Below are 230,686 nucleotides of genomic sequence, written 5' to 3' on the forward strand. Positions count from 1 at the left end.
ACCGGGATCGCCATGTGCGAACATGGTGAGACAGGTGAATCCCTGCTCAAGAAAGTTGATCTGGCTTTAAATGAATCAAAGAAATACGGTCCCGGAACCGTATACACCCACCCAGAATCTGCAAAACCTGCTGAGTAACGAAATGAGAACACCAAAATTTTTTATTGTTACCGTCTTTGCTGTCGCCCTTTTTCTGGGGCTTGCAGCCTGCTCCACCCACAAACCTGTTCCTGCCCCGGTAAAAACTGGCGTTGAGCTCAAGCCGGGCAAGATTCCCCTACGCGATTTCTTTAAGAACCCTGTAGCCGAAGGTTTCACCATATCCCCGGACGGCAAGAAAATAGCATGGCTGGCACCTTGGAAAGACAGACTCAATATTTTTGTCAAAGACCTTTCCAGCAATGAAACCACCAGAGTAACCAGCGCGACCAAGAGGGATATCTACGGTTATTTCTGGGCCGGGAACGAGCGTATTGTCTTCGGGCAGGACTCGGGCGGCGATGAAAATGTGCACACTTTCTCCGCCGCCATTGACGGTAGCGGGGAAAAAGACCTGACACCATTTGAGAACACCCGCACCAATCTGCTGGACGATCTTGAAAGCGATGATGACCATATCCTGATTACCATCAACAAGGATAACCCCAGACTCTTTGATGTATATAAACTCAACGTGGTCAGCGGAGAGCTTGAACTTGAAGCGCGTAACCCCGGTGATATCAGCGGATGGATGACAGACCATAACGGCACAGTGCGCCTTGCCGTTGCCAGCCGTAACGGCCAAAATGTCATCCTCTACCGGAAAAATGCGAAAGATTTATTCCGCCCGATCATGAGTCTTGATTTCCGGACAGCATTCTCTCCCTTGGTTTTTGATTTCAATAACGAGAAATTCTACGTCAGCACCAACATTGACCGGGACAAGCAAGCCATTTACCTTTTCAACCCGGAGACGCTAAAACTGGAACACCTTGTTTTCGAACACCCCGAAGTGGACGTCACCCAGCTCATGTACTCCAAAAAACGCAAGGTTATCACCGGAGCGGGTTTCTACACAGATAAACATCATTACGTATTTTTTGATGATCAGCGCGAGGAGGTCCAAAACGATCTTGACGCAATGCTGCCCGGATATGAGGTGGTCGTTACTGATGCAGACAAAGACGAGACCAAATGCATTGTCCGTACATTCTCGGACCGCAGCCTCGGAGCCGGGTACATTTACGATGTCGAAAACAAAAAGCTTGAAAAAATAGCAGAAGTCAGCCCATGGCTTGAACAGTCGAATATGGCTGAAATGAAGCCGGTCTCCTTTACTTCCCGTGACGGACTGACCATCCATGGCTACCTGAGTCTGCCCAAGGGTAAGGAAGCCAAGGATCTGCCTGTACTCATAAACCCGCATGGCGGCCCTTGGGCAAGGGATTACTGGGGCTTCAATCCCGAAGTACAATTCCTGACCAACCGGGGCATTGCGGTCATGCAGATCAACTTCCGCGGCTCCGTCGGATATGGCCGCGAATTCTGGGAAAAAGGATTCAAGCAATGGGGCCTCAACATGCAGAACGACATCACCGATGCCGTCCACTGGCTGATAGGTCAGGGCATTGCCGATCCTGAACGGGTTGCCATTTATGGCGGATCATACGGAGGTTACGCTACCCTCGCCGGACTGACCTTCACCCCCGACCTTTACGCCTGCGGCATCGATTATGTGGGCCCTTCCAACCTGTTCACCCTGTTGGAAACCCTGCCCCCGTACTGGGAAACCGAGAAAGAGGAATTCTACATCAAAGTCGGCGATCCGGTGCGTGACTACAAGCTGCTGCGCAAGGTTTCCCCGGTATTTCATGTGGACAAGATTAAAGCCCCGCTCTTTGTCGCCCAAGGAGCCAACGACCCCCGCGTGAAAAAGGCTGAATCAGACCAGATCGTCAAGGCCCTGCGGGACCGCGACGTGGCAGTGGAATACATGGTCAAGGACAACGAAGGCCACGGATTCCACAATCAGGAAAACCGCTTTGACTTCTATGAAGCCATGGAAAGATTTTTAAATAAGCACCTGCTGCAGTAGATTGAATACTATACCAACAAAAAAAACGCCGCACTCTCAACGAATGCGGCGTTTTTTGATTCTTTAAAAAGTAATAAACTTACCGTCGCAGCAACGAAATCCCGGAAATCTTATTGAAGGTCCGTACTGCAAAGGTATCGGTCATGCCGGAAACATAATCCACGATTTTCTGGGTATTTTGATACACAGTCGCCTCTGCAGATGGAGCGTAAAGATCCGGCAGCAGCTTGACGGACTTCTTGCATTTTGCGCCAAGCTTACCTTTGGTATGGGTCTCAATAACTATGCGGCCCAAAAAGTCCAGAATCTTCCAAAGCACTTCATATGCAGCAGCTTCGGTTTCGATTACTTCCGTGGAATTGTAGACTTTCTCTATTGCAATTTCCTTAAGCCTGCTGAATTCCTTGGCCTTGCCAATCTCCTCGGTCAGGCTGGAACTGAATTTCCCGGCAAGGATTTCCTGCTCGTAATCAAAAAACACCTCACTGGAACTGGTTACCAGCGCATTGATAGTACAGGCCCGCAGATATTCCACCTGCTCCTTCTTCCCGGGGATACGGTCCACACGGGCAATTATATCAGTTTTATTCTCAAGAATATCCAGAAAGATCGTACGTAACTCATCAAAGGAAATCAGATTCAGGCGGTGGCCGTCTTCAATATCGATGACGTGGTAGCATATGTCATCCGCTGCCTCTACCAGATAGGCAAAAGGATGACGCACCCATTTTTTATCCTCAAGTTCAGTCAGTCCCAGATGCTCGGCAACCTCAGCATAAATTTCAGCTTCACTGGCAAAAACACCGAACTTCTTTTTATCTTTGATATGCTTTGAAACATAAGGATACTTGGTAAAAGCAGCCAAGGTGGCACAAGTAAGCTGCATGCCGCCTTTACTATATGGGCGTTGCAGGGCAAGGATATTACGCAATCCCTGAGCATTGCCCTCAAACCAGATGAAATCATTGCGATGCTCAACATCAACCATAGAGCACAACTCAGAACCTATTTCAGAAGTCTGGAACCAGTCCCGGATTACATCCTCACCGGAATGTCCGAAAGGAGGATTGCCGATATCATGGGCAAGGCAGGCCGTTGCCACCACTGTCCCCGGTTCAGAGGAAATAAGATCAAGATCAGGATATTTTCCAACCAATCGACTGCCGACCATATTGCCGAGGGAACGGCCCACGGAAGAAGTCTCAAGACTATGAGTCAGCCGGGTACGCACATAATCACTGCGCGAAAGAGGAAAGACCTGTGTCTTATCCTGCAATCTCCTGAAAGCTGATGAAAAAATAATGCGGTCAAAATCGCGCTGAAATTCACTGCGGTCTTTATCTGCGTAGTTTGATTTTTCTTTTCCGATTCTCTGCTTGCTGAGTAAACTATTCCACTGCATTTACGCTCATTTCCTTTCAATTAATATCGCTACTCAATATACTTCTTTACGATTCGATCCAATGTTCCATCCACTCGCATGGATTCAAGAGCGACATTAAAACGGTCACGCAAATAACGCAAATTACGCTTTTTGGAAAATGCGACATAAACATCATTCTTGGAAATAGGTGCTCCCAACTGCCGAACCTGATCAGCAACACCCAATCTATTGATTGCCCCCAGTGTTGAAATCATGTCGCCGACCATAACCTCAAAGCGCCCCTTAATAAGCTTTGCAACACTCATTTCAGAGGCAACACTAAATTCAATATCCGAATCCGGGACCTGATTTTTAATGAAAATATCAACTTTCTTGCCGTAACTGAAATCTCTGATCAAGCCTAAACGCAACCCTTTTAACTCACTCAAATCTCCGTTAAATTCCAAAGGCGAATCTTTTCTCACATAAAGAGTCATGATCTCTTGTCTAAGCGGCTTGCTGTACAGCAACTGAAATTCCCGCTCAGGCGTTTTCAAAATATTAAAGATACAATCCGCATTCCCCTGCATTCCCATAGATAAAGCCCTATTCCATGGGATGAGTATAAGCTCCACATCCTCACCCATCCGGCGAAAGCATTCTTCGACAATTTCAGAATCAAGCCCTTTAACAGTTCCATTCTCTGTGTAGGAAAAAGGAGCAAATTCCATAGAAACAGCAAGATATTCCCGTGCTGATCCCGGACTGGAAATGAGCAATAGAAATACACACAACAAAACAGATGCATATATTTTCATATCAACTTTCAGCATAAAATTATTTTACCTCAAGCAGACAAACCACACAATTAACAGAACTATACAGGAGAATCCTAATCTACATACTTCTTCATAATCAAATCCAAGGTTCCATCTTCACGCATGGACCTAAGCGCCATATTGAAATGGTCACGTAAAAAAGCAAGTTTACGTTTCCTGGAGAATGCCACGTAAATATTGTTATCAGTAACCGGAGGCTCAAGACTGCGTATTTTTCCCTTAACCTTCATATTACGGATGGTATGCATGGCTGAAAAATGATCTGCTATTAGAATGTCAAAACGTCCTTTGATTAGCTTGGCGATATTCCTTTCAGTATCAACAACCCACTCTACACGACGTTTTTCCAACTCAGTGTGCAAAAACTTATCAAGCTTCTTCCCATAGCTAAAATCCCGTATCACACCGAATGAATGGTCCTTAATTTTTTCTAAATTTCCGTCAAAAACCAACTTCGAATTCCGCCTGACAAATAATGAAATCTGTTCACTGCGATACGGGTCGCTATAATACAACTTTTCTATACGAGCAGGAGTTTTCAATGCACCAAAAATTCCATCAACATGGCTATGCATCGCCATAGACAAAGCGCGTTTCCACGGGACAAGCTCTATCTTCAAATCCACACCCATGCGGCGAAAACATTCCTGCAGAATTTCAATATCAAAACCTTTTAAGACACCATTTTCACGCTGTGAATATGGCAGGTACTCCAACGAAACTAAAACAAACTCCCTCGCCAGCCCCAAATTGGGGACGAGTACCAATGAAAGGCATAAAAGAAACGCCACAAAACTTTGTTTTATAAATTTTTCCGGCATACTGTAACGTTACCCTAAACAGACAATTCCGGCAATGAATTCATTATTTATCCAGCAAGAACTACCCCCGATACGAAAACAACAGCTTCAAAATTTTGCGCACACGATCTGAAAAGAGCTTTTCTCCAAGCAGCTTTCCGGCAACCTTTTTATTCATCTCCGCAAGTGTCGGATAAGGATGGATCGCCCCGGCAAGAGTTGCAAGGCCGACCTTACCATTCACTGCGGCAACCCACTCGGAAAGCAATTCCCCGGCATGGACCGCAGCAATCTGGCAGCCAATAGGCTTGCCTTTCTCATTGAGCAGCAACTTAATCCGCCCCCGCCCTTCACCTTCGGCCAAAGCACGGTCACTTGCTAAAAATTCTTCAACTACCATCTTGTAGTTAATGTCGGCTTTCAACGCTGCTTTTTCATTCATACCTACACTGGCAAGCTCCGGGTCGGTATAAGTACACCATGGCAGCCAAGTGTAATTTGCCTTACGCGGCAGACGAAAAACGGCATTGGAAACTACGATTCCGCCCTCGTACCCGGCAGCATGGGTAAAACGGTACTTACCAGTCACGTCCCCGGCAGCATAAATGTGGGGAACAGAGGTCCGCATACGGGCATCCACAACAACAGATCCGCGCGCAAGCTCTACGCCGATATCTTCCAGCCCCATCCCGGACGTATTGGAGCTGCGCCCCATGGCAACCAATAATTGTGAACCAGCAACGCTCAGCTTCTCACCGCCGGACTCCAACAGGACTTCAACACCGCCATCAAACTTACGCACCTCGTCTATCTTTGAGCCAAGAACAAAACGCACTCCATCCTCAACCATGCCATCCATGACATATGCGGCCATATCCTCATCTTCACGGCTCAAAATCTGATTACTACGCTGGATGACCGTAACCTTGCTGCCCAGCCGCTGGAAGGATTGAGCCATTTCCACGGCTATGGGGCCACCGCCAAGCACGACCAGAGATTCCGGCAATTCCTGCAAAGAAAAAATGTCTATATTGGTCAGATACGGAACTTCATCAAGTCCCTTGATAGGCGGCATTGAAGGGGAAGAACCAGTGGCAAGCACCCAAGAGCGGGCCGAAACATTACTCCCGTTTAAGAAAACCGAATGCGTATCGACAAAACAGGCTTCGCCGAAACGAACCTCAACTCCCAGAGAATTAAACCGCTCCACGGAATCGTGGACCTGAATAATATCGATGACCTCGCTTATGCGCTTGGCAACCTGTGCGAAATCCACAGGAGGTAGCTCAACTTCCGGCAAACCGAAATCACCGGCACGGCCCATAAGATGCCGAACTCTGGCGCTACGAATCAAAGTCTTACTGGGCACGCATCCATAGTGCAGGCAATCCCCACCCAGCTTGTCTTCCTTATCGATCAGCAGGACTTTTACACCAAGTTGCGCGGCCCCGGCGGCCACTGTCAGACCTGCGGCCCCACCACCGATGACGCCGAGATCATAGTCATATCTTGCCATATCATCTCCACTTTAAATATGCAGCACACCTCGCAAAGCAGCTCCGTAAAGCCCGCTTTCCTGATTGTCATTCAAGAATACCGGAATCTGCTTCAAGTAGTCGCCCATTGAGCTGGAATCGAGAAACTCTTCCATAAATACAGGCTGCTCAACCACAAAGGGATTCTTTGCCACTATTCCCCCGGCGATATACAGCCCTCCTGTAGCACAAACGCTGATGGCATAATTACGGCAACAGCGGGCAGTGAACCGGGAATACCATTCAAGGGTCCTGCCGCCCTGCTTCATCTTCTCAGCAACCAGACTCGGCTCCAGATCTTCCCCGGTCAAGTAGAGATGTAGCATATTCAGCCCGCGTCCGGTCAGGACTTCATCGCCGCAGCAATAGGAGATATTGCGTTTATCCATGACGAATTTACAAAAATCCAGCTCGTCTGCAGTCTGACACGGAAAGCTGATATGTCCGGCCTCGGAAGGAACAGGTACATAACCCAGCTCGGACACAGGAACAGGAACCAAAGCGCAATGGCCCAGCCCGGTCCCGGCACCGATTACACCCACCGTACCTATGGGTGAAATCTCAACATCATGAATAATGCGGCAACCCTCAACCGCCGAGGTACGGCAGGCATAAGCCTGTGCCGCGAAATCATTGATCAGCACGGCAGCATTGAAGCCGTATTTTTTATAACCGTCCCGAAAATCGACCTCCCAATCCACGTTGGTGACATTGCAATAAACTCCGCCCACCACCGGACCGGCCACGGCAATGACCGTGACATCAAAATCAGACGGTAAATAAGAAAAATCACTTGCGGCCAGCATTTCCATAAGATGGTCAAAACTGCGGGCTTTCACACTGGAAAGCCAGACTGTTTCCTTCATGACCAGCTTATGGCCCGGACCAGACTCAAATGCAGCAAATCTACTATTTGTGCCCCCAATATCAACAGCAAGAACAAGTCCCATTATAGCAATCCCCTGCTCTGAAAATTAATTATCTCTTCCTGATAAACTGACCGGAATTCTAATACATTCATAAAAATAAATAAATGAGATTGGGTTACTTTTCCCTGTCTTGTCAAAAACCGGACACAAGAAAGCCCGGTACGGACTGTCCCATCCGGGAAGCCGCACCGGGCGCATATTCAATTATGTTTGGAGATCTGTATTTATGCGCTTATGAAGCCTTAGCCTTCACTAAAGGGACTTCATGCAGAATCTTATCCTTGGAGTTCTTCTCCTCACGGCGCATCTTGATATACTTGCGGGTAATATTCCTGAGTGCTTCAGCCTTTTCTTCACGGTCATCCGCATCAAGGAAGGCCCCCAGTTTTCTTTCCAGCTTATAAGGATTCTGTTCCTTCTTGATAGCGATTACGCCGTCAAGAATCATCTTCTGGTTAATCAGCTCGTTGCGGGTCCGGCAACGCACTGTTTCAGCCATGGGCGCGAAAATCATATTACTGAAGATGACACCGTAAAGGGTTGAAATAAATGCTACCGGAATATGTTTAAGGATCATTGCCGGATTATCGATGCCCATGAGCAAACCGATCAGGCCGATAACTGAACCGGCCACACCGAAGGCAGGAGCAAAACGGGCCATAGACTGAAATACGCGCTCGGATTCACCACGGCGCATATTGAAAAATGACATTTCAGTCTTCAGGCAATCCTTGATTTCATCTTCCTCAAAATTATCCACCAGCAGCATAAGTGCATTGCGCAAAAAGGAAATGGTGGTTTTCTCGCCCGCTTTTTCAAGGGAAAGCATGCCGTCCATCTTGGAACGAACACTGAGATCAAGCAGGGTCTCAACTATCTCTTCATGGGTAGTAAGCCGGCTGGAATAAGTATCCTGCACCACCCTAAAGGCTTCGCGAAGTTGCTCCACCGGATAACTGAGCAATACAGCAACAGCCAGACCGGAAAGGACAATGGCAAGGGCTGCGGCATTCCAGTAAAGGGCAATTCCACCGCTAAGCCAGAAACTTCCGGCGAAGATGGATGAGGCAACGATGACACCGATTAAATTCTTTTTATTCATTACAGACCTCCTTACTGGGCATTGACGTCGGTATTAATGACTACGATCTCAACTCTGCGGTTGTTACCCTCCACCTTGCCCATATCACCGGGCAATTCCGGGGCAACCCCGCCACGTCCGCTGACAATGATACGGACCGGATCGATTGATTTTGTATTGATGAGATATTCGGCAACCTTGGCTGAGCGTCTTGCGGAAAGTTCAAAAGCGTTCTGCTCGCCCACTTTGGCAGCATCAGAAGCATCGGTATGCCCGATGATATGAATGGCATGGGTGCTGGTTTTAAGTACATCAGCAACTTCAGCAAGATATTTGCGGGTCTTGGCTTCAAAGACATTCTGCCCGGGAGCAAAAAATGCGTTGCCGCGCATGACGATCTTAAGCTCGCCTTCCTCTTCCTTCATGCTCACGGCACCGTCATCACTGCGGTAAAGCACATCTTCAGGAGTCATGACCACTCTGGCAGAGCTGGACATGGCATCGCGATGGAATGAAATCATTTCAATCAAACCGTCAGCAGGATTCATTGCAACCTGTGACTGGGCATTACCCTCAAAAATGACTTTTATATTTTCCTTGGATTGACTGTATATAAACAGCACCACAAAAAGGACGAACATAACCATCATCAGGTCGGACCATGGAACTGCCCAGCCGTTCATGCCGGAAGTATCCGTGTCTCCTGATTTAAATTCCATAAGGTCAAGTTCACATTTCAGTTCATCGAATTTCATACCAAGCTCCATCGTCTGATGAGTGCGGGCTGAGCCCGTGGTTCTCTTTCGATTCTTGAAGCAAGGGTAATGCCAATCGCCGTAACAGTGTATATTACAGGGGCTAAGAAAGGATATTTTAACTTAAGGAAAGGATAAAAATTGAAAAAGTCAAAAAGAAGACATAAACGGATCGTCCGAAAAAAAAGACGCCTCCCGAAACCGGAAAGCGTCATTCAATTAATCTACTGAACCGAAAAAAATTACAGATCAATACATAGCCCATCCTGAGCCATGATGATTTTTTCCGGCCTGAACTCGGCAAGCTGTGAAAATTCAATGGTATCATCCAAAAACTTCTGGAGCTGAAAATCATCGAGCACCGGTTCCTGATGAAAAAGGCAAAGGGTTTTCACCTTGGCCATGCCGGAAAGCTCCACTGCAATAATATTATTGGAGTGACCCCAGTCTTCCTTGATGGAATTGGCCTCAGCAAATGAGTACTGGGCATCCATGATCAAAAGGTCCGCTTCCTTAAAGAACTCAACAAAACCTTTATCTGAAAGGGCTGTGGCGCTCTTGTGTTCGCAATCAGTGGAATAGACAGCAGACTTACCGTCCTTTTCAAAACGGTATCCGAAAGATCCGCCCGGATGGTATTGGGCCTTGATCTCGATATCTACCCCGGCAATTTGAAATCTCTGCCCGGTCTTCAAACGTATAAAATCGAATTCTGCGGCCAGATTCTCAAAATGAACCGGAAAACAAGGTTCACTCTGCTGGTTGCGCAGAACCTTTTCGATATTGGGATGCCCACCGTAAAAAGTAATCTTATTACCGGGAATGTAGGCAGGTACGAAGAAAGGAAATCCCTGAACATGATCCCAATGCAGGTGGGACATAAGAATATGAAAATGTGCCCCCGGAGCACCATGGCGATCCGCCATGACCTTGTTCCCAAAATCGCGAAGCCCGGTGCCGCAATCGCAAATAATATAATCATCTCCCTGCCCTTCAACCTGAATGCAGGGAGTATTGGTTCCATAGGAACCGCGAACAGGAAAAGGAAGCTCATTGTCAATAAACTGGTCCAGATCCGTAGTTGAATCAATACCCTTTTCAACTGCGATCTCCAGTGCGGCCTTGACTTTGGCTCTGGCTCTTTCAGCATTGAATGTGGCAGACAGGGAACCGCGCGCTCCCCAGATGCATACCTTCATTAATTACTCCTGCTCAAAAATTTATTAATTATTACATCCAGAAGCACAAAAGAGCAACAAAAGCGTATAAAAAATAACATGATTACAGCCCAGACCATTCACTTTTGATCATTTTCAAACTATCAATCAAAGTTATAAATCAACAAAAAGGAATTATCATGAGTATATATAAAACCGTTAAACCATTGATACTTGGATCAGGCTCCCCGCGCCGCAAAGACCTGCTGCACTCAGCCGGATTGGAATTTGAAATCAAACCCGCAACCTGTGAAGAACCAGCCCCCACTCCCGGTCAGGAACCGGAAGACTACGCAATTAAGATGGCGGAGCTTAAGGCCGAAAACGTAGCTGCAAGTAATCCCGGAGCCTACGTGCTCGGGTCTGACACTATTGTAGTCCGTGACCGCGACATTCTCGGAAAGCCTCTAGACCGCGAAGAAGCCTACCAGATGGTCAAATCCCTTTGCGGACGCAAACATAAGGTCATCAGCGGCTGCGCACTCATTTCCCCGGAAGGCGAAATGATCAGCTACGCCGTCTCAACCGAGGTAGAATTCATTGATTTCAATGAAGCGGCTGTACGCGCCTACGCCGCCACCGGAGAACCGGACGACAAAGCCGGAGCATACGCCATTCAGGGACAAGGAGCATTTCTGGTCAAAGGAATCAGTGGATCATACACTAACGTTGTCGGTCTGCCCTTGGCACGGGTAATTGAGAGTCTGATGGATTTGGGTGTGGTTGTTGCGGGGGAAAAGTAAGAGGAAAACTTCGCCACTCCCCCTATCGGCAGCATACCGCTAATATATAGTAAACTTTAAGCTATTGTTCTTGATTAACTGAGTGTTGAAATGGCTATAAAAAGAAAACGTATAGTAGAAGCTCAAAAGATTCATAAAGTAAATAGAGCCGCTGCAGTTGGAAAATTGATGCTTGGTGAGATTTCAAACTGGCATGAATTCCTTTCTGTAGAAACAGCGGACTATGAAAGTCTACCTCGGAGACAATTAAAATCTGGTGTTAAAGACATACAGAACAGACTCTCACAAGAAATACATAAATTTTGTCAAAGCAATTTTGAAAAAATGGACATAGATATGTTGTCCAGACTTTATGAAGAGATCAAGACACATAGAGGCTTAGAAATTACCTGTAATGAATTTGAACAGAAATATTCAAAATTTAGAAAACATGTCCTTAATGGCATGCCAGTGCACTCTACTGTCGTTTTCTGTTTAAGTGGAATGAAATTCAAATTTCCTGAAGACTATTTGACCAAAGACCTTCTGTGCTCTCTAAAAGGTATAATGTTAACCAAGGACAAAAAGGATAAAACTGGTGAAGACATAAGATCCGAAGAATTTTACTTTCGATCTTCTGTGATCACTTCATTTAACCTTCTTGAGGCATACCTTAATGGTATCTCTTGGGACTTTCTTTACAAGACTCCCCCAAAGGACTTGAGCGGTAAAAAACGAAAACTACTTGAAGGATTTCAGGGAATATCTATTCGAGAAAAACTTAAGAAGTACCCCACAATTATTACTGGTGAATATCTTTTCGAAGATAAAGATTTAGATGTAGTAACATTATTGGATATTATGAAACCATTCAGAGATGCATTAGTGCATCCTTCTCCTTTTACAATGCCTGAGAAGTTCGGGGGACATAATAAGTCAGACCTATTTTATCGCGTCAACAGAGAAACAGCACTATTGGTCTCTCAACTGACCTGCAAAATTATCAAGCGAATTAATTCACACATCGGAGCAGACACGAGGCCTGTTTGGTTAGCTGAACTAGATGACTACATGACAGATTTAAAAGAAGGTAATAAGGAACATACCGTGAAAGAATAAAATTACCACACACCCGCACGAATCTTCTAACGACAAAATTTAAAAAAACGTAAACCTGCCCCTTGCACGGATTATTGAGACACTGGTTCAGTGGGGGGGGTGTTGCGGGGTAACTCACAGCTTCTAATGCATATGATTCCCAAAAGGTAGCAATATGACGCATGAAAACCCAATTCTGGAAACATGGTCTTCCGTAGCTGATACGTCTAAAGTCTTTCCCGTAATGCCCGATGGTTGCCGCGACTTGATCATCAAGCATAACCCGGGCAGCCCGCAGCACTTATTTGTCTCACGCCTTATGTCCAAACCTCAAAAAATTTTTGCTCAAAAAGGTACGACATTTATCGGAGTTCGACTCAAGCCCGGTGCTACAATCGCGGCTCATATGCTCAGCGGTCGTCCCTTACCGGATTCCATACAAGGGCTAACCGAATTGGCATATGATACCGCTTCCGTGTCTGGTGATGTCTCGGATATGATGAGCTGCTTAGCTTTGGCTACATCACCTGCAACAGCTGCCAGCGATTTGGGAGTAAGTCTGCGTACATTGCAGCGCCACACCATAAAGATTACAGGACGGACTCCCGACTTTTGGCGCAGGCTGGCCCGGGCGCGCAAGGCTGCCCGGTGTATTTTGTCCGGAACTCTTTTACATGAAGCTGCCCATACGTGCCATTTTTCAGACCAAGCCCACATGACACGGGAGTTAAAATGCTGGTTTGCCATGACTCCCGGCGAGATCGCCGCCAGCCGGGAAGATAGCCGCCATCCGGCATGGAGCATTTCCTACCGTGGCTATGATGCCCCGTAGATCGGCGAGCAGATTTCAATCAAAAAACCGTTGTTGTCGACAACATAGGCTGTGGTCTGCCCCCACGCTTCCTCACGCACTTCTTGCACCACAGTAGCTCCGGCAGACCGCGCTTTCTCAAGGGCGGCAGCCACATCATGCGTTTCAAAGGCGATTTCAAAAATCGGAGATGTGGGGTCGGGAGTGCCGGGAGATTTACCGAGCTCAGTCATGAGTCGGCGCGATGAGAAAGACAATGTAGTGGTCCCGGTATCCAGCTCACCATAGTCCCCTGACTCATGAATCATAGTGCGCTGCAGCCCAAAAGCCTGCTCATAAAACTCAATGGTTCGGGTCACGTCCTCGACGTAGAGGATGGTATATTTCAAATGCATTGTAAGCTCCTTTGATGTTTTTTATAATTTATTACTATTCTACATTTTAGTCTTGAATAATCGCGACAAGATCTGAAATATGTTTTTTGCATTGAACGTCTGATGGATTGAGGTATGGTTGTTGCCGGGGCATAACTAAATCGAAGGCATACAATGAAAGATTTTACCATCCGCACCATGACAAGGGACGAACTGGACTGGGCCGTGGATATGGCTGCCAATGAAGGGTGGAACCCGGGTTTGAATGATGCGGACGCATTTTACGCTCAAGATCCGGATGGCTTTCTTATCGGCCTGTTAAACGGCTCTCCCATCGGATGTATCTCTGCTGTCAGCTATGGCGGAGTCTTCGGCTTTATCGGCTTTTATATTGTTGCCCAGCCCCATCGGGGCAAAGGTTACGGCATGCAACTCTGGCGGGCAGCCATGGACAGAATGCAAGGGCATGTCGTCGGTCTTGATGGCGTATTCGAACAACAGGACAACTACCAAAAAAGCGGCTTTGACTTCCAATACAGCAATATCCGGTTTGAGTTCCGCAACACCATACATGACTCAACACCACACTTATCTTCAGAACTGGCCAAAGCCGACCTGAATATGCTGGACGAGCTTTCGTCTTATGAATCCAAGCTCTTCCCCTCCGAAAGGAAAACATTTCTATCCAAATGGCTAACCCTCCCAGACTCTGCTGCAATTGTGTCCCGCTCGGAAGGCAGTATCAACGGTTACGGAGTAATCAGAAGTTGCCGTTCCGGGAGCAAAATAGGCCCCCTTTTCGCTGATAACGGAGAAGTAGCTGATTTTTTATTCCAAAACCTTTGTGCAAGCGTGAACGCCGACTCTTTAATATACCTCGATGTACCGGAGGTAAACGCACACGGTATGGCCTTGGCTGACCGATATCGCATGGTAAAAGTCTTTGGGACGGCGCGGATGTATGCAGGCCCAGCCCCGGACTTGGATGTAAATCGTATATTCGGGGTTACAACGTTTGAGCTTGGATGATCAAAGACATCCTTGTCGTTTTACCGGGTATTATTTTTGTGGATAACTGCTGGGGATTGCTCAAATCAACAAGCCCATGGTATGCAAATAAAAAATACTAGAAGGAGTTCTTGATGCAAAAAGTACTGACCTTATCTTTTTTTTGTTTGCTGTTCATCTCGTTGATACTTATTCAAAGCAATACTGCGAAAGCTGAAAGTGCAATTGGCGAAGGCGTGGAATACATGTGCTGTAAAACAGCCAATTTTCCAGAAGGATCATACAAAAAATCATGCTGGAACATGAAATGGACCTTGGAATTTGTCAAATATTTCTCCAGCCCGAGAAAAGGTTGTGGCGAAAAATTCATTGCCAGATGTAAATCCGAAACTCCTACTGAGACTGGTAGAATGTCCCGCCTCAATTCTATCCCATGCAAGAAAATACTGGAATGCCAGTACAGACTTAAAAATGTAGATGGAAGACTTGTGTGCGAATAAAACGTGACTACCTAACGAACCCCAAAATCATTGTCCTTCTGGAAGAGCATCTCCAGCACATGATCAGCATAACTCCTCCGGGATGCGTTCATGCTCTTGACCTGAAAGCTTTGCGCAAACCGGAGATCTCTTTCTGGAGTGTCTGGGATGACGAAGAATTGCTCGGTTGCGGAGCACTGAAAGAACTGGACCGAGAGCACGCTGAGATCAAATCCATGCGGACAGCTAACGCCCACCAAGGAAAAGGTGTTGCGTCCCATCTGCTCAAATTCATTCTCACTGAAGCAGAACGACGGAATTATCAGCGTTTAAGCTTGGAAACCGGCTCATACGAGGCCTTTGAACCAGCGCGTAAGCTATACGAAAAATTCGGATTTACCAATTGCGGACCTTTCGCTGATTATGAAATAAACACCAACAGTACATTTATGACCCGCAGGTTGTAGCCCCCAAAATACACCGGACCAATCCCCAGCCATATTGATTTGATATAGCCATTTCCAAATATTGTGCGTAATAGTAAGCTGACACCCTAATGCCCACCGACAGTCGACTAGACTATATTTAAACGCAAACAATTAGATGGAAAAATGCTTGATTATTTAGACATGCGAACAATGCTTCGAGTCGGGGCCATGACCTGCCTGACCCTTGCATTGATTATGACATATTATTCCTTGGCACGCAGAACTTACCACGGATTTCAATACTGGACAGCCGGCTTTTTATGCATAGGCATTGGAGCAGTCCTAGTGTCCATGCGTAATATTCTACCAAGTTTCGTTTCAATAGTTTTAGGCAACGTCCTCGTTGTAATGATGCCCTTTCTACTTCTCTACGGCTTAGAAATATTCTTAAACACAAAACGAAGACTAACAAAGCTCAATACAGCAACTATTGTAGTCTTTGTAACAAGCTTTATATGGTGGACATATATAACTCCAAACCTTCATGCCAGAATAATATGCATAAGCATTGTAATGACTTTTCTCTTTGCGCAATCTTTGTTTATTTCAATAAGACACATCCCTTCAACGCTAGGTAATCAAGAATGGTCTTTTGTTGTAGCGCTAATGATATCAACACTTTCTTCTGCCTTCCGTGCAACAATAACATCATTAAGCATGAACAAAGTTGAGTTTATTAATAACACCAATGCATTTCAATCATCAGCGCTTCTTTTAATTATTCTAAGCGTATCATCCTGTGCCTGCTCTATTTTAATATTAAATTCATATCGAATTGAAAATGATCTTAAAGACGCTAAAAATAAAATCGAAGGATTGGTCAACATTGACGCCTTGTGTAAAATTTACAACAGAAGATTTTTTAACAAAACAATTGAGCAAGAGTTTAAAAGACATCAAAGATCAACAATGCCGTTATCATTGCTAATGCTAGATGTTGATTGCTTTAAACTTTACAATGACACGTATGGTCATCAGGCAGGAGATCAATGTCTTGAAAGGATTGCATCCGTATTGAGCAATTCAGTGGGTAGGCCATCAGACATTACGGCGAGATATGGTGGAGAAGAATTTGTTGTACTATTGCCAAATACAGATTCTGCTGGAGCCCAAAAAATAGCCCAAACTATCCAAAGGGAAATTGAAAATGTCGCAATCCCTCATAAAGGATCGACAGTAGCCGATACCATCACTTTAAGCATCGGCATCGCCACAACTATTCCTGACAGATCAGCATCCCCTGAATTACTTATTAAACAAGCAGACCATTCTCTTTATAAGGGTAAACAAAATGGTAAGAATCAAATAATAGCATATGGTGCGGCATAAATTTCCACACTATCAATATAAAATTTCAATCAAACCTCTCAATAACTCCACACGCCCACTCCTTCCCAATTATTCTAAAACTTACAACAAAGCATTAAGTCACATAACTGGTATAGTCATGGGACATTTTTTTCGAATTACCCCTTCGGAAGTCCATCGACACAAAACTTACATACCAACATAAAGATTCGTTGGCTCAATCCGGTCCAGCATGTTAAATTTATACTGCTGAAGATTTATAGATTTCCTAAAAAATGAGTAGGCATTTTCAAAAAGAATTTTCTTGGGGATAGATATGACTAAGATAGAAGAAATCCAGAAAAGACTCACCACCTCCCCCGATCGGGCGGACGTAAAAACATGTCTCCGGGAGGCCAACTCATTGGCTAGAGGACAGGATGCACTGCTGAGCATAAAGTTTTTACTTCTTTCAATCTTTGGACTTCTTAAAATCAAAGATCTGACCAGGCCGGAAAGAAACACCTTCAATAATGACATAGGAAAGGTATTGGGAAGAATTGATCTCATGCCTATCGTGAAGGAAGCTACGCGTGGAGATTCTTCCTTAATGAGTACATTTGAAAATGATGGACTCAAAAATATTTTCACCAGACTGCAAACACTCACCAAAGACATAAAAAGAGTTGAGAAAGAAGCGGCTCAAAAAGAGCTCTTGGAAAGCGAGAAAAAATTAAACGCTGAACTCGCTGCAATTTCCAGAGAACTTAAAAAAGGACACGTTGCTGCCGCGAAAAACAAAGCGGACCGACTTTTAGCCAGCCATCCCAAAAATAAATCCGAATTCTTAGATAAAATTATACCCATATTCGAAGAAAAAGAGTCTATCAAAGGTTGGTGGCACTATTTGCAGCTACGCTATGATCCGAAGGAATGTAATCTGGAGGAGGCCAAACACTGTGCCTCCAAGATCGCCAAAATCAAAAATCTCGATGCCCCGAAAACGCGCAGGACTGGTATCGCAATAACATGGATTATCGCCTCAGGGTTTGGGAATTAACCCCGAAAGAGGATCAAGCTGAAATGGATTCGATCATCGAGGCTTGTTACAATCTGGCTATTTGCGTTTATTATTACAGGAAGGAAATTAACGGAATGAGGCCGAGAATCTATGGGCGTGCCTTGATAGAAGAAGGACTTAAGCTTGCTCCGAATTCCCCTCATCTAAAGAAAATGGCAAAGACATTTGGAGTAAGGTTTTAAATAACCGCCCATCACATATGACGGGCGGCTTCAGCTTAAAATAGAAATTTGAATCATCCCTCAAAACCATTTTCCTCGTGTGAACCATCGCACAAAGGTTTTTTCTTGGACCCGCCGCAGCGGCAAAGCGCATAATGATCTGCCATTGGCAGCAGCTTGTCCGATTCCTGATCATCAATCAGGTTTACCTCACCTTGCACATGTAAAGGACCGTTCTGCTCCACAACCACTTGTGGTTTATCAAAAAAATACCTGACATGCACACCATCGAGAATATAGCTCAATGCACCGGACGGACACTTTTTAATTGTGGCAATAATTTCATCGACAGGTGCTGCATCAGGTTCGTATTTCGGCTCATCATGCGTACCGAATACAGCCTCAAGCTCACCGCAAGCTCCATTTCCCATACAGAGGTAACGATCAAAAACAATCGTGATCCCTTGACCTACATAATGTTCCGGTTCCTGCTTATCGGAATCTTCCCGGGTTCCCACAAATCCTGCTGCCGAATGACTTCCATCGCACATGGGTTTATATTTTGATTCTCCGCAACGGCACAAAGAACATACCCGCGGAATCTCAACAGGACTACCGTCAGACGCAATTAATGGAGTGTCCACCGCCAAAAACGGGCTATACTGGGTCAGTATTATCTGGCTTTTCTTCACTGTATCCCCCTTTGCAAAATTAAAAGAAAAAACAGAATCAGAAACAAATTAACTGGCCATAAATAACATGAACGCACTCTTTTTGTGAACAGCTTAGGTTAAAATAAAGGAAAGATGCACCTAGGCAGTCCCACAAATACCTGTTGAATATATTAGTCTCCCCTTGCCACAAACCATTTCGTGATTATTATGTCTGCACCCCAATCTAATGGAGCAACACATGATCAGCTACGAATTTCTACTTACAGCGCTAGTGGTGGTACTTATACCGGGCACAGGAGTTATCTACACTGTATCCAATGGCTTATTCCTTGGAAAAAAAGCCAGCTTTGCTGCCGCAACAGGCTGCACTGCCGGGATAATCCCTCATCTCACAGCATCCACTCTGGGACTATCCGCAATCCTGCACATGAGCGCGCTGGCATTTCAATTGATGAAATTTGCAGGGGCTGCTTACTTGCTATATCTTGCATGGGCTACATGGAAAGACACCGGAGGCTTAAGTTTCAATAACCCCGGTGAAGAGAAAAAAATTCAATTGCGGCAGATCGCGAAACGAGGATTTCTCATAAACATCCTCAATCCAAAACTGTCCATATTCTTCCTTGCTTTTCTGCCTCTTTTCGTTCCGCAGGAATCAAGCTCCCCTACTCTGCATATGATTGTCTTAAGTGCTGTTTTTATGGCTATGACTTTTGTCGTATTCATAGCATACGGGCTTTGTGCTACAGGCGTACGCAATCAAGTAATGTCTTCACCAAACATTATACGTTGGTTACAAAGGTCATTTGCGGTCATCTTTGCCGCTCTTGGACTAAAACTGGCTGCAGCTGAGCAATAGAATACTCGTCTTATCCTTTAACGATATTGCTCGTAGATTTTCGCAATGGTTCCGTCATTCATAAGCTTATCAATTGCCTTGTTAAATCTAGGAATTACATCTTGCTTACTGGGATGAAAACGGATCATCATATCAAGGGAATCATAAGGTCTACTGATCACAAGCTTATCCTTTAGACCCTGCTCCTTGATTTGATAAAAAGCAGAATCCTTATTCATAAAGGCCTGATCCAAGCGGCCGGCAAGAAGCAGTTGAACCAATTTATTCTCATTTTCCAAAATATGAGTATTAATCCGCCCATCTACTAAGTACGGATTGTACACCGGATAGTAATAGCCCCGTACCCCGCCTATGGTCTTACCGAACAAATCCTGCGGAGTGACATCAGCGATAGCTTTATCTGCCCTGAACAGAATAATAGAATCAGACACAGCAAATGGTTTGCTGAAAACGCCAAGCACTTTGGCCGATTGCCGCCATGCAGGGTTTGACATAGGCTCGATATCGATTTCACCAAGATCGAATTTTCGTTGTGATCTATTAAACGGACAACGAACAAACTCAATCGTATCTCCGGTTTCCTCAGCAAAGGCATTAAATACGTCTTTTACAATACCAGTTCTAGTGTCAGCATCTTTAAAATAATAGGGGGGAAGCTCCCCCTCATGCAGCATAACACGCAGGTTATCCGCAACGCTCTCATTAACAAAGATAACGCTAATCAAAAAAAAGACTGAGACAAAACGAATCGCCATCTGAGTCATTTCTTGCTACTCCTCCCTGAAAACCCCTTTAAATATAATCAAATTTGCTCTATACCTTAAAATCGGTTTCAAAACAATAAACACATTAAAATTACGCTGATGTAGCATTTTGACACATTGCACGAAAATTTAGTTCAGGAGAAAAAATGCTCAAAGCTCTATTCACTTCATCTTCCAAGCTTCATAAACTAGGTAATCTTACGCATGAGGATGCCGTATTTGTCTTACCTTATATAGACAAAGAGCTGACAATGCGCTTGGTCGATGTCCTTGTCCGCAGGGCACTACACCCCGGTCTGCTGGTCCTTGTGGACGATGATGAACGTTTGGGATTTATGAAAATTGCCAACTATGTTTGCTCCCATTCATCATCCCGCTACTTCGGCTATCTTGCACAGGATGCTTTTCCCGGAGACGGCTGGCTGCGGGCGGCAGTGCAGACCTTGGATCAAAGTGAAGCATCACTCCTTGCATTCAATGACGGGCGGTTTTACGGAACCCTTGCAGTCTTCGGTCTGGCCCGCAGAAGCTGGCTCGCCACCCTTTACCATAAATACTTATTTTTTCCCGGCTATAACAGTCACTTCGGAGACACCGAACTCTCAGCCATTGCCATTCACCAAAAAAAATTAATCTACAACCCCGGCTGCCTGATGATAGAAGTTGACTATGAGAAGCATACCCGCAAAAACAACCCGGAAGATCAGGCCCTGTACAAAACGCGTGAAGCACAAGGGTTCGGCGGGATTATAAAGTAAAGAGTAAAGAATGCCAGTAATTGACCTTTCCCATACAATTAAAAACGGCATGCCCGTATTTCCCGGCACAGAAACCCCGACCATTGAAGAAGTGTTCTCACATGAAATGCATGGCTTTCGTGAGCACAGACTGAATATTTTCTCACATGTTGGAACCCACATAGATGCGCCGGACCATATGATTCCTGGAGGAGAAACCCTCGATAAAATGGATATAAGCCGCTTCATCGGTCCGGGAATCTGCATTGATTGCACCCATAGAACTCCGGAATCACCTGAAATAGACATTGATGACCTTATTCCATATGAGGCTGAGATAAGTGAATGTGACTTTGTCCTGCTGAATAGCGGCTGGTACAGCAACTGGGGCAAGGAAGAATACTTCACCCGCTACCCGGCCTTAAACGAAGCAGCTGCACGCTGGCTGGTTGATTTCGACCTCAAAGGAGTGGGAGTGGATGTTATCTCCATAGATTCTGCAGAAATCAGCGGGTACGGTGTGCACAATACACTATTGGAACAGGGCACGATAATTATTGAGAACCTTAACAATCTTCATTTGTTGCCGGAAGATGGTTTCATTTTCTCCTGCCTGCCGCTCAAGTTCCAAAATGCTGACGGGTCGCCTGTCAGAGCAATTGCAACATACTAACAGATATGTATGTTTACCTAAGAAGTTAGCGCTATATTCAAAAAAAGAAAAACCCATACCACCCTACCACAAAAACCCTCCACCCTACCCAAAAACCCTACCCGCAAATACAGTCATAAACACTTAAAATACGGAGTTTAGCCCGTTTACAGAGAATCCTCCCAGCCACATAATGTAGTTGAAGAATGAGGGCAGTTACTAAACAGCCCTGCATCAAAGGAGGAGAAAAAATGAGCTACGAAACAATCACAAAAGTAACTCAGGATATCGTTCTTGAAGGAACCAAACCGGCCAAAGAAGTGGCCCAGTCCATTGGCAAGCCATACTCCACGCTGCTGCGGGAAATTAACCCTTTTGACAACAACGCAAAACTCGGAGCAGGCACCTTGATGGACATCCTTAAAACCACTCAAGAAACCAAACCTCTTGAGTTCATGGCCGAATCCATCGGTTATACCCTCAAACCTCGTGTAAATTAAAAATACAATAGTAATATATTTATAAGAAGAAGTCGGATTCATAATGAATCCGACTTCTTCATTTCTGGACTTTTAATAACTTTCCACCGATACTGCCGCCATGAAAAAAGTCAGCATAAACCTAACGCATGTGGCGACCCTCGGCCCTGTGGGACATCTGCCCAAAGCTCCGGGTACATGGGGATCAGCAGCGGCTCTTATTACCGCACCGTTTTTGTTTTTACCCTTTCAGCTCCCGGTAAGAATCCTTATTCTTGGATTGATCTTTTACTTCGGCGCCAAGGCCTGTTCTGTAGCTGAAGAACAGTTTGGTCGGAAAGACCCCGGGTGTGTTGTCATTGATGAACTGCTTGGACAGTGGTTGGTATTTCTGCCCTTCCCCGCTGTTGTAACATGGCACCTGATTGCAGGTTTCATACTTTTCCGAATCTTTGACATCCTCAAACCGTTTCCCATCAAACAATCCGAGAAATGGCTCAAGGATGGATGGGGAGTTATGATTGATGATGCCTTTGCAGGGCTGTACGCCATGATTGTTCTCGGTCTGCTCCGCTACCTGACCTAATTGCGCCAAATTTATTTGCTCAAAAAGAAAAGCCCCCGTTTTCAGCTGAAAACGGGGGCTTTCTTAATTACTCAGTAAAAAACTAGTAAGTGAGGCGGAACTGGGCACGTCTATTCTTGGCCCATGCTGTTTCGTTATGACCGGGATCAATGGGATCCTCTTCACCAAAACTTACGATGCTCAGCCTTTCGGGGGCCACGCCGAGCAGGATGAGGAACTCATATGCTGCACGGGCACGACGCTCACCAAGGGCGAGGTTGTATTCTTCAGTACCACGCTCATCGCAGTAACCTTCGATGACCATGGTCACGTTGTCGTACTTCTTGAGAATTTCAGCCTTCTGCTGCAGCAGGGGACGGTATTCCTGCTTGATTTCGAAAGAATCGAAATCAAAATGGACCATATTTCCAAGCTCTACGACTGCATCGTCAAAAGCTTTTTTAACGGCAGCAGCTTCAGCTGCCTTGCGCTCATCTTCAAGAGCCTGTTCCTGAAGAGCTCTTTCTCTTTCAAGGCGGGCCTGTTCTTCTTTTCTCAACTGTTCCTTGTTCTGCTGGTCAGCCATTCTTTCCTCTACAGCAGGACTGGCAGGCGAAGACTCAACTTGCTTTTTAGAACAACCGGCACCAAGACCGGCAATCAACATGAAAACAACACACAAAATTATCGCTCTAGCTCTCATTTGCCCTCCTGAATAAGGAACTTTTAAGGACAGGAGTATGTCCACTCGCTTAGAAACAAAGCACTAACTTAGACTTTCAATACAACGACACTAAAGTGTTTTGTAAAAAAATCAAGTCATGCCTGCAACAAAACGGTTAAATCACTCCTCAATTTATGATTTATGGGCCTTACCCCAAGCCGGGGCCTTTGCAACACCATTTCCGGTAGGTACCAGCATAGCCGGATCACCATGCCGTGTAGTCAGATAAATCTTGTACTTACCGCTTCTGCTGGAAGAAAAGGCAATAAAATAACCATCAGGCCCAAATGCCGGGTCTTCATCATTGCCGGGGCCGAAAGTAAGCTGTCTTTCCCGCCCTGTCTTCAAGTCATGCACAAAAATGCGGTGTCCTAAAGGAGTTTGACGAGAAAAAGCCACAAAACGACCGTCAGGGCTGATAGTCGGGTTGGTGTTGTATTTACCTTCCGTGGTTATCCGAGTCACAACACCGCTTTTCATGTCCAGCATAAAAATATGGGGATTACCGAACCTTGCAGAAGTGAAAACCATCTTCTCACCAGTGCGATCAAAGTCTGGTGAGACTTCAATGGCCCAACTCTTGGCAAGGGCTTTCTTGGGCTTGTAGTTCCCGTTAATTAAGAAAATATCGGAATTACCGTTCATGGTCAGGGTTGCGGCCATGTTACCGTCAGGAAGAAAATCCGGACCGATTACAGTATTGCCGGGAAAACTCTTTTGATCGATCTTTCCTGTAGCCCGGTCCCAGACGCAGAGCAGGTGCTGGCGAGATCCCAGACGGGTGAACACCAGCCTGTTGCCATCAGGAGACCAGTTGGGGCTCAGGTTGATCCCGCCAAGGGAACTGATCTGTCTGAGATTGCGACCCTGCGGGCTGACCGTATAAATTTCCTTATCCTTACCAGTCTTACGCACAAAGGCGATGGAGGACTCAAAAAAACCGTCGCGGCCAGTGAGGATGCGCATCAGGTGCGAGCTGAAGCGGTCCGCAATGCGGGGCAGCATTTCCTCAGTGACCATAGAATATTTCTTGCCCAGAATGGTACGCCCGTTAAATGTCCCAATGCACCGGATGAGCAGATTCTTCTCACCGTTGGGACGAATTTCCCAACCGGTAGTCAGGGCAAGGTCAACCTTGGAAAGCCTGAGCGGCTTGATATCAATATCACCGGGGCGCACACCGCGAGACGGGTCACCGCCCAAAATATCAGTGATGGGCACGATGTTCAGGAAAGGAAGGTAGGCGAGGTCCTTAGCAAGATCCTTACTGAAAGTCCCGGCCTCGGCAGGCAGGGGCAGGTCTTTATCTTTGGAACCTTCGTACTTTCCTTCGGGCACGGTCTTAGGCGGCAACAGGATGATATTCACCTTGCGCTGGCCGGGACCGTAAATATCCACGGTAAGGGTATCGGCTGCAAAAAGATTTCCGGCAGCCAGAAGCGTGAGCAACATAACCACCAGCAATCCAAGAGCGGATTTTTTTATACTGAACTTATTTTCTTTCATAATTCTGAACCTGCCCTACTGATCAAGATCATGCAGGTTAAAGTTTACAATGATGTTCCTGATAGATCTCCCTGGAGGTTTGGGAAGTACTTCAGTATCCCGCAAGGCGGTCAATACCGAATCATCAAAATCAACATTGCCCGATGAATCTAACAGCTTGATGCTGCTGATTTCACCGCTGGATTTCAATTGAATCTGCACTCGGGCCATAAGATTTTGCTTCTGCCCGAAAACCGGATATCTCCAGTTCTTACGTACCGCCTCCTTAACAATGGAAGCATAAACTTGAACCAGCCCGGATGCACCTGCAGTGCCTTCAGCAGATCCGGTTACAGCGGTAGCCTTGGCACTCTTAGTAAGCGCGGCTAAATCACTGGCCACAGCCTGACGCTCTGCCTTTTCCTGCTTCTCCACTATCTTAGCTAATGAAGCGAGATCGGCAGCGAGGGCATCTTCCGCCGAAATCTCAGGTTTCTTTTCGACCTTTTTCTTCTCTACCTTCTTAGGAGACGTCTTTTCGACCACCTTCTTTTTAGGCGGAGCTTTCTTCTCAACCGGTTTTTCAACCTTCTTCACCGGCTTTTTCTTGGTTGTGGTCTCTACTTTCTTAGGTGAAATTTTCTTTGTATCCGGCTTGGGCTTCGCTTTAGGTTTAGGCTTTGGCTTAGGCGCAGGCTTAGGAGCCGGAGCTTTAACAGTCTCAGGTTTGGCTTTGGGTACAACTTTCGGTTTTGCCTCAGGAATGGCAACGGCACTCGGCTTGGAAAGTTTAGCAGAAGCTTTCGGTGCAGGTGCTTTCTTAACAACCGGAGCGGCAGGCAGAGGAGCAAGGCTGACCAGATCAACCTTGTAAACAGGCATATCAAGTGAAATCTTCACCGGGGGTGATATTGACCACGTCAGGGCTAAAAATATCAGACCGGCATGGAGCAGTAAAGATATGAAAAGGCCGATGATTTTCATCAATAAATTCGCCTATACCTTAGCTATTTCTTTTTCTTTTCAACAGGTTCGGCCACTACGCCCAACCTGTCGATTCCGGCGGCCTTGATCTCGCCCATGACTTTAACCACTTCACCGTAAGCAACATTCTTGTCCGCACGCAAAAAAAGCATCTTATTCTGCTTCTTGACCAGCTTCTCAAGATGTCCCTGCAATTCGTCAAAACCAACCTTGTATTCATCAAGGAAGATCTCACCCTTATCGCTGATGGAAAGCACAAGGTGCTCATTATCCTGCGGCAAAGAACGCACAGTGCGGGTCTGCGGCAAATCAACCTCAACTCCCTGCGTCATCAGCGGTGCGGTGACCATAAAAATAATCAGCAGCACCAGCATGACATCAACAAAAGGAGTTACGTTGATCTCAGCCAACATCCCCCTATTATTGGTAGAAATACCCATACATTACTCCTCTGTGGAGCTTTTGCCGGAAGGCTCGACCCAAGAGACTTCACGTTCCACACGGTTGAGGAAGGTTCCCGCAAAGTTGACCAGTTCAGTCTCAATGCCGTTCAGCACACCGAGGAAAAAGTTGTAGAAGATAGTTGCGGGGATAGCGACACCGAGACCGATGGCGGTAGCAACCAAAGCTTCGGAGATACCGGGAGCAACAGCTGCCAGCGCAGCGGATTTAGCAGAACCGATAGCATGAAAAGAATTCATAATCCCCCAGACGGTACCGAAAAGACCGATAAAGGGAGCACCGTTGGCACAGGTTGCAAGAAAAGAAAGGGAAGATGTCAGCTTCTTCAATTCAGAGCTGACCTTACGGCGCAGGATACGGCGCAGGGTATCCTTGATCAGACGGCGCTTATGGCTGGCACTGACCGCAGATTTTTCCAGCACCCGGTATTCTTTTACCGCTGCGGTTCCAATCCGGTTCAGGGGAGAGGCTTCGGTCTTGCTGATTTCAGTCAGGCCGGAAGAAAGAGAATCTGCCTCTTCCATAATTTTGTTACCCTTGAGAATCAAGGTTCTTGCCCGACCAAGAGAGATCAGTTTCCAGAAGATGATTGTCCAGCTCCAGAGGGACATGGCAGCAAGCAAGCCAAGCACACATTTGACCACAACTGTGGCCTGATCAAGCATCGCAAAAATTCCGCCCTGAGGTAAAAAATCCATACGTCACCGCACCTTTTAAAATAAATTATTTCAGCTTAAGCTCTGCACAATGGCAGGCAGAACTTCTTCCGCCGCGCCTTGAATGAATACGTCACTAAACGACGAATAAGCGGACGGAGCCTTATTTATCTCGATAATTAATCCCCCGGCCTCCTGTATCCTCGGTGGGATCAGGCTGGCAGGGACAACGCCACCGGATGTTCCGGCTACAATGACCAGATCAGACTGGTCGGCAAACTCAAAGGCCGCCTTGTAGACTTCAGTCGGAATCTGTTCCCCGAAGAAAACCAGATCCGGCCTGACTACCCCGGAACATTGCGGACAGCGTACCGGAAGCTCAATCCCGGCATGTATCCGCTCGGCAGGAAATGGAGCAAAGCACTCCATACAGTAAAAATCACTGCAATTGCCATGAAATTCAATAACGTTCACCGATCCGGCCCGCTGATGCAAACCATCAATATTCTGGGTGATCACACCCTGCAGGTATCCGTCTTTTTCCAGTTGGGCCAGCCCCTTATGTCCTGCATTAGGTTCGGCACTTTTAAGCATGGAGTCTGCTTCAAGCAAAAACTTCCAAACCGTTACAGGATCAACCTGCAAAGCCCGGATGGAAGCCACCTTTTCCGGATCATGCTTGGACCACAGCCCGCCCGGGCTGCGGAAATCAGGAATACCACTGGCAACGGACATCCCCGCCCCGGTCAAAGCAATGGCGCAACGTGCTTTTGTTATCAGCTGCGCTGCCTGCTCTATACCGGATTTACGGTTGTCCATGCTGCCGCCTAGGAACGTTTCATTATCTTCTGAACCATTTCGCGGGAATTTTCCTCGGCCTGTGCGTATTCTTCAAGACTGAGACCAGCGCCAAGGGCGACCTTACGGCGCATATCCAAACCGACCAGATCACCGGGCGCGTGGGCATCGTTATTGATGACCAGTTTGGCCCTGTACTTACGCGCCAGTGCCGCCACATGCCCGTTGGTCAGGCTGTGTCCCTTGCGGGTGGTAATCTCCAGACAGACTCCATACTCAGCAGCCAGCTTCACTTCCACATCGGTAATCATACCTGGGTGAGCCAGCACATCCACCTTGGCCTCGATTGCGGCGAGGTTTGTACCTTCAGCAACAGGCTCCACAATGGTCTCACCATGACAGACCACAATCTGGGCTCCGGCTTTACGGGCATATTCAGTCATTTCCCCGATCAGCCCCGGAGGAACGTGAGTCAGTTCCACTCCGGCAAAAACGTCAATATCAAAATAGTGGCCGTGATTCTTTGCAAATCTGCGAACATTTTCAAGAATAATATCAATGTTGCTGGAATCGGCATGGTCGGTCATAGCCAGGGCACGGTACCCCGCAACCTTGGCCCGCCTTGCCAATTCCGCAGGGATAAGTTCCCCGTCACTGAACACAGTATGAGTGTGGAAATCTATCATCGGATTGCCCTACATTTTATATTTAAAGTCATCAGGGGAAAGTCCTTCGAGATCATCTTCCCAGCCGGAATTTTCCTCAACTTTTTCTTCAATATCCTTGGTCCCGGCCACATCAATAACCTTTTGGGCAACACGGACCGGACAGTCGGCACGTACAGCCAGAGCAACTGCATCGGATGGACGGGAATCAATAGCCACCAGCTCACCGTCCTTGCGGACCATGATCTCGGCATAAAAAGTACCCTGCTCGATATCAACGATATCAACAGACACAATCTCACCACCAAAGGTGGCAATGGTGGATAAAAGCAGATCGTGGGTCATGGGCCGGGGAAAGGAAACTTCATTGAGTACCAGCGAAATCGCCATGGCCTCCATGGCCCCTATCCAGATAGGCAGGACCACGCCCAGTTCCTCGCTTTTCAATACCAAAACCGGGGTCTCGGTATCATTTTCCACCGCCAGACCGTAAACCTGCATTTCTACCATGGCTCTCCCACCTTTGCCCCGACGAGGGAATGATTCTTGGCTTCGGTAATCTTCACCTTTACCTGTTTGCCTCCGAGCTTCTGCTCTTCATCATACCCCTCAAAGTGAACATTGACCACCCGGCCTCCCGGATCTTTACCGCGCCATGTCATTCCGCCTTCTTCCTGTCTCTTACTAAGGCGTTCCAGCAGGACCACGGTCTCGCTGCCTTCTAAAGCTTCTAGACTTTCTCTAGTAATACGCTTTTGCCTTTCCTGCAAGCGGGCTAGACGTGCTTGGGCCACATCCTCGGGAACTTTTGGCTTCATTTTTACTGCCGCAACGCCCGGACGGTCTGAGTATTTGAAAGAAAAGCTGCTTTCGTAGCGCACCTTTTCCAACATATCCATGGTCTGCTCAAAATCTTCATCAGTCTCGCCGGGAAAGCCCACAATCAAGTCTGTGGTCAGGGAGATATTCGGACAGGCTTCTTTCAATCCTGCAACAATTCCCAGATAACGTTCACGGTCATATTTGCGGCCCATCTTCTTCAGGATACGATCAGAGCCGGACTGCACAGGCAGGTGCAGGCTCGGGCACAAATTAGGCAGCTCACCGAAAGCCTTGATCACCTCAGGGGCAATGTCCTTGGGATGGGAAGTGGTGAAACGGATACGCTCCAGCCCTTCAATGGCGGAAATCTTGTAAAGCAGCTCCGCGAAGGAGATATCCTCGCCCTTCTTGTCTATACCGAAGCTGTTCACGTTCTGGCCCAGAAGACAGATTTCACGGACACCGGATTTAACCAGATGTTCGCACTCTTTAATCACTGCCTCGGAAGAACGGGATTTCTGACGACCGCGGGTATATGGTACAATGCAATAGGCGCAAAAGTTATCGCAGCCCTGCATGATATTAACAAAAGCCTGACCGGGAATAGTGCCGATACCCGGAGGGATCAGATCCGCATTGGGCTGCACTTCGCCGCCCTCGCGTTCCGGGTAGTCGCCCAGAAAATCGGTGAGCACCAGCCGCTTTTCATGGTCAGCGGCAAGCTCAACCAGCGCGTCCGGGGCCTGTGCAATACCGTCACTGCCGAAAACAAGACGTACGTGCGGGAACTTTTCAAGGAAGCCGTCACCGATCTGCTGCGCAACACAGCCGCCCACCGCAACAAATCCGCCGGATTTTTTACACAGCGGGGCCAATCGTCCCAGCACGCTATAGACTTTCTGTTCCGGCTTTTCGCGCACGGAACAGGTGTTAATAATAAATATATCTGCTTCAGATTCTTCAACAGCTGTCCAGCCACGGCTCTCCATGGCCCGGATCAGCCAGTCTGAATCGTGAACGTTCATCTGACATCCGAATGTTAGTACTGTAAATTTCATACCCGGCTCATACGCTATATATATATGATGGTAAAGCGTGCGAGGGTGGGTTTCGGCGGGAGATTGGAGATCAGAATAGCCCCCGAACCGAAGTTCGGGGGGTAAGGATTATTTGATGATATCTTCTTCACTGAATGGAATACCTTTCATGCAATGACGACAATAGAATGTATCCTTATACAGAAACAAATAGACATCGCTAAGGATCAATAGACTATATCCCAAAATTTCTACTGATTTGCCATAATACAAATCATATGCAATCCAAGCAAAAATTAAGGCTAAACCGGACATGCCCATTTCTTTATACGTTACAGCCTTTGAAATATTCTCACATTTAGGGCATTTAATTATTTTTATATAAAAATAAAGTACCGCAAAATCTATCACAAAAAAAACAACATTAAATTCGAAAAAACTCATATAACTACATCTTATCGTTTTTTGTTCATATTATTTATACCTATAAGTGTTCCTGTTAGCATGCCCGCTGCTCCAGTTACAGGTGCCAACAGCGCCCCTACCGCACTATATTGTTTAGCTCCTTTTCTCACTCCATTTATTGCTGCTTTTTTAGTATAATCCATCATAGTATTGTAAAAATCCTGCTTTTCAGGACTCACATAACCCGCAAACTTCATAGCATTCTTCTCATCACCTTGAAGAGTATCAACTGTTTTTGCAACGGCCTTACCTGCTGCTTCCCAACTTTCTTCCATAGCCTCGCCAACGCCATCGGCAACGTCGGAAACTGTTGCAAAAAAGCCTTTATCCTTTTTGTTAACAAGGGAAGCACGCCGTTGCTTATCAAGTCGTGCTTCATTCGCAGCCTTACGATCCTTCTTCGCTTGCTCTGTAGCATTAAGTTGCGCCTGCTTTTGCGCCAACCCTTGAGCGGCTTGATCCGCTTTCTTTCCTGCCAGTGCACCGGATTGATTCAGGTGATCCAGAGCTTGCTGGTTTTGTGTCTCAAAGTGCTTATTATTCTGCACATTTTGGCCACCTTTTCGCGCATTTCTATTTTGCCCTTCACCGCCAAGGCTATTATCTCCATTGTAGTGCGACCCTCCCGGATCGGTATTGTACCCCCAACCTCCACTTGTAGGACCGTAGGCACTTCCACTTGTTCCGTTATAGCCCGGACCGAAATCTCCTCCAGAGTAGCCATTAGAAGTTGATGATCTACTACCAGAATTATCGGACTTGGCACTGGTGGCTCCAGACGAAGATTTACTTCCGCTTGTCCCACCATCCCCCTTTTCACTCTCATCCTGCAACCCGACCCGATCAATAAAATTCACCGGATCATCAGCACAATACCCATAAGCATCCACATCACCGCCAGCCAACCCCAGCGGATCAGGTGTTATGAAACGCCCGATGGAAGGATCGTATTCACGAGATCCGAAATGAACCAACCCGGTGTCTTTGTCATACAACCCGGCAGCAAAACCGAGCGGAATCTCCATACGCTCATTAGTATCGACAATCTTATTTCCAAACGAATCGCGGATAATCCGCTTTACCTCAATTCCCCCGTCATTAGCAACTATATAAATAGTTCCTACCTGATCGGCAGCGAAATAATACATATTTTCGTTGAAGCGCATGGCAATAGGATCGCCGTCTTCATCGTATGCAAACTCTTTGCGGTTGCCGTAATTATCAGCCACAACTGCAAGGGAAATGAAATCATGCCAAAGATAACTTTCCACCATCTTACCATTGATAGATTTTGCGATACGCATGCCTTCTGGATCAATGGTGTAGCTGATCTGCTTACCATCCGGCAAAGCCACCTGCTCCAACTGACCGGAATGATGATAGCTGAATTCGGTTACTTCCGAGCCATGCTGTTTCTTGCTCAGACGACCATGTTCATCATAGAAATATTTCACATTCCCAGCCTTTTCCAAGCGCACCCCCGGACCATAACGAAAAGTGCGCTGCGGCATGCGCGCGGTGGCCCCGAAATAACGCTCACCGAATTCTCCATATAAATATTCTTCAATCAGCCTTTCACCACTCCAGACTTTGTGCAGCCTGCCTCCGTCATCATATTCGTATTTCAGATCCTGATTAAAATTTTCAAATGCAATCTGTCGCTCGTCAATGCGCCCGTTTTCATCCTGCACAGTGGTCAACTCTGAGAACGGCTCTGATGTTCCCGGCACTGTGAACGAAGCTACACGGACAGCCTCTCCACTATTGAACTCAACATTATCGCGTTCAAATTCGTCAAACAGGTTTGCGCCTGTTCCGGTCTGTGGTGTTCGTGGCCAACTCTCCTTTTGAAAATCGTAGGACATACAAATACCTCCTAAATTAAAAGTTTCAGGATCTGCCCTGAATCCCCATGATTCAAAACGACTATTATCCCTGACACTTTCAATTTATCCGTCATCCCGGACCTGAATCAGAAAACTCAGGTCCGCAACAGACACAAAAAAAGAGCTTCCTGCTCACGCAGAAAGCTCTTTTATCACTTAATATTTACTAGAGCCTAAAAAAAATCAGGATCAACAGCGGCCTTGCCGTTCTCAAGCATGGTTTTGTAAAACCTGATGATCTTTTCATCCACCGGAACTATTGGAAAATTCCGGCGGCAGGCATCGCAGGTTGCCATTGCTGGCTGAGTCGGTGCGATGTAAGGCACTTCCCGGCCACAGAACGGGCAGGGAAACATAAAAATTATCTCCATCCCGCTAGGCTTGACCGGAGATAAAGGTTTACGGGATTCAGACATCAATTATCCTTTCAAAAGGTCTTTACCGGTCATTTCTTCGGGAACGGAAATGCCCATGTGATTCAAAATTGTGGGTGCGATGTCGCAAAGCGCCCCTTCTGCTGGAGTCACTCCTTCAAACGCTTCACCGATGAATACCAGCGGTACGTTGTTCAGGCTGTGTGCTGTCTGGGGGCCGCCGTTGGCGTCAATCATTTCCTCGGCATTGCCGTGGTCGGCAGTCAGCATGATCACTCCGCCCTGTGCCTTAACAGCTTCAACAATCTTACCTACGCAAGCATCAACAGTCTCGCACGCCTTGATCGCTGCGGGAATGATGCCGGAATGTCCGACCATGTCGAGGTTGGCAAGGTTGCAGATGCAAAGCGAATACTTCGGCAGTGCCTCTATCAGCTTTTCAGTTACTTCCTCAGCACTCATCTGCGGCTTGAGGTCGTAAGTAGCAACTTCACGCGGAGAAGGCACGAGGATACGATCTTCACCTTCGAAGGGCTCTTCGCGTCCGCCGTTCATGAAATAAGTTACGTGAGCGTATTTCTCAGTCTCGGCAATGCGCAACTGCTTCAGTCCGTTATCCGCAACAACCTCCCCGATGGGGTTGCTGATATTCAGCGGAGGGAAAGCATTGGGGAAAGTGAAATCAGACTCGTACTGAGTCATGGTCACAAAGTCGCAGAGCTCAGGAGTCTTGGGACGATCAAATTCGCTGAAATCTTTCACTGCAAGCACCCGGCAAAGCTGGCGGGCACGGTCTGCACGGAAGTTGAAGAAGAAGACACCGTCGCCGTCCTTGAGGGTTCCGTCAACGCCGGAAACAAGGCGGGGCTTGATGAATTCATCAGTCTCTTCAGCAGCGTAAGCTTCCTCAACTCCCTTGACCGGATCAGAAACTTCCTGACCTTCACCAAGAACCAGAGCCTTGTAGGAAAGCTCGTTGCGCTCGTAGTGCTTGTCACGGTCCATGGAGTAATAACGACCGGAAATAGAGGCCACTTTACCGGCCCCGATTTCAGCCATCTTGTCCACCAGCTGCTGCATGTAGCCTTTACCGCTGGTGGGGGAAGTATCACGGCCATCCATGAACGCATGAACAAAGATTTCCTTGACCCCGGCATCCTTGGCAACTTCAATCAAAGAAAAAAGATGATTTATGTGAGAATGCACACCGCCATCGGAAAGCAGGCCCATGTAGTGCAGACGTCCGTCCACAGCTTTGACATTATCCATGAGATTGCTGATAGCCTCGTTGGCGGCCAGTTCATGCTTCTCAATGGCAATGTCAATGCGGGTCATGTCCTGATAAACAACCCGTCCAGCTCCGATGTTGGTGTGACCTACCTCGGAGTTACCCATGAATCCGTCGGGAAGCCCCACCGCACGGCCAGCACATTTAAGCTGGGTCCGGGGACAGCTTTCCATCAGCCCGTCCAGAACGGGAGTGTTGGCAAGTTTGACTGCGTTGCCTTTACCTTCAGGGGCAATTCCCCAACCGTCCAGAATAAGCAGAACGGAAGGAGCACCGGTTTGTTGAGACATGTTTCTATTCCTTGCGCAGATTTAATCCTGCGGCTTGAGATTTAAATCCATTCTGGTGCCTTCGGACCAGAGACCTTCCACGTTGTAAAAACCGCGGTTATCTTCCTGAAAAATGTGTACGATAATATCGTTCAGATCGAGGAGGATCCAGTCTCCGGTTTTGTAGCCTTCCATACCGAGGTATTCGATATTGTCTTTAGAAAGCTGCTCCAGAACGAAATCAGCCAGAGCCTGTGCATGGCGCACACCTTTTGCTCCTGCAACCATCACCACTTCAGCAATGGGGCAGATTCCCTGTACGTCTACAGCGGAAATTTCACTGGCCTGTTTTTCATCCAACCATTCAGCAACAAGCTGAACTTTATCCTTAGTATCGATCTGTTTAAATTTCTTTTCTTTAGTTTTCATTCTTTTGGTTTAATTAACCGGCGTCTTCCCTTTCGGAAAACGCGCTTGAATTCGGACCGCAAACAGCGGGAATAAAGGGTTTAACACCCCTGCGTGCCGGAGGTCCGTTACTCCCGGCCAGACGCAGTTCTCACATTTCGTCCAAAGTACAATATGATTATATAGAGAATTTACGTCCGCTACGCAATCTATCTATAGCGGACTTTTAAATCATTTTCAATTGTGAAAATTATTTTCGAATACGAACAAAGAATCAACAAATTTCAATGAATTGTTGACGGTGGGCAACCACTTATGCGATATGAATCGCTATGCATAACCACGACTTTTTTTCCTTTTTCTTTTTTTTCTTTTTTAGGACTGAAATATAGTCATCCCGTGGTTATGGAAAAATACACTTACTGAGAGTTTACCGGGCCACGGGCGCAAACCCCGTGGCCTTTTTTTATTTTGTAACTTAAACCCTGTACCGGGATCAGCCATATCAGGAGGCAAGCGATGATCTTCGACGTAGACAAGGAAACAATGCCGAGGGAAGAGCTGGAGGAATTACAGCTCAGACGTCTTAAACAGCTTTGCGAGCGTGTTTATGCCAACGTTCCTTTTTACACCAACAAGTTCAAGGAACTGGGCATCGAACCCAAAGATATCAACTCCCTTTCCGACCTGACCAGACTGCCTTTCACTGAAAAGCAGGACCTGCGTAACCACTACCCCTTCGGCCTTTTTGCTGTTTCCCGCGAGAACATCGTCCGCATTCACTCCTCTTCCGGCACCACCGGTAAAGCGACTGTTGTCGGCTATACCAAGCGTGACATCAAAAACTGGGCGGACCTGATGGCCCGTTCCTTCGCCATTGCCGGCGCTACTCCTGAAGACAGCATCCACAACGCATACGGATATGGCCTGTTCACCGGGGGCCTCGGCGCGCATTACGGTGCTGAAGCACTGGGCGCTACCATCATCCCTGTTTCCGGAGGCGGAACCAGACGCCAGATCATGCTGCTCAAGGATTTCGGCGCGGATGTAATCTGCTGTACTCCCTCCTACGCCCTGTTCCTGCACGAAACAGGCAAGGAAATGGGCATTGATTTCGAGAAACTGCCCCTGCGCATCGGTATTTTCGGTGCCGAGCCCTGGACCGAATCCATGCGCCGCGACATCGAAAACAAACTCAAGATCAAAGCCCTCGACATCTACGGCCTTTCCGAAATCATGGGCCCCGGTGTTGCTATGGAATGTGCCGAGGAACAAAACGGGTTGCACATCATGGAAGACCACTTCCTGCCCGAAATTATCAACCCCGAAACTGGCGAGCATGTAGAACCGGGCGAAGCCGGTGAACTGGTGATCACCACCCTGACCAAGGAAGGCATTCCGCTTATCCGCTACCGCACCCGCGACCTGACCCGGTTGAACTACACCGCCTGCCGCTGCGGCCGCACTTTCGCCCGCATGCAGCGCATCATGGGCCGCAGTGACGACATGCTCATCATCCGCGGCGTAAACGTATTCCCGTCCCAGATCGAGTCCATTCTCATCGAAACCGAAGGCATCTCCCCGCATTACCAGCTGGTAGTTGAACGCGATGGCAACCTCGACATCCTGACCGTAAAAGTCGAAATCTCCGGCGCATCCTTCTCCGATGAAATTAAAAATTTACAGCGTCTCGAAAGAAAGATACAAAAAACTATTAAGGAATTCCTTGGCGTAACTGCCCGAGTCAAACTTGTGGAACCCAAATCCATTGAACGTTCCGTAGGTAAGGCCCAGAGAATTCTCGACCTGCGTAATCAGGACCAGCAATAGAACCTATCAAATGCGAGGAAACACCATGAAATGTGACCAGCTATCCATATTCCTTGAGAACCGTGCCGGAAGACTCGCCGAGGTAACCCGTCTGCTTACCGAAAACAAAGTCAACATCCGCGCCCTCTCCCTTGCCGACACATCTGATTTCGGCATCCTGAGAGTAATCGTATCCGACTTTGATACCGCACAGAAAGTGCTCAAAGACGCGGGCTTCACCGTAGGCAAGACCTCCGTTGTTGCCGTAGAAGTTGACGATCAGCCCGGCGGACTGCACAACCTGCTCGAACTGCTGCGCGGCTCCGGCATCAACGTGGAATACATGTACGCTTTCGTACACCAGTCCGGTTCCAACGCCGTAATCATCTTCCGCTTCGACCGCACTGATCAGGCCATCGAACTGCTCGAGTCCAAGAACATCAGGATGATTCCCAGCGAAGAGCTTTGTAAGCTGTAATAATTTATTACACTAAAACATTTAAGGGAGATTTTAACTTGAAATAGTTAAAATCTCCCTTTTCGTTTATGATTGCAAAATGAATATCAAATTACTCAAACAAGAAGCACCCTGCCGCTGGCGCATGGAAAAATATGACCCCATGCGCGTGGACGGACTTTTCTTCGGCAACAAGGACATCATCCTTGAGCTGGACGACACCACGGTTTCGCAGGTCCGTGATGTGGCCTCGCTTCCGGGTGTGGTCGGTCCGGTCTGCGCTATGCCGGATGCCCATTCAGGTTATGGCTTCCCTATCGGCGGAGTTGGAGCTTTTGATGAGAAACGCGGGGTAATTTCCGCGGGCGGTGTCGGCTTTGATATTTCCTGTGGTGTGCGCACCCTGACTACCGGACTTACTAAGCAGGATTTGATCACTTGCGACGCCAAGCTTGCGGATTTGCTTTTCAAACGTATTCCTTCCGGCGCAGGGGTTGGCGGTGATATTATCCTTGGAGACGACCAGCTTGATGAAATGCTGCTCGGCGGTGCTTCGTGGGCTGTGGGACGGAGATTCGGAAGGCCGGAAGACCTCGGCAGAATTGAGGGTAACGGCAGAAATGATTTCGCTGATCCGGCAAAAGTACCGTTCAAGGCCAAACAGCGTATGCGAAACCAAATGGGCTCGCTGGGCTCCGGCAACCACTATCTGGAAGTGCAGTATGTGGAAGAAATTTATGATAAAGCCAAAGCTGCGGCCTTCGGCATCGGGATTGACGATGTGGTGGTCAGCATCCATTGCGGGTCCCGGGGGCTGGGTCACCAGATAGCCAAGGATTACCTGCCCATGATGGCCAAGGCTGCCCCCGGATTCGGTATTAAACTTCCGCACAAGGATATTGCCTGCGCACCCATAAATTCTGAACTTGGCCGGGACTACCTCGGAGCCATGGGGGCGGGTATCAACTGCGCCCTTGCCAACCGTCAGGTAATTGCCCACCTTGTGCGCGAGTGCTTTGCGGAAATCCTGCCGCAGGCTGATCTGCACCTGCTTTATGATGTCAGCCACAACACCTGCCAGCGTGAAGAATTCAAAATTAACGGCAAAAAGAAAAATCTATGGGTGCACCGCAAAGGCGCAACCCGCGCATTGGGACCGGGGCACCCGGAACTTGGCCAGGAATTCAAAAAACACGGCCAGCCGGTTATCATCGGCGGCAGCATGGGTACGGCTTCCTACATCCTTGCCGGGACAAAAGATTCGGCTGGAATCTCTTTTTCATCCTGCTGCCATGGGGCTGGACGGGTTATGAGCCGCGCCAAAGCCCGCAAAAGCTTCAAGGGCAACAAAATCCAGAAGGAACTTGGCAGACGCGGTATTACCATCCGCACCGGATCATTCAAAGGCATTGCCGAAGAAGCCCCACTTGCCTACAAAGATGTCGATATGATCATCGAATCAACCCAAGCTGCCGGAATAGCTGATAAGGTTGCCAGATTGCGTCCCATTTTATGTATTAAAGGCTGAAAATTGTGGAAATAGATTATGTTTTGGATTAGGTTACTTGGATGGAAAATATTGAAGTAATCAACAAGGATTGGCTGGCTTCCATGGCCTCCACTAAAAAGGAATTCCTGACCAAGCTTTTCGCCGTTTTCCTAAGAGATGAACCTGCACGGGTAATCAAAATCAGGGAAGCTTTTGAAGCCGGACAAATGGATGAACTTAAATACCTTGCCCACTCCCTTAAAGGCGCAGCAGCCACCATGGGAGCAGACAGGGTTCGCGAAGCCTGCCTGCGACTGGAATACAGTGCTCGTGATGGAGACAAGGAACTCTCAAAAAAGAACCTGCATGTTCTGGAAGATGAGATGAAGCTTGTTTACGATTTCATGAGCGAGTTCATTCAATAACCCAATAAATTTGCATTGAAGATTTCATAAAAAAACCGGGGAATCATTTCCCCGGTTTTTTTATATTTTAATCGCTGTACCGATGGTAATCACCTTATCAGCTGGGATACGTAAGTAATCCAATGGGTCTTCAGACACAGAACTGAGCAGGACAAAAATCTTCCGCCGCAGCAGACGCTTTTTATTTTCCTTGTCAAAACGCAAGAGCATTCGTCCTATATAAAAATAGCTGTCCGTACTGCTAAGTCCCAACTGATTCCATGACTGCACCAGAACCAATGACAGATTTGGTTTTTCCATGAAACCGTAATTCACGGTCATCCAGTAGATATTCTTTTCAACATTTTTCAGGGAAATACGTTTGTGCGAATCAAGATAGGGCTCGCTGGAAGTATTCACCCGCAGAAAAACCAGTTTTTCATGAACTACCCGGTTGTTACGCAAGTGCTGTAAAAAAGCATGCGGTATAAATTCAGAAGCGGAAAGAAACACGGCTTCACCGGGGACCTTGGCCAGCATGTACTTCTCAATTTCAGATTCCAGATCAGAAACCTCAAGCCCGCGTTCCTGCAAACGCTTATGTAGCTTGGCCCTGCCCCAAATCCAGACATACATGCCATACGCAATTAACCCGGCCAACAGTATGGGGAACCAGCCACCTCCGGCAATCTTGGTAAAATTAATGATAAAGAAGCCAAGATCGAACAACGCGAAAAATCCAGTCAGCACGGCGGCAAAAATCCACGGACAATTGCGTATTTTGCGCAGGTAAAACCAAAACAGATAAGTGGTAATAACCATGGTTCCGGTAATGGCGATCCCGTAAGCCCCCGCCAGATGCTCCGAACCTTCGAAAGCCAGCACCAGAAAAATACACAGTCCGGCCATGACCCAATTAACCGAGCGCACAAAAACCTGCCCCGGATTTTCTTCCGAAGTCTGCAAAATACGGATACGCGGAATAAACCCGAGATGCACAGCCTGAGCGGTCAATGAAAAGGCCCCGGAAATAATTGCCTGTGAAGCAATAATTGCTGCAAAAGTCGCCAAGGCAACCATGGGCAGCATTAAAAAATCAGGAAAGAGACTGAAGAAGGGATTAATGATTGATTTAGGATTCCCGATCAACATAGCCCCCTGCCCCAGATAGTTGAGCAACAAACTGGGCAGGGCAACGAAATACCATGCAAGTGTGATCGGCCTGCGCCCGAAATGGCCAATATCAGCAAAAAGAGCCTCCCCGCCGGTAACGCAGAGCACAACCGCCCCAAGAACCATGGTTCCGGCCAGACCATTCTTAGCAAAAAAATTCAGTGCATGGTAAGGACTGAAGGCTTGCAGCACCTCCGGATTACCCACAGCGGAAAACAAGCCGAAAGCACCGATCACCGTAAACCAGACAAGCATAACCGGGCCGAACAGCCGCCCGATCTTATCAGTACCGCTACTCTGAAAAGCAAATAGGGCTAATAGAATGGTGCAGGCTATATGCGGGGTGTATTGATGGGCAGCAGTGGTGGCAACATCGAGCCCTTCAATGGCGGAAAGCACGGAAATGGCCGGAGTTATAACCCCATCTCCATAAAGCAATGCCCCGCCGATCATGGCAGCAAAAAGCATAACAGAAGCAGACTTACGCTGCCCCTCATGGCTGACCAGTTCGTAAAGAGCGAAGATACCACCCTCGCCCTCGTTATCCGCAGACATGACGAAGGTAACATATTTCAGGCAGATCACGATTAGTAAAGACCAGATAATCAGGGAAAGCACCCCCAGCACATTGGCCGGGTTGAGTGCAATAGCATGGTGACCGCTGAAGCAGGCTTTCATGGCATAAAGGGGACTGGTACCGATATCACCAAAGACCACTCCCAATGCGCCCATAGCCAACGCAGCCTGACGGCTTTTCTCTTTCTGTTTTATCATAATCTTCCAATGCGGGACTTCGCTGAATAAAAAAGGGGAAAACTATCAAACACAATAGTTTTCCCCTCCATCTGAAACATATTAAATGTACTACCCATTGCGTCCGTAGGTTTCCTTCTCAATGAGCCATTTGCCATCCTTAAGTAAAAACTCGAAGGAAGGGTTAAATTTGCCGCGACTATCATTGCTCCGGTAATCCCAACGCACCTTTATGCTGCATTTATTACCCTCAACCTTAAATTCGGTGATCTTGAACAAACGTAATTTAAAAGAACTTTCCAACCAATAGGATGAACAACGGGGCAGACTTTCACTGAAATTTGCAAACAAGAATTCATCCGTTGATTTACAGGGAAAAGATTTTACCACCGCATTATCAGCATACAAAGCACGGATTGCCTCAAAATCCCGCAGATTGTAAGCATCTTTATAATCAAAAAGGACATCTGTGATCTTGTCCCTGATTTCATCTTCGGCAGCAGCCCCTGCAGATACAGCAGCACAAACAATAACCAGCAACATCAACATTGAGAGCAAAATTTTCTTCACAACAAACACCTTCTGATATGTTTATTTTATGCAACTGCACTTCTTTTAAAACAATTTGAAATAAAAATCAGCAAATCCCGTTCATCCTGCGCCATTTTTGCAGACAGGCCTGCACTTCCTCAAAAGTTTCCTCAGGCGTTCTTCCGGAAGTATCGACAATGCACTCGGCATTATGATCTTCCTGAAATTTAACATCCACTCCAATCACTTCACCAAGATTTATAAATTCTTTCCCGGTGCGCTGCCGCTCAAGAGCCTTTTCATATAACCCAGCCATAACCAGCCCCTGCTGCCGCCCGGACTCACGTTTCATGGCCATATTCACAGGGCAGCGCAGGTACACTTCCGCAAAAAACTCTATCTTCTTACGGGCATCGTTGCGCCAGCACCTTTCATGGGCAGTACCGTCCATAATCACACATCTACCGGACTGCATGATTGAAATAGCATCTTCCACAAAAAGGTTATAGGCCCGCTGTCTTTCGTCGCAGGTGTACTCAGGATTGGGAATATAAATTTTCCGGCGCTCATCCATGCAAAGCAGGACAACCTTCACTCCCTCTGCACGTAATTGTTCGTACAATTTTTTAGCAATGGTGCTCTTACCGCATGAGGGCAAACCGGTAATCCAAATAGCCCAGTTTCTGTTAACGCATATACCTTTCGAATTGGACATAGTCGAAAACCTCATCCTCAAGGACATTTTCAATAAAACGCATCAAAGCATCCCGTACTTCCTGCGGATGATCTGGATACCACACAGGAGAGGCAATGACCAACCCCCTGAACACGAAAAATGGGGCCATGACCTGCAAGACTTCTGTATCCCCGGTCTTTTCAAGATACGTTTCCATATAAGTCATATACAGAGTGCGCAGCTTGCTGGAAAATCTTCCATCCGAATAAAGCCCGAAAAGAATATAATTGGTTGCCATGCAGCAAAGGTCACCGGCAGGCTCCCCCCACTCACCTCGGCTACGGTCCAGCACGCTGAAACCTTCCGGACCGCCCATAAGCACGTTCCATGGATGGAAATCACCATGAACTGCGCAAAGGCGGTGGCTGTAATGAAATAATTTCCAGCGCCAGTCGATCAGCTTCTTCTCAAGATTCATAAAACGGTCTTGTGAAAAAAAATCGCACGGATGCTCAAAAGCCTCATCCACCAGCCCCATGATGCACTCACTGGAACCGATCAAATCACGGATACGGCGCATATACAAATGGGAATCATTCTTTTTCACCGAATGAACCTGAGCCAGCCACCCGGCAAGTTCCGCAGCATTATGTTTATCCTCTTCCCTGAAATACCCATTGCGGATACGATCCAGGTCATTAAAGTAATCATACCCCTGTAACTTCTCGTTGAGGATAAAAAATTCCTGCGGCTCACTGAGAGGACGCATCTCACCACTGCGGCTGATATAACCGATCCCCATAGGCTTCACATGACGTGGCAAGCGTGACGAAGTCTCATATTGAAACATAAGTACCGCTGCCCGGTCCCAATAAAACTGATGCCCGTAATTATCCCCTTTCATGACTGAAATAACGGTTTCCCGCTCCTCGCCATCCACTGAGAACAGCACAAGCAACGGTTTGCCGTATCCGAATTTCTTCATGCCCTGCTTATCCAGTGAGCCGATATCCCCGTAATCCACAAGGACTGCACCAGAGCCGTAGGCCTCTTTTAAATACCCTCCAAGCATGGCAGCGGTTATTTCAATCATGATCCATCCTCCGGGATTTTAATCCAAGGATACAGGAACTGATAACTCACTTACAAACTTTTTTTGACAAAAAATAACACAACCCATTTTGAATAAAAAAACCGGAACCCTGCAAGCAGGATTCCGGCATAACATCAGATTGCGTAAACTTAAAAAATTAAAGTTTACCGAAGTTTTTCTCGTAACGACCCCAGAATTCTTCCTCAGTATAGGAGTGCTCCTGAGTACCGAGCTTTTCAACGCAGTAAACCGCGCTGACAGCACCTACGTGGGCGGCTTCAACAAGAGTCTTGCCCATGGCGAGACCTTTGATCAGACCTGCGCGAAAAGCATCACCTGCTCCGGTAGGATCTTCCACTACTTCAGCCTTGGCAGCGGGAACCTTGGTTTCACCTTCTTTTTCAACAACAAGGCAACCGTGCTCGCCAAGAGTTACGATGATGGAATCGCAGATTTCCATGAGCTCGTCACGGGTCTTGCCTGTGGACTTCATGATCATTTCCAGCTCATAGTCATTGGAAACAAGAATCTTGCAACCGCCGATCATTTCCAGCAGCTGTTCACCGCTGAATGCGGGGATGTTCTGACCCGGATCATAGATAAAAGGAACACCTTTTTCACGGTAAACCTTGGGGAAATTCTGCATGTCATCAAGGTTACCGGGGGAAACAATTGCGAGGGCGTCTGCGGGATTCACTGTGGAAAAATCGTAATCGCAACCGTATTTCATTGCGCCGGGATTGAATCCGGTAATCTGGTTGTCAGATTTATCAGTGGTAATATAGGCACCGGCTGTGAACTCATCATCCACGCGTTTGATGCCTTCACGAGTGATTTTATTATCGTCCAACCATTTTTCATAGCCGTCAAAATCTTTACCGGCGGTACCAAGGATTACGGGCTTTTCATCGAGCATGGAAAGAGCGTAAGCAATGTTTCCGGCTGTGCCGCCGAAACGTTCATCAAGGCCGTCCACCAAGAAACACACGTTAAGCATGTGAATTTTGTCGGGCAGGATATGATCGGCGAAGCTGCCGGGAAAACTCATAATTCTGTCATAGGCCAAAGAACCGGAAACCAATATCTGCATTTTTTTGAACTCCTTAAAATATGATTCGGGCGAAAAATAAAAAAACATACTCCCACCCGGTTTGCGCGGATGAGAGTATGCTTTCTTTAATAGTAAAGTCAACAAACAGGCTAGCCAGTATGGCTCTTCACCCATTCAAAAAATTCATCATTGCCCTGTTTTGACTCAATAGCAACAATTGCAGGACAGTCATAGCTATGAATATTCTTTACCGTCTGGATCAGTTTTTCCACCAGTTCCGGGGGAGTCTTGGCAAGAAGTACAGCTTCCTCGGAACGTTCCAGCTTCCCTTCCCACCAATACATGGATTCCATTTTCTCGAAGATGTTCACACAGGCGGCCAGATGACGCATAATCAGCTCTCCGCCAATCTCACGTGCTTCTTCTACATCACCAGTGGTAATATAAACCAGCATTATGGCCATAAGACCTCCTATTGGCAGACAGGACTCTCACCGGGCTTGGCGCTTGCAAGATAATTACTGATTGCATCCAGTTCGTCAGCTGTAATGGTCATCCCCATTTCAGCCATACGCTGATTGGTTTTCTCCCATGCAGCGAGATCTTTTTTGCCCAATCCCCGACAGACACGTTTCAGACTGTGGCAAGAAGTACACTTGGCGAAAACGAGGCTGGAGCCGTCTGCAGCACCGGATACAGATAAACCAAGACCGGAAATAGTAAAAAGAGCCGCAACTATCAGACTTAATGCTATTTTCATTTTCTATTCCTCCAATTTGGATTTGCATTAAATGATACATGAATTGACATGAACGGCAACATTTATCAGGCTGTTGGCAACATATTCGATGATTGTAAGTTATAAAAAGAAATGATAGCCCACAGCAGACATTATGAAATTGAAAAGCCCAGATAAAAAAACTCTGCAAAGAGCAACCGTCATATATGACCGCCTGATCAAAAGGTATCCGAACCCGGAACCAGAATTGGACTGGTCAAACGCATGGGAACTGATGGTTGCCACTGCTCTTGCCGCCCAGTGCACGGACGTCAGGGTCAACAAGGTTACCCCCGAACTTTTCAGGCGCTGGCCCGGTCCTGCGGAAATGAACAAGGCGGATGTGGCGGACATTGAAGAAGTGATCCGCTCCACCGGACTTTTCCGCAACAAAGCCAAGAACCTGAAAGGTGCAGCAGAAGTAGTCATGAATGAATTCAGCGGTGAAATGCCCCGGACCATGAAAGATATGATTAAACTTCCCGGAGTGGCCCGCAAGACTGCCAACATCGTGCTTTCCAACGCCATGAACGTTCACGAGGGAGTTGCGGTGGATACCCATGTGAAACGGCTTTCATTCAGGATGGGCTTAACCGAAAGCACCAATCCCAATGTCATTGAAAAAGACCTGATGCCGCTTTTCAAACGCGAAAACTGGGGTGATGCAAACCACGTCCTCGTCCTCTATGGACGTGAGATCTGCTCTGCCAGAAGCCCCAAATGCGACATCTGCGAACTTAACGATATTTGCCCTCAAAACGGAATTGAGAAAAAATAATGAGTGAAGAAAAAAAGAAACCCGGAACCTTTACCGTACATGCCACCGACGGCCATGCCCGCCGCGGAACCCTTGTAACCGCCCATGGTGAAATCCAGACTCCGGTCTACATGCCTGTTGGAACACAGGGGGCTGTTAAGGCTGTTTCCCAGCGTGATCTGAAAGAAATCAACTCCCAGATTATTCTTGGTAACACTTACCACCTCTACCTGCGTCCCGGAGATGAATTAATCGCTCGCCGTGGCGGTCTGCACAAATTCGCAAACTGGGACAAGCCCATCCTCACCGACAGTGGCGGATTTCAGGTTTTCAGCCTTGAATCCATCCGCAAGATAACTGAACAGGGCGTGGAATTCCGTTCCTATATTGACGGATCAAAACATTTCTTTTCCCCGGAAAAAGTCATTTCCATCCAGAATAACATCGGCTCCGACATCATGATGGTTCTGGACGAGTGTGTGGGCTACGGTCATGACCGCGACTACACTGCAAAATCCCTTGAAATGACCACCCGCTGGGCTAAGCGTTGTCGCGACGCCTACCCCGTAGGTTCCGGCGACCAGCTCATGTTCGGTATCGTACAGGGCGGATTCCACAAGGACCTGCGCGAAATCTCCCTTGAGCAGCTCCGTGAAATCCCCTTTGAAGGATTCGCTATCGGCGGCTTAAGCGTCGGGGAGCCCATTCCGGACATGTACGACATTCTGCAGCACATCGGTCCCAAGCTGCCAGAAGAGAAACCCCGCTATCTCATGGGCGTAGGAACTCCACTGGATATCCTCGAAGGTATCGCCAACGGTGTGGACATGTTCGACTGCGTGCTGCCCACACGAAACGCCCGTAACGGCACCCTGTATACAAGCCTCGGCAAGGTAAACATCAAACGTGCCCAGTACCGTGAAGATGATTCCCCGCTGGATCCCAACTGTGACTGCTACACCTGCCGCAATTTCAGCAAGGCCTATTTGCGTCACCTGTACACAGCCAAGGAACTGCTCTCCAGCCAGTTGAACTCTATCCACAACCTGCGCTTCTTCCTTAAACTAACCGAGGAAGCACGGGATGCCATTGAAAAAGGGACTTTTGCCGACCTGCGCAAAAAATACGAAGCGGTTTACGAATCGCCGGTCAAATAATGAAAATTGTCAGACCGTTATTAACGCTGACTGGAGCACTGACCGTTGCCGGAATGCTGGCATCGGCAGTGCTCTTTTTCTTTGCCCCGGTCCTGCTTCAGCAAGAGGACGGACTTGAAAAAGCCGACGCCATCGTGGTTCTGGGAGGGCACTACTACCGCCCGGTCTACGCTGCCGATCTGTATAATAAGGGCTACGCACCGTTAATTCTGGCCAGCAAGCCAGTGGTTACTCCAGAAATCGAAGCTGTACGCGAGCTGGATATATACTTCCCTTACCAATGGGAATTATTCCGCGATGTGCTGCTGAAAAAAGGTGTGCCTGCGGACAAGATTGATTTTTTCGGCAAAGCCAACATCAGTACTCTTGATGAAGCTGAAAAGCTGAAGGCAAAACTACCACCACAAATCAAATCCATCATACTGGTGACCTCGCCTATGCATACCCGCCGTGCCGGAATCATTTTCCGCGAAATCCTGCCCCCTGATGTAAAAGTAATAGTGGTCGGAACACCTTATGAAATTACCCCTGATAAATGGTGGACCAACTTCCGTGCCGCCCCATTTGTACTACTGGAAGTAGCCAAGACAATATACTATGAACTTGGCGGGGCTATGAAGAATTCAGAATAGTAAAATAAAAAAAAGACCTTCCGGGAATTCCGGAAGGTCTTTTTAAATTTAATACTCCTGTGGCTTAAACTTTAACGCCGCCAATATGGATACAGTTCCTGCCTGACTCCTTGCTCAAATAAACCTGCTTATCCGCCCTGTCTACAACAGATTCAGCTACTTCGCCTTGTTCGGCAACAGCTCCGCCAAATGACGCTGTGACCGAAATACGCTCGCCTTCGTGGTCCACCCACGAATTCTCAACCAGCATACGTACTCTTTCGGCTAGTACGGCCAAACCTTCCGATTCAATATTTGGAATAAGAATTACAAATTCTTCCCCGCCCCATCGGCATACAACATCAAGAGGCCTCAAGGCTGCCTTCAGTGTTTTTGCAGCCATCTGAAGCACTAAATCCCCCACGTGGTGGCCCCAGGTGTCATTTACATTCTTAAAATGATCCAGATCCACAAAGAGTACACCGAAAGACACATCCTCCTTTTGCAGGGAATCTTCAAGCCTCTCCATGATGATTGAAGCATAGCGGCGGTTGCCGACTTTCGTCAGCTGATCGGTCAGGACTTCTTTTCTAAGCTCTTCCATCTCTCGGAGCATATCCAGATTTTTGCTGTTATCCGTAAAGACCTCTACAGCTCCGACAATCTGTCCATTTTCATCCCTCATAGGCGACGCCCGGACAAAGACAGGTACCCGGTGCCCGAACTTATGATGCATAAAAACATTGGTTTCACGGATTTCGCCATCTTCCATAGTTGCAGCAAGCGGACACCCCTCGATACACAGCTCTATTCCATTTTCATCTACATGCCTTAAAACATTATCAGCACAACTCTTACCTACAACTTCTGTTGCCGAATAACCGCTCAAACGTTCTGCCGCTTTATTCCAATAGGTAACTTTGCGATCCAGATTAGTGAAATAAACTCCGTCAGTGAGTGATTCAAGAACTTCTTTATAAAATTTCCGTTCCACAACTTACTCCATGAAAAAAGAATTAACCCAAAAACAATTTATGAATTTTCAGAAAAACAATCGATTATACCTATAAAGAAAAAACCATAAAGAGTGAACGGCTATACATGAAATAGCAAAAAGGCCTTCCATGTACACCATGGAAGGCCTTTTATTTTCTAATTAACCAACATCATTTTAATGAATTAACTATCTTTTCCATTATCGCATCAATTTCAACAGATTCAGGGAGATTAAGCACATTACCATCTGACATCTGCCGCTCAACCAGCCCGGACAGCTGTGGCATGGTAAACCGCCTATCCGGCAGATGCTCAAGCTCTGGAGGCTCGCCACCAAGATAGCGGTTAATAACCAGTACCTGATTATCAAGTCCCAACTCCGCGGCCATACGGCCCACTTCCGAGGCAGTCTGAAAACTGCGCATGGAGGGTTCACTAACCACTACCAATCCATCCACGTGCATGGCAGTCCCACGCCCGAGGTGCTCTACCCCGGCTTCGAGATCAACCAGTACACAATCATCACTGTCCATGACAATGTGGGCAAGCAGAGCTTTGAGCAAGGCGTTGGCATCACAAGCGCAACCGCCCCCGGCATTAGAAAGTCCGCCCATGACCAGCAACCTTTTCTTACCCGGTTCAACACCGGGAAAAGGCTCTTCATGAAGCGGAAGTTCCACCGCAAGTTCTTCCGGGAGATCACCGACCTCCGGATTAAGATTGAGGAAACCTTCCTCGTGAATCCGTTCCCTGACTAGATCATTCCTTGAAGAAACAGGCTCGGGAAGATCATTACTGTCCAGCCCGGAAGCCTGCCCCAGAGACAATGCTGTATCTGCATCAATCATCCAGACGTTCTGTCCGCTCCGGGCCATCCAGTCAGCCATCCATGAAGTTATGGAAGTCTTGCCTACACCGCCTTTGCCTGCAAATGCCAGCTTCATACTCTACCCTCTACTCACTCAAACCAAGACCTTTACGCTTGGCCTTGATCCTTTCATCAAAAAGATCAGCTGCCTTGACCGGGTCCGGCTCAATGACGAAGGAAGCACCGACCAGATCCTCAAGACCAGAGACCGCAATATTAGTCACAGTTTCAGAACCAAGTATATTCGGCGGATGTCCGAGATGGGTGTAAATCCCACTGGATACGGCGTAAAGACCGATGGCAGCAGCCTTTTCAGAATACCACTCTGGTGAGGATGCTCCCACAGGCAGATCGCTGATATCCACATTCAGGGCATCGGCAAGAGCAGCACAAAGTTGCAGGATGCGCGCGTTATCAACGCAGGAACCGTAATGCAGTACCGGCGGAATTCCCAACGCTCCACAAACCTTCTTAAGTCCCGGACCGGCCATTTCAATGGCATCGGGCACCAGTAATCCGGCCTTACCTGCCGCAGTGGTTACACATCCGGTAACCAGCACAAGAATATCTTTCTTGATCAATTCCTTGGCAAGGCCCACGTTCATGGAATCCTGCTGGAACTTGGGGTTGTTACAACCGACAATCCCCACAGCACCACGAATGTCACCTGCGGCAATGGCCTGCACCAGCGGATCAAGGGAGCCGCCCAGTGCAGAGATGACCGCCTCATTGGAAAATCCGGTCATAATCTCCACAGGCTCGCACGGAATATCCACACGCGAAGCGTCACGCGCGGAATAGGCTTCCACAGCCAAACGTACGATCCCACAAGCCTGCTCGTAAGCGTTGTGGGGATGAATATCAAAATGGGTTGCCCCGGTGAAACGGGCCTTGGCTGCGGTATCGATGAATCTGGTATGATAACAACCTGAAATCTGCACCAGACTTGGCATGATACACTGGTAATCCACAACCACAGCCTCAACTGCTCCGGTCAGAATTGCCAGTTCGGTCATGAGATGGTTCCCGGCCATGGGAATCCCCTTACGCATGAGCAGCTCGTTACCGGTACAGCACAGCCCTGCGATGTTGATACCTGCTGCACCGGCAGCCTTGGCTTCAGCAACAATTTCAGGGTCACGAGAAGCAGCCAGGATCATCTCTGAAACCACGGGATTGTGGCCGTGCACAAGAATATTGACTTTGTCTTCCTTGATAACTCCGAGGTTGGCCTGCGACATGGAGGGGGTCGGGGTTCCGAAAATAACATCTGAAAGCTCGGTACCGATCATGGAACCGCCCCAGCCATCAGCCAGCGAAGTCCGGGCCGCATGAAGAAGGGTGTTGGGCGCATCGTTATCACAACCCATATGGGTGCGATGCATCATCTCAGCAATTTCACGGTCAACACCGCGCGGGGTAACACCCAGTTTTTCCCAAATATCCTTGCGCTTCTGAGGGACGCGAGACAGGAAAGAAACCTGTTTTTTACGGCTGCCGAAGTCGGCAAAAAAACATTCCATAGCGTCACGGGCAATATCAATGATGTCTCGCCCTTCAGTTTCAATACCGATTTCTGCGGAAATACGGCGCAGTTTTTCCTCATCGGTAATTTTGTAGTCCTTGGTTTCACCCTCAACGATCGCTTCCAACACCTCAATCAGATCACGACCATGATCAGAATGCCCTGCTGCTCCACCAGTAACAAAACGTCCGAAATTCCTTGCCACCACTACATCCGCATCAGCGCCGCACACACCACGCGGGGATTTCGGGGTAATCTTACAAGGCCCCATGGTACAGATACGGCAGCTTGTTCCAAGCTCGCAAAATTTACAGTGCGGAGTCTGCTGCTGCAGTCTTTCATGCACAGTTTCAATGCCCTCGGCACGAGCCTTATTGATCATTGCACGGGCATCATCCCATATTGTCAGCTCTTCAGCCGGACGGGGTTCTTTCGCCATTAACCTATCCTCCCTGTTTTGCCGGGAGCATAAAACTGCTCGCTCCCGAACCATTCCTGTTAAACTAATGTAACAAGTCGGAAACAATCTGTTTGTCGGGTAGCCGACAAAAGAAGTATATTTTCAGGAAAATATACTACCGCAATAATCGCACAATAAAGAATTTAAAAATAGATTAATTTTCAGCAAGCGACTTCAGTTGCTCAAGATCTGCAACAATCCAATGAGAACGGTCATTTCGGACAAGGATTCCTTCGCGGGTGAGATTGTTGAGTAAGGTAGATACGGTCTGACGGGTAGCACCGAGAAGAGTGGAAAGCTGTTCTGTGGTCAGATTAAGGTTAATCTCTATTCCACCATCTACTGATTTCCCGTACTGAGAGGCTTCTTTGTACAGATAAGCGCAGAGACGAGAGTTGATGTCTTTAAAAACCAGTCCATCAATTACGGAAAAAGAATTCTGCAGAATCTTGCCCAAAACCCGAACCATAGTCCGGTTGAACAAGGGGATATCAGCCATACAACGCTTAACCGACTGCACATCGGTAGTCAGCAGTTTACCATCCTCATAAGCCTGCACAAAACATCCGGCATGGGTGGAATAAAGATCGCCGGGTCCGAGAATTCCGAGGGTGAACTCCTTGGATTCGTAGGCAAGATAGATGCGCACCCGCCCTTTTGCGACTATGAAGACAAGATCATCCTCAGTATCAGGGGCAAATATGATGGCGCCTTTTTTAAATCTGCGTTCACCGAAAACACTACGAATATCTTCAAATTCAGCACGTTCAAGTTCATCCAGAAGGTTAATACCGGAAAATTTCATAATTAGGTATCCTCAGGTGCGGCAGGCAGCTTTTGCAAATACTTGTCCATATTTTCTGCACACTCGGAAAGAGACACATCACATCCGCTTTCACGAATAACCGTCTTAATATCATCAATCATTTTAGAAACAAAAAGCATTCCCGGATTATCAACCGCAGAACTGGCCCCCTGACCTGAACCGGAAAGAATGCCCATCACCTGCAACATGGTCAGCTTCTGGGGGGAAACAGCAAAGGTATATATCTCATTACCATCATCATCACCTTTGACTAGAACTCCGTTTTCCACAAACTTATCCAGTAGCGGAGAAATGAAGCGGACCGGGACGCCAATCTCCCCGGCAAGTTCTTCCAGTTCATAAGGATGTTCAGAACGCTCAAAGCGCAGGGCCATCAAACTCAAGGCCAGCAAGGAGAACTTCTGCATGTCTTCAACTCCGGCATCGGGCATAAATTTCTGCTGCCGATAGAGCATCACATTCTGCACCGCGTAGCTGATTTCCGAGCCGAGCAGGACAATAACCCAACTTGCATAAAGCCAGACCAGAAAAAGCGGTAACTGAGCAAAGCTGCCATAAATAGCATTGTACTTGGTGACCCCGATCTGCCAGTTGATATAAGCCCATTGGGCCATCTGCCAGACTGTACCGGCCACAATACCACCTGCTAAGGCACTGGTAATCCGTACCCTGGTGTTGGGCATGAATGCGTAAATAAATGTGAAAGAAAGCCAGATAAGAATCAGAGGAGTCAGATTGATCAAAAATCCTTCCAACTCCGAAACACCGTAAATACTTTCAAACTGTTGCAGTACAGCCTGTTTTTTTATGGAAACACTGACACTGGTGGCAACAATAACCGCCACCGGGCAAATGAAGATCACCGAAAAAAAATCTGTAAACTTACGCCAGAATGTACGGCCGTGCCTGACCTTCCAGATAATATTAAATGCCTTTTCTACTGTACCTACAGTGGAGAGTACGGTGAAAAGCAAAGTTGCCACCCCGATCCAACCGAGAGTCTGAACATTGGTATTGTCCACGTACTCAAGAATCTTGCCGACAACCTCTTCCCTTCCGGCAGAAACTTTAAGCAACATCTCATGAATATAACTGGAATCCTGAAAACCCATCCCTTTCATCAACGAGAAAGCCACCGCAAGGAACGGAACGATGGAAAGCATGGTGGTGAATGTAAGTGCGGAAGCACGGATGATGCACTGATCTTTAAGAAATCCAACTGTCACGAGATATCCCACCCGAGCCAAAGTATGCAGCATCTTAATAGGGCCGCTGACATGGGAAGAGCTCCAATCCCAAATATCATTCAGGAAAAACTCGGAAATCCGTTTTCCAACGTTTCCACCGGTCATCGCGTCCCCCTGCTGGATTATGAATAAATAACTGGAAACATCACTACGCAAATATCAATTTTGTTGAACCATATCAGAATATAAGCTTCCTGAAAAACATAAAAGACTGCTCCGGAAGACCAAGCACATCGTTAAGCACATCCCCCCAACGCTCAAGGCCCTTTACCTCAACCTTGGGGTCACTGAGCTTTCCGGTCACAGCAACATTGACTCCAGTCATGGCATCAAGGAAGGCATTTACCAACTTCAGGTACAGGTTAGGCAACTTAATGATGTCCGCATTGACCTGCAGGTTAATTGAGTCATCAGGAAAGCTGAATCCGCCCTTTGCTGTCGCGGTCAGGTAATCCGTTTTCAACAAATAATTACCTACATGAAATTTCCCATCCTTGCCGTTTACCGTACCGGACATAATGGAAAAACGGGTCGGGCTGGGAGCCTTCTTCTCCTTGATATCTTTTTCCGCTGTGGCAACGAAAAGATAAGAACCGTCAACTATCTTAAAGGCCAGTCCCCCGGTCATGGTATCCACAAAGTCAATATTGGCAGTGGAATGCCCACTTAATTTGAGGGAAGCATCCGTAATACCTTTCACGCAATCACGGCCCACGTAATCAGCAAAGAACAATCCTGCCTGAAATTTACGGACCTCTATATCTGTGTCCAGTGACACCTTGCCGTTCTTCAGGCCAAGATCAAGCTTTCCGGCCAGATTTCCTTCGTGGAAATTGCCCTTCATATTGTGGATGCCGATGACCTGATCTTTCATATCCACATCCGCACTTAGACGACTGCCTGCAAAATCAAAAATACGGAAATAATTACACTCAACTTTTCCGCTGGCATTAATAGCCCCGAGCAATTTGTCCGGGAACTGCCATTCCGGGAATTTGAAATTCTGAACTTCCTTGAACCCGCTTTCCTTACTTCCCTTCTCAGGTTGGGCACCCATTATATCCGGAGGCAGAAAACGGTCTACATCCACCCTGTCCCCTTTGATGACAAAATTCAGGAACGGTTTTTTGAAATCACTCACCTGAAAAGTTGCCTCAGCTTCTGCTTCATCAAGGCTGGCCTTGTTTACCCGAAAGGTAAGGTTCTCACCGTTAAGCTGAAAGGAAGAATCGAGCGAAACAGACTCAAAAGCATCAGGGTCCTGCGTTTCCGGCTTATCGACCCCGAAAAGATCGAAAAACTCCGAGCAGGCAACCTTAGGAAGTTTAAGCACTCCTTTTGCAGAGGCTGTTTCACTGCGCAGCCTGCGGGCATCAACATTGCCATGCAGATTCATTTTACCGCTCTTCAGGGCAAAACTATTCAGCTTCAGATCGCCTGATTTCATTGCTCCACTGCCGGAAACAACAAGGGACAGGTCTTTCTTGATAACTGGGACCCCCTTGCCGCCAATGGAAAATTCAAGCTTACCATCCCGGATTTCAACATTTGCCGGATCAAACCTGCTGCACAGCAATCCGCCATTGAAACGTCCCTTGAATGCACCCTGCGGCTCCAGAAAAGAACCGGACAGTTTCAGGTCAACCTTACGGCCCACCAAATCCTTCGGAATATCTCCGGCCAAGGGTTCGAATTTCAGTGATAATCCGGCACGCTTAACCCGCACTTTTTTCAATTCATCAGGCACGCCTTTGAAGCCCATATCAACCACAACACCATTGCCCTCAAAATTGGAATCAAGCTTGAGATTACGGACCAGTTCACCGGGAGTGCGACCGTTGGAACGCAGGTAATTCAGCTTAAGTGCAGCCCTGCCGGCATGAAATTTTAAACCATCGACCTTTAGCGGTATACGCGCAAGCGAGAACGGCGAAACAGCACCTTCGCCTTTCAGGTAAAGCTCATCCTTTTCGCGCCGCTGATCAAAAGCCAGATCAACGGACAAGCCGAAATCACCGTCCAGATAAGACCCTTTGCCAATACTCAGACTGGCAACTTTCGGCCCCGGTGAAACAGCCAGCTTCACATCCGCTAAATTAATACCGTCATAAACAAAACGATCCAACTGGACTTTTCCATTACAGGGAATCTTCTTGACCAGATCGGCAATGACCATATTGCGTAAAGGATTCTTTCGCGGCTTGGGATTAGATTTACTTATCGTGCCGTTGCCGTTGATTTTTTTCTCAAGATCCAAAAGCTTCGCATAAGGATCAAAGATCACGGAATCGGCATGGACATCAAACTCGAGCCATGGACTGCGGTAATCTTTGAGCGAGAAATCTCCTTTAATGATTGTCTTATCCACCGCCAGAACCATGCGGGAAAGTTCGGTCTTCTTCAATGTGGAGTGGAAATTCATCTCAAAGGAAGCAACATTCAAAATGTCTTTGAATTCTGCTGGAATGGGAATGGGCGTAAATCTGGAAAAAACTTTCTTGGGATCAAAGCGGGTAGACTTAAGGGACCCCTTAAAATCAGGCGCATGGTAGATATCAGTACAGTTTGCCGCCCCACTCAAACGCACCCCGGCCCCCTGAAGGACCAGCCCCTTTACATCAATCATGCCCTCAACAAGATTAAAATCAAGAGAAGCAATCCCTTCCACAACCTCGCCTTTACCAAGCAACTCATCACTCTCAACCTTCACTGAAAGGGAAGTCTCGGAAAGAGAAACCTCTTTTTTCTGCACGGAAAAATCCAGCAATCCCTTAAGATCAGCCTTGGCTCTGAGATTGAACAGGTCGGCATCAAGCATGGCACTGAGATCAAATGCCAACGGGGTATCTTTACGCAGCAGGCCGGTACGCACATTAACACCGGAAACAGTGAATGAATTCCCGCTACCCATATCAGTGTATGAACAGGTCGCGTTTAAAACACTGACCCCGCGCACACTGATACTGTCAAAATATCTGACTCCGGCATTATCACTTTCCGCACTGTCAGCAGAGCCGATAAGGGGCAGGTTGAGCGAACCGTCTTTGAGGCGGTCCACATGAAGTGAAGGAGAATCCACAATGATTGTATCGACTTCCAAATCGCCGCTAAGCAGGGGAATCAAGCGAACCTTGAAATCGATATCTTTAACAGTGAGTTGATGGGGATAGGCTGAATCTGCAGGAGCTGAAACAGTTACCGGGCCGGTATCCACGCCCAGCCAGGGATAAAAAATCAGATTGAAATTTTCATGAAAACGGACTTCGCGCTCAAGCTTCTCGCTGAGAAAATTTTCAAGAGCAATACGCGGTTCATCAGATTCAATATAGTATACGCCACCAACCACCGCTGCCAGAAGGCAGAGGTCAAAAAGGAGAAACAGAATCCAAAAAAGTTTTTTTACCCGCAACAACACTGCCAGCACCTGTATATAAAAATTTGCCCCGCCCCCAAACTAATACGTTATTACTTGGTAAAAGGTAAGGGAAATCCAGTGTAACGGACTCCCCTAACACAAATTATTTTTCCTGACAGAACAGCGAAGTCTTCATGGGATGCCCGGTAACATCTGCCACAACCGGACACTTTACTTTGAAAGCATAGTAAACATCCGGTCTGACACCCCAAAGGGATTCAAAGTTCCCCTGCCCTTTACTCAAAACCACAGGAGACTCATCAAGACGGGCGCGGAATTCCGGACTGCAACGGTTAAGCACCGTTCCGGGGGTATCCACACCGGAGGTGACCACTTCGCACAAATCGGTCATACCGACAACCTTTGCATCTACCACTGTGGCATCATTGAGAATATTCTTACCACGCACAGCATAGGTCACATTGATCCCTTCATCGCGCAACAATCCGGTTAAGATGGTATCCAGCCCAATTTCCCCAGCATTGTCTCCGAGAACCAATAAAGATTTGTGCTCCCGCACCTCAGAAAGAAATTTTCCAAAAGCATCCTGATCAAGGCCGTGCTCAAGATTTTCAAGCTCAGCTTCCCAGTCATATTCGCCCATAACCGCGCAATCCATATAGTTGCCGATAATGGAAACACCCATGGCCGCCAGCAACGGCTCTTCGCTACCGAGCACTTTGGCTTGTACTTCCGGCAAAAGTTCCAAAACCCGCTTATTGGCTTCTTCCTTTTGGGTTTTAAAAATATCAACTTCGCCCACGTATTCTGCAACCTCTCGAAACAGCCTTCCAGCCAAAGAAGGCGGCGACTCGCTCAAATCGGCTGAAGCAAAACCGGCAGCCCAATGCTTTACAACTTTTTCGTGAATATCTTCCTGACCGGGGCAGGTCTCCCTGATCCCTGCAAGCGCCATTTTCAAAAAACATGGCAGGCAATCCAAATGAGTTCTCATAACTATACCTTTCCCAACCTAAAAAAGACTGGGCTAATTTTGCTCCCACTATCGCGAAAAAAGGGCTGATTTTTAGCCCATACATCAACATGAAACTATTTCTGCCGCGCAATAACATACTGAATTTATATTACTTACCACCAAGGCACGGCTGTTGCTAATCACAAAACGACAACAACTTAAACTGAGGAGCAAACAATGCCATTTACCAACAGAAATAACAATAGCTCCCAAAGGGCTGGTCGGGGACTTGGTCCTTGCGGAGCCGGAATGTCCAGAGGAAGAGGCGTAGGCTTCAGACAGAATGCAAACATGGGGCCCGGAATGGGACGCGGTATGGGAGCCGGACGCGGCCAAGGTCTCGGATTAAGACGTCGGGACGGCTCCTGCCAACGCATGCAGAATCAGGGCTTCGGCCCGGACCAGTATGCAAGCGATCTTGAGAGACGTATTGCCGGCCTTGAAGCCGAGAACCAAAGACTTAGAGCCGAAATGAATAAATAATTAAATGGTTCCAAGACATTGATCTTGGAACCATTTTTAAGGATCTGATATGAAAATAGCAATTGCCAGCGGCAAGGGCGGCACCGGGAAAACCACTGTTGCCGTCAACTTTGCAGCCTACCTTGAATCTCTGGGCAAAAGTGTAAGCTTCACTGACTGTGATGTGGAAGAACCTAATGCCCATTTTTTCCTGAATCCGGAACTCAGTGAGGAAAAAGACGAATTCCTGCCTGTTCCAGCCATTGATGAAGAAAAGTGCATAGGCGAATCATGTAAAAAATGTATTGAGCTTTGCCGCTTTAAATCCCTTATCTGGATGGTGGATTCCGTACTCAGCTTTTCAGAACTCTGCCACGGTTGCGGACTCTGTGAACTGGCCTGCCCTGCTGACGCCATCAGCGATGGTAAACGCTTGATCGGTACAACTTCTACAGGTAAAGCCGGCAACATCGATTTCTCAAGAGGGCTGCTGCGCATAGGTGAAGCAATGTCACCGCCGCTGATCAAGGCAGTTAAAGATATTTCCCCCCGGGCAGAGATTAACATTCTGGACTGTCCCCCCGGAACATCCTGCCCGGTGGTGGAATCCATTGATGATACAGATTTTGTAGTACTGGTAACCGAACCTACTCCCTTCGGCCTGCACGACCTTAATCTAGCAGTACAACTCATGCAGACCCTGAATATGCCCTGCGGTGTAGTTATTAACCGAGCCGGAATGGGAGATGACCGGGTGGAAAAATATCTTGCAGAAAAGAACGTCCCCCTACTCGGATCACTTCCGCATAGCCGAGAAGCCGCTTCCAGATATTCCGAGGGCAACCTGCTCTACGAAAACATCCCCGGATTCAAAGACGAATTCGCAAAGATCTGGTCTTCCATCCAAGAACACGTGAGCGGAGCACAATAGAATGAAACAGTTAGTAGTTATAAGCGGAAAAGGCGGCACCGGAAAAACCAGTGTTGTTTCCGGCCTTGCCTCTCTCGGCCCTAAAAAAGTACTCGCGGACTGTGATGTTGATGCAGCAGACCTGCACCTGATTCTGCACCCTGAGATCAGAGACACGCACGACTTTTTCAGCGGCGAACGCCCGGAGATCAATCCCGACCTCTGCACCCAGTGCGGTCTCTGTGCCGAGCATTGTAAGTTTGACGCCATATCTAAAGACTTCACCATAATGCCGGAAAAATGCGAAGGCTGTGGCGTCTGTTCCTATGTCTGCCCGGTTGAGGCAGTCTCCACAGCTCCCAGACTATGCGGTCAGTGGTTTCGTTCCGAAACCCGCTTCGGCCAGATGATCCATGCGGAGCTGGGCATCGGCGAAGAGAATTCCGGCAAACTGGTTACCACCGTCCGCAATGCTTCAGCAGAAGTCGGGGAAGAGCTGGGCGCTGAACTGGTACTGGTGGATGGTTCTCCCGGCGTAGGCTGCCCGGTAATTGCATCTCTGACCAACGCAGACTTGGCCGTATTTGTCGCTGAGCCGACTATTTCCGCGGTGCATGACCTGAAAAGGGTTCATAAGTTGACCGAGCATTTCAAGATTCCTTCCATGGCAATCATCAATAAATGCGGAATCAACGCCGAGCAGGAAAATGAAATCAAATCATTCTGTGCGGAAAAAGAAATCCTTCTTGCAGGCGAACTGCCCTACGACACCATTTTTTCAAAGGCCCAACTGGCGGGACAATCCGCAGTTGAATACGATCCGGACGGCATGGGGAAAAAGATCGAAGCCATCTGGAATACAATGGAAGCAAACCTTTAAAGGAGAGTAAGCATGGGTAAGGAAAAGATTGTCATTCTCGGATGCAGTCAGGCAATGGACGATATCTGTATCGGTTGTTCACGCTGTATGGTCGGTTTCAACCGTCGTGCAGGTGAATTCGAAAACTGTGCGGATGATGCAGAGCTTACCGCCATCGTCGGCTGCGGAGGCTGCCCCGGTAGCGGTATCGTGACCAGAATGGCTCACATGAAGCTCTGGAACGCGCCAATGGACGAAGTTCCGAACAAAGTTTATGTTGCCCCATGCATAACCATGCACTGTCCCCACAAGGACATTTTGCTCAAAAAGATAAAGGCCAAAGCCGGATGTGAAGTCATCGAAGGCACACATCCCTATATTCCTGAAAACATTTTCGCCGAATAAATTTAGAACATGCCTATTTACGAATATAAATGCCGTGAATGCGGTAACGTATACGAAGAAATTGCGAGTGCCGGAAGTGTCCCAGGACCATGTCCGTCCTGTGGAAAGGATGCCGGGGAAAAACTCATGTCATCAACATCATCCCTGACCGGTAAGGACACACCGAATATTCCGGATGCCACCGGCACAGGATGTTGCGGGGCCAACCCATCATCGAAAGGATGCGTACCCGGCTCCTGCTGCGGCAAAGCATAACAAAGAAAAGGCACCGTCTTTATGGGCGGTGCCTTTTTTAATCTTCAACCAGAGGATCTTCAAACCCGGCCTTGTAATCACGTTCAAAAAATTCTCTAAATTGCTGCGGTGTCCATCGCTGCAACAATTTCTTGTGCTCCCCGGATCGAATAACACTCTCTAAGGCTGAATCAATTTCAGCAATGACCTTGCGGCCCCAATCAGTTCTGGGAACAGCATAATATCCGTAAATTGGATTAATCGGTACCTCAAGGCAAGATACAATCTCGATCTGTTCTGAAAACTTGGAATCCTTTAAAATAAAATCGGCAATTAGCGGGCCGGCAAAAAAGAAATCAATCCGCTTCAAGGTCAATAATTCCATCAACTTTTCAAAATCATTTGATGAAAAAGACAGTGCTTGGCTATGAACATGATTGAAAACCAAAGAATCCAAGTCACCATAGTCTATCCCTTTCACATACCCGAACCGGTATTTAGGATCTCTTAGAGCAGCTTCAGCCCGAAATAAATCTTTTGAAGTAAGATATTTCCTGTCTCCTTTGCGAAGAACAGCCAGAATAGTCCAAGTCATCCTGCATGGTAACTCTGAATAGTAGAGAGATTTTTCCCGGATAGGATTTTTAAGCACACCAGTAAGAATCCAGTGACGCCCTTCCCGCACAGACTGAAAAATCTTGAGAGGCGAAGCGGCAATTATGCGATGCCCGTATTCAGGCATCTGCGCTTGCAGCAAAGTCCCGAGCTCCGGACCTATACCTGTAAAGCGGCCATCTTCATGAGATATGCTGAGGGGAGGAATATTAAAATAAGGCCAGTATATTTCACTATCGGCTTGTGCTTTTGCAACACGGCAAAAACTAATCACAAGCAGAGAAACAATGAATGATATAAACTTGTTAGCCAGCATAAACAAAAACTCCTCCCAATATCCACCATATCCCTATTGATAATAATAGATAAAAAGAGGAGTTCAATTATTCTTGAGATAATTCTTTATCAATCAACTCTTGATTCAACCCGATAATGGTAATTCCATGCTTCTCTGCAAATTTAATGGATTTATCAAGATCAAAAAAAAGACTTTTCCCGGCTTCAACTCCCAAACAAGTAGCACCCAAATCCTTCATGCCCTGAATGGTTTTAAGGCCGATTGAAGGCATATCAACCCGTTTTTCCTGACCGGGCTTGAATACTTTAATAATACAACAGCCCTTACCGCCAAGCTCGCATCCGCGCTTAACTGCGGCGTCAGTTCCTTCAATAGCTTCAACAGCGGCCACAACGCCTTCTCGAACAACAACACACTGACCAATATCAAGCCTGCCCAGGTCACGAGCAATTTTCCATCCGAAAACAAGATCGTCGACCTCACCCTCATTTGGCTTGCGCTTGGTCAGAAAACCTGCAGGAGTAAGCAACTCCGGTGCATATTCATGAGGACCGACAACTTCCATGCCTTCAGCCTCAAACTCACCGGTAATGGCCCGGAGAAGAACATCATCACCCTTGGTAGCCAGTTTGAACAAAAGCTTGGCAGCACGGAAATCAGGTCGGATATCAAGAGCCTTGGGCTTGTTAATGGTCCCGGCCATGACGACCTTAGTGACGCCGTTGTTCTTGAAAAAAGAAATCAGCTTATTAAGCTGACCAAGCTTTAGCTCAACAGAATCATCAGTATATTGACTGACTTCAAAATTTGAATGGCCTTTAAAAAAAACAGCCACAACACGATTTCCCTGTGCTGCGGCTCCTTTTGCAACCAGAAGGGGGAATTGCCCCCCTCCGGCTATAAGACCTATTGTCTCAGAATTATTTGTCATCTTATTTAGAACCGTGACCAGCAGGGGCTACACCTCGTTTGCTGGAACGGATAAATTCTACGAGGTTCAATACTTCCGGGATTTCCGCAAACTCTTTCTCAGCAGCAGCCAAAGCGTCCGGACGGGACATTTCAGAGCGGAAAATAAGCTTGTAAGCCTTTTTAAGGGCATTACAGGTCTTGGCTTTAAAACCGCTTCTTCTCAAACCGATAGAGTTTGGCCCATGCAATTCACCACGAACACCGGTAGCAATCATATATGGAGGAATATCCTGTCCAAAACCGGCCATGGCCCCCACAAAAGCATAATCACCAATACGCACAAACTGATGAATACCAGACATACCACCGATTGTAACATGGTTACCCACTTCAATGTGACCGGCAAGCTTAGCAGAACTGGCCATGATTACATGGTCACCGAGAACACAATCATGGGCCACATGTGTGTAGGCCATAAGCATGCAGTTGCTGCCGATTACAGTATTTTCACGACCGATATCAAGACCGGTAGCACGGTGTATTGACACATATTCACGCAGGCTATTGTTATCGCCGAGCTCTACCCAGGTCTCCTCCCCCTTAAAACCGAGGTGCTGAGGCAGACCGCCGAGTACAACCCCGCTGTCAAGGGTGTTTCCCTTTCCCATGCGGGTAAATGGCTTGATGTGGACATTCGCGTCAAGAGTGCAGTTATCACCGATAATGGTGTTCCCTTCAATATAGCAGAAAGGACCAATCTTAACATTTTCTCCCAGCTGTGCACCTGAATCGACGACGGCTGAGGGATGAATTTCGGTAGCCACTACAAGGACTCCTTGTCAACAATTGCTGCGGAGACTTCACCCTGAGCGGCGACTTCACCATCAACAGTTGCAACACATTTCATTTTCCAGATATTCATTTTGCGTTTAACATCGCTGATTTCGAGTACAAGCTTGTCTCCGGGAACAACGGGCCTACGGAATTTGACCTTATTGATTCCGGTGAACAAAAATACTTTATCCTCAGTATCAACTTCATCAGTGCTGAGAACGATAATTCCACCTGCCTGAGCAAGTGCTTCCACAATGAGCACACCGGGCATAACCGGCAGGCCGGGGAAGTGCCCCTGAAAAAAAGGCTCATTCATGGTTACGTTCTTATATGCCCTGATGGACTCGCCGGGTTTGATCTCTTCCACGCGGTCGACGAGCAAAAAAGGGTAACGATGGGGAAGCATCCCCATGATCTCTTTAATATCGATAATATCAGGAGTTGAATTACTCACTTTAATCTTCCTTGCTTAATTCTGCTTCCAATGCCTTGATACGCTTTTCCAACGCAGACATTTTCTTTGCCATATCAGGCAGTTTACGATGATAAATTGAAGATCTCAAAAAATTGCCCTTTTCAAGCAACGGGGAGCCGGCTCCCATAAATCCGGCCGGAACATCATTGGTAACCCCGGCCTGTGCACCGATAACTGCACCGTCACCGATCTTGATGTTATCCACAAGACCAGCCTGAGCAGCAAGGACAACGCCCTTACCAAGCTTAGTGCTGCCCGCAACACCGGACTGCGAAATCACAAGGCAATCTTCGCCGGTTGTTACGTTATGCGCGATCTGTACAAGATTGTCGATCTTGGAACCGGCACCGATTCTGGTGACATCAAGAGCAGCCCTATCAACACAGGCATTAGCTCCGATTTCCACCTGATCCTGAAGTTCAACAGTTCCAATCTGGGGAATTTTCATATGCTTTCCGGAAACCTGAGCATAGCCGAAACCATCGCCACCGATAACTGCTCCAGGCTGAACAATGCCTCCGATTCCGATAACGGTACCGGCCATAATGGAACAATTAGGATAGATGATACATCCCGGCCCAAGCACAACATCTTCGCCGATATAAGCCCCTGCAAAGATTTTGCAATTGGGACCTATTTTAGCTCCTTTGCCTACGAAGGTAAAAGGATAAACAGTTGCGCTATCGTCAACATCAGCTTCAGGATGAATAAAAGCTAGCTCGTGGATTCCTTCCAGACATCCCTGAGGACGAGCAAAGACATGCATTGCCTTAGCCAAATCCATATAGGGATTCTCGCTGATAAGTGCGGATTCAACCTGATCGGCGTACTTTTCCTCAAGCACTACGGCTCCGGCTTTTGTAACCGCAAGCGCAGATTCATACTTTGCATTAGCCAAAAAAGACAACTCGGTAGGTCCGGCCAAATCAAGCGTATTCAGGCCTGAAATCTCCTTATCCTTCCCAGCCATCTTAAGGCCGATAAGACCTGCAAGTTCTGAAAGTAGCATAAGCCCTACTTTTTGCCTGCTCTGAAAGCACGGTTCATTTCAAGCATCAGCTGGTTGGTAATATCGATAGTCTCATCAACGTAGAGAAAACCAGAAGATTTCTTGTCGTAGATGGCGGTGTAACCATTCTTTTTACCGTACTCATTTACAACCTTTTCAAGAAGCTGGAGGACAGGAGTTCCAACCTTTTTCTGCTCGATCTGCATTTTACGCTGGGTCGCCTGAGTGAGGTCCTGAAAATCCCTTACTTTACGCTTGAACTCAAGTTCTTTGTCCTGCTTTGCCTCGAGAGAAAGAACAAGGCTCTGCTTCTGCAGGGATTGTTTAAGGCTTTCCAGCTCTTTCTGTTTGGTTTCAAGCTGTGTTTTTGCAGTCGCAAATTTCTTTTCCATTTTTTTCTGGGCATCCTGACCGATTTCAGAATCTTTGATCAGTTTGGCCATGGAAGCAACTGCTATCTTCTGAGGAGCGGCGAAAGCCGGGGTCTGAAAAGCAAAAACCAGCACTAGTACTGCAAAAAGAATTCTACGCATTTAAAATTACTCCTTATAATTCCTGTCTAATAATCAGCCGAAAAGGCATGCCGAATACCGACATGCCCTTCGTTTACATTAATATGTCAAATTCTGCTAGAAGAACTGTCCCATAGAGAATTCAATCTTATGTCTTGAACTGTCTTCAAGCTTATCAAGCCCATAACCGTATTCTACCCTGATCGGCCCCATGGGGGAGAACCAGCGCAGACCGGCACCAATACTCTTGTACATTCCGAGGAAAAGGTCTTTCCCGTCAGACTGCTTGGTGTCGTAGAAGAAGCTCTGGCCGTCATCCCAAGAGTTACCGATATCAAAGAAGGTAACACCGACGAGGCCGAGTTCTTCGTTGATGGGGAACAAGAGTTCGAAGTTCATGTAGAACATCTTGTTACCACCGATACGGTCATTTGAATCACTGTCACGAGGTGAGATTTCACGGCTGTCATAACCGCGGACGTTGTTGATACCACCAAGATAAAAACGCTCAAACACGGGCATTTCGCCGCCGCCGAAGTTATCGTGGATAAAACCGGCGCTACCTTTCCAGTGGAATACCAGATCCCAGAATACCGGAGTAAAGTAGTTAGAGTCGTAGGTGTACTTAACAAAGGAGTCGTCACCCATGAGAACACCACCACCCATTTCAACTACCAAGTTATTCACAGTACCGGTTGAGGGGTTGAAAGCCTTGTTGGTGGTATCGCGTTTCACACCGGCAGTGATGACACTAGCCCAGTTGTCACCCTTGATATCCTTGATGGACTGGGCAGCATCATTTGCAACTTCAGAGATGTTGTAGAAGTCTAAACGATAGTTGGTGTAGAAGTGGGTATATTCACCGAGGGGATAACCGGCAGAAACAACACCACCGATGGTCTGTTTGTCGTAATCGGTATAGTCATCGTTACGCCAATAGGTATTAAAACCGCCCCCCCAAAGGGTATCATCAATACGGGGATTATAGAAACTCAGACCGTAACTGATTGTCTTTGAACTCCAACCACCGTTAAGTGAGAATTCCATACCGCGACCGAAAAGGTTGCGTTCGGTGATCTTTGCGGAGACGAAAACGCTGTCTGAAGTAGAGTAACCGATACCACCACTTACCATACCGGTGTTTTTATCCTTAACCTTAACCTTCAAGTCCATCTCACCGGGGTCCCCGGTGGGAACTGGTTCAATATCAACTTCACTGAAGTAATCCAGCTTATTCAGGCGAACAATAGAACGTTGCAGCTTAGAACCACTGAACTGGTCGCCATCCGCAAGACGCATTTCACGCAAGATAACATTGTTTCTGGTCTTGGAGTTGCCTTCAATAAGAACTCTACGGATATGAACCTTCTGGCGTTTGGAAATGATGAAGGTTACGTCTACGGCCTTCTCATCTTTATGCTGGTCAAATTTGATATTGGCATCAGCATAGGCATAACCGTAGTTGGAATAAAAATCGGAAATAGCCTTCATGTCCTCGCGCAGGAGAGAACGATCCAGATATTCACCGCCATCAGACATATCGTCAGCAGTGATAAGTTCACGCAAACGGGATTTCTTGACAATCAAGTCACCCTGAAAGCCGACCTTGCCGACTTTATAACGATCACCCTCTTTAACTTTGAAAGTAACGTAGATGCCGTCATCCTTGATATCCAGCTCGGGCTCGCCGACCTTGGCATCAATGAAACCGCGGTTACCGTAGTAAGCGAGAATCGCAGCAGCATCACGCTCGAGAAGTTCTTCTTTGAGCACACCGGTCTTGGTGAACCATGAAAGCCAGCCCCTTTCGGTAAGAGCGAGCTGCTCCTTGACTTCATCAGGATCAAGCTGCTTGGCACCTTCAATATTAATACCTTCGATATAGAGCTTCTTGCCTTCATCGACATTAAGATTCAAACGGGCCTGCGCGCCTTCACCCTCAATATTGTAATCAATCTTGGCGTTGTAATAACCTTCCTTGCGGTACATTTCACGCAGGGTATTCAGGTCATCGGAAAGAACCTTGGGGTTCATAACCGCGCCCTTCTTGGTATTAACTGCCGCCAGAATATCTTCAGAATCAATGGCGTCTTCACCTTTGACGGTAATGGCCTGAATGCGCGGCCTTTCCTTCACATCAAAGATAATCTTCTTGCCGCCGGGTACATCAGTAACCTTGACTGTAACATCGTCAAAATAACCTAAGGCGTAAATATTTTTGAGGTCTGCGTTGATTTTGGAGGGAGTATAGATATCGCCGGTCTTGATATTGGTACGCATCATAATGACGTCTTTATCAAGAACCCGACAGCCGCGGACTTCGATATCGGCGATCTTATCCTGACTGAGCAACTCCAGCTTCATCTTGGAAACAAGTTCATCAACAGCCGGAAGAAGGTTGATCAGCCCTTTTTTTGAAACAAAAAGGGGAACCGCCGGTTTCATACCGAAAGCTTCCACAAGACGAACATCAAGACTCAGATCTTCGCCGATCTGACTAAAACTACCGTAAACTGAATATCCCGCTCCGGACAGAAGTGCCATATCTTTGGCAGCCTGAATATTCAAAAATTCATAACCCTGCTCATCGACAAGTCCCATGACCTTTTTCTGGTCAACTACGCGGAATCCTGCCTCGCGCAATCTGTCTGAAAGAAGAGTAGGTAAACTGTCTTTGAGGTATTGTGTATCAGCATCAGCATTAACTTCAAAAGGAAGTACGGCAATAATAATGCTTGAGGCGTCTTCCGCCTGAGCCTTGCTTGTTCCGAAATTAATCAGAAAAGCAAAAGTTGCCGCAATCAGTAAAAGCAGAATTCTAGTTCTGGGCATACAGTTCTCCGGAACGCAACTCAAACCGGCGTTTCATAACCCCGGCCAAATCCATATTGTGTGTCACAACAATGAGCGTCATTCCAAGCTCTTCATTAAGGGAAGCCAGCATTTCTCCGACCATCTTCCCTGTCTTCTCATCCAAGTTACCGGTAGGCTCATCTGCGAGCAGGACTTTAGGTTTAAGCAGGATAGCCCGCGCAATGGCGGCACGCTGCCTTTCCCCTCCGGACAAAGTGGTCACCCGGTGATCAATCCTATTCTGCAGCCCTACCAGCCCAAGGGCTTCACGGGCCATGTCAGAAGCTTCCCCCTGACCTATGCCTGCCATCATGGCAGGAAGAGCAACATTTTCCAGAGTGGTAAACTCCGGAAGAAGGTGATGAAACTGAAAAACAAAACCGATTCCCCTGTTCCTCACTTCGGCCCGCTTTTCAGGTGTCATATCATTAATATTCATTCCCGCAAAATGGATATTTCCGCTGGAAGCAGTATCCAAGGTGCCGAGAATATGCAGCAACGTTGTCTTGCCGGACCCAGATGCCCCGAGAATGGCAAGGGACTCTCCGGAGTCAACCGTAAGGTTGACGTTATCCAGAATCCGCACAGTCTCGGTCGGTCCTTCGTATTCTTTTACGACATCAGTAAGTTCGTAAAGCAAATTACTCATACCTTAAAGCCTGTGCCGGTTCCAGGGCAGCCGCCTGTTTTGCCGGGTACAAAGTAGCCAGAAAACAAAGCAAAAACGCCGCAACACCGATAATTGTCAAGTCCATCCAATCCATCCTGATGGGCAGATAGTCCACCGGATAGACATTGCTGGGCAGCTTGATGAACTGATACTTTTTAAGCAAAAGCGCCACCGGAATACCGATCAAGTATCCGATGGTTGTTCCAATCAATCCGATCAAAGTTCCCTGCAACATAAAAATTCTTCTGATACTCCCGGAAGTCGCCCCCATAGACATCAGCACTGCAATATCCTTGGTCTTCTGCATGACCAGCATGACCAAAGTGGTGATGATGCTGAAAGAACCGACCATGACAATCATTGCCAGAATGATGAACATGGCTGTCTTTTCAAGCTTAAGCGCTGCAAACAGGTTGGCATTCATTTCCTGCCAGTTCCTGATCTGCACCGGGTACCCGGCAAGCTCCTTATCAAGAAGTTTGCCTATGTTATCAACTGCATATACGTCTGCGAGACGAATTTCAAGACCGGATACGAAATCCCGCTTGAAACCAAGCAATTTCTGAGCTGCAGTATTACTGATGTAAGCCAGCGAAGAATCATACTCGTACATTCCTGTACGAAAGATTCCACCAACCTTAAACACCCGAACTTTCGGGGTAAATCCCGCAGCAGTGCGTGTCCCTGAGGGGGAAAGCAGATTCACGGTATCGCCAAGAACAAGCCCAAGACGACGCGCCAACTGATTTCCTATGACAATTTCTGGAAGCTTACCGTCTTTAGACAGACTGTCTACGCTTCCGGAAACCATATCACCGGGCAGACTGAGTACGCCTTTGGCGGTTTCAGCATCAACCCCTCTAAGAACGACACCTTTAACTCCCCCGCCGCAGGAGAGCATAACCTCAGAATAGATAAAGGGCGTTACACCTGTAACGCCCGGAATCTTCTCAATTCTATCGGTCATGTGATGGTAGTTTTCAAGCGTGCCGTCGTATGCGGTCACGATGACGTGGGCATTGACTCCGAGAATTTTGTCACGGAGATCGGTTGAAAAACCGTTCATGACCCCTATCACCACAATCAGGGCTGCTACACCCAAAGCAACGCCGCACACGGCAAAGAGAGATATAACTGAGATGAAGTTATTCTTTCTCAGTGTAAAGAGGTATCTCAGTGCGACGAAGAGTTCAAACTTCATGAGCCACCATTACCGGAAGCACCTTCGGTTCTAAGGAGCGGGAACAGGATAACTTCCCTGATGGAAGCACTGTCGGTCAACAGCATGACCAGACGGTCAATCCCGATACCCTGACCTGCAGCCGGGGGCATACCGTATTCAAGGGCGCGGACATAATCCTCGTCCATGTTGTGGGCTTCATCATCACCGGCATCCTTCTCCGCAACCTGTTCCATGAAACGGCAACGCTGGTCCACGGGGTCGTTGAGTTCGGAAAAGGCGTTTGCCAGTTCACGACCGTAGATGAACAGTTCAAAACGGTCAGTAATATCCGGGTTCTCCTCATTTCTTCTGGAAAGAGGGGAAATATCAGTGGGATAATGATAAATAAAGTGCGGCTGGATCAGCTTAGGCTCAACCAACGCGTCAAAGAGCTTGGCCTGCAGCTTACCGAGCTTTTCGCCCTCAACTGCTTTCTCACCGAGCTTTTTAACCAGCTCCTTACATTTATCGTAGTCATTGTAGACTTCAGGAGATACACCGCCGACCTTCTCAAGAGACTCGTGGAAAGCCATACGGTGCCACGCTCCGGGAGTGAGGTCGATCTTTTCTTCCTGATATTCAATGACAGTGTCGCCATTAACTTCCTTGCAGACGGAGGAAACCATTTCCTCGGTCAGATCCATAAGGTCTTCAAAGTTGGCATAAGCCCAGTAGAACTCAAGCATAGTGAATTCAGGATTGTGCCTTACAGAAATACCTTCGTTACGGAAGTTTCGGTTGATTTCGTAAACCTTCTCAAACCCACCAACCAACAGACGCTTGAGATAAAGCTCGGGTGCAATACGCATGTAGAGCTGCATATCGAGTGCATTGTGATGGGTGGTGAAAGGACGAGCCGCCGCGCCACCTGCGATGGGGTGCATCATGGGAGTTTCAACTTCCATGAAGCCCTTGGAATCCAGATAGTTACGAATAGCCCGAACAATAAGGGTGCGCTTCTGGAAAATTTCGCGTGCGCGAGGGGTAACGATGAGGTCGACGTAACGCTGGCGGTACCTGGTCTCCACATCCTTGAGTCCGTGGTACTTCTCAGGAAGCGGGCGCATGGATTTGGTAATCAGGTCTACCTTCTCAGCCTTGACAGTCAGCTCATCAGTTTTGGTTCTGAAGAGAGTACCTTCAACGCCGACAATATCGCCGATATCGAATTTCTTAAAAATTTTGTACAGGTCTGCGCCGAGGTCATCTCTGGCTGCGTATACCTGAATCCTGCCGGTAGGATCCTGAAGATGAAAGAATGCGACCTTACCGAAAGATCTGTGAGTGATAACTCTGCCGGCAAGCTTAAACTTCTTGCCCAGAGCTTCCAGCTCCTCTCCTCCGAGTTCGTCATAATTGCCCCAGATGTCTGAGACTTCTGTATCTTTACTGAAGTCGTTGGGGTAAAGCGGAACACCTTCGTCGAGAAGGCCACAGGCTTTTTCCACACGATTCTTCAGAACCTGATTGAGTTCGTTCTGAGCTTGCAGAGCCTCAAGCATGGGCATAAATGATTGCACATGCTCTGATTTGGTTGCCAGCTTGATTTGCTTTTTCTTCTTGCCGCTCAAGTTATTAATTCTCCGTAACCGAATAAAGTCTAGATAAATACAAGATCCGTTGATTGCCTAAGCTAATTACCCTTTGTCGTCAAGAAAGTACATCTTTAATAGTTCACTTTCGCGCACAAATATTTTTTGAAAAAGTATTTGACAAGTGCGCAGCAAATCCGTAGAACCCATCTTCGTTGCAGCGGGAAACGCCGCAACAACCCAATATTCCTCGGTGGCTCAATCGGCAGAGCGGGTGACTGTTAATCACTAGGTTGGGGGTTCAAGTCCCTCCCGGGGAGCCAGATAGCTCAAAGGCTGCTTTCATTTGAAAGCAGCCTTTTTCTTTTTATTCCAGAAAGCCACCAAATTTAACGACCACATTCTTCTTTCCCGAAAAATATATTCCCTACATTTAAATATATATACCCGGAAATCTTCTCTACCAAGATTAAAACTGAGTACATTCATAAATGGATCTCAATCAGTATCAATAAAGGCTGTACTCAGGCCAAAATCAATCCCTGAAAGAAAGTCTAAAGAAAATTTAAATTAAATTAAAGATAATATTTGACATGCTCACAACAAATCCGTAGAAACCATCTTCGTTGCAGGGAAAAACTCCTCAACACAAAATATTCCTCGGTGGCTCAATCGGCAGAGCGGGTGACTGTTAATCACTAGGTTGGGGGTTCAAGTCCCTCCCGGGGAGCCAGATAATTCAAAGGCTGCTTTCATTTGAAAGCAGCCTTTTTCTTTATATTTCAATTAGCTGCCAAATTTATCAACTACAATTTATTCCACGAAAATTCTTTTCCCTACATTTAATATATATACCCCGAAGTCAGCTCCACCGTAATTCCGACATAATGCCCCTTAGAAAAACTAAACTCATTTAAATCAAAGATAACATTTGACATACTCGCAACAAATCCGTAGAACCCATCTTCGTTGCAGGGGAAAACTCCTCAACACAAAATATTCCTCGGTGGCTCAATCGGCAGAGCGGGTGACTGTTAATCACTAGGTTGGGGGTTCAAGTCCCTCCCGGGGAGCCAGATAGCTCAAAGGCTGCTTTCGAAAGAAGGCAGCCTTTTTCTTTATCCGTCTCATCTCTTCACAATATTCCTCAAATCTTCCGGTATAATATCCTCAGGCACGATACCGTTTACGTGATACCTTTTCAGAATCGAATAATATATTCCATTACGGGCTATCTTTGCCAATCCTTTCATAAATCTCTGTTTCAATCGCCTGTTTCTTTTTTGAAAGATAACTGAAAGCTTCATCTGCTGAATTGACTTGCTGGTAAAACTAAACTCAGGAGCTTTTTCCAGGAACAACTCCCAAATTAAATATTCCCCGGTAACCCGAAAAGCCACGGCAAAATCAAACCGCCCTGCATTCAATTTTAAAAAATTGATCCTGATATCGGATGCAAGGTCCGTCTTCAATCCAGCTTCATCCAGAGTACGCTGACTACTGCTCCCACGAACATTACCAAAAGAATAGCCATTCAAATCTGCAAGCCGATTGAAGGTAACTCCATCAGGAAACCGTCTAACTTTATAAAAACCCACAAAATTCAACTGAATAATATCAACAGATTCAACTTTATCTTCAAGTCCGTTCCGCTTGAACCACTCCATGGACCCCAAGCAGCAATCACGCACTCTTTTGACAATCGACCAGACATTTCTGGACATGGGCAGAAGATCATATTCAGCATCAAGCCCCTCGGCCGCAAAAGCCTCCGTAACAATATCCCTGAGCATACCATTTCCGAATTGCGGCACCACATCCTCAAAGACCAATGGAGGATACAATACAGTGGCAACATAAACAGAATCGCCAGCACTAGCAGGAGCACACAAATAAACCACACTCACCAGCGCAATGACGATACGAACTATCTTCTTTTTGATTTCCATGCAGTCTCCTGACCAGCAAAGTTCAATCAACCTGAGACCATACTACCCTACCAGACATTTTGAGCCATGTTCAACCATCAAACTCAAACCCTAACCCCACACCTTAAAAAAATTTAATTAATTTGAAGATAACATTTGACAACCCAAAGACAAATCCGTAAAAACAATCTTCGTTGCAGCGGGAAACGCCGCAACAATCAATATTCCTCGGTGGCTCAATCGGCAGAGCGGGTGACTGTTAATCACTAGGTTGGGGGTTCAAGTCCCTCCCGGGGAGCCAGATAGCTCAAAGGCTGCTTTCGAAAGAAGGCAGCCTTTTTCTTTATCCATTCTTTTCTTTGCCCTTCCCCACCCCGCAGGTTATAATCGTTACATGCAAACAATACATACCCCACTCCCCTGCTCCCTTCTGAAAACAACTCCTCCCGGAGCCGACTTCGATATAGAAGTCAAAGATAAAGACGAACTGCATGAATCAGAAAAGAAGGCTATCCTTTGCCGGGAATGCGGAGCTGAAATCACAGACAGCTCATTTTCAACAAAAATTAATGACAGCCACGAACACTCATTTTTCAATCCCCACGGCTATGTATTTCAAATCAGATGCTTTTCTGCTGCGACCGGCTGCGCCACATCCGGCCCTCCCTCCGATGAGTTCACATGGTTCGCCGGATACACATGGCAAATAAGCGCATGCTCCAAATGCAGGGCTCACCTTGGCTGGCGATTCCAATCAAGCACAAACTCCTTCTACGGGCTGATCAAAGACAAGCTGAAAGGGTAAATAAGAACTCCCGACACCTTACGGTACCGGGAGTCCTTAATTACTATGATCAGCCGAGCTTACTTGTAGTAAAGCTTAACTTCGTTAGTCTTGGGCATAGTCTGCCCCGGAGTGGGCTGACCTGAAACAAGCACAAAGCCCTCGCCTTTCGCAAACTTATCATTTGCCTCAAGGAATTCCACCAGACGATCCCTGTGATTAGTGAGTTTTGACTCAGTCACAATGGGAGTAATACCCCAGAAGAAGTTGAGATATGCAGGAACGCTCTTATCAGGAGTCAGGCAATAGACAGGCTGTGCTGGTCTACGGCTGCAGACAAGCCTTGCGGAAGAACCACTTGAGGAATGGCAGATAATAGCCGGACTATCGATATCCTTCGCCAGCAGACAGGCTGAGTAGCTTAAATATTTAACAGGATTAGGCACAAGCTCATCGGCAGGCTTGTAGGGGCCTTTAGTACGCTCAAGATAATAAGGCTCGGTGCCCTCTGCGATTTCTTTTATGTATCCCACAGCTTCAGCAGGATAAGCACCGATTGCAGTTTCTTCGGAAAGCATGCAGCAGTCCGCACCGTCCATAATTGCGTTGGCCACGTCGTTGGCTTCCGCACGGGTGGGAATGGGGTTCTTAACCATGGAAAGCATCATCTGGGTAGCAACGATAACCGGCTTCTGGGCATGACGAGCAGCACGGATGAGCTTTTTCTGGATAACAGGAACAGTAGAAAGCTTGCACTCAAGGCCGAGGTCACCGCGGGCAACCATGATACCGCTGGCAAGCTCAAGAATGGACTCAATATTTTCAACAGCATTCTGGCGTTCAATCTTAGCAATGATAGGCAGCACCACACCATGCTTATTCATTGCATCCAGAACGTCTTGAACATCCTGCGCAGTCTGGACAAAAGACATGGCAATAGCATCAACGCCGATCTCGATACAACCGGCCAGATCAACTTTATCTTTTTCAGTGAAAGCAGGAAGCGCGATATGCTTGCCAGGGAAGGTGATACCCTTTTTGGATGCAAGCAGACCTGCGTTCTGAGCCTGAAGTTTGTACAGCTTATCTTTCTCAAGAGTTTCGGTTACGAAAAACTGAAGCATCCCATCACTGAGAGAAACTTCCATTCCGTCCTCAAGACCCTGCAGCAATTCGGGCTGATCAAGAGGAATAAAGGGCAGGTCTTTGGCTTTATCAGCCTGCTCAGGAAGTCCCAGATAAACATAAGCACGGGACTCAATATCGTGGGGAGCGTCCTCAATAACACCTACCCTGATCTTCGGTCCGCACAGGTCCCCCATAACAGTAAGGGGAGTGGAAAGTTCTTTTTCAACCTGACGAATCATAGCAATAACGGGCTTAAAGCTCTCTGCGTCAGAATGGGAAAAATTTAAACGGAGGATTCTGACCCCGTTCTGGACCATTTTGGTAATGGTTTCCACATTACTGGATCCCGGGCCGAGAGTGGCAACAACTTTGGTTCTCATGATCTTGTCCTCAATATTTTATTTGGGTAAAAATTTACTATCCCCAATTGATTGGAAAAATTCGGATCCACCTCTGTCCGATGTTCACTTTCGAAAATATTTGTAACATAATTTTCGGAAATGTACAAAATTTTAATTTTAATGTTTTCTAATTTGCCTCAAACGATTTTTTTATTTTACATGGCACCTTTCCGAGTTTATACCGAATAACTCTAAATGAAAATAATTTTAACTAACGGAGTATTGAATGTTTAAAAACATGCTGAAATTTGCTTTGATTATTGCCATGGCAGCTTTTATTGCCGGATGTCAGCAGCAGGCCTCTTCCGGCGGCAAAGTTGGATTCGTTGATACCAATAAGGTTTTCAAAGAATGCAAAGCCGGAAATGAAGGCATGGAATACCTCAAAAAATCAAGCGAAGAATTTCAGACTAAATTTGCTGAAATGCAGAAAGCCCTTGCGGGTAACCAGACTGAAGAAAATACCCGCAAGTTCCAGGAAGCACTTGGCGAATACCAGAACAAAATGGGCGCAGAGCAGAACCGTATCGTAGAAGCCCTGCAGAGCGGTTTCACCAAAGCTGTTGATGAATACCGTCAGGCCAACGGCTACTCCGTAATTCTCTCCACTGAATCTGCTATCAGCTACGACAAGTCTGCTGACATCAGCGACAAAATCATCGAATCAATGAACAAAATGGACATTAAAATCAAGCCCGAATAATTACGGCTGATTCCATTAGACCTTAAAAATCCTTCCGGAACTTAGGTTTCGGGAGGATTTTTTGTTACAAAACAATTGCTTTTACATATTTACCGCAACCTTTCTCTTGATTTTTCCCACCACACAGGAGAATATCAGATCATATTTTCTCTCTTAATTTCAACAAGCTAGTGAATGATCTGATATGAATTTAGCATTACTTGGAAATCTTTTCGGCGGACTTGGCCTTTTCTTAATCGGCATGCGGTTAATGACCACTGGCTTGAAACAGGCAGCAGGTAAATCCTTACGGAAAATACTCGGCCAATGGACTAAAAGCCCGGGCCGGGGACTTTTCTCAGGATTCCTGATTACCGCACTGGTGCAATCATCAAGTGCGGTCACCGTTGCGGTTATCGGCTTTGTGAATGCCGGGCTGATCACCCTCTCCCAGTCCATCGGGGTCATATACGGCAGTAACATAGGAACCACCGTCACCGGCTGGATTGTTGCGGCAGTGGGTTTCAGCGTCAACCTGAAAGCCTTTGCCCTACCCGTCATAGCCCTTGGTGCGCTGATGCGCTTAAGCGGACCGACATCCCGGCGCGCATTTTTCGGTGATGCCTTTGCCGGATTCGGCCTGTTCCTCATGGGAATCTCCACCTTGCAAATGGCCTTCAAGGGCATTGAATCCAGTATCGATCTTTCTGTCTTTGCCACCATGGGAGCCCTTTCCATCCCTATATTTATCGGCATCGGCCTCATGCTGACCCTGCTCATGCAAAGTTCCAGTGCTGCCATGGCCCTTGTGCTCACCGCCACCGTAAGCGGTCTGCTGGACCTCAATCAGGGTGCTGCTGCCGTTATCGGCACAAATATCGGCACCACATCCACTGCCGCGCTCTCCGTTATCGGAGCCACCATCAATGCTAAGAAGGTAGCCACCGGACATATCATCTTCAATATTATCACCGCCCTTGCAGCACTGATCATGCTCCCGGTGCTCATAACATCCATCCTTTTCTGCATGGATGTTATGCATATTCCCCACGAGCCAGCCGTTGTCTTGGCCCTGTTCCACACAGTGTTCAACTTCCTGGGAGTCCTGATTCTCTGGCCTTTCACAGGAAAGCTTGTCTCCTTTATTGAAAAAAGATTTGCAGCACTGGAAGACGACCGAGGGCGTCCCAAATATCTGGACAACAATGTTATCGGCACCCCATCCCTTGCCCTTGACGCCCTGACCCTCGAAATGGAGCGAATCGGAAAACTTACCCGCAGGATTGTGCGTAAAGGACTTAATTCCGACTTTGGATATGGCGCACTCCCGGCAGACAAAGCAGCGCAGGACAGCCTCATTGAAGCGGCACGTTCTTTTTGTGCCAGACTGCAATCCCGCCCCCTGACCGAACAACAGGGACAACAGGTAGCAACCGCCCTGCGCGTGCTGCAATATTTTCGTACCGCCGGAGCACTCTGCGCATCACTGGAAAAGAAAAGACTCAAGCCTGCCCTTGATCTGCTTGGGCCGGATGCAGATATGGTCACAGTATTCCGTAACTCCTGCATCGGAGTTTTAAATGTTGCAGAAAATCCATGTTCTGAAGAATTCTGCCAAATCGACAACATGATACATGACATGTTATCTGCATATCACGATCTGAAAGCAAAACTGCTTTCCGCAGGTGGAACCGGCAACATCCCGGTCCCTGAAATGGTCGAGCAACTTGAACTTTTCTCGAAAATTAGACGCATAGCAAGACAGGCCGCCAAAGGTGCTGTATATCTTGCAGCCATGAGGCCGGACTCCGGCGTATGCTGCCCGACCAATACCGTTAAATTCGCATGGAACCGCCATTGGTAACCCAACTGGAGCCGCAATGAAGAAATTCAAAATCCCCTTAATTATATTTGCAGTTGTTTTCGCCGCATCCGCTGCTGCCCTGTTTTTTTATGTACAGAAAGATCTAGGCGAAAAGACCGGCGTTGAAGTTGAAGCTCCAGCATGGGTCAATAAAAACGGTTCCAGCGGCAAAATGCCTGTGTCCGGTAAAGTCGCTAAATCCGGCAATTCAATTAAATCCGGACAGGAGAACCAGACAGAATCTAGTCCCTCAAAAGACAATAAAAAAGTTGCGAAAACCAAAACAACAACTCCTGTAGCCAATAAAACTGCAAATTCTCCGGTTGAGAAGGCAGTGGATAAGATCAAGGCAACCATCATCACTGAGGTTTTTCTTGAGAACCTCGCCCAATACATTGCAGACAGCTATCATCCGGCAGGATCACTGCCCTACAAAACGAAGCAAGACTTCAGTTCTGCTTCATTCAAAGGGATCAACATGCATTTCGGGCTGAATCTGCGTGGACTGATGCCCAATGCTGAAAACCTTGTCACAGCGAGAAAATCCATCTGGTCCTACCTGCTCACTCCGGGAAAGCTTGCTGCTATTTCAAAATCAGACACCGGACAGCTGCTTGACCTTATTGAGGAAAAGGGAATTCTTGCAGAAAGGAAATTCGTTGAAGGTGACAATTTCTCTGTCCGTGAACTGACAACAACCCAGCGCGCTGAGATGTTCCGCACAAGCAGCCAGCCTCTCCGCCATGTGGCGGCGGTACTCAAAGCTGTGGCTGACAACCCGGACCTAATGCAGGCACTCGACAGCTACATCAAAGCGGAAAAACGGGTCGATTCAGCTAACGGAATATTCCAGCTTGATCTGGATAATTCCCGCAACTCCAAATCCGAAGCTGCAAGAAATAAAGCCGCCCACTCTGGCAAAATCCTTAAAGATGCCATTACCATCAGGGAAAAGATCAAAACCGGCATCACCCAGAAAATCAAATCATATTGTGCTGGGAAATGCGATAAACCGGACGACTCTTTTTACATTGCCCAGTGGACTTTCAGAAGGGTTCATACTGATGAAAAGAAACTTAAATCAATTGCCGCCGGAAGCGAAATCCTGAACAGCATTGCAGACAAAATGATTGAGAGAGCCGAAGCAATAGAGAAATCAATGTAGACGGGCAGCTAAGCCGAACACTCGACGGGAATCCTGATAATAATCTTCATCCCTTCACCCGGATTGGTTTCAATTTCAAAGGTGCCACCATGCTTTTGGGTGATGATAAAGTAGGAGACAAAAAGACCGAGCCCGGTACCCTCCCCTGCGGGTTTAGTGGTAAAGAATGGCTCTAGGGCTTTCTTACGTGTTTCAGCATCCATTCCGGGACCATTGTCTTCAATTTCAAGACGAACGAATCCGGAATCCCGTTTCAATCTTATAACGATACGGGCGATATCATCCGCCCTCCTCTCAGGGTCAGCAAGAATAGCCTGAACTGAATTCTTAAGCAGGTTAATGAGAACCTGCTCAATTTCTGAAGGCGAACAAAAGGGCTGAGGCAGCGCATCGTCAAATTCCTTAACAATCTCCAAGCCTCCGCCGCCAGACTTACTGTAAAAGTCATAACCGCTGAAAGAAAGCTCAATTGCTGTTTCAACAATAAGCTCAATATCGGAACAAACTCTTTCTCCGCCGGACTGACGGCTGAACTGAAGCATATTGGAAACAATACGAGCAGACCTTTCACCCATCTGCCGGACAGATTCAAGCTTGGAAATAATTCCCCGTTTCTCACAATATTCATGAATTGATTTAAGCGGAATTCCCAGTTCTTCGGCTACAGCATGGTTCTTGGGTAAATAACCTGAAATCCTGCGTTGGATATTCTGAATACCTTGCAGGATGCCACCGAGAGGATTGTTGATTTCATGGGCCATCCCTGCTGCAAGCCCGCCCACAGTCATCATTTTCTCGGTTTGAACCATAACCTCTTCCATGCGGGTCCTTGCCGTTATATCATCTACGCGGATAACAGCCCCGGCCTCATCCCCCTTGAACGGGAACACAACTATTTCATAAAAAACATTGTATCCATCCCGGTCCATATGAAAAATTTCAGTGCCGCCTTCAACTTCGCCACGAATAGTTGCTGAAATCAAATGCTCAAACCGACGTAGTTCCGGCATCATTTCATAAACAAAATTGCCTTCCGCATCCTCGGCAGCCCTTCCGGATTCCTTGTGCGCATAATCATTCCAGAGCACAACATTTGAATCCTCATCTACCCCCACAAGCACGGAGTGCATGGAGTCGATTACATTACCAAGATAATTACGGGTCCGTTGCAATGCCCTTTGATCAGCCAGCCTGCGCCGCACGTCACGGGCAACCATAACGATATAAAGCCTGCCACCCACAAAATGCACCCGCAAAGTCATTTCAACCGGAACACGAGACCCGCCCTTGCCGAGCAGATCTGTCATGGAAACATCTTCCTTATCCCATGAAGAATAGACATCGTCGTCAATCAAAACTTCATGCAGCAGGAAACAGGTTTCCTCAGGAAAAACAAGTTCCGGAGGACTATCTAAAAGCTCTTCCCTGCTGTAGTTGGTTTTCGTTGAAGCGGTCTTGTTGACGTCCGCAAAACTCCATGAAAATGCATCGAGCACAAACAAGGCATCATTGGCATTCTCAACCAAAGCCCTGAAACGCTCCAGCTCGTTAATCCTTTCCCGAAGTTCAGGATAATAGCTTTTACGCATGGATGTCTCGCCAAGCCCGATGAGCTTGTTGCGGACATTTTCATTGGAGTTCGGTTTAGAGCGCCGCTTCATAAATTTTCTCTACATCTTCCTGACTCAATTCAACCGGATTAGTTACCATGCAAGCATCTTTAAGAGCCATTTCAGCCAATTTAGGAATTTCATCCCGGGTAAGCCCCAAATCACCAAGGGACATATTTATTCCCGCAGCTCTACTCAAGCTCACAATTGCCTGCTCAAGATCATCACAGATTTGCTCATCTGTTTTGCCAGAAATTGATACGCCCATTTTTTCAGCAATACGCGAATACCTTTTTACAGCATAAGGAAAATTCACCCTGATCACGTAAGGAAGCAAAATAGCGTTGCATTCACCGTGCGGCAAATCCAAATGCCCGCCTAGACTATGAGCCATAGCGTGCACAGCACCAAGAATTGCATTAGAAAAAGCAAGCCCTGCCTCCATACTCCCCAACATAACCTGCCCGCGAAACTCAAGATTGCCGGGATCTTTAATAGCAGCGGCAAGATTACCGGAAACCTGCTCTATGGCATCAAGGGCCAGCAGATCAGTTAAGGCGGAGTTGGCATTTGAAACATAAGCTTCTATGGCATGGGTCAAAGCATCCATACCAGTAGCTGCCGTCAGCTGGGCATCCATTGTAGTAGTCAACTCAGGATCAATCAGGGCTGCGTCGGGAACCATGGCCTTGCTGACAATACTTACCTTAACATCCCGCTCCGTGTCAGTGATAATGGCAAATTGGGAAACATCGGCGGAACTTCCGGCTGTTGAGGGGATACAAATCAAGGGCGGCCCGGGCACATCAACCATATCCACACCCTCAAAATTCAAAATATGGGAATTATTAGTGGTAACAATGCCGATTCCTTTGGCGCAATCCATGGGGCTTCCGCCACCTACGGCAATTATGCAGTCGCACCTGTTTTCCAAATAAAAGTCAGCCCCGCGCATAACTTCCACATCACGGGGATTCTCAGACACTTCACTAAAAATATACGTTTCTATTCCAGCATCAATTAAGCTCTTCTCAACAGCCTTTACCCAACTACATTCAACAATACCGGGATCAGTCACTATCAAGGCCCTGCTAACCCCAAAATTCTCAGCATATTGCCCAGCAAGCTTGGACGATCCGACACCGAAAACAAGTTCAGGGGCAACAAATTTTCTCATCGCCAAAACTTCTTTCACGCTTACCTCCACTGCTTGATTGTACAATCGACCTTCAGACATGCTCAAAAATTTCAATTTTATCAGGCACAATCACAAGTAACACATAAAGTTACATTTCCGCAACATCAGAACAGAAAAAGCACATGTTCAAAAAGTAACATTATCAATAATGAATACAACAACACAACTATCATATGAATAAAAAAATTCTGCCCCTGCAATATATACAGAGGCAGAATAGCTATTGAGCTGCTTATAACTAACAGTTTAACTACGATGTTCTTCCTTAAGGAGGTCATTTACAGTCTTGACCGGAGAAAAAGTACTTAGCGGAACTTCCACAAAAACAGTAATCCAATCAGCCATGGAACCATTCCAAAGCCCAGGAAGCTCCATTGCCTTGAGCTTGCGGCCATCCTTGGACTTATTTGAGATAAATCCGGTTTCAGGATCGGTGAAATTCTTCAAGGCATACCATTCGCCTCGATGACTTCTCATTCCGCAAACAAGATCCACAGGATTAAAGTGAGTTGCGGTCTGAACTATGGCAGCCTGTTCGGGATCTTCCATGTCCACCTGACTCTTCTCTACAATCTGCGGTGAAACAAATCCGTCAGGACCATCTACCCAGAAAGGCCCGCCGCCCGGCTCGCCTTCATTTTTAACCATACCGCATACACGGACAGGCTTGGACAAACGGCCCCGCAACATGGTGATCTTATCTTCAAGACTCATCTGCCCAAAATTTTCCGGCAACTGCATGGAAAGATAAGAAACCGCGAAGATAGCTACCGCAGCAACTTCAAATTCACTGCAATTATGATTCTCCAGCATATTCAGGCATTCAAAAATCTGATCCTGCAGCTTGACCAACAATCCGCCGATCAACTTCTTGTACTCCAGAGTATCCCCCTTCATGCTGTCGGGAACTACGTTATCAATATTCTTAAGATAAACCAGATCACCGCGCAGCTTATGCAAGTTGTCCAGTAAGGCACCATGTCCGGCAGGACGGAACAGAATCTTCCCATCGTCTGTGCGGAAAACCTCATTATTCATATCCACAGCAACAGTATCACTCTTTCGACACTGCTGGGAAAAACCAATATCGAACCGACAATCGGGATAATTTTGAATTGCCTCTGCGACATGATCACGAATGTCCTGCTCATGAGCCGGTGAAACAGTAAAGTGCAACTGCGCCTTACCCCGACGATCCTTAATGTGAGCAACGGCCTCTGCAATATGCTCTTCAAAAGGAGTGCGGTATCCGTCTTCGTAGCTATGGAAAGGAATAAGCCCCTTGGGCATTGCCGCGTAATTCAACCCCTTTTCAGTGAGCAGATATTCAAGGATTTCTTCATAGTCCTGATTCGCATATAAATCTTCAAGATTTGCACCATTTTCCTTCATGACTTCCTGCAAGGCAGAATAAAAAGGAAGCACCGGGAGCAGATCCATAAAAGTCTGAACCATTTCAGCATCCTTATCGGAAAGATCTTCGTTGTTCAGCCTAGCCAGCAAATGCTTGAACATACGGGTCGCCGCACCCGATGCCGGAACAAACTTGGTAAAACGTCCTTCATCAGCTGCTTCTTCAAAGCAATCCAGCAACTCTTCCTTTTCAGAGGGCTTGATTTGATAAATGCCGTCATTCAAAGTGCAGGCCCGCTCAAGCTTTGTCGGCGCGAACCCTGCCTTAAATCGCTCAATCTGCTCGGCAAGTGCGGATGCGGAAATGCCTTCATCAATGATATCAATTAAACCATTCTCAATTTCGCGGAGTTCGTTTTCAGTGGTCATAGCTACCTTCCCGTGCTTTAAATTGAAAAACAGCGTAAAAATCAGAAAATTAAATCCACCTCTAAAACTCGTCCCAGTGCGCACCAGGCACTGATAGATACCTACCCCTTAACACAGTTTTTCAGCTGTGTTTAGTGCCAAAATAAATATATTTGAAACTTTTTTGATTTTCCTTGAAAACTCAAAAACTTAGACCAAACACCTGAATTACAATGCTTTTTTTCGTGCACAAATTCTAAACAATCAAAATAATGAAAATAATGTTCCAAAATTGAAACAGTAAAAAAGCGGAGAGATGACACATTTTTCCCACTTGGAGTTAGGATGCAAAAGCAATTTCTAAGTCCCAAGCACTATCAAAAACAACCTAGGTACCTTCCTATCTTGACAAACACAAAACAACACATATATTAACATCACAAAAGGAAGGTACCTTTCGATCAAAAAACCAATTCACAAGGAGAAATATAATGTTTGGAAGATTTAATGGTAAAAGAAGTCATAGAAATTCATCCGGCAGAGGCAAAAGACATGGCGGAAGAGGAATGGGCCGAAATAGATGTAGCAGCATGGGATACGGCCAAAACTTTCATGAACAAGATTTTTTTGGGCACCTTAACTACTCTGATGAAACCACGCCGGCAGCATCAAACCAGAAACAAGCAGCAGGCACATTCATAGCCGGAGATACCACCGAAGGATTCTGCCCTCTTTGCAAAAAACACTGCCCTTTAAGCGCACCTTCATGCCCTAAAGGAGAAGCATACGCTGTATCTGCCCTCAACAACTAAGGAGACTGGAAATATGAAACATAGATCATTTGGAACTCCGACGGAAACCATGGAGCTTTCCACCCTGCTGCAATATGCCTCCCGGTTGATGGGCAGGATGCATCATTGCCACCATCACATGCACCAAGGCCAGCACGCACAAGGCAAAGTCATATCTATTTTGCTTGAGCACGGCCCGATGAGCCAATCACAGCTTTTGGAAATTCTGGATATCAGGTCATCATCCCTGAGCGAACTGATTTCCAAACTTGAACGCAATGGCTTAATAAGCCGCGAACGGAATGAGGCCGACCGCCGCAGTTTTATTGTCTCCGCCACAAAAGAAGCAGAAGAAGTGTTTTCAAACCAGGGAAACGCTGAACGAGAATCGATTGAACAGCTTTTCCCTTCACTTGAAAATAAAGAAAAAGAAGAATTGCGCAGACTGCTTTTAAAAATCGTGGATTCATTAAAAGACCAACCAGAGCCGAAGAGAGGCAGAGGACGCTGTCACCATGACCATGGTCTAAAAAAAGGCAAGCGCGACATGAATGGTCGGCGGGGACATAGAAGAAAATAAAGCCATAACAAAAAAAGACTCAACCATTTGGTTGAGCCTTTCTGATGAAGCATGGTGGTTGCGGGGGCAGGATTTGAACCTACGACCTTCGGGTTATGAGCCCGACGAGCTACCAAGCTGCTCCACCCCGCGTCACTGTGAGAGCATGTCTACATGCTCCGGTATTTGCTGTCAACTCCCAGATGAGTTTTTTGCAAATTATTTTTCAAATATTTTCAGGATTTAAATATGTTTTGAACATTTTCCTGAACTCAGTCAAAAGAGCAGAAGCTTCCCGCTTTTTTGCCGCAAACATTTCCGCCATAACCGGAAATATCGGTGGTTGCGGGGGCAGGATTTGAACCTACGACCTTCGGGTTATGAGCCCGACGAGCTACCAAGCTGCTCCACCCCGCGTCACTGAGAAGAGAAGAACTACAGCTACGCCCTACAGATGTCAACTTAAAAATACAAATAAATTTAACTAAAAAGAATATTTCCGCAATAACTCATAATTTTAAGCCTTTTTATTAAAATATCCTACAAGTTCACGACGCATCTCTTCCAATAATTTGGTTTCAACATTCCACGAATGCCAATAAAGCGAAACCGGAACCCTGCCCTGCGGCATAATCTCAACCAACTGTCCTGAAGCCAATTCCTTTTGAGCCTGAAATTCCGGAACCATGCCGTAAGCCAATCCCCGGCAGACCACATCCACGAAGGATTCCGAAGAAGGAACATAAAAAATAGGATGTGCTATCTGCTCACTAGGAAAAACCTTTTCCAGCATCTGTGACTGGGTTTCATCCTTACGGTTAAAAACCGCAGCCGGAGCCTTTGATACGGTCTCTCGGTTGAACCCGGCACGGAACCAACGTTCGTTAAACTCTGGTGAGCCCAAGCAGACATAATCAAATGTGGCCAAAAAATCGCTACGGCATCCTTTGACTGGTTTTGAAACGGTTCCAATGCACCCCACTACCTCTCCACGGCGCAGCATTTCATGGGTCCGGTTCTCATCATCCACATAAAGATCAAGCAACACACTGTGCTCTTTTAAGAAGCCATCAAGTGCATCCAGAAACCATGTGGCAAGGCTGTCCGCATTTACCCCAACGGGCAGAGTTACAAATTCACCACTAGGATTTAGCCCCATGGAACCATTCAACTCGTGCTCCATTAGCCGGATGGTATGCAGATGCTTAATCAGCTTGCGCCCGTCCTCCGTAGGTTCAGGAGGGGTTGACCGAACCACCAGCACACGCCCTAATTGTTCCTCAAAATTTCGTATACGCTGCGAGACTGCTGATTGGGAAATATTAAGCTTCAAGGCAGCCTTATCAAAGCCGCCCTCTTCGATCACCGCTGCCAGTGCTTCCAGAAAAATATTATCAAGCATGGCACATCATAAGTTAAACTTATGAGAATTGAAAATGTTTAATTTTACTAATTACTAGTCCCACCATATATTCCCGTAAAACAAAACGGAGCAATAAATGTCATCACTTATTCCATATATGCAGGGTTTCGGAACCGGAGCAGGGTTGATCATCGCCATAGGGGCGCAGAATGCTTTTGTGCTTACCCAGAGTATCAGGAAAAATCATCACATGACCGTCTGTCTGGTTTGCGCCATCTGTGATGCGTTGCTGATCACGTTGGGGATATTGGGAACCGGAGAGCTCATAGCTTCCAACCCCATGCTGCTAAAACCTGCTGCATGGGGCGGAGCTGCGTTTCTGGCATGGTACGGGTTCGGATCGTTTCGCTCTGCCATCAAGGGGGGGCAGCTGGAGACCGGGGAAGTCGCCAGAACAGGGGTAAAATCAATAATCCTGCTAACCCTTTCCATCACCCTGCTTAACCCGCACGTTTATCTGGATACGGTAGTCATGCTCGGGTCCATCAGCGGGCAGTATGACGGTATGGATCGCTATATGTTCGGATTCGGGGCCATGTCCGCATCTTTTGTATGGTTCTATACCCTCGGATTCGGAGGAAGGGCTCTGGCACCGCTGTTCAAGAAGCCCGTAACATGGCGAGTGCTCGACAGCGCAGTTTGCCTTACCATGTGGTTTATTGCATGGCATCTAGCTGAAAAGGCTATGAGTGTTTAGGAATGCCTCCGGCGGCTCTCCGAGGTCCAGAGAACCCTTTTGCAAAAGGGTTCTCTGGACTCTTCCAAAACCTTTTAATTCGCTTCGCGGCTTTGGCTCATTAAAATTGGCTATAGAAAATATCTGCCCAGCGCCACCACCAGCATTCCGGCCAGCATGGCGAGAAATACATTTTTAGTTTTGAAAGTGATTGCCACGGTTACGATACCGCCTGCAAATCCGATCCATCCTTCATTAAAGAAGCCCGGGGCGGCAAGAGAAATGAGAATGGTTCCGGGCAAGGCTTTAAGGGCCTTGCCGAAACGTCCTCCGGTGGGCAGGTAGCCTGCCAACAACAGACCGCCTACTCGCATACAGTACGTTGCGAAAGCAGCGAGAGCTATGACTAAGAGCGCGTTTTCGTGGCTATAGAGATTCATTATGCTACGCTCTCCTCTTCTGCTTCCGGCCTAAGTTCTGGAACAAACGCCGCACAGACTGCGCCGAGAATTCCGCCGACTAAAATATACCACTTGCCGGGAATAAAATGTTCGGTCAGCACTGATGTGCTGATGGCTACCAGCCATGGTAACGCATCCTGTTTACCTTGCCAGAGGGAAACTGCCAGCGCGGTAAAAACTGCGGTAAAAGCAAAATCAAGTGCCAGCAGTTTAGGATCGGGAATCAGACCACCGAAGTACATACCGCCCATAGTCCCGGTACTCCAAAAAAGCATCAGCAGCAGGCCGCCACCAAGCAGATGGAAAACATCACCCTCGCCCTTTCGGGCCGCAACCATGGTCATGGCCCAATTCTCGTCAGCGACAAAATGCATAATTCCCAAACGGCGCAACAAGCCCTGCCCGGTAAACAAATCTTTGAGCGAAGCACCGATCAGCACATAGCGCAGATTCACAATGACCACCGCCAAGGCCATCTCCAGCACCGGAAGCGGACCATTCCACATATCCACCAGAACAAACTGCGCTGACCCCGCAAACATAAAGACATTCAAGGCCATCATATCCGCCCATGAGATGGACTTCTGCGCTGCAAGGACACCAAGTACACCGGCATAAGCAACCACACTGGGCAAAAGCGGAACATTAGCCTTAACGCCACGCATAAAACCGCTCATATACAAACCTCCAGAATGAGGGAAATTACTTAAAAACGGAAAAACAAGAATAGGACAGAATTGCTATTTAGCTGAAATATGAAAAGCTTGAAAGATACAGATCAATCAAAAATCAACAACACAAAAAAAGGCCCGTCCATAAGAACAGGCCTTTAGAATTATCGAATACAATTAGAAACTATTGCAACAAATCCCGGACTTCATCGCCAGATTTGGTTGCCAACGCTTTCTCAGCGAGAGCGCGGCAATCATCCATGGAGATAGCGCGAATAGCTTCCTTCACTTCGGGAATAGACGGTCCACTCATGCTCAGTTCATCCAAACCAAGTCCGAGCAGCAGCGCAGAAGCCTTGGGATTCCCGGCCAGTTCGCCGCACATGCCTACTTCAATTCCGTTGGTTTTGGCGGCATCACAGGTCAGCTTGATCATGCGCAGCACTGCGGGATTAAGGCTGTCGCAGATTTTAGCAACCGACTTGTTACCACGGTCCGCAGCCATAACGTACTGGGTCAGATCATTAGTACCGATGCTGAAGAAATCACAGATTGTGCCAAGCTTCTCAGCCTCGGCAACAGCAGAAGGAACTTCAATCATGATTCCGGTCTTGATCTTATCGGCGATCTTCACACCTTCAGAAAGCAGCCCTTCGCGGACCTCAGCCTGAAATGCAAGCACACCTTCAAGCTCTTCCACCCCGGAAATCATGGGGAACATGATCCAGATATTTTCCTCGCTGGCAGCGCGCAGCAAAGCGCGCAGCTGAGTGCGGAAAAGTTCCGGTCTGGCCATGCAGAAACGGACACCGCGCTCACCGAGAAAAGGATTTTCTTCCACCGGAGTTTCAAGATATTTAACAGGCTTATCTCCGCCGATATCAAGGGTACGGATGATGACCGGATTACCGTTCATGGCTTTGGCAGCTTCCACGTAAGCTTCAAACTGCTCCTGCTCATCAGGTTCCTGATCACGATCCTGAAAAAGGAATTCAGTACGGAAAAGACCTACGCCCTCTGCGCCGTATTCCAGCACACGAGGAGCATCTGCCGGGATACCGATATTACCCATGACCATAATTTCAGTACCGTCCACGGTCTTGGCCGGGGCAGCACCTTTGGCCTTGGCTTCCTCACGCTCAGCCAGCCACTGGTCACGCTTGGCGGAGATTTCATCCAGCTTGGCCTGATCCGGTGTAGTCCAGACAGTTCCTTCAAAACCATCCAGCGCAATCATCTGACCATCAGAAATCTGCTGGAAGCATTCTCCGGTGCCGATGACCGCAGGAATGCCCATGGAACGGGACAGAATAGCGGCATGGGAAGTGGCCCCGCCGATCTCAGTCACAATTCCGAGCACTTTTTCCGGGTCCATTCCGGCAACATCGGAAGGAGTCAGATCATGAGCCACAATGATAGACTCATACTCAAGAATTATACCCTGCTCCTCAGCTCCGGTCAGTACACGCAGCACACGTCCACCGCAATCCATAACGTCTGCAGCACGGGCCTGCATGTATGCGTCGTCAAGCTCACGATAATCTGTTGCCATCTTATCCATGACCTGAAACCACGCGAATTCGGCATTGACCTTCTCATCAGAAATAATCGACGCGGCTTTATCGCGCATGTCCTTATCGCCAAGGATCAAACCATGCACTTCAAAAATAGCGGCATTGGCCTTGCCTGCGGTCTTTTCTGTCTCGCGCTGTAAAGCCTGAATATCTGCCAGAGCGGTAGCAATAGCCTGATCAAGACGGGAGGCTTCAGCATCAGTGGCAGTGGCATCAACCCGCTCCACTTCCGGTAAAGCAGCCAGATGAGCATAGACCGGACCAACAGCATAACCGGTGGATGCCGGAGCGCCGGAAACAAATCCTTCGCCGCCGACCTTGCACGGTTCGGTTTCCATTGCAACTTCAACCACGTCTTCATCACGCTCGCCGAAATTATCAGCATGCAGAGCTTTCAAACCATTAATGGCCTGCTGTGCATCTGATCCGATGGCAGTGATAGTAATGGTTTCGCCATTCTTGACCGCCAGCAGAGCCACTTGGTTGATGCTCTTTCCGGATGCGATCTTGTCATCTTTACGAATCTGGATGGAGGATTGAAATTTTCCGGCCTCGGCAACAAGATTAGCTGCCGGACGGGCATGCAGCCCCAGCTTGTTGATGACTAACAGGTCGATGCTGACTTCTTCACCTTCCAGAACTTCTTCCTGCACCGGCCCAGCATCCTGAACACTCTCTCCAGTAATAGGAGCCAACTGCTCGATCTTCACATTAAGGGCAGCGCCAGCCTCGGCACTTACCTCTTTAAGTGATGCTCCGACAGAAGCCTGCACTGCTGCAGCCATGGTTCCTTCCACAATGGGAGCGGAGCACAGCATAACCTTTTCCTTAACCTCATCGGGCAGAAAATCCAGCGCGGTTTCAGCACTCATGAGTGCGCTGCCAAGGTCCATAATGACCAGCACGCCTTCTTCGGACTGCGCGGCCACGGATTCAATGGCCATCATGACCTTCATGGGATCGGTGCCGATGGGGTTGTCGGGATCGTCGATGCCGCCAGCGGCTTCCATGACCACGGAACCGCGAGTCATCTGCTCAGCCAGTTCCAGAACACCCTGCGCCAATGTCTGGCTATGGGAAACAATTACTAATCCTACCATGTGATACTCCATTATCCCCACTATATTTAATAATATAGTGGGGATAATAAATTAAGACAAAACTTCTTTCAGGGTCTCAAGCATGTAAAAAGAGGAAGTCGCACCGGGGTCCTGGTGGCCGATGGAACGTTCGCCGAGATAGCTGGCGCGTCCTTTCTTGGCCTGCAGGGGGATGGTGTCGGCTAGAGCCTTCTCACCTACGGGCAGTGCAGCTTCTACAATGGCGAGAACATCATCACCATTGCCAGCTTTCTCCTTGACCATTTCAAGCACAGGCGCCCAAAGGTCGTACATGGTCTTGTCACCGAGATCGGGACGACCACGCTGGAGAATACCTTCAACTCCGGCTTCGATTACTTTAGCGAAATCTTCGGAGTTGAGCTCTTCCTTACCGCCCATGAGCATGCCGCCCTTCATCCAGAAAGTTCCGTACAGGGGGCCGCTGGCACCGCCGACACTGGACATGAGAGTCATACCCACGGTCTTGAGGATGGTGCCGATATCTTTTGCTTCCACAGTAGGAAGCTTTTCCATTACCTTGCCAAAACCACGGTTCATGTTGATTCCGTGGTCAGCATCGCCAATGGCGGCATCAAGTTCAGTTAGGTATTCTTTTTTGTCGGCATAAACTTCGTTGAGCTTGCCGAGCCATTCAATAAGCTGAGCTTTAGTCATGGACATTTTATATCCTCCAAAAGGTGACGCCATTAAAAACTGGGTCAGGGTTAAAATTACGTTGGGCATATACGTGTAACAGCGTCAGCCCAGAGGGTCTATTTGAAAAAAAGTTTTCTTTCAAAAATGGGAACGCAGGCGTGAAAGGATCCTCCCACGCCTGCGTATTTTAAACTAATAATTATACAAAGTTAAGCCTAGCGCACAAAACCGGGAGTTTGTGCCGGTGCATCCCAGAACTTAAGCATTTCATCATCAACCTTGAGCAGGGTGATAGAAAAGCCCTGCATCTCCAGAGAAGTGATGTAGGGGCCAACCAGATTACGGACAATATTGATACCCTTGACTTTGCAGACTTCATCAAGCTTTCTGTACACAGCGTAAAGTTCGGAAACCGGGGTTCCGCCCATGCTGTTAACAAATGCGATAACGTTGTCGCCCTTGGCAAAAGGCTCATCAGTAAGCTCTTTGTCTTCCCACTCACTGCCGTTCCATTCGCGAACGATGCGGGTGTATGCGGGATCGTCAATGATCTGCTCAGCAGCGTACTGGGTCATCTCATCAACAGATTTGAGCGGCATGCGCTCGATGCCGGGTTCACCATGGATACCGATACCCATTTCAACTTCGTCTTCACCGAGATCGAAGGTGGGCTTTCCTGCTGCAGGAACGATGCAGGAGGTAAGAGCTACGCCGAAAGAGCGGCCGTACTGGTTAACCTTGCGGCAGAGATCGGAGCATTTTTCAAGATCGTAGCCAGCTTCAGCAGCAGCACCAACAATCTTTTCAGCCAGAACAGTTGTTCCTACGCCGCGACGCCCAGCAGTATATAGGCTATCTTTAACTGCAACGTCATCATCAATCAAAATATTCTGGACCTTGACGCCTTCTGCGGCAACCAGCTCGGCAGCGGCTTCAAAGTTCATTACGTCACCAGTGTAGTTCTTAACCATAAAAAGAACGCCAGCACCGCTGTCTACGGCCTTGGCGCATTCGTACATCTGGTCAGGGGTGGGAGAAGTAAAAACTTCACCGGGGCAGGCGCCGTCGAGCATACCTTTGCCGACAAAACCGCCATGCATGGGTTCGTGGCCGGAACCGCCGCCGGATACGATGGCGACTTTTCCTTTAACAGGAGCATCTTCACGTACTACGTAGTAGGGATCGTAGTTTACTTTCAGTTCGGGGTGAGCGAGGGCCATACCCTCAAGCTGTTCCTTAACCACATTTTCCACATCATTGATCAATTTTTTCATAGTAAAAATCACCTCTGGTTCTAGGTTCCTTACGTGCTGGCAACATTAAATCAATTGAGAAACATTGTCGACAAATGAACGATATTTTTTTCGCTTCCATTTAAATTATTTTTATATAGGGAACCTAGTTTTCGTTTCCGAACACAATTTTCTCAATATTTCCCACTAGAAATGATTATTTAGGTTGTTTCATACATGAGACAATAACACTTGGCACAGGTTCGGCTTCTTTGAATAACGTACTTTTATGGTAGGAAAGTGAGTGCTCGGCTCAATAGTAAACTCTCCATAAAAACCTTATATTTCAAATTCGAACAAAACTACCCACAAACTGACAAACCTTATTTAGACAGCACCACAATATAAATCCGCTGGTTAACCTAGAATATTCGGCCGGGGGACATTTTTCGCTCAAATCGGACAGGAAAAACTACTTTTTTAAACCGCTAAAACATACGAAAAAACCCAACACAAAATAATATATTTTCTTATTCCATGTTCCTTCCCTATGTCTGGATTCGTGAATATATTTAAAGTATACTAAAAAAGTAGTCATTTACTATTGGGCAAAGCTGATGAAAGCGGGGAGAAAAATGTCTAAAACTATCATAATCTCAATATTGGCAGTCATGCTAATGGTTCCGGCAGCCAATGCTGCCACCATTTCCGGCTGGACACATCCTGATTACGTAAGAGCCGACCTAACTACAACATACTCTGCTGATGATTCCAGCCTTTTGCTGACCGTAAAAAACACCTCCCCCGCAAACTCTGCAACCCTGCGCGGGCTGTTATTCTCGGCCCCTAATGTTAAGCTGAATCTGCGTAAAGTATCCTATTATTCCCGATCCATTTCAAAACCAGTAAAAATGACCAAGCACTGGAAACTTGATGATGCAGCAGGCGCAAATTTGAATGCTGAGCCCATGAAATATTACGACGGCCTGAACACAGCACTTTATACAGGAAAAAAATTTCAAGGCGGAAATCCCAAAAAAGGTCTTAAAGTAGGCTGGACTGCTACATTCCTGTTTGATGTGGACGGTGAAATGGAAGCTCCCCTGAATCAATTCATAGCCCGGTTTCAGAGCATAAACTATAAAGGCATGACCGCTTCAGACAGTGACTATGCACACTCTGTCCCGACCCCTATTCCGGGTGCTCTTTGGCTCTTCAGCATTGGTTTGGCGGGAATAACTTACTTACGAAGAAAAACGGCTCAATAGTCAAATAAAAAACTCCGGAGAGACTATCTCTACGGAGTTTTTTCACGTACCCAGAAATTCCAAATTCATAGCTACTTGCTTAAATTACTTACCGACTCCCGCTCAACAAGGGTCGGTTCAACTTTAATCTGCAATCCTTTGCTTCGCTTACTGGACAACCTATCGATAAGGGTGTCAACAGCACGGGCTGCGATCTCTTTCTTGGGCTGATGAATTGTAGTTAAAGCCGGAGCAGTGAACCGGGAAATATAAACATTGTCATAGCCGATAACCGAAAGGTCCTGCGGCACATTGATACCAAGCCTTGCCGCCTCACTAAGCACACCGATAGCCATCATGTCGTTACAGACAAAGACAGCACTGGGCATTTCATCAAGCTCAGCGAGATATCGCATGGCCTCAACTCCGCCCTCACAATCGTAATCGCCCTCAACTATCCATTCGTCACCCACGGGAAGTCCTGTCTCTTCCATAGCTTGTCGATAACCTTCCAGACGCTCCTTGGCAGAACGGCGGTCCTGCGGTCCTACGATACAACCTATATTTGTATGTCCCTTGGCAATTAAATACTTTGTGGCCAGTCGAGCACCACTGAGCGAATTATCATAAATCCGATCAACATTAGCCGACTCCGGTCCCCAGTCAAAAACAACAATGGGAACGCTTCGCTCAGCTTCAATGAGGTTGATTATCTCGTCATTTACCTCACTGCAAAGAAGCAGCAACCCGTCCACCCGCTTTTCCTCAAGGGCATCAAGGTTGGCTTCCATACGCCCGATGTCACCTTCGGTGTTGCATAAGAAAAGGGTGTAGCCCCGCTCATAACAACGACGTTCAACCCCATGCACAACCTCGGCAAAAAACGGGTTACGGCTGGCAGTGACCAGCATGCCCAGAGTCCGGGTCTGCTGAACTTTCAGACTGCGTGCAATAGAAGACGGACGATAATTCAATTCCTCCACAGCCTGCTCCACCAACTCCCGCTTCTCGTCACTGACGAACCGAGTCCGGTTAAGCACATGCGATACAGTAGAGGTGGAAACACCCGCCAGTTTTGCTACGTCTTTAATTGTCGCCATAAAATTTTTATGAATTATCCGTAATAAATTTTTCCACTTCTTCGAGACTGGGAATGGAAGTCTGCGCCCCAAGACGGGTCACGGAAATAGCTGCCGCGCCGTGAGCAAAAGCAATAGCCTGTTCAAGGCTGGCACCCTTCTGCATGGAAGCAACAAGAGCACCATTAAAAGTATCACCGGCAGCTGTCGTATCCACGGGATCAACCTTGTATCCGCCGATCATTTTTTTACCTTCGGCACGACTTAAAAATGCTCCCTTCTCACCAAGGGTAATCAGCACAATATCCACGCCCTTACCGTGCAGCACACAAGCAGCCATTGCAGCATCTTTTTCACTCTCAACCTTAACCCCGGTAAGCAATTCCGCTTCGGTTTCGTTGGGAGTAATCATATCCAGATTAGCCAGCAGTGAATCAGGCAAGTCACGGGCCGGAGCCGGATTGAGAACCACTTTTGTTCCGGCTGCACGGGCTTCTTTTGCAGCAAGCTCGATTGTTTCAAGCGGACTTTCAAGCTGCATGAGCAGGGTCTCAGCTTCCCGGATCATGCCCATATGGGGTTGCAAGGCTTCCGGGGTAAGTGCTGCATTAGCTTCAGCAGAAATGGAGATAGCATTCTCACCACCGACGGCAATCTGAATCAGGGCGATCCCGGTAGGCAGACCGTCTACAGCCATAACGGCTGAAGTTTCAATGCCATCCTGCCCAAACTCTTTAATCATGCGTCGTCCGAAATCATCATCGCCCACGCAGGCAATAAAACCGATATCCGCACCAAGCCGGACCGCAGCAACAGCCTGATTGGCTCCCTTACCGCCGGGAATGATCTGATAACCATGTCCGGTCACGGTCTCACCGGGACGCGGGAAATTATCCACCTGCAAAACATGGTCGGCATTTACACTACCGAGAACAATTAATCTGGGCGAAGACATTTCAAATCCCCTCACAATAAAAATAAACAACTAGGGATTCCAAAGGGGCTTAGCTCCTTTGGCTGCCGGAGGCGAAATCTAATCAACAAAATCGCGAAGCGAATCAGAACAAAAAGGCGTGTCGATAAAAAACCGACACGCCTTGGAATATTCAATTATTTAACAACCATCAAGGGTACGGGGATGTATGCGTCTACTTTTTTGCCCTTGAGAACTTTATCAGCGGTTTCAATACCGAGAAGACCGATCAATGCGGGCTGCTGGGCGATAGTTCCGGCCATTACGCCGCGCTTAACTGCTGCAACACCGTCATCAGTGCCGTCAAAACCTACGACGACAACTTTCTTGTTTGCGGCCTGAAGAGCGCGAATAGCACCGAGTGCCATTTCATCGTTCTGAGCGAAAACACCCTGCACGTCACCGTTAGCGGCAAGCAGGTTTTCCATTACGTTCAGGCCCTTGGTACGGTCGAAATCTGCGGGCTGGGAAGCGAGAACTTTAAAATTATTGGCTTTAACTGCTTCGGCAAAACCAGCGCCACGGTCACGGGCTGCGGAGGTTCCGGCCAGACCTTCGAGCTGGATCACTTTTGCGCCTTTGCCCAGCTTTTCAGCCATGAAATCACCGGCCATTTTACCGCCTGCTACGTTATCGGAAGCAATGTGGGAAGCCACTTTACCTGCGGATGCGCCACGGTCAAGGGTCAATACGGGGATCTTGCTGCGGTTGGCAAGACGAATTGCGTTGACAACTGCATCGGAATCAGTGGGGTTGATCAGGATAGCCTTTACGCCGCGTACGGTAAGGTCCTCAACGTTAGCCAGTTCCTTAGCAGGGTCATTCTGGGAATCGAGTACGATCAGCTCGTAACCCATGTCTTTAGCTTTCTTAACTGCACCGTCCTTGAGGGTGACGAAGAAGGGGTTGTTCAGGGTGGAAACTACAAGTGCGAGGGTTTCCTTAGCCTGTGCGGAAACGCTAAGGCCCAGAGTCAGTACCAGAGCCATGGCGAGGGTCATAAGTTTTTTCATCCTACACTCCTAATGTTTTTATTACTTGCTTTTGGTATCCACCAGAACCGCTAATAGGATGACCAGCGCCTTGGCTATCATCTGATAATAGGAAGATACATCCAGCAAATTCAGTGCGTTATTTAAAAAGCCGATAATGAGCGCACCCAGCAGGGTTCCCATAATCGTGCCTTTACCACCCATAAGTGATGTTCCGCCGAGAACAACGGCGGCAATAGCGTCCAGCTCATACCCGTACCCAGCAGTCGGCTGGGCTGAGGAAAGACGGGAAGTAACGATCAGGCCGGACAAAGCCGAAAGAAATCCGGCAATGGCATAAACGTAAATCTTAATCCGATCCACATTGATCCCGGAAAGCCGGGTGGCCTCCTCATTTCCGCCCAGCGCGTAAATATAGCGCCCCAGACGAGTGTGGTTGAGAAGATACCAGGCTGCGCCAAAGGTGAAAGCCATAATCCAGATTGGAAAGGGAATCCCGAACAGATATCCGGTGCCGATAAAAGCAAAGGTATCAGCCACTTCAGTGAACCCGGTGGAGATTGGCCGCCCGTCCGTGTAGACAAGGGTCAAACCGCGCACAAGGGTCATGGAAACCAGCGTAGCAATAAATGCCTGCACCTTGCCCTTTGCGATAATGATTCCACTGATTCCGCCTAGAATCGCCCCGGCTCCAAGAGCAGCACCTACCGCCACGATGACCGGCATCTGGGCCGCAATCAGACTGGCTCCGATAGCCCCGCAAAGGGCTAGAACCGAACCTACGGAAAGATCAATTCCCGCAGTAAGAATAACCAGAGTCATGCCAACAGCCATGACTGCGTTGATTGCAGTCTGGCGCAAGATATTCAAAATGTTTCCGGTGGTGAAAAAATTGGGATTGAGAAATGAAACGATTACAATCATCACCACAAGGGCAATGAGTGTTTTCTGCTCAATCAGTCTGTCTTTGATGGACACGGTCTTTACCTGCCCGCTCATTACTTCGCTCATGCGACCTCCTCCTGTGCCGTCTTTGAAACAAATCCACCCCTACCGATGGCGCAGGCCATGAGTTTTTCCTGATCAGCTTCTTCCGCTGTGTATTCACCACAGATGCGCCCTTCATGCATAACGAGGATGCGGTCGGACATACCCAGAATTTCAGGCATTTCAGAAGAAACAAGGATGATACTCATCCCTTCTTCCTTAAAGCGGTTGATAAGCTGGTAAATTTCTTTTTTTGCGCCCACATCAACCCCGCGAGTGGGTTCATCAAGGATAAAAACCTTGGGGCGATCCATGAGACCTTTGGCGATTGCGACTTTCTGCTGGTTACCGCCGGACAGGTTACCCACGGCCTGATCGCGAGAAGGAGTGCGGATATTGAAAGTTTCAATATAGGAATCCACAGACTCTTTTTCCTTACTGCGATTGATATGCCCTGCTGCGGATGAGAATTCACGCAAGGCGGCGAGAGTCATGTTTTCTTTGACAGTGAGGCCGAGTACCAATCCATCCGCTTTGCGGTCCTCGCTGATATAGGCGATTCCGGCATCAAGTCCGTCGTGGGGGGATTTGATCTTCATGGTTTCACCGAACATAGAGACTGTGCCGCTTGTAACGGGATAGGCCCCGTAAATAGCTTTCATGAGTTCAGTACGTCCCGCGCCCATCAAACCGGATACGCCTAGAATTTCGCCTTCATGAAGCGAAAAGGAAATATTCTCCAGCCTCGGTCCGCAAAGCTCTTTCACCTCAAGGCTGACCTGCCCCGGCTGAACATCTACACGCGGGAACTGTTCATCAAGTCTGCGCCCGACCATCATTTCAATGAGTCGATCTTCGTCAATCTCGTCCACAGGACTTTCGCCAATAAACTGGCCGTCACGAATAACCGTGACATCATCACATATTTCGAAAATTTCTTTTAAGCGGTGGGAAATGTAGACAATACCGTGCCCGGTCTCGCGCAGTTCATTAATAACATTGAACAAAGCTGCGGTCTCAGTCTCAGTCAGGGTATCAGTAGGTTCGTCCATGATGATAACTTTGGACTCAAATGAAATGGCCTTGGCAATCTCAACCATCTGCTGCTCGCCGATACCCAGCTCACCCAACCGGGTCTTGGAGGACCGCCTTACACCCAGTTTTTCAAGCAACTTGTCGGCATCGGCAAACATTTCTTTCCAGAGGATACGGCCCATGGCGCCGACTTTTTCGCGGCCCAAAAAAATATTTTCTGCAATGGAAAGTTCAGGAAGCAGATTCAGTTCCTGATGAATAATGCTGATTCCGGCCTGCTGAGAATCGCGCGGTCCCTTGAAATTACGATCCTTCCCAAGGTAATTAATTATCCCGGCATCGCGCTCATAAATCCCGGTCAGCACCTTCATAAGTGTGGATTTACCAGCACCATTCTCACCAACAAGACCCATAGCCTTGCCCGCAGAAACATTCAGGTTCACACCATCAAGAGCTTTAACGCCCGGAAAACTTTTTTCTATCCCTTCCAGCCTGAGCAGTACACTCATGGTTTCCCCCTAGAAAACTACGCCGGCCTTGAAAGTCATATTGGCATAAGGAGTAAATTCTCCGGTCCGGACAATGGCAACGCTCTTTTTCGTGTTGAGTTTAAAATTTACGTGGCGCACATAATCCACCGGGATATCCTTGCCGCGCTGAGCAGATTCCATTTCGAGAACACTGATCAATTCATCATGTCTGGCCGGACTTACATCCTTGAACTCTTCGGCCAGCTCTACAGATTCCAGCTCCATTTCCATGAGCACAGCCTTGACCACATCAATGAAGGAAGGGATTCCCTCTGATACTGCCAGATCGATGCGCTGCACACCTTCCGGAACGGGCAGGCCCGCATCACAAACGGTTAAAGCATCAAAATGCCCCAGCTTAGATATAATATACGATAATTCAGAATTAAGAAGCCCTGTTCTTTTCATGTTCTCTCCTGTGTAAATAGCCTTCTTCAGGCGAGCAAAGTAACCCACTTATAACACCATCGAAACGTTTGCGCAATCGATTCGATAATCAACTAATTAACTAAACCAAACAAGCAAGAAATGATTTTCAATTATCACATCAACCCAGACTTAATTGACTTGCCATGCACAATAACACATATTGATAGGGTGGAGGAATATCATGAAAAAAATTCTGGTCTGGCTCATTGTTCTAATCTGTACACAACCCGCTTTTGCTCAGGAGCCTTTGCAAGCCATCCTGCTTGTTGATCGCCCTCTTCCACCTGAAACATACTTATACAGAGTGCTTGATCTTGCGCTTAAAAATCAAGATCGACCTTACAATATAAAAATAGAAAGGATTGATGCAACGCAGCCCCGCAGAGTGAAAATAGTAAACTCATCCACAAAAGATTATGTGCTAGCATTGGGTAGTCGCAGGGAACATGAAGAACTACTGCTACCGATTTATGTTCCCATTCAGCTTGGCTTAGGACTTGGGCATAGGATCATGCTCACCCGCCCCGATGTAGAAGACAGACTTAAGGGGGTAAAAAATCTTAAGGACCTTTCTGATTTTATCTTTGCCCAAGGGCTTGGCTGGTCTGATGTGAAAATTCTGCGTGATGCCGGACTGAAAGTTTACACCCCGGCAGACCCGACAAGTATTCCGGGCATGTTGATGCGCAATAGAGTGGATGTATATCCGCGCGGGCTGTTTGAGATTGATCTCGAGTACAACCGCTACTCACCGGATTATCCAGACCTTATCATTGATGATTATATAGTCCTCTCCTATCCGTTGGCCTCTTTCTTTTATGTTAGAAAGACCAACAAACAACTTTATTACGCTATCAGAAAAGGACTAAGAAAAGCATACTATTCAGGCCAGTTGCAGGACCTGATTATGACAGACCCTGTATTCAGCAAAACACTTCAGAGCATTCATCTGGATAAACGGGTTAAGATTGAAATTCCCTTCAAAAACGTAAGCCAAAAGACATTGTCGGCTTTGGAGGAGTTTACTTTTGTTTCCGAAAAAAAGGTAGGGAAAGCGGTCAAGCACTAAAAGCAAGATAACTAGCTGACACTGATAGACTGTTCCCTTCCATAACAATTCAAAAGGGAGTATAATAAAAGGATGAAAGTTTAATTTCTTACTAGCTTTAAAAGGCAAACATGCTCTCAAAAGAAAAAAACATATAGAAGTATTCATATTGGCAACAACTATAATTTTAGCTTCTTTCTTTTTAGAGTGCGCTTTAGCGGACTTCCATAAACCGAAGAAACTAACCTTCGCCTACGTCCATCCAGAATCCACACCCAAAACTCAATGGCTCATTAAAATTTATACAGAAGCACTTAAGAGGATGAATATAAAATTTATCTTTCAGGATATCCCAGCCAAGCGGGCGAGCTGGCTTTCCAACAGTGGAAAAATTGACGGAGAGCTGAATAGAGTGGCCTACTATAATAAAAGTTACCCTAATATGATCCGTGTACCGGAACCTAATCAGCAAATAAAAGTTACGGCTTTCACTGCATCTAAGGTCATAAGTAAACTCAGTCTTACCAGATTAAAAAACGCACCGTTAAGAATAGGATATATACGAGGGTTGGTTCATCTGGAAAAGGAACTTCCCCAAAAATTTCCCAACGCTAAGTTTGCACCGGTTCGAGACACAGAACATGGAATTCATATGTTGGCCAAAGAGCGTATAGACGTCTTCATTGCCAACCAGGAAGTAACACTGAACCTGCTGACGCAAGACAAAACTAAGCTATTTCTTTCTCAATGGGGAGAGGACTTTAAAATATTTGAGAATATCAATTTCAATTATACTCAAAGCTACTATGCATGGCTCTACAAATCTCACAGGGAATTGGCTAAACCTCTTGCACAAGTGTTGAGAAAAATGAAATCTGAAGGACTTTTTGATTTATACAAAGAACAGACGGGATACCGAAATACTTACTAAATGCCGCAAGAAAGTAACAAAAACTAAACCAGCGAAGCAAATCAAATTTGTAATGAGTAGAATCAGTTAGGAGTTTGAATTATTAAACCGCAAGATTTTAGCAGGCACAAAAAAAGGCCCAACCTTTAGGTTGAGCCTTTCTGATGAAGCATGATGGTTGCGGGGGCAGGATTTGAACCTACGACCTTCGGGTTATGAGCCCGACGAGCTACCAAGCTGCTCCACCCCGCGTCACTGTGAGAGAGGTTCTACAGACGGGGCCGCTTCCTGTCAACAGCTATTTACAAATTATTTAAATTTTCTTATCTCATCTCTCGATATGACAAACCACTACGAACTTTCCCTCGTAATCCCTGTCTACAACGAACAGGATAATTTACGAAAACTGATGCAGGAAATTGATTCGGCCCTCGAACCGACCAATATTCCATACGAAGTTATATTTGTAGATGACGGCAGCAAGGATGAAAGCCTTGCCGTTCTCAAAGATATTTCCTCTAACTACCCCAAGTCCCGCTATATTTCATTTGCGGAGAACCGGGGCCAGTCTGCGGCGTTCTGTGCCGGATTCGATGAAGCCCGCGCACCACGCATTGCTACCATGGACGCAGACCTGCAGAATGATCCCGCAGACCTTCCGGCCATGTATGACCTTTATAATGAAGGGCACACCATGACCATCGGCTGGCGCCAGAAACGCAAGGATGTCTGGATCAAACGCATCGGCTCCAAGATCGCCAACGCCATCCGCAACAGGCTGACCAATGAAACCGTGCAGGACACCGGGTGCTCCCTCAAAATCATGGATACCGCCATGGTTCGGGCTATCCCCCGTTTTAACGGCATGCACCGCTTCCTGCCCACACTCATGAAAATGCAGGGCGCTTCCGTTGCTGAAATGAAGGTCAACCACCGCCCCCGCTTCGAAGGTGAATCCAAATACGGCACCCTCGACCGGGCCATTGCCGGAGGATATGACCTGCTGGGCGTACGCTGGCTGCTGGGCCGTCATTTTTCATACAGTATAAAAGAACGCAGCGACGATAAATAAATGAGTGCAGTAAGCAGCGAATCAAAAGTAAGCATAAAAGCCCTGATCAAAGGACTGGCTATGCTCAGCGTACTGGGGCTTTCGGTTTATCTGATCCGCTATGCCGGACTTGCCGACGCCCTTGATACCCACTGGATGGACGAGCACGTGCGTTCCCGAGGACTCACCGGAGTACTCACCTATGTGGGATTGGCGGCATTCTTTTCGGCTGTCGGCTTTCCCAGACAGGTGATCTGCTTCATGGGCGGCTATGCATACGGCTTCGCCCTCGGAACCCTGCTTGGAACCATGGGAACCGGACTTGGTTGTGCCGGAGCATTTATTTACTCCCGTTTGGTGGGCCGTTCCTTTATTAAAAGGAAATTCGGCGCCCGTATCCAGAAAGTAGATGACTTCCTGAGCCGCAGCCCTTTCAACATGGCCCTAACTATCCGTTTTTTCCCCCTGGGCAGTAACGTGGTCACCAACGTTCTGGCAGGTGTGACCAGTATTCCGGCCCTGCCTTTCATACTAGGCTCAACCGTGGGCTATATACCCCAGAACATGGTCTTTGCCCTCTTCGGCAGCGGAGTGGAAGTTTCCTCTACCATCCGCATGATCATGGCCGTGGTACTCTTCGTTATCTCCACCCTGCTAGGCTTCAAGATCTACCGCAAATACCGCAATCAAGCCGAAGCGGTTGTGGAATAATTTCTCTCAGTCCCATACGAATTTATGAAGCCGGATGCTTTTGCATCCGGCTTTTTCAACACTTCTTTATTGACATCGAAAATCGTTTTCAATATCAACAAAACAGATTCTTTACTCAACAAAACCTGAAAACTAACATGAGATTAATTATATGACCCCGAAATTAATTGCCAATTCCCTGCATACTTTAATTAAAACCAAACAGCCTACTTTTCTCTGGGGGCCTCCCGGAGTTGGAAAAAGTCAGGTTGTAGCCCAAGTAGCAAAAGAACTGGACCTTAAGCTGACCGACCTGCGTGCGGTACTGCTTGATCCGGTTGACCTGCGTGGCCTGCCCCATATTTCCGCTGAAGGAAATGCCAGCTGGTGTCCGCCTTCCTTTCTGCCTAAAGACGGTAAAGGCATCCTTTTTCTTGATGAACTCAACGCTGCTCCGCCATTGGTACAGGCAGCCTGCTACCAGTTGGTCCTCGACCGTAAGCTGGGCGAATATACTCTTCCCGAAGGCTGGACCGTAATTGCAGCCGGGAACAGGGAATCGGACAAGGCTGTAACCCACCGCATGCCCTCTGCCCTTGCCAACCGCTTTGTACACCTTGAGTTCGAGGTCAGCGCTCCGGATTGGTTGAATTGGGCCACTGAAAGCAATATTGCCGAAGAACTGCTGGCTTTCATCAAATTCAGGCCCGGCCTGCTGCACGATTTTGATCCTGCCCGCAATGAAAAAGCATTTCCTTCCCCCCGTTCCTGGGAATTCGTATCCGGGATCATCAAGTCCGCACCCTCCCCGGAAGTTGAATACGAACTTTTTAAAGGAACGGTGGGGGAAGGCGCAGCAGCTGAATTCAGTGGTTTTTGCAAAATTTACCGCAAACTCCCCGATCCCGAATTCGTGCTCAAATCTCCTGCTAAAGTTGCCGTCCCTGAAGACCCGGCTACAGCCTACGCCCTTTGCGAATCCGTTGCCTCTAAGGCAGCTCCGGAACATGCGGACTCCATCATGATCTTTGCCTCAAGGCTGCCTGCCGAATTCGCAGTGTTGCTGGTGCGCAATGCGGTCAAAAAAGACCGCTCTATTGTGGAATCAGAAGGATTCAACCGCTGGGCCACAGCAAACTCGGACATCCTGTTCTAGGAATAGCCAATGAACGCTGACCGTAAACTGCTAAAGGCTCGTGCTGACCTGCTTTTGCAGCATCCATTCTTCGGTTCCCTCTGCCTGCGCATGGAACCGCAGGAGGACCACACCTGCACCGGCACATGGACCGACGGTAAGACTTTCGCTTACAACCCGCACTTTGTGAATAAACTCTCCCATGAAGAATTACAGGGAGTGTTGGCCCATACCATTATGCACCCGGCCTGCCAGCATCACAAAAGGCGCGGTAACCGGGATGAACGTCTTTGGAATATGGCCTGCGACTACTCCATCAACTGGATTCTGCTCGAGGCTGGGTTCCAGTTGCCTGAGGGTTTTCTGAATGATGAAAAATACCATGGCAAAAATGCCGAGGAAATTTTCACTGCCCTGACTAAAAATTTCGATCAGAACGGAAACCCCGAGATAGGTAAAAAACAGGACGGCCCCAAGCGCATCGATGTTGAATACGAAGACGGACAAGGAGAAGGCGATGACCTTGAATCAGGTGAGGAAGAAGAACGCTCCCAAACCGGTGATGACGGGCAATCTTCCGCCGATGGCATGGACTCAGACGAGATTGATGATTCCGAAGGCGAGACCGATCAGGAACAATCTGCTGATCCCGGCGGAACCGGAGAAGTCCGTGACGCAGATGACGCAGAATCCGGTGACGGTGACTCCGGCGAGGAAACAGACAAGGACTGGTTGTTAGCCTTGGCACAGGCCACCAATCAGGCCCGCGATTGCGGCGATCTGCCCGGTGGACTTGAACGACTGGTGGAGAAACTGCTTTACCCGAAACTGGATTGGCGGGAACTGCTGGAACGTTTCATCAGTGCCCGGGCGCGCAATGATTATGCATGGACCCCGCCCAGCCGACGACACTTGCACATGGGCCTTTACCTACCCTCGCTCTCAACAGAACAGCTCCCTGAAATTGTGCTGGCTGTGGATACATCTGGAAGTATCGCCCCGGAAGAACTGGAGCAGTTTGCAGCAGAACTCTCTTCCATCCTTGAAGCTTACGACACAACCATCCGGGTACTCTGGTGCGACTTAGAAATTACCGGGAAACAAACTTTCACCCGTGCGGACCTGCCTCTTGAGCTGCATCCGCAGGGAGGCGGAGGAACAGACTTCCGGCCTGTATTTAATCTTATTGACCGTAAAAACATCGATCCGGCCTGCCTCGTTTATTTGAGCGACATGGAATGCGGGCAGTTTCCCGAACAAGAACCTGATTATCCTGTGCTCTGGGCCAGAACAGGCGGTGCGGGGTATCCCCCCCCATTCGGTGAAATGATAGATGTTTGTTAAAAATTATTTGGAGGGAAAATGATCATTGAATGGAATTTGAATAAAAAAAGAGGCAATTTCCGCCCGGTGCTGACTTACACCATCAAGCTTGAAGACTTTGAAAAAGAGTTAGGGTTGCCGCAAGTTGTGCTTGAATCGACTATCCCCGAACCGCCGGAATCATGGTCAGCAAGCTGCCTGCCCGGTAAAAATGAAAGAAACGGCATGGACTGTACTACTTATCGGCTATACACACCGGATCACAAGAAAGGGGAGCTTGAAGGAAAATTCACACTCCCATGGCGTGCAAACTCTAAATATTCCGAGATAGATGAATCCTTTATTAAACTAAGGGATAACTTCGAAATAGTACTCAAAGAAGCATATGACAGCCATCCAGTGGATATCGAAGGTAAGCTGGAGTTATCTGAAGAGACTCGCCGTCATATCGCCAGCGGTCTTGTCTCGCAACGTTTTTTAAAAGCGGCAGGTTTTTAATATTTCCGTGTAGCTCATGCAGGTCCCTCCACCTGCATAATGAGGCGTGGCCGATTAGCGGCCACGCCCTTTTTTATCACTTATTCCACTTAACAAACAAACGTAGTAAAGGTAAGAAAACTAACTAGATCATTTATGGGAGTCCAATCCGAACTATGCCTTTTTATGAAATTTTCATTATCTCCGTAGCTCTTGCCATGGATGCTTTCACTATTGCTGTGGCCTGTGGTCTATGCATGCCTGAGGTCAACAAAAGACAAAACTTCAGGTTATCATTCCATTTCGGATTATTTCAGGCCCTGATGCCTCTTTTGGGCTGGCTCGCTGGATTAACCGTAAAAAGCATGGTTGAAACCTATGCCCCATGGATTTCCTTTTTCCTGCTCGCTTTCGTAGGCGGAAAAATGATTCAGGAATCCTTTGAAACAGATGATTCCTGCGAGACTTACAAGGATCCCACCAAAGGACTTTCCCTTATCTTCCTCTCTGTTGCCACCAGTCTGGATGCTTTGGCCGTTGGGCTTTCCTTCTCCATTATGGACTACCCAATTGCCTTTCCCTGCGTCATGATCGGAATCACCGCGCTGGTGCTGACATCCTTCGGTCTCTGGCTTGGAAAATCATTTGCCAAGGCCTCCAGCTACAGCCATATCGCTGAAAGGATCGGCGGCGGAGTACTCATTTTAATCGGGCTTAAACTGCTTCTGCAATAACCCATTGACTATCCTGGGAAGGATATTAATTACTTTGCACATAACCCTTTTGACAGCGTGCCTTCAAGCGTATATTCTCTACTGAACTGTAAGCAACAATCAACAGGCTTCAATTGAGCAAGCCAAAGGATGGATATTTTTACCAAATGCCTTTATTGCAACCCCCTCCCTATAAACCCAAATTCCCTCTCCAATCGGGTCATCTCCAAACAATATTTCCTCGCCTCTTCCGGAAAGTAAGCCTCCCGCCCGTAGTAAAAAGAAGAATCGAAACTCCTGACGGCGACTTTCTTGATATAGACTGGCACCTTGCAAGCAGTTCACGCCTTGCGATCATTGCGCACGGCCTTGAAGGCAATTCCCGCAGACCCTACGTTCTCGGCATGGCCCGCGCGCTTGTGCTCGCCGGCTGGGACTGCATTACCTATACTTTTCGCGGCTGTAGTAATGACCCAAACAAAAAGCCCGGAATGTACCATAGCGGCGACACCCGGGACCTGCACACCGTACTCCAATACGGACTTGATCATGGTATTTATGACGATGCCGCCCTCGTGGGCTTCAGCATGGGCGGTAACCATGTACTGAAATATCTAGGTGAAAACCCTGATAAAGTTCCCGCTAAAGTAAAGAGGGCCATTGGTATTTCTGTCCCCTGTGATCTGGAAGCCTCTGCGATTAAACTCTGTGAAAAATCCAATTTCATATACAGTAATTACTTTTTGCGATCATTGAAGCAGAAAGTAAAAGTGAAAAACAAACAATTCCCGGATCTCTACCCTCTCGACAAACTCTCCTCTATCAAAAATATCGTCGATTTTGACAACGCCTACACAGCTCCAATCAACGGCTTCGCCGATGCATCAGACTATTACCGTCAATCATCCTGCGCACAATTCTTAAATAATATCAGGGTGCCATCACTCATTATCAGCGCAGAAGATGATCCTTTCCTGACCCCGGAATGCTATCCGGTAGAACATGCCGAAAACAACCCAAACCTGTACCTGCAGATTCCCAAGTACGGTGGACACGTCGGTTTTGCCGACCTGCCCATGGAAAAACAGCTCTGGTCAGAAGACAGAACTGTAAGATTCCTGAACACATAAAAAAATCCCGGAGCGCTTGCTCCGGGATTTTTTATTTTTCACCTGCATAATCAAGCAAGGGTATAAGCGCCTTGCGCAATCGCATAAAGTAACTGCTCAAATACAAGGGGGAAGTGCTGGTTGCGGCAGTCTCAATATTACCCGCAACCAAACTCAATTCCTCAAGACCTAGATTAATAAGGCTTCCTTTTAAGGTATGGGCACTGGAAACCACCACTTCAAACTGCCCTTCATCGATCCCCTCATCAAGAGCGTCCATAAGTCCCTTCAAATGGATTGATGTTTCTTTCAAAAAAACAACCATCTTCTCTGAAGGCAACCCCACTTTCTCAAGCAGGTGTCTCTCTACGATCTCGATAAGTTCTGAATCCATGAAACCCTCCGCTATTGATTTCTATAGGGACAGATAAATCTGCCCCTATATTTATCATTACTCTTCACTACGCAATTCTTCAACCAGATTAAGAAGTTCTTGAACTTCAGTGGAAAGTGAACGGGTTCCTTCAGCAGCCATCTGGCTGTTATGGGCGTTTTCCTCGGTCATGGTATCAATTTCACCGACACTGCGGTTAATCTCATCCGAAGTTGCGGACTGTTCTTCTGCAGCAGTCGCAATAGAGCGGACCTGATCAGCCGAATTCCTGGCGAGCTCAACAATTTCATCCAGCATATCACCGGAAGAGCGTGAGAGCTCGGTAGCGCTTGCAACAGCTTCGACAGTTGAATCCATACCCTTAACATTCTCGCGGGTAAGGGTCTGAATGCCGCTGATACTCTTTTCAACCTCATCGGTAGCGCCGATGGTCTTTTCAGCAAGCTTACGCACTTCGTCTGCAACAACTGCAAATCCCCTACCGGCTTCACCGGCACGGGCAGCCTCAATAGCTGCATTCAAAGCCAACAAGTTGGTCTGGTCAGCGATATCGTTAATTACACCAAGCACATTACCGATTTCCACGGCCTGAGTATCCAGGTGCTCCATGGATTCCTTAAGGTTAGCAGTTCGTTCCTGAATATTCCCCATAGCCGAGATTACGTCCTGTACCACCTTGGCCCCTTCACTGGCCTTTTCCATAGACTTAGCAGAACTTTCATTGGTTTCAGTAGCATTCTTGGCAACTTCAAGAACAGTCACATTCATTTCTTCCATAGCAGTGGCAGTCTCAGTAACACGCTGCTTCTGGAACTCACTTCCGCGCTGAATTTCTTCTGCGTTGCTGGAAACCTCTGCAGTAATGCTTGAAACACGTTCAACAACTGTCTGCAGCTTATCTGCGGCAGCAAGCATTCCTTCCTTCTTGGCCCCTTCAGCCCTGATCTGGGCCTCGCGAGCCTCGGAAGCTGCTTCTTCAGCAATACGGGCCTGTTCTTGAGCTTCAGCTTCCTTGGACTTAATACTTTCAAGGTTAGCAGACAAAGTCTCAACCATAGTATTCAAAGCCATCTGCAAAGTGGATATTTCATTGCGACCTTCCGGATTGAGAGAGACATCAAGATTTCCCTCAGCAACGGAGGTAGCAGCTTCAGTGGAAGCAGTCAGGGGACTTACAATTGAACGGATCAGGTAAATGGAAAGCGGCAAAACCAAGAACAGCAGCACAGCACCAGCACCCAAAACAATCTTCATAGTAAAAGCATTTGCGCTTTCGTGCATCATAGTGTCCATCTTGCCGGTTTCTACTTCGATATTATCGATATAGACTCCGGTACCGATCCACATATCAGTGCCGGGAATCATCATGGCGTAACTGATCTTGGGTTGTACCCCTGCTCCGGGCTTTTCAAAATAATACTTAACAAATCCACCTCCGGATTGGGCGGCCTTTGCAATTTCACGGATAATGAACAAACCGTTCTTATCCTTCAGCCCACCAAGATCCTTACCCTGCAAGGACTTCTTGGGCGGCATAACCATATTCACAGTTCCTCGATAAACAAAGAAGTAACCGGAATTATCTTTTTCAAAACGAACCGGATCAAGGGCAGCACGGATAAATTCAAGCCTTTCATGTTCATCAGTAATACCCTTGATTTCCACTCCGAGTGAACGGGCCATGGCAAGGGTAGCTACCTTGATCTTATCCTTTTGGTCCTGAAACATTATTTCTTCAGTGTTGCTAACGCCGAGATCAGTAACATCCCGAATAGCTCCCATGAAAAATAATCCAGTCACAATCAGGAAAAGCACCATCAATGCCAGTAGCAGGAAAAACCTTGCTCCTATAGATAGATTCTTCAACATAGGCCCTCCCCCTTGTTTATAGTTTCAGGAAAGCTGCCCTCACACCTTGTCAGGACAAAATCCAAGTCTTACTAAAAATATACACCTTTGGTGGATAAATTCAAAGTTTTTCAGAAGAATTTTGCGAATAAATCTTTTCGCACAGAAACATACATCAATGCATTTTTATCTCCACGCAAAGTATCTCCTTTAATAAATATAAGCATTACTGTCCGAAACACCAGTAACAAAAAAGGCCGAAGACAAATCGTCTTCGGCCTTTTAAAGCGTATTTACTGCTTTACTAGATTACGTAATCTATAGCATGGCGAGAAGATACTACTTGCTTAATGAATGCGACACATTCCTGATGCAGGGGGTGTACTGCATAACCCTGAAGATCTTCCTTGCTGTCAAACTCAGAGTAAAGTACCAGACTACACTCCTGTGTGGCTTCAAAAACATCCAGACTGATTTCTACATGCTTAAGTTCAGCAATTTTTCCATTCAGGGCTTCAATCATCTCTTTAATTTTAAGCCCGTTCTCAGCCGCAGTTCCTCCTGCAGCTTCCTCTTTAAGAGTCCACCATACAATATGCTTAATCATTATTTCCTCCGTTCCATAAGTGCATTTTAAGAACAGGACAATGGATTCGATATTTCGAAGCTGCATTAGAGCCTATTTCAACAGACTCTACAAGCCCAAATGAGCTTAACTTCTAAGTTCTTCCACCAAGGCAACCAAGGCATCAACCTCACGGGACAAATCAGTGGCGGCTTCTGCGGCGAGCATGCTGTTACGGGCGTTATCTTCAGTCATGGAATCAATCTCAGAGATACTGCGGTTGATTTCATCAGAGGTTGCGGACTGCTCTTCCGCAGCGGTCGCAATAGACTGAACCTGCCCTGCAGCGTTAGAGGCCAGATTTACAATCTCAGAAAGCACTTCACCGGAAGAACGGGAATGCTCGGTAGCACCACCAATAGCTTCCACTGCTGTACGCATACCTTCAATATTCTGCTTGGCCAGCCCCTGAATAGAAGTGATGGACTTATCAACTTCATCAGTGGCGCCAATTGTTTTTTCTGCAAGTTTACGGACTTCGTCAGCAACAACGGCAAATCCCCTGCCAGCTTCCCCGGCACGTGCTGCTTCAATGGCAGCGTTCAGTGCCAGCAGGTTGGTCTGGTCGGCAATATCATTAATCACGCCCATAACATTACCAATCTCAATAGACTGGGTGTTGAGCTGGTCCATAAGCCGTTCCAGTTCGTTGGTCTGCTCCTGAATACCGACCATGGATTCAATAGTACCCTGAACAACATTCTGCCCTTCGGTAGCCTTATCTCTGGTCTGTTCGGTATCTTCGTTAGTCTCAGTGGCGTTTTTGGCAACTTCGAGAACCGTGGCATTCATTTCTTCCATGGCTGTCGCAGTCTCAGCAATACGCTGCTTCTGAAAATCGCTGCCGTTCATAATTTCATTAGTGGACTTCTCAACGTCACGGGAGATTTTAACAATATTATTGAGAACGGTTTCAAGCTTATTGGCAGCTGCGAGCATACCTTCACGCTTGGCACCTTCAGCCTGCTGGCGGGCCTCTTCAGCTTCGGCAGCCATTTTTTTAGCTACACGGGCCTGCTCGGCAGATTCAGCTTCCTTGCGCTTGATGTCAGTAAGGTTCTCGTCAAGGGTTGTAGTCATGGTGTTGATTGCACGCTGTAATGTAGAAATCTCACTTTTACCGCTGGGATTAAGAGTAATGGTCAAATCACCGTCGGCAACACGACTGGCTGCATCTGTTGCATCCTTAACAGGCCCCACTATAGAGCGGACGATGGTAATGCAAAGTGGAGTAAGAGCGAAAAGGAGCAGACCGAGCATGATCAGTACAATCTTAAGAGTATCAGCCTTGATAGTCGCGTCAATATCTGTTCCGACACGTGTTTTTTCCGCTTCAATATTATCGATGTAAACCCCGGTCCCAATCCACATGTCAGTACCGGGAATCATGGTCGCGTAAGCCAGCTTGGGTTGTAATCCCTTTCCGGGCTTATCAAAAATATATTCTACAAACCCGCCATTTCTGGCAGCACTGGAAAGCTCTTTAACAAAAAAGACACCGTTTTTGTCTTTTGCGCCACTTAGATCTTTACCTTGCAAGGATTTTTTCGGAGGCAAAGCAACAACGACTGTACCTTTGTAAACAAAAAAGTATCCGGATTTGTCGTTTTCAAATCTAAAACTGTCAATGGACTTGCGGATAAAATCAATTTTTGCTTCATCCCCGTCTACCCCCCTAAGCTGGGCACCAAGAGATTCTGCTGCAGCCCGGGTGGCTACTTCAACCTTATCCTTCTGGCCCTGCATCATGACATTTTCAATTTCGGTTAGACCGATGTTCTCAACTTCACGAATCTCAGAGAGAAACATTGCCCCGCAGAGAATCAAAAAAACTAACACTGAAGCCAGCAAAAGGACAAAACGTCCGCCAATTGACAGATTTTTCAACATACTTCTCTCCAACTTAGCTCGTAAATTTCGAAAATAAACTGCGACAAAGACCCCATGCGTTGCAGTTCAAATCACATTACACATATATCGACAACATAACAACAAAAGTTAAGACTTTAGCTGCCAATAAATACAATCAAGAAACAGAAAAAATCCCCACAAAACACGGCGAAACATTCTCACAATAAAAAAGGCTTTTCCATCGGGCGAGCGAATGGAAAAGCCTTAAATGTGCGGCCTGTAACCGGCGTTTTCAGTTGCGAGGTGAAGGTACCGGGTTTGGAGGCATTATTACATGCCGCAGCTTAAACCACTGTCCGCGACCGGCAAACAAAGTCGCGGACAGTGAGCGTGTGTCATGTTTATTTTCTGCGATCAGCCATATATTCGGCAATGTGCTTAACTTCAAGGTCAGCACCCTGCTTCTTGGCACCACCACGGATCTGCATTACGCAGCCGGGGCAGTCGGTAAGCAGAACTTTTGCACCGCTTTCCTTCGCATTGTTAATTTTATTGGTAAGCAGCTGTTCGGAAATCTTGGGGAACTTCACAGAGTAAGTTCCACCGAAACCGCAACATACTTCTTCTTCAGCACTTTCCTTGTAGTCCAGTCCTGCTTTTTCCATCAGGGCACGGGGAGCTTCTTTCACGTCCAGACCACGGCAGAGGTGGCAGGGAGCGTGGTAAGTTACAGCCTCACCGGCGGAATCAAGGAAGTCTTCTTTTTCAACACCAAGTACATCGTTCATGAAGGAACTGTAGTCGATGACCTTGTCAGCAAATTCTTTCACGCGGGTTGCGTACTGGGGATCTTTGCCGAGCATCTTCATGTAGTTATGCTTCAGGTGAGATGCACAGGAAGCACACATGGTCAGGATGTAATCGCAGTCAGTACCTTCAAAGGCTTCCATGTTCTGGATTGCAACATCCCTTGCAGCAGTCACTTCACCCATCATTTGCAGCGGCAGACCGCAGCAGGACTGATCCATGGGGAATTCAAGGTTTACATCCTTGTTTTTCATGCTTTCCACGGTAGCAACGGACTGTTCGGGATATACGAAGTCCTGTACACAACCGGAAAATAGAGCAACCTTATACTTGGGTGCTGCAACCTTTGCTGGCTGAACTTTAGCCCACATGTCACGGAAAGGAACTTCAGCAACGGTAGGCAGTGCCCTGAAATCATGATCAGGCATGAAAATCATGGGCAGGTGACGCATGAAACCGTCTTTTGCTTTCACAGGCTTCTGCGCAGTCTTAGCGATACGCAGGAACTTGTGGAAGAGCTTGCGGTTCTTCATCATCTTCGCGAGGAAGGAGGAGTACATTGGATGTCCTTCTTCTTCCAGAATGCGGGCCTGAATGTCTTTAATCAGACCGGGCAGGTCAATTCCACCTGCGCAGATTTCCTTACATGCTCCACAGTTGATGCAGTTTTGAACAAGGTTCTTAGCCTTCTCAGTGCCGTGGTAGAAGTAAGTAAGGATGAGGCCGATAGCCCCGATATAGATATGGCCCATTTTGTGGCCGCCGACCATACGGTAGACAGGACAGACGTTGGCGCATGCGCCACAGCGTACGCAACGATGAACTTGAGAGAACACCGGGTCCTTTGCGAGAGCGCGTCTTCCATTGTCCAAAAACACGAAGTGCACTTTCTTCCTGTCATCCTCAGCCGCAGCACACTCGTTGGACCCGGTGATCCAGGTAACATAAGAGGTGATTGCCTGCCCGGTAGCGTTACGGGGCAGTGCTTTCAGTACGCGCAGAGCGTCATGGAGCTTGGGTGTCAGTTTATCGAGACCCATGAGAGCTACGTGAACTCTGGGCAGGGTGGTAACCAGACGGGCGTTACCTTCGTTGGTAACCAGACCGATGGAACCGGTTTCGGCGATAGCAAAGTTACCGCCGGAGATGCCCATATCAGCATCAACAAACGCCTGACGAAGCTCGCGACGGGCAACCTTAACGAGAGCCTGAACATCATCGCCCTGCTTCTGTCCGGTCACGTCAGAGAAAAGATCGCTGACCTGATGACGGGAAAGGTGAATAGCAGGCATAACCATGTGGGAGGGACCTTCCTTACGCATCTGGATGATCCACTCACCGAGGTCGGTTTCAACAACCTTGAGGTTCAGATCATCTTCAAGATGGTGGTTGAGCAGGGTCTCTTCCGCGGTCATGGACTTGGATTTAACGATGGTCTTGCAGTTTTCTTCCATTGCAATGCGGCCGATAATTTCATTGGCTTCTTGTGCATCCTTTGCAAGGTGGACAACTGCACCGCGCTTTTCAGCTTCTTCTTTGAACTGTTCGAAAAGTTCGTCGAGTCTGGATGCGGCAGCGTCTTTAGCATCTGCGATTTCGCGGATCAGAGCTTTTTCATCCATATCTTTAAACGCATTGGCACGGCTGCCACGGTAGGCAACAGCGAATTTATCCATAGCGTTTCTGAGAAAATCGTTATCAAGGGATTCCTTGATCTCTTTCCTGTATTCTTTAAGATTCTTAGCGTCCTGCATAATTAGTCCTCCAGAATAAGAATATGAAGTTCGAGGGGACCGTGTACACCGATAGCGAGAACACGCTCAATGTCGGCAGTACGGCTGGGTCCGGTGATGAATGCGGTGTAGTCACCTTTCATCATGTTACCTTCCATCCATGATTCGAGATCGTAGGAGTTTTCCACAATCTTGGACTTGGGAAGAACAGCCACGTGTACTTCACTGATCATGGTAGCAAGTCTCAATTCTTCACTGGGACAGTTGACTACGATGGTTCCAGTCTCGGCAATACCGTGGTCGGCATAAGTAAAAGCGATATCAATACCGCCAAGATGGTTACGGACGCTGTCTTTAATCAGAGCAAAACCATTTTCTTCGCACTGCTTTTCCAGCGCTGAAGTTTCTTTTTTGTTGAGCGCGGGAGCTACGATGGTTTTACCGGTTTTGGTTGCACAGAGCTGCTCAGCCTTGTTGGAGAGGTTCTGTTCACAACCGGAGATAAGCATTTTACAGGCTTCTTTTTTTCCGCAGAGATCCATTGTGTACTTGTAAGCATCATCCAGAGAAGAAATCTCTGTCACTACAGCAGCCACAAGCTCAGCTTTATCGGTAAAAAGCTTTACACTTTCAGATTTAGCTGTCATTTTTCCCCCAAATACGATGGACGATGTTATTCTGACATCATCCGTTAATATTTCCGTAGATACCGCCGAATCCCTTCCACAAGACTGGCGGCACAGCCCCTTCCTTCAAGGCTGCTACGGACCGTTTCCTTCAGGCAGTGCTTCTTAGTGATACGCCTAACAGATTCATATATATGAATTTGGTAAAATAAATTTCAATTTATTTTACGGCTGTCACAAAATAAAGACGCCTGTCCATTCTTCTACCGGGGTGAAGTCTTCCACACTTCACCCCGGTTTTTTTATCAAAATACTAGTCTACAGTCCGAGAACTTTGACAGTATCGTTAGCGATTTCGAGTTCTTCGTTAGTGGCGATGATCGCTACTTTTACAGCACCGTCGTCATCACTGATAAAGGAGGGAGTTCTATCCCAGTTTTCGTTTTTATCTTTGTTGATGGTGATGCCGAAGTTTTCGAGGCCGGAGAGGCAATTTGCACGGTAAATTTCGTCATTTTCACCGATACCTGCGGTGAATACGATTGCATCTACGCGGCCCAGTTCGAATGCGTAAGCACCGATGAACTGACGTACTTTGTGGCAAGCCATATCCAGAGCGAGTTTAGCTTTTTCGTCGCCTTCTTCGATGCGGGCATGGATGTCACGCAGGTCATTAGAACCGCAGATACCCTTGAGGCCGGAGTCGTTGGTCAGGGTAGCAACAACTTCAGCAGCGCTCTGCTTGGTTCTTTCAGCGATGAAACCTACGATTGCGGGGTCAATGTCACCACAACGAGTTCCCATGATGATACCGCCGAGAGGAGTCAGACCCATGGAAGTGTCGTAGCACTTACCGTTCTTGACTGCGGAGATGGAAGCACCGTTTCCGAGGTGAACAGTAATGATGTTGGACTCTTCAAGGGGCTTGCCGAGAAGTTTAGCTGTTTCACGAGCAACATACTTATGGGAAGTGCCGTGAGCACCGTATCTTCTGAGGCCCCAGTTTTCGTAGTACTCGTAAGGTACGCCGTACATGTACGCTTTGGGTTCCATGGTCTGGTGGAAAGAGGTGTCGAAAACGGCAACCTGTCTTACACCGGGGAACAGTTCCATGGAAGTCTCAATGCCAATAACGTGACCGGGGTTGTGCAGAGGTGCGAGAGGAATACAATCACGGATGCCCTGCAGAACTTTGTCATCGATTTCAACAGGCTCAAAGAAGAGCTCACCACCGTGAACAATACGGTGACCGATAGCGGCGATTTCAGATTTTTCTTTTACAACACCTTTGTCAGCGTCGGTCAGCAGGTTGATTACTTCAACCATACCTTCCCTGTGGGTGGGGAAAGGCTGTTCAGCGGTATATTTTTCACTGGTCTTGTAGGAGATGCTACCCATCTCTTCACCGATACGTTCTACGATACCGGAAGCGAGATCATTACCGGTAGACATGTCCAGAAGCTGGTATTTGATAGAAGAAGAACCAGCGTTAATTACTAAGATTTTCATTAGATTTGTCCTTTTTCGGCTGCTGCCTGAATTGCTGTGATTGCGACAGTATTAACAATATCCGGAACAGTGCAGCCTCTAGATAAGTCGTTCACAGGCTTGTTGAGACCCTGGAGTACAGGACCGATTGCGACTGACTGCTCGGCGGAGCGTTGTACAGCTTTATAGGTATTATTGCCAGTGTTAAGATCGGGGAAAATAAAAACGGTTGCCTGACCGGCTACTTCACTATCCGGAAGCTTGGTCTTTGCAACGGAAGGATCGATGGCCGCATCGTACTGGATAGGCCCTTCAAGCTTCAGCTCGGGGTTGCGTTCCTTGGCGATTTTTACTGCTTCCTTAACCTTCTCAACGTCCGCACCCTTACCGGACTGACCGGTGGAGTAAGACATAAGAGCAACGCGGGGTTCAACACCGAAGATCTTGGCGGTTTCAGCAGAGTTCAGAGCGATCTCGGCAAGCTGTTCCGCATTGGGGTTCGGGTTAACTGCGCAGTCACCGAAGACCAGAACCTTATCTTTGAGGCACATCAGGAAGACACTGGATACGATGGACGCACCGGGCTTGGTCTTAATGAACTCAAAGGCGGGACGGATGGTCTGGGCAGTGGTGGTTACGGAACCGGAAACCATACCGTCTGCGTCACCCTTCTGCACCATCATGGATGCAAAGTAAGTGGGATCGAGCATACGGTCACGGGCGTCGGACATACGGATACCCTTGTGCTCACGCAGTTTGAAATAGGTTTCGCAGTAATCGTCGAACTGTGGTGCGGACTCGGGATCGAGGATACGCACATCGTTCATTTCAAGACCGAGCTGGGAAATCTTACCGGCAACTTCATCAGCCTTACCGAGCAGGACGATATCAGCAACACCACGACGGGTCAGGATATCAGCAGCACGCAGAACTCTTTCACCGGTTCCTTCAGGAAGAACGATGGTCTGCTTGTTGGCCTTAGCTTTCTGAACCAGCTTGTACTCAAACATCTTGGGAGTAACTTTGCTGGACTTGCTGGTGATCAGGCGATGTCTGAGTTCATCAGTCTTAACGCTTGCTTCGAAAGTACCGAGAGCAGAAGCTGTCTTGCGCTGATCGTCAGGATCGATTCTACCATACAGTTCACTCAGGAGCTGGGTAGTACGGTAAGTGTTGGTGGATACGGAAAGGATAGGAGTGGGAACGCCGGTCCAACCTTCGATCAAACGGTGTACGGAAGCGCTGGGCTGCAGTCCACCGGTGAGCAGGATACCGGAAATGTCCGGAAAAGAGCTGGAAAGACGGGAAGCTAGAGAGCTCAAGATGATGTCAGAACGGTCACCGGGGGTGATGATGAGGCTGCCGTCTTCAATGTACTCAAGGAAGTTACCGATACGCATCGCTGCGATAACGTAGTCATCAACGAGTGTATCAAGTCTTCCATGACCGTACAGAACAGAACCGTCCAGCCACTTACGAACGTCGTTCATGCTGGGGTTGCCCAGGCTTTCGTTTTCATCAATACCGTAAACGAGAAGTTCCTGAGTGCATCTTGTCTTGCATTTGATGCTGGACATGATTTCCTGCTTCTCTTCTTCGGTAGCTGTAAGCCTGTTGATAATTGCGGCTACGGTGTCTACGCCCTTGTCTTCGAGTGCATCGATAACAAGCTGGGTGGATGCGATGATGTCGTCAGCGCCCTTCCCTCTTCCGTTTGCAACCAGAAGAACGGGGCAGCTGAGGTTGGCGGCGATTTCCGCGTTGATGTCAAACTCGAAGTTCTGGTCTTTGCCCTGAAAGTCGGTTCCTTCGCAAAGCACGAAATCATACTTCTCTTCAAGCTGGCTGTACTTGTTGAGGATATTCTCCAGCAGCAGGGAGTGTTTGCCGCTGTTGATGAGTTCACGTGCTTCCTTCAGAGTGTAAGCATAGGTGTCTTCATATTTGATATCCAGATTGAAGTATTCCATGATCAAATTGATATCGTGATCACGGGAACCGGTCTGGTTATCATTAATGATGGGACGGAAGATGGCGACATGCTGCAGGTCTCTCAGCAACAGTTGCATCACGCCGAGAGCAATGGCAGATTTACCGCTCTTCTCTTCGGTGGCTGTGATGTAAAGGTTTTTAGACACTGGGATTATCTCCTGTGTAAAGCGTGAACGGCTGGAACCTTCAGAGCCGCATTTGAAGAGTCCACGCTATTTCATTAAGTTAATCTTGGGCCGGATCAGAACTAATGACGATCCTACAAACCCGGAAAATTGTTTCCAGCCAATCCCTATTTGAACTTTTTTTAGTGAAGTAGTCCAGAATGAAATCATTCTGGACTACTTTCGTATACTACTTCAGGGAATCGGCGTAGATTTCAAGGACGTGTTTTACCTCTACTCCACCACCGGTCTGGGACAGCATGTCGCCGAGCTGCATCATGCAAGCAGGGCAACCGGTCGCAGCAATATCAGCACCGGCATCACGGACGTTGCCCGCTTTGCGCTCACCGATACTCTTGGATAGGTCGTAGTGGTAAAGGTTGAAGGAACCACCGCAACCGCAGCAACGGTTAGCTTCGTTCATTTCTTTGAATTCAACCTTGTCGCTTGATTTCAGCAAGGTACGGGGCTGTGCAGTAACACCAAGGGATTTAGAGAGGTGACAGGGATCGTGGTAGGTAACGACCTTTCCGCCCTTCTTGGATTCTGCAGGAGCCTTAACGCCCACGATATCAACGAGGAATGCGTTAATGTCCATAGTCTTAGCTGCAAGATCCTTTACTTTTTCAATGAAAACGGGATCTTCGTTTTCACACATCTTAGGCCAGGTCTCATGCAGGGTGGCTGTGCAGGTAGCACAGGGAGTCACCAGATAATCATAGGTTCCGTTTTCGAAAGCCTTGATGTTCTGCTTCATGAGGGCAACCATGGTATCCTGGTCACCGGAAGCCAGTGTGGGGATACCGCAGCATGCCTGTCCCTTGGGCAGGAAGATTCCGACGCCGTGGTGTTCCAGAATCTTGATTGCCGCATGACCGACATTGGGGAACATCTTATCAACAACACAGCCGGGGTAGAAAGCTACCTTGAGGCCGCTCTTACCGCGGGGGGTATCCAGTTCAGGATAGTCCTTGCGGAAAGGTCTCTTGGCCAGAGGCATAAAGTGACGTTCACCGAGCAGCGGATTCAGCATGGCACAGCTTGCAGCACCGGAGGCCTGGTCGGCGATCTTTGCAAACGGGCCCTGAAACTTCGCACTCATTTCGGTCAGAGTGTTAAAGAGCTTGGGACGGGTAAGCAGTCCTTTGAAGATCATCTTCTTGGCGGGAGAAAGTCCCTTGTAGGCGGTAACGATAACGCGCGCCTTCATGAAGATGTCCATAATCTTAACGCCGGAAGGACAGTTGGCTGCGCAGGAACCGCAAAGCAAACATCTGTTAAGCTTTTCGTTTACCTGATCAGCGTCTTTGACCATTTCGTGGGCAAGCTTCTCGAGAAGAGCAATCTTGCCGCGGGTCACGTCAGCTTCCTGCATGGTTTCGGCGAAAACAGGACATACTGCCTGACACATACCGCACTTCATGCAGGCGACCATCTGGTCATCCAGCTCCATGAGGTTTTGAGCTAATTGCTTGAGATCTTCCATGCTATACGTCTCCGATGATCTTGGTGGGGTTCAGAATGCCCTTAGGATCAATAGCACGCTTCATTTTCAGGGAGTACTCAAGGGTAGCCTTGGAAGTTTCTTTTTCCATCCACTTGGATTTTGCCATACCGATTCCGTGTTCGCCGGAAAGGGTTCCCTTGAGGGACAAGGCAACATCAAAGATTTCGTTAACTGCTTCTTCAACGCGGTGGAATTCTTCCTTATCGCGGTTGTCACAGAGAATGGTGGGATGCAAGTTACCATCACCGGCGTGACCGAAGGTTCCGATGTCGATTTTGTATTTAGCAGCGATCTTTTCCAGACCTTCCATCATTGCAGGAATCTGGGAGCGGGGAACGGTTGCATCTTCGAGAACGGTAGTCGGTTTCGCACGTGCAAGAGCAGGCAGAGCGTTACGACGAGCAGTCCAGAGAGCTTCACGCTCTTCAGCAGTTTCTGCCATCTTAACTTCGTTGGCACCGCACTTCTGGCAGATTTTAACAACTTTTTCTGCATCTTCGATGACTTCAGCCTGGTGACCGTCAACTTCGATGAGCAGGATAGCGCCAGCATCAGTGGGCAGGCCGGCCTTGGTGAAGTCTTCCACGTAACGGATGGTGGAGTTATCAAGGAATTCGAGGGTACAGGGAACGATGTGGTTCGCGATGATGGAAGCAACGGTTTCAGATGCTTTGTGAACATCGGGGAACACAGCCATCATAGCCTTGGATGCCTTCGGCGGAGGAACGAGCTTGAGGATTATGTTGGAGAACACACCCAGAGTTCCTTCGGAAGCAACCATGAGGCCAGCAAGGTTGTAACCGGTAACACACTTAACAGTGCGGGAACCGGATTTAATCAGGTCACCGTTTACATCATAGAAATCCATACCCATGACGTAATCTTTGGTAACACCGTATTTGAGTCCGCGGAGTCCGCCTGCGTTCTCAGCAACGTTACCACCGATGGTGGAAACAGCCTGGGAACCCGGATCCGGGGGATAGAAAAGTCCTTTAGAAGCAACCTGTGCTGCAAACTGTGCAGTTACAACACCGGGTTCTACTACTGCGTAGAGGTCCTGCTCGTTGATTTCGAGGATTTTGTTGAGACCGTTGGTCAGAACAACAACACCGCCGGGATGGGGAATGGTGCCGCCGGAGAGGTTTGTTCCTGCGCCGCGAACGGTCATGGGCAGGCCGTGTTCGTTACAAAGCTTGGTTACGGGACCGAGCTGTTCGGTGGTGGTAGGTTTTACTACGAGTGATGGTACCTGGGGATCGAGTACCGCGGAATCGTAAGAGTATGCGTGGAGGTCAGCCTCTTCGTGCATGACGTTTCCAGCACCTACAATCTTTTCAAAGTCTTTGGCTAATTTAGCGTTGGACATGTTTTTTTTGCTCCTGAATCTAAAAAACAATCAATTATATGAATCAATCTGGACTAATCAAACTCTCAGGGCCGGAGCCGTCTCCGACCCTGAGGGGACGTTATTTAATTAGAACAGAGTCGGGTACATTACGAAGGAAAGTACGCAAGCTACGATACCTACAACCACACCGTATACGAGGAAGGGCCATACGGTACGCTTAAGGATCTGGCCTTCCATACCGGAGAGACCGACAACAGCACATGCTGCAACGATGTTGTGGATGCAGATCATGTTACCCATTGCGCCACCAACACCCTGCGCTGCTACAATAATCTGGCGAGGCAGGTCGAGTTTAGCGGCTACGCCCCACTGGAATTCAGCGAAGAGCAGGTCGGATACGGTGTTAGAACCGGTGATGAAGGAACCGAGACCACCAACGAAGGATGCGAACATGGGCCAGGTGTGACCGGCGAGACCGGAAACAGCTTCAGCCAGTGCCAGAGGCATGGACATGTAACCGTTGGGGTTCAGTGCTGCATCAGCAATACCGGAACCGCGGAAGATGGATACCAGCGCTACGGAGAAGAACAGTGCGATGGTGGGGTTCTTCATTTTTGCGATTGCTTCTTTCCAAGCGGTAGCTGCTTTGTCAGCAGGCATGCCGTGGATGAAGATAGTCAGTACTGCAACCAGTGCGAAAGGAATGGTACCGGGGAGGTACAGAACCTTGATAGAGTTGTTTACGGATTCAAAACCGAGGATGTGCTTAAAGGGAATTGCAACACCTGCGAGCATGCCTTTCAGGCCGAGCTCGGGGATACGAGTGATAACAAGGATGAGACCGATAAGAATGTAAGGGGTCCATGCCTTGAACTGACTCATGTGAGCTTTAAATTCACCAGAGTTTTCAGCGGAAACGGAACCGGTCCATTCAGCATCCCAAGTGGAAGCAGGGCCGAAGTCCCAGGTCTGTTCAGGTACGCAGAAACCTTTCTTAGCACCGAAGACAGCGATACCGAGACCTACGAGACCACCAAGCAGTGAGGGGAACTCGGGTCCTACGAACCAAGCGGTAAGGAGGTAAGGAACGGTGAAAGCGGTGGATGCGAAAAGGGAGAATTTCCATGCGCCGAAACCTTCAGACCAGCTCTTGTTTTCACCGAAGAAACGGGTCATGAAGCCGAGCATGAAGATGGGCAGGATGTAAATCATGGGAACGTGCATTACGGTTGCCCACTGACCGACGATAGCGTTGAAAGCTTCCATGGAGTGGAAGTTCAGGCCGGGAACTGCTGCTGCAATAGCCTGGTCAACATAAGAAGTCAGGTATTTAAATCCGAGAATAACAGGGGTACCAACAGCACCGAAGGTTACGGGGAAGGAGTTGTAAACCAGACACATTACAACTGCACACAAGGGGGGGAACCCGAGGCTGAGAAGCAGCGGAGCTGCCAGAGCTGCGGGAGTACCGAAACCTGCGGCACCCTCGATGAATGCGGCAAACAGGTAACCGATGATAAGAACCTGTACGCGACGGTCACGGCTGATACCCTGAAAACCGTACTGAATGGTTTCCATACCGCCGGAATATTGCAGAGTATAGAGAATGATAATAGCCCCGAATACAATGATCAGGACGCCGATAGCGGTGATAAAACCGTGAACGGTAAGAGCAGCAACGTAAGTTGCGGGCAGGTTCCAGACAGCAATTGCGCCTGCAACAGCAGAGAGCCATGCAACGGGCATAGCTTTAGTAGCGGGCCAGCGCAGGCCGACCATCAGTACCAGAGCCAGTACGATCGGGATGATCGCAACGAGGGCTAAAATTCCTACAGACATGTTTCCTCCTTAAGCATAAGAAATGCCTTTGTTCTTGCCGTCCTCTGATGAAAACTCCTTCATCATACCACATAAAGACGACAACGACTCAACGTTTTTTGAAAGTCTGTTGAAGCGACTTTTTACCCTGCCCTCCTCTTTCTACGACACCTTCCACAATTCGCAGATAGAGGGGGTGCTGCGGACGGCCCACCTGTGCAGGGCCGTCCGCAGGCGCGGGTGGTGCTATTTGCTTCCGCTGTAATCAGCGTCAGCCATGTATTTCAAGATTTCGTACCTTTCGTTATAATCTTTTTCGATTTTAGCGCGGTACTCTTTGGATGCTTCGGGGTTGATGCGCTCGAGCAGGCCGTAGCGGTTTTCGCCGGCCATGAACTCCTGCATGGTTCCGTCAGGAGCTTTGGACTCCAGAACAAAGGGGTTCTTGCCTTCGTCAGCAAGCAGGGGGTTGAAGCGGTAGAGCGGCCAGTAACCGGAATCTACTGCGAGCTTCATTTCGAGCTGGGTTTTACCCATACCCTTTCTGATACCCTGGTTGATGCAGGGAGCGTAGCAGATTACGAGAGAAGGACCGGGGTAAGCTTCAGCTTCCTGGATTGCCTTCATGAACTGCTGCTTGTTAGCGCCCATGGATACGGAAGCAACGTATACGTAACCGTAGCTCATCATCATGCGGCCGAGGTCTTTCTTGCCGGTGTTCTTACCACCAGCTGCGAACTTGGCGATGGAGCCGAGAGGAGTAGCCTTGGAGGACTGACCACCGGTGTTGGAGTATACTTCAGTATCCATTACGAGGATATTGATATCGCGACCGGAAGCGAGGACGTGGTCAACACCGCCGAAGCCGATGTCGTATGCCCAACCGTCACCACCGAATACCCAGAGGGATTTCTTGGTGAACAGGTCTTCCATGTCAGCGATCTCAGCGAGAAGTTCGGTCTGGGGAGCACCGTAGATGCCGTCCACCACTTTCTGACCGTACTCTTCGGAGAGAGCGGAATTGTCTTTGTTTTCCAGCCATGCCTTCATGTCAGCTTCGAGTTCAGCGGGAACGCCTGCTTCGACAGCTTCAGTCACGAGGTCAGCCAGTTTTTCACGACGGTGGGAGATACCCATTTCAATACCGTATCCGAACTCAGCTGCATCTTCGAACAGGGAGTTGCCCCAGGTGGGACCGTGACCGTTCTTGTTGGTGCAGTAAGGAGTAGTCGGAGCGGATGCACCCCAGATGGAGGAACAACCGGTGGCGTTAGCGATGATCATACGCTCACCGAAGAGCTGGGTGAGAGTCTTAACGTAGGGAGTTTCACCACAGCCGGAACATGCACCGGAGAATTCCATCAGCGGACGCTGGAACTGTGACCCCTTAACAGTGGTTCTGCTCATGAGGTTATCCTTTTCGGGGATGGTCATGGCAAAATCAAGGTTGGGAACTTCAGTGCCGAGCTGGGAAGCGGTGGGCTTCATAACCAGAGCGGATTCTTTTGCGGGGCAGATGTCTGCGCAGTTACCGCAGCCGAGGCAGTCCTGAGCGTAAACCTGCATGCGGTATTTGAGACCTTTGATCTCTTTACCTTTAGCATCGATGGTTTTGAAGGACTCAGGAGCGTCTTTCAGCTCTTCATCAGATACGAGCACGGGGCGGATAGCAGCGTGAGGGCAAACAAATGCACACTGGTTACACTGGATGCAGTTTTCAGGCAGCCATTCGGGAACGTTGATAGCAACGCCGCGCTTTTCGTACTGAGCAGTGGAAAGAGGGAAGAGGCCGTCAGGCTCAAAAGCGGAAACAGGCAGGTTGTCACCTTTCTGAGCAAGGATGGGACGGACAACATCGGTGATGAATGCCGGATCATCAGATACGGCCGCTTCGTCATCAGTGAGGTCTTTCCAAGATTCAGGAACATTGATTTCAACAAGGTTGGCAACAGCCTGGTCAACAGCAGCGTTGTTCATGTTGACGATCTTGTCACCTTTCTTGCCGTATGCTTTTTTGATGGATTCTTTGAGGTACGCAACAGCGTCTTCAAAAGGAATAACATCAGCAAGCTTGAAGAATGCAGTCTGCATTACCATGTTGATGCGGCCGCCAAGACCTACTTCAGCTGCGATTTTAACAGCGTCGATGGTGTAGAACTTGAGGTTTTTCTCAGCGATGGTGCGGCGCAGTTCAGCGGGAAGTTCCTTCTCCATGTCTTCTGCAGACCAGGGGGAGTTGATCAGGAAAGTTCCGCCGTCTTTGATGCCTTCGAGCAGGTCGTACTGGTGTACGTAGCTGGAGTTATGGCATGCGATGAAGTCAGCGCTGCTTACAAGGTAAGTGGACTGGATGGGGCTGTCGCCGAAACGCAGGTGGGACATGGTGATACCGCCGGACTTCTTGGAGTCGTAAGCGAAGTATCCCTGTGCGTACATATCGGTTTTGTCACCGATGATTTTAATAGCCTGCTTGTTAGCACCGACAGTACCGTCAGCACCGAGACCCCAGAACTTACACTGAACAGTTCCTTCGGGAGTGGTGTCCATATCGGGACCAACTGCGAGGGATGTGTTGGTAACGTCATCTTCGATACCAACGTTGAAGTGATTCTTGGGACCAGCTGCTTTCATGTTGTCGAATACAGCTTTAACCATGTTGGGGCGGAACTCTTTGGAACCGAGGCCGTAACGACCAGCGGTAATCACGGGGCTCATGCCGCTTTCCATGAATGCGGTGCAAACATCCTGGTACAGGGGATCGCCGAGAGCGCCAGGCTCTTTGGTGCGGTCCAGTACAGTGATGTTGGTGCAGGTTGCGGGCAGAACGTTGAGGAAGTACTCGGTAAGGAATGGACGGTACAGGCGGACTTTAATGAGACCGACTTTTTCGCCGTCAGCAACGAGCTTGTTAACAACTTCTTCAATGGCTTCACAGCCGGAGCCCATGGCAACGATAACTCTTTCGGCTTCGGGGTGCCCCACGTAGTCAAAAGGCTTGTAGTAACGACCGGTCAGGTCGCCGACTTTCTTCATGCAGCTGGTTACAATAGCGGGGAGCTGGTCGTAGAAACCGTTCGCTGCTTCACGTGCCTGGTAGTAAATATCAGGGTTCTGAGCAGTACCGCGGATGGAGGGATTCTCAGGATTCATTCCTCTTGCGCGGAAAGCTGCAACAGCGTCCCAGTCAACCAGAGACTTCATGTCTTCGTAATCGATAACTTCGATCTTCTGGATTTCGTGGGAGGTACGGAAACCATCAAACATGTGCAGGAAAGGCACGCTGGATTCGATGGATGCGAGGTGGGAAATAAGGGCGATGTCCATACATTCCTGTACGGAGCTGGATGCCAGCATCGCAAAACCGGTCTGGCGGCAAGCCATTACGTCCTGATGATCACCGAAGATGGAGAGTGCCTGTGCAGCGATTGCACGAGCGGAAACATGAAAAACACCGGGAAGAAGTTCACCGGAAATTTTGTACATGTTGGGGATCATAAGCAGGAGACCCTGCGATGCAGTATAAGTAGAAGTAAGAGCACCAGCTGCGAGAGCACCGTGAACGGCACCGGCAGCACCAGCTTCAGACTGAAGCTGTTTTACGTTGAGAACCTGACCGAAGATGTTCTTGCGGCCCTGTGCTGCCCACTCTTCTGCGACTTCACCCATGGTGGATGAAGGAGTGATGGGATAGATGGCTGCTGTGTCACTCATCGCGTAGGAAACGTGAGCGGTAGCTGTGTTACCATCCATAGTTTTCATGTTCTTAGCCATTAAGTAAGCTCCTTAAGAGATTTAATGTAGTAACCTCACCGAGTAATAAAAACCTTGCTGAAACAATCGGAACCCAAGGCGCAAGGTTGAACACTCACATAAGCCCCTGTTATCAATTTGCGTGCCAAGTTCAAAAGAAAAGGCAAAAGTCCGGATATTCAGGCGGTTAACTAACACAACCCTTAACATTCGTGAGTGAATGCTCATCTTTTGTCCGAAATTTAAGACACTCGTAAAATGCCTTTAAAATACCATTTCCCTGTCACTGGACTGAAACATTGGTAGAAAAGCCCGCATCCCAACGGCTCCTGTCCAAAGCACACAAAAAAAGCCTTGTCCTCAAAAAAAGACAAGGCTTAGTCTTAAAAACCAGACTGAACACTTATTCAATGATTATTTTATACTTCGCATTTCATAACAGGCACTTACTAACACTAATCATTTATACCGTGCTTCTTTAGCAAAGCATAAAAATGAGAACGAGAAAGACCTGATATTTTGAGGATTGTTGCTGTATCTCCTTCATGTCTCAAGAGCAGCTCTTCAAGGTACTTTTTCTCTGCCATACCCTTAAAAATTTTGAGCGGGGGGAGTTCTTCAGTAAGTATTTCGGACACTGCATTATCAAAAACTGAATTCTGATTCAGTCCGGACAAGTCTGTTTTTTCAGACACCGGTTGAACAGGCGACTCAGGCGCAGCCTTTACAACAGAATTAACCTCTTCCAAAGAAGCTTTACCGCTCTTCCTGAGATTTGATTTAGCCATTTTAATACGCAGGGCATCGGAAAGATGCATGGCATAAATGGTGTTGCCGGACCCGGAAGCCACAAAAGCCTGCTCTACGACGTTAAACAGCTGCCGCACGTTACCGGGCCAGTCGTAATTGTCGAGCACATCATAAAAATCTGAACTGGCAACCTTGGGAGGCACACCGTAATGCGCACTGAGACGGGAGAGATGGAAAGCAGTCAGCTCACGGATATCCCCTTCCCTCTCACGCAGGGACGGCAGGTGGATATAAATAGTCTGAATCCGGTAAAGCAGATCCTGCCTGAATTCACCACGTGCAACCATGGCTTCAAGGTCACGGTTTGTTGCGGCGATGAGTCTGAAATCACTCTTGAACTCCCTGTTCTCGCCAACCGGACGGTAGGTTCGTTCCTGCAAAACCCTGAGAAAGGATTTCTGCACTGCGAGGGGCATCTCCCCTACTTCATCAAGAAACAGGGTCCCCTTGTCAGCAAGAGGAATGAGTCCCTTACGGTCGGCCTGCGCCCCGGTAAAAGATCCGCGCTTATGTCCGAAAAGAGTACTCTCGACCAGAGTCTCAGTCAGGGAGGCACAGTCCACCACCACAAAATTATTCCCCGAACGTTTGGAATTTTCATGGATAGTCTGAGCGAAAAGCTCCTTACCGGTCCCGGTTTCACCGTTAACCAGTACGTTTGCATCTGACCCGGAAGCATGGGCCACCAGATCATAACACCCTTTGATTTCAGCACTCTTACCAACAATATTATCCAGATTTAGGGCTACACAATGGGCCTTGTTCTGCTTCTCTTCATGAAATTCAAGTGCCCTGCGCATGGAAAGGGTAATCTGCTTTACAGAGGAAGGCTTAACCAAAAAATCCCAAGCCCCGCCTTGAATAGCCAGTTCTGCTCCGTCAGCATCACCCTTACCGGTCAGGATGATAACCTCAGGATTGCCGGAAGAATCCTTAACCTGCTGTAAGTAATCAAGGCCATTCCCATCTGGAAGAGAGATATCCAGGAACACAAGATCAAAATCACCAGACTGAACCCTGGAAAGGCCGTCCCTCAAGTTGTAAGAACTGACCGCCTCATGCCCTGTCCGGGCAATAAGACTCTCAATAGTTTCACAAACCTGAACATCATCATCGATAATCAGAATTCTACCCATCTATGTTCTCCGTAGAAGAAAGAACTTCTCGAATTGCGTCAGCAATAATTGTTTTATTGTAAGGCTTCATAAGAACCTTCCTGACACTCTTAACATCATATTCAACATCAGCTACGTAACTAAGCACATTGCGCCTGCCGGAAACAACCAAAATAGGCAGGTCCGGGGCTACATCCTGAACCATACGGGCCAACTCCAGACCGTTGGTGGTCGGCATATCGTAGTCTGTTATCATCAAATCAAACCGCCCGGGCTCGTCCACAATCAAGTTAAACGCTTTTTCCGGGGAAGCAAGGGCTGTAACCATATAGCCAAGGCTTTCCAAAATCCGGGGTGTGGTTTCCAGCTGATCCTCATCGTCCTCCACAAAGAGGATATTCTCCTGCCCCATGGGCAAGGCACCATAACTCTTGCGGGCAGTATCACGCAGCTGTCCCTGCACCGGAAGATAAATTTCAAATGAGGTTTTAACGTCAGGAGTACTGCTCACGGAGATACCTCCGCCATGCCCCTTGATCAAGCCGTGCACAACGGCCAGCCCCAGCCCGGTTCCTTCTGCCTTGCCCTTGGTGGTAAAAAAGGGATCGAAAATCTTATCCAGTATTTCAACAGGAATCCCCGGTCCATTATCAGAGATTTCCAACCGCAGATAAACTCCGGGGGCCACGCGCATGAACTGGGCCTGCTCATCCTCGACTTCGACAGTCGTCAAGGTAACATCGATGCGCCCGCCCCGTCCTTTCAGCGAATGAAAAGAGTTGGTACACAGGTTCATGATCACCTGATGAATCTGGGTCGGGTCGGCCATAACCAACGGCGCTCCCTCAGGGGCATTGGCTGATACCCGAATATTTCGCGGCAGGGAAGCCTTAATAAAGTCGACTGTTTCCTTAACCACCTCTCCGATATCGGTGGGCTTGAATCCTTCCTGTGAAGGCCTGCTGAAAGTCAGGATTTGCTTAACCACCCGGCTGCCGCGCTGTGCGGCTTTAATCGCACGGTCAAGGTCCTTCCAAGTGATGGTGCCTTCCTCAATATCGCTTAAGGCCAGCTCCACCGAGTTCATGATAGAGGTCAGGATATTATTAAAATCGTGGGCAATACCACCGGCAAGAGTTCCGATAGCCTCCATCTTCTGGGACTGCAAGAGCTGCTTTTCAAGGTTGACCTTACGGGTTACATCCTCAGCAGTGGAAAGAGTGCCTACAACCTCCCCTTTTTCATTGTATAGAGGAACCTTGTTGATCTCCAGCCAGACCGGATCTTCCCCATCACGAATTAATGACCAGTTAATGCCCATACGCGGCTTGCCGGACTGCAGAACCTTCTTGTCCCAGACCGCAGCCTGCTCCGCAAACCTGCGGTGGAGGTCAATCTCCGAGTCATTTAAACCAACCAGAGCCCAAGGCGAACCAAGCCCGAAAAAGTCGGTGAAGGAATGGTTGGCGCCCAAATAGCGCTGCTTTTTATCCTTCCAGCAAATCAACAATGGAATGGTATCCATAAGGATTTCCTGAAACGAAAGCTGAGCCTTAATGCGTTTTTCCACTTTACGCCGTTGCAAAATAGAAATTATCAGCATGACCAGAATCATACTCAGCCCAAGAATGGAGACGATAATAGTCCAAAAGACCTGCTTGTCCAGTTTGTAGAAATAGTCAGGCTCGTTGATTATGACACTGTCTTCCGGAAGTATATCGCTATTGATCTTAAACCGTTCCAAGACATTGTAATCAAACATATAGTATTCATTGGTCGCCTTGATAACCCTTTGCTCCGGCATCTTACCCGTCTTAAGCACGTGAAGAGCCATTTCAGCGGCCTTGCGCCCCTGATCATTACCGGAAAGTAGCTTGCCGCCCACGATGCCATGGCCAAGCAAAAATTCCCAGACACTGAAAATCATCACCGGGGAATTCTGGTAAATAATATTAAGCACTTCTTCGGAAGAGAGGAGTTCCCCGTGCGCCCCTTTATAGAAAGGGGTAAAAAGCAAAATTTCGTTCTTGCTCATGGTCCGGGAATTGGCCAGCAGATCCACCAGCGGCATATCATTCCAATATTCAAAATTTAAAACACCCTTAAAGAGCGGTTCTGCTTGCATTATCTGAGCCCTGATAGCCTGCGATGTAACTGACTGGTCACCCACCACAACAATCTTATTGAGGTTCGGATTGATCTTCAGGGCAAGGTCGATATTATCTTTGATATCCGGGTTTTCCAGAACCCCGCAATAATTATCCAGACCTTCAATAAGTTCCGGACGAAAATCATTAATACCGCAGAAAATAACCGGAACACCGGGAAAGAAAGTATCCCTGTAGCGAAGCATGAAATTTAAGGCATTGTTATCGGAAACAACAATAGCTGAGAACTTGTACTTCTGATATTTGAACACATAATATGAATGCAGGATTTCCATAAAATCCCGATCCTTGAAACGTTTTGTGTCCATATACTCGATATGCAGGTCAATATTAAGCCCGCTGGAAGCAAATGTATCACGCAAACCATCAAGGATATCATCCGACCACCTATAGCCGTTCTGATACGAGTTCAGGTAAAGAACGTTGCGTTTCTCACTTTCAGCCTGAGCGACAGAAGAAATAAATATGCTTAAAATAAGCAAAGTTACAGTGAATATATGTTTCACTTTCCATGTTCTCCAGTTAATATGCCTAAGACTAGGGGCCAGCCGGGATATTTTTGTCAAACTCACTCCCTCAAAAGCTTCCCTGTTCAGCTTTTACAATATACAAGAAACGTACCGCATTTAATCAAAATTTACGTTATCTGCGTATCTTATAATTCAAAAACTCCTTCTTCTGGAGAAAAAAATGAAAAAAATCATTATCTTCATTCTCATCCTCTGCTGCACTCCTCTCTCCATGCTTGTCGGAGCATCCACAGAGCTTGATAATCCGGCCCAACCGGAACTCAATCCGATCCCCATAATATTAGTAAGTGAACAAGAAGGACCGCTGACTGCAGGAACAACAGAACTACCCCACCCCGAACTCAAATACAGGGGAACTCTGCTTTTAAACAGCCCTTATCCCGCCTTTGGAGGATTTTCCGACCTGTTACTCAGCAAGGACCGCAAAACCTTTTTGGCAATATCGGATATGGGGTTTTGGCTGAAAGGTTCCCTTAGCTACACCAAATCAGGATTTCTAAAAGATGTTGAACGCAAAGCTGAATTAGGCCAGTTACTCAATACTGAAGGCAAAACTTTTGCCATAAAATATTACGCTGACAGCGAAGCACTATGCCGAGCCCCAAACCAAAGTCCGGACGACACAATAAATCCCGGCTACCTCGTAGCATTTGAACGTGTCCACCGCATTTACCACTATAATTCCGGTGAACCTCTCTATCTTTCGGGAAAAGCAACAGCTCTGCCACTCCCAAAACAACTCACAGATTTACCTGAGAACGGTGGGATTGAAGCAATGCTTCGGCTGCATGACAACAGTATCTTCGTGCTTAGCGAGGGTGATAGTTCTGCAGGTCCTTTCTCGAAGGGAGCATTGCTGAAAAATGGCAAGTGGATCAACTTTAAGTACGAACGAAACTCTGCTTACCGCCCGACATCAGCCGGAAAACTAGCTAACGGAAAAATTCTCATCCTCGAGCGAAAGTACCAAGGCCCAAGGACACTGGGCACCCGTTTCTGCACTATAGATAGAGACAAAATCACTGAGGGAGCCACACTTAGTCCTGAACTGTTTTGTGAAATAAATCTTCCCATTCCCCGCGACAATTACGAAGGCATGGACATCATCAGTGATGATGACGGCAACCAGTGGATCTACATAATTTCCGACGACAACTTCTCCCCGGTTCAACACACTTTGCTGAGCCTGTTTGAACTTAAAAAACAACCCGCTAATTAGTCTTTGTATTTTATGTCATTATGTACACATCAAATCAATAAGTAAAACAATTACAAATAGTTAAGTACAAAAACAAAATATCCAAACAATTCAAGCGCATTGCTGTTTTGTCCATTTTTTTTGCTCTGAAGCGTTGTTTTGTTCCGCTGTAGAGGTTATATTCTTAATAGGTGAAAACACCATTTAACCAACGGAGGAAGCCATGAAGCAGAACAAGAGTCCGGAAACAAAGCCTAAAGTTACGGCCTGCCCGATCATAAACTTGAAGGACAAGAATGACCTGTTCATGATTTCAAATGACAACTGGAACACTCAGGACAACCGCACGTTCATCATGAATGCTGATTTCCGCCAAATGGATTCAGCAAGAAGCAAGAAATAAATGGTCGCAGACCGTCTTCCCTCCCATTCTCAGAGCAGACGCCCCCAGACGATCCCCCCTTTAAATTGATCCATAAGGGGGGATGAAGACAAAAAAAGGCACCCTGCTTTATGCAGGATGCCTATGGGTATTTATTTGCTTAAAAACAGTTAGAAATTCTTATTAATCGCCGCTAAAATCCTTCGGGAAGCACCCTCATCTCCAAGAATACCATACCTGACAGACACTTCTGTGACCTTGGAAGAAACATATTCTAAATCGATGAGCACGGTTGTATCAACATCTTTCGCTTTAATGGAAGCATCACTGAGCCTTTTCTTATTCTCTTCCACCTTCAAATTCAGATTCTGACAAGCCTTAAGCGCTGCCTGGTAAGTGCTGCCCAGATCGGCATTAAATTTCTGTTTGGCCTGACCGGTGACAAAAACATATGTACCACCAGCTGCCGCCCCGCCAAGAACAACAGCCGCGCAACCGGAAACAGCTACGCACATGGAAAGAACAAGGCAGAGAGCAAGAATTCTATTTTTCAACATAATGCAACTCCTTGGCATAAATATTTGTTAAACTAATTATCCTGTCACCAGAGAGGGGTCAACAATTCCTTCAGAGATACACATCAAAGTATCAAAACAATGTGATCCATAACAGCACACAAATAAGCACTTACACTTATTTAGCCCACGCAAAAGCATACTTAAAAAATTATTTTTTTACGAAATGCGAAATATAAACGTTTTCGCGCAACCCAAGAAGCAAAACAAATCATAAAACTTAACGCAAAACAAATCTAAAACCAGATAATAACGGGCTTGAGGCAAGCACAGACTTTCCCTCTCAGCTTGACACCCTTACTTTCTGACGGCAGATTGATTTTTATTTAGGTCATATTTATGACAGAGCCTAAATTGACTACTGGCCAACACACTACGCAATCCGCAACAAAAACAACAAAAATCCCCACTCAAGATGTCTGCAATGAAAATAGGCTGTATCGGCCCTTCCGATTCCATTAATCTTGTCAAAGAGGTAGCTGCCAGATGCTGCCCGGAAATTACCTTGCTCACATATGTGCGGGAACGGGCTGAAGATTCGTGGGAAGTGCTTGAACAATGCCAGCGGGAAACCAGCGGAACCCTCTTCACTGGAATCGCAGTGCAGGAAGGAGCCAAGGCCCGGGGGACTGTCACAAATCCATATGAGCACATCCAGCGCGGCGGCTACAGCCTGCTGCGGGTCCTATCGGAAATGAGTAGAAAAGGCATCAAATCCGGAAGACTCAGTATCGATGTGGTCAGTGATGATATTCTGGTGGAAGTTGTACGCGAATTCGGAGTGGAACTGGAGGACATCCATTCCATGCCCTTTGCCCTGCACCTCAGCGAACAGGAATATTTAAACCGCCATATTGAACTTTACAAATCAGGCAAAGTCGAGGCAATCGCCACCGGGTTCGGCTATGTATACAGCGAACTACAGAAACGAGGCCTTCCGGTCTTCAGGCTCTACGCCAGCACCTTGCAGATCAGGGATTCACTGACCCGGCTGACCGGACGAATCAAGAACCTGAGCCTGCGGTCCGCCGGAATCGCAATCCAGTTGGTAAAACTCAAATCCATCACCCGCAGTTCCATTAACCAGTACGATGACATGAAGAACGGGGGAAGATTCTATCTGGAACTCCTCGAATACGTTCGCGCCATTCAGGGCAGTCTTTTTAATTTCGGAACCGAGGAATACGTAATATTTTCCACCCGTGGACTCATCGACAGCATCCCGCACCGGGAACACTTTGAAAGACTGCTGAGCTGGGGGCGGGAACGTAATATAATTTTTTCTTCCGGCATCGGTATCGGGGCCACAGCCTTTGAGGCGGAGAAATCAGCCCGGAAAGCTCTGGATAACGCCGCAAAATTCGACAAAGGAGGCCTTTTTGTTGTCGAGGGCACCCAGATTCGCGGCCCTATCGGTGAGGAAGATGAGCTGGAATACAGCACCCATGTCGTTGACGACAGGTTGCTTAAGATGTCGAAAAAGATCGGCATCAGCCCCAGCTATCTGGATAAAATCAGATCCCTTATGGACAAAACCCGTAAAGACACTTTTGACTCCTCAGACTTTGCCGCCTGCCTCGGAATTGGAGAACGCAGTGCGCGCCGGGTGCTGAAAAAGTTTCTGGACAGCGGTTTTGCAGAAATCAACGGCAGGGAAGTGGCAAATCAGGTAGGCCGTCCCAAAAAGATGGTCCGCCTGTTGATTTAAGGGAATCTGCTTTTTTTCGGCGGAGTTTCGGACACATTTATGTCGTGTCCGAAAATAAATTATGGTCTTGCCTGAAAAGGCTTTTTGTTCAACAACTTTCCGGCTGCCCAGTGCAGCCAACATCAGTGGAGTGTTTTATGAATGAAGCTGTGAAAAATGTAAAACTGCACCTTGTGGTTCTTGCCCTGGTGGTAGTTTCCGAACTCATAGGAATCATGACTTTTAAAGTAGGTCCGGGTAAACTCGTCCTGCTGCCCATGCTTTACGCAATGTTTATCGGTATCTTCCTCGGCCCCAAATTCTGCAAGGTCGTTAAGGAAAAGGATATGTTTCAGGCCAGCACCCTCGTCGGCCTGACCCTGCTCCTGCTCATGGCGCGTTACGGCACCCTCGTAGGTCCTAAATTCTTTGAAATCCTTAAGGCCGGCCCCGCTCTGGTCCTGCAGGAGTTCGGTAACATTGCCACCCTGCTCCTTGGTATCCCCATTGCCATGTACCTCGGCCTGAAACGCGAAGCTGTTGGCGCGGCCCACTCCATCGCACGTGAACCCAACGTGGCTCTCATCGGTGATATCTACGGCCTCGACTCCGCTGAAGGACGCGGCGTAATGGGCGTATACATCTGCGGTACTGTTTTCGGAACCATCTTCTTCGGTCTGATGGCCTCCTTCCTCGCAGCCTTTGAAATCTTCCATCCCTATGCACTGGCAATGGCTTCCGGTGTTGGTAGCGCAAGTATGATGACTGCATCAGTTGGTAGCCTCAGCGCCGCTTACCCGGCAATGGCTGAACAGATTCAGGCTTTCGGCGTGGCAAGTAACACCCTTTCCGGAATCGACGGCGTATACATGTCCTTGATTATGGCCCTGCCCATGTCCAACAAGCTCTACAACTACATCTATAAACTCAAATATAAAACTGCTCCGGAGGCCGTGTAATGACTAAGCAGCAAAATCTTATAGAATCCGCAGCCGTTCTCGTTCTGGTAAGCATCATGGTCCTTATCGGTAACCATGTGGGCTTTAACAACAACATGGTGGAAGCCCTGCCCGGTATGGGCATCCTGCTTCTGCTCTGCATTGCAGGTGTTGCCACCAACATGTTTGTATTCAAAAAAATCCCTTCTGTGCTCTTCGTCATTACTTACGGCGTTATTGTCAGCCTTCCGGGATTTCCCATGTCCGAAACTGTTAATGCATACGTAGCCAAAGTTCACTTTCTGGCTCTGACCACTCCTATCCTCGCCTATGCCGGTGTGGCTATCGGTAAGGATCTAGACACCTTCAAGAAAAGCGGCTGGCGCATTGTCATCGTAAGTATCTTCGTCATGATCTCCACTTACATCGGCTCCGCTGCCATTGCCCAGAGCGTGCTCAAGTTCATGGGAGACATTTAGATGGCTTTGAATTCCGAAGTTCTTGCCCTTCTTGACGAAATGAAGGAAATCCGCCGCAACATCCATCGTAACCCCGAGGTTGGACTGGATACGGTGGAAACCGCAAAAATGATCAAGTCCAAACTTGATGAGTACGGTATTCCTTACTCCGATTGCGGTGTGAACTCTGTTGTAGCTGAAGTAAAAGGCGGTGATGGCGACACTACCGTGGCCTTCCGCGTTGATTTCGATGCCCTTGAGATGGACGAAGAAAATGACTTCGCCCACAAATCCCAAGTGGAAGGCAGGATGCACGCCTGCGGTCATGACGGGCACTGCACATCTTTGATTGCCCTTGCGGCCTACCTTTCCAAGCACCGTGACTTCAACGGCACAGTGCTCCTTCTTTTCCAGTCCGGAGAAGAAGGATACGAAGGTGCGCTCAGGGTCATAGAGGACGGTTTCTTTGATAAATACAAAGTGGATTACATGTTTGGGTTCCATAACTGGCCCGGACTTGAAACCGGAAAAATTGCTGTTCACAACGGAGCCTGCATGGCATCCGAAGACCGCTTTGAAATTCATGTAACCGGCAAGAGCGGACACGCCTCCATGCCCCACGTGAGCAATGAGCCATTTGCAGCAGTGGCGGACATCATCAAGGGCTTGCAGTCCATTATCGTCCGCAAGGTCCCTTCCCACGAACGCGGAGTGATTTCCATCACTCAGGTGCATGGCGGGAGCATGCGCAACGGTATTCCCGACCGGGTCATGGTTCAGGGTAACGTCCGAACCTGCAATGAAGAGGTTCAGGATCTTATTGAAGAATCAATAGGTCAGGTAGCCAAGGGTGCTGCGATTATGTACGGGGTTGAAGCGGAGCTGGATTATGTCCGCAAACACCCGGTACTGGTCAACTCGGTACCCGAAATAGGCTTGAAAGCAGCGGAAAAGGTTGTCGGCGCAGATAACGTCGTCACCGACATGGAATCATCCATGGCTGCGGAAGACTATGCCTTCTTCATGAAGCACACCAAGGGCTGCTATGTCTGGATCGGCAACGGTTCCGACTCTGCTGCCCTGCACAACAGCAAATACGATTTCAATGATAAAATCCTGCCTGTTGCGGCAAGCTTCTTTATCGCCGTCATTGACGAACTTCTCTAAATAAAAAGCGGGGCCCTCCACAGGCCCCGCTTTTCAAAAACAGCTTATCAGTCAAAATCTTTTTAAAGAATATTATTCTCGCGCAGCTCATTCATGACCTGCACCTTATTGAACGGTTTCACGATATAACAGCTGGCGTAACCTTTAAAGAACGCCTGACTGACATTCTTTGTATCTTTCAGGGAAGTGATCATGACCAGCTTGAATTCATCCGGTCCATCAACTTTCATTTCCTTTTCCAGATTACGCAACTTCTTGGTCGCCTCATGACCGTCCATTTCAGGCATAAGAATATCCATAAAAACCGTATCAAACGGGTCTTCATCTTCATAAGCCTTTTTATAGAGTTCAATGGCATCTGCTCCATTGAAAACTGCCTCACAGCGGGCATACGGTGAGAGCAATTTACTCAAATACATGTGGACGGTTTCATCATCGTCAATAATTAGAAACCTCATATCCCCTCACTTGCACAGTATCAAAGTTAAATATAATTCAATGCCTACAATTTGTTTAATTTCTACTCTATACAATAAAATAAATAAAAAACCATAGCAACTTCAAATTCAAAAAAATACTCTAATGTCTGTTAACAGGTTCACCTTAAGCCTAAAAACTGTCAACATACTATATTAAAACAAAAAAACGCCGTCCCTTATAAAGAGACGGCGTTTTCAATACAACTATATTTAAGCTAGATATCAACGCCGTAAGCCTTGATAACCGCCATTCCACCATGAGTGTTGTGAACCTCTTCAAAGCCAAGAGCATCAAGCATGATCTGTGCTTCGTAAGAACGACCACCGGTGTTGCAGACCAGCACCAGTTTCTTATCCTTAGGCAATTCTTCGTACCTTCTGGGGATTTCGCCCTGCGGGATATTGTGCCAATATTCGGGATACTTTTCGAGGAAAGGTTCAGCATCTGCTTTTTCACGAACATCAAGGAAGCAGTATTTTCCGCTTTCGCGATCAGCCCAAAGCTCGGCGAAAGCATCCGGACCGCTGCCATGGTTCATTCCGTAAACAGCATTATCAGCCATGTTCGCAATGGCATTGAGCACATCCATGGCAGAAGCAAACGGCGGGGAGTAAGCAACTTCAAGGTTGCTGACATCTTCGATCTTGGGTTCATATTTCATGATTGCCGCAACTGCATTGATACGGCCGACAAGAGCGTCACCGCCTGCAGAAACCCCCTGAATACCGAGAACACGGCGGGTGGTCTTATCCACAACCATTTCAAGAGTCATCATATCCTTTTCAGGATAGAAATGGGCACGGTCAGCCATGATCAGCATAACGCTGATAGCATCAAAGCCGGCCTGTTTTGCGGCACCGAGACTCATTCCGGTACCGGACATGGCCCGTTCGAAAATCTTCACACACCATGAACCTGCTGCTGCGGGGAAAGTCTCTTTACGTCCGGCAAGGTTACCGCCGATTACGCGGCCCTGTCTGTTAGCCATTGAGCCCATGGGCAGAAACAGGGGGGAACCGTCAACTGCATTCTTGATGATTGCGCAGTCACCACCGGAAAAAATCAGTGGATCGGAAGTACGCATGGTTTCATCAACCAAGATGCCGCCGCGCTCGCTGCATTCAAGACCGCAGTCACGAGCAAGGCTGTCGTTGGGGATAACACCGGCAGAGATGATGACTATATCCGCTTCAACTTCACCGTCAGAGGTAATTACGCGCTCAACCTTGCCGTCACCTTCAATCTTGGAAACGGTCTGGCCGAGTTTGAAGGATACACCTTCTTCTTCCATGTGTTTCTGACCCATTTGTGCCAGCACCGGGCTGCACATACGGGGCAGAATTTGATCAAAAATTTCAACTACTGTGGTTTCAATGCCCCACATGTCGGAAAATGCTTCAGCCATTTCAAGACCGATAAATCCGGCACCAACGACAACAGCTTTGCCGTACTGGCCCTTGGTAATACCTTCCTTGATCTTTTCAGCGTCATGCATATTGCCGACGTAAAAAACGTTTTCAAGGTCTTCACCGGGAAGGCCGAGCTTGCGGGGGGTGGCTCCGGTACCGATCACGAGCTGATCGTAATCCAGAACACTCTCTTCGCCGGTCTTCAGGTTCTTGATCTGAACCTGCTTGTTTTCACGGTCGATCTTGGTGGCTTCGGTGGAAGAAAGCACTTCCACGCCTTTGATGTCGTTGAAAAACGGCTCATCACGAACCATGTGGAAAGCGGTGGTACGAAGCTGGTTAGCCTCGGACACATCTCCGGAGACAAAGTAAGGGATACCGCAACCGCCGTAGGAGAAAATTTCGTCCCTGTCGATGAGGGTAACGCGGGCATCCTGCCTGATTCTTTTATAACGGCAGGCCGCCTTGGGACCTAGTGCAACAGCACCAATGACAACTACATGTTCTGACATGAACTGAACCTCTGTTTTGAGATTTACATAACTACTGAAAAGCCTCCTGATCAGTAGGGAAATTGTCTTTGGTCTACGAACTAATCATTTTAATGAATAAACGCAAGTAGCTTAGAAAAAGAAAAGCGGCAGCACTGATTAATCAGTGCTGCCGCTTTAACAAATCTAATATCAAAAAGCTTACTCTGCCTTAAACACTCCGGACTTGCCGCCTTCTTTGTAGACGAGTCGTACATCGGAGATGATTACATCCTTCTGTACAGCCTTGCACATGTCGTAAATAGTGGCACAGGCAACCTGAACGGCTACCAACGCTTCCATTTCAACCCCGGTTTTTCCGGTACAGCGGGCCTCGCCTTCAACTTCGATGGTCAGTTCGGCATCGTTGATGGCAAAACGCACGTCAACGTAGCTGAGTGCAATGGGATGACAGAGCGGAATGAGGCGATGAGTTTCCTTGGCCCCCATGATGCCTGCTATTTTGGCAGAAGCAAGGGCATCTCCTTTAGGGAGAGCCTGCTGCTTAAGCAGATTGAAGGTTTCCTCGTTGAGGATGACCCTTCCCTTGGCAATAGCTGTGCGCTTGGTGTCGGCCTTGGCGGCCACGTCCACCATTACAGCATTGCCTTCGGCATCAATGTGGGAAAACTCACTCATACTACTCACCCATCACTTTATCTTTCGCTTTCTTAAAAAGCTTTTTAACTTTCTTCATGGGCTTCTCTTCATCAAGGGCTTCGAATTCCCTGAGAAGCTCTTCCTGCCTGCTGTTCAAGCTGGTCGGAGTCTTAACCTTAACTTCCACCAACAGGTCTCCCTTATGGGAACTGCCTAGATAAGGAAGGCCAAGCCCGCGAAGCTGGAAGACCTCACCGCTCTGGGTTCCCTTGGGGATATCCATTTCAATGGGATCATCCAGGGTAGGAACTTCGAGCTTGTGGCCCAGTGCGGCCTGAACAAAGGAGATCTCAGTGCTCAGGACCAGATCCTGTCCCTGACGCTTGAAGACCTTGTCCGGCTCCACAGTGATAACCACGTAAAGATCTCCATGGGGGCCGCCGTTCATTCCGGCTTCACCTTCTCCACGCAGACGCAGGCGGGAACCATTATCCACACCAGCGGGGATACGTACATTCAGATCTTTCTGCTTACGCACATATCCGGCACCGCGACATTCAGGACAGGGATCAGTGATTACCTTGCCTCGTCCATTACATGCGGGACAAGGAACGGAAATACGGAAAAAGCCCTGATTCTGCTCAACTGCTCCCCTGCCACCGCAATGAGCACAGGTCTCGGGAGAAGTTCCGGGAGCGGAACCACTGCCTTCGCAGGTCTCACAGGTATCGGTTACAGGAATATTCAGCTCAACTTCGGTACCCTTAGCTGCATCACGAAAGGACACAGTCAGGTTGTAACGAAGGTCGGAACCGGCCTGCATGCGGTTGGCACCACGGCCACCACCGCCGAATCCGAAGATATCGCCAAAGATATCGCCGAATGCACCGAAAATATCCTCGGAAGACTGGAATCCACCAAATCCGCCGTTCATTCCGTTCATGCCATCATGGCCGAAGCGGTCGTAACGACTTCTCTTTTCAGGGTCGCGCAGAACATCGTATGCTTCCGCAGCTTCCTTGAATTTCTCTTCAGCTTCCGCATTGCCCGGGTTACGGTCAGGGTGAAATTCCATTGCCTTCTTACGATAGGCCCTCTTAATTTCCCCTTCCTGGGACTCTCTGGAAACTTCTAAAACTTCATAATAGCAACGTTTTGACATGACTTATTCGCTGCCGGGCTTTTTACCGTCAGCAGTGTGGTAGCTCTCGGGAAGAACCTTGGTAGCGGCAATTTCCCTGAGTGCGGTTACGATTTCTTTGTTTTTGGATTCAACAAGAGGAGTGTAACCTTCACGGTACTGCTTCACTCTTTTAATGGCCATCTGGACGATAAGGAATCTGTTACCAACCTCAGCCAGACAATCTTCAACTGTGATTCTTGCCATACGATCTCCAACACAATGGTTTTACCGGGTATTCCCGGCTATTTTCTGAGAGGAATCTGACCCTGCAGGTCTTCAAGCAGTTTGTCGGAGACTGGATAGTATCCGCTTCCATCGCCTAAAGAGAGCCAGCATTGTCCGTCAGGCAATTCAGGATCGGAATAAAAGGACACTTTAACGACACGCTTGCCATTCTCATCCATTAAGTCCAGATCCATTACCTTTTCAGAAGTTTCCGAAAGGAATGCCTTTGGTTCCGCCTCGAATTTTAATTCATTAAGTCGCCATAAGGACATGTCAATGCCCAGTAGCGGCTTTTTATCCTCAAAATTAATCCAGCTCTTATCGGATTTAATCCCGGTAAAAGTCTGATTACCCTGTACAACCCTTACAGATCCAAGCTTTCCAGTTGCAATGGAAACAACATTTCGTTGCTGCATTGAAAAAGCCTTTTTATCCAGTTGCTCGTAATGTTCCTTACTGAGAACCAGATATCCGCTCTGGGCTGATGAACGGGCAAAATAAAATTTTTCACCATCACCCGGCTCTAAAATTTCAAGAGTTTCGACCTTTTTACCGGGCAATGAAATTTCAATATTTAAAAGAGTCCTGCCATCCTTATTCGGAATATCGGAAACAAGACCTTTTGCAGGGACATCAAGCAAAGAGTGGAGGAAAAGATCCACTGCACTGCTGCTGGCCTGCTTTCCTCCAAGGGAAGCGGGAAAGGAAAACATGAACGGACCGTCCTTACGGACCAAGGTCCATGAAAAAGAGCCCCCATGCCCCAAAGAAATGGAAACTACCTCGTCTGACTTTCCCGATACCAAATGCAGGTTATAATAATGTTCAGCCGGATAGGCGCACCGTTTCACAAAGTTCTTCCCAAGCAAAAAGAGACTCCCTTTTTCCTTGGAATTCAATGCATAGAAACCTTCGCCGGACGCCCCTTCGGCACCGACAGAGATAGCCAGTTCCTGCCCGCCACCGGCAGCAATACGCACCCGGGGAGCTTCGAATCCATATTCAGCAGGAACGGGCTCCGATACTCGGCCCATGAAACGCAGGGCTTTATCCTGAGCTAAAACATCAAGAAGCGAATCCACCTTCTTCCGGTCTGCCTCAACTGTTCCGTTCCAGCCGTGCTGAACGACTCCCCAGCCATCCGCCCTGCGGACAAGAGAAAAGCATTGCTCTTCCAACGAGCACACGTCAAGCCTGTCTACCTGTTCCTTATCCAGAACAGGCCAAACAGGCTCAGCTCGTTCAACCGGCTTCTCCGGCGAACTTAAATAAAAGGCTCCGCAAACAATGGAGACCAGAGTCAAAAATATTAAAAACCTTTTCAGCACAAACAGCACCTTGGAATTACTAGACTCACGACATTATTCAACAACGGAGCAATTTGCTAAAATAAGAGATATAAACTTGCATGTCAACCTATTTTAAGGCAGAATCCCCATCCCGTCGGTCTGAAATAGCTGACCAACGCTAATTTGGTATCAATAAATTATAAATACGATTTTTTCCACAACTTATTAGATAGACTCGGAGCAAAACATGGCCAAATGGGGAAAACTGAGCTTTGCCCAAAAGAAATGCGTATCTACCGTAGGCATGCTCATGCAAAAAACCGAAATGGTCAAAGATGGCGACCGCATCGGTATCGCCGTATCCGGAGGAGTAGACAGCTTTGTACTTATCCGCACCATGCTCATTCGGCAGGCCATCATACCTTTTAATATAGAACTCATGGTTCTGCACGTTAACCCCGGTTTCAAACCGGAGAACCACGCCCCGCTCACCCAATGGTGCGTAGAAAACGGCGTAGCCTCCCATATCGAACTTACCGACTACGGCCCAAGAGCCCACAGTCCGGAGAACAAAAAAAAATCTGCATGTTTTTATTGCAGCCGCCTAAGACGCAAAAGACTGTTTGAGCTCTGTGACCAATACAACCTGACACACCTCGCATTAGGACACACAGCCGACGATTTGGTAACCACATTCCACATGAACATGCTGCAGAACGGACGCGTCGAAGGACTCTCGGCTAATGAATCTTTTTTCCAAGGAAAGTTGCAGGTTATCCGCCCAACATTGATGCTTGAAAAAAAATACATCAAAGCAGCAGCCCGTCAGTGGGAACTCCCTATCTGGGACAACAAATGCCCCTCCAACGACAACACCAAGCGCAGTGAAATCAACAACTGGCTGGAGGAAGAATGGCGCAAAATGCCCGGTTCCAGAAACAACACCTTTAATGCTTTAAGACGCTGGCAGCTTGACTTAAACATGAAAACAACTTAAAAATTTTACAAATTTATTGCGCCTGTTAACCAGAGACAAATTTAACGTCATATTTAAGCAAGGCCCAAAACAGATCATGCTATTAAAAAAATACCACGTAGTCATATTTAAAAACCCCTGCGACAATGCCCGTAAATTCCAGCTCCGCGGCTGGATATTCTTCTTCATTTTCGCTCTTATTGCAGGTTTGGCCGGAGGAAATATATACCTCTGGAAATACTACCAAAGCTATTCCGGATTAGAGAAAAATCTGGCCAGTGCAGAAAAAGCTGTGCAGGAACAGAAAGCACAGCTAATCTCACTTTCCCAGAAAATGCAGAACATTTCGCAGGACCTTGACCGGGTCCACAACTTTGACTCCAAATTACGCGTAATGATCAACCTTGACCAAGGCAATGTTCAGAACGTCGCCCCCAAAGGCGGATCAACCGGAGCAGACTTTTCCAATAACTACCTGCCGCTGTACCGTCAGGAACTCCTTGTCCGTAAGATGCACGACTTCCTTGCCCAGCTCAGCACTGAAGCAAAACTGGAAGAAGTACGCCAGCAGGAAATCATTCACTCCATGCGCTCCAAACAGGACGCCTTGGATGCCACCCCGTCAATCTGGCCTGCTGAAGGCTGGGTAACTTCACCTTTTGGTTGGCGAAGCTCACCTTTCACCGGAAAGCGTGAATACCATAAAGGTATAGACATCTCCTGCCCCATCGGTACCCCCATCTATGCCCCGGCTAAAGGAACCATCTCCTTTTCCGGTGTACAGGGCGGTTACGGCAAGCTCGTAAAAATCAACCATGGTGCCAACCTCTCCACCCGCTACGGACACATGAAACAACCCATCGTGAAGAAAGGACAGGTGGTGACCCGTGGGGAACTTATCGGATATGCAGGCAACACAGGACGCTCTACAGGCCCCCACGTCCACTATGAAGTGAGACTTGGTGGAGTTCCGGTAAACCCAATGCGCTATATCCTGAACTAAATCGCTAAATAATCAAATTTAAAGGTCCGCAAAGTGGAAATTTTGCGGACCTTTTTTATTGTATTTGTTGAAAAAAACAGCCTTCACAACCAGCCGGGCTTTGCCCTCCGCGACTCTTAGTGATAATAGAGCTTAAAGAATGGGTCCTGATCTTGCAAACCCGTCTGAAACGAGGACAGCATGACTTTTTTTAATTTCAATCCCAGCGATCTTATGAGCTTTTACCTTACCCTCTTCAGGGTAAGTATTGTGCTGTTTTTGCTGCCTTTTTTCGGAGGGAATTCCATACCCAAAACAGTAAAAGCCGCATTAACCATTGTTTTGACGCTTGGGATCTGGCCTCATGTCACCTTTGACGGCAGTCTTATGCCGGCCAGCCCTTACAATATTGCCCTGATGATTCTTGGCGAACTGGTACTCGGTCTGGTTATGGGTATTTCAGTTCATGTTATGTTTGCTGCAATCCAGACCGGCGGTAACCTCATTGGCGTCCAAATGGGTTTTTCCATGGTTAACGTCCTTGATCCGCTAACCGGAACCAACGAAGCAGTTACCGCCCACTTCCTGTATATGTGCGCGATTCTGGTTTTCCTGAGCATCAACGGCCATCTCTACCTTATGTCCGCCATGGTTGAGAGCTTTAAGTATATTCCCCCTGGACAGATCTTTATTTCATCAACTCTAACCAGTCAGATAATGTCTATTTCGAAAGACTTATTCGTCCTTGCAGTTAAAGTGGCCTCTCCCATCATCGCGACCATCTTCGTTGTCGACCTCGGACTCGCATTGATCAGTAAAATGGCACCGCAGATGAACGTACTCATGCTCGGATTTCCACTCAAAATTCTGGCTGGCTTCTTTGTCCTCAGCCTTGTTTTCACAGTCCTCTCCCTGCATGTCGGAGAATTCGTGGCAGACCTGCCCAAGTACTTGTTAAGCATCATCAAAGCCGGCAGCCCACCGGACCTGCCAATCGGTAACTAGGAGGAAGCTACATGGCTAAAGATCCTAGTAAAACAGAGAAAGCGACGCCCAAACGAATCAAAAAAGCCCGAAGAGACGGGAGCGTCGCCAAAGGGGAGGAAATGGGCAAGATAATGACCCTTATTGCAGGCGTGATCTGCCTGCGGGTCATTATGGATATGTATTACGAGCAATTCTATGAAATATTCCAGTGGTTCTTCACCAAAGGAATATTCATTGATTTGGATAAACAATCCGTTTACCAACTTTTTCAATGGTGCTCACAAAAGCTGGCCCTCATACTACTGCCACTTTTCCTATTTATCGCCTTTATAGCCTTCCTCGTCCTGCGCCTTCAGGTCGGTAAATTATGGACCACAAAAGTATTCAAGCCCAAATTCTCTAAGATGTTCAATCTTATACAGGGATTTAAGAGACTGATCTTCGACATGAAGACAGTCGTCAGGCTGGTCAAAAGCTTACTTTTCGCCGTTATAGTAGGAATTGCGCCGTATATAGTCATCAAAAATGAAGTAGGAAATTTTCTGCCACTTTTTTATTCCAGTGCACATGAACTGGCTATCTATATACTTCAAATCGGCTACAAAATGGTTACCTACACCATGCTGCCCATGCTCATCCTTGCGTTAGCCGACCTCTGGTATCAACGATATAATTACCAGGAACAAATGAAGATGACGAAGGATGAAGTCAAGGACGAACGCAAGCAGGCTGAAGGCGACCCAAAGGTCAAACAGCAACAAAAGCAAAAAATGATGGCCATCCTCCAGCAACGTATGATGGCGGAAGTACCAAATGCGGACGTAGTTATCACTAACCCCACCCACTACGCTATTGCTCTAAAGTACGATCCTATGGTAGCGCCTGCCCCATTGGTCCTTGCCAAGGGCATGAATAAAGTTGCGGAGCGCATTAAGGAAGTTGCCCGCGAAAACAAAGTGCCGATCCGTGAAAACAAGCCTTTGGCACAGGCCTTGTATAAACAGGTTGAGATCGGTGACATCATTCCGGAAGAACTCTATAAGGCTGTTGCGGCTATACTTGCCAAACTGAATAAATTTACCCGCAAATAAAGGCCTGACAACCTCTTCCGGTGACCAGCAAAGATCACCAGAAAAAGACCTGAAAGGGGTGTCAAAATCATGGCCGAATCAAAAGCGATAAATTACCAGCAATTTGCCAAGCAGGGCGATGTCCTTCTCGCAGGCGGAGTAGTAGTCATTCTCTTCGTCATGCTCATCCCTCTGCCGACCATGTTCATCGACTTTATGCTCAGTGTCAGTATTTCACTGGGACTGGTAATCCTGATTACCTCCATGTTCCTGCAGTCACCCCTTGAATTCTCGATCTTTCCCTCACTCCTATTGGTAACCACCCTGCTTCGTCTAGCCCTGAACGTAGCAACAACACGTGCCATCCTTCTACATGGTGACGAAGGTACATCGGCTGCGGGTAGCGTTATCCAAAGTTTCGGTGAGTTTGTTGTCGGTGGTAACTATGTCATCGGTATTGTCATCTTTATGATTCTGTTCATTCTGAACAAAACAGTTATCGTCTCCGGTACAACCCGTATCGCGGAAGTTGCCGCACGATTTACCCTCGACGCCATGCCCGGTAAACAGATGGCTATTGAAGCCGACCTGAACTCCGGTCTTATCGACGAAGATGAAGCAAGATCCCAGCGTGAAAACCTCCGCCGCGAATCAGACTTTTACGGTGCTATGGACGGTGCAGGTAAATTCGTACAGGGGGACGTTAATGCAGGTCTGTTAATTACCGCCATTAACATCATCGGCGGGATTCTCATCGGTGTACTCCAGAAAGGAATGCACTGGACCGATGCAGCCCAGACCTACACCCTGCTGACTATTGGTGACGGTCTCGTCTCTACCATCCCCTCACTAATCATCTCTACTTCCGCCGGTATCATTGTTTCCCGTGCAGCCGCAGAAGCCAAGATGGGTGAAGAATTCATCGGACAGCTGACTTTCCACTCCCGGGCACTCAAGCTGGTATCAATCATTCTTGTAATCTTCGGCATTGTTCCCGGCATGCCCACCATCCCTTTCCTCTGCCTTTCAGCGATTGTTTATGGAGTTTCTCTCCTTGGACGCGATGCTGAAGCAGAAGAGCAGCAGGAAGAAGAAAAGGCACAGAAAGCAAAGGCCGAACAACCTTCACTGGACAGCCCCGAAGAAGTGCAAGCCCTGCTGCCCCTCGATTCCCTCGAGCTGGAAGTGGGTTACGGACTCATCCCACTAGTGGATGAAGAACAGAGCGGAAACCTGCTCTCACGCATCCGCTCCATCCGCCGCCAGTATGCTCTGGATATGGGTGTCATTATCCCGTCACTACACCTGCGTGACAACCTACAGCTCAAGCCCGGTGAATACCGTGTACTCATCAAAGGCAATGCTGTGGCATCTGCTGAAATCCTTATCGATCATCAGCTGGCTATGGACCCGGGTGACGCAAAACACAGAATTAAAGGTATTGAAACTGTCGAGCCAGCATTCAATCTTCCCGCTATCTGGATTCCCGATACCCAAAAGGAAGAAGCAATGCTTGCCGGATACACTGTTGTCGATCCTTCAACAGTTATCGCGACCCACCTTACCGAAGTGTTCCGCCGCAATCTCGGTGAATTCCTCGGCAGGCAGGAAACACAGGATCTGCTGGACAACCTTTCCAAGCGCGCCCCCAAGGCTGTTGAAGACCTCGTTCCCAACATCCTCTCCCTTGGCGTAGTTCAGAAGGTGCTCCAGAACCTTGTTCGTGAAAATGTATCCATCCGTGACCTGCTGACTATTGTTGAAGCTCTGGCTGACTATGGTCCCTCCATTCAGGACCCGAACCAGCTGACAGAATATGTCCGCTCCCACATGAGTCGGACTATCATTAAGCCCTATCTTGCCAGTGACGGCAGCCTGCCCATCATGACCTTCGGCCCCAATGTGGATGCCAAGCTTAATGATGCGGTGCGCTCATCTGAAAACGGTGGTTTTCTGGCCCTTGACCCCGGCAGTGCCCAGCAGCTTATTCAGAGCGTTAATGCTACTGCTGAAGGTGTACTGGAAACTGACGGTCAACCGGTCCTCTTGTGTGCCCCTCAGCTGAGAAGCCACTTGGCACAACTGATGGTACGCTTCTTGCCTACAATTCCTGTAATATCGCAGGCCGAGATTCCTGCGAGTGTAAGAATCATGTCTGCGGGTACCGTAGAGTTCTAAAAAGGTTGGTAATATGCGGGTAAAAACATTCAGAGGCAGCAGCACAGCAGCGGTATTCGCCGAAATTAAAGCGGAATTCGGCGACAACGCTATTATCCTCAGCAACAAATCTGTTGAAGAGGACGGCCGCAAGATCCACGAGATCATGGTCGGCGTTGACGGTCAGGAAGAAGCTGTTCCGGCGCAGGAAACACGGGAAGAAGTCATTGACGATGCAATGAACAACATCCCGGACTGGAATCAGGAATGGAACCAGATCAAAGGCCATATGATGGCCCTGCTGAAGCCGCAGATGAACCTGAACCTGCTCGCTCCCCGCCAGCGTCTGGCATTGGAATACCTTGAGCGGGAAGGTGTTGAAAACAAGGTCATCCTTGATCTCTTTCAACAGCTTCGTGGTGACAAATCCAAGGCTATCCTTCCCGAACTGGAGAAAATTGCTCCGGTCCGCGCACTTGATTCAAACAACTGGCCCCAGAAATTTCAGGCCCTCGCCGGACCGCACGGCGCAGGTAAAACATCAACTATTATCCGCCTCGCACTTAAAGAAAAGAAAGAAAACCCCACTGCCCGCATCTGTCTTGCTTCAGCAGATCAAGGACAGGGCAAGGGACGCCTCGTCCTACGCCACTACGCCGACCTCTCCGGACTGGAATTCAGGGAACTGGCCAGCCGTGAAGACTTTGCCAAGCTTATTGGTGAAAGCCAAAAATTTGACAGAGTTTTCATCGACCTACCCGGTCTTTCCGGAAATGCAGAATTGGAAGGTTGGTTGGCAGCATGCGGCATGCACGGTCCCTGCGACCTAGCTGTGCATCTGGTTCTGAACCCCTACTACGCTCCGGCGCAGTACACAGCCTTCCTTAAAAAATTCCAGTCCTCCAAAGTCAAAAGTCTTATCTGGACCAAACTGGACGAAGCCTGCAACTACGGAGCACTGGTCAACACTTCTTATGAAAGCGGACTCCCGGTATCTCTGCTATCTTACGGCTCTGGCTTACGGAACAGCATGAAACCGGCCTGTGAAAAAGATTTCTGGAGATTGGTTTTCAAACACCAGCTCCCCGTGCAGGAAAAAATGAAATTCGCTAAAGCGGTATAAGCATATTTCCCCAAAAAAATAAGATAAATCAGGCACAATATTCGTTGCATAAAAATCGCTGGCAACGTAAACAGTATAGATAAATAAGAACAGGGTGATACAAATGAATTCCAATCTTCCCATGGTATTTTCAGTGACCTCCGGCAAGGGGGGAGTAGGCAAGACAAACGTTTCCGTAAACTTGGCCTACAACTTAAGCCGCATGGGCAAGAAAGTCTTGCTGCTGGATGCCGACCTCGGCCTCGCCAACGTCGACGTCCTGCTGGGCATTGCTCCCAAGTACAACCTTTTCCATCTCTTCCACGAAGGGACCGGAATCAGGGAAGTTCTTCACAAGACTGAATACGGATTCGACATCCTCCCTGCTTCTTCCGGCGTAAGTGATATGGTCTCCCTTTCCACCGGTCAGAAACTTGATCTGCTGGAAGCTATGGACCATCTTGAAGAAGAGATTGACTACCTTATCGTTGATACCGGTGCCGGAATCAACGATAACGTCCTCTACTTCAACCTTGCAGTTCAGGAACGCCTTCTGGTACTGACTCCAGAACCGACCTCCCTCACAGACGCATATGCGCTTATTAAAGTCATGAAATTGCATCACGGGGTTGACAAATTCAAGGTTCTGGTAAACATGGCACCTGACATGAAAGGGGCCAAGGAAGTGTTTAAGAAACTCTACATGGCCTGTGACCATTTCCTTAGCGGAGTTTCTTTGGATCTGGTGGGAGTCATCCCCCGCGATCCCAACATGCGACAGGCTGTTATCAAGCAGACCCCGCTTTGCAAGATTGCACCCTCAAGCCCGGCTTGTACCCAGATTGCTGAAACAGCTAAAAGAATAACCAAATGGAAAGCGACATCCGAGCTAGATGGTAATATCAAGTTCTTCTGGAAAAAACTCCTCTTCCAAGAACAGTCCGTGGCTTAATTTAGAGTCCGGCACTACTGGTTGGGAAGATTTTTCGCCCGCAGATCAAGAGGCGATAGTACGGCATTACTCACCGAAAATCCGTATTATCGCACTCCGTATGAAAGCCAAGCTCCCACAGAATGTGGAGCTGGGAGAGCTTATCAGTGCCGGAAGCTTGGGGCTTGTTGAGTCCCTTGGAAAATTTCGCCCCGAACTGAAAATCAAGTTCGAAACCTACGCTGAGAACCGTATCAAAGGCGCCATGCTCGATGAACTGAGACGCATGGACTGGTTTTCACGTGGACTGCGCCAAAAAGTTAAAACCATCGAGAACTCCATTCGCGAAATTGAGCACGAAACTGGCGAAAAACCGACCAGTGCCCAGATCGAAGAAGCGACTGGATTTTCTGCCAAGGAAGTCCAGCAGGGACTCGAAGCCCTTCAGAACCAGCTTTGCGTCAATCTCGACGCCTTTAACGACAATATTCCAAGCAACAAAGATTCCCAACTTGATGATGAGCCGTTCCAGTCTGCTGTTTTCCAGGAAACAGTAGACAAGGTAGCTGATCTGATTGATAATTTGACGCCGAGGGAAAAACTGGTATTATCTCTGTACTACGGGGAGGAACTCAATATGAAAGAGACCTCCGAAGTAATGGAAATTACAGAAGGCAGGGTATCCCAGCTGCATTCTCAGGCCTTGAAAAAATTGAGAAAAATGTTCCACGATAAATATTCTACGGAACCTTAAGGAGAAATAAATGGCGATTGATTACTCTATGAAAGTTCTTGTTGTGGATGACTTCGCAACCATGCGTCGTATTATTAAAAACATCCTCCGCCAGATCGGCTTCACCAACATCGTAGAAGCCGATGACGGAACAACTGCCTGGGAAACCCTGAACAAAGATGACAGCATCCAGTTCATCGTTTCCGACTGGAACATGCCTCAGATGACCGGCATTGAACTGCTGCGTAAGGTTAGAGCCAGTGAAGAGTTCGCCGACATTCCTTTCCTGATGGTTACTGCTGAAGCACAGCAAGAAAACATCATTGAGGCTGTACAGGCCAAGGTTTCCAACTACATTGTTAAGCCTTTCACCCCTGACACCCTCGGTCAGAAAATTAATAAGATTTTTGAATAAGAATTCCTGTTCAGCGGACATGTTCCAGCATGTCCGCTGAACCATATTTCAGGCGGCAGCTAAGGCCATTCCGCCCGGAACCTTGTCTATCAGGATACGTGCATGCTCTTCCTCGCTGTTGATGATATTGATGACTCTGAATCCGGGGAAGATACTCAATCTTCAGCCCCTGCCAGCAAGGCAGCTCAAAAGGTAGAGCTGGACCTTGATGATGCGCCTTTCCTTGAAGACGAAGACGAGGAAGACGATATTCCGGATGAGGAACCGGAAGAACTGGAAGCCCTTGAAGAAGAGCCGGCTGAAAAAAGACCAAAAACCAAGCTTCTTATCTTTATCGGAATCGGGGTAATCATACTTCTGCTTGTTGCGATTCTGGTAAAACTTTTCTTTTTTGACTCTCCCCCACCACCGCCCAAGGAAGAACCCGTTGTTGAAGAAACAGTGGAAGAAATTCCTATGGAAGTTCCTGAAGATACACCGCCCCCACCTCCGGAGGAACCAGGCGTAACCCTACTACGCATGGACCCATTCTGGATTGAACAGAAAGACAAAGACCAGCGTACAAGATTTCTTATTGCCCGCTTTGCTATGACCACCACCGACGAACGGGTTGTGGCTGAATACGGGCGCAAGACACTCATCCTGCGCGATGCGGTCTACTTCTACCTCAAAAATAAAGATTTACAATTTTTAGCCGATGAGAAGAATGTAGAGAAATTAAAAAAAGACCTGCTCATGGTGATCAACCAATACATTGTTGCAGGCGAATTTGAGAAGATCCTGTTTGAGGAGTATCTCGTGAGGTAAAAGACATGCCCGGTCCTGTGGATATGCCCCTGATCATTTCGCAACTTGCGAATGTCCAGAAAATTTCCAATTCTGAAGTAACCAAAGCTGGCCTTCAGCAGACCCTCATGATCAATCCCGAAGAGCAGGAAAAGAATAAGGAAGCTCAGAAGCAGATCCAAAAGACCGAAAAAGACGAAGCCACCATTTCTGTGCGTGATGATAACGGCAGTAAGGGCGGACAGCAGCACTCCGCGCGCAAAAGGAAAAAGCAGGACGAAGAGCCTGAAGAAGAAAAGTCGACCAAGAAGTCTCCATGGTCGGGCAACATCATTAATGTAAAGATTTGAGTTTGCGCGCCTATTGCCCTTCTTCTCTAAACAGGGCAAACTGTTACGTATTCAATGAACCTCTACCATAGCTAATTATGACTGTATTCCTGCTCATTTTCTTTTCCATAACCGAGATAGCCCTGCTTATCGCAGTAATATTTTTCTTCCTCAGGCTGCGCAAGTCCGAAGAACTGGTTACCCAGCTTCAGGTCAAACAGGAAGAATTTGTCAAGAAGCTGCAATTCAACACTCAGCTTGAAAACGAAATGATGAACACCTTTGCCGAGCGGCAGGAAGAGCTGGCCCAGTTAGATATGATGCTGGACCGCAAATCAAAGAAGCTCAAAAAAATACTCGCTCAGGCTGAAGAATTCTCGCGCTCACCGCAGTTTCTGCGCCAGATAATCCTTACAGGTCACAAAGAAGGAAAGCCAGTCAGCAGGCTCGCCAAAGCCACAGGGCTGTCCATCGAAGAAGTAGAATTAATTATAGATCAACATAGTTAAGTTGACATGAAAATTTCCCGATTCGGCAATAGAGGCTTCAGCGGAGGCGGAAACAAATCCTCGGCACGTTCGGCCATGTTCCGCAAGAGATTTTCTGTTGGTGATGTCCTACAAGGCAAGCTGATAAAATGGTATCAGCCTAGACTCGGCTGGGTAATTATTGAAGATCTGGAACTGCTTGCAAGCATCCAGACCAATGCTGCTCCCGGAGACATTCTGACTTTTCATGTCCAACAGCTTTACCCGGACATAATCCTCAAAGAAATAAACCCCGACCACCTCAACGGTCAGGGAACATATATCAATCCTGCAGACGTTACCCGTGAATTCGTCAGCAACCGGGCCGCATTCCAGTCACAAGCCAACTCTATCATCAAGCAACTCAGCAAAGAAAAAGTTGCCAGCGCTGAGGAGCGAAAAATACGTTTCCTGACCCTGCTGGAAGATGACGTAAAAACAGCAGTAATATTTTTCAAAACACTCGACTGCGCCGCAAAACTTAACTCAGTTTTAAAATCAACCAGACTCTACTATATGCCGTGGCTGGTACCCTGCGGACTAAATCAGGAAATAGTACTCAAAACCAGAGCGGATAAGGAAAATCCTGACAACTCATTCTATGAACTGCTATTTTCGCTGGACCTCCCCCCATCCACTCCTGCGCGCTTCAAAGTCATGTACAAGAAGCCGCAATGCGGTTTCAAACTACTGGCTGACGACCCGCGCCTGAAAGCTATACTTGAGCCTGAATTCAAGACTAATTTTCCAGAATTTCTCGGCTCAGAACACATCCCGCCCCACAATGCTGGTGGCGTGCTTTCTGAATTACTAAGCGGATAATTCAATTTTAGATATGAAACGGCGAAGCCATATTAAAAGTTTTTGGGATTCTTAAACCCTTTTTTCAAAAAGGGTTTAAGCAGCCGGAGGCATACTCTTTTCATTCTTAAAAACGCGATAGCGCATCAAATAATTTAATCTTTCTCCACCTGAAACGCTGCCACTTCCTCTTCAAGGCTGGCAACAGAGCTTGAAAGCTGCTCGGTAATCGACACAAATTCAGTCAGGGCGTCTTTTGTCTGAATAGAAGTCTCACTAAGCTGGATCATCGCCTTACTGATCTGCTCGGCCCCTTCGCTCTGGTTCTGCATACCTTCGTTTACAGATTCAAAACGAGGAGTCAGGGTCTGAACCTGATTTACTACCCCGGTAATTCCATCCCCAAGCACAGCCACATTGCTTACCCCGTTCTCAACCTGCTTGCGGAACTTATCCATTTCCATAACCCCGGCAGAAACAGCGGAAAGCATTTCGGCCACGATCTTCTCAATATCAAGAGTGGACATGGCGGTCTGGTCGGCAAGCTTACGTATTTCGCGAGCCACAACTGAGAATCCCTGCCCGAACTCCCCGGCCTTTTCCGCTTCGATTGCAGCATTCAAAGACAGCAAGTTGATCTGCTCTGAAATCTTGGAAATGGAGGTCACCACAGAACTGATGTTGGCAGCTTTGGAGTTGATAACTGAAAGCTTAGAAAAAATCCCGCCGGAAGCATCTCTCATGGCATCCATGGTCACACCCATTTCACCGAGATCAATAACTCCCTGAGCTGCAAGTTCTCCAGTAGAAACAGCAACAGTTGTGGATTCATTCATGGTCCGGGCCAATTCCTGAGAAGTAGCGGATATTTCGCGGGAAGAACTACCCAGCTCCTGAGTTGCGGCAGCCTGATTCTCCACTGCTGCTTCAAGCTGATTGATGGCCGTGCCGAGCTTCAAAGCCGATCCGGTAACCTGATCGCCTGATTTCTGCACCTGACTGACCAAAGAATTCAAAGTAAGCAACATGGTGTGAATTGACTTCACAAGATGGTCAACCTCATCAAAGCGCTTTTCTTTTCCTGTTTCAAAAGAGTCGACGACCTTTTTCAGATGCCCTTTATCCGTAGCCATGGCAAAAACTTTCTTGGCTTCGCGCAGATCACCTTTGGAAACATGATGTGCGACTTTGGAAACACTACGTATGGGCAGACAGATGCGGCGGATCACATAATAAATAACCCCTATGGTCAGCAGCAGAATAATGAAGCTGATTCCACTCTGCTTAAAAATCAAGTCTTCAACGGGAGCAAAAATTTCTTCCTCAGGCACAGTAGAAGCCACGTACCAGCCCAAGGGAGGAAAATAACGGACATAAGATTGGCACTCGACAATTTCACCATCTTGACGCCGCACACGGTAATCCAAACGCCAATCCCCAAGCTTGCCCACTTCTTTAAGGTCATGCATCAATGTGTTGCCGGTATCGAGATTTAAGGTTTTCGCAAAATCCGGTCCGGCACCTAAGGGCGGAACTAGTACTTCCTTATTATTGTTAAAGATAAAAAGACGTCCGGTTTCAGCCAGCCTGATCTGTGAAAACCCCTTGCGCATATCGCGAATCAGGTCCTGTTTCTGACGTTCAACAGCCCCTTCAATATCATCTACGTAAGCCCCGGTTCCGATAATCCATCCCCATTTCGGAAAACCTTTTACATACAGAATCTTGGAAATCGATTCATCTTCACCCAATCTGGTCCAAATAAGATTCACAAACCCACCACCTTCACGGGTGGCTTTCCTGATCATATCAGGTCCATAAGCATAGCCGTTCTTATCAACACCTTTCGATAAATCTCGACCTTCAAGAGAACGATCCGGGTGCGCTAGAGCTTGTAACTTGTCAGTATAAATGAAAAAATAGTCATTATTAAAATATCTTGTATTACGGGCAAGCTTGTACGCCGCTTCCTTGGCTTCCTTTTCGCTTAGCTTTCCGGACTTGTACAACTGGTAATAACTACCGACCTGAGCAAGAAAAATAGTCATCGCATCTTTGATAGCCTGCTTACGGTCTTGGAATGCATGTTGGCGATAACGATCAAGGGCCTGATGTCCTTCCTGCAGATAGAGCATCCCGACCCTGATTGTATTCCGGGCAGTACGCCCCTGGAAATGGGCCATATCTTCTTCCAATGTTGAACTTGTAAAAACAAGTGTGACAATAGAGGAAGCAATGACAACGGCAGCGACTATATATGAAATTCTAGTACTGATTGACCGGAACATGAATTCTCCTTCAAATATAAAAAGACCGACAGGCTATTAAAATCAATACAGCCATTTTTACCGCTGCATACATTGTAGTCAAGCCTGTCTCATAAATATCTGCACAACAGACAAAAAAAGACCCGCCTAAAAGACGGGTCTTAAAATCTCATTGCAAAGTCCTTGCTATGCTGGTGCAGGAACTGCTTCCGGAGCAACAGGAGTAAAAGCTTTTTCTTCAGCTTTCCCGGCAGCAGGTTCGAGGACACGCTCTTCCAGATAATCAACGGCGTTTTCATGCACGTAACGCAGGAAAGCGTTGTTCAGCGCATGACCTGAGGCATAGACTTCGAAACGCCCCTGAAGAGGTGCTTCAAGCACAGCCATGTCACCGATGAAATCAAGCATTTTGTGCCTTACAAACTCATCAGCAAAACGGAGTCCACCGTCATTCAGGATACCGTAATCATCAAGAACAACCGCGTTATCAAGTGAACCACCCAGAGCGAGACCGTTGGCATGCAGATACTCTACTTCCTTCAGGAAGCCGAAAGTTCTGGCTTTTGCCAATTCATCCATGAAAACATCAGGAGTAATTTCGAGGGAGAGAGTTTGTTTACCGATCTGGGGATGTTCAAAATCAATGGTGTAATCAACAGCAAATCCGTCATGGGGAAAAGCCCTGACATATTTGCCGTCCTGCTCAAAATTAATTGATTTGGTCACGGCCAGCACCTTGCGGGGCTTGGAAAGCTCACGCACTCCGGCCTGACGGAGCAGATATACAAAAGGCCCTGCACTACCATCCATGATGGGCAGTTCATTACCTCTTACTTCAACATGAATATTGTCGATACCCATTCCGCGCACAGCAGCGAAAAGATGCTCGACAGTAGAAACAGAATCCTGCCCGTTACCAATGGTAGTGGCAAGCCCGGTGGCTACAACCAGATTAGGATTGGGAGTGATAAAAGAACTTCCGGAACCGGTGTGAACGGAAAAAAGAATACCGGTATCTGCTACAGCGGGCCTGAGTACGATTTCCACCTGCTTACCGCTGTGAAGGCCGATACCCTTGCATCTTACTGTATTCTGAATAGTTGTTTGTAGCATATTATCTCCTGTTGCCCCTACTTACAGCAAATAATATGCCATCTCTAGCGAATACCATAAGCATCTAATCTTATTATATTTTTAGGTCGTGAAAAAGCTCACGAGCTCTAACTAGTTGTATTTTTACAACAACACAAAACATACATTGTGGTTTTTTTGCAAACATGCAGTAAAGCTATCTCTTTTTTGCCACAACGATCCGGTCATGCTCAGAAAGGTCCTTTTGAACCTCAACGCAACCGGAAAACTCCATACAGGAGTCAAAAATATTATGGGCCACCTGCCCCTGAAGATATCCGATTTCCATAAACACTGTACCGCCCTGCTTAAGAGTGGCGGCAATACGCGGGGCACTACCCTTGATATCTTCATCTCCATCCGGTCCACTGACCAGTGCAGACACAGGCTCGAACTCGGCTACCTCATAACTGATCTCATCAAGCTCCGCTTCACAAAGATAAGGCGGATTAGCTAAAATCAAGTCAAATTTTGAATCAGCCAGCAACGGTTCATTAAAATCAGCTCGCACAAAGAGTACCCGCTCCGCCACACTATGCAGCCGTGCATTCTCCTGTGCAATCTCCAAAGCCGCAGGACTAAGATCCAAAGCGATACCACGTGCTTTCGGAAACAACTTCGCCACAGTCACAGCCAGAATCCCTGATCCGGTGCCAAAATCAGCAAATAAAAAGCCATCATCCGCACTGAAAAGCTGCTGAACCTTCTCGACAATTTCCTCGGTCTCAGGGCGTGGAATCAGTACGCCGGGGCCGACTTTAAATTCAAACCCGTAAAATTCCTTCACACCTAGAATATAAGCCGCAGGTTCGCCGGATGCCCTGCGCTTTACAAGCGCATCAAACTCAACAGCCTTTTCTGAGTCCACCAAGCTTTCCAGCTCCATGATTAGCTGCACCCTGTTCAGCTCAAAAATCTTCTCCGCAAACAATTGCGCAGATAAGGCAGGAGAATCTACGCCAGCTTCATTGAGCTGCGCAGTAGCTTTGGAAAGAACTTCTTTTAATTTTTGATCAGCCAAACCATATCTCCCAAAAATAAAAACGGGATATTAAGAAATATCCCGTTTATTAAAATCAACGTTGCGAAGCATAACAAAAGGTTTTGGGATTTTTAAACCCTTTTCCAAAAGGGTTTAAAGCTCCCGGCAGGGCCGCGGAGGCATTAACCGTCCTGAGCCTGCTGCTTGAGGGCTTCGGACTGGTAATGACTGATAAGTGAATCAACAACCTCATTCATATCACCTTCCATTACAGCATCAAGCTTGTAAAGAGTCAGGTTAATACGGTGGTCGGTGATTCTGCCCTGCGGATAGTTGTAGGTACGAATACGTTCGGAACGGTCACCGGACCCAACCTGTGCACGGCGCTGTTCAGCCATTTCGGCATGCTGTTTTTCCTGCTCAGCCTGCAGCAGGCGTGAGCAGAGAACCTTCATAGCCTTGGCCTTGTTTTTGTGCTGGGACTTTTCGTCCTGACAGATAACAACCAAACCGGTGGGAAGGTGAGTGATGCGGATAGCGGAGTCAGTGGTGTTAACGGACTGACCACCGGGACCGGATGCGCGGAATACGTCGATACGCAGATCTTCGTTACGTACCTGTACGTCAACTTCTTCAGCTTCGGGCATGATTGCCACGGTAGCTGCGGAAGTATGAATACGGCCCTGAGTTTCAGTCGCGGGTACACGCTGTACGCGGTGAGTACCGGACTCGTACTTCATTTTGGAGTAAATACGGCTACCGCTGATAGCTGCAATGATTTCCTTGAAACCGCCTGTTCCGGTGGGGTTGGAGTTCATAACTTCAACCTTCCAGCCGTTGGATTCAGCAAAGCGGGAGTACATACGGAAAAGGTCGGCAGCAAAAAGAGCCGCTTCTTCACCGCCGGTACCGGCACGGATTTCAAGAATGATGTTCTTGCCGTCCATGGGGTCTTTGGGCAGCAGGAGAAGCTTGAGTTCTTCTTCCAACTTGGGCAGACGGTCCTTGATTTCAGCAATTTCCATCTCAGCCATTTCGCGAATTTCAGGATCGGAATCCTTCGCCATTTCCTTGTTGTCTTCAAGGTCGGCGGAAAGTTTTTTGTATTCGCGGAATGCTTCCACAACCTCACCCAGTTCGGCGTGAGCCATGGTTACTTTGCGGTAGCGGTCCTGATTATTATAAACTTCCGGGTCTGCAAGCTCCTGCTCCAGATCCATGAAAGAACGTTCAATATCTTCCAACTTGGCAAACATCAGCTGTTTCCTCCATCAGCATCGGCAGCAACCGCCGTATTGAGCGCCGCGAGAGCAACTTCAATCTGCTCTTCGTCCGGCTCACGGGTAGTCAGCAGCTGCATTCCCATCCCCGGCAGGCAGGCAGCCTTGCACAGAGCCTTGTCCTCATGCTTGGAAGACACCTTGATCATCTCATAGGCGACCGCACTCACAGGAGCCATCAGCAGCAACTTGATACCGACTATATATAAATGTTTAAGCACAAACCCTTGCGGTGCCCAGATAGCAACAATCAGGGGTACCAGCACGGTAAAAAGCAAAATACTCACCACCAGCACGAAAAGCAGAAATGCTGTTCCGCAGCGGGGATGGAGCCTGCTGAATTTTTTAATATCACAAACTTCAAGATTACCGCCCGCTTCATAAGCCCAGATGGCTTTGTGTTCGGCACCGTGATATTCAAACACGCGCTTGATATCCGGCACAAATGAAATGGAGACAATGTAGCCAAGGAACATGAGCATCTTAAAAAAGCCGTCCCAGATGTGGAAGCTCAGGGAATCCACACCACCGGAAACGCCCCACCATTTCATGGCTACGGAAAAAAAGTGCGGCAGCACAACAAAAAGGCCCAGCGCAGCACCAAGGGCAATGACCATGGTCAGCACAAGATGAAAGGTGGTCAGTTCACCATCTTCCTCTTCATCAAGAGCCTGTGTTGCAGAATAATTCAAAGCCTTTACCCCGTTTACCATGGTCTCCATAAAAATAGGAAAACCGCGCAGAAAAGGTTTTTTCATAAACGCGGGTGTCATTGAGAACCAGGGGCGGAGTTCAACAGTAATCTCGCCGTCAGGACGACGGACAGCGATGGCGAGGTTGTCCTTTGCGCGCATCATAACGCCTTCGATAACAGCCTGTCCGCCAACGGTTTTGGCAGCGGACATAAGAAGAGGTAATTTCAAATCCGTTTCCTCACTGATAAGGACCTGACGGCCCGTAAAATAGTAATGTTCTCAGGTAAAATAATCATTAACAGCCGTCAAGCAAGACTGAAATTGAATATCATTACAAAAGAATACAGCGGGGAGGGATTTAAAATGTCCCACCCGGCTACGATGCAGGACTCTAAAATGTTCAAAAAAAGGACATGCCTCTGCCGTACAAGACGGCAGAGGCATGTCCACGCGGCAAAACCGCAGAAATATGAGCTAGTTGCCCTTAACTTTGCTTGCTGCGTCGAAGTTACCAAACTTCTTCTTAAAGCGGTCAATACGACCAGCGGTATCAACAAAACGCTGCTTACCGGTGTAGAAAGGGTGGCAGTTGGAACAAATTTCAGTGCTCACCTCTTCACCGAGAGTGGAGTAGAGTTCGGACTCATAACCGCAGTGGCAGCGTACAGTTGCCTTATGAAGTTTAGGATGGATATCTTTTTTCATGACTTTCTCCTGTCTTTGTTAACCGTGAAAACAAGGCCGAATACACCTGCACTTGAGAATATGCAAGCTTTATTTGCCCAGTTCCGCAATTTTTGGTGCAATAAGTTAACAGGCTCGCCCGACATACGTCAAGCGACCGGGTCGAGTAGACAACCAGATGCCTACTGACAATTCAGCTATCAATCCGGGATATTTTACTATTCCCTTTTACCCTAATAACCGGACCGTCACCATTCATCTACTTGTCATTAACGAACAAAAAAGGCGGGACCGCGAGGATCCCGCCTGAATATTCTGAAAGCTGTCTGGTACTAAACGCAGCCGGTAGGCTTAGGCAGACCAGCCATCTTACAAGCTCCCTTACCGGGACCGGAGGGGAACAGTTCGTAGATGTGCTTCAGTTTGAAACCAGTTACTTTAGAAAGGATACGCACCATGGGAGCGATACCGTTCTTTTTGTAGTAGTCCTGCAGAAAGTCGATAACTTTCTGGTGTTCTTCGTTGAGTTCTTTGATGCCTTCGGACTCTTTGCAGAAGTCAACCCACTCAGGGCACCAGTCTTCAAACTTCAGGAGGAAACCGTCTTCATCAACGTCAAAGCTTTTGCCCTGGAATTCTACGATAGCCATAATAATACTCCTAGGAATATTTACATTTATTACTGTAGGTTCTGACCGTGTCGAACCCGCCATATCCAAAAACAGCGATCCGCTGTTTCACGACTATTTTTACAGCGCAAAATCACAATGCGTTTTTGCTCAAACTGAAATAAGCCTTAAATCGAGTTCTTGTCAATCAGGTACAGGAATTTATTTATCGAGTAATTCCTGAAGATGGGGAACCGCATACTCAAGTGAAGGGTCAAGTTCCAATGCGGTGCTCAAGTACTCGATAGCTTCATCATCTTCGCCCATAAATTTATGACATAATCCGAAATTGGCAAGGTCTGAAGCAGAACCACTGTCCAACGCAAGTGCAGCTTTGAAATCCACAGCAGCCAGTGCATAGTCCTTAGCCTTGAATTTAGCTACACCGCGCAGGTTGAAATATTCCTTAGCTTCATCATCAAGCTCAATGGCCCGATCAAGATAAGGAATGCTTTCAGGCCAGCGCTCTTCAAGAGAAAGCGCGTAGGCGGTATAGAATGCAGAGAGTGCCTTTTCTTCATCAGCAGGTTGCATATCAACAGCAATGCTGAACATATCAACGGCACGGGAAGTATCACCGCCACGCAGGGCCAGCATACCTTCGAAAAAAGGAATGAAATACGGCTCGTCATAAATATCAGCAATTACATCCAGCCCGTCACCGGCAATATCAAGAGCGACCTTTTCGGAAAGAATACGGCCCACAAAAAGACCGAGGCTGGCGTGCGGAGTACGCTCACGGAACTGAAAACCGGGCACAAAGTTATAGTTTGCAGGCACACCCAATTCAGGATGAGTGGTATCAACAGTGTACAGGGAGTATCCCTTTTCTTCCAACTGTGCGGCAAACTGCTTCAGCTCATCGTAAATGTCATCGCTTTCAACAGAAGGCAGGGACTTCATCTTCACACACTCCCCTGCTCCGAGCCAATTAGTCTGCTCGATTTCGGTAAATTTGGGCAGACCGGAAGCTTCATAGACACGCCCGGTCTCAAAATCACCGGCAAGCTGTGCAACTTCAGTGAAGGCGCGAATAGCAGCCTTACACGGAGAAGCGGATGTTCCGGCAGTGAAGACGATCTCACTCATGCCGGGAAAAGTTGAGGGATCCCATGCAGTAACCGCCACGGTAGGCAGCGGCATGCCAAAGGAGAAGTCGTTAATGATGTATTTGATGTCGTTGTCATCAAAACATTTGCAAAGATTGGACAGGACTTCGTCTTCACAGGAAGCCGGATCAATAACCGGAACTTCCGGGCGATCACGGTCGATCACTGCGCAGACATGCCGCTCCACCAGCTCACTGCCACCCTGCAACACAGATTCCTCCGGGGAGTTACCCGCGGAAGCACCGTTGAACTCATTGAGAATCTTGAACCAATCCAGCGGCACATATTCCTCTTCCCCGGTATGCACGTTAAGTGCAGGATAGAAATGCCAGCGCACCAGATCAAGGATGACCCGTGCTTTGCCGGAGTCCATTTCTTCGCCTACGGACTGCAGAATCTTCTCAATGGAGATAACCTTGCCAGGCCAAAGTTCTTCTGCCTCGCTGTAAGTAGCAAAAGTAAAGTTATCGGACTTGGACCAGAAGCTGAAAAAACTAAACCGCTCTACCAGCTCCATAAGCGCGGAAGCTTCAGCCTGCGCTACAGAAGCGCCCTTACCCATCTGCTTGCGGGTAGGCATAACTTCACGGGCTTCATCGCCGCACTCACTGATGAACACAGGAATACCCAGACGTCCGGTATCCACCTTGCGGGTACACTTAAGAACGCCGTTGCATTTTTCATCCAGCAAAGCCTTAACCCGAGAGACAGTATCCTCAGGGCTGACTGCCTTATCCTGATCCTTGGAGTAAACCTTGGGGCATGATTTGAGTTCCAGCATTATTTTACTCCCATCCTGACCAGAGAAACGATGGATTTTCCTTCGCCTGCATTTCCGGCAAAAGGCACTTCCTGTCTCATCAAACGGTAACTGTCTTTGGTCTGCTCAAAAAATTTCTTGCCGCCACGTTTTTTATCCATAGCCAACAGCACTTCGGAATCCTTAGCTTCCACCAGATGCTTGGCAATAAATCCGGGCAGGGATTCGGCAACATCGTCACGATGTAAAATTTCGCAGCCAAGAATATAGTTAAATTTTTCTCCCAAGTCGGTCTCAGCGAAATCAACCTTGCTGACAGCTATGTTCTCTTCAAACTTGTTGCGGGAGACATTCAAGCGGGCAAAAAGCAAAGCATCGTCATCGGTGTCAGCCAGAATAACTTCATAGCCACGGCTGGCAGCAATCATGCCGCACAGTCCGCCATCTGTCCCCACCTCGAGAAACTTAGCTCCTTCGGAAGCCTTGAACTTAAGCGCGTAAAAACCAAGCACAAGAGAAGAAGGCCAGATCTTAGCCCAGAGAGGCAGATCAATCTTTTTGCCGCCACGGGCCTTATTAACAAGCTTATCAAGATACGCAGGCATATCTGCAATCTGAGCCAGTTCAAAAATTTTATCGCCAACCTTAACTTCTTCAAACTTGATCGCGCCGAACTTATTCCGGGCCGCGGCAAGCAACTCATCAAAAGTTGCATCATGCTTTAACGCTATATTTTTCAAGGAGACCTCCAAAAGAATTCTTCGTCTTTATTTCACCCTAACTAGGTAGGGATATATTTCCTTATCTTGCTGAAAAAATCAGCCACAGAGCAAGATGAGTAATCATTAACATGCGGGTGGTCAACATCCGTCACAAAATGCACAAAAAAAGGGTCAATCTTACTGATCGACCCTGAAATTCTGGAGCGGGAAACGAGATTTGAACTCGCGACCTCAACCTTGGGAAGGTTGCACTCTACCGCTGAGTTATTCCCGCTGAAATTTAATTGTAAAAAAGAAAAAGGGTCGACCGTATTGATCGACCCTGAAATTCTGGAGCGGGAAACGAGATTTGAACTCGCGACTCCAACCTTGGCAAGGTTGTACTCTACCACTGAGTTATTCCCGCTGATGGAGGCGGCATCCAGATTTGAACTGGAGAATGGAGGTTTTGCAGACCTCTGCCTTACCACTTGGCTATGCCGCCGAAATCTTTTTTGGAGCGGGAAACGAGATTTGAACTCGCGACTCCAACCTTGGCAAGGTTGTACTCTACCACTGAGTTATTCCCGCTCGATATCCGATTAAGGAAAAAAACGGCCTCCCTGATGTAGGAAGGCCTAAAATTCTGGAGCGGGAAACGAGATTTGAACTCGCGACTCCAACCTTGGCAAGGTTGTACTCTACCACTGAGTTATTCCCGCTCGGGATTTATCTTCAATTCTATTGAAGAAAGGTCGACCACAAGGGTCAGCCAAGAAATTTAGTGGAGCGGGAAACGAGATTTGAACTCGCGACTCCAACCTTGGCAAGGTTGTACTCTACCACTGAGTTATTCCCGCTCGTGGAGGCGACATCCGGATTTGAACCGGAGAATGGAGGTTTTGCAGACCTCTGCCTTACCACTTGGCTATGTCGCCGAAATATTTGGAGCGGGAAACGAGATTTGAACTCGCGACTCCAACCTTGGCAAGGTTGTACTCTACCACTGAGTTATTCCCGCTCACGAAAAGCGAAGCAGTTTTTAACTTTCTGAGTTTAAACTGTCAACACTTTTTTAATTCTTTTTATCTTTTTTGCTTTCCTTCTGCTAAGCAGCCGGATATGATTTAATCAATTATCTAGATAACTTTAAACCAGCAAAGTCAAACAAAATATTTTCAAAGAACCGACTTGTGCGTCGCTGAAAAAGTGTTTAGGGCAGCCCCTTTTTTTTGTCAACCGTTTTATTTTTTTATTTTTTTATTTTTTTTTATCATGCACTTTACTTCCATGCCAACTTTAGGATAATACCATGCATCTTAAAAAAGAGTTCGAGTCGTTTTGGTAAATTGTAACCCCACCTCCTATCTTTTAAAGAGAGGTTATCAATATGGAACAGAAAGATATTGAATACTTCCGCGAGACCCTTAACAAGATGCTCGACGACATCCTTCAGAAGGGACAGGAAACCATTGAAGACATGACTGAATCCGGGGAAACTTATGCTGACCCCGCAGACCGCGCTACCGCCGAGTCCGACCGTGCCTTCACTCTCAGACTCAGAGACAGGGAACGCAAACTGATTAAAAAAATCCAGAAGGCCATCCAGCGTATTGACGACGGAGACTTCGGTATCTGCCACGCCTGTGGTGACGATATCTCTGTCCCCAGACTCAAGGCTCGCCCGGTAACCACCCTCTGCATTGCCTGTAAGAGCAAGCAAGAGGAAGAAGAACAGAATCGTGGAGATTAAGCCCGGGCGAAACTAAATGGATGCACACTTCTTTCGTGCCCTGACTGGAGAACTTGAGGAGCACCTCAAGGGCCGCAGGGTAGAAAAAATATTTGCCCCCGCTGAGGGAGTGTGGACTTTCGCGCTCCAATCAAAGGGAAGCAAGGAATATCTTCTTTTCAGGCCCGCCAAATCGGTGGGCCTGCTCTTTCTTTCAAGGGTAAAACCGGTCAATCCCCCCAGTCCTCCATCACAAGTCATGTGGCTGCGCAAGCGACTGGCCGGACGCAGGCTTTTCGAAGCCCATCACGACTGGATCAACCTACGGGTTGCCATCAGCCTTTCACCTTGGAAACAACGCGAAAAATACCGTTATCTGCTGCTAGACATGAAAAAGGGAGTTTCCCTGATCCATGACCTGCCCGAAGGATTCCCCGCGCCCGTCAACTGGCCCTCCTACGAGGAAGCCCGCTCCAATGAAGAAATCTGGCGCGAATTCCCGCAGATATCACCTCCCCTGCGTAAGACCTTAAACACTCTTGCCGAGGAGAAAGGGCGAGCCCTGCTAAACCGTCTTGAAGCTGGAAAGGCTGATCACTTCTATATTGCTGAGAAAAAAGGGGAACTTACTCCTCCACGTGTCTGGTCAAATCCTAAAGGAAATGAACAGGTCTACGACTCAGCCATAGAAGCGACTTCCGTGTACGGAGAGAAGATCCTCTTTCCGGTCATGGAGCGCATGGAAAACGCCGAGCAGCGCAACACGCTCAAGACCGGCAAGAAAAAATTCAAAAAGATTTTCAAACGCATTGAACAGGAAGAGGAACGTCTGCGTGCCCTACAGGCCCGTAAGATCGAAGCAGAAGCCCTGCAAGCGGAGATGTACCGTTTAAAAGACCTGCGTGAGCTGGACAAAGTAACGGTCATCCATCCAGAGCACGGTGAAATGGAAGTTAAGCTCGATCCGTTGCTGACTCCAACTGAGAACATGGAAAAAATATTCAAGTTCGCAGCCAAAGCTCAGCGCGGTTTCAAGCACATGGAACGACGCAGACAGGAAGTTGAAGCCGAGCACGAGCAATTCCTCAAAGCCAACCTCATGCCTTCTGCTGACAAAGGGAAGAAAAAGAAAAACATTGAAATACCCAAGAAATACAAGAACATCGCGGCCTCACTATTCATCTCATCCGACGGTTTTCTCATGATCCGCGGCAAGAACAGCAAGGCCAACCACGAAATTCTGAGTAAGGTATCCTCGGTTTTCGATTACTGGTTCCACGTACAGGGCGGTCCCGGTTCACACGTTGTCCTCAAACGCGACCATCCCAGTCAGGAAGTACCCGACCAGACCCTGCGCGAAGCAGCTGTGCTGGCAGCCCTCAAAAGCTACCGCACTAACGATTCCAAAGCGGATGTTATGTGTGCACTGGTAAAAGATGTGCGCAAAGTCAAAGGCTGGGCGCACGGGCAAGTCGCAGTAGATAGCGTGCTTCAGAACCTGCATGTGGATATTGACCAGTCACTAGAAGAAAAACTGGCTAAGAAATAAAAAAATAACCGCAATATCTTTCGAGATTTTGCGGTCATTTTTTGAAGGTAGGCCGACAAATATTTTGCGAAACTTACTAAAAATTTGCAGTTCTTATGCAGTCCGAGAAATTCCTTCGAGCATGGACAGAACCATGTTCTGTTCCTGATTGAAACGGTTGGCTACGCTTTTCTGTACCCTTTCGGTGGAAGAAGAGAACTGACCTTTGCGTTCGCCGTAAATTTCTTTAACCAAATCAGAGGGGAAGCCCTTGCTTTCGGCATTGGCTGCCAGCTTGTCGATAGCCTTGGCAATGAGTCTGGAGGCTCCAGTGGGGCCATGCTGGACCGAGGTGGACCAAAGCACTTCACGCACCGGCGCGGGCAGTAAATTCATGTCGATTCCGGTCTTTTCGAGAATCATCTTAGCTGCGGGATCGTAATGACTGCCCTGAATGAAATCGTGCTGTAGCTTTTCGAATCCGGAAGGATCGGCATCAGCGAGTTGCTTCCAGATATCGGGCATTTCACCTTTCTTTGAACCTGTGTCGGCAGGTCCTGCTCCAAGCAATTTATTGGCTATCTCCGGGGCCTTATCTTTGAGAAACTGAATAAATTTATCCATGGTCCCGGTCTTGGAGGCTATCTGATACTTACCGTAAGAAGTTCCGCCCACCCGGTCATAGCCGATGGCGGCAGCGCCCTTGGAACCGGATTCGAATTTTGCGGAGAGATTGCCGGACACGAGTGGGGTATCCATTTTTTTGACAGGGATATTATCCGCAGCCGCAGTTTTAGCGCGATAGGAATTCATAGCCTGAGCATTCTGCATACCGGAGCCACCCTGCAATCCCTTAATGGAATTAAGCGCAGTAAGGGCTTCCAGCATGAGCACATCATTCATGACGCCCATATCCATGCCGCCGGCAGAAAAACCATCATTGGAACCATCTGAAAACATTTTATTTGCCATCATGAGTTCCATATCAAAGGCTCCGGCCTTTCCTTTCATGGCGGCAAGATTGGGTGAACTATTTCCACCTGTTCCGGAAACATTCCCCAGCATCTTCATCATCGCTGCAATATCGTTGGTCACATTGGTCATGGCTTACCTCTGTCAAAAAAATATTTTTTCAACATAGGTTTTGCAGCAAACGTACCAACTAAAACTTGTAGAACTCCCGCAACGAAAAGGCCTTCCCGGAAAAAACCGGAAAGGCCTTTAATTTAAATAAATTAACGGGATCAATCTTCATCGTCCTTACCGTCATCAATGAGAAAGAGTTCCCTTTTCTTTTTCTCAAAAACAACAGCAGCACGGAAAGCCGCAATGGCAAGAGCCAGAATACTCAAAATCAAGATCAGCCCTTTCTGAAACTCCCACTTCTGGCGGATAATCATATCGACAATAAAGTTCGGCGGGAAATTATTCGAGTAGTAGATCAGCAAAGGAATACACAACAGTGCTAACCCAAGAAATACCACTTCCAACCAGATGAAGCTTCGTCCTAAAAGCATTATGAACAAAGTCGAGTCGCGGATAACCCGCAGAGTAACCAGTCTTTTCCTAAGTTTTTTCAACCGATCATCAATACGGTCCAGATAGCGTTGGGTCTTACGGAATGTTTCAGCAATATTAAGTTGCTGGGTCTTGATCCAATAAATTTTATCCGCACAATAGTTAAAATCACTATTAAATTCAGTCAGCAACTTGGGAAATGGGAACCATGAGGCTTCACGCTGAACATCCAGTAATTCCTCACGATAAATTTCAAGCTTCTTGTTGATAACCTTAATTTCATACTCAACACGCTTCTCGATTTCCTCAGTCAAACGGGCAATACCGCTGGTCAACTGCCTGAAAGCAACATAGTTTTTAATCTTGGCCAACTTGTTCATACGATCCATGAACCGGGCAGCCTCATCAGCAAACTCGTGTCCTTCCTCAAACCACTGGGCAATATCCGAGGAAAGCGTATCCATTCCAGACGCTACCTCCTTGGCCTCTGCTTCGGCAATTTCCCAGAGTTCCCCCATCTCCTGCAGAACTGTCAGTCTTCCGCGGTCAAGTTCGGGATCAATTGCCACCCGGTTGAAATAATGCGGATCCTTTTCGATTATGTTTTGAAATGTAGAAATGGCCTGCTCTGCAAAACCCATTTTAACCATGCACACTGCCCGCCGATATTGTGGTTCAAGCCACTCCGGACACATATTCTGTGCTCTTTTATAAATATCACTGGCCTCGCCGAATTCACCCATGACCTCCTGCATTCTACCCTGCAGGTAGACAAAATAGCCCTGTTGCAATGGTGAATAACAGAGTCTTTCGGCCTCCTGCCAATAAAAATATGCCTGTTCGAGATCGCCGCCCTCAAGCTCATAAAAGGCCATCAGCGAGCGCGGCTGAAAACTACGACTGAATCGGATCATGGCATTTTTGATCAAGGTCTCAGCTTCACTTCTGGAACCATTTTGCATGGCCTCAAAAGCAGACCAAATAAGCTCGCCCTCTTCAGGCCCCTGATCCTTGATACCAAGAGGCCACTCCTTGCCCCGGCAGCGCCAGACCATATACAACGTGCGCAGCTGTGATATGGCATTAATAGCAAATAGAGACCGAGTGACAATCCCTTCATAACCCTTGCCTTTGTGCAGAATTCTGGAAAATTCTTCGACTACATTTTCCTTGCCCTGCATCTGCAAATCGATGTTCTGGAACCCTTCGTTGAACTTATCATTATCAATGGCCGCAAGCTGTTTCCAGACCACCGGATCAAGCCCTTCCAAGGTCCGGCTGGGGCACTCCGAAGGATGATGGTTCTTCATGCCGCAATAGAAGCAGTCTTCCATTTCACCAACGGAAACACGACGGGAAATAGTCACTGAAATAGCAGCCGAACTGGTATCATGAACCCCCTGCTTAAGGCTGACATGGCACCATCCGTCCACATTTTCCTGCTCGCTGCCGAAACGGACTTCGTTTACAGCAAAGTCAGATCCGAGCAAAAAGGCATCCCGATAACGCAGGTGTGGGCAATCAGGGGTAAGTTTATCCCAATCAAGATTGACCTTGCGGATAACTTCATCATTAAAGCTCATATTCATCTGTGGAACCAGAGCCATGACCGAGGGCCAGTAGGTAACTTCCTCGGATTGATCATTATTCCTGACCCTGTTGATGAGCATGAGTAATTCACGCAGAAAAGTCCGCAGCAAAGAAAAAGAGGCAATGGGCAGGATAACCTTAACATCCGAAGTTATGTACTGGATGCCCAGCTTTTGAAGCATGACCTGAACTTCAGAGAAAAATGATCGCCAGCCTTTGATAAACTCTTTGTCCGAAGGATTGCCCACCGGAATAAGGATGAAATACCAATTTTGCAGGGAATCATAGCCCAATCCCTGGTCCGGAACCAAAGTCTGCCATCCTGATTTGGAAATTCCGGTAGGAGTCCTGACATCTTCAAGATTAAGTCCGGCAATAGCTTTTACTGTGTCGGAAAGTTTGGGATGAATTATGATCTCAAATTCTGTGGGCAGGGCTGTTTCCTGAGTAGTAAATTCACCATCAACTTTTAGTGACAGATCGAGATTATAATCCACAAGAAGTGTTGCCGGCATAACCTGAATGTATACAGGCATAGGATTGAGTCTGGCCCAGATTTCAAGTCGGGCGACGACCCGGAAGACATCATCACTGAAAAAGAACCAATAAGCCTGATTCGGCTCCTCGCTCATGAGCATGCCGCCGAAATCACGCATACTGCGGACAATGGAGTCTTCGAGGCCATCGCCCCAGACCATCCAGACACCGAATCCGCGATTTACCATGCGTGAGTGGCTGACAACTGGAAAATTTTCAAATAAACTTGAAATCGAATACAAAACAACAACTCCTTAATTGCGGAGGTATTATGGACATTTCAAAAAAAATTGCAGAACTCAAACAGGACCCTGAATTTGCCGAAAATGTTGGCATGATCCTGATCCATAACGGAGTCGTCCGCGGCTGGTCGCGGGGAACCCGTGAAGAAGTTACCGGCATCGAAATCAAAGCCGACCGTGATAAGATTGAAGAGATCCGCAAAGAACATGAACAGCTCCCCGGAATCTATAAAATCGTTACCCACGCCAATGAAGGCGTATTTAAACCGGGCGACGACCTGCTCTTTCTTATCGTAGCCGGCGACATTCGCGAAAATGTCAAGGCGTGCCTTTCCAGCCTGCTCGACAGGGTCAAGGCCGAAGCCTTCAGCAAGAAAGAAATTCTCGCCTGATAAATCATTCAAGGGCCGGGTAATATTAAAAATATCCCGGCCCCTTTTAATTTTCAATAATCTCAGCAGGCAAAATAGACTTCCCGTCCACAATATCCTGCACCAGACGTTCTATCCGCGAAGCCTGTTCATCACGTCCTCGCTTCCTGCATCCACCGACATAAAAACCGGCTTTACGCTGCAATTCAACAAGGGCCATGCTCCGTTCTTCCGCAGACAGTTTTCCGGCCTGAAACAGCTTTACTATAGCGTATATTCGGTATAAATCCAAACACCCTACGCTATTGGATAATTGATCAGGCCGTCCGCCGTGTTTAATGGTCAAACGCTCACGCAAAAGCCCTACCGGATACTTAATTCCGGCCCGAAGCCAAAGGTCATAATCCTCACAGGCAGGCATATCTTCATCAAAAGGCCCCAGCTCCTCCCAGAACCTACGGCTGAAGATCACACAGGAAGGACTGACCATGCACATCTCAAGTGAACGGTCGAAAAACAATCCTTCCGGTTTTTCATGTTTTTTACACTGGTTGACCCGTTTGCCTTTGCGAATCCAAATCTCATCTGTCTGGCTTATTTCAAAGCCGGCCTCCTCCATAAACGGAACCTGCTTCAGGAGCTTTTCCGGCACCCACTCATCATCGGAATCAAGCAAGGCAATGAAATCACCATGGGAAGCAACAATTCCATAATTACGTGCTGCGGAAACTCCCCTGTTCTCCTGATAAAGAACTTTAAGCCGGGAATCATCATATTCCGCTAATCTTTCCGCTGTGTCATCTGTGGAACCGTCATCCACCACCAGACATTCAAAATCCGTAAATTTCTGCGCCAGAACCGATTCCACAGCCCTGCATACCCGCTCTGCCCGGTTATAAGTGGGTATAATCACGGACACTTTGGGATAACTATTAAAACTTTCCAATTAATCACCTGTATTATTACAATAAAAAATCATATCCATATCAAAACGTATTTGATCATGTTAATAAAAAAACATACGCTGTGTATAGCTGCACAAGCACGGATTTTTATATCTGACAAATTGAATATCGGTTATTTTACCGGACCCATTAGTTTTTTACGGAATATCATATACTCACATGCGAATTTTCCAAGTTATCAACGTCCGCTGGTTCAATGCCACTTCATGGTATGCCCTTTATCTGAGTAAACTTCTACAGGATGCCGGACACGAAGTCCTTCTCATCACTGTCCCCGGATCTGAAACCGAGGAGAAAGCTATTGAGATGGGACTCAATGTTAAAACCATAGAGCTGAACTCTGCCCATCCGCATAAACTCATCAAGGCCTGTGCCGAGGTATATTCCCTGATCAAAAAGCATAAACCGCAAGTGGTAAACTGCCACCGCGGGGAAGCATTTTTTTGGTGGGGAATCCTGCGCAAAATGGGCATGGGCTACAAGCTGGTCAGAACCAGAGGTGACCAGCGACTCCCCAAAAGCGACTTCTTCAACCGCTACCTGCATTCTAAAGTCGCGAATGCCGTGGTGGTAACCAATAAAAGGATGGCTGACCATTTTCTGGATAAAATGGAATTAGCCGAAAACCGGCTCTGGCTGATCCACGGTGGTGTGGACAGTGAGAAATTCTGTTTCGACCCCGAAGGTCGCCAACAGGTCAGAGAAAAATTCGGATTCAGCGAAGATGATATTGTTATCGGTATGCTCGGCAGATTCGACCGGGTCAAGGGCCAGAAAGAGCTCATCGAGGCTCTGGCTAAAACCCGCAACAACGTTCAGGGCAAAAGCATCAAGCTATTCCTGATCGGCTTCCCCACAGCTACCAGCAAACATGAAGTAGATACATGGTTGACTGATAACGGCCTGACCGATATCACCGCCATCAGCGGAAAATGCGAAAATGTGACCGCATGCATCTCAGCCATGGACATCGGGGTAATCGCTTCACTCTGGTCCGAAACCATAGCTCGTGCGGCCTTGGAAATCATGGCCTGCGAAAGACCGCTCATCTCAACTTCCGTCGGGGTAATGCCGGATCTGCTCCCTGCCGAAGCCCTCGTGCCCCCGCAGGATGTCAACCAGCTTTCACTCAAGCTGACTGAAGCAATCAACGATCTTGAGTTCCGGGAAAAATTACTCGTTGAACACAAAAGAACCATGTCCCAGCTTTCAGGAGAAGATTTCCTGAAAAGGACCATGACTTTGTATCAAAGCATATTGAATTAACAAACGCCTCCCCAGCCCCATCCCTTTCAAAAAACACCGCAATACCTTGATTGATATTGCGGTGTTTACATTTACAGTAATTAATACACGAAGCAGCGAAGCTTACTAAAAAGTTTTTTGGAGAGTCCAGAGAACCTTTTTTCCAAAAAAAGGTTCTTTGACCCCCGGAGGGTTTCTTACTCAGGTCCGAAAGTGGAGCGGATTTTTTCGAGTTGCCTAGAGACTTCATATATAGTCCGGGCATAGACCATGGAATGGTTGTAACGGTAGATAACCTTGAGCTTCTTGCCCTTGCTCAGGGAATTCTTCCAGCCGTGCCGTTTCAGGAAACTAGCCATGCTGAACAGGGCATCCTCGCGGCTGAAAAGATCAATACGGCCATCCTTGTCACCATCCACTGCGTAATGAATGGCGGTACTGGGCATAAACTGGCAAATCCCGAAAGCTCCGTAAGGAGAGCCGGGAATCTCCGTGGGAACTATGGAGTTTTCAGAAGAAAATTTCAGGAGAGCGGAAAGCTCCCGGTAAGCCCAGTCAGCCTTTTTCCTGGTTCGCTTCTTAAGCCAGACCATATCTTTCTCTTCCAGCTTCTCATACCCGAGTTCATCAAAAAATTTCAGCGGATCAGGGCTTGCAGCCATATTGGCGAGATTGTTGAAGGCCGGAGCTTCCCCGAGGGTAAAACCTAGTTTAGTCTCAACCAGAAGGAGTGCAACCAGCACGGACGGGGTTACGCCGTATTCTTTATCAATGTCCTGCAACAATGGGTAATGCTCACGGAGATAAGAATATCCCCCGGCCAGCATGATCGGGCCGACATACCTTTCATCAAATTCCTTTTCCCGGGCGACCTTCTTTGCCGGAGGCTCAAACCTGCGTTTAAGCAGAACCCGCATTTTGCGGGCCATCATGGCCGAATCATACTCCAGCGAACTGGCGGAAAAAACAGCATTCACATATTCCCGATTGAATCCGTCAGCCACGAGCCTATCCTTAAGCGCGTCCCAGCTGTGCGAATTATCGGCATGCACAAAACCGCAACTCCCCAGAAAGATAATAAAAAAAAGTACTGCCAGCTTCCTGAACATTTTACAGTCCAAACTCCGTTAAAGCCTATTCATAGGCACGTTAGCCATTTCTTCTTCAAAATCGTCGTCTATGTATTCCGAATAATCAGCTACATTAAATTTACTGCCGCAGGACCCGCAGCGCAAAAACACACCGCGTCATTCGCGATGGGTATACAGGTCTCCGCCACACTTGCTGCAACGGCCCTCATGGTCCTTCTCTTTATCTCGTGTTTTATTAAAAAGGCTCCGCCCTCTAAACATTTATTCCTCCGCTCATCAGCAATATAAATTCCATCAAAGCCTGATGTCCACAATAAAAATCCGGCAGACTGCCTACGGGCAATCTGCCGGATAAATCAATCACTTTCGATTAAGCCTAATCCCGGTCCTTAATTAGTTTTAAGGGAGGGATTCATGTCACCCATTGCAACGTAGAGCTTAGCAAGTGCAACCTGATAATCAGACAGAGCCTGAATGAGCTGAGCTTCACTGTCACTCAAACGGGACTGGGCGTTAAGTACTTCGTTGTTAGTGCTGACCTGAGCCTGATAACGGGCCATGGCCATTCTGTAACCTTCACGACCTGCTTCAACTGACTTACGGCCTACACCGATACGGTCGGCAGCAGCCTTGAGGCTGAGCAGCTGGTCTTTGATTTCGTAGGAAGCTTCAAGACGGGTGTTATCAAACTCAGCCTTGATCTTCTTGACGTTGTCTTCAGCACGCTTGGTGTCGTAGTAGGTCTGACCCCAGCTGAAAACTTCCCAGTTCAGGTTTGCGCCAATATTCCAGGAATCAGGACGATTACGGTAGTTGAATTTGTTAGAACTTACAGAAGGATCATCGCCATCACTGCTGTAGTTAAAATCAGCAGTAATGTCGGGATAAAAACCACTTTCGGCGATGGTTACGTCTTCTTCTGAAATTTCAACGGCCTTGCGGGCAATCTTAAGATCGGGACGGCCTTTGTCAGCCTTGTCAATGCACTGATCAAGAGTCATGGAAAAAGGCATGTAGGTCAGTTCACCGGAGTAATCCACCTTTTTCTCGAGGGGCAGGTTGAGCAGGGTGTTCAGCCGTGCAGCCCTTGAATCCACGGTGTTCTTGGCAATAAGCAGATCCTGTTCTGCGGTGGCGAGTTCAACTTCAGCCTGCAGAACATCAACTCTCGGACGCAGACCTACCTGATAGAAAGCCTGAATAACATCAAGCTGAGATTTCAGACGGGCAACAGAGTCCTGCTTACTTTTAACTTCCATGCGGCCCTGCAGCAGGGTCAGGAAAGAAGTCTGGATATTGCTGATCAGGGTCAACTCTGCGTTGTAGAGACTTGCCTCGGTTGAAGCACGCTGCAACTTGGTTTTCTGGTATTTGGAAAGCAGCTCAAAACCCTTAAAGACCGGCTGGCTGACATTAATTGAAAAAGCCCACTGATCTTGGTAGCCAGCGGGAGTATCCCCGGAACGGGGAACATCGTCATAATGTGTGTAGCCGTACTTGGCAGTAACAGGTCCACCAAAAGCACCGCGCTGCCTTTTCACATCACTTTCAGCTGCCAGCAGGTCTTTGCGGGCTGCAATAATGGACGGATTCTGTTTCAGTCCAAGCTTTACGCACTCTTCAAGGGTGAGCTTCATTTCAGCGTCCACAGCGTCATCAGTAACAGCCTGCGGAACCTGAGTGGTGGCCTCTTCCATGGAGACCGGAGCTTTTGCTTCACCGAGAGTTTTTTCTCCCTGTTCCTGTGCATAGGCAAAGGAGACTGATGACAGCATGAAAATCAAAACTAATAAAAACGGAACATTGCGTTTCATTCTACACATCCTGAACGTGTGGTTATTATCTTTGGAAGAATTAATATACAAAAATCAAAACCTATATAGATGTTCCCGCGCAAGGAATCAAGCAACAATTTTGTTTTAAACACTAGGAAACAGCCGCACAATCGGTTTTATCCCCCTGTAATTTGTCCACTGTATGCTTCAAAGCGGGGAGAACTGCTTCAAGACTTTCCCGTACGGCCTTGGGGCTTCCGGGAAAATTCACAACAACACTTTCCCCCAAAGTACCGGCCACAGCCCGAGAAATCATGGCATGGGGAGTTTTTTCCAATCCGGTGGCAGTAATAGCCCGTTCGAACCCGGGCAACCTCTTCTCAATCACCGCAAGAGTCGCCTCAGGGGAAACATCTCGCGGCCCCACTCCTGTCCCTCCGGTGGTCATGATCAGGTCAAAGCCATCCACATGGGCCAGATGCATGAGCAGCGCCTTCAAATCAGCGCACTCATCCGGGATCAGATAGCCTTGGACAATGGAAACCGGAAGTGCATTTTTTATCATTTCTCCAATTAACGGTCCGGCCTCATCCTTTCTTTCCCCGGCTGCACCCTTGTCACTCAATGTTATATACGCGAGCGAATAGCCTTCTTTTTTTATAGTCAGTTCTGCGACCCCGTCGGGCAACTCAGCCAACACTTCAGCAGTCCATGACTTTGCCCCAGGCACCCCGGAAGTCCAGAACCCAGAGGTTACACGCATAAGCTCAACTCCGCCGCCCTCAAGAACCATTCCGGCCCGTAAAACTTTAGTAGCCCCAGAAATAGAAGCATAGACACATCCTTGCGGCAGGAAACGGGAATCACCTAACATAATCATGCTGCCGGGACCTGCTCCATTTGTCGTAGAAAAATCACATTCAAGCACAAAAAACTCCTTATCAAAATCAGGCCAGCAAAACAGCCAGAATCCCGGTAATAAAAATTCCATCAAAAGTCCCGGCTCCGCCTATGGAGACAACCGGAGCATCAAGCACCCTCCGAGTGGCCGGAGTGGCAAGATGCAACAGGTCCGCACCTATCAAGGTTCCAAGGCTTCCCGCAACATAGGCTGCTATAGGCGCCATTTCACCCTGAACGAGAATCAGGGCCGCAAAAGCGGTGATCAACGGCGGAATGAGTACCGGAATTCCGATCCCAACACCGGGAATAGGCCGTGCAAGGGCGTAGGTTGCCGCACTGACCACTGCCACACAGAGCAGGATAGAAAAATCGAAACCGTACCGACCAAGTAAGGACAGAGAAAGCAGCACCGGAATCACACAGCCGCCAAAATTTACCGCCACCACCTGATTGGTCAGGGTTGCGGCATCACGCTGGGTATCCATTGGTGAATAAGGGTTAAACATGCGCACCCGCCTGATGCGCACATCAGGGACCAGCCTTTCAGAACGGAAGACCGGAATATTCACCCCACTCCCGAACAAAGTGGCAATAAGCAGCAGAAAACCCTGCCCCGGCGTAAGTCCCAGCTTGGAGAAAGCTACGGTAATGAGACCAACCTGTACAAATATAAACAAAAAGAATATGAGGACAAAAAAAATGACGCCCAGAAAAAAGACTGTGGGCAGTGAAAACATGGGGCCGCGCATAGAACGAAAACTCCTTGTTTGCGGATGTGGACAAATTCAGGCTATTTAATGCTATAAGTGCAGACACCTCAAGATTTTATTGTTAATTTAATTACGGCTTACCAGAGATAATCACTGTGAGGAAGGTATAATATGAAAGGAATTATTCTGGCCGGGGGGTCCGGCACCAGACTTTATCCCCTGACAAGAGTGGTCAGTAAACAGCTTCTGCCTGTTTATGACAAACCCATGATCTACTACCCGCTCTCCATCCACATGATGTCAGGCATCCGTGATATCCTGATCATCTCCACCCCCGAGGACCTGCACAGATTCGAGGACCTTCTCGGTGACGGATCAAACTTAGGCATCAATATTTCGTACAAGGTCCAGCCGGAACCGGAAGGACTCGCCCAAGCATTCATTATCGGCGAAGAGTTCATTGGGGACGACAGTGTCAGCCTGATCCTCGGGGACAACATCTTTTACGGGCACGACCTGCCGCATATCCTGCAAAAGACTGCCGCACTCAAGGAAGGCGGGACGGTTTTCGCTTACGCGGTCAAGGACCCAAAACGATACGGCGTAGTTGAGTTCGACAAAAACCAGACCGTAATCAGCATTGAGGAAAAGCCGGAGGTCCCCAAATCGAAATTTGCGGTAACCGGCCTGTATTTTTACGACAATTCAGTCATTGAAATAGCTAAAAGCATCAAGCCATCAGCACGCGGTGAACTTGAAATCACTGATGTAAACAACGAATACCTCAAGCGCGGCAAGCTCAATGTGGAACTGCTCGGGCGAGGTTACGCATGGCTTGATATGGGCACCCACCAGTCTCTGCTCCGGGCTGCTTCTTATGTTGAAGCAGTTCAGGAAAGACAGGGCTTCATGCTGGCCTGTCTGGAAGAGATTGCCTTCCGCATGGGCTATGTTTCCCTTGATGAGCTGAAAGCCATGGCTACGGATATGCTCAAAAATGACTACGGCCAGTATTTGATGGAAATATACAACGACGCAAAGGCGAAGAGTTAATGAAAAAAACAGTCATCACTTTAATTGTCATCATGGCCCTGCTTGCACCCTGTGCCGGATTTTGTGAAATCCCGGACATTTCAACACAATTTAACAAACTTTCCGGTGTTGAAGCCTCTTTCAGGACATTGGGCATGAAAATCGACAAAATAACCGGGGCCGACACTCAGCCGGACCGGGTATATGCCCTGCAGGATATGGCCGACATGTGCAAAACCAGCAAAATGCAGGTACACAGCCTGACCTCACTCTTTTCTGTGGTTAACCTTGTAAAACGTGAAAAGAAATTTCATAGCAGGGAAGCTGAACTACTTAAAAGAAAGTGCGGATATGCATACAACGATTTCAATCGGCGAAAAATATTTATCCGGGACATTCTGGCCAAAGCCAAAGACCAGAAACTGAAAGATCTGGCTCACATCTTTGATGCCCAGTTGGAAATAGTGCTGGAACAGCTGACAGCGATAAACAACAAATTCAAATAAAAAAAAAGGCCCGCAAATGCGGGCCTTTTTTTATTGAAAAGAACAAATAGTCTTTTCGAAATTTTTTTAATGGTGACCTTCGTTTTTGGTTTCATTAATCCTGCGAAAGATCATGAAAAGCATCCATGCAAGATAACCAAAAATAAGAGAAACACCTACAAAGCCAGCAGTTGTGCTGTGGCCCATGTTGCTGATAAGTTCGCCGATCATTCCCAAATACCTCCAAGTATTTAACCCGATTCATTACAAAAATTTTAATTAGTCTTCGCTATATTTTCCAATAATGTCAAGCTCTAGTTTAAGTATAAATATTGACAAACTACTTCATACATATATGATAACACCGACTATAGAAATAAATTAAGCTTAACAATACTAGCGCATTATACAGCAGTTAATCGTTGTTACTTTCTTAATTTCATCAGGGGACAAGAATGGGGAAGGATAAAACAGAAAACAAACCCGGACTGGTGGGCAAGCTGAAGACCAAGCTGGACCGCATGCTTGGCCGAAGTACGGACGAATCGCTGGATATTGAATTCAAGCCGCAAAAAGATGTTCCTGCCGCACGTCGCGCTTTCAGGATTGACGTGGATAATATGCACGTCATCTGCCGCACCCCAAGGGTCAAATGCCGCATACTGGACATCAGCGCCAGCGGCATCGGCTTTGCCAGCAGCAAGGAATTCCCAGTAGGGACTGTCATAGATGCAGTATTAATCTGGTCCGGAAAACCTGTCCTGAAAAACTTAAAACTTAAAATTGCCAGAAGAACCCCGAAAATAGTGGGCTGTGAGTTTACCGATCTGGAAAGATCTCAGGACAAGGTTATCAGCAAGATAGTCCTCGCCGCACAGAAACGTTTGATCCAGAAGAAACACTCCGGCAAACACCCCGATAGAACCGAAGAAGAAATGGCAAGAGAAATCGAAGCCCAAAAAAAACGCGGTGTTGCTCCGGCATCCGATAAAAAATTCAAGCTCTAACCCCGTACTTAGAACGGGAATTGCGGGAAACAGTCCATGAAAACAGTTATTCTTGACGGTTACACTCTAAATCCCGGCGACAATCCATGGACCGGACTGGAAGAACTCTGTGAAATAACGGTTTACGACCGTACAAAGCCTGAGCAAATTCGCGAAAGAGCTACTGGGGCGGACATTATCCTGACCAACAAGACCGTGTTGGATGCGGACATCATAAATGGTCTCCCCAAACTCAAATTTATTTCTGTCCTTGCCACCGGATATAACGTTGTCGATCTGGATGCAGCCGCAGCCAGAAATATCCCGGTATCAAATGTTCCGGGATACTCCCCTCCTTCCGTTGCCCAGCATGTTTTCGCCCTACTCCTTAACCATGCCAACAGGGTAGCCACACACGATCAGGCCGTGAAAAACGGTCAATGGGCGCAGCAGGAAGATTTCTGTTTCTGGAACGCACCGCTCGTTGAACTGGCCGGAAAAAAGATGGGAATTGTCGGATTCGGAGACATAGGCAAAAAAGTAGGTGTCATCGCCAACTCATTCGGCATGGAAGTTCTGGCCTATGCACCAAGACCTAAGCCGGAACCGGAATACACCCCTTTCAGCTTTGTATCGCTTGAAGAAATCTTCAGTGCGGCTGATGTTATATCCCTGCACTGCCCCTTGACTGCTGAGAATGAAAATTTCGTCAACAAGAAATTGCTTTCGACCATGAAAGCAAACGCTTACCTGATCAATACTGCCCGTGGTCCACTCATCAATGAAGCAGACCTTGCGCAAGCTTTGACTAAAGGAGTAATCGTCGGAGCTGCTCTGGATGTAGTAGAAGAAGAACCGATGCTCCCCGGCAACCCCCTTTCGGGAGCACCGAATTTAACAATTACACCTCATATTGCATGGGCAACCCTTGAAGCCCGATCCAGACTTACCAACACAACGGTAGAGAATGTGCGCTCTTTTCTGAAGGGAAAGACAATAAATGTAGTTAACGGACTCTAATACTACATCCATATAATTAAATAAAAAAGGGCTGACATAATTATCTATGTCAGCCCTTTTATATAAATATACTTGAAACTCTAAAGTTTAACAGACTTCACCTGTCGCATATTTTTGAACAGTGGAGATCAGGTCTGCCTTGCGGACAGGCTTGGTAAGAAAAAAGTCACATCCGACTTCGTAAGCCTTATCTTCATTCTCCGGCAGGGCATGTGCAGTAACAGCCACAATGGGAGTCTTTTCCCGGCTGTTCTCTTTCTCGAAACTACGCATAAGTGTAGTTGCCTCATAACCGTCAGTTACAGGCATCTCAATATCCATGAGAACTACGTCGTATTCTTTACGCTGGAACAATTCAAAAGCTTCGCTGCCGTTTTCGGCCACATCAATGGAATAAGGAAACTTCTTCAGGTACAATTGCACCAGAAGCACATTGTTCTCGCAATCTTCTGCAAGTAAAATATTCAAAGGCCTAGTCGCTCCATCCAAAACATTTACACCGACAGCACTTTTTTCTGCATTAAGCATTTATATATCCTGCAATAAGTCAAAAAACAGACTCCCAAAGGCTGTCTGCTCCTCCCTTTGACCCGACGCCATTTGATATACTAACACATTGGCAAAAGCAACAGCCCATAGAAACAAAATAACACAGCCTGTCAAAGGTGCAAGTGCTAACTTATTTATCTTTAAGACATTGCTCTTACATTAGCCGCAAAAATTTCCAGATCATTAGGTTCGCCTTCCTGATGATCCTCGGGATACAGAAGTGCAGACATAAAAAAGACACTGCCAACCTCAAGGGATTGGGACGCAGATATAGAAAAGCGCTCAATTCGCTCTTTAACCTCATTCGAAGCGGATTCGGCCTGAGGTTCTACCTCAGCAGCAAGCCCCGCCAGAACCATGGCCTTTTGACGCATTAACTCTCTATAACCATCGTCATCATTATCGCCATAAAGAACTTTACGCGCCTGTTCCTCAATTTCGCGGACCTGTGTGGCAATACTTTCCAGCCGATCCGCCAGCAATTCGTATGGGTTACCGGAAACCATAACTCCTCCTGATTCTGTTTTGCTTGGATATTAGGACCCGGGCAAAACAAAAGCAAGAGGAGTCAAAAATATTCTATCAGTGCTGTACGAGCTTATAGTGAGCCGCACATCTGGCGATAATTTCCGCACTCAATTTTATTTATAAATGGGCATTGCTTTTTCATAAACCACTTCTTGCGCGGGCACCAGAAACGATCTTTAAACGGCTCATTGCATCCGTCGGATGTCAACTTTTTCCTACGCTGGTTACCAATTACGATATACTTACCTTCGGTGCGTACTTCAATGAGAGTCATAACGACCTCCACCAGCTTGCTTCAGCTCATACTGACTGAATCCTCCTTTGGGCGGTTACCTGATTTACAATCTTCTACAACTGAAATATATTATGCACCTAATATGCCATACTCAGCAGATCGGGAATTCTTTCCCTTTACATCCTGAAAAAATGGTCATAACAGATATCGTTTGTGTTTATCATCACAGCGAAATAAATCCGGCAGTGCCAAAAGGGTGACAGTCGGTTCAAGGAGCACACTTTGCCTATACTTTCAGCCAGCACAGGAATAACCAGATACAGAATTCTGGAAGAAGTCAGCGATGAACTGATCCGGGAAATACCCGAAAAATTAGCAAAATTCGCATTCATGGACATTGACCACACCGCTGAGGAACGTTCCTTCGGCTGGGTGAACATGGATGATATGCTTGATGACAAATGGGCTGTATCACCGCCGGAAAAGGCCCAGTACTTCACCTTTTCCCTGCGCCTTGATACCCGCAGAATCCAGCCCGCAGTATTGAAAAAACATTTTCAGATCGCGCTGAACCATGAGCTTGCTGAAGCCAAGAAAGAGGGAAAAAATTTCATCTCCCGCGACCGTAAAAGGGAAATTAAGGAACAAGTTACCCTTAAGCTGCGCGCACGCTCCCTGCCCATCCCGGCTGTTTTCGATGTGGTCTGGAACGTACCGGAAAACCGGGTCTACCTTGCGGCTACCAATACCAAGGTCATGGACCTGTTTACCGACCATTTTTCCGATACCTTCGAACTGACCCTTGAACCGCTGACCCCCTTCTTTCTGGCAATGGAAATGCTCGGCGAAGAGGCTGTACAGAAACTCGAATCGCTCGACCCCACCTATTTTGTAGGCTAGGGAACAAAAGACTTTACTCAAAGGAGCACCAGTTATGGACCTCATGATGCTAGCCGAAAGGGAAAACACACTTCTGGGCCAGGATTTCCTGACCTGGCTCTGGTATAAAAGTGAAATTCAGGACGGCATGTTTGAGCTGGAAAACGGCGAACGCTTCATGCTCTACATGGAACAGCGCATGTCCGTGCAGGGTGGCGACGGTGAAAACGTTGATACCGCTACAGTCAACTCTGCCAGCGGCGACATGACCGAAGTTCTCTACGGGTTGCGCACCGGTAAAAAAGTTACCCGCTGCCAGCTGAAGATGGAGATCGACGAGAACCTCTGGCAGGTTCAGATCAAAGCTGAAGATTTCACTATGAGCGGACTGAAAACCCCTAAAGTGGACATGAAAGATGAAGAAGGCGACGACCCGGACGCAAAATTTCTGGAGAAGATCTATTTGATAGAAAAATGCATCGCCCTTTTTGACCATGTCTTCAAAGAATTCATCACCATCCGCATCTCAGACCAGTGGAAGGAAGAGGTTGCCCGCTTCCAAAGCTGGCTGCGCGAAGGAGAAAAATAGACATGGCTAAAATCACATTGGCAGCATTCGGGGACAGCCTCACCGAAGGTTACGGTCTTCCGGCGTACAGTTCCCTTCCGGCACAGCTTGAACGCAGATTGCTGGAAGAAGGCTTCCATGTGGCCATAAACAATTTCGGCCTGTCCGGGGATACTTCCGCGGACGGGCTCTTCCGCCTTGCCAATGTGCTTGAAAGCGAGCCGGATGCAGCATACATCGAATTCGGTGCCAATGACTGCTTCCAGCTCATGGACCCGGAACAGACCAGAATAAACATTTCCCGCATGGTTGAAGCTTTTCAGGAAGCAAGTATCCCGGTCCTGCTGCTTGGCTTCAAACCCATGAACTTCACCCCGCAATCCTACTCATCTGAATTCAACCGCATCTTCACTGATGTTGCCGAAGAATTCAGCATTCCCCTCTACCCGTCCCTGACCGAAGGGATCGGTGAAGCACCGGAATATTACCAGCCCGACGGGGTCCACCCCAACAGCGAAGGCGTAGCGGTAATGGTCAACAACATGTTTCCGGCATTCAAGTCTTTTCTGGAGTCCATCTCCGGGTAATTAATATTGTTTTTTCCACTCAGCCCATGTATCTTTTACATTAAAGCATGGGAGAGAAGATGGAAAAGAACAGTAAACCCGAATCACTTGAAGACGAAAAAGCGACAGAAGAGCAAAAGAAGGTCCCAAAAGCACCTGAACGCCCTTCCGTTGCTTTGATCATTGGTTCGGAAGGGATAAAATCATTCTGCGCTCTTCCTTTTATAGAGTATCTGCAGGAAGAAAAGATAAATCTTGATCTGGTCATCGGAGTCAGCGGTGGCGCTTTGCTGGCCGGATTTATGGGCGCAGGTTACGACCTCAAACAAATTCAGGAAGTCTTTTCCAAAACCGTAGACCCGCGTTTTTATACCGACGTGGATTATAATTCCGTGCTTGAGATCGCCAGCACCGGCATGGGCAAATTCACTGCTGAATCCGGCATCCTCAAAACAGACTGCTTACGCCGGACCTACGAAGCTCTTTTCAAAAAAACTGACATTTCCGACCTCTCCCCCAAGACCCTGATCGCCACTACCGACCTTGAAACCGGCAAGCCGGTCATCCTTGAAGAAGGAAACCTTGCTCAGGCCATATACGCCAGCAGCGCCATCTACCCGCTCATGCCTCCGGGAAATATTGACGGCAAAAGGCTTATTGACGGCGCATTCTCCTCCCCAGTGCCGATCATGGAATGCGTAAAGCGACAGATCGACATCATCATTGCCATCTATTTTGACGATGCCTGCAACCCGGAACCGGACAGCTTTGTTTCCAGCTACCTAAATACCTCGCGTATCTTCAAACGCTCCATACTCACCAGCCAGCTACCTCTTTCCATAGACATGCACCACCATGAAATCATTCCGGTTTATATCAAACACCCCCGCCCCATTGAACTCTGGGAAGTAAAAAAACTTACTGAAATCGTACATGCCGGAAAGGTGGCCTTCACCAACAAAAAAACAGATTTCACGGAAGCTGTTTCTGAATTTAAGACCAAAAGAAAACTCCGCGAAGCAGAGCGGCACAAGAAAGAAGCTGAGTTGAAACTCGAGCAGGAAAAAGCCGCTGCCGAAGAGAAAAGGCACGATGAAGCCGTGGAAAGAATGAAACAAGGTAGCTCCCAAAAGAAACAACCGGAACAGCCAAAAACAGAAGAGCCTCCCAAAAAACGGACCTTCAAAATCGTCAAGACACGCAAAGAGCGTAAGGGAAGCGGCACATGAGAATTATTACACTACTGCTGGCTATAATCTGCTGCCTACCAACCCAGCTATATGCCGGGGAAATCGTACTGGGTACAATTTTCGGCCTTAAATCAAGTCAGGCCCCCACCGCACAGGAAGCCCTGAATGGAGCACTGCTGGCTATACAAAAAATCAATAACTCAAAAGGTGAAATCAAAATCAGGCTAGAAATAGAATCCACCACCAGTGAAACCACAGGAATCCTCAAGGGAGCCAACAAACTGGCCCAATCCAAAGGGATTATCGCCGCAACCGGGATAATTGACGACAACGCAGCCCTCACTGCAGGGCCGGCTTTTCAGGCTGTGCAGCTTCCCTTTCTATGCACCGGAGCTCAAGCTGATTCGCTCTCCCACATCGGCTCAAATATTTTTACCCTCGCCGTGCCGGACATCAGGACCGGGCAGCTTCTAGCCGAATTCACCACAAACACAATGCAGATCGATAACATCATGCTGGTCCGTTCCGACCTCGCAGACAGCACCGCCCGGCAGGCGGACAGCTATGCCCGCCGTTTCAAGCGCAATGGAGGCAAAATTATGGCTGAAATGCGCATCACTGAACCGGACCCGGATTTGTCTTTCATCAGCAAGAAGCTGCAAGAACTTAATCCTCCGCAGCCCACGAACAGCACTGTCATAAATGACACCGTCGGGGTCAGCGACTTTGTAGACAGCGCAGCAGGTATTACCATCCAGAAGCGGGAAACCGAACCGGCTAAACCGCAGGTGGAAGCTGTAATAATCTTTGCCCCGGCACGCATCGCCGCAAAACTGCTCAAGCAACTCAAAGAGGACCAGCTGACTTACTCCATTCTCGGCGGAACTTCGTTTGATACCGTTCCTATGCAACAGCCCATGAAAGATTATCCTTCAACCGTTTATTTTGCATCACAAGCGGCCATGGACCGCGAAACACCGCTGGTGCGTTCTTTTGTGAAATCATACAAAGAACTCTTCGGCAACGTACCCCAAACCGGATACGCTGCTTTAGGCTTTGACTCCATTATGCTTCTCGCTGCAACCGCACAAAAACATGGCACAACCTCCGCAGCAATCCGCAACGGACTGGGGCAGGTCAAAGATTTCGAAGGAGTATGCGGAAAAATAACATTTCAAGGCAATGGAGCGGAAAAGCCGCTTTACGTGATGCAATTTAAATCAGGTCAAAAATCAATGGCGACGGTACTTAAATAAAATAGACTGTTGCCAATCATCTACCCATTCTCAAAAATAAATGAGATTGTAGTTCCCTTATCTTCAGAGGTTTCCATTTCAACCTTGCCAAGCTGGGCTTCCATAAGCAGGCGGGCACTGTAGCTTCCTAGCCCTAAGCCGTTTTTCTTTCCTGAAGTTGAATATTTTTCGAAAAAAACATCCCTTATTTCAGCAGGAATACTACCTGAATTATGGATTTTAACGACAGGGACAACATCAGCAAAAACAGATACTGTCACCGGTTTTCCATTTGGAGATGCTTCTACAGCATTTTTCAAAATATTGGAAAACATGGATTGACAAAAATCTTTCCTGCCTTTGACCTGCAATGAAATCTCATCCAGCGACCGTCCGTTCCCAGACTGCAAAAGGATATCAACCTCCCTTGCGTCGGCAACATGCTCAAGCTCCTTGGTAAGCTTCAACAAAACAGACTTAATATCCACCAACTCAGGTACATAACGATAGGTACCAGTCTCGATCTGATACAAATTAAGCGACGAATTTATCTGATTCAGCATCCTCAGACCAGCCTCTTCAATCATATTTAAGCATTCTTTCTGCTCTTCATTAAGCCCTCCCCCAGCAGCAATGATAACCGGGAGATTGATGATGCCATTAAGGGGAGCCTTAAGATCATGACGCATAATCCTTTCTACATCTTCGTGGAGCTTTTCCAGATCCTTGCGGGCAGAAACATCCTCCAATGTCCAGATTATGCCCTGTTCAAGTATAGGAGGAGACACAGCACGCCCGGTAACACTACCCCAGACAACACTTCCATCCTTATGCCGTAGTTGCAATTCACGCTGAACAATCTCCCCAGCTTCAAGAGGATCTTTCACTGAGTACCAAAATTTAGCAAAAGTCTTGTCAGAGATATAAAGAATTTGAGTGCTCTGCCCCAAAAGCTCGTCAGGTTGATACCCGACAATCTCACAGAAACGGGAGTTAACCCTGTGCATAATCCTCAATGATTTCATATAGGCTATGCCCACGGCGCTGTTTTCAAAAAGAGCCTCAAATTCGGAAAGGGAGTGCTGGAGTTCAGTATCCTTACGCCGCTTAGCTGCAGTCAGCGCAACCAGCACCAAAAGCACCAGAACATAGATTACAACCGCCAAAACATACGGCAACGAGGAATGCATCCAGACCTCAAAAGCAGATACATGGGTAACCAGCTTCCATTTCCGTTCTCGCAGAGACTCACTATCGGCAGCATGCTTACTCTTTTCATCTGGCGAAAGAATTACTGTTCTGAATGTGAAAAGACCATCACCGGTCTGGAATTGCCCGGAATCATGTTCATAAATACGTACCCAAGCATCAGGAAACAATTTTTCAAAAGAACATTGCTTACGTTCCGGATACATAAAAGACCAATTACAGCCCTCAGAACCGCCCAAAAGATACAAGCCGTCCTGATTCAAAAACATGAATTCACCATGCGATTCCAAAAAATTATGCCCCAAACTATCCAATACACTCTGGCCTAAAAAATTAACAACCAGCAAACCGGACCTTGCCCCTCTCGCATCAAAAAGCGGGGTAGCAGCACGAATCATTGGCTTAATAGGGTCTTCAACCTTTCCGTTCTCCATATTCAAATCAAATGTAGAGGAATAAAATTCCTCAGGGCCAAGCCGGATTGCCTCTTTAAAGTAATACCTGTCAGACTTATCCTGAAGCTCTTCCTCAGCAACCCGATATGCGCCATTCTTTCCGTAATTTACCCTTAGAATCTCCTTACCAGCAGTATCAATAATTCTAATCTTATCAAACCTTCCAGATACATTTAAAAAATGGATAAATTCATTTTTGAGAATTGCGAGAGAAGCATCCTTTTGTCCATTATCAAGTTTATAAAGCGAGTCATGTCCCAATAAAAAACGTAAACCGGAAAGCATCTTGTTCATCTCAAGTTCGGTACTGACCGCGCTGGAACTGATAAATGAAGTCTCTATATTGCGCAGCATTTCCATATGAGAAGTAGACTCACGGTAGGCAAGCCCAAAAGCAATCAACCCTAAAAAGACAGCAATAGGCAGAAGAGGGGTCAAGATCCATGTTCGACAAAAAGTGCAGACTTTGGCCATCAGCTATTATCTCCGCAGAACCTAGAATAAAATATTTTTTATAATACCAGTCCCCCTCTCTGCTTTCAAACATATTTCATATTTTATACACTCCAGCAATTTATGACGCCCAACTACTTAATTTCATTGCTGTCCTGCTCAAGACTGCGCTGCACGGCCCGAACAAGTAAATATATCAGTGCGGCAGCGACTGCCAACACGGCCAGCATTTCCCAATCCACTGTCCCCATACGCACGCCGGAAGACAGAAGATGCCCTCCGGCTGTGAGAAAAACAGTCTCAGGGATCAAACAGACTACGCTCATGATCAGGAACGGCAGGAAGCGCACCCCGGTAGCCGCCCAGAGATAGTTGGCAACAGAATATGGAACAACCGGAACAATCCTGCTCAAAGCCAGAACCTTGATCGGATGCTTTCGGCTGAGCATTTCCATCTTCATAAAATTTGGGTCATGGCGAAATTTCTTGAATACCCGTCCCCGCAACACAAACCTTCCCAGAAAAAAAGAAATGGACGATCCTACGGCCATACTGGCCAGACACATAGCCGTTCCTTTCACTGCCCCGAACAAAACTCCGGCCACCACAGTAAAGAGGGTCTGCGGAATTACCAGCACCATGCCGACCACATTTATGACCATAAACAGAAGCGGAGCATAATTACCTCTGGCCTCTATCCATGCGGTTATTGCTGATAGGTGCCCTTCCCCGTAATGCTCTACCGCAAAAGAAAGGATACCCACTACCGCCATAATAACAGCCCCGTGCAGAATTATTTTTTTTGAATGAGATTTTTCCGAGCTCATATATTCCCTCTTCACTTGATGTCTCAAATATCATACCGTCTTGGTCGGAAGTTAACGTGACATCCTTCAAAGATAAGGATAACACACGCTGACCGACTCAATGTTTAATTACTGAAAAAATTTATTTCAGAAAACAATAATCAGGGGAAAATATGCGCTACGAACTCAAACTCATGGACACCCTTTCCGGAACCGGATGCTTTGCCGCGTTCCCCGGTCCCAACCTGAGCTTTTCCGAAGTACTGGCCCATCTGGAAGCACATCCTTACGACGAATTCATGCACCGCCACATGCTGGAGATGCTGGGTAAACACCGTACCCGCAAAATTCAAAAGCTGATCAAGGAAATCAAGGACGATTCAAAGAAAAAAGTGCTCGCCGCACTCATTTACGAAGCAGCCATCACCCATCCCCGCCTTGCTTCCCTGCGCGCTGAAGTGGAAGCAACATTTGACGCTGAAGAACTCAAAGAATTCAGCCCGACCCTGCACCTGCGCTCCCACCTGCTGAACGATCAGCCCCTGCACAATAAATGGACTGGAATATTCTCCGACAACATGGAAATGCACCGGGAACTGCCGACAATAGAAGAAGCAGGAATCGAGCAGCTTTACAATAATGGAGACCTGCCCTCCAAAGATTTCACCACAGCCACCAGCATCCGTGTAAAGCTGGAAAACGAATCCAAGCTTCCTCCGGCCAAGGAACGCGCCCCCATTGAGGAAGTCACCGCCAATGCCAACAAGAAACTTGAAGCTGTCGGCGTATTCATGGGCCCCCAGATGCGCCAGAAAGGCTGCCTCAGTCCCTTTGCTGTACTGCACAACTGGATGGTCGAAAACCGCACCGACAACGGCTGCTTGAGCAACTCCCTGCGCGCTATCCAGACCAGCTATGGACGAGGCTTCACCTTTGAGCAGGCCTGTGTTTCCTGTGCCATGGAAGTTGCCGAGAGAGTCAGCTCCTACGCAAGCATCGGCAAATCAGGTGTTGCCAACCGCGCAGCTTCCCTGCCTGTCAGCAAAGGATCATACGAAGAAATTTCCAAGGAAGGTCCGGCTATCAACCCCGACGACCTCGGCCTTGAGACTCCTTACGAAGGTCAGGAAATCTGGTGGATGCCCGCAGAAAAATTTGACGGAGAAAAACATGTGCAGGCTCAAGTTCCTGTGCAGCATGTCTTCCTGTTCTGTAACCTTGATGAACAGAACCTGTTCAGCGGCCTAAGCTCTACCGGGCTTGCATCCGGCAACACCGAGGCTGAAGCACGCCTGAGCGGCCTGCTGGAAGTTCTGGAACGGGACAGCAATTCCACCATTCCCTTTGACAAGGAAAGGTGTTTCACCATTGAGACCGAAGATGAAGAAGTGCAGAAGCATCTTAACGCTCTTGAACAGAGCGGCATCAAGGTATGGTTTCAGGATATGACCTCCGAACTGGGAATCCCCTGCTACACCGCCTTTGCAGTAGGCAAGCACGGAGATATCAACAAGGGCGGCGGCTGTTCGCTTTCCGGCAAACGGGCCTTGCTCTCGGCACTTACCGAAATCCCCTACCCCTTCCCCGGACCGCCTACTTCTGAAACTCCCGAAGGCCTCCCGGTACGCAAACTCGAAGAACTGCCCGACCTGACCACCGGAAGTGCGGAAGGCGACGTTATGGTCATAGAAAACACACTGGCAGCCAACGGATTTGCCCCTTACTATGTGGACCTGACCCGCAAGGATCTCGAAATCCCGGTAACAAGGGCAATTATCCCCGGACTCGAAATAGTTTCCGACCTCGACAAGTTCTCGCGAATCAGCAAAAGACTGTACCGGAACTATCTCGACATAAAAAATCTTCTGTAATATGTTATCTCTAAGCTTGACTACTTAAAAGACAAAGTATATCAAGCATTACTTCCGTGCCGGGATGGTGGAATTGGTAGACACCCGAGACTTAAAATCTCGTAATCCTTGCGATTGTGCGGGTTCAAGTCCCGCTCCCGGTACCAGATAAAAATAAGGGTTCAGCTAAAATCTTAGTGATTTCAAGCTGAACCCTTTTTTGTTTTGGGTTATCCCCAAATAACCCTTATATTATTCGTACATGTATATTCTAGAATTTCTGGCGCAATGATTGACTAGCACTGTGACTTGCCAAGATATATTCAAAAAAAATATACATCAACTTTGATCCCGTTGAAAACTTCCTTCAACACTCCCCATATAGTTTACTATATCAGGAAAAAAAAGGGTTTTACTTGTAGTAATCATAAATATAAATGCTGCAAAGACCTTAAACTGACAATAATCATTATCACCAGAAAAAATAAACCGATTTTTTAAATTAATCCCTCTCGCACTACTATACGGAAAGCTCTTACCGTCTTCTACACAGTACAGTAACAAACCATCTTCAAGGCTTAATATCATATTGTGCCTATGCCTATACTCGACTTCATAATTGTAATATCCATCTAACTCATTTTCAATATTTGAAATATTAAAATCAAGTTTCTGACAAATCAGAAATGAAGGGATAACATCATAGGGACAATTTCTTGGGTCATATCCTCCAGATATGCTTTTTTTAACAATCACAGGCCTAGAATCCATTCTTTCAGATAGAGCTTTGTTCCTTGCCAGTTTATTTATTGCTTCGACAAACTGCTTTTTTGATAGAGTGGACTTAACCTCAGCTATTGCGTGAACGGATTCAATTGGAAAAAATCTTTGCCTATCACTTTCTTCATAAACAGGCGTCATATTACTATCAAAAATAACTACATCACATTGAGTACTAACGTTATCCATTGATGTGATTAAAAAACCAGTTGAAATATCCAAGCTGCATGGAACAATGAAACGAAGAAAATCTCTTACGATAGCTTCCCGGTACGTACCATATTCTCCTGGATGGATCAGTTTTCCTTGAGACTCATCATGAAACACTTCTAAGGAAGTTTCAGAAAAAGATTTTTTAAACTGATTCACTTTCTCTAACAACAATTTTTCAAATATAGAACTTGCCACAAACACCTCACATACCCAAACAAAACTACTACATCATTAATTATATATTTTGACTTATAAAAATCACCTAGCTTTATGAGCGAATGCCCATAATACAAAATACCCTCCACCGCCTAAAGCCCACCATATAATACCCTTACGAACAGGGTACTTAAGCCAAAACTTAAAACTCATAGCACCATCTGCCCCTGCAGGCAGCGCATACACAATATATCCAGTGAGAATTCCTGCCACAGCCCCTAAAAAAATTTTAATTATCAATTCCAAATTGAATTTCGAAAACATAACACACTCATTTTCTACAGCATAACAAACAACAAATTGTACAAAATATTATCCACACACATTTAAATGCAGAGAAGTACGCATCATCGATTATTATTGCTAAATTACTAATAAATACAAAGACTCGACGCAACTCATCACAGATAAACCTATTAATAACAAAAATCCATACAAAGACTGCTCAAGTCCCGCTCCCGGTACCAGATAACAATAAGGGGGCAGCTAAAATCTTAGTGATTTCAAGCTGACCCCTTTTTTGTTTTGTTATTTGCGATGTCCGGCTAAGGATCAGGAAACTCCTCCCTGACCGCAAGAATCTCTGGAAGGTAATTTAAAAAGACACTGACTATCCGTGGATCAAACTGCTTGCCGGACTCATTCTTAATAAATTGAATAGCTTCTTCCATGGGCCATGATCCCTTGTAAGACCGCTCGGAGGTCAGGGCATCAAACACATCGCTCACTGCGGTGATACGGGCGAAAAGCGGAATGTCCTTCCCCTTTAATCCTTCTGGGTACCCCTTACCATCCCATCTTTCATGGTGATAGAGGGCAATCTGGGAAGCAGCCCAGATAAGTTCCGACGGATGATCTCCCATAATCTCCCCGCCTACGGCGGAGTGACCTTTCATGATTTCCCACTCTTCAGCAGTCAGCGATCCGGGCTTAAGTAAGATGGAATCCGGAACAGCAATCTTACCAACATCATGCATCGGACTTGCGTGGAGAATAAGCTCACATGACTCTTCATCAAGCCCCAATCCACGGGCTATGATCTCCGCCACCCGGCTCACCCGGATAACATGCGCCCCGGTCTGGTTGTCACGGAATTCTCCGGCTCTGCCCAGCCTCTGTACCATTTCTAATTGGGTTTCACGGATAGCTTTTGTCCTGCGCCGGACCTCAGCCTCCAGCATATCAGCACGCTCGACCTGACGCTTATAGTAATACCTGCTCTCAAGCATATTATTGATCCGCAGCATTACTTCCCAAGCCTGAAAAGGCTTGGTTAAAAAATCTGTAGCCCCGGCCTCAAGAGCTCCCTGCCGGGTTTTCTCGTCTGTCTGAGCGGTCAGGACAAGAACAGGTAAAAATTCACCCTGAATCTGCTCTTTCAAATCATTCAGAACCTCTATACCGCTCATGTGCGGCATCCTGATATCCAATAGGATCAAATCGAAATTTTCTTCAGCATTAAGTGGAACCACAGTCCTCGGATCAGCGGTGGAGGTATAATTTTCGAACCCATTGCGTTCGAGTATATTCTCCAGCAAGACAATATTTATTGGATTGTCATCAACAATTAATATGCTGGATTCGAGCAGTGTTCGCGCATCAACCATCTATTTTCCTTACATTCATTCACTATCTGCTGCACCCCATCAAGACTCACAGGCAAACCCATCCTGCTGTCTGCACCATGAATCTCGCCTTCACCAAGCTGCACAATAAACGGCTTCCACTCATCCAAACCCTGAGCGCGAACATCATCAATTACTTGCCCAAGCATATCTCCGGCCAGTTCTTCACTGATCAACACAATGTCCGGCCTCAGCAACGAAACAGCCCGCAACCCTTTTTCAATTGTTTTACGGACGATCAGAATGAATCCGTTCCAGTTGGAAGATATTTCCCGCATTTCATCAACGTTCACGAGGTCATCTTCAATACATAGAATAGTAGGGACCGGTTCCCCGGAACCAACCGGCTCAACCGAATCATCGGTCTCAGCAACAAAAATCGGCATGGAAAGACTAAAAGTAGTCCCTTTGCCTTCTACACTGGAAAATTCAATAGTCCCGCCCATAGCCTCGACCAACTGCTGGGAAATAGCCAACCCTATCCCGGTTCCCTCAATATCAGAGTCGTTATCCAAAAAACGGCTGAAAGGCTTAAACAGATCAGCGTGTCTCTTCTCAGGAATACCGATTCCACTGTCTGCAATGGTCAACAGGACATCTCTACCACGATCAACACCTGAAATTTCAATTTTTCCACCCTCATGGTTGTATTTAATTCCGTTCGAGAGGAAGTTTAGAATGACCTGCTTAAATCTGGTCCTATCCACTTTAAGCTCAGGCAGGAGATCAATGCTGCTGTCAATGTAAACTGCAACACCGCTCTCAGAAGCTTGCTGTTCCATAAGAGCAACAGAATCCCTTAAGATTTCTTCGACAGCAACGGCTTCAAGGTTAATCGCAAAATTACCGGACTCAACCATTGAAAAATCAAGCACTTCAGTAATCATATCTTTCAAATGATGTCCGGCAGTGGCAATATGCTCCACATTAGAGCGCATCTTCCCGGACAGAGCATCATCACTCAATAAAATATCGGAAAATCCCACAATGGCATTGAGGGGAGTGCGCAACTCATGGCTCATCCGGGACAAAAACTCTGACTTGGCCTTACTGGCAGAATCAGCAGATGCCAAAGCATCCTTGAGCTGATCTTCCGCAGAGACCCTGTCGGTGATATCCACAAAATTCTCAAGCAGAAAAGTTTCCTCGCCCCGCTTGAACGGCACAACACTTTTCAACACCGATTTGCCGTTAGCGAGCCTGCGAACATTGTGGTCAATATCCTGCCCGAGATCAGTAACCGGACACTTACCTACTTCTGCCGGACAAATATATTTGTGACAGACCGCCCCTAAAGCTTCCTCACGGTCCACACCGATAAGCCGCGCCGCTGTTTCATTCATATCCACAATGGTATGTGTCTCGGCAGCAATGACAACAACCCCGGCCTGCACACCCTGTAAAACAGCATTAGTGTAATCCTGCTGACCCTTGAGACGTTTTTCCATCTCAATCCGCTGGCTGATATCCATGAATGCTTCAAGAATAAGGCGCTCGCCTGACAGGGTGATATAGGCTGCGTTCTTGAGCACCGTAATATTTTTACCTTTGGCGGTCTTGACCTCCACCTCATTCTCGTAAGAACCTTCAATATTACGTGAAAACGGACAAGCGTGATCAGAAGAAAAACAGAAGACCTTATCGCAACGATTCCCAAGAACCCTTTCCTCTGAGTCTGCCTCAAAAAGACGTAAGGCTTCTGAATTGACTTTAATAACTTCCCTATTTTCATTAATAATAACCATTCCGACCGGAATTGAATCGAGAATGGTTTCAATGGCAGACTTGGCCTCTTCGAGATTACGGGCCTTGGTCTTCCGGTCGTCCAGAATAGAGCGGATGTTGAAGATAATACGGAAAAAGATAAGCAGGCAGAGCGGAATAGTAACTGCAAACACACCCAACCTTAAATTATTCATTCTGGCAGAAGCCTGATCTTTAAGGGTACTCAGCCGCTTTATTTCAATCTGGGTTTCATGAAAAATCTTACTGGATGACTCCCTGGCCCGAAGGATAAGAGCATCAATCTGCATGGCCCGGAAATTCACCGCATCATGAACTTTTTCCAATGAAGAGCTGTCATCTGTGCTAAGCAGTTTCCGCATGACAGAATAAATGCCTTCTATGGCTACTTCCAGCTCATACACTTTAGGATTAAGGTCAATAACTTCCAGAGCATATCCCGCCTCCTTTTCCCTATGAAAGGAAATCTGCTCGTCGACTTGGTCCGTATCATAAAAATTCGCCGGAAAACTATTCTTGAAAATCCCTCCCTTCTGCAAAACAGAAAGGATATCTTCAAGCTTGCTAAGGCTGTGATTAATATCATTCTTGAGGACCTTAACCTTACGCATGTCTGTTGTATCGATCATCCTTGCGACACCAAGCTCGACCATGAGCAAACGATGCATGATTGCCTTGCCCAACTCGGAACGGGCCTGCTGGTTCTTGATCTCGTATTCATAGCGGTCCAGAGAATTCAACTGCACTCTATCCACAATATAAATAACTGCAAAAGAGACAAAAAAGATCAAACAAAGAAACAATACTTTGGAGGTGACCTGTTCCTTTAGCAGGCCGGAGAACTTTCTATTTAACATCATATAGTCCGTACTTATTAAATATGGCCCTGCCCTCTGCGCTGGCAGCATACTCCATAAAAGCCTTGGAAATCTCAGGGTAGCGGGAGAATCTCAGCAATCCGATTATCAACTTCTTTTTTCCGGCATATTTCTCACTGATCGGCAACACACTTAAACTATCCCTGTTTTCAGGCCAAGTGGAAGTAGCGTACCAGTTAATAACAAGATCCGCCTCCTTATCCTTAAGAACCCGGGCAAGATCTTTTGAATCCGTAGTCATCATCTGCACATTTTCAGCAACTTGATTAAATATCCCTTTTTTAGTCAGAATTTTCTCTGTCTCCCGTCCAATACTGCCGCTCTCAGGGTTACCGATCACCACATAGTAATTGTTGTCGGCCATGCTATCCAAGTTACCCGGAATATTTTTAGGATTACCTTTTTGGACCATCATTGCAGCCTTATTGAATCCCACGTGGACAGTATCCGTAACCAGCCCCTGCTCAAGACAGGCCTGAATATAGGAGCCGGAACCGGGCAGATAAAGATCACCGATCTTATTAGCTTTAATGGATTTCAACAGATTGCCGGACCCGCCCTTGGTTATCAGCACCTTACAATCATACTGCTGCTCTATAATACCGGCAATTTCAGCCATAGGCTTAATCATAGTAATACCGCAATAGATCAACAGTTCTTTTTTACGCTCAACCTTCTGCTGCTGACACCCGGTCATGACAATCAAACCCAACATGAGAAGGATAGAGAGAACAAGCTGATTAATATTTTGGATTAGCTGACGCAATTTCATTTTACTTTTCCTGATTCAAGTTTGCATATGTTGGTAAAAACAACTCATATCATAACATAAATTTGAATCAAATATTGAGACACCTAGCTGAACAATAGAATTAGACGATCACTTACCTCCGGTCTGTCACAAAAAACTTGCTTTTATCATCTCCATAAGGCACTCAAGCCGCGGCGTCGTTAGCACGCCGAATCCACGCAACCATAAACTTTTCACCTCGAGGCCAATCACCATGGACAAACAACCCAAGGACTGGCGATTTGCGCAGGCCAACAAAGAAGCCCTGCTCACTCTTGGCGCTTACGCCCTTTACTTTATCTGGTGGTACGTCTGTGCCTACGGCATGGGTAGCGGAGACCCGGACCAGTATGAATATGTATTCGGACTTCCGGAATGGTTCTTCTATAGCTGCATAGTGGGCTACCCGCTCATTACCGTACTCCTCTGGGCTCTGGTCAGATTCAAATTCAAAGATATGCCCCTTGATGAGGAAGTTGACGAGATCAATGAGGAGAAGCAGTCATGAACAATACAATGATGACCGTCATCCCGGTAATTCTTTATCTGGCGATGTCATTCGGCGTGGCTCTCTGGGCACGCAAAAAAGCCGAATCCACAACATCCTCCAAAGGCTTTATCGAAGATTATTTCATCGGTGGACGCTCCATGGGCGGAATGGTGCTGGCAATGACTATAATCGCCAGCTACACCAGTGCCAGCAGCTTTGTGGGCGGTCCAGGCGTAGCCTACAAACTGGGCCTCAGCTGGGTCCTGCTGGCCATGATTCAGGTCCCGACCACCTTCCTGACCCTTGGAATCCTCGGCAAGCGCTTCGCCATCATGGCCCGTAAGACTGATTCCGTAACCATCACCGACTTCCTGCGCGCCCGTTACAAAAGCGACGCCGTGGTTATCCTCTGTTCCGTGGCCCTGATCGTATTTTTCATGGCTGCAATGCTGGCCCAGTTCATCGGCGGAGCAAGACTGTTCCAGACCGTGACCGGATATCCGTACATCATAGGCCTCGTACTCTTCGGGATCAGCGTGGTTCTTTACACCGCCATCGGCGGTTTCCGGGCCGTGGTACTTACCGATGCCATTCAGGGCATTGTCATGGTCGTGGCTGTGGTGGTTATCCTGCTGGCGGTAATCAACGCAGGCGGCGGCATGGAAAGCTGTATTCAGTCCCTCAAAGCCATTGACCCCGGACTGATCACCCCCACCGGACCAAAAGATGCAGTACCGCAGCCATTCACCCTTTCCTTCTGGGTGCTGGTCGGTATCGGTATCCTCGGCCTGCCCCAGACCACCCAGCGCTGCATGGGCTATCGCGACTCCAAAGCCATGCATGACGCCATGATCATCGGAACCCTACTTATCGGCTTCATGATCCTTTGCGCCCATCTTGCCGGAACACTGGGCCGGGCAATCCTCCCCGAACTCCCGGCAGGCGATCTGGCTATGCCCTCACTCATCGTGGAACTGCTCTCCCCGGTATGGGCCGGAGTATTCATTGCCGGACCGCTGGCAGCCATCATGTCCACCGTGGACTCCATGCTCCTGCTGGTCTCCGCAGCCATCATCAAGGACCTCTACATCCACTACCGCCTCAAGGGAGATGCCTCACGCATGACTCTGGTCAGCATCAAAAAGATGAGCCTGATCTGTACCGTGGTTGTGGGACTGATGGTCTTTGTTGCTGCTATTGAGCCGCCGGATCTGCTGGTCTGGATCAACCTTTTCGCTTTCGGCGGATTGGAAGCAGCATTCCTCTGCCCCATTGTGATCGGGCTGTATTGGGATAAAGCCAATTCCACCGGAGCCATATCCTCTATCGTCATCGGCGTGGGAACCTTCATTGTGCTGACCATCATGAAGCCTGCCATGGGCGGGGTACATGCGATTGTGCCCACGACTCTGGCTTCCCTGACAGCCTTTGTGCTCGGTTCATATGCCGGGTCTGGCAAGGCGAGAAATCAGCAGGTAGCTGGATAACATCCACATATCCACTCCCCCGCAACACGGACGACATGTTTTTGTAACAAAGATAACGTATTCGCTATCAGCTATGCATGTTTGAAAAGACTGCACTTAAATCAAGAACAGCCCTCCAGTCCGGGCACAGGAGTGAATGATATGGATATGCACCACCCTCTAAAAGTATATGAAGAGGAACTTGCCGACCTTCAGGGACTTGTCCTTGAACTTGGAAATCTCGCACTCGAGCAGTTGAACAAGGCTATTAAGACTTTTGAGGACAATGACCCCGAAAAAGCTGAAGCCATCATTAAAATGGACGAAAAGATCAACGACCTTGAACATGAAGTAGACAAAATGTCCCTCATGATCATTACCAAGATGGAACCCAAAGCCGCGGATCTTCGTTACGTCCTGACTGCCAGCAAAATCGCCTCTGACCTTGAGCGCATTGCCGACTATGCCAAAAGCATTGCCAAGAAGGGAAAGCGCGGATTTGCCGAAGAACACGCCCAACATCTGGGCTATGTCCAGCACATGGGACAGGAACTGACTGCCATGCTGACAAGCATCCTTGAAGCATTCAAGGAACTGAGCGTAGAGAAAGCCCTCGACGTCTGGCACAGCGACAGCAATGTCGATGCCCTGTTCAAGGAAGGTGTAACCGGAATGAAAGACTGCGTGGAAGCTGAAGACCTCGAAGGAAAGGGCTTCATCTCCCTGCTCTTCACCATGCGCTGCCTTGAACGTGTCGGCGACCATATCACCAACATTGCCGAGCATATCTACTTTATCAAATATGCCGAGTACTTTGCCGGGAAAAAATAAATCCGGCTAACGTAAAATCATCACAAAGGGGAGCGCTGATGCGTTCCCCTTTTTCTTTTTCTCTTTACACGGACATCGCTTTTGAATAACCTTTTCCGCAGCTGGGGGTGCCTTATCTGGCTGAGATGGCGTAATAGCCTGTCCCTTCGAACCTGATGCGGGTAATCCCGCCGTAGGGAAGCTGCATAGATTCTGTTGTTATATCTATTGTTGCGCTCGCCCTACGTGGTGAGCTTTTTTTTTACGGAGTGAAAATGATCGTAAAATTGAACGGTAAAGAAGCTGAACTGGCCGAAAACATCACCATCCTCGAACTGCTGGAATCCAAAAATCTCACACCGGAAACCGTGGTTGTTGAAATCAATATGGAAATCATCCCGGCTGAAAACTACGGCTCCACACAAATAAATGACGGGGACCACCTCGAAATACTGCGCTTTGTAGGCGGAGGTTGATTACAATGAACAACGATATTTTCAAACTGGGCGGCCTCGAATTCAAAAGCCGCCTGCTGACCGGAACAGGCAAATACGCCGACGATTCCGTAATCCCGGATGTCTGTGAAGCTTCCGGCTCCCAGATCATCACTGTGGCACTGCGCCGCGTTGACCTTGAATCCGACACCGGAAACGTCATGGACTTCATTCCCAAGCACATGCAACTGCTGCCCAACACCTCCGGCGCACGCACGGCTGAGGAAGCGGTCCGCATCGCCCGCCTTGCCAAGGCCATGGGCTGCGGTAACTGGATCAAGATCGAAGTAATTTCCGACAACAAATACCTGCTCCCCGACGGCTACGAGACCGCCAAGGCAACCGAAATCCTCGCCAAGGAAGGATTCGTGGTCCTGCCCTACGTGAACGCAGACCTGTACATCGCCCGTTCACTGGTTGATGCCGGGGCTGCTGCAGTCATGCCGCTTGGCGCGCCCATCGGAACCAACCGGGGACTCAAGACCCGCGAAATGGTCCGCATTCTGATTGATGAAATCGACCTGCCGATCATTGTTGATGCCGGAATCGGACGCCCTTCTGAAGCCTGCGAAGCCATGGAAATGGGTGCTGATGCCTGTCTGGTCAACACCGCCATCGCCACAGCATCCGATCCCAAGATGATGGCTAAGGCTTTCGGTCGGGCCGTAAAAGCCGGACGCGAAGCCTGCCTCTCCGGTCCCGGAGCAAAACACAGCCATGCCAAGGCTTCCTCACCCCTTACCGGATTCCTGCACGAAGGATAAAATAAAATGAGCTTCTATCCCATCTGCGCCGAATACAACGACGCCCCCCTTGCCGAGCAATTCGGCTCTGTAACTGAACACGATGTCAGGCGCGCTCTTAACAAGACAACTTTAAGCCCCGAAGACTTTCTTGCCCTGTTAAGCCCCGCAGCAGTTCCCTTTATCGAGGAAATGGCCGCAAAAGCCAGCCAGCTGACTTTGCAGCACTTCGGCAGAACCATTCAGCTGTTCACCCCGCTGTACATGGCTAACTTCTGCACCAATAAGTGCGTATATTGCGGCTTCAACACCAAGAACAAAATCCCCCGTTCCCAGCTGGGACCGGAAGAACTGGAAAAAGAAGCCAAGGCCATTGCGGCCACCGGGCTGAAACACCTGCTCATCCTCACCGGGGACGCCCGGGCCAAATCATCCCCGGAATACATAGAATCCGCCGTGCAAATCCTGCGTAAGCATTTTCCGTCCGTATCCATTGAGATCTACGCCATGACAGAGGAAGAATACGCCCGTCAGGTGGAAGCAGGCGTGGACGGCATGACTATGTTTCAGGAAACCTACAACGAAGAGCTTTACCCGGAACTGCATCCCGCAGGCCCCAAGCACGACTACCGCTTCCGCCTCGATGCCCCTGAACGAGCCTGCAAGGCCGGCATGCGCGTGGTCAACATCGGTGCCCTGCTCGGCCTTGATGAATGGCGTCACGATGCCCTGAAAACAGGCATCCACGCCGCCTACCTGCAGAACAAATATCCAGAAGTGGACATTGCCGTGTCACTGCCGCGCATCCGCACCCATGTGGGCGATGCTTTCACTCCCAAATCTATCGTCAGCGACACCGCCCTTGTACAAAACATGCTGGCCCTACGCATTTTCCTGCCACGCTGCGGAATCACCATTTCCACCCGCGAGGCACCTGATTTCCGCGAGAATATCCTCCCGCTGGGCGTAACCCGCATGTCCGCAGGAGTATCCACCGAAGTAGGCGGACACACTTGTGACGAAGAGGAGAAAGTAGGCCAGTTCGACATCAGCGATGAGCGCAGCGTAGACGAAATGTGCGCAGTACTCCGCAAACATGGCTACCAGCCCGTTTTCAAGGACTGGCATCCCTTGCAGGAAGCATCGTGAACCGCGCGGAACAAGGCATAAGCAAATATCTCGGTGAGGACTGTCTGCGCTACCTGCAAACGGTCCGCATCGGCATTGCCGGGACCGGGGGATTGGGGTCAAACTGCGCCATGCACCTTGTGCGCAGCGGATTCAAGCAATTCACCATTGCCGACTTTGACACCATTGAGGAATCAAACCTCAACCGCCAATTCTATTTCATGGAACAACTAGGCAAAAGCAAGGTCGAAGCTCTCTGCGAAAACCTGAAATCCATCAACCCGGACCTCGACATCACTGCCCATAAGGCCGCAGTAAGCCGCGAGAACGTGCATGAACTTTTCGACAGCTGCGATGTCATCATTGAAGCCTTTGATGATCCCACAGCCAAAAAAGCAATGGTGGAAGCCTTTCTGTCCACGGGCAAGCTGCTGGTCACTGCCTCAGGCATGGGCGGCGCGGGCAACACGGATGAGATCAAAACTCGCAAGATCCGTGACAGCTTCTACATTGTCGGGGACATGAAAACCGAGTGCAACGAAGAGACCCCGCCCTTTTCACCGAGAGTGGCAATCTGCGCCGCCAAACAGTCCGACATTGTACTCAGCCATTACATGAACAAATTCCAAGAAGACAAATAGGGATAACTAATGAGCACCAGAAAAATCACCCGCCAGAACATCCTTGATACCGATATCTACTGCCTGACCGCCCTGAAATTTTCCAAGGGCCGCTCCAATATCGAAGTTGTCCGCGAGATGCTGGACAGCGGAATCAAGCTGATCCAGTACCGTGAGAAGGAGATCAAGTCCGGTCAGAAATACGAAGAATGCATGGAAATCCGCCGCATGACCCGCGAAGCCGGAGCCGCCTTCATCGTCAATGACGACATCGACCTCGCCATGATGGTTGAAGCGGACGGCATCCACATCGGGCAGGAGGATTTCCCGGTACATGCAGTGCGTAAGCTCATTGGTGATGAAATGGCTATCGGCCTCTCCACCCACGCTCCCGAAGAAGCCCTCGCTGCCGTGGAAGCTGGTGTGGATTACATCGGCGTAGGTCCGATCTTCAAAACCTATACCAAAGACGATGTAGTTGATCCGGTAGGCTTTGAATACCTCGACTGGGTAGTCAAAAATATAGATATCCCCTTCGTAGCCATCGGCGGCATCAAAGAGCACAACATTGCCGAAGTCATGAACCGGGGCGCAAAATGCGTGGCTCTCGTTACCGAAATTGTCGGCGCAGAGAATATCGGCGGCATGGTCAACGACCTGCGTGCTGCAATGCCTAAATAAATTTCAAATCGGAACCACTCACAAGACAACACCCCTGAACCGAAATGTAAGTAAGCTCCGGTTCAGGGGTGCGGGGTTGGTTAGATTATTAAATCTGACTAGAAAGGCTGGGAATTGTTCAGAGGGTCATTAACATCTGTACCGCCACCAGTCCAAGAGCGAACTCTCCAAATCGATCCGATCAAAGCTTTACGTAGTTTCGAATCATCCGCAGACCACTCAATGGTAGCATATCCTGCTGTCCTTTTAATTCCGGAGCAAGGCATCATCCAGTACAAACGTGTACTGTGAGCCGGAATTTCAAAATCCCCAGTTCCAGAGACTACTGTCGGGAAACTACCCTGTCCGCCTTTAACAACTTTACTAAGATGAGTGAGATCAACATCGTCATGGTCATACACTCTTACTTTGCACTTAATTGTCTCACCCGTAATGTTGGTTAATATAATTCTGGGCAACATCTGATTAGTTGAACTTATGTTCATATAGACAATTCCCGGAACGGTTATACCGCCCTGCGGCACAAAAGTACCCTGCGCCATCGCCCCGCCGCTCATCAGCAGAACCATTGCCAGTGCCTGTACAATCTTCATTGCTTTTTTCATTGTTTCTCCTTAACAATTTCATTGTGTAAAATGAGACACATTAACCGACACAAATATAATCGGAATAAAAGGCACTATCTTTAGATAAAATCTAAACTTTTTCACAAAATACCCACGTAGAAGCGCTGAAACATGTTCAAACAAAAAGAATGGCTATTCTCCGGCAAATCCGGCGAAAAACACCACTTCGGCATATTCGCCAAAACCCGCCCTATTCCTGAATACGGCGGAATCTACATCCTCGCCTATACGCACCCACGGGGGCACCGGGCCGGGTTCAAGGTCAATATGCTTTATGTCGGCGAGACGGATAACTTCCGCAAAAGACTTGCCGATCCGCCACAAGCTGACTGCTTGTGGGATGGCTGTTGGAATTGCATTTACCTGCTGAAACTTGATGATACGGATGGGAGAAAAGTAACTCTTGCGGATTTGATTGCGGGGAATGAAATTGCATGTTGAACCACCAATCTTGACCGTTTAATATATCTCTAAACTATCGTTTTCCAGTGAAAGGACGTTCCATGCGCAAAAAAATTCTCATCTTTACCCTAGTACTGCTCATAGCCATGACTGGTTCTGCAGCCGCGCACTCGCTACGTAATACAATTTTCATCACCGAAGAGCTCCCTCCATATAACTATACTGAAAACGGTAAGCTGACAGGCGCCAGCGTCCAAATTTTAGATGCAGCCCTTGATGCTGTCGGAATTGAACAACCTGCAAACACAATTCGTGTCTACCCATGGGCAAGAGGCTTCAAAACGACTCTTAAAATTCCAAACACATGTCTCTTCAGTACGGTAAGAACCGACGTACGCGAAAAAAATTTTAAATGGGTAGGTCCAATCGCAGACGTTAATCTGATCTTCATATCTAACAAAAATGGATTTAAAATCGACAATCTGGAAGAAATAAAGAAATACTCCGTAACAACAATCAGAGAAGGCATTGGCCATCAAATCCTAAAACGGGAAGGATTTTCCGATAAACATATAGACCTATCTGCCGACATCTCAACCATGGTTGAAAAAATAAAAAGAAACAGAGTTGATTTCCTCCTGGAGAGTGACAATGTAATTTATCAAGTATTGGAAAACAAAAAAATTAACAGCTCAACATTCAATAAATACTACACCCTTAATTTCGGACAACTATACTTTGCTTTTAACAAAGAAACAGATGACTCTGTCGTATCCAGACTTCAGGAAGGGCTGAATATTATCCGGAAAAATGGAAAGCTCGATAAGATTCTCAGCAAATTACCAGCAAGAAGCAACTGACGGCACACACAAAACCTCCCCCATATTGAACCCTAAAAAGAGCCTATTCAATTTATTAAGAATCTGCGCTACAATTCAGCATATGAGGGCTAACATGCTGAAAAAGATATTTACCTGCACAATACTGCTTTTTACTTTTCTATCCGGGACAGCAATGTCTCAATCTTTGGAAAACACTTTCTTTATTACAGAGCACCTTCCGCCATATAACTATAAAGAAAACAATATGCTAAAAGGAATTAGCGTCAGAGTGTTATTAGAAGCCCTTAATGCCGTAGGGATAAAATATTCACCAGAAAAAATAAAACTATACCCTTGGGCAAGGGGATATAAAACAGCACTGAGAACACCGAATACATGCCTTTTCAGTACAGTCAGGAATGAATTTAGGGAAAATAAATTCAAATGGGCAGGACCGATAACAAATGCCACTCTGACATTCTACTCAGATAATCATGGGATAGAGATTAATAGTATGGAAGACCTCAAAAGATATTCCATAACAACAGCAAGACAAGGCATTGGACACCAAATACTTAAGCAGGAAGGATTTCCAGAAAACAAGTTGGACACATCTAACGAAGCTTCTTCGATGCTTGAAAAATTGGAAAGAAAAAGAGTTGATATAGTACTGGAAAACGAGAATGTAGTTTACCATACTCTGAAAGGCAAAAAAAGGGTCTGGAAAAGCTTAAAAGAGCTATATGTACTGGACTTAGGTGAAATTTACTTTGCCTTTAATAATGACACAGAAGATCATGTAGTAGCCAAGCTTCAAAAGGGCATCGATATAATCCGGAAAAATGGCAAGCTAGAGAAAATAGTACAAACGATCCCTAAAAATAAAAATTAACACACGACAAAGCCGCCGCAACCTTACAGGATGCGGCGGCTTCTCATTTCATTTTCCGACAAAGTCTACAACACATTCCAAGGAGTCTCAGCCAAAGGTTGGTAATCCTTTTCCTGCGCGTGAATATCAAGATGAACAAGCCCCAGCGGTGCCACACGCGGGTCTGGCTGGTCCGTGAGTTCACGGGTGTCGATGGTTACGAAGTAATGCTTGCAGGATTCACAGACATCCACACGCTCGTTATTACGCTCCTCGGCCTGCAGATATCTAAGTTTCTCAATATCCTCATTTTCACACCATGGACAAGTATTGCGCTTGAAACGCCATTCGTGCCCGCAACAGGAACAGTGCAGCCAGCGCTGACCGCCGTGTGACTTGAGATAGGCATTGTCATCACCTGATTTCTTGAGCAGGGCCAAATCGGGGAAAGTGCCGCAGACCGGACAATATCCCTTATGCCAAGCCATATTCTCAATGGCCTTGGCTGCATCAGGCTCCATGCGGGTCATGAACGGTTTAAGGGCCATGGTTCCGATAAAGGCCAAAGTCTGATCATCAATCTTCCACTCTTCAATCAAGGAACGCAGCAGCTTGCCGTCCTCATCCCAAAGAGCCTTGGCAAGATCATTAAAATTTTCAACTTCACCCACTGCGACGACGATCTCATCCACCTGCTTGGAAATAGCAGGCAGTCCTTCTGAAACTGCCCCAGCAACCAGCATAAACACTTCTCGGTACTTATCGCCAAGCTCCGGCAGTTCCATATCTGCCAGCAGCGCAACCCCCTGCTCAAAGCGCGGGGCATATGCTTCCGGGATTTTATAGCCATTCCAATCCGCCAAAAGATTATCTGCTTTTCCCAGAGCAATAACCAACGGCCCGAAAGCATCAAAAATATTTTCTAAGGCAGGCATTTTCTTACGCAAAGCAAGAAGCCCAGCCTGAACGTCACGTTTTTTCTTATTGGACTTGGTCATTATATTCATGCTCCTGAAAATCGAAATTTATCTGAAAATTACCGTCAAAACGGCAAAGCCCTAATAAAATATTTTGGGATTCTTAAACCCTTTTTCAAAAGGGTTTAAGGCCCCCGGCAGGGCCGCCGGAGGCCTATTGTGCTACTAATTATCCAAACATGCGTTTTGCAGGCTTGGCGAGATTAGCGAGAAACTCTTTGCGAGTTACGCCGTTGCCGACGCCGGAAGCGTCTGCGGTAACATACTCGTAATAGAGTTCAGGTTTATCCTGCACCAGATAGATGACATTAACTTCGTCAGCGTCAATAACTTCTGCATTAGGATAGTCTTTCTTGACCCGCTCAAGAGCTTTTTCAGCCAGAGCGACCATTTCTTCACGTTCACCGAAGTTCATGGTGCCGGTAGGACAGGTCTTGACACAAACAGGTACGAGTCCGGCCTGCTGGCGGTCAATACACATATCGCACTTGGTCAGCATTCCGGTACCGGTATTACGGCGCGGAATGTTGTAGGGACACGCTTCGGTTATTTCCTGACACTCATCAGCAGCAAGACGCTTGGTCTGGTCGGTAAAGATAACCGCTCCGGTATCTTCATCCTTAATGACCGCACCAGTGACGTATGCATCGGCAATGTCCTTGCAGGGAGGCACATCGCAGTGGCGGCACTGGTCAGGGAAGAAGTACCACTCGACCTTACCGTTGATGCGATGCTCGCTGAAACGGACCAATTTGTAGTTAAAGGGGTTCAAGTCCGGCGGGTTCTGATGAGAACCGCGCTGCTTGGTTTCTACTGCGGGCAGATCGTGCCATTCCTTACAGGCAACCTGGCAACCGCGGCAAGCCGTACATCTGGAGGTATCTACAAAGAATGCTTTAGGCATGTTTTACTCCTTGGTTGCAGGTTACTCTTCAATCTCGGTGAGCTTTTTCGCTTTGCGAACGTTCACCAGACAGGCCTTGTACTCGGGAATGGTGGTGTTGGGGTCACCGACAGCCGGGGTGAGGCGGTTGGTGGCATCACCGCAACCTTTACTGGTCCAGCCGAAGCAGAAAGGCATACCGACTTCGTGGACGGTATCGCCCTTGATTTCAAACGGAGTCATACGCACAGTAACCATGGCGATGGCTTCAACCTTTCCGCGGATACTTTCAACGATAACCGGATCGCCGTTTTCAATGCCCTTTTCCTTGGCTAGTTCAGGACTCATTTCCACGTAGAGCTGAGGTTCAGCTTCCAGTAATACCGGGGTGTTTCTAGTATCACCGCCACCGCACCAGTGCTCGGTCAGACTGTAAGTGGTGAGTACGATGGGGAAACGATCATCAGCAGGCTTAGCAAGCTTGTCCATGTCACTGAACACACGCTTGTAAACCGGGCTGCTGAGCTGACGAGAGAAAGGATGGCTCTTAATGGGAGTTTCCACCGGCTCGTAATGCTCGGGGAAAGGACCATCCTGACGACCGGGACCGTAAAGCTGCCCGTGACCTTCCTTACGCATGATGAAGGGATAGCGGCCCTTACCGGTCGCGTTCGGCGGCCATCCGCCATCAGGAATATCGCCTTCCCACTTGGAACCGTTCCATTCGATAACAGCCTTTTCAGGAGCATAAGGCTTACCGTTAAGGTCTACGGATGCACGGTTGTAAAGGATACGGCGGTTAACCGGCCAGCACCATGCATAGTTGGGGTAGAGATTGATCTTGGCCTGCATGGGAGTCTGTTCCAGACTGCGGCGCTTGGCTTTGTTTCCGCCTTCCTCAGTGTAACTGCCTGCGTAGAGCCAGTTAAAGGAAGATGTGGAACCATCGTCTGCCAGAGCAACGAAGGAAGGTACCTGCTGGCCTTTTTTGTACTTCTTGCCCTTGAATTCCACATCCTTGGTGAAACGGCCGTTGATGCGCTGGGCCATATCTTCGGCATCGTAATAGGCAGGCCAGTCAAGGGAAAGCAAAGGTTCGGGGTAGGTTCCGTTCTCTTTATTATAGAGACGGCGTACGTGGTTGATGATATCCACATACATTTCACCCATGCTCTTGGATTCGCCCATGGGACGGCAGGCTTCATAGTGCCAGAGCAGCCAGCGGCCACTGTTGGAGATGGAGCCGGCTTTTTCCGCACGCTGGGCGGAAGGCAACAGGAAGACCTCAGTCTTGTTCTGGGTAGGATCAACGCCGGGGCGGTGCCAGTTCTCGGAAGTCTCGGTGTGGTGGATTTCACCCACAACCAGCCAATCGAGATTATCAAGAGCCTTACGGGTCTTGTTGGAGTTAGGCACACTCATGGCCGGGTTGGTTCCGAAAGCAAAACCACCCTTGATCTCACCTTTGTACATGCGGTCAAAGATGTAGATGTAGGAGTAATCTTCACCGTCGTCTGCCTTGGGCAGCATCTGGTAACCGAAGCCGTTATCTACGGAAGCATTATCACCGCGCCAGGCCTTGAGCAGGGATGCCATGTACTTGGGCTTATGCTGCCACCAGTTGGCACTTTGAGGATCGTGGGAAATCGGGGTGGTTTTCTCCACGTATTCTTCATAAGAACCCATACTGGCTTTTGGCATAGGCAGGTATCCGGGCAGAATATGCCAAAGGATACAATGGTCAGTGGACCCCTGTACGTTAGGCTCACCGCGCAGGGCGTTGATACCGCCACCTGCTACACCGATGTTACCAAGCAGGAGCTGCAGGATGGCACTGGAACGGATGTTCTGTACACCAACTGTATGCTGGGTCCAGCCCAGTGCGTACATGATGGTACCGGACTTATCTTTCTTACCTGTGGAAGCGAATTCCTTGTAGACTTTGATCAGGTTATCCTTGGAAACACCTGTGGTCTTGGATACGTTGGACAGGGAGTAACGTGAGTAGTGCTTCTTAAGCAGCTGGAATACACAGCGGGAATCCTTCAAGGATTCATCGCGCTTGGGTACACCGTCTTTATCCAGCTCAAAAGCCCATTTGGATTTGTCATATTTACGCGACTTCTTGTCGTAACCGGAGAAAAGTCCTTTAGTGAACTTGAAATCCTTACCGACGATGAAGGCTGCGTTGGTATAATTGGCAACGTATTCCTTGAAGAACAGATTGTTATTCAGGACATAGTTGATCATACCGCCCATGAAGGCAATATCGGTTCCCGATCTCAAGGGGACGTGGAAATCACACCTTGCGGAAGTTCGGGAGAATTTGGGGTCAACATGCATAACCGAGGCACCTTTGTCCTTGGCCCGCAATACCCATTTGAAGGAGATAGGATGGTGCTCTGCGGCGTTACTACCGATAATCAGGATAGAGTCCGCATTTTCAATATCGCACCAGTGGTTGGTCATCGCACCGCGCCCGAACGACTCTGCCAGAGCCGCAACTGTTGCGCTGTGTCAGATACGTGCCTGGTGATCAAAATGCACCAGGCCGAGGCCGCGTACACCCTGATGGACGACTGCACACTCCTCGTTATCCATCTGTGATGTACCAAGATGGAAAATTGATTCTACACGGTTGACTTCCTGGCCCTTGGCGTTGAACCGTTTGAAGTCCGCATCACGTGTTTCCTTTACGCGCCGGGCAATGCGGTCAAGCACGAAATCCCAGCTCTTTTCTTCCCATTTAGTGCTGTAAGGAGCACGGTACAGGGGTTTCTCAATGCGGTGGTGACTGTTATGCATGGCGAGCATAGCCGCACCCTTAGCACAGAGAGCACCTTCACTGACCGGATAATCCGGGTCACCTTCAGTGCTGACAATCTTTCCGTCCTTGACATGGGCGATAAAGTGACAGCTGACCGAACAGAACGGACAGATGGAGATCACTTCCTTCGCACCCTTGATCTTCAACCCGGCAGCATAAGCCTGCGTCGGGGAGAGATCGAGTCCCAGCTGGCTCATACCGATACTTGCGACACCAACGCCCGCAAGTTTCATGAACCCTCGCCGTGAAATGTTCATGGGATCCTCCTCAGTTTACATCAGGCTTACAAAACCGACCCGAAGAGCCGCCTAGACCTGACAATTACTTTGATGATCCCATAGAATCTCAACTAAAAAATAAAGTCAATAAATCGAATATGTTAGAAAAAACACATATGAACACTATTTGTTATCCCAAAGTTCCTGATTCAATTATATTCTTAGCTTTAACTACCTGTAGATACTGCTTGACACCTAGGTGACTTCTTGAAATCCAATTTAAGATTTTTATGCCAAAATGACGGGTGCTTCTTAGCTATACAAACAGGCCCTTCATAAAAACTGTCCAATTTATCAGACACATAACCTCTAAGACTGAATGTACACGCATTAACTATTGCGATAGCTTTATATTCTTTAATTAGCGCACAAAATTCATCTTCCACCTCAGGCCATAAAATTTTCCATATCTTGTCCCGCATTGTTCTAACACCCGGAACATTTAACTCCTTTTTATGAAGAGAATATAATGATGTTTGGTATGGTACAGGATTGGAAAGAATGACTTGAAATTCTTTGAATCTACGATCCATCTTTTTAATTAAATTTGATTTGTTAAGCAGATCTTCAAGCAGCGATTCAATTTTATCTCCAGTTTCTTTTTGCGCAGGAGCCTTTGGCCACACTTCATCATTTTCACTCATCCCATACTCATACTTGTGAGGCGACTCAAGGATGATTACAAGTGATGGTTTTTCAAATATAGGAGCAATATCATTGAAAGAACTTTTGTTGAAGATATCATCCTTTGTTTCATTTTTATGCAAAACAAATTTATTTGCACAAACTTTAACTGTATATCTACAAACATCGTCAACTTTCATGCTTACATCAAACAAAAAATCTAAATCAACAACACCATTTTCTGCATATCCTTTAAGTAATTCAATTTGACGATGAGCATGCTTCTCAACTCCATACTTATGTTCACGAATTTTGATATACTGCACAGTTTTACTCATAAGCCTATCCGCCTCTAACAGCATGCCCAATGCCGTTTTTTATTTATTCTCATGCAACTCCATCAGCCGATCAACCTCATCAATGGAAATAATTTCTATTTCCTTGTTCGGAGCCAGAATATTCTTATCCTGCAACCCCTTAAAGATACGGTTGATACTGCGCAGGCTGGTGCCCAGATAATTAGCGATTTCCTCTTTTGATATCTGCAAAACCCGCGAGCCGTGCTCCTCAAACTGCATCTTGATCATCTTCAGTACTGAGTATTCAAGGGGGTAACTCAGGTTCACTGCCGCCCTTCTGGTGAATGACTGCAAACGAAATGAAAGAATGCGGTTGACCAGCAAGGCGAAGCGATGATCTTCCGCCAGCCATGTTTCATAATCAGCAGGCAGCACCGTAGCCACCCTACACTCTTCCAAAGCAGTAACCGAACAGGCCGCCAGACTTCCGGTCAAAGCCTCAACCTCGCCAAGCAGCTTGCCCGGACCTTCCAAGGCCACAAGGTACTCACTGCCCTTGGCCATATTCAGATGCACCTTCATGCTTCCACTGAGGATAATGAAAACCGCATCCGGCACCTGCCCTTCCACTATAATTGATTCACCGGGACGAACTTCCATTTCACGTTGTTTTTCCGGACTGCTGCTTTTCCTTTCCCCGTAAATTTCAAGAAGCTCTTGGGCCAATCCGTTCTCAATTTCCTTCATAATTATCCGCTGAGGACAAATGTCCTTTTTAATTTTTTCGCCTTACCGTATCCCCATGCAGAACCAAACAGGAGAATACCAATGTTCAAGAATAATATAAATGTAGTGGCCTTTGACGCTGACGACACCCTCTGGATCAACGAACCCATATTTCAGGAAGTCACAGCCGAATTCTGCAATATGTTTCTCACATACAATGAGCCGGGAGCAATCGGCAAGATGCTGGAGGAAACCCAGTCACGCATTATCCCGGTCATGGGCTACGGCTCAAAACCTTTTACAATCGCCATGATCGAAACCGCTGTGCAAATCACCGGAGGCAAGAACTGCGCCAAGGAGATCAACAGAATTATCGAGCTGGGCAAGAAAATGCAAAGCCATCCTGTGGAACTGCTGGACGGTGTCGAAGACGTGCTGGATAAGCTCGCCGCAGATTTCAAGCTAATGCTCATCACCAAGGGCGACCTCATGGAGCAGGAACGGAAAATCCAACGTTCCGGTCTGGCCGACTATTTTTCCTGCATCGAGATAGTAAGTGAAAAAGACGAGCGGACCTACAAGAAATGCCTAGACTTCCACGACATCTGCAAAGATGAATTCTTGATGGTCGGAAATTCCGTAAAATCCGACATTCTCCCGGTAGTAAATATCGGTTCCAATGCAGTGCATATCCCCTTCCACACCACATGGTGCCACGAATGCGTGGATGAGGCTGCACTTGAGGGCAAAGAGTTTGTAACCGTGGAGCACTTCGGGGAGCTGCTGCCCATTTTGAGCGCCTAGCAAGGAGCAAAGATGTTTAGAACTGACGACAATTCCATATACAACCTGCTGGATTTCCTGCGCCGTGCAGAGGGCTTAAAGTCCACCCTGCGTACTACTTGGACCCGCAACGGCAGGCAGGAAAGCACAGCCGAACACAGCTGGAGGCTCTGCCTGCTCGCCATGCTGGTCAGCCACAACTACCCGGAACTTGATGCCCTGAAAATCCTGCAACTGTGCATCATCCATGACTTGGGCGAAACCATAAACGGTGACATTCCCGCGCCGGAACAGGTCGGGGCAAGTAAGGAAAAAGAAGAGCAGGAACGAACAGACATGCTAGACCTGCTCCGTCCCCTGCCTGCTGAGCTACAGCAGGAGTTAATGGGACTATGGGAAGAGTACGAGTACGCCAAAACACCGGAAGCACGGATAGTGAAGGCACTTGATAAGCTGGAGACCTTATTACAGCAGACCCAAGGTTTGAATCCCCCTGATTTCGATTACAAATTCAATCTTGGGTATGGGGTGAAGTATACTAGAGTTGATGAGTTTATATCTGGTTTGCGGGATATTATTGATGAGGAGACTGAGGGATGTGTTTTGGCGCGGGGAGATGATTTGGGTTGATGGGATCGTATTTTTTCGCGATATTTTTTTAAGGCGGACCTGAGTGGGTAACTCAGGTTCGCTTTTGTTGGCTCTTAATTTAATAACGTACGCAATAAATAGATTCATAATTAACAAAACAACGCTAAGAGTACATTTTTTTCAAGGACTTATACACATTATCTTTATACGAACTTCTCTGTTGATGTGAGCTAAAATTCGAATCTACAATATGCATCATTAAGTCAACCTGAATTTTGATCATGCTTTCCTTGTTGTGTTTAGAATATTCATCCTTATACAAAAGGCACACAACACATATTTTATGGAAAAGTATTTCTATAAGATGATCATTCTTAACACTATTCACAAAATCACTTAGCTGACTTATATACCGAGAGTTATTAGGAGACATACCATGTAAAATAAACAGAAATGCAAAGATTTCGTAATCGTCTTTAAGATCTGATACATCTATTTTATCAAAAACCTTCTCTAATTTCTTTGAGTTGATAATTTGAAAAAAGACATCCGTCCTTATAACGGGCATTAAGACTAAGGAAAAATATTCAAGATCGCTCGATATTTTATCCCAAAACTCATCGGAATTAGCCAACTCTCTCATTTGCTCATCATCAGACTCATTTTTTATTTTTTCAATAATCTCCGGCAATCTCGGCAATAATTCCCCAAACTGAATCGACATAACTTCTATCATTGCCATATTGTACGAAAGAATTTTTCTAAAAGCATCAATCTTAAAATTTACTTTTGGTAAAAGGTCTGTATTTTTGAGGACAATTGCAGCTGTATCCAAAACAATTTGAAAGTGTATCCCTGCATCTTCTTCATTAAAACCTTCGGAACTTTGCTCCAATGCATAATTAGAATTATCTTCACTGAGCAAGTTATCAATCATCAAGTCATCTATTTCACTTGTATCATCTCTTTCATCTCTAGAAACTACTTCTGTATCTATAACATCGCCCCCCTCTTCTTCTACTGAGTTAAAATCAATTCTACGGCATCTAGACTTAGCTTTAGTGAACACCATTTTTTTGCCATTACGTAAAATTGGATCAATTTGCTCATCATATTCGTTAGCCAATTGCGCGAGAAGACTATTCAGCAAAGCTTCTGCTCCACACTCTCTATCAAAACCTGCAACTAACTTTATGGCTTTAGGTGAAATATCTACCTCAGGAATAGTCTGAATTCTTTGTAACAACTTAGGATCACTAATCGCTTTTTTAGCTAAAAAATAATCATAGAAACACTTTAAAAACAAATAGACTTCATTATCTTTTTCATCAATCAACTTAGAATTTATGAGATAATTATAGAAGCTGGGCCCACTCACAGATTGACTTCTTTCTCCAAAATATTCTTCGATCTGCTTCATAAAATCACTCACCTTCAGAGACATTCTCCCTTGCGCATACATCTCTCCTGCAAAATCAGAAAGAAACCCCTCTCTCAAGCGATAATCAGCTAATCCACCTGAAGACAAATCATCTTGATCCTTTTTCAATAATGTCTCGACAAACTTTTCTAACAAAGAAGCTTCGTTTGCCGGTATATAGTCAGGTTGACTCTCAAAAACATATAAACACAAAGAAAGAACATAAGGCGTCATATGCAAATCAAGATTAGCTGAGAATTCAGCTATCTTCTTCACGATTGAATCTGTATCTCCCTCTTTGTTCACAAACCATTTTTCTACTAAGCTTCGTACATGCACGCTTTGAATGGGTGTATATAGAGTTTCACAAAATTAAATGAGCTGATTCTCTTCGCTAACTCATCCAGCGCCTTCTCGTAATCTTCTTGGAGTGAAACGATGACACGCACTCCAAATTCTTTTTTTATTTTTGCTAATTCCTCAATCAATCGTTTGGAAAAGATAAAATTATCCAACAACAAAACTACATTGGCCGACTTCAGCAACTTCTTAGTTTCAATTTTATTCTTACCAACTAAATATGAAAGTGATTTAATTATTTTCTCCTTGTCTTTAGGCAAGGAATTGACATCAACATAAAACGCCATTTTTCTCGAAATATTAAATCGGTACTGCAAATATGATAAAAATGACGTCTTCCCTGAATTTTGTTTACCAACAACGATATAGTTATCGTCTGAATTCAAAATGCCATCTTCAGTATAGATTTTGTCTCCCGAACCAGACTTAGCCAAAGAATCTGCACGCATTAAACTCGGTGACACGGATCTAATTTCAGGAAAAACGTATATCTCTTCAACTCTCTGTGGTGCAAAATCACTTATCTCTGAAACTAAGGCTGGATAATTTAACTCAAGTTGTTCGAAAACCTTCAAATCGACAGGGCAGCTATTCGCTGTCAACTCAGTCTCGACAGTCCAGATACCACCCTTACCCATATCATTGTTTGAATCAAAAGACTTCCGTAATTCAAAATATTTTCTATGAATACAATTTAAATCATTATTGTGGAGAGCCAAAGCGGTATAACCATGATACGCATTCGCATAATCGTCATTGCAAAGGGCACCAGCTTGCAAATTCACACATGCCCCTTGGGGTTTAGATAATTTTGATGAATCATGCTCATGCATATGCCCACACAGGAACATCGCTTTGTCCCACAATAACTGGTTTTGAATATATTGCTTATCGAAATCAGATAACCACTCCAAAGGATGGTGTGCTAAAACAATTTTCACATCTGCTTCACACGATTTTACGTAATCATTATACTGTTTTTTACCAATCAACATTTTACCTTCATCTTCATCGCCACCATAAGCAATCCATGAAGAACATAGCGAACTAACACTAATAGTATTGTTCTTAATCATATATTCTTTACAAAAGGATATTTGACCTTTGAATTCTTGAAGGCTCGTATTTGAATAAAAATCATCTCGTGCTTCCACAAAATTTTTCAAGGTAGAGTATATGACATCATTACTGAAACCGACCTTAGTTTGATATGATTCAAGTTTTTCTACATCATTATTTAAAAAACTAATCCCTGCTACTTTTTCAGCATCAAAACAACTACGGTCGACCTCATGATTTCCAGGGCAAATAATAAATTTATCTCTTTCAAGCCCAACTGTTTGCAAAATATCTACAGCAATATCGTCAAAGAAATTAATAATAGAAACAGGATCTCCGCCGTCAAAAACAGCATCACCAGTAAAAAATATTAAATCAGGGCTCCAGTTAAGTTCCTCTCTCAACTCGACTAAATCTTTTTTAAGTGCCTTAAGATTATCTTCAATCTTACCCAAATTTCTATCGGCCAAATGCAAATCAGAAAGATGCAACATATTCAGTGAGTTAGTAAAATCAAAATCGCCCATCAATAAATCTCCAAACTCTTACAGATTTTTTATAATAATGTAACTGCACGAAATTTACACAACATTATTTATTTAGACCAGCGTTTTATAGATAAAATGATAAATATCAATACTACCCACCCACTTCCAATCCCCCATAGACACAAATCCCCCACAATGGCAGAATGGCAACTAAAACCATACTACCTGCCACCTTAACCAATAGGGGGGATACCCATGGCCCAGACAGTTATCCAGCATCTGCTTGAGCGTCTTAAAGAAATCGGAATCACGGATGTTTTCGGTGTTCCGGGCGATTATGCCTTCCCGGTTAATGATGCCTTCTGCACTGATTCAGACTTCAACTGGATCGGCTGCTGCAACGAACTCAACGCAGCATATGCCGCAGACGGCTACGCCCGCATAAAGGGTAAGGCCGCTGTCTGCACTACTTACGGCGTGGGCGAACTGAGCGCCATTAACGGCATTGCCGGATGCTATGCTGAAAACCTGCCTGTCTTCCATATTGTGGGCATCCCCAAATGCTCGGTGCAACGCAACGGCAACCTCATCCACCATTCACTTGGTAACGGCGAATTCGACCTTTTTTATAAAATGACCCAGCCTGTGGTTAGCGCCAGAACCATCCTTACTGCTGAGAATACCGTGGCAGAGGTGGAACGCTGCATCAACGCCGCGTTGATCCAAAAACAGCCCGTCTATATTGCCGTGCCTGCTGATGAAGCACTCAAGGAACTGGGCTGTACCAAACCGCATACCCCGTCCTCGCCTGTCAGCGATCAGGACACCCTCGATACAGTCATTCCTTTGATCATCAAAAGGTTAAAAAAGGCAGAAAACGCCATCGCCATGGTCGGTGCGCTGATCGGGCGCTATGAACTGCATGAACCAATGCTGGAATTCATCGATAAATCGGGCATTCCGTTCACTTCAATGTTCATGGCCAAGGGTACGCTCTCCGAAACGCATCCCAATTTTATCGGGGTATATAATGGGCGTATCCTTGACGAGGAAGTACGGAAAACCGTTGAATCCGCGGATCTGGTGGTCAGCTTCGGGACCATCCGCTCCGACATCAACACCGGGGCCTTTACCGTAAATCTTGACCCCAATCATGAAATAAAAATACACCCCGACCGGGTCTGCATCGGCCATGCGGTTTACCATAATGTGCTGCTGGAAGACGTGCTGCGCGAACTCTGCAAACGTATCGACAATCTTTCCCTACCTATCCCCATGACTCCGCAGGGACTTGGCGAGCCTGTGGGCAGAGCTGATGATGAGATCACAGCGGCATCCCTCTACCCGCGCATTGAAAGCTTTTTCGCAGCGAATGACATTATCATGGGCGAGACCGGGACCACCTCCATGGGGCTGGTGAACTCCCGGCTACCTGAGGATGCGGTCTTCTTTAACCAGACTTTGTGGGGTTCCATCGGCTGGGCTACCCCTGCAGCTTTCGGGGCAGCTCTTGCCGCTCCCGACCGCCGCACCCTGCTGCTGACCGGGGAAGGCGCACACCAGATGAGCGCTCAGGAAATCTGCCAATTTGCACGATTCAAGCTCAAGCCCATAATTATCTGCGTGAATAACGACGGCTACCTCATTGAGCGGCTGCTCTGCGAAGATCCCTACATATATTATAATGATCTGGCCCAATGGAATTACAATAAATTACCCGAAGCACTCGGCATGGACGAGTGGTTCAGCGCAAAGGTGACCACCAACCGCGAACTGGACGAAGCACTGCAAAAAGCCGCAGCAGCGGACAGCGGTTGTTATATCGAAGTGGTGACCGGAATGATGGAAACACCGGAAATGGGCCGGGTATTGAATGAGATTGTAGTGAAAGGACCGGGCTGGAAGGCTTAATCGAAGGAAATATCTCCCAACCATAAGAAAAGGCCGTACATGTTGATCCATGTACGGCCCTTTTTAATTCTCAGAACTCTTAACTTTCCCCGAAACTCTTGGACTTCCAAGGGAAAATTTCCTCCGCCCTTGAGCGGGCATCCTGCTCAACCTTGTTGAACCACTCCAGATACTTATCGCGCACTAGACGTCCGGCTTCGGTCAGGCGATAACCGCTACGTCTACTGCCTGCCCGCTCCATGAGCTGGAACCCGAGCACCTGTTCGGTTTGTTTAATCTTACCCCATGCGGCGCGGTAGGACATGCCCAGCTCTTCGGATGCTTTTTTGAGCGATCCACAGGTTTCAATTTTATCCAGCAGAAGCAATCTGCCGTAGCCAAAGAATACCCCCTCGCCTCCCTCCAGCCAGAGATGCAGCCGGATTGTTGGATTGTGGGTATCCATCTGGACCAGTGCCGCGGTTGAACCCAGTTCGGGCGGGTCGATATTCTTGTTCATACTCGCCTCCTATTTTCCAAAAGGACATTTGGGGAAAGTGCAGACCTTGCATTCCATGCAGTATCCGCCGTCAGCAAGTGAGGCCAGATCACTGCGGGTGATTTCCTGTCCGGCGATCACCTTGGGCAGTACAAGGTCCAGACTTGTGGTCTTGAAAAAGAGTGCGCAGGCCGGGACACCGATGACTCGTACATTGCCGGCCCTAGCCAGTAGCAGCATGGTGCCGGGGAGTACCGGAGCACCATACAGGAGGTCGGATACTCCGGCATCCACCAGGCCGTGGCGGGTCACGTCATCAGGATCAACAGACATTCCGGCGGTTGTGATGAGCAGGTCACAACCCTCTTTCATGAGTGAGACGGCTGCGTCGCGGATTTCATCACGGTTGTCCGGCTTAATGACAGAGCGGACAACTTCGCAGCCCAATGCCTGCACCTTTGCGGTGATGACAGACTCAAATTTATCGTCAATCAGGCCGTTGAAGACTTCATCCCCGGTAATAAGGATACCGACCTTCTTGCGTTGTAAGGGAAGCACCTTGAAAAGCGGATCGCCGTTCAGTGCGGATACAGCTCGGGAAAAATTATCACGGGAAAGATAGAGGGGGATAGCCCTTGTTCCGGCAATGCGCGCCCCTTCTTTAACCAAGGTACCGTTCTTACGGGCTGCAACCATCACATCAGGAACAAGGTTGAAGCGGTTCATCATTTCAAGGTCACTGACCAGAAGGCCGTCATGTTCGGCGAGCAGGGTAACCTTACCTTCCTTCGGCTCGCCGTCGGTACAGATTCCATCACCGGCCATGATCCTGCCAAAGGTCCGGGCAGCCTCGTTCTCATGCACCCACTCCCCTTCAGGGATATCCCCTTCATCCACATAGATATGGTTCTTGCCGATCATCTGTAATCTACAGATATCATGGGCAGTGAAGTCGTGATCCTTGCGGAATTCAGGCCCCTTGCTCTCACCGGGGACAATACGGGTCATGTCGTGGACTGCGGTCTTGCCTTCAGCATTATCCACCGGGACGACCTTAAGTCCTTCAGGCAACTTTGCTGTAGAAGCCTTTAGTCCTGCATCGCGGCTGGCGTAGGGGCTTTCACCCTGACAGCTTCTACAGATAGCGCCGAATGAACCGGGATAGGCATCCCCGCAGATGGGACAGGTTGTGATTCCGCCTTTACTGCGCTTGATCATTGCTTCGGGTTTGATCTGCACAGACTCGATGGAACAAAAAGATGCTCCGGCTTCACGAATCTCTGCATGCAGCTTAACGGAATCCTGTTCATGCTTGGGACGTCTTTTAAAAAACCATGATTCGGTTTCAGGCCAGTCTATAAGCTTCTCGGGGTCAACCCGGATACGCACACCCTCGCCAGTGTACTTATCGTAGAGAGAAAGGGCATAGACCCCGAGATTCCTAACTCGCAACCAGCCGTTACCTGTACTGCACACAGTCAGCATCTGCACGGCATCCGGCAGGCACCATGAAGTCTCGGAAATGGCATCGAAAATTGTACCTTCAGGAAGATGCCTGCGGGCCTCCTCCATCATATAGCCACCGAGAATAAGACCCGGCGCAGGGCTACCGTGAAATCTGCGGGCAGCTTCGATAAATTCATCATATGTATACGGACCGATGGAATCATCACGGACCGGGGTATTTTCCTGAGTAATAGCGGCTTCAAGATTCATGTTCTCTCCATATTCTTAAAACTTTAATTATGCCGTATGAGGCACAATTAAGAAAAGCGTGACCGAACTTCAAAAGACACGGGATTGTGTACGGTTTGGAACAAAATAATTTTAGGCATTAAAATTGAACACTTAAAGCACAAACATCTCACACTGCGGAGGTATGGATTCAGAACAATCCATAAACCAAACCAATAAACAATCAAAGCACACATAGAACTAACACATTAATCACAAAGGATTTTCCGGTGCAAAAGGCTGGAACAACCATATATGTTAAAATAAACAACTAACTATTTTCGTAAAAAACCTGCACCGAACATAACCTTCTCCCATCTTCAAATGTAGTCACAGCTAATCATAATCACAAAAGCTGATCCCAACCAACTCAAATCATTCTAAGAACCAATTGGACGCAACAATGGTTCTGTGCTCATTTACTATCGAAATTTTTGATACAGATATATCGACAACGATCCATCTATAAATACAATAAGGACAAAGCCGTGAACTTGAAGCCGTTCATTTCGTTTTCCGAATACAGTCTGGCGGACCTTGAGGAATGGAAAGACAAGGGGAACAAGGTCGCCGGGGTTTACTGTATATACGCCCCCAATGAACTTATCCGCGCCGCCGGGATTGCCCCGGTAAGCCTTTGCGGGAAAAAACAGGCTCCCATCAAGGAGGCCGAACGGGAACTCCCGGCCAGCCTCTGCCCGCTGATCAAATCCAGCTACGGCTACGCTATTACAGACACCTGTCCCTTTTTCAGCTTCTCGGACATCATCATTGCCGAAACCACCTGTGACGGTAAAAAGAAAATGTATGAGCTGATGGAAACCATCAAGCCGCTTCATCTCATGCAGCTGCCCCATACCCAGAAAGGTGATGCTCCCTTCCACTACTGGCTTGCAGGCTTGCATGAGCTCGAAAAATTTCTCATTCAGCACTCAGGCGTAGAAGTAACTGAAGAAGCCCTGCACGCTGAAATCATCCTGCAAAATAACATCCGCAAGGAACTCTACGAATTGATGGTTCTTTGCGCGGATAAGCGTTCCCCCCTAACCGCCCGCGACATGCTCGCAGTGCAGGAAAGCAAAAGCTTCTCAGTTAACCCGGAAAACTACCTGCAGAAACTACAGACCCTGCGAACTGAAATTGATGAATATCTGAGCCGCCCGGACCTTGAGGAAAAGAAAGGTGTCCGCATAATGCTGACCGGATGTCCGGTAGGCAAAGGATCGGAAAAAGCAATCACCATCACTGAAGATTTGGGCGCCCATGTCGTATGTATGGAAAACTGTTCCGGACTCAAAGGGCTGACCCTCCCGGTGGATGAGACAGGCGATCCATACGAAGCTATTGCCCGCCGCTACCTGCAGGTGTCCTGCTCCTGCATGAGCCCCAATCCCGGCAGGCTTGATTCCATCCGTGAAATGATCACGACCTTTCAAGTAGACGCAATTATCGATCTCACATGGCTGGGCTGCCATACCTACAATGCAGAATCCACCATTCTGCGTAATTTTGTGGAGGACGAAATAGGCCTGCCCTTCCTGCACATTGAGACCGACTATTCCGAATCAGACATTGAGCAACTACGGACCCGCATTGAGGCGTTTGTAGAGCTTGCTGAATAATACAACTTAAGGAGATAAGGATGAACTTTAGAGGTGTTTTCAACAAAGGATTTGTAATCCTCGCCACACTGCTGCTTGCATGCAGTTTTACCTGCGGTGCGGCAAAGGCTGCCAAACTTCCCAGCCTGTACATGGGTTACGTTTTCACCACCCACCATACCCCGGTTATGGTGGCAGCGATCAAGGGCAAGGAATTCCAGCAGAAGGGTGCCTATCTGGAGGAAATGGTCCCCAAGCAGAAATTCAAACTGTTTAACGCTGAAGGCAAGCCGCTGGCTGTTATCAACCTGATTGTTTCCAAGAGCGGCTCCGAAACCGCCACCCTGTTCGCCATGAACCGCATGGACCTCGGCCTTGCGTCCAGCACTGCTTTCATGAGCGGTATCGACAAGGGCACAAAAATGAAAATCCTCTGTCCCCTGCATGTGGACGGCATGAGCATGGTTTTCCCGGAAGACAGCAAGATTAACGGCTATGAAGATGTTGCCGCTGCAATCAAGGCCTCCAAGACACCTTTCAAAATCGGCTACCACTCCCCCACCAGCGCACCGCGTATCGCTTTTGAAGGTGCACTGCACAAGGCCGGATTCAAAATCACCGGAAATCCTAACGACATGGACGCAGACATCCTCATGGTTGACCTTAAGTCTACTTCCAACCTTATTCCCGCCCTGCTCAGCAAGCAGGTTGACTGCTGGGTCGGCCCTGCACCGCATCCAGTTGTAGCTGAACACAAGCACGTTGGTCACATCGGTCTGGATTCCCGCGACCTGCCTCCTGCCGGAGCATGGACTGACTTCCCCTGCTGCGTAATGGGTGCCAGCGAACAGATCATTGCTGATCAGCCCGAGGTAGTACAGGCCATGACAGATCTCATGACCGCAGCCTCCAAGTGGAGCAACACCCACAAAGAAGAAGCCGCCGACATCTCCGCCAAATGGATCGGGGTTCCGGCTGAAGCAGTGGAAAAATCCACCATCATCTACACCACCGATCCCACTGAAAACTGGATCAAAGGTGAAGCTGAATTCATCGCCATGCTCAACAGCATGAATAAATTCAAAGGCAAAATGAAAGGCGCAGACATCACTGCTGCTAAACCCATTTTGTTCGACTTCTCTTTTGTAGAAAAAAGCTTGAAGAAATAAGATGCCTCCGGCGGCTGGGGAAGGGAAAACTTTTGCAAAAGTTTTCCCTTCCCCAGACCCCATCCTTTTCAAAACCTTTTAGTATGCTTCGCATGTAGCGCGCTAAGACGGTCTTTCGTATGAAAACACGTGCCTTATCATATACACTTCCCATTATGGCTCCGGCTTTGCTGGCCGTAATCTGGATCGGACTTGCCCGCGAGATCGGCAATCAGGTCATTTTGCCCGGTATAGAACAGGTCGGTCATATTGTATTTAATCCCACCAAAGATTTGATCAGCATGGGATCACTGGCCGGCAATGTACTGGTCAGCCTTGTACGGGTGATCATGGGCTATACGCTGGCGGCAATTGTTGCCATTCCTTTAGGGGTGGTCATGGGCTATTACGGGGTGGTCTTTAAATTTTTCAACGGCTTCCTGAACCTGTTCCGCCCTATCCCTCCACTGGCGTGGGTTCCGCTGGTAATGGCCTGGTTCGGTATTTCCAGCCTTGCCACTGTAAGCGGTATGGAAACAGGACAGCTGTATATCTATCTGGACAACATCAAATTTTCCATGCTGTTCATTATCTTCATCGGCGCATTCTACCCCATCCTGACTTCGACCATTCACGGGGTACGCAATGTAAATAAAACTCTCATTGACTCTGCGCGAGT

General features: G+C 47.5%; 217 protein-coding genes, 16 tRNA genes, 1 pseudogene and 1 riboswitch (2 of these 235 running past the window's edge). Of the genes and pseudogenes, 99 read left to right on the forward strand and 135 right to left on the reverse strand.

From position 1 onward, the window contains the following. Both ACO05Z_RS12535 and ACO05Z_RS12540 read left to right on the forward strand, forming a co-directional pair. A protein-coding gene (locus ACO05Z_RS12535) for a GGDEF domain-containing protein (protein ID WP_421902521.1) crosses the window boundary here: on the forward strand, positions 1 to 138 show its end. The gene continues 945 nt to the left of window position 1, outside the view; the window shows 138 of its 1,083 coding nt (coding positions 946-1,083); the start codon falls outside the window, past its left edge; the stop codon is at positions 136 to 138. 4 nt (positions 139 to 142) lie between these two features. Continuing rightward, a complete protein-coding gene (locus ACO05Z_RS12540; RefSeq protein WP_421902522.1) occupies positions 143 to 2,074 on the forward strand; it encodes a S9 family peptidase in 1,932 nt (643 codons plus the stop codon). 79 nt (positions 2,075 to 2,153) lie between these two features. Here ACO05Z_RS12540 and ACO05Z_RS12545 read toward each other — a convergent pair whose 3' ends face one another. The 8 genes from ACO05Z_RS12545 to ACO05Z_RS12580 form a co-directional block, all read right to left on the reverse strand. Continuing rightward, complete coding sequence (locus ACO05Z_RS12545; protein WP_421902523.1) at positions 2,154 to 3,476, reverse strand: deoxyguanosinetriphosphate triphosphohydrolase; 1,323 nt, start codon at positions 3,474 to 3,476, stop codon at positions 2,154 to 2,156. Between the two features lie 29 nt (positions 3,477 to 3,505). Continuing rightward, positions 3,506 to 4,270, reverse strand: coding sequence for a substrate-binding periplasmic protein (locus tag ACO05Z_RS12550; RefSeq protein ID WP_421902524.1), 765 nt, complete (start codon positions 4,268 to 4,270; stop codon positions 3,506 to 3,508). Positions 4,271 to 4,329: 59 nt separating this feature from the next. Next, positions 4,330 to 5,097, reverse strand: a complete 768-nt coding sequence (locus tag ACO05Z_RS12555; RefSeq protein WP_421902525.1) for a substrate-binding periplasmic protein — start codon at positions 5,095 to 5,097, stop codon at positions 4,330 to 4,332. Positions 5,098 to 5,158: 61 nt separating this feature from the next. Next, on the reverse strand, positions 5,159 to 6,592 hold the full coding sequence (locus ACO05Z_RS12560; RefSeq protein WP_421902526.1) for a dihydrolipoyl dehydrogenase family protein: 1,434 nt from the start codon (positions 6,590 to 6,592) through the stop codon (positions 5,159 to 5,161). A 12-nt stretch (positions 6,593 to 6,604) separates the two neighbouring features. Further along, a complete protein-coding gene (locus ACO05Z_RS12565) occupies positions 6,605 to 7,561 on the reverse strand; it encodes a glucokinase (RefSeq protein ID WP_421902527.1) in 957 nt (318 codons plus the stop codon). A 211-nt stretch (positions 7,562 to 7,772) separates the two neighbouring features. Beyond that, entirely contained in the window at positions 7,773 to 8,642 is an 870-nt protein-coding gene (locus ACO05Z_RS12570; RefSeq protein WP_421902528.1) for a motility protein A, read from the reverse strand. An 11-nt stretch (positions 8,643 to 8,653) separates the two neighbouring features. Then, positions 8,654 to 9,376: an OmpA/MotB family protein gene (locus ACO05Z_RS12575; RefSeq protein ID WP_421902529.1), complete on the reverse strand. Its 723-nt coding sequence runs from the start codon at positions 9,374 to 9,376 to the stop codon at positions 8,654 to 8,656. A 242-nt stretch (positions 9,377 to 9,618) separates the two neighbouring features. Further along, positions 9,619 to 10,575, reverse strand: a complete 957-nt coding sequence (locus ACO05Z_RS12580) for an MBL fold metallo-hydrolase (protein ID WP_421902530.1) — start codon at positions 10,573 to 10,575, stop codon at positions 9,619 to 9,621. Positions 10,576 to 10,733: 158 nt separating this feature from the next. Here ACO05Z_RS12580 and ACO05Z_RS12585 point away from each other — a divergent pair, with 158 nt between their 5' ends. From ACO05Z_RS12585 to ACO05Z_RS12595, 3 genes are all read left to right on the forward strand, one after another. After that, entirely contained in the window at positions 10,734 to 11,336 is a 603-nt protein-coding gene (locus tag ACO05Z_RS12585) for a Maf family protein (RefSeq protein ID WP_421902531.1), read from the forward strand. Positions 11,337 to 11,426: 90 nt separating this feature from the next. Beyond that, entirely contained in the window at positions 11,427 to 12,434 is a 1,008-nt protein-coding gene (locus tag ACO05Z_RS12590; protein ID WP_421902532.1) for a hypothetical protein, read from the forward strand. A 154-nt stretch (positions 12,435 to 12,588) separates the two neighbouring features. After that, positions 12,589 to 13,245, forward strand: a complete 657-nt coding sequence (locus ACO05Z_RS12595; protein WP_421902533.1) for a helix-turn-helix domain-containing protein — start codon at positions 12,589 to 12,591, stop codon at positions 13,243 to 13,245. On the opposite strand, the gene ACO05Z_RS12600 is transcribed toward ACO05Z_RS12595, so the two are convergent. Further along, the gene (locus ACO05Z_RS12600; RefSeq protein WP_421902534.1) at positions 13,230 to 13,619 is read right to left on the reverse strand and encodes a VOC family protein; all 390 of its coding nucleotides are present in this window, start codon (positions 13,617 to 13,619) and stop codon (positions 13,230 to 13,232) included. The two genes, ACO05Z_RS12595 and ACO05Z_RS12600, sit on opposite strands and share 16 nt — an antisense overlap. A gap of 153 nt (positions 13,620 to 13,772) precedes the next feature. On the opposite strand from ACO05Z_RS12600, the gene ACO05Z_RS12605 reads away from it, so the two are divergent. The 5 genes from ACO05Z_RS12605 to ACO05Z_RS12625 all read left to right on the forward strand — a co-directional run bounded on the left by ACO05Z_RS12605 (position 13,773) and on the right by ACO05Z_RS12625 (position 17,920). Further along, the gene (locus tag ACO05Z_RS12605; RefSeq protein WP_421902535.1) at positions 13,773 to 14,627 is read left to right on the forward strand and encodes a GNAT family N-acetyltransferase; all 855 of its coding nucleotides are present in this window, start codon (positions 13,773 to 13,775) and stop codon (positions 14,625 to 14,627) included. 113 nt (positions 14,628 to 14,740) lie between these two features. Then, entirely contained in the window at positions 14,741 to 15,106 is a 366-nt protein-coding gene (locus ACO05Z_RS12610) for a hypothetical protein (RefSeq protein WP_421902536.1), read from the forward strand. Beyond that, positions 15,097 to 15,552: a GNAT family N-acetyltransferase gene (locus ACO05Z_RS12615; protein ID WP_421902537.1), complete on the forward strand. Its 456-nt coding sequence runs from the start codon at positions 15,097 to 15,099 to the stop codon at positions 15,550 to 15,552. Before ACO05Z_RS12610 ends, ACO05Z_RS12615 begins: the two co-directional genes overlap by 10 nt. Before the next feature lie 144 nt (positions 15,553 to 15,696). Beyond that, positions 15,697 to 16,902 carry a diguanylate cyclase domain-containing protein gene (locus ACO05Z_RS12620; RefSeq protein ID WP_421902538.1) on the forward strand — a complete coding sequence of 402 codons (1,206 nt, stop codon included), beginning with the start codon at positions 15,697 to 15,699 and terminating at the stop codon, positions 16,900 to 16,902. A gap of 295 nt (positions 16,903 to 17,197) precedes the next feature. Next, positions 17,198 to 17,920 carry a hypothetical protein gene (locus ACO05Z_RS12625; RefSeq protein WP_421902539.1) on the forward strand — a complete coding sequence of 241 codons (723 nt, stop codon included), beginning with the start codon at positions 17,198 to 17,200 and terminating at the stop codon, positions 17,918 to 17,920. A gap of 256 nt (positions 17,921 to 18,176) precedes the next feature. Here ACO05Z_RS12625 and ACO05Z_RS12630 read toward each other — a convergent pair whose 3' ends face one another. Next, entirely contained in the window at positions 18,177 to 18,794 is a 618-nt protein-coding gene (locus ACO05Z_RS12630; RefSeq protein ID WP_421902540.1) for a CDGSH iron-sulfur domain-containing protein, read from the reverse strand. Between the two features lie 220 nt (positions 18,795 to 19,014). Between ACO05Z_RS12630 and ACO05Z_RS12635 the strand changes: the two genes are divergently transcribed. After that, positions 19,015 to 19,635: a LysE family translocator gene (locus ACO05Z_RS12635; protein ID WP_421902541.1), complete on the forward strand. Its 621-nt coding sequence runs from the start codon at positions 19,015 to 19,017 to the stop codon at positions 19,633 to 19,635. Positions 19,636 to 19,652: 17 nt separating this feature from the next. On the opposite strand, the gene ACO05Z_RS12640 is transcribed toward ACO05Z_RS12635, so the two are convergent. Then, a complete protein-coding gene (locus ACO05Z_RS12640; RefSeq protein ID WP_421902542.1) occupies positions 19,653 to 20,399 on the reverse strand; it encodes a substrate-binding periplasmic protein in 747 nt (248 codons plus the stop codon). 146 nt (positions 20,400 to 20,545) lie between these two features. Here ACO05Z_RS12640 and ACO05Z_RS12645 point away from each other — a divergent pair, with 146 nt between their 5' ends. From ACO05Z_RS12645 to ACO05Z_RS12660, 4 genes are all read left to right on the forward strand, one after another. Beyond that, positions 20,546 to 21,157 carry a hypothetical protein gene (locus ACO05Z_RS12645; RefSeq protein WP_421902543.1) on the forward strand — a complete coding sequence of 204 codons (612 nt, stop codon included), beginning with the start codon at positions 20,546 to 20,548 and terminating at the stop codon, positions 21,155 to 21,157. Between the two features lie 10 nt (positions 21,158 to 21,167). Next, a complete protein-coding gene (locus ACO05Z_RS12650) occupies positions 21,168 to 21,809 on the forward strand; it encodes a cyclase family protein (protein WP_421902544.1) in 642 nt (213 codons plus the stop codon). 230 nt (positions 21,810 to 22,039) lie between these two features. Then, a complete protein-coding gene (locus tag ACO05Z_RS12655; protein WP_421902545.1) occupies positions 22,040 to 22,288 on the forward strand; it encodes a phage regulatory CII family protein in 249 nt (82 codons plus the stop codon). Between the two features lie 100 nt (positions 22,289 to 22,388). Further along, positions 22,389 to 22,853, forward strand: coding sequence for a phosphatidylglycerophosphatase A (locus tag ACO05Z_RS12660; protein WP_421902546.1), 465 nt, complete (start codon positions 22,389 to 22,391; stop codon positions 22,851 to 22,853). Positions 22,854 to 22,935: 82 nt separating this feature from the next. Here the strand turns inward: ACO05Z_RS12660 and pal are convergent, their stop codons facing one another. The 14 genes from pal to rsfS all read right to left on the reverse strand — a co-directional run bounded on the left by pal (position 22,936) and on the right by rsfS (position 35,176). Then, entirely contained in the window at positions 22,936 to 23,535 is a 600-nt protein-coding gene (gene pal, locus ACO05Z_RS12665) for a peptidoglycan-associated lipoprotein Pal (protein ID WP_421902547.1), read from the reverse strand. Between the two features lie 153 nt (positions 23,536 to 23,688). Further along, positions 23,689 to 25,062 (reverse strand): protein tolB, encoded by a 1,374-nt coding sequence (locus ACO05Z_RS12670; protein ID WP_421902548.1) that lies wholly within the window; start codon positions 25,060 to 25,062, stop codon positions 23,689 to 23,691. 15 nt (positions 25,063 to 25,077) lie between these two features. After that, positions 25,078 to 26,025, reverse strand: coding sequence for an energy transducer TonB (locus tag ACO05Z_RS12675; RefSeq protein ID WP_421902549.1), 948 nt, complete (start codon positions 26,023 to 26,025; stop codon positions 25,078 to 25,080). A 23-nt stretch (positions 26,026 to 26,048) separates the two neighbouring features. Further along, positions 26,049 to 26,465, reverse strand: coding sequence for a protein TolR (gene tolR / locus ACO05Z_RS12680; protein ID WP_421902550.1), 417 nt, complete (start codon positions 26,463 to 26,465; stop codon positions 26,049 to 26,051). Positions 26,466 to 26,468: 3 nt separating this feature from the next. After that, positions 26,469 to 27,185 (reverse strand): MotA/TolQ/ExbB proton channel family protein, encoded by a 717-nt coding sequence (locus tag ACO05Z_RS12685; RefSeq protein WP_421902551.1) that lies wholly within the window; start codon positions 27,183 to 27,185, stop codon positions 26,469 to 26,471. A 30-nt stretch (positions 27,186 to 27,215) separates the two neighbouring features. Beyond that, positions 27,216 to 27,962, reverse strand: a complete 747-nt coding sequence (locus ACO05Z_RS12690; protein WP_421902552.1) for an SIR2 family NAD-dependent protein deacylase — start codon at positions 27,960 to 27,962, stop codon at positions 27,216 to 27,218. A gap of 8 nt (positions 27,963 to 27,970) precedes the next feature. After that, entirely contained in the window at positions 27,971 to 28,627 is a 657-nt protein-coding gene (locus ACO05Z_RS12695) for a histidinol phosphate phosphatase domain-containing protein (RefSeq protein WP_421902553.1), read from the reverse strand. A gap of 9 nt (positions 28,628 to 28,636) precedes the next feature. Then, positions 28,637 to 29,116: a bifunctional nuclease family protein gene (locus ACO05Z_RS12700; protein ID WP_421902554.1), complete on the reverse strand. Its 480-nt coding sequence runs from the start codon at positions 29,114 to 29,116 to the stop codon at positions 28,637 to 28,639. Then, positions 29,110 to 30,486 (reverse strand): tRNA (N6-isopentenyl adenosine(37)-C2)-methylthiotransferase MiaB, encoded by a 1,377-nt coding sequence (miaB, locus tag ACO05Z_RS12705; RefSeq protein WP_421902555.1) that lies wholly within the window; start codon positions 30,484 to 30,486, stop codon positions 29,110 to 29,112. The genes ACO05Z_RS12700 and miaB overlap by 7 nt, the downstream gene beginning before the upstream one ends. A 108-nt stretch (positions 30,487 to 30,594) precedes the next feature. Then, entirely contained in the window at positions 30,595 to 30,909 is a 315-nt protein-coding gene (locus tag ACO05Z_RS12710) for a hypothetical protein (RefSeq protein WP_421902556.1), read from the reverse strand. Between the two features lie 11 nt (positions 30,910 to 30,920). After that, entirely contained in the window at positions 30,921 to 32,795 is a 1,875-nt protein-coding gene (locus ACO05Z_RS12715; RefSeq protein WP_421902557.1) for an RHS repeat domain-containing protein, read from the reverse strand. A gap of 194 nt (positions 32,796 to 32,989) precedes the next feature. Then, on the reverse strand, positions 32,990 to 33,232 hold the full coding sequence (locus tag ACO05Z_RS12720) for a hypothetical protein (protein ID WP_015852362.1): 243 nt from the start codon (positions 33,230 to 33,232) through the stop codon (positions 32,990 to 32,992). A gap of 3 nt (positions 33,233 to 33,235) precedes the next feature. Beyond that, positions 33,236 to 34,768, reverse strand: coding sequence for a 2,3-bisphosphoglycerate-independent phosphoglycerate mutase (gene gpmI, locus ACO05Z_RS12725; RefSeq protein WP_421902558.1), 1,533 nt, complete (start codon positions 34,766 to 34,768; stop codon positions 33,236 to 33,238). A 21-nt stretch (positions 34,769 to 34,789) separates the two neighbouring features. Next, positions 34,790 to 35,176, reverse strand: coding sequence for a ribosome silencing factor (rsfS, locus tag ACO05Z_RS12730; protein WP_421902559.1), 387 nt, complete (start codon positions 35,174 to 35,176; stop codon positions 34,790 to 34,792). Between the two features lie 498 nt (positions 35,177 to 35,674). Between rsfS and ACO05Z_RS12735 the strand changes: the two genes are divergently transcribed. The 4 genes from ACO05Z_RS12735 (at position 35,675) to ACO05Z_RS12750 (ending at position 39,335) form a co-directional block, all read left to right on the forward strand. Next, the gene (locus ACO05Z_RS12735; RefSeq protein WP_421902560.1) at positions 35,675 to 36,985 is read left to right on the forward strand and encodes a phenylacetate--CoA ligase family protein; all 1,311 of its coding nucleotides are present in this window, start codon (positions 35,675 to 35,677) and stop codon (positions 36,983 to 36,985) included. 25 nt (positions 36,986 to 37,010) lie between these two features. Then, entirely contained in the window at positions 37,011 to 37,442 is a 432-nt protein-coding gene (locus ACO05Z_RS12740) for an ACT domain-containing protein (protein WP_421902561.1), read from the forward strand. Between the two features lie 79 nt (positions 37,443 to 37,521). Continuing rightward, complete coding sequence (locus ACO05Z_RS12745) at positions 37,522 to 38,949, forward strand: RtcB family protein (RefSeq protein WP_421902562.1); 1,428 nt, start codon at positions 37,522 to 37,524, stop codon at positions 38,947 to 38,949. A gap of 41 nt (positions 38,950 to 38,990) precedes the next feature. Beyond that, the gene (locus ACO05Z_RS12750) at positions 38,991 to 39,335 is read left to right on the forward strand and encodes an Hpt domain-containing protein (RefSeq protein ID WP_421902563.1); all 345 of its coding nucleotides are present in this window, start codon (positions 38,991 to 38,993) and stop codon (positions 39,333 to 39,335) included. A 60-nt stretch (positions 39,336 to 39,395) separates the two neighbouring features. Here the strand turns inward: ACO05Z_RS12750 and ACO05Z_RS12755 are convergent, their stop codons facing one another. The 7 genes from ACO05Z_RS12755 to ACO05Z_RS12785 all read right to left on the reverse strand — a co-directional run bounded on the left by ACO05Z_RS12755 (position 39,396) and on the right by ACO05Z_RS12785 (position 45,351). Next, positions 39,396 to 41,261 carry a potassium transporter Kup gene (locus tag ACO05Z_RS12755; protein WP_421902564.1) on the reverse strand — a complete coding sequence of 622 codons (1,866 nt, stop codon included), beginning with the start codon at positions 41,259 to 41,261 and terminating at the stop codon, positions 39,396 to 39,398. Between the two features lie 90 nt (positions 41,262 to 41,351). Beyond that, entirely contained in the window at positions 41,352 to 41,810 is a 459-nt protein-coding gene (locus ACO05Z_RS12760) for a nuclear transport factor 2 family protein (RefSeq protein WP_421902565.1), read from the reverse strand. 67 nt (positions 41,811 to 41,877) lie between these two features. Next, on the reverse strand, positions 41,878 to 42,486 hold the full coding sequence (locus tag ACO05Z_RS12765) for an adenylyl-sulfate kinase (RefSeq protein ID WP_421902566.1): 609 nt from the start codon (positions 42,484 to 42,486) through the stop codon (positions 41,878 to 41,880). After that, on the reverse strand, positions 42,458 to 43,540 hold the full coding sequence (locus tag ACO05Z_RS12770) for a phosphotransferase family protein (RefSeq protein WP_421902567.1): 1,083 nt from the start codon (positions 43,538 to 43,540) through the stop codon (positions 42,458 to 42,460). The genes ACO05Z_RS12765 and ACO05Z_RS12770 overlap by 29 nt, the downstream gene beginning before the upstream one ends. A gap of 157 nt (positions 43,541 to 43,697) precedes the next feature. Further along, positions 43,698 to 44,630 (reverse strand): carbohydrate kinase family protein, encoded by a 933-nt coding sequence (locus tag ACO05Z_RS12775; protein ID WP_421902568.1) that lies wholly within the window; start codon positions 44,628 to 44,630, stop codon positions 43,698 to 43,700. A gap of 110 nt (positions 44,631 to 44,740) precedes the next feature. Then, on the reverse strand, positions 44,741 to 45,055 hold the full coding sequence (cutA, locus tag ACO05Z_RS12780; RefSeq protein ID WP_421902569.1) for a divalent-cation tolerance protein CutA: 315 nt from the start codon (positions 45,053 to 45,055) through the stop codon (positions 44,741 to 44,743). An 8-nt stretch (positions 45,056 to 45,063) separates the two neighbouring features. Next, positions 45,064 to 45,351: a c-type cytochrome gene (locus tag ACO05Z_RS12785; protein ID WP_421902570.1), complete on the reverse strand. Its 288-nt coding sequence runs from the start codon at positions 45,349 to 45,351 to the stop codon at positions 45,064 to 45,066. A 133-nt stretch (positions 45,352 to 45,484) separates the two neighbouring features. Between ACO05Z_RS12785 and nth the strand changes: the two genes are divergently transcribed. From nth to ACO05Z_RS12800, 3 genes are read left to right on the forward strand one after another with little or no spacing between them, the layout of a single operon-like run. Further along, a complete protein-coding gene (nth, locus tag ACO05Z_RS12790; protein ID WP_421902571.1) occupies positions 45,485 to 46,147 on the forward strand; it encodes an endonuclease III in 663 nt (220 codons plus the stop codon). Then, on the forward strand, positions 46,147 to 47,283 hold the full coding sequence (gene tgt, locus ACO05Z_RS12795) for a tRNA guanosine(34) transglycosylase Tgt (RefSeq protein ID WP_421902572.1): 1,137 nt from the start codon (positions 46,147 to 46,149) through the stop codon (positions 47,281 to 47,283). The genes nth and tgt overlap by 1 nt, the downstream gene beginning before the upstream one ends. Beyond that, the gene (locus ACO05Z_RS12800; protein ID WP_421902573.1) at positions 47,283 to 47,915 is read left to right on the forward strand and encodes a YdcF family protein; all 633 of its coding nucleotides are present in this window, start codon (positions 47,283 to 47,285) and stop codon (positions 47,913 to 47,915) included. Before tgt ends, ACO05Z_RS12800 begins: the two co-directional genes overlap by 1 nt. A gap of 64 nt (positions 47,916 to 47,979) precedes the next feature. On the opposite strand, the gene ACO05Z_RS12805 is transcribed toward ACO05Z_RS12800, so the two are convergent. The 7 genes from ACO05Z_RS12805 to ACO05Z_RS12835 all read right to left on the reverse strand — a co-directional run bounded on the left by ACO05Z_RS12805 (position 47,980) and on the right by ACO05Z_RS12835 (position 58,186). Continuing rightward, entirely contained in the window at positions 47,980 to 48,888 is a 909-nt protein-coding gene (locus ACO05Z_RS12805; RefSeq protein WP_421902574.1) for a diguanylate cyclase, read from the reverse strand. Between the two features lie 172 nt (positions 48,889 to 49,060). Beyond that, complete coding sequence (locus ACO05Z_RS12810) at positions 49,061 to 49,834, reverse strand: ArsA-related P-loop ATPase (RefSeq protein ID WP_421902575.1); 774 nt, start codon at positions 49,832 to 49,834, stop codon at positions 49,061 to 49,063. Between the two features lie 10 nt (positions 49,835 to 49,844). Next, entirely contained in the window at positions 49,845 to 51,722 is a 1,878-nt protein-coding gene (gene cooS / locus ACO05Z_RS12815; RefSeq protein ID WP_421902576.1) for an anaerobic carbon-monoxide dehydrogenase catalytic subunit, read from the reverse strand. A 175-nt stretch (positions 51,723 to 51,897) separates the two neighbouring features. Then, entirely contained in the window at positions 51,898 to 52,548 is a 651-nt protein-coding gene (locus ACO05Z_RS12820; protein WP_421902577.1) for a Crp/Fnr family transcriptional regulator, read from the reverse strand. Positions 52,549 to 52,550: 2 nt separating this feature from the next. Further along, positions 52,551 to 53,921: a YihY/virulence factor BrkB family protein gene (locus tag ACO05Z_RS12825; RefSeq protein WP_421902578.1), complete on the reverse strand. Its 1,371-nt coding sequence runs from the start codon at positions 53,919 to 53,921 to the stop codon at positions 52,551 to 52,553. Positions 53,922 to 53,994: 73 nt separating this feature from the next. Then, complete coding sequence (locus ACO05Z_RS12830; protein ID WP_421902579.1) at positions 53,995 to 57,231, reverse strand: AsmA family protein; 3,237 nt, start codon at positions 57,229 to 57,231, stop codon at positions 53,995 to 53,997. Positions 57,232 to 57,334: 103 nt separating this feature from the next. Continuing rightward, entirely contained in the window at positions 57,335 to 58,186 is an 852-nt protein-coding gene (locus tag ACO05Z_RS12835; protein ID WP_421902580.1) for a damage-control phosphatase ARMT1 family protein, read from the reverse strand. Positions 58,187 to 58,456: 270 nt separating this feature from the next. Between ACO05Z_RS12835 and ACO05Z_RS12840 the strand changes: the two genes are divergently transcribed. The 5 genes from ACO05Z_RS12840 to ACO05Z_RS12860 are packed head-to-tail and all read left to right on the forward strand — an operon-like array spanning position 58,457 to position 61,098. Further along, on the forward strand, positions 58,457 to 58,690 hold the full coding sequence (locus tag ACO05Z_RS12840) for a hypothetical protein (RefSeq protein ID WP_421902581.1): 234 nt from the start codon (positions 58,457 to 58,459) through the stop codon (positions 58,688 to 58,690). Positions 58,691 to 58,739: 49 nt separating this feature from the next. Beyond that, positions 58,740 to 59,600, forward strand: a complete 861-nt coding sequence (locus ACO05Z_RS12845; protein WP_421902582.1) for a P-loop NTPase — start codon at positions 58,740 to 58,742, stop codon at positions 59,598 to 59,600. 1 nt (position 59,601) lies between these two features. Then, complete coding sequence (locus ACO05Z_RS12850; RefSeq protein ID WP_421902583.1) at positions 59,602 to 60,459, forward strand: ATP-binding protein; 858 nt, start codon at positions 59,602 to 59,604, stop codon at positions 60,457 to 60,459. Between the two features lie 12 nt (positions 60,460 to 60,471). Continuing rightward, complete coding sequence (locus tag ACO05Z_RS12855) at positions 60,472 to 60,843, forward strand: CGGC domain-containing protein (protein WP_421902584.1); 372 nt, start codon at positions 60,472 to 60,474, stop codon at positions 60,841 to 60,843. 9 nt (positions 60,844 to 60,852) lie between these two features. Next, positions 60,853 to 61,098, forward strand: a complete 246-nt coding sequence (locus tag ACO05Z_RS12860) for an FmdB family zinc ribbon protein (RefSeq protein WP_421902585.1) — start codon at positions 60,853 to 60,855, stop codon at positions 61,096 to 61,098. Between the two features lie 37 nt (positions 61,099 to 61,135). On the opposite strand, the gene ACO05Z_RS12865 is transcribed toward ACO05Z_RS12860, so the two are convergent. The 10 genes from ACO05Z_RS12865 to lysS all read right to left on the reverse strand — a co-directional run bounded on the left by ACO05Z_RS12865 (position 61,136) and on the right by lysS (position 71,979). Further along, on the reverse strand, positions 61,136 to 62,008 hold the full coding sequence (locus ACO05Z_RS12865) for a transporter substrate-binding domain-containing protein (RefSeq protein WP_421902586.1): 873 nt from the start codon (positions 62,006 to 62,008) through the stop codon (positions 61,136 to 61,138). A 67-nt stretch (positions 62,009 to 62,075) separates the two neighbouring features. Then, positions 62,076 to 62,921: an LpxI family protein gene (locus tag ACO05Z_RS12870; protein WP_421902588.1), complete on the reverse strand. Its 846-nt coding sequence runs from the start codon at positions 62,919 to 62,921 to the stop codon at positions 62,076 to 62,078. Position 62,922: 1 nt separating this feature from the next. Next, positions 62,923 to 63,726, reverse strand: a complete 804-nt coding sequence (lpxA, locus tag ACO05Z_RS12875) for an acyl-ACP--UDP-N-acetylglucosamine O-acyltransferase (RefSeq protein WP_421902589.1) — start codon at positions 63,724 to 63,726, stop codon at positions 62,923 to 62,925. Then, positions 63,726 to 64,190, reverse strand: a complete 465-nt coding sequence (gene fabZ / locus ACO05Z_RS12880) for a 3-hydroxyacyl-ACP dehydratase FabZ (RefSeq protein ID WP_421902590.1) — start codon at positions 64,188 to 64,190, stop codon at positions 63,726 to 63,728. Before fabZ ends, lpxA begins: the two co-directional genes overlap by 1 nt. Before the next feature lies 1 nt (position 64,191). Further along, positions 64,192 to 65,220, reverse strand: a complete 1,029-nt coding sequence (gene lpxD, locus ACO05Z_RS12885; RefSeq protein ID WP_421902591.1) for a UDP-3-O-(3-hydroxymyristoyl)glucosamine N-acyltransferase — start codon at positions 65,218 to 65,220, stop codon at positions 64,192 to 64,194. 5 nt (positions 65,221 to 65,225) lie between these two features. Continuing rightward, entirely contained in the window at positions 65,226 to 65,753 is a 528-nt protein-coding gene (locus ACO05Z_RS12890; RefSeq protein WP_421902592.1) for an OmpH family outer membrane protein, read from the reverse strand. 96 nt (positions 65,754 to 65,849) lie between these two features. Continuing rightward, complete coding sequence (gene bamA / locus ACO05Z_RS12895) at positions 65,850 to 68,564, reverse strand: outer membrane protein assembly factor BamA (RefSeq protein WP_421902593.1); 2,715 nt, start codon at positions 68,562 to 68,564, stop codon at positions 65,850 to 65,852. Then, positions 68,551 to 69,234, reverse strand: coding sequence for an ABC transporter ATP-binding protein (locus ACO05Z_RS12900; protein WP_421902594.1), 684 nt, complete (start codon positions 69,232 to 69,234; stop codon positions 68,551 to 68,553). The genes bamA and ACO05Z_RS12900 overlap by 14 nt, the downstream gene beginning before the upstream one ends. Then, a complete protein-coding gene (locus ACO05Z_RS12905; RefSeq protein ID WP_421902595.1) occupies positions 69,227 to 70,456 on the reverse strand; it encodes a lipoprotein-releasing ABC transporter permease subunit in 1,230 nt (409 codons plus the stop codon). Before ACO05Z_RS12905 ends, ACO05Z_RS12900 begins: the two co-directional genes overlap by 8 nt. Then, positions 70,453 to 71,979 (reverse strand): lysine--tRNA ligase, encoded by a 1,527-nt coding sequence (gene lysS / locus ACO05Z_RS12910; protein WP_421904186.1) that lies wholly within the window; start codon positions 71,977 to 71,979, stop codon positions 70,453 to 70,455. Before lysS ends, ACO05Z_RS12905 begins: the two co-directional genes overlap by 4 nt. 277 nt (positions 71,980 to 72,256) lie before the next feature. On the opposite strand from lysS, the gene ACO05Z_RS12915 reads away from it, so the two are divergent. From ACO05Z_RS12915 to ACO05Z_RS12925, 3 genes are all read left to right on the forward strand, one after another. Then, positions 72,257 to 72,332 (forward strand) — tRNA-Asn (locus ACO05Z_RS12915). Between the two features lie 334 nt (positions 72,333 to 72,666). Then, positions 72,667 to 72,742, forward strand: a tRNA-Asn gene (locus ACO05Z_RS12920). A gap of 267 nt (positions 72,743 to 73,009) precedes the next feature. Further along, positions 73,010 to 73,085, forward strand: a tRNA-Asn gene (locus tag ACO05Z_RS12925). A 51-nt stretch (positions 73,086 to 73,136) separates the two neighbouring features. Here the strand turns inward: ACO05Z_RS12925 and ACO05Z_RS12930 are convergent. After that, positions 73,137 to 73,958: a substrate-binding periplasmic protein gene (locus ACO05Z_RS12930; protein ID WP_421902596.1), complete on the reverse strand. Its 822-nt coding sequence runs from the start codon at positions 73,956 to 73,958 to the stop codon at positions 73,137 to 73,139. Positions 73,959 to 74,162: 204 nt separating this feature from the next. On the opposite strand from ACO05Z_RS12930, the gene ACO05Z_RS12935 reads away from it, so the two are divergent. Together ACO05Z_RS12935 and ACO05Z_RS12940 are read left to right on the forward strand one after the other, a co-directional pair. Beyond that, positions 74,163 to 74,238, forward strand: a tRNA-Asn gene (locus ACO05Z_RS12935). A 93-nt stretch (positions 74,239 to 74,331) separates the two neighbouring features. Continuing rightward, positions 74,332 to 74,742 (forward strand): cereblon family protein, encoded by a 411-nt coding sequence (locus ACO05Z_RS12940; protein ID WP_421902598.1) that lies wholly within the window; start codon positions 74,332 to 74,334, stop codon positions 74,740 to 74,742. A gap of 59 nt (positions 74,743 to 74,801) precedes the next feature. Here the strand turns inward: ACO05Z_RS12940 and pyk are convergent, their stop codons facing one another. After that, positions 74,802 to 76,229: a pyruvate kinase gene (gene pyk, locus ACO05Z_RS12945; protein ID WP_421902599.1), complete on the reverse strand. Its 1,428-nt coding sequence runs from the start codon at positions 76,227 to 76,229 to the stop codon at positions 74,802 to 74,804. 247 nt (positions 76,230 to 76,476) lie between these two features. Between pyk and ACO05Z_RS12950 the strand changes: the two genes are divergently transcribed. The 3 genes from ACO05Z_RS12950 (at position 76,477) to ACO05Z_RS12960 (ending at position 79,961) form a co-directional block, all read left to right on the forward strand. Then, positions 76,477 to 76,953: an OmpH family outer membrane protein gene (locus tag ACO05Z_RS12950; protein WP_421902600.1), complete on the forward strand. Its 477-nt coding sequence runs from the start codon at positions 76,477 to 76,479 to the stop codon at positions 76,951 to 76,953. Between the two features lie 184 nt (positions 76,954 to 77,137). Next, positions 77,138 to 78,796, forward strand: coding sequence for a Na/Pi cotransporter family protein (locus ACO05Z_RS12955; RefSeq protein WP_421902601.1), 1,659 nt, complete (start codon positions 77,138 to 77,140; stop codon positions 78,794 to 78,796). A gap of 16 nt (positions 78,797 to 78,812) precedes the next feature. After that, positions 78,813 to 79,961, forward strand: a complete 1,149-nt coding sequence (locus ACO05Z_RS12960; protein WP_421902602.1) for a hypothetical protein — start codon at positions 78,813 to 78,815, stop codon at positions 79,959 to 79,961. An 8-nt stretch (positions 79,962 to 79,969) separates the two neighbouring features. On the opposite strand, the gene ACO05Z_RS12965 is transcribed toward ACO05Z_RS12960, so the two are convergent. The 3 genes from ACO05Z_RS12965 to ACO05Z_RS12975 all read right to left on the reverse strand — a co-directional run bounded on the left by ACO05Z_RS12965 (position 79,970) and on the right by ACO05Z_RS12975 (position 84,551). After that, positions 79,970 to 81,622, reverse strand: coding sequence for a PAS domain-containing sensor histidine kinase (locus tag ACO05Z_RS12965; protein ID WP_421902603.1), 1,653 nt, complete (start codon positions 81,620 to 81,622; stop codon positions 79,970 to 79,972). Then, on the reverse strand, positions 81,606 to 82,766 hold the full coding sequence (gene ercA / locus ACO05Z_RS12970) for an alcohol dehydrogenase-like regulatory protein ErcA (RefSeq protein WP_421902604.1): 1,161 nt from the start codon (positions 82,764 to 82,766) through the stop codon (positions 81,606 to 81,608). The genes ACO05Z_RS12965 and ercA overlap by 17 nt, the downstream gene beginning before the upstream one ends. A gap of 249 nt (positions 82,767 to 83,015) precedes the next feature. After that, positions 83,016 to 84,551 carry a DUF4301 family protein gene (locus ACO05Z_RS12975; protein ID WP_421902605.1) on the reverse strand — a complete coding sequence of 512 codons (1,536 nt, stop codon included), beginning with the start codon at positions 84,549 to 84,551 and terminating at the stop codon, positions 83,016 to 83,018. Positions 84,552 to 85,025: 474 nt separating this feature from the next. Here ACO05Z_RS12975 and ACO05Z_RS12980 point away from each other — a divergent pair, with 474 nt between their 5' ends. Further along, complete coding sequence (locus ACO05Z_RS12980) at positions 85,026 to 85,232, forward strand: hypothetical protein (protein WP_421902606.1); 207 nt, start codon at positions 85,026 to 85,028, stop codon at positions 85,230 to 85,232. Between the two features lie 123 nt (positions 85,233 to 85,355). Beyond that, positions 85,356 to 85,901 carry a MarR family winged helix-turn-helix transcriptional regulator gene (locus ACO05Z_RS12985; RefSeq protein ID WP_421902607.1) on the forward strand — a complete coding sequence of 182 codons (546 nt, stop codon included), beginning with the start codon at positions 85,356 to 85,358 and terminating at the stop codon, positions 85,899 to 85,901. 55 nt (positions 85,902 to 85,956) lie between these two features. Here the strand turns inward: ACO05Z_RS12985 and ACO05Z_RS12990 are convergent. From ACO05Z_RS12990 to ACO05Z_RS13000, 3 genes are all read right to left on the reverse strand, one after another. Next, positions 85,957 to 86,033: transfer RNA gene (locus tag ACO05Z_RS12990), tRNA-Met, on the reverse strand. A gap of 187 nt (positions 86,034 to 86,220) precedes the next feature. Continuing rightward, positions 86,221 to 86,297 (reverse strand) — tRNA-Met (locus ACO05Z_RS12995). Between the two features lie 100 nt (positions 86,298 to 86,397). Continuing rightward, positions 86,398 to 87,282 (reverse strand): LysR family transcriptional regulator ArgP, encoded by an 885-nt coding sequence (locus tag ACO05Z_RS13000; RefSeq protein ID WP_421902608.1) that lies wholly within the window; start codon positions 87,280 to 87,282, stop codon positions 86,398 to 86,400. A 97-nt stretch (positions 87,283 to 87,379) separates the two neighbouring features. On the opposite strand from ACO05Z_RS13000, the gene ACO05Z_RS13005 reads away from it, so the two are divergent. Further along, positions 87,380 to 88,000, forward strand: coding sequence for a LysE/ArgO family amino acid transporter (locus ACO05Z_RS13005; RefSeq protein ID WP_421902609.1), 621 nt, complete (start codon positions 87,380 to 87,382; stop codon positions 87,998 to 88,000). A gap of 110 nt (positions 88,001 to 88,110) precedes the next feature. Here the strand turns inward: ACO05Z_RS13005 and ACO05Z_RS13010 are convergent, their stop codons facing one another. The 5 genes from ACO05Z_RS13010 to dhaK form a co-directional block, all read right to left on the reverse strand. After that, entirely contained in the window at positions 88,111 to 88,419 is a 309-nt protein-coding gene (locus ACO05Z_RS13010) for an AzlD family protein (RefSeq protein ID WP_421902610.1), read from the reverse strand. Then, positions 88,419 to 89,117, reverse strand: a complete 699-nt coding sequence (locus tag ACO05Z_RS13015; RefSeq protein ID WP_421902611.1) for an AzlC family ABC transporter permease — start codon at positions 89,115 to 89,117, stop codon at positions 88,419 to 88,421. Before ACO05Z_RS13015 ends, ACO05Z_RS13010 begins: the two co-directional genes overlap by 1 nt. Positions 89,118 to 89,295: 178 nt before the next feature. Next, positions 89,296 to 91,785 (reverse strand): phosphoenolpyruvate--protein phosphotransferase, encoded by a 2,490-nt coding sequence (ptsP, locus tag ACO05Z_RS13020; protein WP_421902612.1) that lies wholly within the window; start codon positions 91,783 to 91,785, stop codon positions 89,296 to 89,298. 51 nt (positions 91,786 to 91,836) lie between these two features. Further along, positions 91,837 to 92,466 (reverse strand): dihydroxyacetone kinase subunit DhaL, encoded by a 630-nt coding sequence (gene dhaL / locus ACO05Z_RS13025; protein ID WP_421902613.1) that lies wholly within the window; start codon positions 92,464 to 92,466, stop codon positions 91,837 to 91,839. Between the two features lie 191 nt (positions 92,467 to 92,657). Beyond that, positions 92,658 to 93,716, reverse strand: coding sequence for a dihydroxyacetone kinase subunit DhaK (gene dhaK / locus ACO05Z_RS13030; protein WP_421902614.1), 1,059 nt, complete (start codon positions 93,714 to 93,716; stop codon positions 92,658 to 92,660). Positions 93,717 to 94,309: 593 nt separating this feature from the next. Here dhaK and ACO05Z_RS13035 point away from each other — a divergent pair. Next, positions 94,310 to 94,942 carry a hypothetical protein gene (locus tag ACO05Z_RS13035; protein ID WP_421902615.1) on the forward strand — a complete coding sequence of 211 codons (633 nt, stop codon included), beginning with the start codon at positions 94,310 to 94,312 and terminating at the stop codon, positions 94,940 to 94,942. Positions 94,943 to 95,013: 71 nt separating this feature from the next. Here ACO05Z_RS13035 and ACO05Z_RS13040 read toward each other — a convergent pair whose 3' ends face one another. The 6 genes from ACO05Z_RS13040 to rbsD form a co-directional block, all read right to left on the reverse strand. Continuing rightward, positions 95,014 to 96,021 carry a substrate-binding domain-containing protein gene (locus tag ACO05Z_RS13040; RefSeq protein WP_421902616.1) on the reverse strand — a complete coding sequence of 336 codons (1,008 nt, stop codon included), beginning with the start codon at positions 96,019 to 96,021 and terminating at the stop codon, positions 95,014 to 95,016. A gap of 7 nt (positions 96,022 to 96,028) precedes the next feature. Continuing rightward, positions 96,029 to 96,955, reverse strand: a complete 927-nt coding sequence (gene rbsK, locus ACO05Z_RS13045) for a ribokinase (RefSeq protein WP_421902617.1) — start codon at positions 96,953 to 96,955, stop codon at positions 96,029 to 96,031. A gap of 155 nt (positions 96,956 to 97,110) precedes the next feature. Further along, the gene (rbsB, locus tag ACO05Z_RS13050) at positions 97,111 to 97,986 is read right to left on the reverse strand and encodes a ribose ABC transporter substrate-binding protein RbsB (RefSeq protein ID WP_421902618.1); all 876 of its coding nucleotides are present in this window, start codon (positions 97,984 to 97,986) and stop codon (positions 97,111 to 97,113) included. 21 nt (positions 97,987 to 98,007) lie between these two features. After that, the gene (rbsC, locus tag ACO05Z_RS13055; RefSeq protein ID WP_421902619.1) at positions 98,008 to 98,976 is read right to left on the reverse strand and encodes a ribose ABC transporter permease; all 969 of its coding nucleotides are present in this window, start codon (positions 98,974 to 98,976) and stop codon (positions 98,008 to 98,010) included. Next, complete coding sequence (rbsA, locus tag ACO05Z_RS13060) at positions 98,973 to 100,496, reverse strand: ribose ABC transporter ATP-binding protein RbsA (protein ID WP_421902620.1); 1,524 nt, start codon at positions 100,494 to 100,496, stop codon at positions 98,973 to 98,975. Before rbsA ends, rbsC begins: the two co-directional genes overlap by 4 nt. Positions 100,497 to 100,505: 9 nt before the next feature. Next, positions 100,506 to 100,925: a D-ribose pyranase gene (gene rbsD, locus ACO05Z_RS13065; protein ID WP_421902621.1), complete on the reverse strand. Its 420-nt coding sequence runs from the start codon at positions 100,923 to 100,925 to the stop codon at positions 100,506 to 100,508. A gap of 202 nt (positions 100,926 to 101,127) precedes the next feature. Between rbsD and ACO05Z_RS13070 the strand changes: the two genes are divergently transcribed. Further along, positions 101,128 to 102,015 carry a hypothetical protein gene (locus tag ACO05Z_RS13070; protein WP_421902622.1) on the forward strand — a complete coding sequence of 296 codons (888 nt, stop codon included), beginning with the start codon at positions 101,128 to 101,130 and terminating at the stop codon, positions 102,013 to 102,015. A 148-nt stretch (positions 102,016 to 102,163) separates the two neighbouring features. After that, positions 102,164 to 102,925, forward strand: coding sequence for a substrate-binding periplasmic protein (locus ACO05Z_RS13075; protein WP_421902623.1), 762 nt, complete (start codon positions 102,164 to 102,166; stop codon positions 102,923 to 102,925). 154 nt (positions 102,926 to 103,079) lie between these two features. Here ACO05Z_RS13075 and ACO05Z_RS13080 read toward each other — a convergent pair. Beyond that, positions 103,080 to 103,156, reverse strand: a tRNA-Met gene (locus ACO05Z_RS13080). Between the two features lie 88 nt (positions 103,157 to 103,244). Here ACO05Z_RS13080 and ACO05Z_RS13085 point away from each other — a divergent pair. The 7 genes from ACO05Z_RS13085 (at position 103,245) to ACO05Z_RS13115 (ending at position 109,423) form a co-directional block, all read left to right on the forward strand. After that, the gene (locus tag ACO05Z_RS13085; RefSeq protein WP_421902624.1) at positions 103,245 to 103,976 is read left to right on the forward strand and encodes a glycosyltransferase family 2 protein; all 732 of its coding nucleotides are present in this window, start codon (positions 103,245 to 103,247) and stop codon (positions 103,974 to 103,976) included. Beyond that, entirely contained in the window at positions 103,977 to 104,666 is a 690-nt protein-coding gene (locus ACO05Z_RS13090) for a TVP38/TMEM64 family protein (RefSeq protein ID WP_421902625.1), read from the forward strand. It begins immediately after the preceding gene. A 151-nt stretch (positions 104,667 to 104,817) separates the two neighbouring features. Next, positions 104,818 to 105,801, forward strand: a complete 984-nt coding sequence (locus ACO05Z_RS13095; RefSeq protein WP_421902626.1) for an AAA family ATPase — start codon at positions 104,818 to 104,820, stop codon at positions 105,799 to 105,801. 9 nt (positions 105,802 to 105,810) lie between these two features. Continuing rightward, positions 105,811 to 107,124, forward strand: a complete 1,314-nt coding sequence (locus ACO05Z_RS13100) for a DUF2201 family putative metallopeptidase (protein WP_421902627.1) — start codon at positions 105,811 to 105,813, stop codon at positions 107,122 to 107,124. 18 nt (positions 107,125 to 107,142) lie between these two features. Then, positions 107,143 to 107,601 (forward strand): hypothetical protein, encoded by a 459-nt coding sequence (locus tag ACO05Z_RS13105; RefSeq protein ID WP_421902628.1) that lies wholly within the window; start codon positions 107,143 to 107,145, stop codon positions 107,599 to 107,601. 155 nt (positions 107,602 to 107,756) lie between these two features. Continuing rightward, the gene (locus ACO05Z_RS13110; protein ID WP_421902629.1) at positions 107,757 to 108,314 is read left to right on the forward strand and encodes a manganese efflux pump MntP family protein; all 558 of its coding nucleotides are present in this window, start codon (positions 107,757 to 107,759) and stop codon (positions 108,312 to 108,314) included. Between the two features lie 146 nt (positions 108,315 to 108,460). After that, positions 108,461 to 109,423, forward strand: coding sequence for a YheT family hydrolase (locus ACO05Z_RS13115; RefSeq protein ID WP_421902630.1), 963 nt, complete (start codon positions 108,461 to 108,463; stop codon positions 109,421 to 109,423). A 31-nt stretch (positions 109,424 to 109,454) separates the two neighbouring features. Here the strand turns inward: ACO05Z_RS13115 and ACO05Z_RS13120 are convergent, their stop codons facing one another. The 14 genes from ACO05Z_RS13120 to ACO05Z_RS13185 form a co-directional block, all read right to left on the reverse strand. Next, entirely contained in the window at positions 109,455 to 109,796 is a 342-nt protein-coding gene (locus ACO05Z_RS13120) for an Hpt domain-containing protein (protein ID WP_421902631.1), read from the reverse strand. Between the two features lie 57 nt (positions 109,797 to 109,853). Beyond that, positions 109,854 to 111,665, reverse strand: a complete 1,812-nt coding sequence (locus tag ACO05Z_RS13125) for a methyl-accepting chemotaxis protein (protein WP_421902632.1) — start codon at positions 111,663 to 111,665, stop codon at positions 109,854 to 109,856. A gap of 283 nt (positions 111,666 to 111,948) precedes the next feature. After that, a complete protein-coding gene (locus tag ACO05Z_RS13130) occupies positions 111,949 to 112,251 on the reverse strand; it encodes a Dabb family protein (RefSeq protein ID WP_421902633.1) in 303 nt (100 codons plus the stop codon). 105 nt (positions 112,252 to 112,356) lie between these two features. After that, the gene (locus tag ACO05Z_RS13135; protein ID WP_421902634.1) at positions 112,357 to 114,159 is read right to left on the reverse strand and encodes a methyl-accepting chemotaxis protein; all 1,803 of its coding nucleotides are present in this window, start codon (positions 114,157 to 114,159) and stop codon (positions 112,357 to 112,359) included. Positions 114,160 to 114,521: 362 nt separating this feature from the next. Further along, the gene (gene ldhH, locus ACO05Z_RS13140; RefSeq protein ID WP_421902635.1) at positions 114,522 to 116,681 is read right to left on the reverse strand and encodes an L-lactate dehydrogenase (quinone) large subunit LdhH; all 2,160 of its coding nucleotides are present in this window, start codon (positions 116,679 to 116,681) and stop codon (positions 114,522 to 114,524) included. Positions 116,682 to 116,683: 2 nt separating this feature from the next. Then, positions 116,684 to 117,307, reverse strand: coding sequence for a LutC/YkgG family protein (locus tag ACO05Z_RS13145; protein ID WP_421902636.1), 624 nt, complete (start codon positions 117,305 to 117,307; stop codon positions 116,684 to 116,686). A gap of 297 nt (positions 117,308 to 117,604) precedes the next feature. Beyond that, the gene (locus ACO05Z_RS13150; protein ID WP_421902637.1) at positions 117,605 to 118,795 is read right to left on the reverse strand and encodes an acetate kinase; all 1,191 of its coding nucleotides are present in this window, start codon (positions 118,793 to 118,795) and stop codon (positions 117,605 to 117,607) included. After that, positions 118,795 to 120,912 (reverse strand): phosphate acetyltransferase, encoded by a 2,118-nt coding sequence (pta, locus tag ACO05Z_RS13155; RefSeq protein WP_421902638.1) that lies wholly within the window; start codon positions 120,910 to 120,912, stop codon positions 118,795 to 118,797. Before pta ends, ACO05Z_RS13150 begins: the two co-directional genes overlap by 1 nt. A 208-nt stretch (positions 120,913 to 121,120) precedes the next feature. Continuing rightward, the gene (locus tag ACO05Z_RS13160; protein WP_421902639.1) at positions 121,121 to 122,416 is read right to left on the reverse strand and encodes a (Fe-S)-binding protein; all 1,296 of its coding nucleotides are present in this window, start codon (positions 122,414 to 122,416) and stop codon (positions 121,121 to 121,123) included. Between the two features lies 1 nt (position 122,417). Next, complete coding sequence (locus ACO05Z_RS13165) at positions 122,418 to 123,803, reverse strand: FAD-binding oxidoreductase (RefSeq protein ID WP_421902640.1); 1,386 nt, start codon at positions 123,801 to 123,803, stop codon at positions 122,418 to 122,420. A gap of 108 nt (positions 123,804 to 123,911) precedes the next feature. After that, the gene (locus ACO05Z_RS13170) at positions 123,912 to 125,624 is read right to left on the reverse strand and encodes an L-lactate permease (protein ID WP_421902641.1); all 1,713 of its coding nucleotides are present in this window, start codon (positions 125,622 to 125,624) and stop codon (positions 123,912 to 123,914) included. Between the two features lie 225 nt (positions 125,625 to 125,849). Continuing rightward, positions 125,850 to 129,374, reverse strand: a complete 3,525-nt coding sequence (gene nifJ, locus ACO05Z_RS13175) for a pyruvate:ferredoxin (flavodoxin) oxidoreductase (protein ID WP_421902642.1) — start codon at positions 129,372 to 129,374, stop codon at positions 125,850 to 125,852. 434 nt (positions 129,375 to 129,808) lie between these two features. Continuing rightward, complete coding sequence (locus ACO05Z_RS13180; protein WP_421902643.1) at positions 129,809 to 131,299, reverse strand: sigma-54-dependent transcriptional regulator; 1,491 nt, start codon at positions 131,297 to 131,299, stop codon at positions 129,809 to 129,811. Then, entirely contained in the window at positions 131,292 to 133,952 is a 2,661-nt protein-coding gene (locus ACO05Z_RS13185; RefSeq protein ID WP_421902644.1) for an ATP-binding protein, read from the reverse strand. The genes ACO05Z_RS13180 and ACO05Z_RS13185 overlap by 8 nt, the downstream gene beginning before the upstream one ends. 184 nt (positions 133,953 to 134,136) lie before the next feature. Here ACO05Z_RS13185 and ACO05Z_RS13190 point away from each other — a divergent pair, with 184 nt between their 5' ends. After that, positions 134,137 to 135,195 carry an esterase-like activity of phytase family protein gene (locus tag ACO05Z_RS13190; protein WP_421902645.1) on the forward strand — a complete coding sequence of 353 codons (1,059 nt, stop codon included), beginning with the start codon at positions 134,137 to 134,139 and terminating at the stop codon, positions 135,193 to 135,195. Between the two features lie 202 nt (positions 135,196 to 135,397). Next, entirely contained in the window at positions 135,398 to 135,577 is a 180-nt protein-coding gene (locus ACO05Z_RS13195) for a hypothetical protein (RefSeq protein ID WP_421902646.1), read from the forward strand. A gap of 149 nt (positions 135,578 to 135,726) precedes the next feature. Here the strand turns inward: ACO05Z_RS13195 and ACO05Z_RS13200 are convergent, their stop codons facing one another. After that, on the reverse strand, positions 135,727 to 136,113 hold the full coding sequence (locus ACO05Z_RS13200) for a DUF3568 domain-containing protein (RefSeq protein WP_421902647.1): 387 nt from the start codon (positions 136,111 to 136,113) through the stop codon (positions 135,727 to 135,729). A gap of 442 nt (positions 136,114 to 136,555) precedes the next feature. Between ACO05Z_RS13200 and ACO05Z_RS13205 the strand changes: the two genes are divergently transcribed. From ACO05Z_RS13205 to ACO05Z_RS13220, 4 genes are all read left to right on the forward strand, one after another. Then, positions 136,556 to 137,839, forward strand: a complete 1,284-nt coding sequence (locus ACO05Z_RS13205; RefSeq protein WP_421902648.1) for a hypothetical protein — start codon at positions 136,556 to 136,558, stop codon at positions 137,837 to 137,839. Positions 137,840 to 137,976: 137 nt separating this feature from the next. Next, complete coding sequence (locus ACO05Z_RS13210; protein WP_421902649.1) at positions 137,977 to 138,777, forward strand: DUF3100 domain-containing protein; 801 nt, start codon at positions 137,977 to 137,979, stop codon at positions 138,775 to 138,777. Then, on the forward strand, positions 138,777 to 139,235 hold the full coding sequence (locus tag ACO05Z_RS13215) for a hypothetical protein (RefSeq protein ID WP_421902650.1): 459 nt from the start codon (positions 138,777 to 138,779) through the stop codon (positions 139,233 to 139,235). Before ACO05Z_RS13210 ends, ACO05Z_RS13215 begins: the two co-directional genes overlap by 1 nt. After that, positions 139,236 to 140,381, forward strand: a complete 1,146-nt coding sequence (locus tag ACO05Z_RS13220; RefSeq protein WP_421902651.1) for an amidohydrolase — start codon at positions 139,236 to 139,238, stop codon at positions 140,379 to 140,381. Positions 140,382 to 140,443: 62 nt separating this feature from the next. Here the strand turns inward: ACO05Z_RS13220 and ACO05Z_RS13225 are convergent, their stop codons facing one another. From ACO05Z_RS13225 to ACO05Z_RS13250, 6 genes are all read right to left on the reverse strand, one after another. Next, positions 140,444 to 140,839, reverse strand: coding sequence for a response regulator (locus tag ACO05Z_RS13225; RefSeq protein WP_421902652.1), 396 nt, complete (start codon positions 140,837 to 140,839; stop codon positions 140,444 to 140,446). A 236-nt stretch (positions 140,840 to 141,075) separates the two neighbouring features. Beyond that, positions 141,076 to 142,782: an FAD-dependent oxidoreductase gene (locus tag ACO05Z_RS13230; RefSeq protein WP_421902653.1), complete on the reverse strand. Its 1,707-nt coding sequence runs from the start codon at positions 142,780 to 142,782 to the stop codon at positions 141,076 to 141,078. Positions 142,783 to 142,962: 180 nt separating this feature from the next. Continuing rightward, positions 142,963 to 143,439 carry a cyclic pyranopterin monophosphate synthase MoaC gene (gene moaC / locus ACO05Z_RS13235; protein ID WP_015852457.1) on the reverse strand — a complete coding sequence of 159 codons (477 nt, stop codon included), beginning with the start codon at positions 143,437 to 143,439 and terminating at the stop codon, positions 142,963 to 142,965. A 1-nt stretch (position 143,440) separates the two neighbouring features. Further along, on the reverse strand, positions 143,441 to 144,562 hold the full coding sequence (gene dnaJ, locus ACO05Z_RS13240) for a molecular chaperone DnaJ (RefSeq protein ID WP_421902654.1): 1,122 nt from the start codon (positions 144,560 to 144,562) through the stop codon (positions 143,441 to 143,443). A 3-nt stretch (positions 144,563 to 144,565) separates the two neighbouring features. Further along, the gene (rpoZ, locus tag ACO05Z_RS13245; RefSeq protein WP_163292575.1) at positions 144,566 to 144,787 is read right to left on the reverse strand and encodes a DNA-directed RNA polymerase subunit omega; all 222 of its coding nucleotides are present in this window, start codon (positions 144,785 to 144,787) and stop codon (positions 144,566 to 144,568) included. A gap of 38 nt (positions 144,788 to 144,825) precedes the next feature. After that, positions 144,826 to 146,136, reverse strand: a complete 1,311-nt coding sequence (locus ACO05Z_RS13250; RefSeq protein WP_421902655.1) for a DUF4340 domain-containing protein — start codon at positions 146,134 to 146,136, stop codon at positions 144,826 to 144,828. Between the two features lie 208 nt (positions 146,137 to 146,344). Here ACO05Z_RS13250 and ACO05Z_RS13255 point away from each other — a divergent pair, with 208 nt between their 5' ends. The 13 genes from ACO05Z_RS13255 to ACO05Z_RS13315 all read left to right on the forward strand — a co-directional run bounded on the left by ACO05Z_RS13255 (position 146,345) and on the right by ACO05Z_RS13315 (position 157,914). Beyond that, positions 146,345 to 147,094 (forward strand): tRNA lysidine(34) synthetase, encoded by a 750-nt coding sequence (locus tag ACO05Z_RS13255; protein WP_421902656.1) that lies wholly within the window; start codon positions 146,345 to 146,347, stop codon positions 147,092 to 147,094. Between the two features lie 76 nt (positions 147,095 to 147,170). Beyond that, positions 147,171 to 148,076: a peptidoglycan DD-metalloendopeptidase family protein gene (locus ACO05Z_RS13260; protein ID WP_421902657.1), complete on the forward strand. Its 906-nt coding sequence runs from the start codon at positions 147,171 to 147,173 to the stop codon at positions 148,074 to 148,076. A 180-nt stretch (positions 148,077 to 148,256) separates the two neighbouring features. Then, positions 148,257 to 149,060, forward strand: coding sequence for a flagellar biosynthetic protein FliR (gene fliR, locus ACO05Z_RS13265; RefSeq protein WP_421902658.1), 804 nt, complete (start codon positions 148,257 to 148,259; stop codon positions 149,058 to 149,060). 11 nt (positions 149,061 to 149,071) lie between these two features. Then, entirely contained in the window at positions 149,072 to 150,133 is a 1,062-nt protein-coding gene (gene flhB / locus ACO05Z_RS13270; RefSeq protein WP_421902659.1) for a flagellar biosynthesis protein FlhB, read from the forward strand. Between the two features lie 69 nt (positions 150,134 to 150,202). Further along, positions 150,203 to 152,290 carry a flagellar biosynthesis protein FlhA gene (gene flhA, locus ACO05Z_RS13275; RefSeq protein WP_421902660.1) on the forward strand — a complete coding sequence of 696 codons (2,088 nt, stop codon included), beginning with the start codon at positions 150,203 to 150,205 and terminating at the stop codon, positions 152,288 to 152,290. Between the two features lie 13 nt (positions 152,291 to 152,303). After that, positions 152,304 to 153,392 (forward strand): flagellar biosynthesis protein FlhF, encoded by a 1,089-nt coding sequence (locus tag ACO05Z_RS13280; protein WP_421902661.1) that lies wholly within the window; start codon positions 152,304 to 152,306, stop codon positions 153,390 to 153,392. Between the two features lie 103 nt (positions 153,393 to 153,495). Then, positions 153,496 to 154,323, forward strand: a complete 828-nt coding sequence (locus tag ACO05Z_RS13285; protein WP_421902662.1) for a MinD/ParA family protein — start codon at positions 153,496 to 153,498, stop codon at positions 154,321 to 154,323. Continuing rightward, positions 154,265 to 155,056, forward strand: coding sequence for a FliA/WhiG family RNA polymerase sigma factor (locus tag ACO05Z_RS13290; RefSeq protein WP_421902663.1), 792 nt, complete (start codon positions 154,265 to 154,267; stop codon positions 155,054 to 155,056). Before ACO05Z_RS13285 ends, ACO05Z_RS13290 begins: the two co-directional genes overlap by 59 nt. A 10-nt stretch (positions 155,057 to 155,066) precedes the next feature. After that, positions 155,067 to 155,450 carry a chemotaxis response regulator CheY gene (locus ACO05Z_RS13295; protein WP_015852469.1) on the forward strand — a complete coding sequence of 128 codons (384 nt, stop codon included), beginning with the start codon at positions 155,067 to 155,069 and terminating at the stop codon, positions 155,448 to 155,450. A 102-nt stretch (positions 155,451 to 155,552) separates the two neighbouring features. Then, positions 155,553 to 156,257: a flagellar basal body-associated FliL family protein gene (locus ACO05Z_RS13300; RefSeq protein WP_421902664.1), complete on the forward strand. Its 705-nt coding sequence runs from the start codon at positions 155,553 to 155,555 to the stop codon at positions 156,255 to 156,257. A 5-nt stretch (positions 156,258 to 156,262) separates the two neighbouring features. After that, positions 156,263 to 156,586 (forward strand): hypothetical protein, encoded by a 324-nt coding sequence (locus ACO05Z_RS13305; protein ID WP_421902665.1) that lies wholly within the window; start codon positions 156,263 to 156,265, stop codon positions 156,584 to 156,586. Positions 156,587 to 156,663: 77 nt separating this feature from the next. After that, positions 156,664 to 157,074, forward strand: a complete 411-nt coding sequence (locus ACO05Z_RS13310) for a hypothetical protein (protein WP_421902666.1) — start codon at positions 156,664 to 156,666, stop codon at positions 157,072 to 157,074. Between the two features lie 6 nt (positions 157,075 to 157,080). Then, positions 157,081 to 157,914 carry a hypothetical protein gene (locus ACO05Z_RS13315; protein WP_421902667.1) on the forward strand — a complete coding sequence of 278 codons (834 nt, stop codon included), beginning with the start codon at positions 157,081 to 157,083 and terminating at the stop codon, positions 157,912 to 157,914. Positions 157,915 to 158,048: 134 nt separating this feature from the next. Here the strand turns inward: ACO05Z_RS13315 and ACO05Z_RS13320 are convergent, their stop codons facing one another. From ACO05Z_RS13320 to ACO05Z_RS13400, 17 genes are all read right to left on the reverse strand, one after another. Then, a complete protein-coding gene (locus tag ACO05Z_RS13320) occupies positions 158,049 to 160,181 on the reverse strand; it encodes a methyl-accepting chemotaxis protein (protein ID WP_421902668.1) in 2,133 nt (710 codons plus the stop codon). A 165-nt stretch (positions 160,182 to 160,346) separates the two neighbouring features. After that, entirely contained in the window at positions 160,347 to 161,273 is a 927-nt protein-coding gene (lpxC, locus tag ACO05Z_RS13325) for a UDP-3-O-acyl-N-acetylglucosamine deacetylase (RefSeq protein WP_421902669.1), read from the reverse strand. A gap of 175 nt (positions 161,274 to 161,448) precedes the next feature. Further along, positions 161,449 to 162,312, reverse strand: a complete 864-nt coding sequence (gene prmC, locus ACO05Z_RS13330; RefSeq protein ID WP_421902670.1) for a peptide chain release factor N(5)-glutamine methyltransferase — start codon at positions 162,310 to 162,312, stop codon at positions 161,449 to 161,451. 143 nt (positions 162,313 to 162,455) lie between these two features. Beyond that, entirely contained in the window at positions 162,456 to 163,529 is a 1,074-nt protein-coding gene (gene prfA / locus ACO05Z_RS13335; protein ID WP_421902671.1) for a peptide chain release factor 1, read from the reverse strand. Further along, on the reverse strand, positions 163,529 to 164,458 hold the full coding sequence (locus ACO05Z_RS13340) for a DUF1385 domain-containing protein (protein ID WP_421904187.1): 930 nt from the start codon (positions 164,456 to 164,458) through the stop codon (positions 163,529 to 163,531). The genes prfA and ACO05Z_RS13340 overlap by 1 nt, the downstream gene beginning before the upstream one ends. Positions 164,459 to 164,722: 264 nt before the next feature. Continuing rightward, a complete protein-coding gene (gene rpmE / locus ACO05Z_RS13345) occupies positions 164,723 to 164,953 on the reverse strand; it encodes a 50S ribosomal protein L31 (RefSeq protein WP_421902672.1) in 231 nt (76 codons plus the stop codon). A gap of 311 nt (positions 164,954 to 165,264) precedes the next feature. Next, positions 165,265 to 165,582, reverse strand: coding sequence for a TusE/DsrC/DsvC family sulfur relay protein (locus tag ACO05Z_RS13350; RefSeq protein ID WP_015852480.1), 318 nt, complete (start codon positions 165,580 to 165,582; stop codon positions 165,265 to 165,267). 180 nt (positions 165,583 to 165,762) lie between these two features. Then, positions 165,763 to 167,490 carry a YcaO-like family protein gene (locus ACO05Z_RS13355; RefSeq protein WP_421902673.1) on the reverse strand — a complete coding sequence of 576 codons (1,728 nt, stop codon included), beginning with the start codon at positions 167,488 to 167,490 and terminating at the stop codon, positions 165,763 to 165,765. Then, positions 167,490 to 168,209, reverse strand: a complete 720-nt coding sequence (locus tag ACO05Z_RS13360; protein ID WP_421902674.1) for a class I SAM-dependent methyltransferase — start codon at positions 168,207 to 168,209, stop codon at positions 167,490 to 167,492. The genes ACO05Z_RS13355 and ACO05Z_RS13360 overlap by 1 nt, the downstream gene beginning before the upstream one ends. Positions 168,210 to 168,390: 181 nt before the next feature. Beyond that, positions 168,391 to 168,465: transfer RNA gene (locus ACO05Z_RS13365), tRNA-Gly, on the reverse strand. 57 nt (positions 168,466 to 168,522) lie between these two features. After that, positions 168,523 to 168,597, reverse strand: a tRNA-Gly gene (locus tag ACO05Z_RS13370). Between the two features lie 3 nt (positions 168,598 to 168,600). Further along, positions 168,601 to 168,675 (reverse strand) — tRNA-Cys (locus ACO05Z_RS13375). An 11-nt stretch (positions 168,676 to 168,686) separates the two neighbouring features. Continuing rightward, positions 168,687 to 168,761: transfer RNA gene (locus ACO05Z_RS13380), tRNA-Gly, on the reverse strand. Positions 168,762 to 168,817: 56 nt separating this feature from the next. Then, a tRNA-Gly gene (locus tag ACO05Z_RS13385) sits at positions 168,818 to 168,892 on the reverse strand. A 63-nt stretch (positions 168,893 to 168,955) separates the two neighbouring features. After that, a tRNA-Gly gene (locus ACO05Z_RS13390) sits at positions 168,956 to 169,030 on the reverse strand. Positions 169,031 to 169,033: 3 nt separating this feature from the next. Continuing rightward, positions 169,034 to 169,108: transfer RNA gene (locus ACO05Z_RS13395), tRNA-Cys, on the reverse strand. Between the two features lie 8 nt (positions 169,109 to 169,116). Beyond that, a tRNA-Gly gene (locus ACO05Z_RS13400) sits at positions 169,117 to 169,191 on the reverse strand. Positions 169,192 to 169,560: 369 nt separating this feature from the next. Here ACO05Z_RS13400 and dksA point away from each other — a divergent pair. Further along, on the forward strand, positions 169,561 to 169,923 hold the full coding sequence (gene dksA / locus ACO05Z_RS13405; protein ID WP_163292594.1) for an RNA polymerase-binding protein DksA: 363 nt from the start codon (positions 169,561 to 169,563) through the stop codon (positions 169,921 to 169,923). A 16-nt stretch (positions 169,924 to 169,939) separates the two neighbouring features. After that, positions 169,940 to 171,451: an NFACT RNA binding domain-containing protein gene (locus ACO05Z_RS13410; protein WP_421902675.1), complete on the forward strand. Its 1,512-nt coding sequence runs from the start codon at positions 169,940 to 169,942 to the stop codon at positions 171,449 to 171,451. A 93-nt stretch (positions 171,452 to 171,544) separates the two neighbouring features. Here the strand turns inward: ACO05Z_RS13410 and ACO05Z_RS13415 are convergent, their stop codons facing one another. Continuing rightward, positions 171,545 to 172,534, reverse strand: a complete 990-nt coding sequence (locus tag ACO05Z_RS13415; protein WP_421902676.1) for a hypothetical protein — start codon at positions 172,532 to 172,534, stop codon at positions 171,545 to 171,547. A gap of 140 nt (positions 172,535 to 172,674) precedes the next feature. Next, positions 172,675 to 175,317, reverse strand: a complete 2,643-nt coding sequence (locus tag ACO05Z_RS13420) for a hypothetical protein (protein WP_421902677.1) — start codon at positions 175,315 to 175,317, stop codon at positions 172,675 to 172,677. A 29-nt stretch (positions 175,318 to 175,346) separates the two neighbouring features. Between ACO05Z_RS13420 and ACO05Z_RS13425 the strand changes: the two genes are divergently transcribed. Further along, a complete protein-coding gene (locus ACO05Z_RS13425; protein ID WP_421902678.1) occupies positions 175,347 to 175,709 on the forward strand; it encodes a molybdenum cofactor biosynthesis protein MoaE in 363 nt (120 codons plus the stop codon). Between the two features lie 46 nt (positions 175,710 to 175,755). Here ACO05Z_RS13425 and ACO05Z_RS13430 read toward each other — a convergent pair whose 3' ends face one another. Then, entirely contained in the window at positions 175,756 to 176,634 is an 879-nt protein-coding gene (locus tag ACO05Z_RS13430) for a glycosyltransferase family 2 protein (protein ID WP_421902680.1), read from the reverse strand. A 178-nt stretch (positions 176,635 to 176,812) separates the two neighbouring features. Here ACO05Z_RS13430 and ACO05Z_RS13435 point away from each other — a divergent pair, with 178 nt between their 5' ends. Further along, a complete protein-coding gene (locus tag ACO05Z_RS13435) occupies positions 176,813 to 177,919 on the forward strand; it encodes a glycosyltransferase (RefSeq protein ID WP_421902681.1) in 1,107 nt (368 codons plus the stop codon). Between the two features lie 176 nt (positions 177,920 to 178,095). On the opposite strand, the gene ACO05Z_RS13440 is transcribed toward ACO05Z_RS13435, so the two are convergent. From ACO05Z_RS13440 to ACO05Z_RS13460, 5 genes and pseudogenes are all read right to left on the reverse strand, one after another. Continuing rightward, a complete protein-coding gene (locus ACO05Z_RS13440) occupies positions 178,096 to 179,007 on the reverse strand; it encodes a lytic murein transglycosylase (RefSeq protein ID WP_421902683.1) in 912 nt (303 codons plus the stop codon). Between the two features lie 18 nt (positions 179,008 to 179,025). Next, positions 179,026 to 179,187, reverse strand: a pseudogene (locus tag ACO05Z_RS13445) (dual CXXC motif small (seleno)protein); the annotation flags it as partial. A gap of 191 nt (positions 179,188 to 179,378) precedes the next feature. Then, positions 179,379 to 180,803, reverse strand: a complete 1,425-nt coding sequence (locus ACO05Z_RS13450) for a TolC family protein (RefSeq protein ID WP_421902684.1) — start codon at positions 180,801 to 180,803, stop codon at positions 179,379 to 179,381. Between the two features lie 112 nt (positions 180,804 to 180,915). Next, on the reverse strand, positions 180,916 to 181,692 hold the full coding sequence (locus tag ACO05Z_RS13455) for a MogA/MoaB family molybdenum cofactor biosynthesis protein (RefSeq protein ID WP_421902685.1): 777 nt from the start codon (positions 181,690 to 181,692) through the stop codon (positions 180,916 to 180,918). A 19-nt stretch (positions 181,693 to 181,711) separates the two neighbouring features. Continuing rightward, positions 181,712 to 182,416, reverse strand: coding sequence for a DUF1614 domain-containing protein (locus ACO05Z_RS13460; protein WP_421902686.1), 705 nt, complete (start codon positions 182,414 to 182,416; stop codon positions 181,712 to 181,714). A gap of 132 nt (positions 182,417 to 182,548) precedes the next feature. On the opposite strand from ACO05Z_RS13460, the gene rfbA reads away from it, so the two are divergent. Both rfbA and ACO05Z_RS13470 read left to right on the forward strand, forming a co-directional pair. Further along, positions 182,549 to 183,430 carry a glucose-1-phosphate thymidylyltransferase RfbA gene (gene rfbA / locus ACO05Z_RS13465; RefSeq protein ID WP_421902687.1) on the forward strand — a complete coding sequence of 294 codons (882 nt, stop codon included), beginning with the start codon at positions 182,549 to 182,551 and terminating at the stop codon, positions 183,428 to 183,430. After that, positions 183,430 to 183,915 carry a hypothetical protein gene (locus ACO05Z_RS13470; protein ID WP_421902688.1) on the forward strand — a complete coding sequence of 162 codons (486 nt, stop codon included), beginning with the start codon at positions 183,430 to 183,432 and terminating at the stop codon, positions 183,913 to 183,915. Before rfbA ends, ACO05Z_RS13470 begins: the two co-directional genes overlap by 1 nt. A gap of 66 nt (positions 183,916 to 183,981) precedes the next feature. Here the strand turns inward: ACO05Z_RS13470 and ACO05Z_RS13475 are convergent, their stop codons facing one another. Beyond that, on the reverse strand, positions 183,982 to 184,125 hold the full coding sequence (locus ACO05Z_RS13475) for a hypothetical protein (RefSeq protein ID WP_015852496.1): 144 nt from the start codon (positions 184,123 to 184,125) through the stop codon (positions 183,982 to 183,984). A gap of 224 nt (positions 184,126 to 184,349) precedes the next feature. On the opposite strand from ACO05Z_RS13475, the gene ACO05Z_RS13480 reads away from it, so the two are divergent. Together ACO05Z_RS13480 and ACO05Z_RS13485 are read left to right on the forward strand one after the other, a co-directional pair. After that, entirely contained in the window at positions 184,350 to 184,901 is a 552-nt protein-coding gene (locus ACO05Z_RS13480; protein WP_421902689.1) for a PilZ domain-containing protein, read from the forward strand. Between the two features lie 36 nt (positions 184,902 to 184,937). Then, a complete protein-coding gene (locus tag ACO05Z_RS13485) occupies positions 184,938 to 185,900 on the forward strand; it encodes a D-2-hydroxyacid dehydrogenase (RefSeq protein WP_421902690.1) in 963 nt (320 codons plus the stop codon). Positions 185,901 to 185,987: 87 nt separating this feature from the next. Here the strand turns inward: ACO05Z_RS13485 and ACO05Z_RS13490 are convergent, their stop codons facing one another. From ACO05Z_RS13490 to ACO05Z_RS13500, 3 genes are all read right to left on the reverse strand, one after another. Then, positions 185,988 to 186,428, reverse strand: a complete 441-nt coding sequence (locus tag ACO05Z_RS13490; protein WP_421902691.1) for a response regulator — start codon at positions 186,426 to 186,428, stop codon at positions 185,988 to 185,990. Positions 186,429 to 186,589: 161 nt separating this feature from the next. Next, positions 186,590 to 186,955, reverse strand: a complete 366-nt coding sequence (locus ACO05Z_RS13495) for a hypothetical protein (RefSeq protein WP_421902692.1) — start codon at positions 186,953 to 186,955, stop codon at positions 186,590 to 186,592. A gap of 92 nt (positions 186,956 to 187,047) precedes the next feature. Continuing rightward, positions 187,048 to 187,251 (reverse strand): hypothetical protein, encoded by a 204-nt coding sequence (locus ACO05Z_RS13500; RefSeq protein ID WP_421902693.1) that lies wholly within the window; start codon positions 187,249 to 187,251, stop codon positions 187,048 to 187,050. Positions 187,252 to 187,494: 243 nt separating this feature from the next. On the opposite strand from ACO05Z_RS13500, the gene rdgC reads away from it, so the two are divergent. Genes rdgC through ACO05Z_RS13525 form a run of 5 tightly spaced genes read left to right on the forward strand, consistent with a single transcriptional unit; the run spans position 187,495 to position 191,671 of the window. Next, entirely contained in the window at positions 187,495 to 188,112 is a 618-nt protein-coding gene (gene rdgC, locus ACO05Z_RS13505; protein WP_421902694.1) for a recombination-associated protein RdgC, read from the forward strand. Between the two features lie 34 nt (positions 188,113 to 188,146). Beyond that, positions 188,147 to 188,680, forward strand: a complete 534-nt coding sequence (locus ACO05Z_RS13510) for a hypothetical protein (protein ID WP_421902695.1) — start codon at positions 188,147 to 188,149, stop codon at positions 188,678 to 188,680. 2 nt (positions 188,681 to 188,682) lie between these two features. Continuing rightward, positions 188,683 to 189,246: an arylesterase gene (locus tag ACO05Z_RS13515; RefSeq protein WP_421902696.1), complete on the forward strand. Its 564-nt coding sequence runs from the start codon at positions 188,683 to 188,685 to the stop codon at positions 189,244 to 189,246. Between the two features lie 59 nt (positions 189,247 to 189,305). Then, entirely contained in the window at positions 189,306 to 190,454 is a 1,149-nt protein-coding gene (locus ACO05Z_RS13520) for a patatin-like phospholipase family protein (RefSeq protein ID WP_421902697.1), read from the forward strand. Next, on the forward strand, positions 190,451 to 191,671 hold the full coding sequence (locus tag ACO05Z_RS13525; protein WP_421902698.1) for an ABC transporter substrate-binding protein: 1,221 nt from the start codon (positions 190,451 to 190,453) through the stop codon (positions 191,669 to 191,671). Before ACO05Z_RS13520 ends, ACO05Z_RS13525 begins: the two co-directional genes overlap by 4 nt. Positions 191,672 to 191,691: 20 nt before the next feature. Here ACO05Z_RS13525 and ACO05Z_RS13530 read toward each other — a convergent pair whose 3' ends face one another. Together ACO05Z_RS13530 and ACO05Z_RS13535 are read right to left on the reverse strand one after the other, a co-directional pair. Further along, a complete protein-coding gene (locus ACO05Z_RS13530) occupies positions 191,692 to 193,788 on the reverse strand; it encodes a PAS domain S-box protein (protein ID WP_421902699.1) in 2,097 nt (698 codons plus the stop codon). A gap of 113 nt (positions 193,789 to 193,901) precedes the next feature. Then, positions 193,902 to 194,594: a TVP38/TMEM64 family protein gene (locus ACO05Z_RS13535; RefSeq protein ID WP_421902700.1), complete on the reverse strand. Its 693-nt coding sequence runs from the start codon at positions 194,592 to 194,594 to the stop codon at positions 193,902 to 193,904. Positions 194,595 to 194,746: 152 nt separating this feature from the next. Between ACO05Z_RS13535 and ACO05Z_RS13540 the strand changes: the two genes are divergently transcribed. Together ACO05Z_RS13540 and ACO05Z_RS13545 are read left to right on the forward strand one after the other, a co-directional pair. Continuing rightward, a complete protein-coding gene (locus tag ACO05Z_RS13540) occupies positions 194,747 to 196,444 on the forward strand; it encodes a YcaO-like family protein (protein ID WP_421902701.1) in 1,698 nt (565 codons plus the stop codon). Positions 196,445 to 196,502: 58 nt separating this feature from the next. Further along, positions 196,503 to 196,590: transfer RNA gene (locus ACO05Z_RS13545), tRNA-Leu, on the forward strand. 172 nt (positions 196,591 to 196,762) lie between these two features. On the opposite strand, the gene ACO05Z_RS13550 is transcribed toward ACO05Z_RS13545, so the two are convergent. The 4 genes from ACO05Z_RS13550 to ACO05Z_RS13565 all read right to left on the reverse strand — a co-directional run bounded on the left by ACO05Z_RS13550 (position 196,763) and on the right by ACO05Z_RS13565 (position 202,650). After that, positions 196,763 to 197,611 carry a DUF6602 domain-containing protein gene (locus ACO05Z_RS13550; protein ID WP_421902702.1) on the reverse strand — a complete coding sequence of 283 codons (849 nt, stop codon included), beginning with the start codon at positions 197,609 to 197,611 and terminating at the stop codon, positions 196,763 to 196,765. A 566-nt stretch (positions 197,612 to 198,177) separates the two neighbouring features. Beyond that, positions 198,178 to 199,239 carry an HD domain-containing phosphohydrolase gene (locus ACO05Z_RS13555; protein WP_421902703.1) on the reverse strand — a complete coding sequence of 354 codons (1,062 nt, stop codon included), beginning with the start codon at positions 199,237 to 199,239 and terminating at the stop codon, positions 198,178 to 198,180. After that, positions 199,200 to 201,857 (reverse strand): ATP-binding protein, encoded by a 2,658-nt coding sequence (locus ACO05Z_RS13560; protein WP_421902704.1) that lies wholly within the window; start codon positions 201,855 to 201,857, stop codon positions 199,200 to 199,202. Before ACO05Z_RS13560 ends, ACO05Z_RS13555 begins: the two co-directional genes overlap by 40 nt. Continuing rightward, positions 201,847 to 202,650, reverse strand: coding sequence for a substrate-binding domain-containing protein (locus tag ACO05Z_RS13565; RefSeq protein ID WP_421902705.1), 804 nt, complete (start codon positions 202,648 to 202,650; stop codon positions 201,847 to 201,849). The genes ACO05Z_RS13560 and ACO05Z_RS13565 overlap by 11 nt, the downstream gene beginning before the upstream one ends. 232 nt (positions 202,651 to 202,882) lie before the next feature. Between ACO05Z_RS13565 and ACO05Z_RS13570 the strand changes: the two genes are divergently transcribed. The 8 genes from ACO05Z_RS13570 to thiE all read left to right on the forward strand — a co-directional run bounded on the left by ACO05Z_RS13570 (position 202,883) and on the right by thiE (position 209,100). Beyond that, positions 202,883 to 203,176 carry a YhdT family protein gene (locus ACO05Z_RS13570; protein ID WP_421902707.1) on the forward strand — a complete coding sequence of 98 codons (294 nt, stop codon included), beginning with the start codon at positions 202,883 to 202,885 and terminating at the stop codon, positions 203,174 to 203,176. Next, a complete protein-coding gene (gene panF, locus ACO05Z_RS13575) occupies positions 203,173 to 204,645 on the forward strand; it encodes a sodium/pantothenate symporter (RefSeq protein WP_421902708.1) in 1,473 nt (490 codons plus the stop codon). The genes ACO05Z_RS13570 and panF overlap by 4 nt, the downstream gene beginning before the upstream one ends. A 141-nt stretch (positions 204,646 to 204,786) precedes the next feature. Then, complete coding sequence (gene phoU / locus ACO05Z_RS13580; RefSeq protein ID WP_421902709.1) at positions 204,787 to 205,455, forward strand: phosphate signaling complex protein PhoU; 669 nt, start codon at positions 204,787 to 204,789, stop codon at positions 205,453 to 205,455. A 93-nt stretch (positions 205,456 to 205,548) separates the two neighbouring features. Continuing rightward, positions 205,549 to 205,651, forward strand: a riboswitch (TPP riboswitch). A gap of 58 nt (positions 205,652 to 205,709) precedes the next feature. After that, complete coding sequence (gene thiS, locus ACO05Z_RS13585; RefSeq protein ID WP_421902711.1) at positions 205,710 to 205,910, forward strand: sulfur carrier protein ThiS; 201 nt, start codon at positions 205,710 to 205,712, stop codon at positions 205,908 to 205,910. 5 nt (positions 205,911 to 205,915) lie between these two features. Beyond that, positions 205,916 to 206,692, forward strand: coding sequence for a thiazole synthase (locus tag ACO05Z_RS13590; protein WP_421902712.1), 777 nt, complete (start codon positions 205,916 to 205,918; stop codon positions 206,690 to 206,692). 6 nt (positions 206,693 to 206,698) lie between these two features. Further along, on the forward strand, positions 206,699 to 207,820 hold the full coding sequence (thiH, locus tag ACO05Z_RS13595; RefSeq protein WP_421902713.1) for a 2-iminoacetate synthase ThiH: 1,122 nt from the start codon (positions 206,699 to 206,701) through the stop codon (positions 207,818 to 207,820). Then, positions 207,817 to 208,440, forward strand: coding sequence for a sulfur carrier protein ThiS adenylyltransferase ThiF (gene thiF / locus ACO05Z_RS13600; RefSeq protein WP_421902714.1), 624 nt, complete (start codon positions 207,817 to 207,819; stop codon positions 208,438 to 208,440). Before thiH ends, thiF begins: the two co-directional genes overlap by 4 nt. Before the next feature lie 9 nt (positions 208,441 to 208,449). Continuing rightward, on the forward strand, positions 208,450 to 209,100 hold the full coding sequence (gene thiE, locus ACO05Z_RS13605; RefSeq protein WP_421902715.1) for a thiamine phosphate synthase: 651 nt from the start codon (positions 208,450 to 208,452) through the stop codon (positions 209,098 to 209,100). Between the two features lie 98 nt (positions 209,101 to 209,198). On the opposite strand, the gene ACO05Z_RS13610 is transcribed toward thiE, so the two are convergent. Next, a complete protein-coding gene (locus ACO05Z_RS13610; protein ID WP_421902716.1) occupies positions 209,199 to 209,705 on the reverse strand; it encodes a hypothetical protein in 507 nt (168 codons plus the stop codon). Between the two features lie 132 nt (positions 209,706 to 209,837). Here ACO05Z_RS13610 and ACO05Z_RS13615 point away from each other — a divergent pair, with 132 nt between their 5' ends. The 3 genes from ACO05Z_RS13615 (at position 209,838) to ACO05Z_RS13625 (ending at position 211,841) form a co-directional block, all read left to right on the forward strand. Continuing rightward, entirely contained in the window at positions 209,838 to 210,167 is a 330-nt protein-coding gene (locus ACO05Z_RS13615) for a hypothetical protein (protein ID WP_421902717.1), read from the forward strand. Positions 210,168 to 210,229: 62 nt separating this feature from the next. Continuing rightward, the gene (locus ACO05Z_RS13620) at positions 210,230 to 210,988 is read left to right on the forward strand and encodes a substrate-binding periplasmic protein (RefSeq protein ID WP_421902718.1); all 759 of its coding nucleotides are present in this window, start codon (positions 210,230 to 210,232) and stop codon (positions 210,986 to 210,988) included. 94 nt (positions 210,989 to 211,082) lie between these two features. Then, positions 211,083 to 211,841, forward strand: a complete 759-nt coding sequence (locus ACO05Z_RS13625) for a substrate-binding periplasmic protein (RefSeq protein ID WP_421902719.1) — start codon at positions 211,083 to 211,085, stop codon at positions 211,839 to 211,841. A gap of 65 nt (positions 211,842 to 211,906) precedes the next feature. On the opposite strand, the gene ACO05Z_RS13630 is transcribed toward ACO05Z_RS13625, so the two are convergent. The 5 genes from ACO05Z_RS13630 to ACO05Z_RS13650 form a co-directional block, all read right to left on the reverse strand. Next, positions 211,907 to 212,818: a formate dehydrogenase accessory protein FdhE gene (locus ACO05Z_RS13630; protein ID WP_421902720.1), complete on the reverse strand. Its 912-nt coding sequence runs from the start codon at positions 212,816 to 212,818 to the stop codon at positions 211,907 to 211,909. 148 nt (positions 212,819 to 212,966) lie between these two features. Further along, on the reverse strand, positions 212,967 to 213,701 hold the full coding sequence (locus tag ACO05Z_RS13635; protein ID WP_421902721.1) for a 4Fe-4S dicluster domain-containing protein: 735 nt from the start codon (positions 213,699 to 213,701) through the stop codon (positions 212,967 to 212,969). 21 nt (positions 213,702 to 213,722) lie between these two features. After that, positions 213,723 to 216,764, reverse strand: coding sequence for a formate dehydrogenase-N subunit alpha (gene fdnG, locus ACO05Z_RS13640; RefSeq protein ID WP_421902722.1), 3,042 nt, complete (start codon positions 216,762 to 216,764; stop codon positions 213,723 to 213,725). 188 nt (positions 216,765 to 216,952) lie between these two features. Then, positions 216,953 to 217,747, reverse strand: a complete 795-nt coding sequence (locus tag ACO05Z_RS13645; protein ID WP_421902723.1) for a hypothetical protein — start codon at positions 217,745 to 217,747, stop codon at positions 216,953 to 216,955. A 39-nt stretch (positions 217,748 to 217,786) separates the two neighbouring features. Next, positions 217,787 to 218,455, reverse strand: a complete 669-nt coding sequence (locus ACO05Z_RS13650) for a Crp/Fnr family transcriptional regulator (RefSeq protein ID WP_421902724.1) — start codon at positions 218,453 to 218,455, stop codon at positions 217,787 to 217,789. Positions 218,456 to 218,536: 81 nt separating this feature from the next. Here ACO05Z_RS13650 and ACO05Z_RS13655 point away from each other — a divergent pair, with 81 nt between their 5' ends. Together ACO05Z_RS13655 and ACO05Z_RS13660 are read left to right on the forward strand one after the other, a co-directional pair. Next, positions 218,537 to 219,238: an HAD family hydrolase gene (locus ACO05Z_RS13655; protein ID WP_421902725.1), complete on the forward strand. Its 702-nt coding sequence runs from the start codon at positions 218,537 to 218,539 to the stop codon at positions 219,236 to 219,238. A gap of 12 nt (positions 219,239 to 219,250) precedes the next feature. Further along, positions 219,251 to 219,847, forward strand: a complete 597-nt coding sequence (locus ACO05Z_RS13660; protein WP_421902726.1) for an HD domain-containing protein — start codon at positions 219,251 to 219,253, stop codon at positions 219,845 to 219,847. Between the two features lie 124 nt (positions 219,848 to 219,971). On the opposite strand, the gene ACO05Z_RS13665 is transcribed toward ACO05Z_RS13660, so the two are convergent. Both ACO05Z_RS13665 and ACO05Z_RS13670 read right to left on the reverse strand, forming a co-directional pair. Further along, a complete protein-coding gene (locus tag ACO05Z_RS13665; protein WP_421902727.1) occupies positions 219,972 to 221,504 on the reverse strand; it encodes a hypothetical protein in 1,533 nt (510 codons plus the stop codon). A gap of 44 nt (positions 221,505 to 221,548) precedes the next feature. Continuing rightward, positions 221,549 to 223,174, reverse strand: coding sequence for a metallophosphoesterase (locus tag ACO05Z_RS13670; RefSeq protein ID WP_421902728.1), 1,626 nt, complete (start codon positions 223,172 to 223,174; stop codon positions 221,549 to 221,551). Between the two features lie 216 nt (positions 223,175 to 223,390). On the opposite strand from ACO05Z_RS13670, the gene ACO05Z_RS13675 reads away from it, so the two are divergent. Beyond that, on the forward strand, positions 223,391 to 225,046 hold the full coding sequence (locus ACO05Z_RS13675; RefSeq protein WP_421902729.1) for an alpha-keto acid decarboxylase family protein: 1,656 nt from the start codon (positions 223,391 to 223,393) through the stop codon (positions 225,044 to 225,046). Between the two features lie 79 nt (positions 225,047 to 225,125). On the opposite strand, the gene ACO05Z_RS13680 is transcribed toward ACO05Z_RS13675, so the two are convergent. Together ACO05Z_RS13680 and ACO05Z_RS13685 are read right to left on the reverse strand one after the other, a co-directional pair. Continuing rightward, positions 225,126 to 225,545 (reverse strand): winged helix-turn-helix domain-containing protein, encoded by a 420-nt coding sequence (locus ACO05Z_RS13680; RefSeq protein WP_421902730.1) that lies wholly within the window; start codon positions 225,543 to 225,545, stop codon positions 225,126 to 225,128. Between the two features lie 9 nt (positions 225,546 to 225,554). Continuing rightward, a complete protein-coding gene (locus ACO05Z_RS13685) occupies positions 225,555 to 227,240 on the reverse strand; it encodes an FmdE family protein (protein WP_421902731.1) in 1,686 nt (561 codons plus the stop codon). Between the two features lie 506 nt (positions 227,241 to 227,746). Between ACO05Z_RS13685 and ACO05Z_RS13690 the strand changes: the two genes are divergently transcribed. The 3 genes from ACO05Z_RS13690 to ACO05Z_RS13700 form a co-directional block, all read left to right on the forward strand. Then, positions 227,747 to 228,880: a double-cubane-cluster-containing anaerobic reductase gene (locus ACO05Z_RS13690; RefSeq protein WP_421902732.1), complete on the forward strand. Its 1,134-nt coding sequence runs from the start codon at positions 227,747 to 227,749 to the stop codon at positions 228,878 to 228,880. 20 nt (positions 228,881 to 228,900) lie between these two features. Then, positions 228,901 to 230,028 carry a CmpA/NrtA family ABC transporter substrate-binding protein gene (locus tag ACO05Z_RS13695; RefSeq protein WP_421902733.1) on the forward strand — a complete coding sequence of 376 codons (1,128 nt, stop codon included), beginning with the start codon at positions 228,901 to 228,903 and terminating at the stop codon, positions 230,026 to 230,028. Positions 230,029 to 230,147: 119 nt separating this feature from the next. After that, positions 230,148 to 230,686: the 5' portion of an ABC transporter permease gene (locus ACO05Z_RS13700; RefSeq protein ID WP_421902734.1), read on the forward strand. Its footprint extends 298 nt past the window's final position; only the first 539 of its 837 coding nucleotides appear in the window; the start codon lies at positions 230,148 to 230,150; its stop codon lies beyond the right edge, outside the window.

This window comes from Maridesulfovibrio sp. (assembly GCF_965230075.1).
Classification (GTDB): domain Bacteria; phylum Desulfobacterota; class Desulfovibrionia; order Desulfovibrionales; family Desulfovibrionaceae; genus Maridesulfovibrio.

Excerpts from the sequence above, each read along its gene's own strand:
- ACO05Z_RS12545 (WP_421902523.1), bottom strand. The coding sequence starts at position 3,476 with ATGCAGTGGAATAGTTTACTCAGCAAGCAGAGAATCGGAAAAGAAAAA.
- rbsA (WP_421902620.1), bottom strand. The coding sequence starts at position 100,496 with ATGAGTGTACTGCTCAGGCTGGAAGGGATAGAAAAAAGTTTTCCGGGC.
- ACO05Z_RS13670 (WP_421902728.1), bottom strand. The coding sequence starts at position 223,174 with ATGGGCGATTTTGATTTTACTAACTCACTGAATATGTTGCATCTTTCT.
- tolR (WP_421902550.1), bottom strand. The coding sequence starts at position 26,465 with ATGGGTATTTCTACCAATAATAGGGGGATGTTGGCTGAGATCAACGTA.
- ACO05Z_RS13225 (WP_421902652.1), bottom strand. The coding sequence starts at position 140,839 with ATGAGGTTTCTAATTATTGACGATGATGAAACCGTCCACATGTATTTG.
- pyk (WP_421902599.1), bottom strand. The coding sequence starts at position 76,229 with ATGAGAACCAAAGTTGTTGCCACTCTCGGCCCGGGATCCAGTAATGTG.
- ACO05Z_RS12585 (WP_421902531.1), top strand. The coding sequence starts at position 10,734 with ATGAGTATATATAAAACCGTTAAACCATTGATACTTGGATCAGGCTCC.
- ACO05Z_RS12845 (WP_421902582.1), top strand. The coding sequence starts at position 58,740 with ATGAAAATAGCAATTGCCAGCGGCAAGGGCGGCACCGGGAAAACCACT.
- ACO05Z_RS13650 (WP_421902724.1), bottom strand. The coding sequence starts at position 218,455 with ATGAAGGAAATTGAGAACGGATTGGCCCAAGAGCTTCTTGAAATTTAC.
- ACO05Z_RS12810 (WP_421902575.1), bottom strand. The coding sequence starts at position 49,834 with ATGAAGCTGGCATTTGCAGGCAAAGGCGGTGTAGGCAAGACTTCCATA.
- ldhH (WP_421902635.1), bottom strand. The coding sequence starts at position 116,681 with ATGCAGGACGCTAAGAATCTTAAAGAATACAGGAAAGAGATCAAGGAA.
- ACO05Z_RS13570 (WP_421902707.1), top strand. The coding sequence starts at position 202,883 with ATGGACAAACAACCCAAGGACTGGCGATTTGCGCAGGCCAACAAAGAA.
- ACO05Z_RS13090 (WP_421902625.1), top strand. The coding sequence starts at position 103,977 with ATGAGTGCAGTAAGCAGCGAATCAAAAGTAAGCATAAAAGCCCTGATC.
- ACO05Z_RS13015 (WP_421902611.1), bottom strand. The coding sequence starts at position 89,117 with ATGAGCGGTTTTATGCGTGGCGTTAAGGCTAATGTTCCGCTTTTGCCC.
- ACO05Z_RS13295 (WP_015852469.1), top strand. The coding sequence starts at position 155,067 with ATGGCGATTGATTACTCTATGAAAGTTCTTGTTGTGGATGACTTCGCA.
- ACO05Z_RS13280 (WP_421902661.1), top strand. The coding sequence starts at position 152,304 with ATGCGGGTAAAAACATTCAGAGGCAGCAGCACAGCAGCGGTATTCGCC.
- ACO05Z_RS13200 (WP_421902647.1), bottom strand. The coding sequence starts at position 136,113 with ATGTTGAAAAATAGAATTCTTGCTCTCTGCCTTGTTCTTTCCATGTGC.
- ACO05Z_RS12655 (WP_421902545.1), top strand. The coding sequence starts at position 22,040 with ATGAGCTACGAAACAATCACAAAAGTAACTCAGGATATCGTTCTTGAA.
- ACO05Z_RS13645 (WP_421902723.1), bottom strand. The coding sequence starts at position 217,747 with ATGAGTAAAACTGTGCAGTATATCAAAATTCGTGAACATAAGTATGGA.
- ACO05Z_RS12565 (WP_421902527.1), bottom strand. The coding sequence starts at position 7,561 with ATGGGACTTGTTCTTGCTGTTGATATTGGGGGCACAAATAGTAGATTT.
- ACO05Z_RS13230 (WP_421902653.1), bottom strand. The coding sequence starts at position 142,782 with ATGTCAGAACATGTAGTTGTCATTGGTGCTGTTGCACTAGGTCCCAAG.
- ACO05Z_RS13000 (WP_421902608.1), bottom strand. The coding sequence starts at position 87,282 with ATGCTTGATAATATTTTTCTGGAAGCACTGGCAGCGGTGATCGAAGAG.
- ACO05Z_RS12950 (WP_421902600.1), top strand. The coding sequence starts at position 76,477 with ATGTTTAAAAACATGCTGAAATTTGCTTTGATTATTGCCATGGCAGCT.
- rsfS (WP_421902559.1), bottom strand. The coding sequence starts at position 35,176 with ATGAAAACTAAAGAAAAGAAATTTAAACAGATCGATACTAAGGATAAA.
- ACO05Z_RS13620 (WP_421902718.1), top strand. The coding sequence starts at position 210,230 with ATGCGCAAAAAAATTCTCATCTTTACCCTAGTACTGCTCATAGCCATG.
- ACO05Z_RS12625 (WP_421902539.1), top strand. The coding sequence starts at position 17,198 with ATGACTAAGATAGAAGAAATCCAGAAAAGACTCACCACCTCCCCCGAT.
- ACO05Z_RS13105 (WP_421902628.1), top strand. The coding sequence starts at position 107,143 with ATGATCATTGAATGGAATTTGAATAAAAAAAGAGGCAATTTCCGCCCG.
- ACO05Z_RS12765 (WP_421902566.1), bottom strand. The coding sequence starts at position 42,486 with ATGTCCAATTCGAAAGGTATATGCGTTAACAGAAACTGGGCTATTTGG.
- dksA (WP_163292594.1), top strand. The coding sequence starts at position 169,561 with ATGGAACAGAAAGATATTGAATACTTCCGCGAGACCCTTAACAAGATG.
- ACO05Z_RS12700 (WP_421902554.1), bottom strand. The coding sequence starts at position 29,116 with ATGGTAGAAATGCAGGTTTACGGTCTGGCGGTGGAAAATGATACCGAG.
- ACO05Z_RS12940 (WP_421902598.1), top strand. The coding sequence starts at position 74,332 with ATGCAAACAATACATACCCCACTCCCCTGCTCCCTTCTGAAAACAACT.
- lpxC (WP_421902669.1), bottom strand. The coding sequence starts at position 161,273 with ATGCTACAAACAACTATTCAGAATACAGTAAGATGCAAGGGTATCGGC.
- ACO05Z_RS13340 (WP_421904187.1), bottom strand. The coding sequence starts at position 164,458 with ATGTCCGCTGCCAAAACCGTTGGCGGACAGGCTGTTATCGAAGGCGTT.
- ACO05Z_RS13610 (WP_421902716.1), bottom strand. The coding sequence starts at position 209,705 with ATGAAAAAAGCAATGAAGATTGTACAGGCACTGGCAATGGTTCTGCTG.
- ACO05Z_RS13095 (WP_421902626.1), top strand. The coding sequence starts at position 104,818 with ATGACCCCGAAATTAATTGCCAATTCCCTGCATACTTTAATTAAAACC.
- ACO05Z_RS12775 (WP_421902568.1), bottom strand. The coding sequence starts at position 44,630 with ATGCAGATATTGGTTTCCGGTTCTTTGGCCTATGACAGAATTATGAGT.
- rpmE (WP_421902672.1), bottom strand. The coding sequence starts at position 164,953 with ATGAAAAAAGATATCCATCCTAAACTTCATAAGGCAACTGTACGCTGC.
- ACO05Z_RS13125 (WP_421902632.1), bottom strand. The coding sequence starts at position 111,665 with ATGTTGAAGAATCTATCTATAGGAGCAAGGTTTTTCCTGCTACTGGCA.
- ACO05Z_RS13510 (WP_421902695.1), top strand. The coding sequence starts at position 188,147 with ATGGACCTCATGATGCTAGCCGAAAGGGAAAACACACTTCTGGGCCAG.
- ACO05Z_RS12710 (WP_421902556.1), bottom strand. The coding sequence starts at position 30,909 with ATGAGTTTTTTCGAATTTAATGTTGTTTTTTTTGTGATAGATTTTGCG.
- rbsC (WP_421902619.1), bottom strand. The coding sequence starts at position 98,976 with ATGAGCGAAGTAATGAGCGGGCAGGTAAAGACCGTGTCCATCAAAGAC.
- ACO05Z_RS13540 (WP_421902701.1), top strand. The coding sequence starts at position 194,747 with ATGCGCTACGAACTCAAACTCATGGACACCCTTTCCGGAACCGGATGC.
- ACO05Z_RS13480 (WP_421902689.1), top strand. The coding sequence starts at position 184,350 with ATGGGGAAGGATAAAACAGAAAACAAACCCGGACTGGTGGGCAAGCTG.
- ACO05Z_RS12835 (WP_421902580.1), bottom strand. The coding sequence starts at position 58,186 with ATGAGAACTCATTTGGATTGCCTGCCATGTTTTTTGAAAATGGCGCTT.
- ACO05Z_RS13040 (WP_421902616.1), bottom strand. The coding sequence starts at position 96,021 with ATGGCGACAATTAAAGACGTAGCAAAACTGGCGGGTGTTTCCACCTCT.
- ACO05Z_RS12560 (WP_421902526.1), bottom strand. The coding sequence starts at position 6,592 with ATGGCAAGATATGACTATGATCTCGGCGTCATCGGTGGTGGGGCCGCA.
- gpmI (WP_421902558.1), bottom strand. The coding sequence starts at position 34,768 with ATGTCTCAACAAACCGGTGCTCCTTCCGTTCTGCTTATTCTGGACGGT.
- ACO05Z_RS13475 (WP_015852496.1), bottom strand. The coding sequence starts at position 184,125 with ATGATCGGCGAACTTATCAGCAACATGGGCCACAGCACAACTGCTGGC.
- ACO05Z_RS13160 (WP_421902639.1), bottom strand. The coding sequence starts at position 122,416 with ATGGAAGATCTCAAGCAATTAGCTCAAAACCTCATGGAGCTGGATGAC.
- ACO05Z_RS12570 (WP_421902528.1), bottom strand. The coding sequence starts at position 8,642 with ATGAATAAAAAGAATTTAATCGGTGTCATCGTTGCCTCATCCATCTTC.
- miaB (WP_421902555.1), bottom strand. The coding sequence starts at position 30,486 with ATGAAATTTACAGTACTAACATTCGGATGTCAGATGAACGTTCACGAT.
- ACO05Z_RS12715 (WP_421902557.1), bottom strand. The coding sequence starts at position 32,795 with ATGTCCTACGATTTTCAAAAGGAGAGTTGGCCACGAACACCACAGACC.
- ACO05Z_RS12735 (WP_421902560.1), top strand. The coding sequence starts at position 35,675 with ATGATCTTCGACGTAGACAAGGAAACAATGCCGAGGGAAGAGCTGGAG.
- ACO05Z_RS13660 (WP_421902726.1), top strand. The coding sequence starts at position 219,251 with ATGTTTAGAACTGACGACAATTCCATATACAACCTGCTGGATTTCCTG.
- nifJ (WP_421902642.1), bottom strand. The coding sequence starts at position 129,374 with ATGGCTAAGAACATGAAAACTATGGATGGTAACACAGCTACCGCTCAC.
- flhA (WP_421902660.1), top strand. The coding sequence starts at position 150,203 with ATGGCCGAATCAAAAGCGATAAATTACCAGCAATTTGCCAAGCAGGGC.
- bamA (WP_421902593.1), bottom strand. The coding sequence starts at position 68,564 with ATGCCCAGAACTAGAATTCTGCTTTTACTGATTGCGGCAACTTTTGCT.
- ACO05Z_RS13150 (WP_421902637.1), bottom strand. The coding sequence starts at position 118,795 with ATGAAAATCTTAGTAATTAACGCTGGTTCTTCTTCTATCAAATACCAG.
- ACO05Z_RS12860 (WP_421902585.1), top strand. The coding sequence starts at position 60,853 with ATGCCTATTTACGAATATAAATGCCGTGAATGCGGTAACGTATACGAA.
- ACO05Z_RS13680 (WP_421902730.1), bottom strand. The coding sequence starts at position 225,545 with ATGAACAAGAATATCGACCCGCCCGAACTGGGTTCAACCGCGGCACTG.
- rbsB (WP_421902618.1), bottom strand. The coding sequence starts at position 97,986 with ATGAAAAAACTTATGACCCTCGCCATGGCTCTGGTACTGACTCTGGGC.
- ACO05Z_RS12635 (WP_421902541.1), top strand. The coding sequence starts at position 19,015 with ATGATCAGCTACGAATTTCTACTTACAGCGCTAGTGGTGGTACTTATA.
- ACO05Z_RS13210 (WP_421902649.1), top strand. The coding sequence starts at position 137,977 with ATGAATGAAGCTGTGAAAAATGTAAAACTGCACCTTGTGGTTCTTGCC.
- ACO05Z_RS13355 (WP_421902673.1), bottom strand. The coding sequence starts at position 167,490 with ATGCTGGAACTCAAATCATGCCCCAAGGTTTACTCCAAGGATCAGGAT.
- ACO05Z_RS12745 (WP_421902562.1), top strand. The coding sequence starts at position 37,522 with ATGAATATCAAATTACTCAAACAAGAAGCACCCTGCCGCTGGCGCATG.
- ACO05Z_RS13115 (WP_421902630.1), top strand. The coding sequence starts at position 108,461 with ATGCCTTTATTGCAACCCCCTCCCTATAAACCCAAATTCCCTCTCCAA.
- ACO05Z_RS12685 (WP_421902551.1), bottom strand. The coding sequence starts at position 27,185 with ATGGATTTTTTACCTCAGGGCGGAATTTTTGCGATGCTTGATCAGGCC.
- ACO05Z_RS13410 (WP_421902675.1), top strand. The coding sequence starts at position 169,940 with ATGGATGCACACTTCTTTCGTGCCCTGACTGGAGAACTTGAGGAGCAC.
- ACO05Z_RS13300 (WP_421902664.1), top strand. The coding sequence starts at position 155,553 with ATGCTCTTCCTCGCTGTTGATGATATTGATGACTCTGAATCCGGGGAA.
- ACO05Z_RS12755 (WP_421902564.1), bottom strand. The coding sequence starts at position 41,261 with ATGATAAAACAGAAAGAGAAAAGCCGTCAGGCTGCGTTGGCTATGGGC.
- ACO05Z_RS13685 (WP_421902731.1), bottom strand. The coding sequence starts at position 227,240 with ATGAATCTTGAAGCCGCTATTACTCAGGAAAATACCCCGGTCCGTGAT.
- ACO05Z_RS13110 (WP_421902629.1), top strand. The coding sequence starts at position 107,757 with ATGCCTTTTTATGAAATTTTCATTATCTCCGTAGCTCTTGCCATGGAT.
- ACO05Z_RS12870 (WP_421902588.1), bottom strand. The coding sequence starts at position 62,921 with ATGACAAATAATTCTGAGACAATAGGTCTTATAGCCGGAGGGGGGCAA.
- ACO05Z_RS12695 (WP_421902553.1), bottom strand. The coding sequence starts at position 28,627 with ATGATAGATTTCCACACTCATACTGTGTTCAGTGACGGGGAACTTATC.
- ACO05Z_RS13425 (WP_421902678.1), top strand. The coding sequence starts at position 175,347 with ATGGACATTTCAAAAAAAATTGCAGAACTCAAACAGGACCCTGAATTT.
- ACO05Z_RS12640 (WP_421902542.1), bottom strand. The coding sequence starts at position 20,399 with ATGACTCAGATGGCGATTCGTTTTGTCTCAGTCTTTTTTTTGATTAGC.
- ACO05Z_RS13070 (WP_421902622.1), top strand. The coding sequence starts at position 101,128 with ATGAAAAAAATTCTGGTCTGGCTCATTGTTCTAATCTGTACACAACCC.
- ACO05Z_RS13615 (WP_421902717.1), top strand. The coding sequence starts at position 209,838 with ATGTTCAAACAAAAAGAATGGCTATTCTCCGGCAAATCCGGCGAAAAA.
- ACO05Z_RS12645 (WP_421902543.1), top strand. The coding sequence starts at position 20,546 with ATGCTCAAAGCTCTATTCACTTCATCTTCCAAGCTTCATAAACTAGGT.
- ACO05Z_RS13695 (WP_421902733.1), top strand. The coding sequence starts at position 228,901 with ATGAACTTTAGAGGTGTTTTCAACAAAGGATTTGTAATCCTCGCCACA.
- ACO05Z_RS13415 (WP_421902676.1), bottom strand. The coding sequence starts at position 172,534 with ATGACCAATGTGACCAACGATATTGCAGCGATGATGAAGATGCTGGGG.
- ACO05Z_RS13120 (WP_421902631.1), bottom strand. The coding sequence starts at position 109,796 with ATGGATTCAGAACTTATCGAGATCGTAGAGAGACACCTGCTTGAGAAA.
- ACO05Z_RS13590 (WP_421902712.1), top strand. The coding sequence starts at position 205,916 with ATGAACAACGATATTTTCAAACTGGGCGGCCTCGAATTCAAAAGCCGC.
- ACO05Z_RS12840 (WP_421902581.1), top strand. The coding sequence starts at position 58,457 with ATGTCCAGAGGAAGAGGCGTAGGCTTCAGACAGAATGCAAACATGGGG.
- ACO05Z_RS12850 (WP_421902583.1), top strand. The coding sequence starts at position 59,602 with ATGAAACAGTTAGTAGTTATAAGCGGAAAAGGCGGCACCGGAAAAACC.
- pal (WP_421902547.1), bottom strand. The coding sequence starts at position 23,535 with ATGAGAGCTAGAGCGATAATTTTGTGTGTTGTTTTCATGTTGATTGCC.
- ACO05Z_RS13255 (WP_421902656.1), top strand. The coding sequence starts at position 146,345 with ATGGCCAAATGGGGAAAACTGAGCTTTGCCCAAAAGAAATGCGTATCT.
- ACO05Z_RS13655 (WP_421902725.1), top strand. The coding sequence starts at position 218,537 with ATGTTCAAGAATAATATAAATGTAGTGGCCTTTGACGCTGACGACACC.
- rbsD (WP_421902621.1), bottom strand. The coding sequence starts at position 100,925 with ATGAAAAGAACAGGGCTTCTTAATTCTGAATTATCGTATATTATATCT.
- ACO05Z_RS12825 (WP_421902578.1), bottom strand. The coding sequence starts at position 53,921 with ATGACCGGTGGAAACGTTGGAAAACGGATTTCCGAGTTTTTCCTGAAT.
- ACO05Z_RS13205 (WP_421902648.1), top strand. The coding sequence starts at position 136,556 with ATGAAAATAGGCTGTATCGGCCCTTCCGATTCCATTAATCTTGTCAAA.
- ACO05Z_RS12820 (WP_421902577.1), bottom strand. The coding sequence starts at position 52,548 with ATGAAATTTTCCGGTATTAACCTTCTGGATGAACTTGAACGTGCTGAA.
- ACO05Z_RS13560 (WP_421902704.1), bottom strand. The coding sequence starts at position 201,857 with ATGTTAAATAGAAAGTTCTCCGGCCTGCTAAAGGAACAGGTCACCTCC.
- rfbA (WP_421902687.1), top strand. The coding sequence starts at position 182,549 with ATGAAAGGAATTATTCTGGCCGGGGGGTCCGGCACCAGACTTTATCCC.
- lpxD (WP_421902591.1), bottom strand. The coding sequence starts at position 65,220 with ATGCTACTTTCAGAACTTGCAGGTCTTATCGGCCTTAAGATGGCTGGG.
- ACO05Z_RS13515 (WP_421902696.1), top strand. The coding sequence starts at position 188,683 with ATGGCTAAAATCACATTGGCAGCATTCGGGGACAGCCTCACCGAAGGT.
- ACO05Z_RS13460 (WP_421902686.1), bottom strand. The coding sequence starts at position 182,416 with ATGCGCGGCCCCATGTTTTCACTGCCCACAGTCTTTTTTCTGGGCGTC.
- lysS (WP_421904186.1), bottom strand. The coding sequence starts at position 71,979 with ATGCTTGAGGCTCTGCAAGCTCAGAACGAACTCAATCAGGTTCTGAAG.
- ACO05Z_RS13675 (WP_421902729.1), top strand. The coding sequence starts at position 223,391 with ATGGCCCAGACAGTTATCCAGCATCTGCTTGAGCGTCTTAAAGAAATC.
- ACO05Z_RS13555 (WP_421902703.1), bottom strand. The coding sequence starts at position 199,239 with ATGGTTGATGCGCGAACACTGCTCGAATCCAGCATATTAATTGTTGAT.
- ACO05Z_RS12540 (WP_421902522.1), top strand. The coding sequence starts at position 143 with ATGAGAACACCAAAATTTTTTATTGTTACCGTCTTTGCTGTCGCCCTT.
- moaC (WP_015852457.1), bottom strand. The coding sequence starts at position 143,439 with ATGAGTGAGTTTTCCCACATTGATGCCGAAGGCAATGCTGTAATGGTG.
- ACO05Z_RS13635 (WP_421902721.1), bottom strand. The coding sequence starts at position 213,701 with ATGCCTAAAGCATTCTTTGTAGATACCTCCAGATGTACGGCTTGCCGC.
- ACO05Z_RS12740 (WP_421902561.1), top strand. The coding sequence starts at position 37,011 with ATGAAATGTGACCAGCTATCCATATTCCTTGAGAACCGTGCCGGAAGA.
- ACO05Z_RS13315 (WP_421902667.1), top strand. The coding sequence starts at position 157,081 with ATGAAAATTTCCCGATTCGGCAATAGAGGCTTCAGCGGAGGCGGAAAC.
- ACO05Z_RS13290 (WP_421902663.1), top strand. The coding sequence starts at position 154,265 with ATGGTAATATCAAGTTCTTCTGGAAAAAACTCCTCTTCCAAGAACAGT.
- ACO05Z_RS12550 (WP_421902524.1), bottom strand. The coding sequence starts at position 4,270 with ATGCTGAAAGTTGATATGAAAATATATGCATCTGTTTTGTTGTGTGTA.
- ACO05Z_RS13010 (WP_421902610.1), bottom strand. The coding sequence starts at position 88,419 with ATGAATCTCTATAGCCACGAAAACGCGCTCTTAGTCATAGCTCTCGCT.
- ACO05Z_RS12750 (WP_421902563.1), top strand. The coding sequence starts at position 38,991 with ATGGAAAATATTGAAGTAATCAACAAGGATTGGCTGGCTTCCATGGCC.
- thiE (WP_421902715.1), top strand. The coding sequence starts at position 208,450 with ATGAGCACCAGAAAAATCACCCGCCAGAACATCCTTGATACCGATATC.
- nth (WP_421902571.1), top strand. The coding sequence starts at position 45,485 with ATGAAATTGAAAAGCCCAGATAAAAAAACTCTGCAAAGAGCAACCGTC.
- ACO05Z_RS13485 (WP_421902690.1), top strand. The coding sequence starts at position 184,938 with ATGAAAACAGTTATTCTTGACGGTTACACTCTAAATCCCGGCGACAAT.
- ACO05Z_RS13195 (WP_421902646.1), top strand. The coding sequence starts at position 135,398 with ATGAAGCAGAACAAGAGTCCGGAAACAAAGCCTAAAGTTACGGCCTGC.
- ACO05Z_RS13215 (WP_421902650.1), top strand. The coding sequence starts at position 138,777 with ATGACTAAGCAGCAAAATCTTATAGAATCCGCAGCCGTTCTCGTTCTG.
- dnaJ (WP_421902654.1), bottom strand. The coding sequence starts at position 144,562 with ATGTCAAAACGTTGCTATTATGAAGTTTTAGAAGTTTCCAGAGAGTCC.
- cutA (WP_421902569.1), bottom strand. The coding sequence starts at position 45,055 with ATGGCCATAATGCTGGTTTATATTACCACTGGTGATGTAGAAGAAGCA.
- ACO05Z_RS12575 (WP_421902529.1), bottom strand. The coding sequence starts at position 9,376 with ATGAAATTCGATGAACTGAAATGTGAACTTGACCTTATGGAATTTAAA.
- ACO05Z_RS12605 (WP_421902535.1), top strand. The coding sequence starts at position 13,773 with ATGAAAGATTTTACCATCCGCACCATGACAAGGGACGAACTGGACTGG.
- dhaL (WP_421902613.1), bottom strand. The coding sequence starts at position 92,466 with ATGTCCATGACTAAAGCTCAGCTTATTGAATGGCTCGGCAAGCTCAAC.
- rpoZ (WP_163292575.1), bottom strand. The coding sequence starts at position 144,787 with ATGGCAAGAATCACAGTTGAAGATTGTCTGGCTGAGGTTGGTAACAGA.
- tgt (WP_421902572.1), top strand. The coding sequence starts at position 46,147 with ATGAGTGAAGAAAAAAAGAAACCCGGAACCTTTACCGTACATGCCACC.
- ACO05Z_RS12660 (WP_421902546.1), top strand. The coding sequence starts at position 22,389 with ATGAAAAAAGTCAGCATAAACCTAACGCATGTGGCGACCCTCGGCCCT.
- ACO05Z_RS12555 (WP_421902525.1), bottom strand. The coding sequence starts at position 5,097 with ATGCCGGAAAAATTTATAAAACAAAGTTTTGTGGCGTTTCTTTTATGC.
- prfA (WP_421902671.1), bottom strand. The coding sequence starts at position 163,529 with ATGTTTGCCAAGTTGGAAGATATTGAACGTTCTTTCATGGATCTGGAG.
- ACO05Z_RS12590 (WP_421902532.1), top strand. The coding sequence starts at position 11,427 with ATGGCTATAAAAAGAAAACGTATAGTAGAAGCTCAAAAGATTCATAAA.
- ACO05Z_RS13220 (WP_421902651.1), top strand. The coding sequence starts at position 139,236 with ATGGCTTTGAATTCCGAAGTTCTTGCCCTTCTTGACGAAATGAAGGAA.
- phoU (WP_421902709.1), top strand. The coding sequence starts at position 204,787 with ATGGATATGCACCACCCTCTAAAAGTATATGAAGAGGAACTTGCCGAC.
- ACO05Z_RS13310 (WP_421902666.1), top strand. The coding sequence starts at position 156,664 with ATGACTGTATTCCTGCTCATTTTCTTTTCCATAACCGAGATAGCCCTG.
- ACO05Z_RS13520 (WP_421902697.1), top strand. The coding sequence starts at position 189,306 with ATGGAAAAGAACAGTAAACCCGAATCACTTGAAGACGAAAAAGCGACA.
- ACO05Z_RS13440 (WP_421902683.1), bottom strand. The coding sequence starts at position 179,007 with ATGTTCAGGAAGCTGGCAGTACTTTTTTTTATTATCTTTCTGGGGAGT.
- ptsP (WP_421902612.1), bottom strand. The coding sequence starts at position 91,785 with ATGGTAGGATTAGTAATTGTTTCCCATAGCCAGACATTGGCGCAGGGT.
- ACO05Z_RS12670 (WP_421902548.1), bottom strand. The coding sequence starts at position 25,062 with ATGAAAGAAAATAAGTTCAGTATAAAAAAATCCGCTCTTGGATTGCTG.
- ACO05Z_RS12785 (WP_421902570.1), bottom strand. The coding sequence starts at position 45,351 with ATGAAAATAGCATTAAGTCTGATAGTTGCGGCTCTTTTTACTATTTCC.
- ACO05Z_RS13525 (WP_421902698.1), top strand. The coding sequence starts at position 190,451 with ATGAGAATTATTACACTACTGCTGGCTATAATCTGCTGCCTACCAACC.
- thiS (WP_421902711.1), top strand. The coding sequence starts at position 205,710 with ATGATCGTAAAATTGAACGGTAAAGAAGCTGAACTGGCCGAAAACATC.
- ACO05Z_RS12930 (WP_421902596.1), bottom strand. The coding sequence starts at position 73,958 with ATGGAAATCAAAAAGAAGATAGTTCGTATCGTCATTGCGCTGGTGAGT.
- rbsK (WP_421902617.1), bottom strand. The coding sequence starts at position 96,955 with ATGTCTTCGCCCAGATTAATTGTTCTCGGTAGTGTAAATGCCGACCAT.
- ACO05Z_RS12675 (WP_421902549.1), bottom strand. The coding sequence starts at position 26,025 with ATGAAAATCATCGGCCTTTTCATATCTTTACTGCTCCATGCCGGTCTG.
- ACO05Z_RS13100 (WP_421902627.1), top strand. The coding sequence starts at position 105,811 with ATGAACGCTGACCGTAAACTGCTAAAGGCTCGTGCTGACCTGCTTTTG.
- ACO05Z_RS12965 (WP_421902603.1), bottom strand. The coding sequence starts at position 81,622 with ATGAAGCGGCGCTCTAAACCGAACTCCAATGAAAATGTCCGCAACAAG.
- ACO05Z_RS13035 (WP_421902615.1), top strand. The coding sequence starts at position 94,310 with ATGTCTAAAACTATCATAATCTCAATATTGGCAGTCATGCTAATGGTT.
- dhaK (WP_421902614.1), bottom strand. The coding sequence starts at position 93,716 with ATGAAAAAATTGATCAATGATGTGGAAAATGTGGTTAAGGAACAGCTT.
- ACO05Z_RS13145 (WP_421902636.1), bottom strand. The coding sequence starts at position 117,307 with ATGACAGCTAAATCTGAAAGTGTAAAGCTTTTTACCGATAAAGCTGAG.
- ACO05Z_RS12600 (WP_421902534.1), bottom strand. The coding sequence starts at position 13,619 with ATGCATTTGAAATATACCATCCTCTACGTCGAGGACGTGACCCGAACC.
- ACO05Z_RS13320 (WP_421902668.1), bottom strand. The coding sequence starts at position 160,181 with ATGTTCCGGTCAATCAGTACTAGAATTTCATATATAGTCGCTGCCGTT.
- ACO05Z_RS12905 (WP_421902595.1), bottom strand. The coding sequence starts at position 70,456 with ATGAAGTTTGAACTCTTCGTCGCACTGAGATACCTCTTTACACTGAGA.
- ACO05Z_RS13450 (WP_421902684.1), bottom strand. The coding sequence starts at position 180,803 with ATGAAACGCAATGTTCCGTTTTTATTAGTTTTGATTTTCATGCTGTCA.
- ACO05Z_RS12900 (WP_421902594.1), bottom strand. The coding sequence starts at position 69,234 with ATGAGTAATTTGCTTTACGAACTTACTGATGTCGTAAAAGAATACGAA.
- ACO05Z_RS12975 (WP_421902605.1), bottom strand. The coding sequence starts at position 84,551 with ATGACCACTGAAAACGAACTCCGCGAAATTGAGAATGGTTTAATTGAT.
- ACO05Z_RS12620 (WP_421902538.1), top strand. The coding sequence starts at position 15,697 with ATGCTTGATTATTTAGACATGCGAACAATGCTTCGAGTCGGGGCCATG.
- panF (WP_421902708.1), top strand. The coding sequence starts at position 203,173 with ATGAACAATACAATGATGACCGTCATCCCGGTAATTCTTTATCTGGCG.
- ACO05Z_RS13435 (WP_421902681.1), top strand. The coding sequence starts at position 176,813 with ATGCGAATTTTCCAAGTTATCAACGTCCGCTGGTTCAATGCCACTTCA.
- ACO05Z_RS12580 (WP_421902530.1), bottom strand. The coding sequence starts at position 10,575 with ATGAAGGTATGCATCTGGGGAGCGCGCGGTTCCCTGTCTGCCACATTC.
- ACO05Z_RS13490 (WP_421902691.1), bottom strand. The coding sequence starts at position 186,428 with ATGCTTAATGCAGAAAAAAGTGCTGTCGGTGTAAATGTTTTGGATGGA.
- ACO05Z_RS12960 (WP_421902602.1), top strand. The coding sequence starts at position 78,813 with ATGAAGAAATTCAAAATCCCCTTAATTATATTTGCAGTTGTTTTCGCC.
- ACO05Z_RS12690 (WP_421902552.1), bottom strand. The coding sequence starts at position 27,962 with ATGGACAACCGTAAATCCGGTATAGAGCAGGCAGCGCAGCTGATAACA.
- ACO05Z_RS12890 (WP_421902592.1), bottom strand. The coding sequence starts at position 65,753 with ATGCGTAGAATTCTTTTTGCAGTACTAGTGCTGGTTTTTGCTTTTCAG.
- fliR (WP_421902658.1), top strand. The coding sequence starts at position 148,257 with ATGACTTTTTTTAATTTCAATCCCAGCGATCTTATGAGCTTTTACCTT.
- ACO05Z_RS12800 (WP_421902573.1), top strand. The coding sequence starts at position 47,283 with ATGAAAATTGTCAGACCGTTATTAACGCTGACTGGAGCACTGACCGTT.
- ACO05Z_RS12985 (WP_421902607.1), top strand. The coding sequence starts at position 85,356 with ATGAAACATAGATCATTTGGAACTCCGACGGAAACCATGGAGCTTTCC.
- ACO05Z_RS13085 (WP_421902624.1), top strand. The coding sequence starts at position 103,245 with ATGACAAACCACTACGAACTTTCCCTCGTAATCCCTGTCTACAACGAA.
- flhB (WP_421902659.1), top strand. The coding sequence starts at position 149,072 with ATGGCTAAAGATCCTAGTAAAACAGAGAAAGCGACGCCCAAACGAATC.
- thiH (WP_421902713.1), top strand. The coding sequence starts at position 206,699 with ATGAGCTTCTATCCCATCTGCGCCGAATACAACGACGCCCCCCTTGCC.
- ACO05Z_RS13180 (WP_421902643.1), bottom strand. The coding sequence starts at position 131,299 with ATGGGTAGAATTCTGATTATCGATGATGATGTTCAGGTTTGTGAAACT.
- ACO05Z_RS13135 (WP_421902634.1), bottom strand. The coding sequence starts at position 114,159 with ATGTTGAAAAATCTGTCAATTGGCGGACGTTTTGTCCTTTTGCTGGCT.
- ACO05Z_RS13530 (WP_421902699.1), bottom strand. The coding sequence starts at position 193,788 with ATGGCCAAAGTCTGCACTTTTTGTCGAACATGGATCTTGACCCCTCTT.
- ACO05Z_RS12770 (WP_421902567.1), bottom strand. The coding sequence starts at position 43,540 with ATGATTGAAATAACCGCTGCCATGCTTGGAGGGTATTTAAAAGAGGCC.
- ACO05Z_RS13630 (WP_421902720.1), bottom strand. The coding sequence starts at position 212,818 with ATGACCAAGTCCAATAAGAAAAAACGTGACGTTCAGGCTGGGCTTCTT.
- ACO05Z_RS12650 (WP_421902544.1), top strand. The coding sequence starts at position 21,168 with ATGCCAGTAATTGACCTTTCCCATACAATTAAAAACGGCATGCCCGTA.
- ACO05Z_RS13130 (WP_421902633.1), bottom strand. The coding sequence starts at position 112,251 with ATGATTAAGCATATTGTATGGTGGACTCTTAAAGAGGAAGCTGCAGGA.
- ACO05Z_RS12955 (WP_421902601.1), top strand. The coding sequence starts at position 77,138 with ATGAATTTAGCATTACTTGGAAATCTTTTCGGCGGACTTGGCCTTTTC.
- ACO05Z_RS13625 (WP_421902719.1), top strand. The coding sequence starts at position 211,083 with ATGCTGAAAAAGATATTTACCTGCACAATACTGCTTTTTACTTTTCTA.
- ACO05Z_RS13495 (WP_421902692.1), bottom strand. The coding sequence starts at position 186,955 with ATGGTTTCCGGTAACCCATACGAATTGCTGGCGGATCGGCTGGAAAGT.
- ACO05Z_RS13565 (WP_421902705.1), bottom strand. The coding sequence starts at position 202,650 with ATGAAATTGCGTCAGCTAATCCAAAATATTAATCAGCTTGTTCTCTCT.
- ACO05Z_RS13170 (WP_421902641.1), bottom strand. The coding sequence starts at position 125,624 with ATGTCTGTAGGAATTTTAGCCCTCGTTGCGATCATCCCGATCGTACTG.
- ACO05Z_RS13005 (WP_421902609.1), top strand. The coding sequence starts at position 87,380 with ATGTCATCACTTATTCCATATATGCAGGGTTTCGGAACCGGAGCAGGG.
- ACO05Z_RS13190 (WP_421902645.1), top strand. The coding sequence starts at position 134,137 with ATGAAAAAAATCATTATCTTCATTCTCATCCTCTGCTGCACTCCTCTC.
- ACO05Z_RS13165 (WP_421902640.1), bottom strand. The coding sequence starts at position 123,803 with ATGTCCAACGCTAAATTAGCCAAAGACTTTGAAAAGATTGTAGGTGCT.
- ACO05Z_RS12855 (WP_421902584.1), top strand. The coding sequence starts at position 60,472 with ATGGGTAAGGAAAAGATTGTCATTCTCGGATGCAGTCAGGCAATGGAC.
- ACO05Z_RS12595 (WP_421902533.1), top strand. The coding sequence starts at position 12,589 with ATGACGCATGAAAACCCAATTCTGGAAACATGGTCTTCCGTAGCTGAT.
- ACO05Z_RS13285 (WP_421902662.1), top strand. The coding sequence starts at position 153,496 with ATGAATTCCAATCTTCCCATGGTATTTTCAGTGACCTCCGGCAAGGGG.
- ACO05Z_RS12720 (WP_015852362.1), bottom strand. The coding sequence starts at position 33,232 with ATGTCTGAATCCCGTAAACCTTTATCTCCGGTCAAGCCTAGCGGGATG.
- ACO05Z_RS13500 (WP_421902693.1), bottom strand. The coding sequence starts at position 187,251 with ATGACTCTCATTGAAGTACGCACCGAAGGTAAGTATATCGTAATTGGT.
- cooS (WP_421902576.1), bottom strand. The coding sequence starts at position 51,722 with ATGGCGAAAGAACCCCGTCCGGCTGAAGAGCTGACAATATGGGATGAT.
- ACO05Z_RS13470 (WP_421902688.1), top strand. The coding sequence starts at position 183,430 with ATGAAAAAAACAGTCATCACTTTAATTGTCATCATGGCCCTGCTTGCA.
- ACO05Z_RS13535 (WP_421902700.1), bottom strand. The coding sequence starts at position 194,594 with ATGAGCTCGGAAAAATCTCATTCAAAAAAAATAATTCTGCACGGGGCT.
- ACO05Z_RS12610 (WP_421902536.1), top strand. The coding sequence starts at position 14,741 with ATGCAAAAAGTACTGACCTTATCTTTTTTTTGTTTGCTGTTCATCTCG.
- ACO05Z_RS13350 (WP_015852480.1), bottom strand. The coding sequence starts at position 165,582 with ATGGCTATCGTAGAATTCCAGGGCAAAAGCTTTGACGTTGATGAAGAC.
- ACO05Z_RS13305 (WP_421902665.1), top strand. The coding sequence starts at position 156,263 with ATGCCCGGTCCTGTGGATATGCCCCTGATCATTTCGCAACTTGCGAAT.
- ACO05Z_RS12865 (WP_421902586.1), bottom strand. The coding sequence starts at position 62,008 with ATGCTGGCTAACAAGTTTATATCATTCATTGTTTCTCTGCTTGTGATT.
- ACO05Z_RS13260 (WP_421902657.1), top strand. The coding sequence starts at position 147,171 with ATGCTATTAAAAAAATACCACGTAGTCATATTTAAAAACCCCTGCGAC.